This window comes from Bradyrhizobium yuanmingense, from assembly GCF_029167105.1.
GTDB classification, from domain to species: Bacteria; Pseudomonadota; Alphaproteobacteria; order Rhizobiales; family Xanthobacteraceae; genus Bradyrhizobium; species Bradyrhizobium yuanmingense_A.
Genome location: NZ_JARFML010000001.1, coordinates 283456 through 505419 on the forward strand (window position 1 = coordinate 283456; position 221964 = coordinate 505419).

Here is a 221964-nt window from a genome sequence, read left to right on the forward strand (position 1 = left end):
GAGCTTCGGCATGTTCGCGGTCGGCTCGGCGGAGCCGCGGCCCGAGCTGATCCGCGTGATCGACAAGATCGGGCCGCTGCTGATGAAGCGCCAGGGCATGATCATCGTCCGCGGGCATACCGACAATCGGCCGTATCGGTCGGAAACTTACGACAATTGGCGGCTGTCGACCGCACGTGCGCAGATGGCCTATTACATGCTGGTCCGTTCCGGCGTCGATGCGCGGCGGATCGAGCATATCGAAGGTTACGCCGATCGGCGCCCGAAGCTCCCGAACGACCCGGCCGCCGCCCAGAACCGCCGGATCGAAATCCTGATCCGGGAGAAGCGCCCTTGATCAGGCTGCTGCGCCGCGCCGTCCTGCTGCTGCTGCCGTTCATCGCGGCAAATGCGCTTGCCCAGCCTGCACTCCAGGACAGCGAACCCTATGAGCTCGTCCGCGCGCTGCAAGCGGTGCAGGACGGCATCGCCAATGGCGACACCGCCGCACATGGCAGTCATATCGCGCTGATCCGGCAAATCGGCGAGAAGTTCCTCGCGGCCGATCCCGCGGTGTGGAGCAATCCGCGGAACGGCCAGGCGGTCGTCATCTACCTGCTCAGCGGCGGTGCGCCGCAAATCGTCCGCAAGCTGCCGCGCGACAAGATGAACGTCGACGAGCGGCTGTTCAACGGTGCGCTCGCCTATGTCGAGGGTCGCCAGGAGGAAGCGCGGGAGCTGCTCAAGGAGATCAAGCCGCGGACGATTCCCTCCGTACTGGGCGGACAGGTCGCGCTGGTTCAGGGCGCGCTGTTCGCGCGCGCCGAGGCCTCGCTCGCGATCGAGCGTTTGGACGATGCGCGCCTGCTGTTGCCCGGCACGCTGGTCGAGGAGGCGGCGCTGCGGCGCGAGATCCTGCTGGTGGGGCAGGCGGAGGATTTCGAGAAGTTCGAGTTCCTGACGCTGGCCTATATCCGCCATTACCGCAACTCGATCTATGCGGGCGATTTCTGGCAGCGCTTCTCCGCGGGGCTGACGCAATCGAGCCTGGCACTCGACGAGCGCCGCTTTGCGCGGATCTCGGCCTTGCTCGAGCAGATCGATCGCCCCAGCCGCCTCAAGCTCTATCTCGTGATCGCGCGCGCCGCGATGGTGCGCGGACGGCTGACCGTGACCCGGCTGGCCGGCGAGCGGGCATTGACCCTCAGCGCGGATGCATCGGCGGAACGCGAGCGCGCCCATTTCTTCCGCGGCGCCTCGCGCGTGCTCACCGACGAATATGACGGCGGTCTCGCCGAACTGAATGCGCTCGACCGGTCGAAGCTGCCCGAGCGCGACGTGCCCCTTCTCAATGCCACGGTGCAGCTCGCGCTCGACGTCCGCAAACCGTTCGCCGGCGGATCCGCCGCGGCGGCGGACAAGCCCCCGGCAACGCCGGCGCGGCTCAATCTGGCGTCATCGACCGCGACGCTCGCACGCGCGCAGAAGCAGCTCGGCGAGCTCGAACTTCTGACCAAGGACCGCCGTCCATGACCAAGCTCAGTGGAACCTCCGGACAGCTCTTCAACGGTCTCGCCGAGAGTCTCAACATGCGCGGGTCGCGCACGGCAAAGGGTGCCGCGACCAAACCGCAGGCGAACTCGTCCTTCAACGATCTGCTCCACACAGTTTCGAATCTCGCCAAGCAGGCGCTGAGCGAAGACGGCAGCGAGGCGGCCGCGACGACCGGAACGCTGCGCACGCGCCCGATCCATGCGGCCGAGCAGGAGCAGCCGAAGGAGGCGGCGCTGCGCGAACGCGTCGCGACCACTGCAGATCCAAAGTCCATGGACGAGACCTCCGACACCAAGTCCGACAAGCTGGCGGAGAAACCACGTCCGCTCGATCATCTCACCGGGACAGATCGCCAGGATCAATCCGGCATCGCTGTGATGGTCGGGCAGGAGCTCGCTGCCGTGCCTGCCGTGAAGCCGCAGATGCAAGTGCCCTCCGCAGACAAGGACGCGCCCGCGCGCGACGAGCGGTCGCCCTCGGCGAAGCACGAGGCACCGGGCGCGGTGAAGGCGGCGACCGGCGATCCCGGTCCATCCAGTCCTGCCCCGGCCGGCGCGCGCTCGCAGGCGGCGGCTTCGCAAGCGATGGCGGCGTCGCAATCGGCGCTGACGCAAGGTGCGGAGGCCTCGAGCGCAAGGCCGGCATCACCCGGCTTCGAGGCGGTCACGGCCGATGTCGAGCGCGCTGCCAAGGCTTCGGCGCGCGCCGCGCTACCCGAGACGACCAAGGTCACCGTGGTCCAGCAGGAAACTCATCTGCCACCGGCGCAGTTCAACGCCCCGCAGCAGGTTGCCAATGCAGTCGTCGCCGAGCTGAAGGAGTCCTCGGCACCGGCTGCGTCCGCGGCACCCGATCTCGCCGCATCCCAGACCAACGCACCGGATCAGCCGCTCAGGATCCTGACCGTCAATCTCGAACCGGCCGCGCTCGGGAACGTCACGGTGCGCCTGCGTCTCGTCGGCACCGAAGTGTCCGTCCAGCTCGCGGCAGAGCGCAAGGACACGAGCCAGATGCTCGACCAGCAGCGCGACCAGATCCGCGATCTCATGCAGTCGGCCGGCTACGTCGCCGACGTCGCACCGGTCCAGCACGGCTCGCTGGACGGATTCCAGAGCGGCTCCGGCCAGTCCCAGCCCGAGCTCTCGGGCCAGCAACAATCCTCGCCGCAGTCGCAAGGCGCGTTCGGCGGTGCCGGCACGTCGTCGGGGCAATCCGACGGCGGCACGAAACAGGCTCGCCAGGAGCGCCAGTTCAATCAGGAGACACGTCATGAGCAGGACGTGGCGCCGCATCACCGTCGCGGCCCTGTTTATCTCTAGTGCGGGCGCCGCCGAGGCGGCTGCCGAGACTGCGCGCCCCTGCGAGCGCGAGATGACGCGCGCGGCCCGGCAGCATGGGATTCCGCTCGGCATTCTCTATGCGGTCGGCCTCACCGAGACCGGCCGGCGCGGCGCGCTCCATCCTTACGCGCTCGGGGCCGACGGCCAGACCGTGTTCGCCAAGGACATCAACGATGCAATCGCGAATTTCGAGGCGATGCGCAGCAAAGGCATCAAGCTGATTGATCTCGGCTGCATGCAGATCAACCATTATTATCACGGCGACAAGTTCGCTTCGGTCCGGGCGATGTTCGATCCCGCGGGGAACGTCGAATACGCCGCGCGCTTCCTGAAGGAGTTGAAGCAGCGCGAGGGCAGCTGGACCATGGCTGTCGCGCGCTACAACGCGGGTCCCAACAATCAGCCGGCGCAGAAGCGCTATGTCTGTCACATCGTTGCGCATCTCGTCTCGAGCGGTTTCGGCGCGTGGACGGACAAGGCGCGCTCGTTCTGCCAGCCCAGGACGAGCTGAAGCAGAGCTGACCGGACCACGACAAGTTGTGCATCGCGCCCAATCATCAGCCCCGCGCAAGCAAGAACCCCCATTGTAGCTGCAACCTACCAAAGGAGCCCAATTCATGAGCCTGTATGGTGTTATGCGCACCGGCGTTTCCGGGATGAACGCGCAGTCCAACAAGCTGTCGACGGTCTCGGACAACATCGCCAACGTCAACACGACGGGCTACAAGCGGGCTTCGACGGAGTTCTCCTCGCTGATCCTGAAGAGCGGCTCCGGCAATTACGATTCCGGCGCTGTCGAAACCAAGGTCCGCTATGCCATCAGCGACGGGGGCAATACGCAATATACCACGTCGACCACGGACCTTCGCGTCCAGGGCAATGGCTTCTTCGTGGTGTCGAACGCCAACAACACGCAGCAATATCTGACGCGGGCCGGCTCGTTCGTGCCCGACAGCCAGGGCAACCTGGTCAACGGGGCCGGCTTTTATCTTCTGGGCCAGCCCGGCAACGTGACCAACTTCTCGCAGAACAGCCTGTCCGGCATGCAGATCGTCAACATCGCCCAGGTCTCGCAGGTGCCGGTGCCGTCAACGGCGGGGACGCTCACGACCGGCAACCTGGATCCGAAAGCGGCCGTCATTGCTGGCCCGCCCGGTCCGGCGTCATATTCATCGAAGAGCTCGATCGTGGCCTACAACAATATCGGCCAGGCCGTTACGCTCGACGTCTATATGTCCCACACGGCGACGGCTGCCGGCTCGGATACCTGGCAGATCGGGGTCTACGACTCCGCGACGGGCACCTCGCTCGGCGCCGCCACCACTTTCACCTTCGACACCACGGCGGCCGGCAGGGGCGCGCTCGCGGCAGCGAGCCCGACCGGTCTCGCCTTCACCGTTCCCGGAGGTGCGGCGATGACCTTTGACCTGTCGAACTTGACCCAGGTCGGCACCGACTTCAGCTTCAAGGCCACTGTCAATGGCAGCGTTCCCTCGGCCATCGACAAGGTCGATATCGACGATGCCGGCCATGTGACGGCGATCCTCAAGAACGGGCAGCAGCTGACGCTCTACACCATCATGCTCGCCGACGTCGCGAGCCCCGACAATCTGACGCCCGAGCCCGGCAACGTCTATTCGACCAATATGAATTCCGGCAACGCGCAGGTCGGAAATGCCGGCACGGGTGGGCTCGGCACGATCCAGTCCAGTGCCCTGGAGGACTCCAACGTCGATCTCGCGGACGAACTCACCGGCATGATCGAGGCCCAGCGCGGCTTCACGGCGAACTCGAAATCGTTCCAGACCGGCTCGGATCTGCTGGACGTCGTCGTCAACTTGAAGCGCTGAATTCCTCGGCGTTCGTTTTGGGCAAGAGCACGCCATGTCGCTTACCGCCGCTCTCAACTCGGCTCGCTCCTCGCTCATGGCGTCGAGCGTCCAGTCGTCGGTCATCTCGCGCAACATCGCCGGTGCCGGCGCCGCCGGCTATTCGCGCAAGCTCACCGTGCTGGACAATCTGCCCGGCGCTGGCGTCTATGTCGCGGCGATCCAGCGCGCCGCCAGCTCGGGCCTCTACAACAACGTCCTGATCGCGACCTCGTCGTCCGCCAAGCAGACCGCGATCTATGACGGCCTGCAGAAGATCGCCACCGCGACGGTGGACGATCCGGAGCTCGACCAGTCGCCGACGGCGCAGCTCAACGCGCTGAAGCAGGCGTTGCAGAAATATGCCAACGCCCCGGACAACGCCACCCTGGCGCAGGCGGCCGTCGCGTCCGCCAAGGACATGGCGACCGCGCTCAACCAGGCGACCCGGACCGTGCAGTCGGTCCGCGAAAGCGCCGATGCCGACATGAAGACGTCGGTTCAGAATATCAACCAGTTGCTCTCCCGGTTCGAGACCGTGAACACCGCGATCGTGAAAGGCACGATCTCCGGCGACGACATCACCGACTATCTCGACCAGCGCGACAGCATCGTCTCGCAGCTGTCGCAGGAGGTCGGCGTCAACATGTCGATCCGCCCCAACGGCGACGCGGCGCTCTACGCCGACAGCGGCGTGGTGCTGTTCGACAAGACGGCGCGGACGGTGAGCTTTGCGCCGACGAATGCCTACACCGCCAGCACCACGGGCAACGCCGTCTACATCGACGGGGTCCCGGTGACCGGCGCCAATTCGGTGATGCCGCTGAAGTCGGGCAAGCTTGCAGGCCTCGCCCAGCTGCGCGACCAGGACACCGTCACCTATCAGAGTCAGCTCGACGAAATCGCACGCGGCCTGATCAATACGTTCAGGGAAAGCGATCAGACCGCCGCGGCGCTGCCCGACGTTCCCGGCCTCTTCACCTATCCGGGCGCACCGGCGATGCCGGCAAGCGCAATCGTCTCGGTGGGCCTCGCCGGCACGATCTCGGTCGCCGCATCGGTCGATCCGACCCTGGGCGGCAACCCGAATCTGCTGCGCGACGGCGCGATCAGCGGCAACCCCGCCTACCAGTACAACACCGCCGGCAACGGCGGTTATTCGGCCCGACTGCAGCAGCTCATCGGCGGCATGGATGCCGCGCAGCCGTTCGACGCAACGACGCAAGGCAAGCCGAGCGGCAGCCTCATCGACTTCGCATCGTCGTCGGCGAGCTGGATCGAAAACCAGCGCAAGACCGCCGACGCCAACTCCGAGTACCAGAGCACATTGCTCAACCGCAGCATCACGGCGTTGTCCAACGTCAACGGCGTCAACATGGACGACGAAATGGCGTTGATGCTCCAGGTCGAGCGCACTTATTCGGCCTCGTCGAAGATCATTTCGACCGTCGATGAAATGCTGCAGAGCCTGCTGGCCGCCGTGGGGAACTAAGCCATGATGAGCGCAAATTACGTTTCCACCCTGATGCTATCCTCGTCGTTGAGGTATTCGATCACGAACAACCAGGCGGCGCTGAGCAAGGCCTCGACCGAAGCGACCACCGGCCGCTTCTACGACGTTGGTCTGGAACTCGGTGCCTCGACGGGAAGCGACCTCACGCTGCGGGCGGACTGGAGCTTTGCCGACCAGCTCGTCGACACCAACGGGCTCGTCGCGGGACGCCTGGACGTGACGCAGAACCGGATCACCCAGCTCAACAAGACCGCGACGGACTTCCTCAAGGATCTGATCGCGGCCCGCAGCACCGATGGCGGCGGGCGGGTCATCCTGCCGCCTGCTGCCTCCAATCTCCAGGACCTGATCGGCGCGCTGAACGTCTCCTATAACGGCTCCTATCTGTTCTCGGGCATCAACACGCAGAATGCGCCCATTACGCCCTACGCCGCGGGGTCGGCCAGCAAGAACCAAGTCGATGCGGATTTTCTCGCGGCCTTCGGCTTCCCGCAATCCTCGCCCGCCGTGGCGACGATCACCCCGGCCCAGATGCAGACCTTCCTCGACACTACCTTCGATGCCGAGTTCGCCAGCCCGGCCTGGAACACCAACTGGTCGTCGGCAACCGACCAGACCATGCAAAGCCGGATCTCCACCACCGAGATCGCCGATACGTCCGTGAGCGCAAACCAGATCGGCTTCCGCAGGCTCGCCGAGGCCTACACCATGATGGCCGACCTCGGGAACGTCAATCTGAGCCAGGAGACGTTCCAGGTCGTCGTGGACAAGGCCATCGGGCTGGTCGGCAACGCCATCAACGATCTCGCGGCGCTCGGCGGCAGCGTCGGTACTGTCCAGCAGCGGGTCACCACCGCGACCGCCAAGCTCAAGACGCAGCAGGACATTCTGAACAATCAGATCGTCGGCATGGAGAAGGTCGACCCGACCGAAGCCTCGGTCCGGGTCAACACGCTGCAGACACAGATCCAGACGGCGTTGGCGCTCACCTCGCAGCTCCAGAAGATCAGCCTCATCAATTATCTCTGAGCCGAGGCTGCGCTGTCAGGCTCGTAACCTTTGTCCAGTTGTTCGGTCTCCCGCGAAGAGTGGTCCTGATGACGTTTGAAGCCTATGAAGTGGTCGTTGACGATAGTGGCTATGAGGCGCGCAGCCGCGAGCGGCAGGCGCTCAGCCTCGGCATCGACCGGCTCGAGCGGCTCCAGAAGGGGCCTTTTAGTATCGAGGATCTGGTCGAGAGCCTGCTCTATGTGCGGCGGCTGTGGACGATCTTCATCGAGGATCTCGCGCACCCGGACAACGGCCTGCCGGACAAGCTGCGTGCCGACATCATCTCGATCGGTCTGTGGGTGGTCAAGGAAGCCGATCGCCTCCGCGAGCAGCGGTCCAGCGACGTGGTGCAGCTCATCGAAATCAACCGCCTGATCCGAGACGCGCTTTAATGAAGATCTCCTTGCGCGCGGGCGAACGGATCTACATCAACGGCGCGGTGCTCCGCGTCGACCGCAAGGTCTCCGTCGAGCTCGTCAACGACGTGATGTTCCTGCTCGAAGGGCAGGTCATGCAGGCGTCCGACGCCACCACGGCACTGCGACAGCTCTATTTCATCGTCCAGCTCATGCTGATGAACCCGACCGACGTTCGCGACGCTGCGGCGCTCTACGCCCAGCATCACGCTGCGCTGTGTGCCGTTTGCGAGAGCCGCGAGATGCTCGATGGGCTCGGCGCGATCGACGAACTGGTCGGGGCGACGCGCTATTTCGAGGCGCTCAAGCGGATTCGCGCGTTGTTTCCGGTGGAGCAGGCCATCCTGGCCGGCGCCGCCGCCGTTTCCCCAGTCGAAGCTGCCTGACAGCGGAGAGACAAGAATGAACGTCAACAGCGCGACCGACAGCACAAGCAGATCCAGTTCGACCGACACCAACTCGACGACGTCGAGCAACAGCGTGGACTACAACACGTTTCTCCAGCTCCTCATCGCCCAGATGAAGAACCAGGATCCGACCAATCCCATGGACACCGCGCAATATATGAGCCAGTTCGCCCAGCTCTCGACGGTCGAGCAGGCAATGCAGACGAATGCAAAGCTGGACGCGCTGCTGTCTTCGCAGTCCCTGTCGCAGGCCAACGGGCTGATCGGGAAGACGGTCAGCTTCACCGACTCGACCGGCGCGACCTTCAGCGGCAAGGTCGTCTCGGTCTCCATCAACAGCGACGGCTCGATCGCGACGCTTCAGGACGGCACCAAGGTCGCGGTCGGACCAGGCCTCACGATCAGCCAGTCATGAACGAGCGGGACGCCCTCGATATCGTCCAGGCGGCGATCTGGACCATCATCGTCGCCTCCGGGCCTGCGGTCGGCGCAGCCATGCTGGTCGGCACCGTCATCGCGCTGATCCAGGCGCTGACCCAGATCCAGGAGGTGACGCTGACCTTCGTTCCGAAGATCATCGTCATTCTCCTGGTCGTTGCCGTCTCCGGCTCCTTCATCGGCGCGCATCTGTCGACCTTCACCGAGATGGTCTATTCCAGGATCGAGCGCGGCTTCTGATCCGGACGGCCCGGCACCATCCCCGCGTAAGCTTTGCGCGGCAGATTGCGGGCGGACCCCTCTGCCGGTGACCCCATGGCCGATACGTTAGCTGCTAGCCCGCCCGATCAGCGCCGCCTCGGAACGGATGCCTTTTTCGCCGCCGGCATCGTGACCATGCTCACGATCCTGTTCCTGCCGATTCCTCCGATCCTGATCGACCTCGGCCTCGCGTTCTCGATCGCGCTTTCGGCCCTGATCCTGATGGTGGCGCTGTGGATTCAGCGCCCGCTCGACTTCTCTGCTTTCCCGACTGTTCTGCTGATCGCGACGATCCTGCGCCTGGCGCTGAACATCGCGACGACGCGCCTGATCCTGTCACGGGGCGGGGAGGGTGAACATGCGGCGGGCCATGTCGTTGCAGGCTTCTCGAAGTTCGTCATGGGCGGCGACTTCGTCATCGGTCTCATCATCTTCGCGATCCTGGTGACAGTGAACTTCGTCGTGATCACCAAGGGCGCGACGCGTATCGCCGAAGTCGGCGCCCGCTTCACCCTGGACGCCATCCCGGGCAAGCAGATGGCGATCGATGCGGACCTGTCCGCAGGCTTGATCGACGACAAGGAGGCGCAGCGACGGCGCCGCGAGCTCGAAGAGGAGAGCGCGTTCTTCGGCGCCATGGACGGCGCCTCGAAATTCGTCCGTGGCGACGCCATTGCCGGTCTCATCATCACCGCGATCAACATCTTCGGCGGCATCGTCATCGGCGTCACCCATCACGGATTGACTCTGTCCCGCGCGGCCGACGTCTACACCAAGCTCTCCGTCGGCGATGGTCTGGTGTCGCAGATGCCGGCGCTGATCGTGTCGCTGTCCGCGGGCCTCCTGGTCTCCAAGGGCGGCACCACGGGCTCGGCGGAGCAGGCGGTGCTGCGGCAGCTCGGCGGCTATCCGCGCGCGGTGTCGGCCGCCGCGCTGATGATGTTCGTGCTCGCTTTGATGCCGGGACTGCCGATGGCGCCGTTCGTGCTGCTTGGGGGTGTCATGGCCTTCGTCGGCTATTCGTTGCCGAAGCGGCAGGCCGCGCTGAAGCAGAAGGAGGAGGCCCGCAAGGCCGACGAGCGCGCCCAGGCTGAGGCCAAGGAGTCCGTCAAGGAGCAGCTCAAGACCGCCGAGATCGAGCTGGCGCTCGGCGGCCACCTTTCGGTCCATCTGTTGGGCTCGCGCACCGAGCTTGCCCACCGCGTGGCCAAGATCCGCAAGAAATTCGCCAAGCAGTACGGCTTCGTCATTCCCGAGATCAAGCTCACGGACAATCTGTCGATCGATCCCAAGAGCTACCAGATCCGGATTCACGACACGCGCGTTGCCCATGGCGAGCTCAGGCTCGGCGAGGTGCTGGTGCTGGTCGACAAGGACGGCAAGCCCGACGTGCCGGGCGACGAGGTGATCGAGCCTGCGTTCGGCATGAAGGCGCTGTGGGTGACGGAAGCCTTCACGGACGAAGTCAAGCGGCAGGGCTGCAAGCCGGTCGACAATCTGTCGGTGCTGCTCACGCATTTGAGCGAAGTGATCAGGGCGAACCTTGCCCAGCTGCTGTCCTACAAGGACATGCGCGCCCTGCTCGACCGGCTCGATCCCGAATACAAGCGCCTGGTCGAGGATCTCTGCCCGTCGCAGATCTCCTATTCGGGCCTGCTGGCGATCCTGAAGATCCTGCTGGCCGAGCGAGTCTCCATTCGCAATCTTCACCTGATCCTCGAGGCGATCGCCGAGATCGCGCCCCATGTGCGGCGCTCCGAGCAGGTGGCAGAGCACGTGCGGACGAGGCTTGCCCAGCAGATCTGCGGCGATCTCTCCGACAATGGCGTGCTCAACGTGGTCCGTCTCGGCAACCGCTGGGACCTCGCTTTCCACCAGAGCCTGAAGCGCGATGCCAAGGGTGACGTCGTCGAGTTCGACGCAGACCCGCGCCTGATCGAGCAGTTCGCGACCGAAGCCAGCGCCGCGATCCGGAAATTCACCGAGAGCGGCACCAGCGTGGTGCTGGCAGTGACGCCGGAAGCGCGCCCCTATGTCCGGATGATCCTGGAACGGGTGTTTCCGACATTGCCGATCCTGTCGCATGTCGAAGTCGCGCGCAGCGCCGAGATCAGGGCGCTCGGAGCCATATCGTGATCTCAGGGCTCGCCGACAGCGTGCTGGTGACGTTCATCGTGTTTTGTCGCATCGGCGCCTGCCTGATGCTGGTACCCGGCTATTCCAGCGTCAACGTTCCGCCCCAGGTGCGCCTGTTCGTCGCGCTGGTCACGACGTTTGCACTGACGCCGATCCTGATTGCCGTCCTGAAGCCGCTCACGGACAACGCGGCTCCCTTGACGCTCGCGCTCCTGATCTGCTCCGAGCTCGTGGTCGGCAGCGTCATCGGGCTCGGCGCGCGCGTGTTCTTCCTCGCCCTCCAGACCATGGCGATCATGATGGCGAGCGCGATCGGGCTGAGCAACATCCCGGGCACACCGATCGCCGACACAGATCCGGCGCCGGCCCTGGTACCGCTGATCATGGCGGCCGTCACCACGCTGTTCTTCATGACCGACCAGCACTGGCAGGTGCTGCGGGGGCTGATGAACTCCTACGACGTCTGGAAGCCCGGCAGCAGGCTGGGCGGCAGCGTCGCGCTCGACCTGCTCGTCGGCCGCCTTTCGGAAGCGTTCGTGCTGACGCTGCGGATCTCGAGCCCTTTCATCGTTTATTCGGTCGTCGTCAACCTGGCGGTCGGCCTGATCAACAAGCTGACGCCGGCCATTCCGGTCTATTTCATCTCGGTGCCCTTCGTGCTGTTCGGCGGCTTCCTGCTGCTCTACCTCACCAGCGACGAGCTGATGACGCAGTTCATGCTGGGCGTGTCGTCGTGGCTGGTGGAGTGACCGGGTCATGACATCGCGCGCGGACAAGCTCGGCCGGATGGTCTCGCTGGTGAAGCTGCAGCTCCGGCTCTCCGAATGGCAGCTCGCGCAATTGCGGCAGCAGGAGCGCAGCCTGCAGGACGAGCAGGAATGGCTGGTCGGAGCCTTGAACGATGGAAAGCCGCCGCCGGGATCGTCGAACGAATCGATCGCGCGGCGTCTCAACAGGGCGAGCGTCGGCGCCCGTGCCGTGCAGGCGCAGGCCGCGCAGCAGCTCGACCAGGTTCGCCGGGAGACCCGCCGCATGAAACAGCTCGAGGAGGTCGCCAAGGCCGCACTCGCAGACAAGCTCCGCGATGCCGAGAAGCGCTCGCTCGAGGACATGACGGGAACGAGCCTTACCGTGCAAGCCTGGACGCCACAGCCAGCCAACCGGAACAAGACATGATCGTGACAGCGACGCCCGACCTCGTCCTCGACGTCCTCGAAGCCGCGGACCCCGCGACGCAGCGCGCCGCGACCGCGAAGCTCGACGCGCTGAAATCGTCGGACGCCGATTTCGCCGCCACCATGGAGGCGGAAGTCGGCAAGGCCAAAGCGGCGACCGCCGATCAAGCCGCGGCGAAAGTCGCCGAAGCGCAGTCGGGTGCCGTGAATGGCGCGCCGGTGCAGGTAATCAAGGCGCCGGCATCCGGTGAGGTTTACCGCAAGTTCGAAGCCTTCATCCTCCAGACCTTCGTCGAGGCGATGTTGCCGAAGGAGTCGGAGGAGGTCTTCGGCAAGGGCACGGCTGGCGGCGTCTGGAAGTCGATGCTTGCAGAGCAGCTCGGCAGCCAGCTGGCAAAGGGCAACGGTGTCGGCATCGCCCGGCAGCTCGCCGCCGCACATCCGGCCGGACAGGACGCTGCGGCGAAGGCCGGATCATGATCCGCGAACGGGTGACAGAAGTTGAGAGGTGAATTTCCAATGCAGGCACAAGAAGGCACGGCGGCCGTGGCGATGGACCAGGCGGTCGCGGACACCGAGGTGATGAGGACGGAAGCCCCAGCGAACGATGCGCTGCTGCCCGTGCTGCTGCCGGCCGGGGGTGGCGAGGCGAGGGGCGACGCTGCGGACGCGATGAGATCGGACGAGGTGCGTGGCCTGTTGGCCGCAATCCGTCGGCTCGCGAGTATCATCGAGGAGGAGACGACCGCACTCGCGACGGGCCAGAAGATCGATTTCGACGATTTCAGCGCGCGGAAGAGCCGGAGCATGCTCGAGTTCGTCCGCCTGATGCGGGCGCGGATGCACCTCGGCGGCGAGGTCGAGATCACCGAGGAGATTCAGCGGCTGCGCGAGAGGCTCGAGCGGAATCGTGCCATTCTGGAGATGCACTACGACGCGGTCCGTGAGGTCGCGAGCATCATCGTCAAGGCGGTCAAGGACGCCGAGTCCGACGGCACCTATACCGGTCGCACAGCGCAGGACGGAAAATGATCAGGCTGGTGCTGGCCGGGCTTTGGGTATGCATCCTCACCGCGGGCACGAGCTATGCCGTCGCCTATTGGAAGGAGAAGGGCAGCCTGCTGCCGGCGAAGGACGAATATCTCGAAGGGTTGCAATATCACAAGACGCGGGCGCTGAGCGTGCCGATGGTCGAGAACGGCAATGTCCAGGGCTACATCGTCGCGCGCTTCGTCTACACCATAGAGGCGCGGACCATGCACCAGCTGAACGTTCCGCCGGAGCCGTTCGTCGTCGACGAGGCCTTCCGCAGGATCTATGCCGACGATCGTCTCGACTTCAGGAAGCTCGCCCGCTACGACCTCGCCATCCTGACGACGGCCATCAAACAGCGCGTCAACGAACGGATGCAGGGTGACATTGTCCAGGACGTCCTGGTCGAGGACTTCAACTACGTCTCCAAGGAAGAATTCCAGCAGAAGCCGTAAGGCAGGTTGTTCGGGACAGCTTAGCCGGACATCTTGCCCGATGGCGAGCGCGGTTGCCGCCGCGGCGCTTGCGCCGCCAAGGCATGCCTGCGTGCTGTGATCTGTGCCGCTGAAAGCGCAACGGCCTCTGCTGCTTCGCAGAGGCCGTTGCCGGTTTCGTGGCGATGTCCTGCCGTGTCAGTTGCCGGCCGGGTATGCCGCGGGGGCGGCCTGCGTCCTGTTCAGTAGGATGCCGACGTCCTCGAGCTCCTGCACCGGCTCGTCGAGAGTTTCGCCCGCCGGGATGTCGAGGCGGTAGCCGACGTAACGCCTTGCCACGATCGCGTCGAAGCCGAGGCGGTCGCGGAGCTTCTTGCGCAACTTGCTGACGTGGCTCTCGATCACGCTCTCGTCGAAAGTGGACTCGAAGATGCCGTAGACCGCGTTGAAGATCTGCGTCTTGGTGATCCACTTGCCGTGGTTGGCCACCATATATTCGAGAATGCGCAGTTCGCGGCGGGGCAGGGTGAGGGCGTGGCCCGCGATTTCGGGATCACGGCCGTTGAAGAAGACCTGGATCCTGCTCTCGCAGGGCCTTGGCAGCTCGCCCACCCGGCGGCGCGCGATCGCGGCCGTTCGGGCGAGGATCTCGCGCAGATGGATCGGCACGTGCACGACGTCGTCCACCCCCGATTCGAACAGCTCCAGCGTGTTCTTGAGCATCTTCTGGCCGCTCATGGCGATGATGGGAGCCGAGGAGCGCTTGCGCATCGCCCGCGGCAGGCTTCCGCGGGCATCGCAATCCCCAAGCAGAAAGGCGTCCACCGCCGCCAGATCGGATTCGCTCGCAGATTGCAGCCAGTCCCAGAATTCTCCGGAGGAGAAGCCGATCGACGATACGCCTTCGCGAACGAGCCCTCCGACATAGCTGTTCGCGACGCTCTCGCGATCATCAACGATAATATACATCAGTCTTTCGCCCCTGTTTCGCACTTGTTGCGGCCGGTTGGTTGTTGTGATGCCCCGGCTCGGCAACGATGCTGTTTGACGACATTCCATCCCGCGAACCGTTGTTGTGGTTTCGATATTCGCGGGCAGCCCTACGCGTTCAGTGCCTGCGTTTCGCAGGCCTGCTACTTCAACTCGATACTGAAACGCTTACTGCGTGAGGCTCGGCGGGTGTCTTACTGATCACCTCGCGGAGCAGATTGAGAAACGACCTAGAACAGTTGCGCCAAGTTGCTCATCGCGTCCGAACACTGCTGAACCGTGTCGATCTCCTCGCCAACTGGCGAGAATCACTTGAGTAGAACCGTAGCGATTGCCGATTCCCGATCAAGCGTGCGGAAGAAAGCGATTGCTACGCGCGCTTGATGCTGTTGATTTGTTTCGGGTTGTTTCTTAATGTACCCAATCGCATCAGTTGATTTTGATTCTGAACTAGTTTTGCATCCTACTGGTTGTATAGTTCCGCATCCCCGTACAATTACAGCTATTTCGGGTGGTGCTCCGGGGCACGCACATTGATGGGTTTTCAACCCCGGATTGACTCTGGAATCCGTTTTTCCACATGCGGCAGTTCGACTCACGTCTGCGCCACGACTCCAACTTGGTGAAATCTTGGCGTGTGTGTGTCTTTCGAGTCGCACTATTGCCACGTGTATGACGCGATCGACTCATGCGACGTCGCATTGCGCGCGATGAAGGACTTTTGACCCGCACGTTTCAGGCAAGCTTCGACAGATAGTGTCGTCGTTCGACAGACCGAACCGAACGGAGCATTTTCATATGTTGTCCGATGGACAAGCTCGTCCCAACGCGACCGCGGATGCTTCCGCGGCGGCGAAGCCAGCGCCGGAGGCGAGCGATACAATGGACAACGCGGCGCGGACGACCAAGCCTGCCGCGAGCGCAAAGCGCGTATCGGCGGCGGCGAGCGACGAAGCTCTCGCAAAGGAGGCACTCGATGGCTTGAAGCGGATTCGTGCCAAGGCCCGCCTCGACAAGATGGCGATTCCGAAACCCGCGCCGGCCGTGATCAAGCCGGCCGTGATCGTGGCAAAGCCGCCGCCACCCCGTCCGACATGGGTCGCGCCACTGGCAACTCTGGCGGTCGCTGCCATGCTGGTGGTCTGCGCCTGCACCGGCGTGATCGCCTATCTCACCACGCAGCCCGCGCCGAACAACGTTGCGGCCAATGCGGAGATCAGGATTCTGCGCGAGACCGTCGCGCAACTGCGCAAGCAGGTGTCGGGCGTGTCTGAAAACCTCGACGGCTTGCGGACCGCGGTCGATCAATCCAGCAAGGTCACGAACGATCGCTTCGGCAGGTTTGCCGAGAATCTCGACCGGATCGAGCGGGTGAGCTCGTCCTCCACGGTGAAGCTCGACAAGCTCGCTCAGGTGCAGGCCCAGGCCCAAGCCCAAGCCCAAGCTCCCGCGCCGGCGACGGTGCAGACACAGCCGGTGTCAGCGCAAGGGCCGATGATGGCCGCGGTCGCCGCGCCCGAGTTCACGGGATCGGTGCCCGCACCCGAGCGTGCGTCGGCGCCGCGCAAGGCGATCAAGGGCTGGGCGGTCCGCCAGGCCTATGAGGGGATCGCGATCCTACAAGGCCCGAACGGCGTCATCGAAGCCGTGCTGGGACAGCAGGTGCCCGGCCTTGGCCGCATCGAAGAGATCAGGAACGAGAACGGGCGCCTGGTGGTGGAATCTAGCGGCGGCGTCATCTATTCGTCACGCAAGGCAACGCCCTGATCGAGCCGCCTTTTATTGGCGGTGATGCTCGAAGCTGGTGCACAGCAGATCGACCTCCGCTTCGGCGATCGGCGCGCGAAACAGGCGGCAGCTGAACTCGACTGTCGTCTTGCTGTCGGCACTGGCGCGATCCTCCCGCAGGAAGATGCACCGCTTGCAGACGTCGGTGTGGTGCCGCTGCTCGGCGGCATCGGAGTGGTCCAGGACGTGCCGGAACGTGTCGCGGAAGCGGACCTTGACCTCGTCGTCCAGAACGGCAATCGCTTCGACGAGGACGTTGACGGGATCGCGCACCAGGAACTTCTTGCCCTGCTGGGTCACGCTCAACGTCACCGACCGCTTGTCCGTGGCCGAGCGCTTCCGCTCGAGATAACCGAGCCGCTCGAGCTCGCCGATGATGAAAGAGGCGGTGCCGCGCGTGGTGCCGACGTAGCTCGCCAGCGCCGAGGGGGTTCGGGAAAATCGGTTGGCGCGGGAGAGGAACCGCAGCGCCATCCATTCGCGGTCGCGCAAACCGTGCTTGGTGCCTTCGAACCACAGGATGCGTGCTGCCTGCTCCAACAGTTCAATCGATTCACGAGCCAAATTCATTTCAGTTCCAGGTCGGATAAACGTTTATTCAATTGGGCCTCGGGTAGCGCAATCGGCGCGGACGAGAATGAAACCCGCTCGCGCTCCTTCGTCCGTTGCGGGCGAGCATCGCGCGTCGCAGGAAGAAGCCTCTGCGTTTCCGAAGATGGAACTTCCGGCCGTGGAACTAGGGTGTCACAAAGAAAGACCGGGTAAATCGCGCGGGCAAGATCCTCTGAAAATTTCAATCAAATGACGGCGGCTCGCACGTGGTTTGGTGATGATGAGCGATGCGCAAGCAACATGATGTGTCACCATCGTCACCCCGACTGCCATTTGTTGCGGCAGAGCCTGTGGGGTGCGCGAACAGGAGCATTCTGTGCAGCGCCGATCGGCCGGGCCGGCAGGGAAAGAACAATTCTTTTCGGTTAATGGATGTTGCGATGCAGTGCAGCCAGACGGTTAAGCCCGGCACACGACCCACGCTCCGGCGGGCGGCGGACTAACGAAAGGATGAAGGGGTGAGCCGCGTCCTCGCAGGCAGGTGACTTGCGTTTCTCCGGCAATTATCGGCGAATGCGGCGCCCGAGGGGGCATCAGCATGGGAATCAGGAATGGGAAGATCGATGAGCTTTGAAACGACCATGACATCCGACGTCGTTGGACTGACGAAAGTGGCCCCGCTCTCGCGCCGCGGATTCATGAGCGCCACCGCGGCCGTCGCCGCTGGCTACACGCTCGCGGCCGGTCCGGTCCGGGCCGACATCGTCACGACGGATACCGGCGGCCTCCAGGTGGGCGATGCCAGGATCAAGGTCGGCTCCGAGCAAATGCCCGCCTATTTCGCCCGCCCGGCCGGCAATGCCAAGGCGCCGGTGATCATCGTGGCGATGGAAATCTTTGGCCTGCACGAATACATCCGGGACGTGACGCGGCGCCTCGCCAAGCTCGGCGCGTTCGCAGTGGCGCCCGACTATTATTTCCGCAAGGGCATCGACCTGACCAAGGTCACGGATATCAAGGAGCTGCTGCCGGTGGTGAATGCGAAGCCGGACGCGGAGCTGTTGTCGGATCTGGACACGACGGTGGCCTGGGCAGGATCGCAAGGCGGCGACACAACGAAGCTCGGCATCGTCGGCTTCTGCCGGGGTGGCCGCACGGTCTGGGAATATGCCGCCCACAGCGGTGCGCTCAAGGCGGGCGTTGCCTTCTACGGGACCTTGGTCGATCCAGCCAACCCGTTGTGGCCGAAGAGCCCGCTGCAGCTCGCGCCCGAGATGAAGGCGCCGGTGCTTGGCCTCTATGGTGGCGCCGATACCGGCATTCCCGTCGCCCAGGTCGAGCAGATGAAGGCCACGCTCGAGCAGAGCAAGAAGACGGCCGACTTCAAGATCTACCCCGAAGCGCCGCACGGCTTCCATGCCGACTATCGCGGCAGCTACCGCAAGGACGCCGCGGAAGATGCCTGGAAGCAGGCAGAGGCCTGGTTCAAGAAACACGGCGTGTTGAGCTGACGGTCAATCAAGAGGGCGGCCCAAGTGGCCGCCCTTTCTCTTTCAGGTGACGGTCTCATTTCGTCATCGCGCCGTAGACGATGTCCTGGACCTGCTCGCGATAATACTTCCTGAGCTCACCCGGTGCCGCCGTCCCCACCACGACGACGAGACGCTCCTTGGGATCGCAGAGAAACTGCGTCCCGTAGGCTCCGTTCCAGGTGAACTCGCCCGGATTGCCGGGGACCGACGACAATCCTTCGGCCGTCCGGACCGCCACCGAAAGACCGAAGCCGAAGCCGCCGCGATGCGGCTCGACATTGGCGACGTTATTCTTGATCTCGGGGCCGAGATGGTTCGCCGTCATGTGACGGACGGTCTTCGGACCGAGGATGCGCTGGCCGTCGAGCTCGCCGCCGTTGAGCAGCATCTGTCCGAAGCGGATGTAGTCGCCGACCGTCGCGAACGAGCAGGCGCCGCCGCAATCGAACTTGGTTGGGGTGTCCAGGAGCTTGATGGCCTGCGGCTTGCCCGTCAGCGGATCGTTCGGGAAGGGGCGGGCGAGGCGCGGGCGCTGCGCCTCGGTCGGATGGAAGGTCGCATCCTTCATGCCGAGCGGCTGCCAGACATTGGCAGCGAGATAGTCGCCAAGCTTCTGCTCGCTCACCTTCTCGACGACAGCGCCGAGCACATCGATCGAAAAGCCGTATTCGAACGCGGTCGAGGGCTGCTGCGCCAGCGGCAGCTTGGTGATGCGATCGATGAAAGTCTGGGTGTCGCCTTCGATCGCCGGCGCAATGCCATCGGGATATTGCCGCGCCACCGGGCTCGATGAGTCGGGGCGGCCGCCATACATCAGCCCCGACGTATGCCGGTAGAGATCGTGGATGAAGATCGGCGAGGCCTGCGCTTCGAGCCTGAGTGATCCGTCCGCCTGAGGCACGCCGACCTTCATGTCGGCGAAGCCCGGGTAGTATTCGGACAGCTTGGCCTGGAGCGGCAGCCGTCCCTGCTCCATCAGCGTCAGGCCGGCGACCGCTGCCATCGGCTTGGTCATCGAGGCCAGCGCGAAGATCGCATCGAGCGGCATCGGCGTGCCCTTGGCCGGATCGAGCAGGCCATAGGCCTTGTAGTGGACGAGCTTGCCGTCGCGCGCGATGGCGACCACTGCGCCGGGAACGCGCTTGGCCGCGATCTCGCGCGCGAAGAAATTATCGAGGCGTGCAAGGCCTTGCTTCGAAAATCCGACATCGTCGGGACTGGCTTCGGGCAGCGGCGCAGCGCGCGCGGCGCCGAGCGTGACGACAGCAATCGTTGCCGCGATCATGGCGATCGTCTTATTCATTGCATTCTCCCAAGAGGCGAGCTCGTTGTGCAGTGGCTCGCTCGATGCCTAGATCATGACCGCACAGGGACGAAGTCAAGCGCGGGGGCGGCATGTCTGGGACGCATCGGAGCGCAGGAACCCTAACGTCCTTCGCCTGCGCGCCAGAGAGCGTCGAGGCCGTGCCGATAGGTGGGGCAGGCCAGCGTGACGCCGAGCTCGCGCTTCAGTTTCTCGTTGTAGACGCGGGCGCTGCTGGCATAGAAGCTGCGCGCCATCGCCGACATCTCGGCGGTGGCGAACGCTTCTTCCGGCGGCGGCGCCACGCCCATCAGCTGCGCGGCATAGCCGATCACGTCCTGCGGCGGCGCCGGCTCGTCGTCGCAGACGTTCCAAACGCCGCCGCCCTGGTGATGAACAGCGGCCATGATCGCGCTCGCGATGTCATCGACGTGGATGCGGTTGAACACCTGTCCCGGCTTGATGATGCGCCTCGCCGTTCCCGCGCGCAGTGTCGCCAGCGCGTTGCGGCCGGGACCGTAGATGCCGGCAAGCCGGAGGATCGCGGCATCGCCGCCCGTCGCATCCGTCCAGGCCTGCTCCGCCGCGATCCGCATGCGCGTGCGGTCGAGGATGGCCTGCGGCGGCGTGCTCTCGTCGACCCAGCTGCCTGCGTGATCGCCGTACACCCCGATGGTGGAGAGATAGATGGCCTTGCGTTGCCGCCCTGACAGCACGTCCGCGAAGGCTGCGAGCGCGGGATCGCCGCCGCTGCCGGGCGGGATCGACACCAGGAGGACGTCGGCGTCGCGAACCCGTTCAACCGTCTCGGGCGACGGAAGGCTGCTGGAAAACGGATGCACCTCGATCCCGGCAAGGTCATTCCGCTGCGCGGGATCGCGCACGGTGCCGGCGACATGCGAGAAGCTGCCGCCGTGCTTGCGGACGAAATGCCGCGCGCTGTAGCCGAGGCCGAGGATGAAGAGCCGCATGCGTCTCCTGTGCAGATCGAAAGTTCCCGTTCGCGCCGTCGCGCGCAGTTCGCTCATAAGAGATTTTTGGGTCCGGCAAAAGATATTGCGATTTGTCTCGCCCTTCGGCTCGGTCGATGCTCGCTTCAGGGGGCGTCGAAAGGGAGGCATCGATCATGCAGGCCGGAGCGTTGGTTCAGGCGCCAGCAGACGCCGCCGAACTGATCCGGGGCGCGGCCGCGCTGATCTTCGACGTTGACGGCACCCTGGCCGAAACCGAGGAGCTGCATCGGCAGGCCTTCAATCTCGCCTTCGCCCGCCTCGGTCTCGACTGGCAGTGGGACCGCGCCGTCTACAAGGACCTGTTGCGGGTGACGGGCGGCAAGGAACGCATGCGTGCCTACCACAAGAGACTGGCGACCGCTTCGCCCTTGTCTGACATCGACATCGCAGAGCTCCACCGCATCAAGACCGCGCATTATGCCGAATTGGTCGAGGCCGGCCGCTGTCCCTTGCGGCCTGGCGTGACGGATTTGCTCAGGGCCGCGAAGGCGCGTGGCCAGCGGCTTGCGATTGCGACCACCACATCGCACGGCAATATCGATGCGCTGCTGTCGCAGACGCTGGGCAAACGCTGGGCGGCGGATTTCGAAGCAATCGTCGCCGGCGACGACGTCAGGCACAAGAAGCCGGCGCCGGACGTCTATCTCGAGATTCTGGCGCGGCTGAAGCTCGAGGCATCCGATTGCGTTGCGATCGAGGATTCCGCCAACGGCCTGATCGCGGCCTCGCGCGCGGGCATCCCGGTTCTGATCACCCGCAGCATGTTCTTCGGGGACGACGACTTCACCGGCGCGCATGTCGTGCTCGACGATCTGTCGGAACTTTCGACCGCCAAACAAAAGCTGAAAAACAACCCCATGCACAGTAGATCACGGCGCCGTGATCGCGGTGCTCAGTGGACGCGGTGACTGGCTCTATCGTCCTCGGCCTGCTCGACAATCTGCGCGATCGGACTGGACTGATGGTGCACCAGGCGCCAGTCGTCGCCGACGCGGCGAAAATGGTTCGCCGCAGCCAACGCGGTGCCGTCGACGATCTCGATGCAGAGCACGCGGGCGCTGTCGCCGTCGACGATGGCCTGCGGCTCGGCGCAGACGATCTGCGGCCGCTGCGGGTTTTGCAGGATGTCGCGCCAGCTTCCGATTACGGTGGCGCGGCCGATGATGGCCGGCCAGCCGGGATGGATGCAGGAGATGCCGTCGTCGTCCGCCCACATCCGTTCCATGCCGGCGAAGTCGCCGGTCGAGAACGCGGCGTAAAAGGCCGCGTTGGCGGCGATGACCTTGGTGTCGTTTCCCATCGCTCTCGGGTGGGGCAAGGACAGGCAAAAATCAAGCGCGACTTTCCGTCGATTTTGGCCGCAGTGCAGCATTCACGATGCTGCCCGCGTCGTGGTCACGCCGAAACGTGCGTTGTCACGGCACGCTGCGCGCCGTCGGCATAGAGGCGGCCGAGTGCGGCGGTGATGGCCTCGCGCAGGCGCGGCTCGGCGCCAAGCGGCCCGAACACCTTCGCTACCCCGAGCAGTGCCGGCGCGAGGCGCTCGGCAACGGGTCCCGCCTCGCGCGCCAGCGCAGCGAACTCGCCGGCGAGCGGGTCGCGCACGTCGATCGGCCGTCCCTGCTCGTCGACGCCGCTGACATAGCGCATCCAGCCGGCCACCGCGAGCGCATGCGTCGCGATCGGCAGGCCCCTCGCAAGGCGATCCTGCATCGCGCCGAGCAGCCGTTGCGGCAGCTTTTGCGAGCCGTCCATCGCGATCTGCCAGGTGCGGTGGTGCAGCGCCGGATTGGCGAAGCGCTTGAGCAGGGAGGAGCGGTAGGCGGCGAGATCCGTGCCCGCGGGCATCGTCAGCGTCACCGCGGCCTCTTCCATGACCTGGGCGGCAAGGCGCGCAAAATGCGGATCCTGCATGGTGTCGGCGATGGTCTCGTAGCCGGAGAGATAACCGAGATAGGCCAGCGCGGAATGGCTGGCATTGAGGAGCCGCAGCTTCATCAGCTCGAACGGCTTGACGTCAGTGACGAGCTCTACGCCCGCTGCGGCAAGGTCCGGCCGGCCCGCGGTGAAGCGGTCCTCGACCACCCATTGCGTGAACGGCTCGGTCATGACAGGCCAGGCGTCGCGCATGCCCAGCGCGGATGCGACCGCATCGCGGTCGGCATCCGTCGTCTCCGGCACGATGCGGTCGACCATGGTCGAGGGGAAAGCAACCGTGTCGGCGATCCACTTGCCGAGTTCCCTGGAACGCAGGGCGGCGAACTGGGTCACGATCCGCTGCACGGTGTGGCCGTTGGCGGCAAGGTTGTCGCAGCACAGGACGGTGAAGGACGAAAGACCCTGCGCCCGCCGCCGTGCCAGCGCCGCGACGATGAAGCCCGGCGCCGAACGCGGTGTGTCGAAATTGTTCAGATCATGCACGATGTCGGGATGGCGCTCGTCGAGATCGCCGGTCTGCGGCGTGTGACAATAGCCCTTCTCGGTCACCGTGAGCGAGACGATGCGGATGGCGGGATCGGCCATCCGCTCGACCAGGGCTGCCGGCCTCTCGCGCGCGACGACGCTGTCGAGCAGGGCGCCGATGACCCGGTGCTCGGTACCTTCGGCGGCACGCACAGCGACTGTGTAGAGATGGTCCTGCGGGGCGAGGGCGTCGCGCGTATCCGGGCTGCGCAGGCTCGCGCCGACGATGCCCCAGGACATGCTGCCGCCAGCAAGGCAATCGTCGATCACGACGGCCTGGTGCGCGCGATGAAACGCTCCGAGGCCGAGATGCACGATGCCGGGCGTGACGCGCGAACGGTCATAGGCCAGCCGGCGGATGGCAGGTGCCAGCCGGCCGAGATTGGCGCGACCAAGGCGCATCGAGCTCTGGCGCATGGACGTCTCCCCGTTGCTTTGCCGCTGCTTGACATGGCGTCCGTATCAGGTCAATGCTCCGGTCAATTGGTAAGACCAATTTTCCAAAATTGGCGGGCCGCGGGCGCCGGAGGCGCCGCGCGAGACCCTTTCGGGAGGACCAGCGTGCCGCTGGAAGCTGTGGAGGCGAGACGGCTCTATCGCCAGGTCGCCGATCAATTGCGAAGCCTGATCGACAGCGGCGAGTACGCGGTCGGCAGCCGCTTGCCGACCGAGCGCGACCTCGCCGAGCAGCTCAAGGTGTCGAGGCCGACGGTGCGCGAAGCCTTGATTGCGCTCGAGGTCGAAGGGCGCCTGCGCATCCGCGTCGGGTCCGGCATCTATGTGATCGAGCCCGCCGCCGTGGCCGCGCCGGCGCCATCAGCGGTCATAGAAGGCCCGTTCGAGCTGCTGCGTGCCCGCGAATTTCTCGAAAGCGCCATCGCCGAGCAAGCCGCGCGCGTGGCGACCAAAGATGACATCGACCGCATCGACGCCGCGCTCGTCGCGATGGAGAATGTCGACCATCCTGGCGAAGCCTCGATGGTTCATGACCGCGCCTTCCATATCGCCGTGGCAGGATGTCTCGGCAATGCCGTGCTGGTGCGGGTTGTCGGCGAGTTGTTCGACCAGCGCCTCAATCCCTATTTCGCGCAGCTAGCACATTATTTCGAGAACCCCACCACGTGGCGAACCGCGCTCGACGAGCACCGGGCCGTGCGCGATGCCATCGCTGCGCGCCGGCCGCTGAGGGCCTATGACGCCATGCGCGATCACCTCGCGCATTCGCAGGAGCGCTTTGCACAGAATTTTGGCGCCGAGACATCAGCAGGGGCGCCGGCTGCAGGGAAGCGCGCGGCGCCGTCCGGGGGGCAGCCGGCGAAATCAAAACGACCGTCGAAGAAGCAGGTCGAGACCGGCAGCTCGCGGCGGCGATGAGATTGGGCGGCCCGCATCCATGCCGGGGCGGGCGAACAAGAAGCAGACTTGAACGATGGAGGAAAAGTCGATGTTGAAGAAGATGACGATTACAGCAATGATTTCGGCTGCCGCGCTGCTGGCGGCGACCAGCGCCAGCATGGCGCAGACCAAGCTCAAATGGGCCCATGTTTACGAGCCCTCGGAGCCGTTTCACACCGCGTCGGTCTGGGCCGCGCAGGAGATCGCCAAGCGCACCAACGGCCGCTATGCGATTGAGGTCTATCCGGCCTCGCAGCTCGGCAAGGAGACCGACATCAACCAGGGCCTCTCGCTCGGCTCGGTCGACATCATCATCTCCGGATCGAGCTTCGCGGCCAAGAGCTTCGCGCCGATCGGCGTGACCTATTATCCCTACACCTTCCGCGATGCCGATCATCTGCTCGCCTACACCAAGAGCGACATCTTCAAGGAGCTCGCCAAGGGCTATGAGGACAAGAGCGGCCACCACATCGTCGCGGTGACCTATTACGGCGTGCGCCAGACCTCGTCCAACAAGCCGATCAAGACCTGCGCGGACATGAAGGGCCTGAAGATCCGCGTGCCCGACGTTCCGGCCTATCTCGCGATGCCGCGCGCCTGCGGCGCCAACACCGCGCCGATCGCGTTCGCCGAGGTCTATCTCGCGCTCCAGAACGGCACCGTCGAGGCGCAGGAGAATCCGCTGACCACGATCGAGGCCAAGAAGTTCTACGAGGTGCAGAAGCACATCGTGCTGACCGGCCACATCGTCGATCACCTCAACACCGTGATCGCCGGCGCGCTGTGGAAGAAGCTCTCCGACGAGGACAAGAAGATCTTCACCGACGTGGCGCAGGAGGCCGCTGCCAAAGCTACGGGAGAGATCAAGCAGAACGAGGCCAAGCTGGTCGCCTTCTTCAAGGACAAGGGCCTGACCGTGACCGAGGTCGACAAGAACGAGTTCCGCGACACCGTGCTGAAGAACGTCGCGTTCGAGACGTTCGGGTACCGCAAGGCCGACTGGGAGAAGATCCAGGCGGTGAAATGACCGCCCGCTTGTCCCGCCATAAGACCCTCATGGTGAGGAGCGCGAAGCGCGTCTCGAACCATGAAGGCCCGGGTGTCGGCTCAGGTGTTGCCCGGGGCCATCCTTCGAGACGCTTGCTTCGCAAGCTCCTCAGGATGAGGAGCGGAGCAAGCGCGAGACAGCAGAGCAAAGACGTCGTTCCGGGGCGGCGCGGAAGCGTCGAACCCGGAACCTCGAGATTCCGGGTTCGGCTCTCCGGCCCGCGCGTCGCGCGGGCCCGTCGAGCCGCCCCGGAATGACGACGGAGAGGTTTGAGAGGTAACATGTCCACCGCCGAAATCCACCGGCAGATCACCGCGGACGAGATCGCGCACACTTTCGAGGAGGAGGCGACGCCGAAGGTCGATCTCGGCATCTACGCCTTCGAGGACTGGGTGGCGCTGGCGATCTTCTGGGTGATGGCGCTCGCCGTCTTCCTGCAGTTCTTCACCCGCTATGTGCTCAACGACAGCTATGCCTGGACCGAGGAGATCGCGACCTATTGCCTGATCGGCGTGGTCTTCATCGGTTCATCAATGTGCGTGCGGCTGTCGCGGCATATCCAGGTCGATCTCGTCTATCGCTATTTGCCGCATGCTATAGGCCGTGTGCTGTCGACCGCGATCGACCTGATCCGGATCGCCTTCTTCGGCTACGCCATCAAGCTGGTCTGGGTCTACATCCGGATCATCGGCGACGAGCAGATGACCACCATCAATCTTCCCAAGGACTATGTCTATTACGCCGTGCTGCTCGGGTTCGTGCTGATGTTCGCACGCTCCGTGCAGGTGGCAATCCAGAACTGGCGGCAAGGTTACTCGGTCCTCGAACGTCCCGGTGCCTACGACGGATCGGAAGGATAAAACCATGCTGCTGTTGCTCGGAGGCTTTCTCGTTCTCATGCTGCTCGGCGTTCCCGTGGCGATCGCCATGGCGGTGTCGTCGCTGCTCTACATCCTGGTCAGCGGCGTGACGCCGGACGTCACGCTGGCGCAGCGCATGATCGCCGGCGTGGAGAGTTTTCCTTTGCTCGCCGTGCCGTTCTTCATCCTGGCCGGAAATCTCATGAACATCGCCGGCGTGACTGGGCGCATCTACAAGTTCGCCGTCGCGCTGGTGGGGTGGATGCGCGGCGGCCTCGGCCACGTCAACATCATCGGCTCGGTGATCTTCTCCGGCATGTCGGGCACCGCGATCGCGGATGCCGCCGGCCTCGGCACCATCGAGATCAAGGCGATGAAAGACCACGGCTATTCCACCGAGTTCTCGGTCGGCGTCACCGCGGCCTCGGCGACGCTCGGGCCGATCATTCCGCCGTCGCTGCCCTTCGTGATCTACGGCATGATGGCGAACGTCTCGATCGGCGCGCTGTTCCTCGGCGGCGTCATTCCCGGCGTCGTGCTGACGCTGTTCATGATGGTCACGGTCACTTATTTCGCGCACAAGAACAAATGGGGCAGCGACACCCCGTTCTCCTGGCCGCAGCTCGGCTCGGCCGGGCTCGAGATCCTGATCGTGCTGTCGTTCCCGATGGCGATCTGGCTGATGGTGCTCGCTGGCCTCTCCGTCAACATGGCGGTCGTCATCGGCCTCGGCACGCTGCTCCTGATCGACTGGTATTTCGACTTCTCGGCGGTGATGGCGCTGATGGCGCCGGTGATCCTGATCGGCGGCATGACGCTGGGCTGGTTCACGCCGACGGAAGCTGCGGTCGCCGCGGTGATCTGGTCGCTGTTCCTCGGCCTCGTGCGCTACCGCACCATGACGTTCCGGACCGTCGCCAAGGCCACCTTCGACACCATCGAGACCACGGCCTCGGTGCTGTTCATCGTCACGGCGGCCTCGATCTTCGCCTGGCTGCTCACGGTGTCGCAGGCGGCGCAGATGCTGTCGGACTGGATGCTCAGCATCACCCAGAACAAATGGGTGTTCCTGGCGCTCGCCAACGTGCTGATCCTGTTCGTGGGATGCTTCATCGACACCACGGCGGCGATCACCATCCTGGTGCCGATCCTGCTGCCGATCGTGCTCAAGCTCGGCATCGACCCCATTCATTTCGGCCTGATCATGACGCTGAACCTGATGATCGGCCTGCTGCATCCGCCGCTCGGCATGGTGCTGTTCGTGCTCGCCCGCGTGGCAAAGCTCTCGGTCGAGCGCACGACGGTGGCGATCCTGCCCTGGCTGGTGCCGCTGATGCTGGCGCTGATCGCGATCACCTTCATTCCCGAACTGACCCTCTGGCTGCCAAAATACATGGGACTCTCCAAATGACCTCGACTGCTCTCGCCGCGACCCTGTTCGGCCCCGAAGACCTGCGCGTGATCGAGCATCCGCTCGACAAGCTGGCGGAGGGCATGGTCCGCATCCGCTTCGGTGCCGGCGGCATCTGCGGCTCGGACATGCACTATTTCCGTCATGCCCGCACCGGCGACTTCGTGGTGAAGTCGCCGCTGGTGCTGGGCCATGAGATCTCCGGCGAGGTCGTCGAGATCTCCGGCGCGGCTGCGAACCTGAAGGTCGGCGACCGCGTCGCGGTCAACCCGTCGCGCTGGTGCGGCCATTGCGTTGCGTGCCGCGAGGGCCGACCGAACCTGTGCGAGAACATCTATTTCATGGGCTCGGCCTCCAAGACGCCGCACATGCAGGGCGGCTTCGCCAATTACTTCGATGCGATTCCGGCGCAATGCGTGAAGATCCCGGATCACGTGTCCTACCAGGCCGCCGCGCTGGCCGAGCCGCTCGCGGTGTGCCTGCACGCGGTCGCGCGCGCCGGCAAGATCGAGGGCAAGCGCGGCATCATCTTCGGCGCCGGTCCGATCGGGCTCTTGACCATGCTCGCGGCGCACCGCGCCGGCATGGCCGACGTCACCGTCGCCGACATCGCGCCGGCGCCGCTGACCTTTGCAACCAAGCTCGGCGCCTCCCATGTTGAGAATGTCTCGGCCGGCGAGGAAGGGCTGAAGGCGCAGGCCGCGTTGCGCCCCTATGACGTCGCCTTCGAGGTCTCGGGCACGGCTGCCGGCCTTGCCAGCGCGATCGGCATCGTCAGGCGCGGCGGCGTCGTGGTGCAGATCGGCAATCTCCCGGGCGGCCAGATCCCGACGCCGTCGAATGCGGTGATGGCGAAGGAGATCGACCTGCGCGGCTCGTTCCGCTTCGGCTTCGAGTTCATGAATGCGGTGGAACTCATCGGCAACGGCAGCGTCGACGTGCTGTCGCTGGTCACCGCCGAGCGGCCGCTCTCGACCGCGCCTGATGCGCTGCGGCTGGCGCTGGATCGCTCGCAGAGCGTCAAGGTCGTGCTGACCGCGAACTGACTTTTGTTTTGACGCGTTTTCTTCACGCGAGCCGGTACCCACTTCGCTCGAAAACGCTTTGGGAGGCAGCACATGATGCTGGAGGGATGGCGCTGGTACGGGCCGGATGATCCGGTCTCGCTCGATGATGTCAGGCAGGCCGGGGCGAGCCAGATCGTCTCGGCGCTGCATCAGGTGCCGATCGGAGAGGCCTGGACGCGCAAGGCGGTCGAGGAGCGCAAGAACTTCATCGAGAACGGCCAGCCGGGCCGCTCGCAGCTGACCTGGTCGGTGGTGGAATCGATTCCGATCCCCGATGACGTCAAGCGGCTCGGGGCCAAGGCGACGAAGTCGATCGAGGCGTGGATCGCGAGCCTGGAGGCGGTGGCCGCCAGCGGCATCAAGATCATCTGCTACAACTTCATGCCCGTGGTGGACTGGTGCCGCACTGATCTCGAATGGGAGCTGCCGAACGGCGCCCGTGCCATGCGCTTCGACCAGGACCGCTTTGCCGCGTTCGAGCTGCATATCCTGAAGCGCCCGGCCGCTGCTCAGGAGTATTCGCCGGACGCGCAGGCGCGTGCGAAAAAGCTGTTCGAGCAGATGAGCCAGGCCGACATCGACTATCTGGTCGCGGTGATCGCCAGCGCGCTGCCCGGCTCGACCACCGAGCCGATGACGATCCCACAATTCCGCGACCGGCTGGAGACCTATCGCGACATCACGCCTGAGATCCTGAGGCAGCATCTCGCGGAATTCCTCGCGCGCGTGACGCCGGTGGCCGAGCAGCTCGGTGTCTCCTTGACGCTGCATCCGGACGATCCGCCGCGGCCGCTGTTCGGCCTGCCGCGCATCGCCTCGTCCGCTGACGACTATCAGGCGCTGTTCGATGCCGTGCCGTCCAAGGCCAACGGCATCTGCTTCTGCACCGGCTCGCTCGGCGTGCGCGCGGAGAACAATCTGCCAGAAATTGCCGAGCGCTTCGGCCCGCGCATTGCCTTCGCCCATCTGCGCGCCACCAAGCGCGAGGCGGACGGCCTGTCGTTCTACGAATCCGATCATCTCGACGGCGACGTCGACATGATCGCGGTGCTCAAGGCGCTTTTGAAGGAGAACGCGCGCCGCGCACCGGACAAGAAGATCGTGTTCCGCCCCGATCACGGCCACCGCATGCTCGACGATCTCGCCGCGACCAAGCGTACCAATCCCGGCTACACCGCCATCGGCCGCCTGCGCGGCCTCGCAGAGTTGCGCGGTGCGATCCGGGCGATCGAGCATCGGTAGCGCCACAACTCTATCCACGTCGTCATTGCGAGCGTAGCGAAGCAATCCAGAATCCCTCCGCGGAAAGACTCTGGATTGCTTCGCTGCGCTCGCAATGACGTGGGTGAGAGAGGAGCGTCACCCCAACACAGCTGCCTAATAACACGCGTCCATGGCGCCGAGCTTCGGATAGAGCCGGTCGATCGCGGCGATCTCGCTTTTCATCTGCGCGATGATCCAGTCGCGGATCTCGGCGGCGATCGGGCGCATCGGGCGGTTGCGCGGCGGCAGGAATTCGCAGATGCGGCGCGTGGTGGTGAGCCGGTCGGAGGCCGGCACCAGCGCGCCGGTGAGCAGCCAGTGCGAGGCGACCGTCAGCCAGCCCAGCGCAATGCCCTGGCCGAGCAGCGCGGCCTGCACCACGACGGCATAATCGGTGAAGCTCAGCGCCTTGGCCGCGCCGCGGCGGCCGGTGAGGAGCGAAGCGTAATCCGCGGCCCAGTCGCCCGGCGTCTCGGCGAGGCGGATGATGGTGTTGCCCTCGGTGGGATCAGTCTCGCCGAGATAGCCGGGGCTGCACATCGGCAACATCACTTCCTTCATCACCAGGGTGCCGCCGGAGGGCGGCTCGTCGCGGTCACGGAAGCGCATGCCGAGATCGACATTCTCCACCGGCCCGCGCAGCGCGCCGGAGATCAGCTGGAAGCGCAGATCGACCTGCGGAAACTGCTTCTGCAGCTTGTCGATGCGCGGCATCAACCAGTGCGTGGTGAAGGCGGAGGAGACCGACAGCGTCACCGTCTCGGTGCCCTTGCGGCGCCGCTCGATCTCGACGAGCCCGCTCTCGATGCTGCGGAAACCTTCGAGCACGCGGCGATAGAGCAGCTCGCCTTCCTCGGTGAGCACCGCGCGGCCCGCCTTGCGATCGAACAGGCGGACGCCGAGATGCTCCTCGAACTGCCCGAGCATCCGGCTCACCGCCGGCTGCGTGACGTTCAATTCGGCGGCCGCAGCCGTGAAGCTGCCATTGCGCGCCGCTGCGTCGAAGACGAACAGGGCGTTGCTGGACGGCAGCATGCGGCGGAGCTCGGGCATAACGTCATGTTATGGGCGCGGTGAGAATTTGGCAATTGCCGGATTTTGCCAAGTCTGGTGTCATCAGCGTGACAGCCTAAAGACAGGCCCTTCGAGACAGGATTTGGTGCAGCGCACGCTTTGGCGTGAGTACTCCACATCCCTGTCTATAAAGCAGGCTTATGGCGCGCAGTGAAGCACGCCGGCTGAGGACATCGCGAGGTCGATCGTTGGACAAGCGCGCGGAGAGCGTCGAGATCAGGTCCGCCAGCAAGGCCTATGGCGCCGTTCGCGCCCTCGACGACGTTTCGCTCAATGTCGGCGCCGGCGAATTCGTCTCACTGCTCGGCCCCTCCGGCTCCGGCAAGACCACGCTGCTCGGCATTTTGGGCGGCTTCATCCTGCCGACCTCAGGCACGATTCTATTCGGAGGCCGTGACGTCACCTACATGCCGCCGCACAAGCGCGACATCGGCGTGGTGTTCCAGAACTACGCGCTGTTTCCGCACATGAGCGTCGGCGAGAATGTCGCCTTTCCCTTGCGCGCGCGACGCCTGCCGAAATCCGTCTGGCCGGACAAGGTGCGCGCAGCGCTCGGCATGGTCGGGCTTGCCGGCTATGAAGAGCGCGGCATCGCGCAGCTTTCCGGCGGTCAGCGCCAGCGCGTGGCGCTGGCGCGCGCCATGATCTTCGAGCCGCGCCTGATCCTGATGGACGAGCCGCTCTCGGCGCTCGACAAGCAGCTCCGCGAATCCATGCAGATCGAGCTGCGCGCGTTGCACAAGCGCATCGGGGCGACCATCATCTACGTCACCCATGACCAGCGCGAGGCGCTGACCATGAGCGACCGCGTCGCCGTCATGAAGGACGGCCGGCTGGTCCAGATCGACGAGCCGGCGCGGCTGCATGACCATCCCGTCGATTCCTTCGTCGCCAGCTTCATCGGCGAAGCCACGATGCTGCCGGTCCGCCGCGTCGATGCCGCCAGCGTCGCGCTCGGCAATGCCTTGCTACGCAGCGCGCGCGCCATTCCCGATGGCGATGACCTGATGCTGGCCGTGCACAGCGAAAAGCTGCTGATCGATGATGGCGCGCAGGATGCCGCCTGCAACCGGCTGACCGGGACCGTCACCGACATCGTCTATCAGGGCGAGAGCCTGCGCATTTTCCTCGCGCTCGCCGATGGCATCGCGCTCAGCCTGCGCCAGCCGAGCTATCACCAGGCCTATCACCGCATCCCGCCGCTCGGCGGCAGCCTTACCGTCACCCTCCATCCCGAGGACACCATCGTGGTGCCCAGGGTGAGGGACTGAACTCAAGCCTCATCCAACCCGAGAGAAGAAACTGATATGTCGACCCAAGCCGCGTTCAGCAATTTCAAGGTCCTCACCTTCGACGTCGTCGGCACCCTGATCGATTTCGAGACCGGCGTACTTGAAGCGGTGCGCAAGATCGGAGGCAAGAAGGCGGCCGAGCTCAGTGATGACCAGATCTTCGAATCCTACAAGCGCGGGCGCGACAAGCATTACGAGCGTTCGAGCGAGGTGATGTTCTACGTCTACCGCTATCTCGCGCAGGAGCTCGGGCTGGCCGCGGACGATGCTTCGTGTGACGTTTTCCAGCTCGCCGTGCTGCGCTGGGGGCCGTTCTCGGACTCGGTCGAGGCGCTGAAGCGCCTGCGCACAAAATTCCGCCTGGTCGCGATGACCAATGCCGACCGCGTGGCGCTGTCGTGCTATGCGCATGCGCTCGGCAATCCCTTCGACGACACCGTCTGTGCCGACGATACCGGCGTTGCCAAGCCTGATCCGGAATTCTTCGCCTACAACAAGGGCCGCCAGTCGGCCTTCGGCTACAAGCAGTCCGACATCCTGCACGTCGCGCAGAGCCAGTATCATGACATCGGGATCGCGCGGAAGCTCGGCTACAAAGTGTGCTGGATCGAGCGCCGCCAGGGTATTGCCGGTTTCGGCGGCACGCCGGCCGTGGAGACGCTGACCAAGCCGGACTTCCATTATCCGACGTTGAAAGCGCTTGCCGACGCGGCCATCGGGCCGGCGGCGTAACGGAGAGCTGTGGCATGACACGGGACTGGCGCGCGCTGCCATCGGCCAATTCACTGTGGGAAGCCACGGCGGAGCCGGCGCGCGCGTTTCCCGTGCTGTCGGGCGAGCAACAGGCGGATGTGGTGATCATCGGCGCCGGCTACACTGGCCTCTCCGCCGCGCACCACATCGCCAGGAGCGGGCTCAGTCCCGTCGTGCTCGAGGCCAACCGTCCCGGCTGGGGCGCGAGCGGGCGCAATGGCGGGGTGATCACGGCAAAATTCCGCCTGTCGTTCCGCGAGATCGATGCCGCACACGGCCGCGCCATGGCGCGGCGCATGTACGAGATCGCGCATGAATCGACCAACATGGTCGAGGAACTGGTGTCTGAATTCGACATCACCAGTGCGAATTTGACGCGCACCGGCCAGGTCAAGGCCGCGCATAATAAGACGACGCTCAAGGCCGCGATCGACGAGGCCAACTGGATGACGCGCGAAATGGGCTCCGCCGCCGTTCGCATCCTCGACAGGGGACAGGTGCGCGAGGAGACCGGCTCCGACATCTTTGTCGGTGGTGTGCTCAATCCCGGTTCGGGAGGCATCCATCCGCTAAACTATCTGCGCGGCCTCGCAAATGGCGTTGCAAGCCGCGGCGTTCCGATTTTTGAGCAGTCGCCGGTGACAAAGCTCCGGCGCGAGAAGGACGGCATCGTCGCCGAGACGCCGCACGGCGCGGTGCGCGCAAAACAGGCGATCATCGCCACCAACAGCTATTCGGATCTAACCGGCGCGACGGCCCATCTGCAGCGCACGCTGATTCCCTTCCGCAGCGCCATGATCGCAACCGAGCGGCTCCCCGGCAATCTCGCGGGAAAACTGATGCCGACCGGGCGCACCTACACCGAGACCAAGCGCATGATGCGCTGGTTCCGCATGGTCGACAACCGCGTCATCTTCGGCGGCCGCGGCGCCTTCGGCAAGCAGGATTCGCAAGCCGCATTCGACGCCTTGCGCAAGGCGATGGTCGGCATCTTCCCCGATCTCGCCGATGTCCCGCTCGCATACAAATGGTCGGGCCTCGTCGCGATGACGCTGGACTCCATGCCGCATATCGGCCGGCTCGACGAGCGCACGCTGTTCTCGCTCGGCTACAACGGCGCAGGCGTTGCGATGTCGAGCCTGATGGGCCGCTATCTCGCCGCCTTCGTGCGCGGCGAGACGCCCGACGTCGGCCTGCTCGACGCACGACGCATGAAGGCGATTCCATTCTATCCGCTGCGTGAGCCCGCCGTGCGCATGGTCGCCGGCTGGTACCAGTTTCTCGATGCGATCGGTCGGTGAGATCATTTGGAGGAGGTGAGGATGACGATGAAGCAGAAATTTGGATTGGGCTGCGCGCTGCTGGGCGCAATCGGACTGAGCAGTGCGGCTGATGCCGCCGAGCAGATCACCTTCGTCTCGCAGGGCGGTGCCTATCAGCAGGCGCAGACGGTGGCGATCCTCGATCCCTCCGCCAAGAAGCTCGGCATCACCATCAACCAGGACTCCATTCCGGACGCCTGGCCTGCGATCAAGACGCAGGTCGGCAGCGGCAAGCCGATCTGGGACGTCGTCGATACCCCGACCGGTAACTGCCTGCGCGGCGGCGAGCAGGGGCTGATGGAGAAGCTCGACTTCTCGAAGATTCCAAACGGCGCGGCGATGCCGGAGGTGTATCGCAGCCCCTATTCAGTGTCCTACGAGTTCTATTCGAGCGTGCTTGCCTACAGCCAGAAGAAATTCCCGAAGGACGCGCCGAACAGCTGGGCCGATTTCTGGGACGTGAAGAAATTCCCCGGCCGCCGCGCGCTGCGCAACCACCCGTTCGCGACGCTCGAGGCCGCGCTGATGGCCGACGGCGTCGCACCGGACAAGCTCTATCCGCTTGACGTCGACCGCGCCTTCAAGAAACTGGAAGAGATCAAGCCGCACATCACGGTGTGGTGGACCTCGGGCGCACAGTCGGCGCAGTTGCTCAATGACGGCGAGGTCGACATGGAGATGGCCTGGAATGGTCGCGTCAGCGCGGTCGCCAAGGAAGGCGCGAAGGTTGCCTTCACCTACAATCAGGGCATCCTCCAGAGCACCTCGCTCTGCATCCTCAAAGGCGCGCCGAATCTCGCCACCGCGATAAAATTCCTCAACGAGGCCGTCGATCCCGTGCACCAGGCCAATCTGCCATTGCACATCGACTATGGTCCGGGCAATCCCAAGGCATTCGAGACCGGCGTGATCAAGCCCGAGCGCGCCGCGCAATTGCCGAGCGAGCCGGCGAATGCGGCGAAGCAGGCGCTGATGTCCTATGCCTGGTGGTCCTCGCCCGCAGGCGAAGCCGCCGAGAAGCGCTGGGCGTCCTTCATGCAGAAGTGAGCGAGGCAGCGTTGACGACTTCAGTGCCAGATCCCTCCCAAAAGCATCAGCGCCGCGAGCACGGCCTGATGCTGGCATTGGTGTCGCCGGCGCTGCTGGTGATCCTGGCTCTGATCGTGCTGCCGGTCGGCTGGCTGGCCTGGCAGTCGATCTACCATGACGGCTTCACGCTGGAGAACTATCGCCGCGTCTTCACCGAAGACGTCTACTGGCGCAGCTTTGCGCTGACCTTCGAGATCAGCCTCGCGGTCACTGTAATCGCGCTGCTGCTCGGCTATCCCGTGGCCTACCTCGCCAATTCGGTGCCGAAAGGGTGGAGCATCGTCATCCTGTCGCTGGTCGTGCTGCCGTTCTGGACCAGCGTGCTGGTCCGCGCCTATGCTTGGCTGGCGCTGCTGCAGCGCACCGGCGTGATCAACCAGTTCCTGCGCTACCTCGATGTGATCTCCGAGCCGCTCGCGCTGGTTCACAACACCTTTGGCACGGTGGTTGCGACCGTGCACATCCTGCTACCCTTCATGGTGCTGCCGCTCTACGCCACCATGCAGAAGATACCGAACGATCTCATGCAGGCCGGCGCCAGCCTGGGCGCCAGCCCGTCGCTCACCTTCATGCGCGTGTTCCTGCCTCTGTCGCTGCCGGGCGTGCTCGCGGGCTGCACCATGGTGTTCGTGCTCTGCCTCGGCTTCTACATCACGCCGGAGCTGCTCGGCGGCGGCCGCACCGTGATGGTGTCGATGCTGGTGAGCCGCAATGTCGAGCTCTACAACCAATTCGGGGCGGCGAGCGCGGTCGCGGTAGTGCTGCTCCTGAGCGTGCTCGCGATCTTCTTCGTCGTCAGCCGCTTCATCTCGCTCGATCGCGTGTTGGGGCAGAAATGATGCGCGCCTCGCCCGCACGGATCGCCCTCTACGTGATCAGCGCGCTGGTGCTGATCTATCTGATTCTCCCCGTTCTGATCATCGCGCCGATCTCGTTCTCCAGCGCGCGCTTTCTGACCTTTCCGCCGCCGTCCTTTTCGCTGCGCTGGTACCAGCAATATTTCTCAAATCCCGCCTGGATGCAGGCGACGCGGGTGACGCTGACGGTCGCCCTCCTCACCGTCGTGATCGCGACCCCGTTCGGGGTGGCCGCTGCCTATGCCATCAGCCAGTCGAAGCTGCGCATCATGCGGTTGATCCACATGGCGCTGCTGCTGCCGCTGGTGGTGCCGATCATCATCACCGCGGTCGGCATCTTCTTCGTCTATGCCAGGATCGGCCTGGTCGCGACCATGCCCGGTCTTGTGCTTGCCAACGTGATGCTGGGATTGCCCTATGTCGTGATTTCGGTGCTTGCGGGTCTGCAGAGCTTCGATCCCGCACAGGAGATGGTGGCGCGCAGCCTCGGCATGAACCGGCTGCGCAGTTTCTTCGCCGTGACGCTGCCGCAGATCAAGTCCAGCGTGGTCGCCGGAGGCATCTTTGCCTTCATCTCGGCGATGGACGAGACCATCGTCGCGCTGTTTATCTCCGGCGGCCAGTATCAGCCGCTGACCAAGCGCATGTTCACCGCGCTGCGCGACGAGATCGACCCGACCATCGCCGCAATCTCGACCTTGATGACGGCGGCCTCATTCATGCTGGTTTTGCTGGCGAGCGCGCGACAGAAGCGGAGCGGGTGAAGATAACCCACGCCCCGGGACCTCGATCCCGGCAGCGGGCTGAAATTGAGGAGATCAATTCACCTCATCGCGAAGTCGGCGGCCGTCTCGGCGTGAATGGCGGTGGTGTCGAACGTCTCGACTGAAATGTCATCCGGGCCGACCAGCATGGTGATCTCGGTGCAGCCGAAGATGATGCATTCGGCGCCACTTGAGACGAGCGCCGCCATCACCTCCTGGTAGCGGCGGCGCGAAGGCGCGGTGACGTTGCCGAGGCACAGCTCGTCGTAGATGATGCGGTTCACTTCGGCGCGCTCGTCCGCGGGAGGAACCATGACGTCGAGACCGTGCGCGCGCAATCGGTCGATGTAGAAGTCTTCCTCCATCGTGAACTTGGTGCCGAGCAACCCGACCCGCCGATATCCCTTGGCCCGGATCCGCTCGGCCGTCGCATCGCCGATGTGGATGAACGGAACGCTCACGCTGGATATGATCTCGGGCGCCAATTTATGCATCGTGTTCGTGCACAGCACGATCGCCCGCGCGCCGGCGCTTTCGAGCAGCCGCGCGACCTCCGCCAGGCTCGCCGCCGCCTCCTGCCAGCGGCCGGCATATTGCATCTGCTTGATCTCCTCGAAATCGTAGGAATACATCAGAAGCGGGGCCGAATGCAGCTTGCCGATGCGGTCGCGGACCCGCTCGTTGATGAGCTTGTAGTAAAGCGCGGTGCTCTCCCAGCTCATGCCTCCGATCAGGCCAATGGTTTGCATCCCGGTGCTCCCGACGATTTGGTTCGGCCGGATCGTAAACGAAGATCTCGACCCTCGCCATCATCGCCGCGGCAGAACCTGTAGTGCAAACGGCAAGGACGGGCATGACGCCTGCGCAGGCTGCGAGAAGCCTTTCGATCTTGCGCACGCTCTCGGCCTGTCCTAGGCCAGTTCCCGAACAAGTGCGCATCGCCGAAGTCTCGAGGGAGCCGACATGACCATTCGCAACACTCGCACCGGGGGCCAGATCCTGATCGATCAGCTCGTCGCCCAGGGCGTCGAGCGCGTCACCTGCGTGCCGGGTGAGAGCTATCTGGCGGCGCTCGATGCGCTGCATGACAGCCCGATCGACGTCGTGATCTGCCGCGCCGAAGGCGGCGCGGCGATGATGGCGGAGGCTTACGGCAAGCTCACGGGCCGGCCCGGCATCTGCTTCGTCACCCGCGGCCCGGGTGCGACCAATGCCAGCCACGGCGTCCACATCGCGATGCAGGATTCGACCCCGATGATCCTGTTCGTCGGCCAGGTCGACACCGGCATGCGCGAGCGCGAGGCGTTCCAGGAGCTCGACTACAAGGCGGTGTTCGGCTCGATGGCGAAATGGGCGGTCGAGATCGATCGCCCCGACCGCATTCCGGAGCTGGTCGCGCGCGCCTTCCGCGTCGCCATGCAGGGCCGCCCCGGTCCCGTGGTGATCGCGCTGCCGGAGAACATGCTGACCGAGACCGCGGCGGTGGCGGACGCCATGAGGGTCGAGCCCGCCGTGAGCTGGCCGGCGCCGGCCGATATCGAGAAGCTTGGCGCCATGCTGGCTGGCGCCAAGGCGCCACTCGTCATTCTCGGCGGCTCGCGCTGGACCGACGAGGCGACCAAGAGCATCGCGCGGTTCGCCGAGCGGTTCGACCTGCCGGTCGCGACCTCGTTCCGCCGGGCTTCGCTGATCGACGCCGACCATTCGCATTATGCCGGCGACCTCGGCATCGGGCCGAGCCCTGGCCTGAAGGCGCGCATCGACAATGCCGACGTCCTCCTGCTGATCGGCGGCCGCATGTCGGAGATGCCGTCCTCGTCCTATACGCTGCTCGACATTCCCAATCCGAAGCAGAAGCTGGTCCATGTGCATCCGGGCTCCGAAGAGCTCGGTCGCATTTATCAGCCTGATCTGGCGATCCAGGCGACGCCGGCCGCCTTCGCCGCTGCCATCGAGACGCTGAAGCCGTCAGGTGCGGTGGCGTGGAAGGGCGAAGCCGCCAAGGCGCATGCCGATTATCTGGCCTGGACCGGGAAGGCGCGCGAGCTGCCGGGCAGGTTCCAGTATGGCGAGGTGATGACCTGGCTGCGCGACCGCCTGCCGAAGGACGCGATCGTCTGCAACGGCGCCGGCAATTATGCCGGCTGGATCCATCGCCATCATCGCTTCCACAGCTTTGCCGCCCAGCTCGCACCGACCTCGGGCTCGATGGGCTATGGCGTGCCGGCGGGCGTGCTGGCCAAGCGGCAATATCCGGATCGCGTCGTGGTCGCGTTTGCCGGCGACGGCTGCTTCCTGATGAACGGCCAGGAGTTCGCCACCGCCGTGCAGTACGACGCGCCGCTGATCGTCATCATCATCGACAATGCGCAATACGGCACCATCCGCATGCACCAGGAGCGCGACTATCCCGGCCGCGTCGTCGGCACCCAGCTCAAGAACCCGGATTTCGCGATGTATGCCAAGGCGTTCGGCGGCCATGGCGAGCGTGTCGAGCGGACCGAGGAGTTCGCACCCGCGTTCGAGCGCGCGCTGGCCTCGGGCAAGCCGTCGATCCTCCATTGCATCATCGATCCCAGGGCGATTTCGGTCGGCAAGGATTTTACGCCCGCAGTGAAGGCTTAGGGCGATGCCGGACGGCCGCCACGTCGCCATCATCGGAGCCGGCGCGGTCGGCGTGATCAGCGCCATTGAGGCGCTGCGCGAGGGCCATCGCGTCACGCTGATCGATCCGGGCGAGCCCGGCGGCGAGCAGGCGGCGAGCTATGGCAATGCCGGCTGGCTGTCGTCGCATTCGGTGATCCCGCCGGCGGAGCCGGGCGTCTGGAGGAAGGTGCCGGGCTATCTCCTCGACCCGCTCGGCCCGCTCGCGATCCGCTGGTCTTACTTGCCGAAGGCGCTGCCCTGGCTGATCAAGTATCTGCTCTCGGGCTGGACCGCGGCGCGGGTCGAGACCACGGCGTTCGCGCTGCGCGACCTCCTGAAGGACGCGCCGCTGCTGCACAGGAAGCTCGCGGAAGAAGCCGGCGTCCCCGAGCTGATCGAGCGCAACGGCGTGATGCACGTGTTCACCTCGCGCGGCAATTTCGACGATGATCTCGGCTGGCGCCTGCGCAGGAAGGTCGGCGTCGAATGGCTGGAGCTCAATGCCGACGAGATGCGCCAGCGCGAGCCGGATCTGGATCCGCGCTACACCTTCGGCGTCGTGGTGGAGGAGGCCGGGCGCTGCCGCGATCCCGGCGCTTACGTTGCCGCCCTTGCCAATCACGCGATCGCCAGCGGCGCGAAGCACGTACGCGCCAAGGCGACCGGGCTGAAGCTCAACGGCAACAAGCTCGTCGCTGTTGTCACCGAAACCGGCGAGATCGCTTGTGATGCCGCGGTGGTCGCGGCCGGCGCCCGCTCGAAACAGCTCACCGCGTCGGTCGGCGATCGCCTCCCGCTCGAGACCGAGCGCGGCTATCATGTCGTGATCGAGAATCCGGAAGCAGGTCCGCGCAGCTCGATGATGGCCTCCGACGCCAAGATGGTGGTGAACTGGACCAACAAGGGCCTGCGTGCCGCCGGCACGGTCGAGATCGCCGGCCTCGAGGCCGCGCCGAACTGGAAGCGCGCCGAGATCCTGCGCAACCACCTCGTCAGCATGTTCCCGAAATTGCCGAAGGACATTCCGGCCTCGCGGGTCAAGACGTGGTTCGGCCATCGCCCGAGCATGCCGGACGGACGTCCCTGCATCGGCTATGCGCGCGCCTGCCGCGACATCGTCTATGCTTTCGGCCACGGCCATGTCGGCCTGGTCGGCTCGGCCCGCACCGGCCGTCTGGTCGCCCAGCTCGTGAGCGGCAAGGCGCCGGAGATTCCACTCGCGCCGTTCGCGCCCGATCGTTTCCTCTGAGAGCGCAACCATGACCACCTCAGCCAGCTCGTCCTCCCGCATCGCCCGTGGCGGCAAGGCCATCTACGGCGCGCCGCTCGGCATCCTGATGCTGGAGGCGCGCTTTCCCCGCATTCCCGGCGACATGGGCAACGGCACGACCTGGCCATTCCCGGTGCTCTATCGCGTGGTGAGCGGCGCCTCGCCCGAAAAGGTGGTGCTGAAGGGCGCGGCCGGCCTCTTGCCCGACTTCATCGATGCTGCCAAGGATCTGGTGCGGCTCGGGGCCGAGGCCATCACCACCAATTGCGGCTTCCTCTCGCTGTTCCAGAAGGAGATCGCGGCGGCCGTCGGCGTTCCCGTCGCGACCTCCTCGCTGATGCAGGTGCCGTGGGTGCAGGCGACCCTACCGCCCGGCAAGCGCGTCGGCCTCGTCACTGTGTCGGGCTCGACCTTGACGCCGGCCCACCTCGAAGGTGCCGGCGTGCCGCTCGATACGCCGCTAGTCGGCACCGAGAGCGGCAAGGAGTTCTTCCGTGTCCTGATCAAGGCCGAGAAGGACGACATGGACATCGCGCAAGCCGAGCGCGACGTGGTCGAGGCCGGCAAGGAGCTCGTCGCCAGGCATCCGGATGTCGGCGCCATCGTGCTCGAATGCACCAACATGCCGCCTTATGCCGCAGCACTTCAGGCCGAAGTCGGGCTGCCGGTCTACGACATCTATTCCATGATCACCTGGTTTCATGCCGGGCTGCGCCCGCGCGTCTTTGCGTGAATGCGTCCGTGAGATCGTCACACATCCAGGAGTGAACCCATGAAACTATCCGGCAAGGTCGCGGCCATCACCGGCGCGGCGCGCGGCATCGGCAAGGCTTGCGCGAAGAGATTTTTGGACGACGGCGTCAAGGTCGTCATCTCCGACGTCGATGCCGAGGGCTTGGCGGCCACGGCCGCCGAGCTCGGGCGGCCGGATACCCTGCGCACTGTCGTCGGCAACGTCGCCAAGCGCGCGGACGTGGATCAGCTGGTCGCCACCGCGGTGAAGGAGTTCGGCCGGCTCGACATCATGGTCAACAATGCCGGCGTCGCCCGCAACCGCGACATCCTCGACATCACCGAAGAGGAATTCGACGAGATCATCGGCATCAATCTGAAGGGCGCGTTCTTCGGCGTGCAGGCGGCGGCGAGGCAAATGATCGCGCAAGGCGGCGGCGGTGTCGTCATCAACATGTCCTCGGTGAATGCGCTGCTGGCGATCCCGGCGCTTGCGACCTACGCGATGTCGAAGGGCGGCATGAAGCAGCTGACCTCCGTCGCCGCCGTCGCGCTCGCCCCGCACAACATCCGCGTTGTGGCGGTCGGACCGGGCACGATCCTGACCGACATGGTGGCCTCGTCCATCTACACCTCGGAAGACGCCCGCAAGACCGTGATGTCGCGCACGCCGGCGGGCCGCGGCGGCGAGCCGAGCGAGGTGGCCTCCGTCGTGGCCTTCCTTGCCAGCGACGATGCGTCCTACATCACCGGGCAGACGATCTATCCGGATGGCGGCCGGCTGGTTCTGAACTACACGGTGCCGGTGAAGGAGAAGTAGAGCCGTTGTCGCCCCACACTCGCTGTCCTCGCCCGGCCTTGACCGGGCGATCCAGTACGCCGAGACGTCGGTGATTGAATCGATGGGCCGCGGCGTACTGGATTCCCCGCTTTCGCGGGGAATGACAGTCGCCGTGAGGCAGGCAGTTTGCCCATCACTCCGCCGCAACTGTCATGCCGTGGCCGAGCCGCTTCGAAATGCCCCCCGCGCAGTCGCGCAAGGCATGGGCGATCAGGCTGTCCCAGCGCGCGTCGAACGTGCCTTCCGGCCCCATCGCGGTGATGACCAGCGCGACGTGGCCGGAATGATCGAACACTGGCGCTGCGAACGCGTTGACGCCGGGCAGGGGATCGCCGAGCGCACGGGCGAGGCCGTGCTTGCGAACCTCGGTCAGCATGTCGGCGACCTTCGCCCCCTTCACGGCGCGCTTCGGGTTGTAGCCGACGCCATGGCGGTCGAGGCCGCTGTCGAGCGCCGCGCTGATCGTCGTCTCCGGCAGGAACGCCGCAAAGGCGCGGCCCGTCGCGGTCTCCAGCAGCGCCATCACCGAGCCGACGCGCATCACGATGTGCACCGGCTGGGCCGGCTCTTCGAGCTGCACCACGGTCGGGCCGTGCGTGCCCCAGACCGCGAGCGAGACGGCGTGGCCGATCTGGCTCGCGAGGCCCGCGATCTTGGGCCGCGCGATGCGCACGCCGGAGAGGCGGCGCAGGCTGATCAGGCCGAGCTCCAGCGCCAGCGCGCCGATCTCGTAACGGCCGGTGCTCTCGTCCTGCTCGATCAAGCCGATGCGGGAGAAGCTGGCGAGGTAGGGATGCGCCTTGGCCGGCGTCATGCCGGCCTCGCGGGCGAGATCGCGCAGCATCATCGGCTCGCCGCTCCGTGCGAGCGCGCGAAGCAATTCGCCGCCGACCTCGATCGACTGAATGCCGCGGCTCTCTCTCTTCATGCGCCTCCGATGCGCTTGAGTCGTTGCTTGAGCATGATCTCTTCGGAAAACCGCTGCACACTTTTCCGGATCATGCTCTACGCCGCGTCGCGCTTGGCGGCGCTGTCGGCAAGATGTCTGCCGGCAATGTAGCCGAAGGTCAGCGCCGGCCCAAGCGTGATGCCGGCGCCCGGATAATTGCCGCCCATGATGCTCGCCATGTCGTTGCCGGCGGCATAGAGGCCGGGAATCACCCGTCCTTCGGCATCGAGCGCCCGTGCGTTCGCGTCGGTGACGATGCCGGCATAGGTGCCGAGATCGCCGATCACCATCTTGATGGCGTAGAACGGGCCGTTCTCGATCGGCGCGACGCAGGGGTTGGGGCCGTGCAGCGCATCGCCCTGGTAGCGGTTATAGGCCTTCGAGCCCTTGCCGAAGGCGGCGTCCTGTCCCAGCGGTGCCGTCGCGTTGAACTGCCTGACCGTCTCGGCGAACGCCTTGGCCTCGATCCCGGCTTTCGCCGCCAGGGCTTCCAGCGTGTCGCCGCGCATGAGATAGCCGGTCTTCAAATGATGACCGAGCGGCATCGGGAAGGGCGGCACGCAGCCGAGGCCGTATTTCCGCAGCGTCTTGTGATCGCAGACCAGGAAGGCGGCGATCTCCTCGCCGGGTTTTGCCGCCTTGATCATGGCCTGGACGAAGTCGTGATAGGAATTGCCTTCATTGGCGAAACGCCTGCCGTCGCGCATCACAGCGATCACGCCGGGCTTGGCGCGGTCGATGAAATGCGGCATCACGCCCTTGGAGCCGTCCTTGCGCGTGGTCAGCGATACCGGCACCCAGGCCGCCGCGTTCGGCAGGCGGTCCTCGATGCGGCCGCCGGCGCCTTCGGCAAGGCGCAGGCCGTCGCCGGTGTTGCCCGTAGGCCCGGGCGAATAATGCTCAACGCCGGTCGGCGCGTGCGGAAACATCTTCCTGCGCCGCTCGACGTCGTGCGGAAAGCCGCCGCAGGCGAGCACGACGCCTTGTCGGGCGCGGACACGCACCTCGCGTCCCTCGCGCGAGACGATGGCGCCGGTCACGGTGCCGTTCTCGACCGTCAGCTCGCGTACGGGCGAGGACAGCCACATCGGAATCTTGAGGTCGAACGCGGACTTTGCCAGGCGGCCGGCGAGCGCATTGCCGTTGGTGAGCGTCATGCCGCGGCCATAGCGCAGCACGTCCATGAGATGCCGCGTCAGGCGCTTCGCGACATAGACCGCCGAGGTCAGCGACTTCGTCACCCGCATGAAGTGGATGATCTCCTTGCCGCTTCCCAACATCATGCCGAACACGGTGAGCTCGGGCAGCGGCGTGCCGAGCGTCTTGATGGTGTCGCCGAGCTCGCGGCCGTCGAACGGGCGCGTCACCATGGAGCGGCCGCCCTGCGTGCCGCCCGGCGCTTCGGCGTGATAATCGGGAAACACCAGCGGCATGTCGAAGCGCAGCGCGGTCTTGGTGGTGAAGAAATCGACAGCTTCAGGGCCGGCGCTCAGAAAGGCATCGACGCGTGCCGCGTCGTAATTGTTGCCGGCCTCATGCCGCAAATACGTGCGAGCCTGTTCAGGCGTCTCCTCGATGCCGTACGCCTTAGCCAGCGACGTGCCGGGGATCCAGAGCCAGCCGCCGGAGCGGGCCGTGGTGCCGCCGAAGCGCGGCTCCTTCTCGACGATCAGCACGTCGAGCCCGCGATAACGCGCGGTGATCGCGGCCGACATGCCGGAGCAACCCGATCCGGCCACGAGCACGTCGCACTCGTAGGTCTCCGTGGCGCCATGCTCGTTGCCAGTCATTGATCACCTCACTTCTTCAGGAGCGGACACTTGGATTCGGAGACCGGACGGAAGGCGTCCTCGCCCTTCACGGTCTTGACGATGTCCAGATAGTCCCACGGCTCCTTGGACTGCGCGGGGGTCTTCACCTTGGCGAGATACATGTCGCGGATGACACGGCCGTCCTCGCGCAACTTGCCGCCATGGACGAAGATATCCTCGATCGGCAGCTCGCGCATCCTGGCCATCACCTTGGCGGAATCGTCGGTGCCGGCCGCCTTGATCGCCTTCAGATAGTGCATCACCGCGCCGTAGACGCCGGTCTGGATCATGGTCGGCATCACCTTCGTGCGCTCGTAGAACTTCTTCGACCAGGCGCGGGTGGCCTCGTCCATGGCCCAGTAGGACGCCGTGGTCATATAGGTGCCCTGCGCGGCCTTCAGGCCGATGGCGTGCACGTCGGTGTCGAACATCAAGAGGCCGACCAGCTTCTGGCCGCCCTGGACCAGGCCGAATTCGCCGGATTGCTTGATGGCGTTGTCGGTGTCCTGGCCGGCATTGGCGAAGGCGACCACGTCGGACTTCGAGCTCTGCGCCTGCAGCGCGAAGGAGGAGAAATCGGCGGTGTTGGTCGGATGCCTGACGCCGCCGAGCACCTTGCCGCCCATCTCGTTGATGAAGCGCGTCGCATCCTTCTCGAGCTGCTGGCCGAAAGCATAATCGGCCGTGATGAAGTACCAGGACTTGCCGCCTTCCCGGATCACGGCGGAGGCCGTCACCTTCGAGAGCGCATAGGTGTCGTAGGTGAAATGCACGGTGTTCGGGCTGCACAGCTCGTCGGTCAGCGAGCTCGCGCCGGGGCCGGAGAGCAGGGCGACTTTGCCGCGCTCGCGCACCATGTTGTGCACGGCGATGGCGATGCCGGAATTGGGGATGTCGACGACCGCATCGACCTTGCCGTTGTCGAACCAGCCGCGGACGATCTGAACGCCGACGTCGGTCTTCATCTGGTGGTCGGCGCTGATGATCTCGATCGGCTTGCCGAGCACGGTCGGCCCGAATTCCTCCACGGCCATCTTGGCGGCCTCGACCGAGCCCGGTCCAGAGTTGTCGCGGCCCCAGCTCGACAGGTCCGTCAGCACGCCGATCCGCACCGCGTCGTCGGACACTTGCGCGGTCGCTGCCGTGGTCATGGCGGCCGACGTCATGGCGGCAAGCATGGTGCAGGCCAGGAGCCCTCTCATTGTCGTTTCCTCTCTTTTTGGCCGCTTGGTGCGGCAGGGTCGTTGTGGAGGCAAATTAGATTATAGCAAATCAGTTTGTCAATGGCGAACAACGGCTGTCGGGCCGGTTCCACGATGGCCGGGTGATGCCGCGTAAGGAGCGCTCCTGCCTCAACACCCGTCATTGCGAGCGAAGCGAAGCAATCCAGGGTCTTTCCGCGGAGGCGGTCTGGATTGCTTCGTCGCAAGGGCTCCTCGCAATGACGGGTGTTGCGCACCTGCGCACAAAATCCCGCGCCCGTTATCCTGTGAGAGACAACACCTCCACAGATTGCAACCACCACAACGTTTGGCCATGATGCCGTCCGGAATCCTTTGGGGCAGGGCATGACGGCAGCAACGGGGGTCTCCGCTTCCGCGGAGAGATCGACGACGGCGCATGTGGTGTGGGCGAGTGCGCTTGGTACCGCGATCGAGTGGTACGATTTCTTGATCTACGGCACGGCGGCGGCGCTGGTCTTCAACAAGCTGTTCTTCCCGAGCTTCGATCCCTTCGTCGGCACGCTCGCGGCGTTCTCGACCTATGCGGTCGGCTTCGTCGCGCGGCCGATCGGCGGCGCCATCATCGGGCATTACGGCGACCGGCTCGGCCGTAAGACCATGCTGGTTGCGACCATGATCGCGATGGGGCTCGGCACCTTCCTGATCGGTTGCCTGCCGACCTACGATCAGATCGGCGTCTGGGCCCCGATCCTGCTCGTGATCCTTCGTTTCGTTCAAGGCATCGGGCTCGGGGGCGAGTGGAGCGGTGCGGTCGTGATGGTGATCGAGCACGCCGGCAATCGCCGCGGCTTCTACGGCAGCCTGGTGCAGGTCGGCTTTCCCGTCGGCGTCGCCGCCTCCACCGGCATCTTCGCCCTGATGACGAAGCTGCCGGAGGCGGACTTCCTCAGCTGGGGCTGGCGGGTGCCGTTCCTGATCAGCATTCTGCTGGTCGGCGTCGGCTTCATCGTGCGGCTCAAGCTCGCGGAGACGCCTCACTTCAAGGAGATCGTCGAGCGCAAGGAGGTGCTGGCGCAGCCGGCCCTCGAAGTGCTGCGCCGCGACTGGCGCAGCTTTCTGCTCGCGATCGGCATCACGGTGTCCGAGGTCGGGCTCGCTTATCTCCTCACCGTGTTCACGGTGGTTTACGCGACGACCAAGCTCGGCCTGCCCCGGCAGGTGATCCTGGATGCCGTGGTCTATGCCGCGATCGTCGAGTTCGCGACGCTGCCGCTTGCAGGCTGGCTGTCCGACATCTTCGGACGCAAGGCGCTGTATCTGGCCGGCGGCGTGTTCTCGGTGGCGTTGGCGTTTCCGCTGTTCTGGTTCCTCGACACCAGGGAGCCGGCGCTGATCACGCTTGCGCTCGTCGTCACGATGACGCTCACCCATGCGCTGTTGTTCGGGCCCAAGGCCGCGTTCATGCCGGAGCTGTTCCGCACCCAGGTGCGCTACAGCGGTGCCTCGCTCGGCGCCAACGTCGCGGCGGCCTTGAGCGGCGGCTTCTCGCCGCTGATCGCGGCTGCGCTGCTGGCCTGGGCCGGATCGTACTGGGCGGTTTCGGTCTACATCGTCGCGCTGTCGGTCATCACGATCGTCGCGACGCTGCTGGCGCCGGAGACGGCCCGGGACGCGCTGAAATCCTGAGGGTCAGCGCGGCGGGCGGGGGTGTCCGGCGGGCTCGAAAAATTTTTTGGGCCGGCCCCTTGAAACCGTTTTCCGGTGTTCTAAGTCGTTTTTCGCCGCGAGAGCGGTGTGTCGGATGCCAACCGGGTCCGGCACGGGCGCCGGGTTGGTCTTTCGGACCCGTCTGAAATCCCGCCTTGCGCTCCTTCGTATCCATCTTGCTCTTTGGAGGACTTGGTTATGAGGACCAGTTTTGACTTCGCGCCCCTGTGGCGTTCCACCATCGGCTTCGACCACCTGGCCGACCTCGTCGACAGCACGCTGCGCCAGGCGACCGAGGACAATTATCCCCCCTACAACATCGAGCGCTCCGGCGAAGACCACTACCGGATCAGCCTTGCGGTGGCAGGCTTCGGCGCCAGCGACATCACCGTGACGGCCGAACAGAACGCGCTCACCATCGAGGGCAGGAAGCCCGAGACCGCCGCGCGGGAATATTTGTACCAGGGCATTGCCGCGCGTCCGTTCCGGCGCGTGTTCAACCTCGCCGACTATGTCCAGGTGAAGCAGGCCTCGTTCCAGGACGGGCTCCTGATCATCGACCTCGTCCGCGAGGTTCCGGAAGCCATGAAGCCGCGCCGCATTCCCATCGCGGGCGGCGCTCCTGCGGCATCGCAGATCGAGCAGAAGAAAGCAGCCTGAGCGCTCGATCGGACAGGTAGCGGAACGCGGCGCGCGCGTGCGCGGGCCGCGCTTTCCGATGCATGAAGGAGGGTACCATGGCTTTTCGTGATCTCATTCCCTGGTCGAAAAACCAGGAGCTCGCGCAGGCGCGGGACAATTTCGATCCGTTCCTGACGCTTCACCGCGAGATGAACCGTCTGTTCGACGATGTCTTCCGCGGCTTCGGGGCGACCAGCCTGTCGCCGCTGATGGAAGGCCGTTTCGGCTGGCCGAAGGTCGAGCTCAGCGAGACCGACAAGACGCTGACCGTCTCGGCCGAGCTTCCCGGCCTGACGGAGAAGGACGTCCAGGTCGAGATCGCCAATGGCGTTCTCACCGTCCGCGGCGAGAAGAAGGCGGAGCGCAGCGGCGAAGGCAGGTTCTTCACCGAGCGCTATTACGGCGCCTTCGAACGGCAGATTCCGCTGGAGGGTGTCGAGGAGGACAAGGCCGAGGCGTCGTTCAGGAACGGCGTCCTGACCGTGTCGCTGCCGAAATCGGAGAAGGCACGCGAAGGCGTCAAGCGCATCGCGATCAATACGCATTAACATCAAGCGGGACGGCGACGCTGTGGTGCCGCCGTCTCATCGTCAGCAAGCCGTCCCCCTGGAAAGGAGCATGTGGGAGACCCACCGATGACCAACGTGAATACCAGTTCCGGCACTCTCAATCCGCTGTTTCATCCCGCCGCCCACTACGACTCGCCTGCCGACGTCCTGAATGCCGAGGAGCTCTCGTCGCCCGAGAAGCGCGTCATCCTGTCGTCCTGGGCATCGGACATGTACGCGGTCGAATCCTATCCCGCCTTGCGCGAGATTCCCGGCATGAGCCACACGGTCCGGCTCGCCGACATCCTGGCCGCCTTGCGCAAGCTCGACGGCGACAACGACAATGACGACCCGCCCCGGGGCGGCGGCGTGCCGATGCGGCTGCGGCGGCCATGGGCCGCCGCAGAAAGGCAGGCGGCATGATGTTCACGCCGGCAGTACTCTCCCTCGTGCTGCTCGGCCAGGCCGCGGCAGCCTGGACCGTCCCGCTTCTGGCCCTGCAGGGCTGGATCGTCGCGTCAGGCGACGAAGGCTGAAGCACCAAGGTTCCGACTATCCTCACAACACAACGCGGCAGGGTGACGATGATGAATGCTGTGCGTCTGCTGTTCCTGGCCTTGCTGATGCTGGCACTCACAGCGTCACAGCCTGCCGCCGGCCAGATTCCGGATCTGAAGGCCGGCGGCCCGGTGCCGACCCTGGCCCCGCTGGTACGCCAGGTGACGCCCGCGGTGGTCAACATCTCCGTGCACGGCCGCGTGCGCGAGGACAATCCGCTCTATCGCGATCCGCTGTTTCGCGAATTCTTCGATGTTCCCCGGCAGATCGAGAAGGAGGTCAATGCGACCGGCTCCGGGGTGATCGTCGACGCCCAGCGCGGCTATGTGCTGACCAACAATCACGTGGTCGAGGGCACATCAGCCGTTCAGATCACGACCAAGGACGGCCGGCAGTTTTCCGCCAAGGTCATCGGTCGTGATCCGCCAACGGACGTCGCGGTGCTCCAGGTCCAGAACCCGGTCGGGCTCAAGGCGCTTGCCTTCGGCGATAGCGACGGGCTCGATGTCGGCGACTTCGTCCTCGCGATCGGCAATCCCTTCGGCCTCGGCCAGACCGTGACCTCGGGGCTCGTCAGTGCGCTCGGCCGCACCGGCCTCGGCAAGCAGGGCTATGAGGATTTCATTCAGACCGACGCGGCGATCAATCCCGGCAATTCCGGCGGCGCGCTGGTCAGCCTGCGCGGCGAGCTCGTCGGCATCAACTCGGCGATCATCTCGCCCGCGGGCGGCAATGTCGGCATCGGCTTTGCCATTCCGGTCAACATGGCGCGCAAGGTGATGGAGCAGATCATCGTGAGCGGCCGCGTCGAGCGCGGTCGCATCGGCATCTCGCTGAAGGACCTGCATCCGTCGGTCAACAAGGGATTGAATCAGGGCGCCGTCATTGCCGAGATCGCCGCGGATTCGCCCGCAGAGAAGGCCGGCCTGCGCAAGGGCGATGTCGTGACCGGCGCCGATGACCGCCCGATCCGCACGGCCGCCCAGCTCCGCAACACGATCGGCCTGGCGCGGATCGGCGAGGACGTGAAGCTCACGCTGCTGCGCAACGGTGCGCCGTTCACCGCCACCGTGAGAGTGGCGCCCGCAGCCGGGCCGAGCAGCGCGCTCGCAGGCCCCAATCGCCTCGTCCGCTGAAACGAATGCGCAGGACGAACCGCGGAAGCGGTTCGTCCTGTGATGGCAAGGCTATCGTATTTGACTTGTAGCGCGGGCCGGTGCGCACGCCTCGTCCTTCCAGACGGCGCTGACGCGCCTCCTCAGGATGAGGCTAACCAGTGTCAGTGCCTCTTGAAACTGCAGCCACACACTCCGTCCTCATCCTGAGGGCCCGCCTCAAGCGGGCGTCTCGAAGGATGGCCGCGGGAGAGCTCTCAAATGCGATAACCCTATCTGCGATAGAAGCACGGCTTGTGATCACCCAGCTCAGGCGGCGCGGTGATCCCATTCGCCTTGCAGGTCCCGGATCAGCCGCCGCTCGCGTTCGATGCGCTGGCGATAGAGCTCGCGCTCATGCTCGTTCTTGGCGCTGGCGAGAAGCAGCTCGTAATGGCCGATGACCTTCTCGCTGCCGCGGATCAGCAGGTCGCGTTGGCTGTTCATTAGGCCATCCCCAACGCGTTCGCCGGCGCTTCGGCGGCGCGGAAGCCGACGGGAAAGGTAGTGGCGGTCAGGCCATCGAGCGCCGATCGCTCTTCCGCAAGTCGTCTCTCGATGAATTGGCGCTCGAGCTGCGACAGCCTGGTCTTCAGCAGGCGCCGGTAGCGGTGGATGTTGTTGCGGTGCGCACGAATGCGGGCCAGATTCTCATCGAGCATCGTCGTCTCTCCAGACGGTCGCGTTAGATCCTTTGGTTTGCGAGGATGAGAAGATCTCTTCTCGGCGAAAAAATATTCAGCGGATGAGCGGTGTCAAGATGTTGGCGCGCCTGTCCTCGTTGCCGGCTCCTGGAGATCGATGATCGGCCAATCGAACCGTCCGGACGCCCGGGTTCCGCGCGCGATTGCCTTTTGTTGGCCGGCAAGCGAACCTCGTGTGGCCATATTTGAGCAGGAGTGATCTGTCGCGAGGGAGGCGCTCCGATGAACAAGGCACTGATCACTGCTGTCGCAATGCTGGCCTGCGTGCCCGCGGGCGCGCTCGCGCAGGAGCGCGCGGGCGATGCGGCGCTCGGCGCGGTCTCGGGTGCGGTCGTGCTTGGGCCGGTGGGTGCGGTCGCCGGCGCCTTGATCGGCTACACGGCCGGACCTTCGATCGCCCGGTCCTGGGGCCTGAGAGGCTCGCAGTCGGCCAGGCACCGGCAGCCGCCGCCACGTCGCGCCGCCGCGACCGGCAGCCCGTCGCGCACGCGCGAGGCGATGGCCGCCAACGGCCAGATGAGAGCTGCCGGCAATCCGGCTCCGCAAGTCCAGGCCCCGCAGGTCCAGGCTCCGCCGGTTCAAGCCGCGCCTGCCGCGCCGGCGCATTCCCCGGCACCGCCCGTTCAGGGGTTCGACTGAGGCCGGCAGCCGGCGGCTTGCGTCCCGCTCTAGGACTGGCCGAGAATCTTCATCGCCGCGCGAAGGTGCGGCTTGTCGATCATCTGACCGTCGAGCCGCAGCGTGCCGGAATTGGGATTGCTCGCGAACGCCGCGATCACCTTCTCCGCCCAGGCGCGCTCGGCCTCCGTCGGCGCGAAGGCCGCGTTGACGATGTCGACATGCTTGGGGTGGATCAGGGCCTTGGCCGAAAAACCGTCGCGCCGCGCGGCGCGGGTTTCGGCTTCGAGGCCGGCAAGGTTGTCGATGTCGGTGTAAACAGTGTCGATCGGTGCGACCTCGGCCGCGGCGGCCGCCATCAGGCAGAGATCGCGCGCGAGGCGGTAGGGGCTGTGGAACACGCCGCCGCTCGCCTTCTCGGTGGCGCCGAGCGAGGCGGAGAGATCTTCCGCGCCCCACATCAGGCCGGCGAGGCGAGGGGAGCAGCCCTTGTAGCTGCCGAGCCCGAAGATCGAGCCGGCGGTCTCCGTCGCGACGCAGACGATGCGGGTCGCGCCGATCGCGATGCCGGAGGCGGCTTCCAAAGCTTCGAGCCAGGTCGCGACCTGACGCACGTCGTCGCCGCCTTGCGATTTCGGTAGCACGATGCCGTCAGGCCTGCCCGGCATGATCGCGGCGAGATCGGCCAGCGTCATGCCGGTGTCGAGCGCGTTGACGCGGACGTAGAGCTGATGCGGGCCGGGGCGGCCCTTCAGCATCGAGAGCGTCAGCTCACGCGCCTCCGCCTTCTTCTCGGTGACGACGGAATCCTCGAGATCGATGATCAGCGCGTCGGCCTTGCCTTCGCTCGCCTTCTCGAATTTACGCGGGGAATCCCCCGGCACGAACAGCATCGAACGCATCAGACCGGCCTCTTGTGCATCATCGCCATGCGGCGGCATTTGCCGACGATCTCGTCGTTCTGGTTGAGGGCATGGTGCTCGAACTCGACGATGCCGGCCTTGGGCCGCGATCTGGATTCCCGCACCGAGAGCACCTTTGTCGTGGCCCGCAACGTGTCGCCATGGAAGACCGGCTTCGGAAAGGTGACGTCGGTCATGCCGAGATTGGCGACGGTGGTGCCCAAGGTCGTATCATAGACCGTCATGCCGATCATGATGCCGAGCGTGTAAAGGCTGTTGAAAATGCGCTGGCCGAACTCGGTCTTTTCGGCGAAATGCGCGTCGATGTGCAGCGGCTGCGGGTTGAGCGTCAGCAGGCTGAACATGGTGTTGTCCATCTCCGTGACGGTCCGGGTCAGCGGATGCCTGAACTCCTGGCCCACGGAAAAGTCCTCGAAATATAGTCCGGCCATCGCGGTTTCCTCCTCACGAAATAACGGCGCGCGCGTCACGTCGCGCCGCATGACGCCATGCATGGTAGACACACTTCGCGGGCAAATTCACGTATCTGCCTGCAGTTTTTCGAGCTAAAGAACGCAAAGGCGAAGGGAGATCAAGACCATGGATTTCGCGCTCACCGATCAGCAGGAAGCCATTCGCGACGCCATCGCCAAGATCTGCGAAGGCTTTCCCGACGCCTATTGGCTGAAGAAGGACCACGACGGCGGCTTCCCGCACGACTTCCACAAGGCCTTGGCGGATGCCGGCTGGCTCGGCATCTGCGTGCCGGAAGAGTATGGCGGCTCCGGCCTCGGCATCACGGAAGCCGCGATCATGATGCGCACCATCGCCGAGTCGGGTGCCGGCATGTCCGGTGCCTCGGCGGTGCACATCAACGTGTTCGGGCTCAACCCCGTCGTCGTGTTCGGCACCGAGGAGCAGCGCAGGCGCATGCTGCCGCCGATGGTCGAGGGCCGCGAGAAGGCGTGCTTCGCCGTCACCGAGCCGAACACCGGCCTCAACACCACCCAGCTCAAGACCCGCGCGGTCGCCAAGAACGACCGCTACATCGTCAACGGCCAGAAGGTGTGGATCTCGACCGCGCAGGTCGCGCACAAGATTCTGCTGCTGGCGCGCACCACGCCCCTGGAAGAGGTGCGCTCGCCCACCCACGGGCTCAGCCTGTTCTACACCGATTTCGACCGCAACAGGATCAAGGTCCACGAGATCGAAAAGATGGGCCGCAAGATCGTCGATTCCAACGAGCTGTTCTTCGAGGACTTCGAGATCCCGATGGAGGACCGCATCGGCGAGGAGGGCAAAGGCTTCGAGTACATCCTCGAAGGCATGAACCCCGAGCGCATCCTGATTGCGGCGGAAGCCGTCGGCCTCGGCAAGCTCGCGCTGTCGCGCGCGACCGAATACGCCAAGACGCGAATCGTGTTCAACCGCCCGATCGGCAAGAACCAGGGCATTCAGCATCCGCTTGCGGTGAACTGGGTCGAGCTCGAGGCGGCCTGGCTGATGGTGATGTCGGCGGCGTGGCAATACGACAAGGGCATGCCCTGCGGCGCTGCGGCCAATGCGGCGAAATATCTGGCGGGCGAAGCGGGCTTCTCGGCCTGCGAGCAGGCGGTGATGACCCATGGCGGCTTCGGCTACGCCAAGGAATTCCACGTCGAGCGCTATTTGCGCGAGGTGCTGATCCCGCGCATCGCGCCGGTCAGCCCGCAGCTCGCGCTCAGCTTCATCGCGGAAAAGGTGCTGGGGCTCGCGAAGTCGTACTGAACGGGCCTATTCGGCGGCGATCCGCTCCATCGCCATGGCGCGAAGCCTGGCGCGCTGGATCTTCACGCCATTGGCACTGTCGGTGACGGGAAAGGCATCCACGACATAGATCCGCGCCGGCACCTTGTAACCGGCGAGCCGCTCGCGCAGACGCGCGATCAGCGTCTCCTGTACTGGCGGCTCCGTTGTCGGGATCACGAAGGCGACGCAGCGCCCCTGGCCCTTGAGATCGATGGCGACGACCTGGGCATCGGCGACACCGGTGCAGGATTTGAGCTCGTCCTCGATCTCACCGGGCGCGACCAGGAAGCCGCCGAGGCGCATCGCATCGCCGGCGCGGGTCTCGTAGACGAAGGACCCGTCGCCGCGCAGCCGGCCGATGTCGCCGGTGCGGAAGAAGCCATCGGCAGTGATCGCCTCGCGCGTCGCCTCCGGGTTGTTGAAATAGCCGAGGAAGCGCGAGGGCGCGCTGATCTCGATCTCGCCGGAGACGCCGCTGGCCGCAAGTTCTCCGGTCTCGACATCGCGCACGCGGACTTTCGCCTCCGTCGACATCGGCCAGCCGCCGCCCTCGATCCGATCGGCGAAGGCATCACTGAGGCGGCCGATCGAGAACAGCGCCTGCACCTCGCTCGAACCGTAGAGGCCGAACAGCTTCATGCCGCGCGCTTCGGCTTCCACAGCCAGCTCGCGCCAGCCGGGCTGGAACGCGGCGAAGCCGCAGACTTCGAGATGCGGAAACGGGCGTGGCGTATCGGTGAGGGCGAGGATGCGCCGGAACATCTCGTCCGAACCGAAGGAATGCGTGATCCGTTGCGTGCTGAGGATCTGCAGCGCCGGCGCTGCCTCGAAGGCATCGAGCACATGAATGGTCGCACCGGCTGCGAGGAAACCGAGCAGGCTCGTCATGCCGAAGGTGCCGCAGAACGGCAGCATCGCCAGCAGCGAATGACGGTGGTGATCGAGCTGGAGCGCGTGGGCGACGGAGCAGGCGTGCGTCGCCAGCGTCGCTTGCGAATGCGCGACCAGTTTCGGCCCCTTGGTGGTGCCCGACGTCGTGTAGAGCAGCACGGGCAGGTCGCCATCATCCTGGGGCGGCGGAGCCGGCGGGTAGGTGGTCTCGAACGCATCGAACCGCACGCAGGACCAGCGTGCGGGGAACACATCCGCGCCCACCACCGCAAGCCGTTGCAGCGCGGGCACCTCGGCCTCCGCGATATCGGCGAGGATGGCGGCAAAGTCGATCGCGCGGAATGCCGGCTCGATCACCATGAGCTTCGCGCCTGATAGCTTGAGCAGGTGCGCGACCTCCGCGCTGCGATAGCGCGTATTGACGGCGGCGGCGGCGGCACCGAGCCGTGCGGCGGCGAACAGCAGTGCCAGCCATTCGACCCGGTTGACCAGCCAGACCGCGACGACGTCGCCCTTGCCGATGCCTTGCGCGGCTAGCCAGGCGGCGGTCTGCTCGATCTTCGCGGAGAATTCCGCGCGAGACACGGCCTTGCCGTCGAATACCAGGGCAGGGTCGGCGGCGGTCTTGATCCGGAGCAGCGATTGCAGCGAAAAATCGTTGGCACTCATGGCCATCGGACTAACCCGGTCGCGCAAGCCTGTCTACTTGGTGCCGAACATCCGGTCGCCGGCGTCGCCCAGGCCCGGCACGATATAGCCGTGGTCGTTGAGCCGCTCGTCGATCGCGGCGGTCCAGATCGGCACGTCGGGATGCTCGCTTTGGAACTTGGCGATGCCCTCGGGCGCGGCCAACAGGCAGACGAAGCGGATGTCGCGGGCGCCGCGCGCCTTGAGCAGGGAGGCGCCGGCGCAGGCCGAGTTGCCGGTCGCCAGCATCGGATCCATCAGGATCACGGTGCGGTCGGACAGGTCCTGCGGCGCCTTGAAGTAATATTCCACGGCCTGCAGCGTCTCGGGGTCGCGGTAGAGCCCGATATGGGCGATGCGCGCCGAAGGCATCAGCGCCAGCATGCCGTCGAGGAAGCCGACGCCGGCGCGCAGAATCGGCGCCAGCGTGAGCTTCTTGCCGGCGATCTTCGGCGCCTGCATCGCCGCGATCGGCGTCTCGATCTCCACCAGCTCCAGCGGCAGGTCGCGCGTCACCTCGTAGCCGAGCAGCATCCCGATCTCGTTCAGGATCTCGCGAAAGCTCTTGGTCGAGCGGTCCTTCTCCCGCATCAGGGAGAGCTTGTGCTGGACCAAGGGGTGGGCGACGACGTTGACTTTGCCAGTGCTCATGAAACCGCTCTACACGGTTCCGTGAAACTGCGCCAGATCGGCCAGGTAGTTTTAGGCAACGCCTTTTCCGCGGGATAGCCGGCCTCAACCGGGCATCGGCCTCGCTGCGGGGGCTCTGATCCAGGCCTGCGTCGGTGACACGCCGGTCAGGCGGGAAGATGCCAGATATGGATTGCGGTTCTCAGCGCGGTCAGCGCGGTGAGCACGCTGCCCATCGAGAGCAGCGCCAGCCCTTGCAGCGTGACGCGCTTGAGCTGGGCCTTGCGCGCATCGGAGATGCGCACCGGGCGTTCAGCCAGAGGCCGGTCAAGGTCATGTGTCAGGATCGACATCGCGGAAGTCCTCGTCAACGGTGCGGCGAGAGGGCCGCACCAACCTGCTGCTTATGATGTCCATCATTGCGTAGGATTGCGAGATGAGCGCCGGCGCGCCCGCATAGGAATGTCATAGGGATGCCGATCCTCGCGCCCGCGTCTGCCAGACGTGGACGTGCCTTCGAGATGCGTCACGGAAATCGAGAGAAGGGGAATGGAACGTCCCGCCAATCACGCTCCGACGTTGTCGATCAATTCCTCGTCCGCAATCGCAGCGAATGCGCGCACCACGCCTCTCTGCGCGGCTGCGTCCAGCGGCACGATCGGAAGCCTGGTCGTGGCCGACATCACTCCGAGGACGCTGAGGGCGTATTTAAGCGCGGCCGGACTTTCGCTGGACAGGCAGGCGATGAGCGGGATCAGGCGCTTGTGCAGATAGCGGGCGGATTGCAGTCGGCCCTGCCTGACATGCGAGAAGATCGTCCGGCAGAGATCCGGGGCGATGTTGGCGACCTCCGAGATCGCCCCGTCGCCGCCGTCCGCGATGAAGCCGAATGCGGTGGTGTCGTCGCCGGAGAGACAACGAAAACTTGCCGGCAAGTTGCGGGCCAGCCGCATCGGACGGGTGATGTCGCCGCTCCCATCGCGCAGGCCGACGAACTGGCGGGACTCGACCAGACGCAGAAGCGTCTCGTCGGCGAGCGGGTGCAGCGTGCGGGAGGGATTATCGTGCAGGATCACGGGCAGTCCGATCGCGCCGGCGATGGTGCGGAAATGCGCGAGCATGCCCTCCTGCATCGGCTTGTTGTAGGCGGGCACGACCGACATGACGGCATCGGCGCCGGCCGCCTCCGCGCGCCGCGCCAGCTCGATGGCGTGGCTGGTCGCGTTGGATACCGCGCCTGCGATGACCCGCACGCGGCCGCGGGCAACGTCGACCGCTGTGCGAATGACGAGCTCCTGCTCGGCCGGCGAGAGCGTCGGCGCTTCCCCGGCCGTCTCGCAGACCACGATGGCCGGCACGCCGGCCGCGACCTGTCGTTCGCACAGTGCGGCGAACGCCCTGAGATCGACCGCATCTGCGGCGTCGAACGGGGTCGGCAGGTCCGGAATGAATCCGGTGAACCAGGCGGCGGGAGGGATGAGCATGGTTTTCCTTGTGCGCTCAGGCGGCGCGGTGCACGACGATGGTGCTGGGGCGCTTGCCCATGTCGAGCTCGATCTCGCGCGACGGTTCGACGATGGTTTCCGGGTGCTGTCCGTTCTCGAACAGCGCATATTTGATCGCCTGGGCGCGGCTGACGAACAGGCCGCCATAGAGGCCGTTCTGCTCCTGAGCGACCCATTGTCCGCGGCGATTGCGGCCGACGAAGACGATGGTCGAGGGCGAGCTGCACGAGGGGGGTTCGACGAGTTTCACTGACATATTCCTTCCGATTGACGGTGGCGGCGGGCGCGAGCCCGCAACCGTTCGATCAATATCCGTTCAAGCGAATATGATTTCGAGTGAGGCATTGCGGTGATCTCATAGGAAGCTCATAAAGCTTCCCGTTCAGCTCTGCTCGTTCACGAGGTGAACCAGCGCGAACAGCGCGCCGAATGCCACGCATTCGTCCCAATGATTGAGGACGGCGCCAAACAGCTGTTCGCGTCGCAGAACCGCGACGGCGGCGCAGAGGATGATCGACATCCAGAGCAGGATGGCGAGGCTGCGGCCGAAGCCGATGCTGCCGAACGCTGCAAAGGCTCCGAGGATGACGACGCGCACGGCAAAGCGCACGATCACCCGCGCTGGGCTCAGGGCCCCCGATGTGTTCGAAGATTGCGGCAAGGTGCGAACGGTCCGGCTGGCCTAGCTGAAGTTCTCGCAAGCAACCGGCTCGTAGAGCAAATCCGGGGCGGGACGCAGAGTGGGAACGCCCGGCCGCGACGCTTCTGCGGCCATCGCCTGGACCTCGACGAAAGCCGACATCAGGGCGATCGCGAGGTCGTCATGGCGTCCTTCGACCGCGGCGTCAAGCCAGTCCGGCAGTTCGCGCTCGCGCGAGAGCGCGCAGTGCCACTCGCCCTCGTCATAGGCGAGGCGGCGCACCTGCCACTGCGGCAGCTCGAGCTCCATCAGCGCCAATGCCGCATCGATCCAGGCTTCCGCATCGACCAGGCGCATGATGCGCGCCGTGCGCTCGCTCGGGCCGAGGGACGGGAAGCGCCGGCAGCCATGCATGATGTCGAGCATCAGTGGCCGCGTCATTGCATGGGCGTGACGAAGCCGCGCGCCGAGCGATGGTGGATCCTTGCGACGGAGAGTGGCGGTCATATCAGGCCTCCTGGAGTTGGCGTCGGTCAGTCGGCCGGCCTCTCCAAGATGGCTGGAAGGGTGTTTGAAAACGAGATGGGGATCGGGCGAGAGATATAGGCATTTCATAAATGCCCGGATTCTTCTGGATAGGACCGACGGATGCGACAGCCGCCTCCGCCGAAGGTGGGGGCTTATACAGGCAGGGCGTTTTGAAAAGACCTGGGCCGTCGCCTGCCGTATCAACGGGCAGCAAAGCCGTTGGTGAACTGCGTCGCTGCACCGCCTGCAAGGAGCGTGCTCCCGGAATGCGTTGTCGGTGTCACATGGCGGATGGCACGACGTGCCGGCTTTTATGAGATTCCTATAACGTCGCCATAGGCTCCACCTCGAAAACCTATGTGCGCAATGGCACTTCAGCGCGGTGAAGTTCCCGGCCGAGAGACATGTGTTGCGTTCGCTTGCAGCACCGGCCCGCCGGGAATCCAGAGACAGGCAATACCGGATATCGTCTCGTATTGAGGAGTATCGCCATGATGGACATCCTGATGCTGGCGCTGGGCTTCGTCTTTTTCGCCCTCGCGATCGGCTACACCTATGCCTGCGAACGGCTGTGAGGGAGCGGACCATGATCTTCGATTATGCGCTCGCCGGCGCCGTCTCGTTCGGCCTCCTGGTCTACCTCACCTACGCGCTGCTGCGGCCCGAGCGGTTCTGACGCCGTGCTGCTGCTCGTCGAATTGCTGCTGGCCGACGCTGCGCTCGTCGTGTGCCTGCTTGCGGTGCTCCTGCCGCTGCTGCGCCAGACACAAGGTCTGAAGGGTTAATGCCATGACTATGATCGGTTGGATCCAGATCATTCTTTTCTGCGTCATCATCGTCGCGCTCACAAAGCCGCTCGGCTGGTACATGACGCGCGTGTTCAACGGCGAGCGCACCTTCCTGTCGCCCGTCCTGCGCCCGATCGAAGCCGGCATCTACGGGATTTCCGGCGTCGACGAGAAGCGCGAGCAGCACTGGCTGACCTACACGGTCGCCATGCTGCTGTTCCATGTCGGTGGCTTCCTCATCATCTACGGCCTGATGCGCCTGCAGGCCGTGTTGCCGTTCAATCCGGCCGGGCAATCCGCGGTGCCCGCGGATCTGTCCTTCAACACCGCGATCTCCTTCATCACCAATACCAACTGGCAGAACTACGGCGGCGAGAGCACGCTGTCCTATCTCACCCAGATGGTCGGCCTCACGCACCAGAACTTCCTGTCGGCGGCGACCGGCATTGTGCTCGCCGTTGCCCTGATCCGCGGCTTTGCCCGCGCGTCCTTGCGCACAATCGGTAACTTCTGGGTCGATGTGACCCGCTGCACGCTCTACATCCTGCTGCCGATCTGCGTCGTGTTCACGTTGTTCCTGGTCTGGCAGGGCATCCCGCAGACGCTCGGCGCCTATGTCGAGGCGACCACGCTCGAAGGTGCCAAGCAGACCATCGCGGTCGGCCCGGTCGCCTCGCAGGTCGCGATCAAGATGCTAGGGACCAATGGCGGCGGCTTCTTCAACGCCAATGCCGCGCATCCCTTCGAGAATCCGACTGCGCTGTCGAATTTCGTGCAGATGCTGTCGATCTTCGTGCTCGGCGCGGCGCTCACCAACGTGTTCGGCCGCATGGTCGGCAACCAGCGCCAGGGCTGGGCGATCCTCGCCGTGATGGGCGTGCTGTTCGTCGCCGGTGTCGCCGTTTGCTATTGGGCTGAAGCCAGCGGCACCACGACCCTGCATGCGCTCGGCCTGACCGGCGGCAACATGGAGGGCAAGGAAGTCCGCTTCGGCATCGTCGCGTCCTCGCTGTTCGCCGTGATCACGACGGCCGCCTCCTGCGGCGCGGTCAACGCCATGCATGACAGCTTCACCGCGCTCGGCGGCATGATCCCGCTGATCAACATGCAACTCGGCGAGATCATCGTCGGCGGCGTCGGCGCCGGCCTATACGGCATGCTGCTGTTCGTCGTGCTCGCGATCTTCGTCGCAGGCCTGATGGTCGGCCGTACGCCGGAATATGTCGGCAAGAAGATCGAGGCGCGCGAGGTCAAGATGGCGATGCTCGCGATCCTGGTGCTGCCGCTGATGTATCTCGGCTGGACCGCGGTCGGCGTGGTCTATCCGGCGGCGGTCGCCTCCATGGCGAATGCCGGCCCGCACGGCTTCACCGAGGTGCTCTATGCCTTCACGTCGGCGACCGGCAACAACGGCTCTGCCTTCGCAGGCCTCACCGGCAACACCTTGTTCTACAACCTCACGCTCGCCAGCGCGATGTTCGTCGGCCGTTTCTTCATGATCGTTCCGGCGATGGCGATTGCGGGTTCGCTCGCGGCCAAGAAGTCGGTGCCGCCGTCGGCGGGGACCTTCCCGACCACCGGCGGGCTGTTCGTCGGCCTCGTCGTCGGCGTGATCCTGATCATCGGCGGGCTGACCTTCTTCCCGGCACTCGCGCTCGGTCCGATCGTCGAGCATCTCGCGATGAACGCCGGCCAAGTGTTCTGAATCTGGTTGTTGGAGTGACCTCCATGGATACGATGAAACTGCAAAAGCGCCCCCCGATGTCGGCGATGCTCGATCCCAGGATCGTGGTCCCCGCGATCCGGGCCTCTTTCACCAAGCTCGATCCGCGGCTGATGGTGAAGAACCCCGTGATGTTCGTGGTCGAGATCGTGGCCGCGCTCACGACCGTGATCTTCCTGCGCGATCTCGTCACCGGCGGGGAGAATCTCGGCTTCACCTTCCAGATCATCCTCTGGCTGTGGTTCACCGTGCTGTTCGCCAATCTCGCCGAAGCCGTGGCCGAGGGCCGCGGCAAGGCGCAGGCCGAGACGTTGCGCAAGACCCGCACCGAGAGCCAGGCCAAGCTCCTGAGCGGCGCGGGCCGGGACTACAAGCTCGTGTCAGGCACGAGCCTGAAGGTCGGCGATCTCGTGCTGGTCGAGGCGGGCAACACCATCCCCTCGGACGGCGAGGTGGTCGAGGGCGTCGCCTCCGTCAACGAGGCCGCCATCACCGGCGAGTCCGCGCCCGTGATCCGCGAATCCGGCGGCGATCGTTCGGCGGTGACGGGCGGCACGCAGGTGCTGTCGGACTGGATCCGGGTGCGCATCACCGCCGCGCAGGGATCGACCTTCATCGACCGCATGATCAAGCTGGTCGAGGGCGCCGAGCGGCAGAAGACGCCGAACGAGATCGCGCTCAACATCCTGCTCGCCGGCCTCACCATCATCTTCGTGTTCGCCACCGTGACGATCCCGAGCTACGCCGCCTATGCCGGCGGTTCGATCTCGGTGGTCGTGCTGGTGGCCCTGTTCGTGACGCTGATCCCGACCACGATCGGTGCGCTGTTGTCCGCGATCGGCATCGCCGGCATGGACCGCCTGGTGCGCTTCAACGTGCTGGCGATGTCGGGCCGCGCGGTCGAGGCCGCCGGCGACGTCGACACGCTGCTGCTCGACAAGACCGGCACCATCACCCTCGGCAACCGGCAGGCGACGGCCTTCCGTCCCGTGCGCGGCGTCACCGAGCAGGAGCTGGCGGATGCCGCCCAGCTGGCCTCGCTGGCGGACGAGACGCCGGAAGGCCGCTCCATCGTCGTGCTGGCCAAGGAGAAGTACGGCATCCGCGGCCGCGACATGGCGGAGCTCGGGGCCACCTTCATCCCGTTCACCGCGCAGACTCGCATGAGCGGTGTCGATGCTGGCGGCTCGTCGGTGCGCAAGGGCGCAGTCGACGCCATGCTGAACTATGTCGGTGGCGGCGCCCCGACCGCGGTTGCCTCCGGCAACACGGCGCGGGCGATGCAGCCTGCCGCGCTTTCCGAGCTCGGCCGCGAGATCCAGGCCATTGCCGATGACGTGTCGAAGTCCGGCGGCACGCCGCTGGCGGTCGCCAAGGATGGCAAGCTGCTCGGGATCGTCCAGCTCAAGGACATCGTCAAGGGCGGCATCCGCGAGCGATTCGCCGAGCTCCGCCGCATGGGCATCCGCACCATCATGATCACCGGCGACAACCCGATGACGGCGGCGGCCATCGCCGCCGAAGCCGGCGTCGACGACTTCCTGGCGCAGGCAACTCCCGAGGACAAGCTCAAGCTGATCCGCGACGAGCAGGCCAAGGGCAAGCTGGTTGCCATGTGCGGCGACGGCACCAACGACGCGCCGGCGCTCGCCCAGGCCGATGTCGGAGTCGCCATGAACACGGGTACGCAGGCCGCCCGCGAGGCCGGCAACATGGTCGACCTCGACTCCAACCCGACCAAGCTGATCGAGGTGGTGGAGATCGGCAAGCAGCTCCTGATGACGCGCGGTGCGCTGACGACGTTCTCGATCGCCAACGACGTCGCCAAGTATTTTGCGATCATCCCGGCGATGTTCCTGGCGTTCTACCCTCAGCTTAGCGTGCTCAACGTCATGAACCTGTCGAGCCCGCAAAGCGCCATCCTGTCGGCGATCATCTTCAACGCGCTCGTCATCATCGCGCTGATCCCGCTGGCGCTGAAGGGCGTCGCCTACCGCGCCGTCGGCGCCGGCGCGCTGCTCCGCCGCAACCTCCTGATCTACGGGCTCGGCGGCATCGTCATTCCCTTCATCGGCATCAAGGCGATCGACCTCGCGGTGACCGCCTTGCACTTGGCTTGATTCGTCATTGCGAGCGAAGCGAAGCAATCCGAAAAGCCTCCGCGGTTGACAGCTGGATTGCTTCGTCGCTTCGCTCCTCGCAATGACGGGAGAAATAGGAGAAAGCACATGCTCAAAGAAATCCGCCCCGCCATCGTCCTTTTGCTGGTGCTCACCGCCATCACCGGCTTGGCCTATCCGCTGGCGATGACGGCCATTGCCGGCGCGCTGTTTCCCGCTCAGGCGCAAGGCAGCCTGATCGAGAAGGACGGCAAGGTGATCGGCTCCGTCCTGATCGGGCAGGAGTTCAAGGACGACAAGTACTTCCACGGCCGCCCCTCCGCGACGCTGGCGCCGGACCCGAACGATTCGACCAAGACGGTGCCCGCGCCCTACAACGCCGCCAATTCGGGCGGCTCCAATCTCGGTCCGACCAGCAAGGCGCTGGCCGACCGGCTGAAGGAGGATGTGGCCAAGCTCAGGGCCGAGAATCCGAACGTCCCCGTGCCCGTCGACCTGGTGACGACCTCGGCCAGCGGCCTCGACCCGAACATCTCGCCGGAAGCGGCGCAATTCCAGGTGCCGCGCGTGGCCAAGGCGCGCAATCTGCCCGAGGATCAGGTCAAGCAGCTCGTGACCGCCAGCACCGAAGGCCGTCTGCTCGGTCTGCTCGGCGAACCCAGGGTTAACGTTCTGGCGCTGAATCTCGCGCTCGATCGCATGGCCGCGAAGTAGCCGTCTAGGCTCGCAGTGGACGGATGATTATACTGGCAAGATGGTCCGAGAGCGTCGCGATCCCGAACAACGTCCGTCACCGGAGGCCCTGCTGGAAGCGGCGCGCCGGGAGGAGGGTGCGAGCGGCAGGCTGAAGATCTTCGTCGGCGCCGCTCCCGGCGTCGGCAAGACCTACGAGATGCTGCAAAGCGCCCAGGCCAAGCGCAAGGCCGGCATCGATGTCGTGGTCGGCTTCGTCGAGACTCATGGCCGCGCCGAGACCGAGGCGCTGGTGCGCGGCCTCGAAGTGGTCCCGCGCAAGAGGCTGGACTACCGCGGCCAGATCGTCGAGGAGATGGACCTCGACGCGGTGATCGCTCGGCGGCCGCAGATCGCGCTGGTCGACGAGCTCGCCCACACCAATGCAGCCGGCAGCCGCCATCCCAAGCGCTATCTCGACGTCGAGGAGCTGCTCTCGCACGGTATCGACGTCTACACCGCCGTCAACATCCAGCACATCGAGAGCCTGAACGACGTCGTTGCCCAGATCACCCATGTCCGGGTGCGCGAGACCGTGCCGGATTCGGTGTTCGACCGCGCGGACGCCATCGAGCTCATCGATCTCACCCCCGACGACCTGATCCAGCGCCTGAAGGAGGGCAAGGTCTATGTGCCCAAGCAGGCCGAGCGGGCGCTGGAGCATTATTTCTCGCCGGGCAATCTCACGGCGCTGCGTGAGCTCGCACTGCGGCGCACCGCCGAACGGGTCGACGAGCAGTTGCTCAACCACATGCAGGCCAATGCGATTCCCGGGCCCTGGGCCGCTGGTGAGCGCATCCTGGTCTGCGTCAGCGAGGATCCGCGCGCGGCCGGCCTCGTGCGCTACACCAAGCGATTGGCCGACCGGTTGCATGCGCCGTTTACCGCGATCTCGATCGAGACGCGGCGATCGCTGCAATTGTCGGACGAGGAGCGGGATCGGCTGGCCGATACGCTGCGGCTGGCGGAATCGCTCGGCGGCGAGGCGCTGACCATTCCCGCCGTCGGCCGCCGCATCGCCGACGACGTCGTCAATTTCGCGCAGGGCAACAACGTCACCCAGATCGTGATCGGCAAGTCGACGCGCTCGCGCTGGTTCGAGATGATGCGCGGCTCGGTCGTGCACGACCTGGTGCGCCGTGCGGGCAATATCAGCGTTCACGTCATTCCCGGCAACGAGCTTTCCGGAGAGGCCGCGCCCAAGATGGAGGTGCAGACTGCCGTACGATCCGAGCCGTTCGATCCCTTGCCTTTTCTCAAGGCGCTTGGGATCGTGCTTGTGGGTCTTGGCGCTGCCAAGCTGATCCAGCCCTATTTCGGCATCGAGAACGTCGATCTCGTGCTGCTGACCTCGGTCGTTGCGGTTGCCGTGCGCTACGGCCTGTGGCCCTCGCTGCTGGCCACGGTGGCGGCTTCGCTCTGCTACAACTTCTTCTTCCTGCCGCCGCTCTACACCTTCACGATCACCGATCCGACCAACGTCGCCGCCTTCGCGCTGTTCCTGTTGGTGGCGATGATCGTCTCCAATGTCGCGGCGCGCGTGCGCATCCAGGCCGACACCGCGATCGGCCGGATCAGGATGACCGAGCAGCTCTATGCCTTCAGCCGCAAGCTCGCCGGCACGGCCACGCTCGACGACGTCTTGTGGGCGAGTGCCTACCAGACCGCATTGATGCTCAAGGTCCGGGTGGTGCTGCTATTGCCGGATGAAGGCCTGCTGACGGTGAAGTCAGGCTATCCGCCCGAGGACGAGCTCGACCAGGCCGACCTTGCCGCCGCCAACTGGGCCTGGAGCAACGATCGCCCCGCTGGCCGCGGCTCGGATACCTTGCCGGGCGCCAAGCGGCTGTTCCTGCCGATGCGCACCGGGCGGGGCCCGATCGGTGTAATCGGCATCGACAACGATCGCACCGGCCCGCTGCTGACGCCGGACCAGCGGCGGCTGCTCGATGCGCTGGTCGACCAGGGCGCGCTCGCGATCGAGCGTGTGCTTCTGGTCGAGGACATGGACCGCGTCAAGCGCACCGTCGAATCCGAGCGGCTGCGCTCGGCGCTGCTCACCTCGATCTCGCACGATCTGAAGACGCCGCTCGCCTCGGTGTTAGGTGCAGCCTCGACCATGCGCGATCTCGCCGGCGCGCTCTCGGACACCGAAAAGCGCGATTTGCTCGCCACCGTGATCGACGAATCCGAGCGGCTCAACCGCTTCATCGCCAATCTGCTCGACATGACCAAGCTCGAATCCGGCGCCATCGTGCCCAACACAGCGCTGCACGATCTCAGCGAGATCGTCGGCAGCGCGCTCCGGCGCGCCAGCAAGATCCTCAGCCGCCACAAGGTCGAGCTGGTGCTGGCCGCCGATCTGCCGATGCTCCAGCTCGACGCCGTGCTGTTCGAGCAGGTGCTGTTCAACCTGCTTGACAATGCCGCGAAATACGCACCCCCCGAAACCACGATCTCGATCCGCGGCCGGCGCGACAGCGCTCATGTCGTGCTTGAGGTCGCCGACGAGGGCGCCGGCATTCCGCCGGACGAGCTCGAGAGCGTGTTCGACAAGTTCTATCGCGTGCAGAAGGGCGATCACGTCCGTCCCGGCACCGGGCTCGGGCTTGCCATCTCGCGCGGCTTCGTCGAGGCGATGCACGGCACGATCTCCGCCGCCAATCGCAGCGAGCGGAGCGGCGCGGTCCTGACCATTCGCCTGCCCGTTCCGGCAGAGAGCCACGCATTGGATACCGCCGCATGAGCGCTGCTCCGATCAAGGTCCTGGTCATCGACGACGAGCCGCCGATCCGCAAATTGCTGCGGATGGGGTTGACGACCCAGGGCTACGAGATCCTGGAAGCGCCGAATGGCAAGACGGCGCTGGAGAAACTTGGCGAGGAGCCGGCGCTGATCATCCTGGATCTCGGCCTGCCCGACGTTCAAGGCCATGAGCTGCTCCGCACCATCCGCGCCCGCAACGACGGCGTGCCGATCGTGGTGCTGTCGAGCCGCGGCGACGAGGCCGGCAAGGTGCAGGCGCTGGATCTCGGTGCCGACGATTATCTGACGAAGCCGTTCGGCATGGAGGAGCTGCTGGCGCGCTTGCGCGCCGCGCTGCGTCACCAGCTTCAGGTCAAGGGCGAGCGTCCGGTGTTCCGCACCGGCGATCTCTCGGTCGATCTCGTTCGCCGCATCGTCAAGGTCGGGGATCGCGAGGTGAAGCTCTCGCCGAAGGAATATGACCTGTTGCGGGTGCTGGTGCAGCACGCCGGCAAGGTGCTCACCCACCGCTTCCTGCTGAAAGAGCTGTGGGACGAACTGACCGACGCGCAATACTTACGCGTCTATGTCCGCCAGCTTCGCCAGAAGATCGAAGCCGATCCGGAACGGCCGCAATACGTGCTGACGGAGACCGGGATCGGGTATCGGCTGAAGGCGGGGGATTGATTTCCGCTGTCATTCCGGGACGCGCCCCTTGGCGTGGGCCCGGAATCCATTTCTCCGCGCATCGCGCTCGGCACGATGGATTCCGGGCTCGATGCTTCGCATCGCCCCGGAATGACGGGGTTGCTACCCCGCCTTCCTGTGCCTTGCCGTCGAACGGTGCGCCTTCTTCGCGGTTCGCTGCCGTCCGGTCGCGCGCCGCGCATGGGACTTCGCCGCCGCCTTCTTGCCGCCACGTCCTTTCAGGCTCTGCTTCAGCGCGTCCATCAGGCTGACGACATTGCTCGGCCGCTCCTCGGGCTCGGGCAGCTCGATCTTCTTGCCGCTGGCCTTGCGCTTCACCAGGGCCTTCAGCGCGTCCTCGTACTCGTCCTTGAACTTGCTGGGATCGAAATGCGCCGTCTTGGTCTTGAGGATGTGGCCGGCGAGCTCGACCATGTCCTTGGTGATCTTCGGGCTCTTGATATCGTCGAAGAACTGGTCCTCCTCGCGCAGCTCGTAAGGGAAGCGCAGCGTGGTGCCGAGCAGGCCCTTGCCGCGCGGCTCGATCGCCATGACGTGCTCGCGATTGATCAGAACGATCTTGGCGAGCGCGACGCGCTCCTGGTCCTTCATCGCGTCGCGGATCACCGCGAACGCATCGACCGCCGCCTTGCCGTCGGGCGCGATGTAATAGGGATGGTTGAGATAGCGCTGGTCGATCTCCTCGCGCGGCACGAAGCTCTCGATGTCGATGGTGTGATTGCTCTCGATCTGGACTGCCTCGAGCTCCTCCGGCTCGATCTCGACATACTTGCCCTTGCGCAGCTCGTAGCCGCGGCCCTTCTGGTCGCTCTCGACGACGTCACCGGTCTCGGAATCGATCATCTGCTGCTTGAGCCGGTTCCCGGTCTCGCGGTTGATCAGGTGAAACCGCGTCTTCTCGGCCGCGGTGGTCGCCGGATAAAGCACGACCGGGCAACTGACCAGCGACAGCTTCAACGTTCCCTTCCAATAGGCGCGCGGGGCCATTCCATTCTCCAGCGTTTTCAAGGCGTTTTGGAACCCCAACCGCCCCATGGGGTTTTGGTTCCGGGCGGGACTTTCGCCGTGATAGGCTTCAAGCCGAACGAGAAGCGGGACCGGTCGTGCTGCAAAAGCTTTCCACCTACCGACAGAAGCGAGACTTCGAGAAGACGCCGGAGCCATCGGGCAAGACCGCCGTGGCGCCGTCGAAGCAGCGGCGCTTCGTGATCCAGAAGCATGATGCGAGCCGGCTGCATTACGATCTCCGGCTCGAATTCGACGGCGTGTTCAAGTCCTGGGCAGTGACGAAGGGGCCTTCGCTCGATCCCCACGACAAGCGGCTGGCGGTCGAGGTCGAGGACCATCCGCTCGATTATGGCGATTTCGAAGGCACGATTCCGGAAGGCCAGTACGGCGGCGGGACCGTGATGTTGTGGGACCGCGGCACCTGGGAATCGGACGATCCGGAAGCCGGATTCAAGAAGGGCGATCTGAAGTTCACTCTGCGCGGCGACAAGCTGCAGGGCAGCTGGGTCCTGGTGCGGATGCGCAACCGCGGCGGCGAGAAGCGCACCAACTGGCTGCTGATCAAGCATCGCGACGAAGATGCTCGCGAAGGCGCGGCCAACGACGTGCTCGAGCAGGACAAGTCGGTCGCCTCCGGCCGCACGATGGAGCAGATCGCCGCGGGCAAGGGCCGCGCGCCGAAGCCGTTCATGCTGGCCAAGGGCACCAAGGGCAAGGCCGACGCAGTCTGGCAGTCCAATCGTGCCGAGGAGACGAAAGGGCGTACGGTGAAGCTGGCGCCGCGCGCCGCGTTGAAAGCCGGCAAAGTGGCGAAGAAAAGCGCCACCACCGCGACGAACGCCAAGACGGTGTCGAAGATGCCGGATTTCGTCGCGCCGCAGCTCTGCACCCTGGTCGAGCGGCCGCCCGGGGACGAGGGCTGGTGCCACGAGATCAAGTTCGACGGTTATCGCGTGCAGCTGCGGGTCGAGGACGGCGAGGCGACGCTGAAGACGCGCAAGGGTCTCGATTGGACGAGCAAGTTCGCCGCCATCGCCGAGGAAGCCGCCACGCTACCGGATGTGATGATCGACGGCGAGATCGTCGCGCTCGACCATAACGGTGCGCCGAACTTCTCCTCGCTGCAAGCGGCGCTGTCCGATGGCAAGACCGACGAGCTGATCTTCTTCGCCTTCGACCTGCTGCTCGCGGAAGGGCAGGACTACCGTCGGCTGCCGCTTGGGGAGCGCAAGGCGCAGCTCAAGAAGCTGCTGGAATCGCGCAAGCGGAAATCGACTCAGATCCGCTATGTCGAGCATTTCGAGAGTGGCGGCGATGCGGTGCTGCAATCGGCCTGCAAGCTCGAGCTCGAAGGGGTGGTGTCGAAGAAGCTGAACGCGCCCTATCGTTCGGGGCGCACCGAGAGCTGGGTCAAGTCGAAATGCCGCGCCGGCCACGAGGTGGTGATCGGCGGCTACAAGACCACCAACGGCAAATTCCGCTCGCTGATGGCAGGCGTGCAGCGCGGCGACCATCTCGCCTTCGTCGGCATGGTCGGCACCGGCTTCGGCGCGGACAAGGTCAAGCGCATCATGCCGGCGCTGAAGGCGATTGAGAGCAAGGAAAGCCCGTTCGGCGGCAAGAACGCGCCGAAGAAGACGCGGGACGTGCACTGGCTGAAGCCGGAGCTCGTCGCCGAGATCGAGTTCGCGGGCTTCACGGCCGACGGCAATATTCGTCAGGCGGCGTTCAAGGGCTTGCGGCAGGACAAGCCGGCTGAGGAGGTCGAGGCCGAGACGCCCGTCGATACCGAGCTCGCCGAGCCCCGGGCCAGGAAGGCGGTGCGCACGAAGGCGGGCCGGCAACCGAAGCAGGCCGCTCAAAATGCCGAGGTCATGAGCGTCGTCATCTCCAAGCCGGACAAGGAGCTCTGGCCGGATGACGGCGATGGTGGCGCCGTCACCAAGCTGGACCTTGCCCGCTACCTCGAAGCCGTCGGCGAATGGATGATCGTGCATCTCAAGGGCCGGCCGTGCTCGCTGATCCGCGCGCCTGATGGCATCAAGGGCGAATGCTTCTTCCAGCGCCATGCGATGCAGGGAACATCGAACCTCCTGGAGCTCGCGCGGGTCTCCGGCGACCGCAAGCCGTATCTTCAGATCGACCGGATCGAAGGGCTCGCCGCGGTGGCTCAGATCGGCGGCGTCGAGCTGCATCCCTGGAACTGCGCGCCCTATGCCTACGACACCCCGGGCCGCCTGGTGTTCGATCTCGACCCCGCCCCCGACGTGGACTTTCCCGACGTGGTCGAGGCGGCCAAGGAGATGAGGCAGCGGCTCGCCGATATCGGCATGGACAGCTTCTGCAAGACCACGGGCGGCAAGGGCCTTCACGTCGTGGTGCCGCTACTCCATGGCGCGCGCGACAAGGTGAGCTGGAAGGAGGCCAAGGCCTTTGCGCAAGGCGTCTGCCAGTGGATGGCCGACGACGATCCCGAACGCTATCTGCTCAACATGTCGAAGAAGCTGCGCAAGGGAAAGATCTTCCTGGATTATCTGCGCAACGACCGCATGTCGACGGCGGTGGCCCCGTTGTCGCCCCGAGCGCGAGCCGGCGCGACCGTGTCGATGCCGGTCACCTGGGCGCAGGTGAAGAGCGATCTCGATCCGAAGCGCTACACGATGCGCAGCGTGCCGGGCCTGCTGGCGCGATCGAAGGCATGGGAGGGGTATGAGGATGCAGCCGTGTCAATCAAGGCCGCGATCAAGAAGCTGGCGGGGAAGGTGAAGTAGGTCTGTCGCTGTTGCACCGAAGGTAGGTCTCGTAGGGTGGGCAAAGCAAAGCGTGCCCACCACCTTCTTTCGTTCGAACGAAGAAGTGGGCACGGCGCGTTGCGCCTTTTGCCCACCCTACGAAGTCTGCATCTAGATCCTTCCCATCAGCAGCAGGATCAGCAGGATGACGATGACAAGCCCGAGGCCGCCGCCGCCGTAATAGCCGGTGCCATAGAACGGCCCGCCGCCGATGCCGCTGAAGCCGCCGAGCAGGGCGATGATCAGAATGATCAGAATGATCGTGCCGATTGACATGCGAATCTCCTCCAGCCCTTGTTCAAAGGGTCGTTTGCACCTGTCCCGTGTGCAGGGGCAACTTGCCGCAGGTTCTATAGTTCCGGCCATGACGGGGCCGGTCACAGGATCAACTCGCATGGAACCTTTTCTGGTCTCGCCGGCATGAGGATGTGAGGAACAGTCACCACAGGACCATGGACCATGTCAGCACCGCTCGTCGTCTCGATTCCGCATCGTCTCGGCCGTGAGGAGGCGGTGCGCCGGCTCAAGACGGGGCTCGGCCGCGCCGCGGCGAGCATTCCGGTGATGCAGGTCGAAGAGGAACGCTGGAGCGGCGACACTCTGGCCTTCCGCATCCGCGCGCTCGGCCAAGTTGCGACGGGGCAGGTCGATGTCGGCGACGATCAGGTCCGGGTCGAGGTGGTGCTGCCCTGGCTGCTGCAGCGCTTCGCCGAGATGGCGCGGGCGACGATCAAGAAGCGCGGCCAATTGCTGCTGACCAAAGACGGGGAGAAGTAACTTCAGGCGCGCACGCGTTGCCGCGGCGCCCTGACGGCATTCGCCGATCGGGCCGCGATGACCAAGGCAGGACAGTCACGGAAGGCCTGCGCGAGCGGCAAGTCGTTGCCCGCAAGGCCGGGCACGGCATAGCCCGTGATGTCGATGGTGGCGTCGATAGCTTCGGGTGCGGGCCATTCCCGGCCCGCTTGGGTGAACGGCGCGAAATGACGCCCGACAACGACGATCGCGGCGGCGCGGCCATGACGACGCGCGAAGGCGATGACATGGTCGGCATGGGCACCCCGTACCTCAAGCGGCTGGTAGTCGCCCTGCGCGAAGACGTCGGCCAGCTCGTTGCGCAGCTTGAGCAGATGCCGCGTCCAGGCCAGCTTGAGCTTGCCGTCCGGCCAGCTCTTGATCAGGCCGCTCCAGTCCGGCGCTTCCAGTGATGGCAGCGCCGCGTGGCGCGCGGCGAAGTCGACCGGGCGGCGGTTGTCGGGATCGACCAGCGACAGGTCCCAGAATTCGGTGCCTTGATAGAAGTCCGGCACGCCCGGCAGCGTCGCCTTGAGCGTGAGCTGGCTCAGCGAGTTCAGCGTGCCGAGCAGCGCGACGCGGCGCGCCAGCGTCTGCAAGGCCTGAAGGAATTCCGCGGACTGGTCGGGGTCGAGGATCTTCGCGATGAAGTCGCGGATGCCGTTCTCATACGCTTCATGCGGGTTGAGCCAGCTCGTCTCCTCCTTGCCCTCGCGCGCGGCCTTGAGGGCATAGGCCTGGATGCGCTCGATGAAGGCAGCATCGGCCGGCGCTTGAACCGGCCAGACACCGAGCAGGGTCTGGTAGAGCATGTATTCGAACGTTGCCGACGGCGCGCGGAAATTGCCGTGCAGCGCGAGGTGCGGCGCGTTCAGCACCTTCCAGCGGGCCACTGCGCTGGTCCATTCACCGGGAATCTCGCTCAGCGATGCGATGCGCGTGCGCGCATCCTCACCACGCTTGGTGTCGTGGGTGGCGGTTGCCGTCATGCCTTGCGGCCATTCCCTGGCGCGGGCCTGCATGGCCTGGTGGAAGGCGGGAATGCTGAGGCCGGTGCTGGCGGGGTCGCCGCCGACCTCGTTCAGCGCCAGCAGCCGGTGGAATTGATAGAACGCTGTGTCCTCCAGCGACTTTGCCATCATCGGGCCGGTGAATTGCTGCACCTTCAGCGCGAAGCGGCGCACGCGCGGGGCGCTGTGCGGCGGACGGCCCGGCTTGAGCAGGTCCATGGTCAAGGCATCGCGCAGGAAGTCGAAAATGCCTTCGTCGGCGGCGAACCAGTCGCGGCGGGCGCGCGCAATGGTGTCGTCGATCAGCTTGCGGTCCGCTGCAGTCGGGCCGCTATGCGTCAGGTAGGTGCGATACACCGGGAAATGCAGCACATAGAGCTCGAGCGCCTGCCGCAGGCTGTCGGCCGAGAAGTCGCGCGTCGAATAATGGCCGTTGGCGATGCGCGCGAGCAGGCGCGTCAGCACGGTGAACTCGCTGGTGAGCAACGTCTCCAGCACCCGCCGCTTGGCGTCCTTGACGTAAGGCACAAGCCGCGGCGGCCGGTTGCTGATCTGCCGCCAGGTCTCGTCCAGCGCCTCCAGTCCCTTGGAATCGATCAGCACGTGGGTGATGACGTTCATCCATTCATAGCCCGTGGTGCCCTGGACGCCGGCGAAATGCGGCAGGCGCTCGTGCTCGCACAGGATTTTTTCGATCACGGTATAGAACGGCTTGGTGTTGCCTTGGGTGGTGTTGCCTTGGGCGGTGTTGCTTTGGGCGTCGCGCACCAGCCGGCGCAGCCGCTGGCAATATTGGGCGGGGTCGCGCAGGCCGTCGATGTGATCGAGCCGGATTCCCTGCAATTTGCCGTCGGCGATGAGCTGCTTCACCAGCCGGTGCGTGGCGGCAAACGTGCTCGCGTCCTCGACGCGCAGGCCGGCGAGGCCGTTGACGTCGAAGAAGCGGCGATAATTGATGTCGCTGGAAGCAAGCCGCCAGTGCCCGAGCTTGTAGTGCTGGCGCTCCAGGAGATGATGCAGCGTCAGCGTCTGTGCCGGGCGGTCCTTGCCGGCGCGATAGGCGGCAAGGCCGCGCTTGATGATGTCGGCGGCGCCTGTGATCTCCCTGAGCTCGGACTTGAAGCCGGGAGCCTCCTTGCGATTGGGGCGCCGCAGCCCCGTGTAGCGGGTCGCGAGCGACAGCAGGCGCTTGCCGGGCTCCGTTTCCGCCGCGTCCGCCTCCTTGACGACGATCCGCAGCATCTCGCCATAGCGCTCCGGCGCGATGGGCAAGCGGTGCTCGAAATACCACGCCGCGAAGCTTCCTTCGTCCGGGTCGTAGCGCAGCTCGATGTCGCCGCGCTCGAGCGCCTCGCCGTAGGACGCGCCGAGGATCGGCAGCAGCACGCCGCCGCGGGCGCGGTAGGCCAGCTGGTCCCAGTCGATGTCGAAGGACGCCGCGTGCGGCGAGGCCTGGCCCCATTCCAGCACGTCGAGCCACCAGGGATTGTCGGCAAAATGCACGCCGACATGGTTGGGGACGAAATCGATGATGAGCCCGAGATCGTGCTGCTGAAGCGCCTGGCTCAGCCGCGTAAAGCCGGCTTCGCCGCCGAGCTCGGGATTGAACTGGCCGTGATCGACCGTGTCGTAGCCATGGGTCGAGCCTTTGCGGGCCTTCATCACCGGCGAGGCGTAAAGATGCGTGATGCCCAGCGCCTTGAGATAGGGAACGACCGCGGCGGCCTTGTCGAAATCGAAATCCGCGGTGAGCTGGAGCCGGTAGGTCGCGAGCGGAATGGCGGGAGGCATTCTAACCTCCGAGGCGCCAGACCACCGACCAGGGCGTGAGCCGCTCGCCGGCGCCGCCGCCCCAGATCGGCGTGCCCGCGCTGACGCTGGAGGTGATCTCGTGATCGGACAGATTGGCGACAAGGCGTAACGTGGTGCCGTCGCCCATGCGCCAATGTGCGGTGACGAGGCCGTTGTCGGCCGCCTCGGCATCACCGAAGCTTGCGCCCCTCAGCCGCGGCACGATCTCCTTGCGACGGACGCCGAGCAACTCCCGAACCAGCGCAAGCCGCGCATCCTGTTGCGGCGTGCGGCCGGTCCAGTCGAGCACGGCCGATTGCAGCGTTGCCGCATCGAGCGGGTCGGGGACCTCGTCGCCGTATTTCTCGTAAGCCCAGGCATATTCCCGCTTGCGCCCCTTGCGCACGGCATCGGCTAACCCGCCCTGGAAATCGCAGAAGAACGGGAAGGGGACCCTCGAGCCCCATTCCTCGCCCTGAAACAGCATCGGCACCATCGGCGCGAGCAGGGTGACCGCGAGCGCGGCCTCGATCTGCTGTGGCGATGCCAGGCTTTCCAGCCGCTCGCCCAGCGGGCGATTGCCGATCTGGTCGTGGTTCTGCAGGAAATTGACGAAGGTCGCCGGCGGCAGCTGGCCGCTCGGCTCGCCGCGCGGCTTCTTGCCCCAGAATTCCGAGATCTCGCCCTGATAGACGAAGCCCGAGGCGAGCGCGCGTGCCAGATCCATGCGCGGCGTCTGGTAATCGCCATAGTAGCCGGCATGCTCGCCGGTCAGCATCACGTGCCAGACGTGATGATAATCGTCGTTCCACTGCCCGCGATATTTACCGTTCGGCGGGTCCTGCGCGGCATCGAGCAGGCTGGCGCGGTTGTCGCCGTTCTCCAGCACGAGATGGATGTGGCGCCCCGTGGCCTTGGCGAGCTCGCCGGTGGCGACGCTGAGGTCCTGCAGCATGGACTGCTCGCCGGGGATCGCCATGATGTGATTGGCGGCGTCGAGCCTGAGGCCGTCGAAGCGGTAGTCGCCGAGCCAGGACAGCGCGTTCTCCACGGCGAAGGCTCGCACCTGCGGCACGCGATAATCGATCGCGCTGCCCCACGGCGTGTGCGCATCGGTGAAGAAGGTCGGCGCGTAACGGCCGAGGTAGTTTCCTTCCGGTCCGAAGTGATTGTAGACGACGTCGAGGAACACCATCAGCCCGCGCAGATGCGCCTCGTCGATCAGCGTCTTCAGGTCTTCGGGCCGGCCATAGGCGCTGTCCGGCGCGTACCACAGCACGCCGTCGTAGCCCCAGCCGCGGCGTCCTGCGAAGTCGGCGAGCGGCATCAATTCCAGCGCATTGATGCCGGTCGCGGCGAGGTGATCGAGCTTGTCGATCATGGCGCGATAGGTGCCTTCGGACGTGAAGGTGCCGACATGGGTCTCGACCAGCACCGTCTCTTCCCAGGGACGGCCGCGCCAATCGCGCGCGCGCCAGACGAAGGCATCGTGATCGATCACCTCGCTCGGGCCGAACACGTCGTCGGGCTGGAAGGCCGAAGCGGGATCCGGCACGTCGATGTCGTCGTCGATCCTGAACTTGTACTTGCTGCTAGATGACAAGCCGGCGATCTCGGCGACGAACCAGCCATCCTGCCGGCGCTGCATCGCGTGCCTGCGGTCGAGCAGGAGATCGACGCGGCGCGCGGCCGGCGCCCACAGCCGGAACGACACGCCGTCCTTGGTCGGCCTCGCCCCGAAGGATGGCCTCATAGCGCGCCTGCGAAGGCGAGCACGGAGCGCGGCGGCGCCTTGCTGTCGCTCCCGGGCAGGAAGTCGATCGTATTCAGCTTGGCATCGGTCGTGTTCAGCAGCTGCTGCCAGCTCTTGTATTCGGTCATTTTGGGCAATTTGAATGCGATCTCTTCGGGAGCGGCGTTCAGTACGATAAAGATCGCAGCCCCACCCGGTTCCATCGGGCCCATCACATAGGAGAGAAACCGCCCATCCGGGAATGTCCAGTCACTCTCCGTCATCTCGTTGCCGGCGGGCGTCAGCCACAATGCGCCGTAGGAGACGCCGTCCTTGGGGCGGCCGTCGAGCCAGCGATGGCTGCGCAGCTGTGAGAAACGGCGGCGGATGTCGGCGAGCTGGGCGACGAAGTCGATCATGTCGTCGCCGTCCTTGCCGAGATTGTCCCAGCCGACCCAGCCGACCTCGTTGTCCTGGCAATAGGCGTTGTTGTTGCCGGATTGCGAGTTGCCGACCTCGTCGCCGGCGAGGATCAGCGGAACGCCCTGCGCCAGCATCAGGCAGGCCAGCACGTTCTTGCGCAGCTGACGGCGCAGGCTGATGATATCAGGATCGTTTGTCGGCCCCTCGACGCCGCAATTGTTGCTGTGATTGTCGTTGGAGCCGTCGCGATTGTCCTCGCCGTTGGCCTCGTTGTGCTTCTCGTTGTAGCTGAAGAGGTCGGCGAGCGTGAAGCCGTCGTGGACGGTGATGTGGTTGATGCTGGCGCGTGGCCGCCGTCCATCGTGGTTGAACAGGTCGGAGGACGCGGTCATGCGGCTGGAAATGTCGCCGATCAGGCTGCCTTCGCCGCTCCAGTAGCGGCGCATGGCGCTGCGATAGCGGTCGTTCCATTCCGACCATTGCGAGGGAAAGGCGCCGACCTGATAGCCGCCGAGGCCGAGGTCCCACGGCTCGGCGACGAGCTTGACCGTCGCCAGCACCGGGTCCTGCCGTACCGCGGTCAGGAACGAGCTGCCGCGATCGAAACCGTTCGGCCCGCGCGCCAGCGTGGTGGCAAGGTCGAAGCGGAAGCCGTCGACATGGCAGACCTCGACCCAGTAGCGCAGGGAATCCATCACCATCTGCAGCACGCGCGGATGGGCGAGGTTCACCGACGAGCCGCAGCCGGTGAAGTCGTCGTAATAGCGCGGGTTCTCGCGGTTCAGCCAATAATAGGAGGCGTTGTCGATGCCGCGATAGCACAGCGTCGGACCGAGATGATTTCCCTCGGCGGTGTGGTTGTAGACGACGTCGAGCATCACCTCGATGCCGGCATCGTGCAGCCGCGCCACCGTAGTGCGGAAGGAATCGAGCGCGTTGTCCTGGGCGTAGCGTGGCTCGGGCGCAAAGAACGACAGCGTGTTGTAGCCCCAGTAATTGGCGAGTTTCTTTTCCACCAGGATGCGGTCGTCAACGAAGCTGTGGACCGGCAGCAGCTCGACCGTGGTGACGCCGAGCTTCTTCAGGTGCTCGATCATCGCGGGCGATGACAGGCCGCCATAGGTGCCGCGCAGATTCGGCGGAACGTCCTCGCGCTTCTGCGTCAGGCCCTTGACGTGGGCCTCGTAGATGATCGTGTCTTCCCAGGGAATATTCGGCCGGATCTCGCGGCGGCCCCAGTTGAAGGTCTCGTCGACCACGACGGCCTTGGGCATGCCGCGCGCATTGTCGCGCCGGTCGAACGACAGGTCCTCGCGCGGGCTTCCGGTGCGGTAGGCGAAATGCGCATCGCTCCAGACCAGGCGCCCGGCAAGCCGCTTGGCGTAGGGGTCGAGCAGCAGCTTGTTGGCGTTGAAGCGATGGCCGTGCTCGGGCTCGTAGGGGCCGTGCACGCGATAGCCGTAGAGCTGGCCCGGCGCGACGTCGTTGAGATAGCCGTGCCAGACGTCCTCGGTCTTCTCGGGCAGCTCGATGCGCTCGAGCTCGCGGCGGCCTTGGGTGTCGAACAGACAGAGCTCGACCTTCTGCGCGTTGGCGGAGAACAGCGCGAAATTGGTGCCGCGTCCGTCCCAGCTTGCGCCGAGCCGTGCGGGCGATCCGGCAGTCAGGCGCATCGATCAGCTTTCCGGAACGAGGAAGATCGCAGCCAGCGGCGGAATGGTGAGGCGCAGCTCGCCGCCCTCGGCATTGACTTCGCCGACATTACCGACATTGCTGCCGCCGTAATGGGCGGAATCGGAGTTGAGCACTTCCTTCCACTTGCCGCCGAAGGGCACGCGAACGCGATAGTTCTGGTAGACGTTGGGCGAGAAGTTGACGATGACGAGACACCGCGCGTGCTCGTCGAATCCCTTGCGCAGCCAGGCGAAGACGTTGCGGTTGGCATCATCGGTGATCAGCCATTCGAAGCCGGCCTGCTCGCAATCCATCTGGTGCAGCGCCGGCACCGCGCGGTAGAGCCGGTTGAGGTCGCGGATCAAGGCCTGGACGCCGGAATGGACCTTGTATTCGAGCAGGTGCCAGTCGAGCGAATGGTCGTGATTCCATTCGCGGCTCTGCGCGATCTCGGCGCCCATGAACAGGAGCTTCTTGCCGGGATGGCCGAACATGAAGCTGTAATAAGCGCGCAAATTGGCAAAGCGCTGCCACTCGTCGCCGGGCATGCGGCCGAGGATCGAGCGCTTGCCGTGCACGACCTCGTCATGCGACAGCGGCAGGATGAAGTTCTCCGAGAACGCATAGTGCAGGCCGAACAGGATCTCGCCGTGGTGATGCTTGCGGTGGATCGGATCCTTGCTGATGTAGTTCAGCGTGTCGTGCATCCAGCCCATGTTCCACTTGTAGCCGAAGCCGAGCCCGCCGAACTCGACCGGGCGCGAGACCTGCGGCCAGGCGGTGGACTCCTCGGCGGCGGTGGTTGCCTGAGGGAAGCGGGCGAACACTTCCGTGTTGAAGCGGCGCAGGAAGTTGATCGCCTCGATGTTCTCCCGCCCGCCATATTGGTTCGGGATCCAGGCGTCGGGCGGCCGGCTGTAGTCGAGATAGAGCATGGAGGCGACCGCATCGACGCGCAGGCCGTCGATGGCGTAACGCTCCATCCAGAACAGCGCATTCGACACCAGGAAGTTCGTCACTTCGGTGCGGCCGTAATTGTAGATCAGCGTGCCCCAGTCGAGGTGGCGGCCCTGGAGCGGGTTGGCGTGCTCGTAGAGCGCGGTGCCGTCGAAATGGCCGAGCCCGTGCGGATCGTCGGGGAAGTGACCCGGCACCCAGTCGAGCAGCACGCCGATGCCTTCGCGGTGGCAGGCTTCGATCAGGGCGGCAAAATCCTCAGGGCTGCCGAAGCGGCTGGTCGGCGCATAGAGGCCGGTCGGCTGATAGCCCCAGGAGCCGTCGAACGGATGCTCGCTCACTGGCAGGAATTCGAGATGGGTGAAGCCCATGTCGCGGGCATAGGCCGGCAGCTGCTCGGCCAGCTCGCGATAGGTCAGCCATTCATTGTTGTCCTTGCGCCGCCACGAGCCGAGATGCACCTCGTAGATCGACATCGGCGCCGACAATGCGTTGATGCCTTCGGGCGCCGGGCGCGGCCGCGGCAGATGTGCCTCGTCGAACACGATCGAGGCCGTTTTCGGCCGCAGCTCGCTGGCAAATGCCATCGGATCGGATTTCAGCGGCAGCAGATGACCATGCGGTCCGACGATTTCGAACTTGTAGTGATCGCCGGCCTTCGCATGCGGGATGAACAATTCCCAATAGCCGTTGCCGCGCACCCGCATCGGATGGCGCCGCCCGTCCCAGAAGTTGAAGTCGCCGACCACGGAGACGCGCCGCGCGTTCGGCGCGAGCACGACGAAGCCGATGCCGTCGACGCCCTCGAGCCGCATCGGATGCGCGCCGAGCTTGTCATAGAGACGCTGATGGGTGCCTTCGCCGAGCAAATAGAGGTCGAAATCGGTCAGGATCGGCGGAAAACGATAGGCATCCTCGAACTCGACGACGTCGTTGCCGAACTTCGCGCGCAGCTGGTAGTGCTTCGAACCGTTGGGCAGGGCGCCGATGAACAGGCCGGAATCGTGGACGCGGTCGAGCGGCGCGACCTCGCCATGGTCGCCGACCGCCTCGACATTGGTGGCCTCGGGTAGAAACGCGCGGACAATGCTCTTTCCGCCCTCGGGATGCAGCCCGAGATAGTGGAAGGGGTCGGAGTGGCGGCCTTCGATGATCGCGTAGGCTTCTGCAGGCAGTTTAGGCATGGGCTTCGCTCTCGGCACTTGACAGAATGCGAAGCAGTCCGGTCAGCGGCGCATGGAGTCCCTCAGGCCGGCGGGACAGCTCGTACTCTACGTCGTGGAACGCTCGATCCAGGAGGAAAAATCTCAACAGGCCTTCCGCGCAGGACCGATCGTCCGGCCACAGCCTCCGATCGGTCATGGCTTCGCGGTAGGCGGACAGGAAGGTCGCGGTGGCGCGCTCGCGCCATTCGGCGAGGGCGGCCGCGAGCCGGTCCTGCTCGTCGGAAGCACCCGTGAGCGCGCGGCTCAGCGCCACGTTCACAGAAAGGTCGATGGAATGGATCAGGCCGGCGACGTCGCGCGCGGCCGGCGCCTTGCGGCGCTTGTTGGCCAGCGGCACACGCGGATCGCCGTCGAAGTCGATGATGAAGATATCGTCCTTCACGATCAGAGTTTGCCCGAGCCGGAAGTCGCCATGATGGCGGATGTTCAACCCGCCGATCTCGGATGGCAAGAGCGCATTGAGGTGGTCGAACAGGTCCGCGCGTGCGGCGATGAGCCGGTCGATCAGGGGCCGGTCCGTCTCCCGCAGCCCGTCGCGGCTGTCGGCAAGCAGCTCGAGAAGCCGCTCGGCACGCGCCTTGAGGTCGGAGAGCGCAGCCTTGATCTGGGCGGAGGCGATCGGCTCGGGGGCGAGATCGGCGGGCTCTGCCGCGGCGAGAGCGACGTGCAGCTCGGCGAGCCGCCGGCCGATCTGCGCGATGAAATGCAGATAGGGCGCCTGCTCCTGGGTCTCGCGCGGCATCTCATCGGCCGGCGCCACGCGCTGCTCGTCGATATAGCGGTCGAGATATCCGGTCGTCACGGTCCAGCCGTCGCCCTGGTTCTCGACATAGGCATGCAGCACGCCGAGCGCGCTGCGCTGGTTGCCGTCGACCAACTCGACGCTGCCGAGCAGTGCCGGCGTGTTGGCAAAGCGGGCGACCTCGGTGAGATAGTAGCCGATCTCGATCTCGGGGCTGATGCCGCTTTCCAGCCGCCGATAAATCTTGGCAACGTACTTGTTGTCGACCAGCGCGGTGCTGTTCGACTGTTCGATGGCGCGGATGCGTTCGGGCTCCTTGATGGTGTAGTCGGCGAAACGGCTGGTCGCCTTGAACTCGAGCCGCAGATTGTTCTCGTCCACGACCAGGTTTTGCGACAGCCCTCGCAAGAACAGACCGATGAAGATCTGCTCGGTCGCGACGTCGAGGAGCGTGCCTTCGCGTGCGCCCTGGCGGACGGCGGCGAGCGCCTTCGGGTTGAAGCGCTCGCGGTCGAAGCGCACCCACTCGATCTGCATGGGCATCACGTACCGCGTCGTCACCTCGTCCCGCGTCGTCTCGAAGAACGCGATCCAGGGCCGGTTGTCGCCGATGTCGCTGAACGGTACCGCGGAGGTCAGCGTGGTCCGGATGTGCTTGGGATTGTTCTCGGGATACCAGCGCGTCCGCGACAGGAAGCCCGGCAGCACGTCGCGCTCGAACACGCCGCGCTCGCGGGCGAGCGAGACCCAGTTCGAGTTCACCGGCACGACCAGCGTCTCGAACTCCGGCACCGCGCGCGGGACCACCGGCTCGGACTTGTCGCGCTCCAGAAGCTGGAACCAGTAGAAGCCGTAGGGCCCCAGCGTGATCATGTAGGGTAGCTCGCCGATGGCGGGAAAGCGCGTGCGGCCGAGCATCTCCTGCGGGATGCGGTCCTTCCACGGCGACAGGTCGAGCTCGGTCGCCTGCGCGGCGCGCGACAGATTGGCGACGCAGAGGATCACCTCGTCGCGGTATTGGCGGACATAGGCGAGCACGGCGCGGTTGGCCGGGCGGATGAAGGTCATGCTGCCGCGGCCGAAGGCGAGCGTCGACTTGCGTACCGAGATCAGCCGCTTGGTGGCGCTGAGCAGCGAGGACAGGCTGCGCGACTGCGCCTCGACGTTCACCGATTCATAGCCGTAGACCGGATCCATGATCAGCGGCGCGTAGAGGCGGGCGGGGTCGCAGCGCGAGAAGCCGCCGTTGCGGTCCGGGCTCCATTGCATCGGTGTGCGGACGCCGTTGCGGTCGCCGAGATAGATGTTGTCGCCCATCCCGATCTCGTCGCCGTAATAGATGATCGGCGTGCCCGGGAACGACAGCAGCAGCGAGTTCATCAACTCGATCTTGCGCCGGTCGTTGTCCATCAGCGGCGCAAGGCGCCGGCGGATGCCGACATTGATGCGCGCGCGGGGATCGTTGGCGTAGGTGGTCCAGAGATAGTCGCGCTCGACGTCGGTGACCATCTCCAGCGTCAGCTCGTCGTGATTGCGCAGGAACAGCGCCCATTGGCAGCTTGCCGGGATGTCCGGCGTCTGGCGCAGGATGTCGGTGATCGGGAAGCGGTCCTCCTGGGCGATCGCCATGTAGATGCGCGGCATCAACGGGAAATGGTAAGCCATGTGGCATTCGTCGCCACGGCCGAAATATTCCTGCACGTCCTCGGGCCATTGATTGGCCTCGGCCAGCAGCAGCTTGCCCTTGGAGTACGCGTCCAGCTCCTGGCGCAGGCGCTTGATGATCGCATGGGTCTCGGGAAGGTTCTCGTTCGAGGTGCCCTCGCGCTCGCACAGATAGGGAATGGCATCTAACCGGAAGCCGTCGACGCCGGCATCGAGCCAGCGCTTCATCACCTGGATGATGGCGCTGACCACGCGCGGATTGTCGAAATTGAGATCGGGCTGGTGCGAGAAGAAGCGGTGCCAGTAGAACGCGCCGGCCTCCGGATCCCAGGTCCAGTTCGACTTCTCGGTGTCGGTGAAGATGATGCGTGTGCCCTGATATTTCTGGTCGGTGTCGCTCCAGACATACCAGTTGCGCGCGCTCGAGCCCGGCTGGCTGCGCCGCGCGCGCTTGAACCATTTGTGCTGGTCCGAGGTGTGGTTGACGACGAGCTCGGTGATGACGCGCAGGCCGCGCTTCTGCGCTTCCTGGATGAACCGCTTGAAGTCTTTCATCGTCCCGAAATCGGGATTGACCGCGCCGTAATCGGCGATGTCGTAGCCGTCGTCGCGGCCGGGCGAAGGGTAGAACGGCAGCAGCCACAGCGCGGTGACGCCGAGCTCCTGCAGATAGGGCAGCCGCTCGGTCAGGCCGGCGAAGTCGCCGATACCGTCATTGTTGCTGTCGGCGAAGGCCTTGACGTGGAGCTGGTAGATGATGGCGTCTTTGTACCAGAGCTCATCCACGATCTCGGCAGCCTCAGCCTTCTTGGTATCGACGGAAGACAGAACATTCATGGCGTGAGCCCTTACGCCAGGCAGCGGAACAGAAGTGCCGGATCGCGGTCGGGATCGATACGCAACCTGATGCCGCCCCATTCGATGCGGGACTGTTCGCCGGTGAGGAGGTTTTCGAGTGTCGTCACATGGTGACGCCGTCCTCCGGCGTCAACGGTGAGATCGCCGAGCGGCAGCCAGCATTCACGCACCTGGCGCGACAGCGCGATCACGACGACGACAATGTTGGCCGGATCGGCCGCCTCCTTCGCGAAGGCGATCGTCTCGCCGTCCTCGATGGCGAGGAAGCGCAAATTCGCGGTCTGCTGGAGCGCCGCGTTCTCGTTGCGGATGCGGTTGAGCGCGGCGATGTAGGGTTTGATGTTGCCCGGTCTGTCCCAGTCACGCTGCCTGATCTGGTACTTCTCGGAATCCAGATATTCCTCGCGGCCGGGAATGGCGTCGTGCTCCAGCAGCTCGAATCCGCTGTGGACGCCGTAATTGCCCGAGAGCGTTGCCGCCAGTGCGATCCGCGACTTGAAGGCCCAGGCCTCTCCGCTCTGCAGGTGAAAGGGCAACAGGTCAGGCGTGTTGACGAACATGTTCGGACGGTAGAAGTCGCGTTCGGGATAGCGCGTCAGCTCGCCGAGATATTGCTCCAGCTCCCATTTTTCCGTGCGCCAGGGGAAATAGGTGAAGGACTGCGAAAAGCCGAGCTTGGCCAGGCCCTTCATCAGCTTTGGCCGTGCATAGGTCTTGGAGAACAGGATCACGTCGGGATGACGGCGGCTTATGTCGCGGATCAGCCACTCCCAGAACGCGAGCGGCGCGGTGTCGTGATTGTCGATGGCGAAGATGGTCACGCCCTTGTCGATCCAGAACAGCATGGCGTCGCGAAACGCGTTCCACAGCCCGACGCGATCGACGGAATTGAAATCGGGGACGACGATGTCGGAATAAGGGCCGTTCGCCGTCCGCACCGAACGGTCGGGCCGCCATTTGAACCATTCCGGATGCTGAGTCAGCCAGGGATGATCCGGCGAGCACTGCACCGCGAAGTCCAGCGCAAGCTCGAGCCCGTATTCAAGACATGTGGCGACCAACGCGCGGAAGTCCTCGATCGTGCCGAGCTCCGGATGCAGCGCATCGTGGCCGCCCTCGGCCGAGCCGATCGCGTAGGGCGAGCCGGGATCGCTTCCCCGGGCCACCGGCGCATTGTTGCGGCCCTTGCGGCTGGTCTTGCCGATCGGGTGGATCGGCGTGAAGTAGAGCACGTCAAAGCCCATCGCGGCGATGTCAGGCACGCGCGCGATGCAGTCGCGCAGGGTGCCATGCCGGCCCGGCAATGCGCTCTGGCTGCGCGGCATCATCTGATACCAGGTGCTGAAGCGGGCCTTGTCGCGGTCGGCGGTCAGCGGGAAGAATGGCGAACGCGTCAGGTCCGGCCGCGACTGGCTCTCGGCCATGGCTGCGCCGAGCTCGGTTGCGAGCAGCGAGGTGATGTCGCCGTTCCTCAAATAGTCCTCGCACTGCCTGATGATGATCGCTGCGGCGTCCTGCCGCGCGCCATGCGCCTTGGTCAAAAGCCCGGCGCCCTCGATCGCATCGAGGCTGACATCGGCCCCGGTGCGCCGCTTTCGCGCGGCGGCGTGCGACCATGTGGCGAACTCGTCGGTCCAGGCTTCGATCGCGTAGACATATTGACCGGGCTCGGGCGGCGTGAACGCGCCGGACCAGCGGTCATTGCCGTGATGGGTCATCGGCTCGCTCCGCCATTCGCGTTCCTGCTCTCCTCGCCAGATCAGCGCGGCTGAGATCACGGCCTCGCCATCGCGGTAGATGTCGGCCCAGACCTCGACCGGCTCGCCCGCGATCCGCTTCACGGCGAAACGGCCGCCGTCGATCGCGGGATAGACGTCCTCGATCAGGAAAGCGCTGCCGGCCGCGGCACTCTCGACAGTTTGAATTGTCTTGTTCACGGTGATGCCATTGACAAGAAAGCAGGAGCCCGTTTCCCTTGTCGGGAACCCACGCTTGGTACCATGATAGAAAGCCGCTTGTGTGTCATTGGTTCCCTTGGGAACGGCAAGCGCAGTTTGCGAGTTACCCCTGACTAACCTCTTCCGCGATCTCGTTATTCTCGATGCCCCTGGCCAATCAGTGGCCTGCAAGCTGCGTGCCGAATGGATCTTTTAGCTCAAGCCCGGATCAAGGGCGTTCAATCCGAATTCATCGATGCCCTCGGCAAGCTGCGGGTCACCGCGCCCGAGGCCCTCAAATCCATCCTCGATGCCCTGCCGGAGAAGCGGGTCTATCGCTTCGTCAGCGGGCCGGTCGTGGTCCGTGCGCTCGGACGCCCGCGCACGGAATTGGCGTCGGTTGGCGCGCCGCCGCTGCAATGGAAAATCGTCGGCAACGGCAATGTGATCGCGGCAGGCGAGACGCGGGAGCCCGTGATCGCCTGGCCCGCGGGCGTGGCGCTCGGGTATCACCGCCTGACGCTGACCGATGCCGAAGGTGCGAGCGAAGACGTGCCGATGATCGTGGCGCCCGAGCGCTGTTTCGGCGGCGATTTCGACCGCGGCTGGCTGCTCGCCGTGCAGCTCTACAGCGTCCGCTCCGATCGCAATTGGGGCATCGGCGATTTCACCGATCTCGCCGGTCTCGTCCGGCTCGCCAAGCAGCTCGGGGCCGACGGCGTCGGACTCAATCCGCTGCATGTCCTGTTCGACGATCACCCGGCCGATTGCAGCCCCTATTCGCCGAACAGCCGGCTTTTCCTCAACCCGCTCTATATCGACGTCGAGGCGATCCCTGAATTCTCGGCCGACCTCGTGCCCGACGCGGCCGCGACGGCGGCCCGTCTGCGCGAGGGCGACCGCGTCCCTTATACCGACATGGCGGCGCTGAAATGGCTGGGCCTGCGCGCGGCCTTTGACAGTTTCGTGACAAGCGCGAGCGCGGCGCGTCGCAAGGCGTTTGACGCCTTCCGTGCCGCCCGCGCGCCGCTGTTGTCCCGCTTTGCCTGTTTCGAGGTGCTGCGGCACCGTTTCACCGGACCCTGGTGGGAATGGCCGCAAGAATGGCAGCAGCCGGACGAGGCAAAATGCGCCGAGCTGCGCAATGGCCCGGACCGGCGCGAGGTCGAGTTCGTCGAATTCGTGCAATGGACGGCCGACAGCCAGCTGCATGCGGCCAAGGAGCTGGCCAGCCAGCTCGGTATGCGGGTCGGGCTCTATCTCGACGTCGCCGTCGGCGTTCAGTCCAACGGCTTCGATGCCTGGAACGAGCAGACGGCGATCTCGCGTCATCTCGCGGTCGGCGCACCGCCCGACGTGCTCAACACGATCGGCCAGGATTGGGGCCTTGCCGGCTTCAACGCCGGTGGGCTGGAAGCGCAATCCTTCGTCCCGTTCGCCGACATGCTCGCGGCGTCGATGCGCCATGCCGGCGCGATCAGGCTCGATCACGTGCTCGGCCTGAAACGGCTCTATCTGGTGCCGCGCGGCTTCAAGCCCGACAACGGCGCCTATGTGCAGATGCCGTTCGAGGCGCTATTGGCCGCCGTGGCGCGCGAGAGTGCGACCCATAAATGCATCGTGATCGGCGAGGACCTCGGCACCGTGCCGGAAGGTTTCCGTGAGATGATGCAGGATTTCGGCATCTGGTCCTATCTCGTCATGATGTTCGAGCGCGACGATGCCGGCCATTTCCGCAATGTCGATCATTACCGGCCCAATGCGCTGGTGACGCTGAACACGCACGACCTGTCGACCTATGCCGGCTGGCGCTCCTTCGGCGATCTCAAGATGAAGCGATCGCTGGGGCTCGATCCCGGCGAGAACGACCAGGCGCGATGGGATGCGCTCGGCAGGCTCGACGAGATCCTGCGCCAGAACGGCATCAGCGCCAACGATCTTTATTCGGTGCTGGCCTTCCTGTCGCGCACGCCCTCGCGGCTGCTCGCGGTGTCGATGGAGGATCTGCTCGGCGTCATCGACCAGCCCAACATCCCCGGCACGATCGACGAGCATCCGAACTGGCGCCAGCGCCTTCCGGTCACGCTCGACAAGATCGTCTCCAGGATCGATCTCGCAGCCTTGAAGGCTGCGACACGGGAACGTTCATTGCCCGGCGGGAATTGAACCGCCGGGACTTGCCAGGCTCGCACGACATTGTCTCAGAGGATCGAGGACTACGCGCTGATCGGCGATTGCGAGACCGCGGCGCTGGTCGGGCGCAACGGCTCGATCGACTGGCTGTGCTGGCCCGCCTTCGATTCCGACGCCTGCTTTGCCGCCATCCTCGGCACCCACAAGAACGGGCGCTGGCTGATCGCGCCGAGCGAGGGCGCAACCTCCATCTCGCGGCGATATCTCGGCAACACCCTCATCCTCGAAACGCGGTTCGAGACGAAGAACGGCACCGTCGCGCTGATCGATTTCATGCCGCTGCGCGGCAAGGCGTCCGACATCGTGCGGCTGGTCCGCGGCATCCGTGGCACCGTGAAGATGCGGATGGAGCTCGTCATCCGCTTCGGCTTCGGCGCGGATATTCCCTGGGTGCGGCGGATCGACCATTCCTTGATGGCCATCGCCGGCCAGGACATGACGGTGCTGCGCACGCCGGTCGAGACCCGCGGCGAGGATCTGACCACCGTCGCCGACTTCGAGGTGAGGGAAGGCGAGACCGTGCCCTTCGTGCTGACTTACGGTCCCTCGCATCTCGACCCGCCTGCGCCGATCGATGCGGAGCTGGCGCTTCAGGAGACCGAAAAATTCTGGGAGGACTGGTGCGGCCATTGCACCCGCGACGGCGACTATCAGGCGCTGGTCCTGCGCTCGCTGATCACGCTGAAGGCGCTGACCTTCGCCCCGACCGGCGGCATCGTCGCGGCACCCACCACCTCCTTGCCGGAGAAGCTCGGAGGCAGCAGGAACTGGGACTATCGCTTCTGCTGGCTGCGCGATGCCACCTTCACGCTGCTGGCGCTGATGAACTCGGGCTACACCGAGGAAGCCCTGGCCTGGCACAATTGGCTGCTGCGCGCCGCGGCCGGCTCGCCTTCGAACATGCAGATCATGTACGGCATCTGGGGCCAGCGGCGCCTCCTGGAATGGGAGGCGGGCTGGCTCGACGGTTACGAGGGTGCGCAGCCGGTGCGCGTCGGCAATGCCGCCCACGCGCAGCTCCAGCTCGATGTTTACGGCGAATTGATCGACGCCTTCCACCAGTCGCGCATGGCGAGGCTCAAGCTCGACGACGAGACGACCTGGGCGCTGGAATGCGCCGTGCTCAATCATCTGGCCGAAGTCTGGGACCGGCCCGATCACGGCATCTGGGAGCGGCGCGGCCAGCCCAAGCATTACGTGTTCTCCAAGGTGATGACCTGGGTCGCCTTCGACCGCGGCATCAAGAGCGCCGAGACCTTCGGCTTCAAGGCGCCACTGCTGCACTGGCGTGCGCTACGCGAAGCCATCCATCGCGACGTCTGCAACAGGGGATTCGATGCGGAGGAAAATGCGTTCGTCGAGTCCTACGGCTCGAAGATGCTCGACGCCAGCGTGCTGCTGCTGCCCGCCGTCGGCTTCCTGCCGGCGGACGACCCGCGCATCCGCGGCACCATCGCCGTGGCCGAAAAATGCCTGATGCGCGACGGTTTCGTGCTGCGGCATGACCCGCGCGAGCTGCCCCCGGACCAGCCGCCGCTCGAAGGCGCGTTTCTGGCGTGCACGCTGTGGCTCGCCGATGCCTACGTACTGTCGGGCGATCTCGACAAGGCGCAAGTTCTGCTTGACCGCGTGGTCGGCATCGCCAACGACGTCGGACTACTGGCCGAAGAATACGATTCAGTTGCCAAGCGCCAGACCGGCAACTTTCCGCAGGCGCTGACCCACATCGCGCTGATCAACACGGCGCACAATCTGTCGGCGGCACGGCAGAAGAGCGAGAAGCCGGCGATGCAGCGGTCGAAGTAGTAGCAAGATCTATCAGGCGCTTTTGCCTCCACGAGGGCGGTGCGCTCCTCGCCCGCTTGCGGGGGAGGGTTGGGGAGAGGGTGTCTCCGCAATGGGATAGCCCCCTAGAGGAGAAAGCCCTCACCCGCGCCTTCGGCGCGACCCTCCCGCAAGCGGGAGAGGTTGCACCGAGCCCGGGGCAATCTAAAGCCATTCCGTTCAGCCCACCCCATTCCGCGTCAGGATCATCTCCATCGCCTCGGCAAAACCGTCCTGCTCATTGGTCGCAGTGACGTGCGTCGCCTCGTCCTTGACGTTGTCGGCGGCGTTGCCCATGGCGATCGAGGTGCCGCTGACGCGGAACATCGCGAGGTCGTTCTGCATGTCGCCGATGGTGGCGACCGCGTCGGTCGAGACGCCGAGGCGCTTGGCCATCGCTTGCACGAACGTGCCCTTGTTGAAGCCGGGCGGCGTGATGTCGAGATAATAGGTCTGCGAGCGCACCGCGGTGGCCTCACTGCCGAGCGCCTCCTGCATCGCCTTCTCGCAGGCGGCGAGCCCGGCCGCATCGGCGCTGGCGCCGACGATCTTGCAGGCGCTCGCAAGATACGGCGAGAAGTCCGTCACGATGGTCGGATCGGAGCGGATCGTGTGCCGCTCGTGCGCGACGTAGCTGCCGCTGGGATTGTCGATCAGCCATTTGTCGGTGGTGAACAGCCAGATGTCGGCTCCGTAGTCGCGCAGGATCTGCAACGTGCGCTCGGCCGCGCGGGCCGGAATCAGGTGCTGCTCGACCGCCCGCATCTCGGGATCGACGATCGAGGAGCCGTTGAACGGCCCAACCGGCAGCCACAGCGCCAGCGGCTCGATCAAGAAGCGCATGCCGATCGCCGGACGGCTCGATGTGATGGTGAAGCCGATGCCGGCCTGGTGCAACCGCTGCACGGCGTTCTTCGCGCGCTCCGTCAGCGTCTTGTCCTTGGTCAGCAACGTGCCGTCGACGTCGGAAACCACGAGTGAGATTTGGGTCATGGCAGAACCTTGGGTGTTGCGCCGCCCAGTTTGAGCTGCCGCACGATGCCGTCTACGATCGCCTCGACGGTCTCGTCGATCGAGACGGTGATGGCGTGCTCGCCCGGCTCCGGCGGCTCCAGCGTCTCGAACTGGCTGGCGAGCAGTCCGGGCGGCATGAAATGTCCCTTGCGCTGCGCGAGCCGCTCGGCGATCAGCTCTTTCGTGCCTTTCAGGAAGACGAAGCGGACGTCATCGCGTCCGCGCAGCAGCACGTCGCGATAGACATGCTTCAGGGCCGAGCAGGCGATGATGACGTGCTCGCCGCGGCCGCAGACCCGCGCGATCTCGTCGGCGATGGCATTCAGCCAGGGCCAGCGGTCTTCGTCGGTGAGGGGATGTCCGGCCCGCATCTTCTCGACATTGCTGGCGGGATGGAAGCTGTCGCCGTCCTCGAAGCGCCAGCCGAGGCGCTCGCCGAGCGCCTTCGCGACCGTGCTCTTGCCCGAGCCCGACACGCCCATCACGATCAATGCACAAGGTGCTTCAGCGCGGCCCACGAATGTCCTCCGGAAGCGCGGCCCTGTCGACCAGCCAGATGGTCTCGCCGTCCGAGCGCGCGCGTAAGGCCGGCAGATTCTCGCCATTGCAGAGGCGCGTCAAGATCGGCCGCTTGTCGTGCCCGGCAATCTCGAACAGCATCTCGCGGCAGGAGGCCAAAGCCGGCAGGGTGAGCGAGACCCGCGGCACGAACGGCGCGACGTTCGCCTTGGGAACGCCGACGACCCAGCGTCGGGTCTCCTCGATCTCGGGGTAGCCGGGAAACAGCGAGGCGGTGTGGCCGTCCGGCCCTGCGCCCATCAGGACGAGGTCGAACAGCGGGCGTGCCGGATCGAGCTGGTCTGTGCCATAGAAGGCCTTTAGCTCACGCGCATAGGCTTCTGCAGCGGCATCGGGATTGTCGGCTGTGGTCGGGATCGGGTGAATATGGCCGGCGGGCGCGTGGCGGTCGAGAAAGGTCGCGCGCGCGACCGCCATGTTGTTGAGGGGATCGCTTTCGGGCACGAAACGCTCGTCGCCGATGAACCAGTGCACGCGCTCCCACGGAATCCTGCCGCGCCAGGCCTCGCTGCCGAGCAACTGATACAGCTTCTTCGGGCTGGAGCCGCCGGTGAGGCAGATTGCGATCCGGCCGGGATTGGCCGCGATCCGCGTCATCACGCGTTCGGCCGCGGCGCGGGCGAGAGCTTCGGCATCGGCCTCGACGATCAGCTTCGGCTGCTCGGCCTGAGCCATCACGAGTACTTCCGCCAGCTTCGCCCGTCGCGCCGGAGCAACTCGTCGGCGCAGGCAGGGCCGTCGCTGCCGGCTTCATAGGTTTCGATGCCGTTGCTGCCCGCGCTCTTCCAGGCGTCCAGGAACGGCTGCACGGCCTGCCAGCCGGCCTCGATGCCGTCGGCGCGCTGGAACAGGATGTTGTCGCCGATCATGCAGTCGTAGATCAGCGTCTCATAGCCGGTCGAGGGATCGGCGCGGAAATAGTCGCCATAGCGGAACTTCATCTCGACGCCGTCGATGGTGATGCTCGGCCCCGGGATCTTGGCGTTGAACTGCAACTCGATGGTCTCAGTCGGGGCGATGCCGATGGTGAGGAAGTTCTGAGACAGCCGGTCGACGTCCGTCCCTGAAAACATCGACAGCGGCGCCTGCTTGAACTTGATCGCGACTTCGGTGCGCTTGTGGCCGAGCGCCTTGCCGGTGCGCAAGTAGAACGGCACGCCGGCCCAGCGCCAATTGTCGATCATCAGCTTGAGCGCGACAAAGGTCTCGGTGGTGCTGTCTGGCTTGACGTCCGCGGTCTTGCGATAGTCGGTGATCTCGTCGTCGCCGCTGCGGCCCGCGAGATATTGCGCGCGCACCGAATTCTTCAGTGCGTCCTCCCGGCTGGGCAGCTGGATCGATGTCAGCACGTCCGCCTTCTCGGAGCGTACGGAATGTGCGTCGAAGCGGGCGGGAGGCTCCATCGCGACCAGCGACATCAACTGGAACAGGTGGTTCGGCACCATGTCGCGCAGCGCGCCGGTGGCATCGTAGAAGCCGCCGCGGTGGCCGACCCCGAGCTTCTCTTCCACGGTGATCTGGATGTGATCGATGTGGTTGCGATTCCAGATCGGCTCGAACATGCCGTTGGCAAAGCGCAGCACCAGGATGTTCTGCACCGTTTCCTTGCCGAGATAATGATCGATCCGGTAGATCTGGTGCTCGTCCATGATCTTCAAGAGTTCGGCATTCAGCGCGCGGGCCGAGGCGAGGTCGGTGCCGAACGGCTTTTCGATCACGAGCCGCCGCCAGGCGCCGTTCTCCTTCATCATGCCGGTGCGGCCGAGCTCCCGCGCGGTCGGCGCGAAGGCGGCGGGCGGCGTTGCCAGATAGAACAGCCGGTTGCCGCCGGTGTCCTGCGCGCATTCCAGCGAATCCAGATGCTCACGCAGGCGGTCGAAGGAGGGCGGGTCCTTTGCGTCGGCCTCGACGAAGGTCACGCATTCCAAAAGCCTCGTCGCGATGTCGTCGTCCACCGGGCGCGTCGCGAATTGCCGCAAGCCCTTCAGCAGGCTGTCGCGCAGCTCCTCATCCGACTGGCCCCTGCGGGCGACGCCGACGACGCAGAACTTTTCCGGCAACAGGTGCTCGGCCGCCAGATTGTAGAGCGAGGGCATCACCAGGCGATGGGTGAGATCGCCGGTGACGCCAAAGATGACGAAGGCGCAATTTTCCGGCTTGCGCTTTGGCTGCGGATCTTTTGTCACGAATGGTCGGCCTTCGCTTGGTTACTCGTTACTTCGGCTTCGCCGCGCCCGGCTGCGTTGGCTCCTTGTGCCCGCCGAACCCCGCACGCATCGCGGAAAGAATTTTTTCGGCGAAGGTGTGTTCCTTGCGGGAACGGAAACGTGTGTAGAGCGCCGCGGTCAAGACCTCGGCCGGCACGGCCTCGTCGACCGCCGCATTCACGGTCCAGCGGCCTTCGCCGGAATCCTCCACGAAGCCGGAATATTCCGACAGTTGCGGACTGTCGGCGAGGGCGCTCGAGGTGAGGTCGAGCAGCCAGGATGGAATCACGCTGCCGCGCCGCCACACTTCGGCGATGTCGGCGAGATCGAAATCGTAGCGATGATCCGTCGGCAAGGCCTCGATATTGGCATTCCTGAGGATGTCGAAACCTTCGGCATAGGCCTGCATCAGGCCGTATTCGATGCCGTTGTGGATCATCTTGACGAAATGGCCGGCGCCGATGGGCCCGGCGTGGATGTAGCCTTGCTCGACGCGGGGATCGCGGCCCTCGCGCCCCGGCGTGCGCGGAATGTCGCCGGCGCCCGGCGCGAGCGCAGCAAAGATCGGATCGAGGCGGTCGACCACCTGCTTCTCGCCGCCGATCATCATGCAGTAACCGCGGTCGAGCCCCCACACGCCCCCGGAGGTGCCGACGTCGACATAATGGATGCCGCGCGCCTTCAGCGCCTTGCCGCGGCGGACGTCGTCCTGCCAGAAGGTGTTGCCGCCGTCGATGATGACGTCGCCTTCCTGCATCACGCCGGCGATCGTCTCGATCGTGGTCTCGGTGATGCGTCCTGCCGGCAGCATCACCCAGGCCGTGCGCGGCCGCTCCAGCTTGGCGACGAACTCTTCCAGCGTCGCCGAGCCGACCGAGCCGTCGGCGGCAAGGCCGGCGACGGCCTTGGCGTCCTTGTCGTAGACCACCGTCGAATGCCCGTGCCGCATCAGGCGGCGAACGATGTTGCCGCCCATTCGGCCGAGGCCGATCATGCCGAGTTGCATCTGCATTATTCCTTTAGTTCAGCGCGTCGTTGAGCGCTGCATTGAGCGCGGCGAGGCCCTTCTTGAGCCCGCCCTTCAGGTGCACCCGCAGCGCACGCCGGCCGCGTTCCGTCAGCACGTCGAAATCGCCGCGCGCCTGCGCCGCCTTGATCACGCCGAAGCTCGCCTTCTGCCCCGGCACGGGCAGGTCCTTGGCGTCATCGGCGGTGATCTGGAGGAACACGCCGCTGTCGGGCCCGCCCTTGTAGGCCTGTCCCGTCGAATGCAGGAAGCGCGGGCCGAACTCGGCGCAGGTCGCGACATGCCGCTTCTCGCGCACCTCGAGGCGCATGGCCTGGAGCGCGTCGATCGTGGCCTTGTCGCGCGCGATGTAGCCGAGCAGGGCGACGTAGTCTCCGTCGCTGGATCGCGACAGATGCGCCTTCAGCCAGGAGCCGAGATCGCCATTGGCGCCGGCGGCGCGCAGCGCCGTGGCATTGGCCTCGTCGGTGTAGAGATCGGCGTCCTTGGTGCTGACCACCGGCGCTTCCGCCGGCAGCTTGCCGGTCTTCTCGAACGCGGCGGTGAGCTCGCGTGTCTTGATCTTGGCTGCTTCGACGTCCGGCTGGTCGAACGGGTTGATGCCGAGAATGCTGCCGGCCACGGCGGTTGCCATCTCGAAGCGGAAGAATTCCTGGCCGAGATGCTCGATCGACTTCATGACGATGCGGACCACGGGGTGACCCGCCGCCTCGATCGCGGCAAGCTGGGAATCGTGTGCGGCGTCCGCTTCGCCTTCGACGCGGATGTCGATGAAGAAGCGGTCGTTGCCGTAGACGGAGGGATCGCCCAGCGGCTCGCCCTCGATCGGGATCAGGCCCTTGCCCTCCTTGCCGGTCGATTCCGCGATCAGCTGCTCGGCCCAGGCGCCGAAATCGGCGATCTTCTTCGACGCCAGGATCGTCACCTTGTCGCGGCCTTCGAGTCCCGCGAGACCCATGGCAAGGCCGAGCTGCACGCCCGGGTTTTCGGACGGCGGCACATCGGGGCCACAGGAGCGGGCCATCGCCAGCGCATGCTTGACGAAGCTCTTGACGTCGATGCCCGCGGTTGCCGCCGGCACCAAGCCGAAGGGCGAGAGCACCGAATAGCGTCCGCCGATCGAGGGCTCGCCATGGAAGATGCGGGCGTAGTTCAGCTGCCTCGCCGCCTTCTCCAGCGACGAGCCGGGGTCGGTCACCGCGATGAAGCGATGACCGGTCTTCACCTTCGGCCCCACCGCCTTGGCAACCTGCTCGTGGAAATAGTCCTTCATCGCGTTCGGCTCGGTGGTGCCGCCGGACTTGCTGGAGACGATGAAGACGGTGTTGGCGATGTCGATCTTCGCCTCCATCGCCCGCACCTGTGCCGGATCGGTGGAGTCGAGCACGTGCAGCTTGGGGAAGCCGGGCTTCTTGCCGAAGGTCTCCGCCAGCACCTCGGGGCCGAGGCTGGAGCCGCCCATGCCGAGCACGACCGCGTCGGAGAATTTCTGGCCCTTCACGCGGCCCGCATAGTCCTCGTAATCGGCAATGTCGGCCTGCTGCGGGCTGTCGAGCCAGCCAAGCCATTTGTCCTCGTCCGCACCGGTCCATACCGACTTGTCGCGCTGCCACAACCTGCGGATCTTGGCCGACGCCCGCCACTCCTCCGTGGTCTTGGCCAGCGCCTTGCCGAGCCCGTCGCCCAGCGAGAGCTGCTGGCGGTCGAGTGCGGGCCCGAGGACGACCGCCCGCTTGTGGGCGACGGCGCCGTAGAGCTTGTCGGCGGCATCCGCAAACAGCTTGACGCCGTCCTTGACCAACTCCTCGGCGATCGCATCGAGCGAGATGCCGGAGCGCTCCAGCTCCTCCAGCACGCGCTTCGCGTCCTCGACGTTCTCCTCCAGGCTGTCGCGCGGCTTGCCGTGGTCGCGGAACGCATCCAGCGTTGCCGGCGGCACGGTGTTGATGGTGTCGGGGCCGATCAGCTCCTCGACATAGAGGACGTCGCTGTAATCCTTGTTCTTGGTGCCGGTGGAGGCCCACAGCATGCGCTGCGGCTTGGCGCCCTTGGCGGCAAGCTTCTCCCAGCGGGGGCCTGCGAACAGGCGCTTGTAGTCCTGGTAGGCGAGCTTGGCGTTGGCGATCGCCACCTTGCCCTTGAGCGCGGCGAGACGTTCCTTCTCGGACGGATCGTTGGCGCGGGCGATCTTCTCGTCCAGCTGCTTGTCGACCACCGAATCGATCCGGCTGACGAAGAAGCTGGCGACGCTGGCCACATGCGACGGATCGCCGCCGCCTGCGACGTAGGTCTCCAGACCGGCGATGTAGGCCTCGGCCACCTCGAAATAGACGGCCTTGGAGAACAACAGCGTGATGTTGATGCTGATGCCCTCGCTGATCAGCTGCTCGATCGCCGGCAGGCCCTCCGGCGTCGCCGGCACCTTCACCATCAGGTTCTTCCGACCGACGTCCTTCCAGAGCCGCCGCGCCTCCGCGATCGTGCCTGATGTGTCCATGGCGAGATAGGGCGAGACCTCCAGGCTGACATAGCCGTCGCCGCCCTTGAGGCGGTCGTAGACCGGGCGCAGCACGTCGGCGGCGTTCTGGATGTCCTCGATCGCGACGGCCTCGAACAGGTCGGCCACGGTGCGGTCGCCGCGCTTCAGCGCCTTGCCGATCGGAGCGTCATATTCGTCCGAGCTGCCGATCGCCTTCTCGAAGATCGACGGGTTGGAGGTGACGCCCTTGACGCCGTCGGTGTCGATCAGCCGCTTCAGGTCGCCCTTGGCGATGAAGCCGCGGGCCAGGAAGTCGAGCCAGACCGCCTGTCCGTGCTTTTCCAGTTCTTTGACGGGATTCATGATGCTTATTATCTCCAAGCCTGCGGACGAGGGGTTTTCGCGAAGGTCCTGACGCGCTATCCTCTAGCCTACATGCACCCGGGAGGGAACCAATCAAGGGTGCGGGAGTCATACCCTCCAGTGTAACTCCGTCGCGATCATGGCGATCCAGACGGGCACGCTTACTGTTGCGTAAAGGTCGTTCACCATCCGGCCGATCTGAGTGCTTCGCTGCCCCAGCGGGCATGTCGTCGTGGTCCACTCTACGCATCCGCGATCTCCGTATCGACGATGAATTTCTGCCACGGGGTTCGATGGCGGAGATCTTGCTCGAAGATTGCCGCGGTCACGAAATGATCGTGCTGAGGCCGACGCCGGACATGCGAAGAGCTCCGCAGCATCCCAAGCTGGCCGTTACGCACAGAACGATCGCGTTGTCATCCGTCGGGTGGGCCTGGCTTGGCAGCGATTGTGTCACGGTGCTGCGCGTTGCCGCGACGTACAGGCCGCCAGCACACTGCATTGCAGCAGGAAGATGAACGGGGACCGCAAGGCTTCGCCGTACCAGCGTCATAAGATCGCCGCTCCCGGCCCGCTATGCTGCATTGCCGGACGGGGCCATCCCCGGGAACGCCCGGATGTGGCGAGCGAGTGACATTTTCTGGAAATGAGCCAGAATAGACAGAGATTCGCATAAATTACAGGCAGGTGCCTGTTCGTAACTCACAGAGTGCCTACGTTGTGCGTTGCGTCGAGTCGGCACCCGGGTGTCCAATGATCGTCATGTGCTCACGCTGATTCGAAACGGCCTGAGGAACGGTCCGGTAACTGCTTTCGTTTCAGCTTGTAGCGGAACTCACGCGGAGAGGGATCATGTACAACGATTCTCTATTCAACGCTTTCGCTCGGTCGTTCGAGGCGAGAAGCCAGCACGACATGTCGATGGCGGAATATCTGGAATCGTGTCGAAGCGATCCCATGAAATACGCGAACGCGGCCGAACGACTGCTAGCGGCGATCGGTGAGCCTCAGACGATTGACACGGCCAAGGACCCACGCCTTGGCCGTATTTTTTTGAACCGCACCATCCGCACCTATCCAGCCTTCGCCGGCTTCTACGGCATGGAAGAAACCATCGAGCGCATCGTCGGTTTCTTCCGCCATGCGGCGCAAGGTCTCGAAGAGCGCAAGCAGATCCTCTACCTGCTCGGCCCGGTCGGCGGCGGCAAGTCCTCGCTCGCCGAGCGGCTCAAGTCGCTGATGGAAGTGCAGCCGATCTACGTGCTCAAGGCCGGCGACGAGCTCTCGCCTGTGTTCGAGAGCCCGCTCAGCCTGTTCGATCCCGATCAGCTCGGTCCGATGCTGGAGGAGAAGTACGGCATTCCGCGCCGTCGCCTCACCGGCCTGATGAGCCCGTGGTGCTACAAGCGGCTCGAAGCCTTCGGCGGCGACATCTCGCAATTCCGGGTCGCCAAGATCCAGCCGTCGCGGCTGCGCCAGATCGCGATCGCCAAGACCGAGCCCGGTGACGAGAACAACCAGGACATCTCCTCGCTGGTCGGCAAGGTCGACATCCGCAAGCTCGAGACCTACGCCCAGAACGATCCCGACGCCTACAGCTATTCCGGCGGCCTCAACCGCGCCAATCAGGGCGTGCTCGAGTTCGTCGAGATGTTCAAGGCGCCGATCAAGATGCTGCACCCGTTGCTGACCGCAACCCAGGAAGGCAACTATATCGGCACCGAGAACATCGGTGCGATCCCGTTCACCGGCATCATCCTGGCGCACTCGAACGAAGCCGAGTGGGCGAGCTTCAAGGCCAACAAGAACAACGAAGCCTTCATCGACCGCATCTGCGTCATCAAGGTGCCCTACTGCCTCAGGGTCACCGAGGAGCAGAAGATCTACGAGAAGCTGATCCAGGGCTCCGAGCTCGCCTCGGCTCCTTGCGCGCCGTCGACGCTGGAGACGCTGGCGCGGTTCTCGGTGATGTCGCGCCTGCGCAAGCACGAGAACTCCACCCTGTTCGGCAAGATGCGGGTCTACGACGGCGAGAGCCTGAAGGAATCCGATCCGAAGGCGCGCAGCGTCCAGGAATATCGCGACGCCGCCGGCGTCGACGAGGGCATGGACGGCGTCTCGACCCGCTTCGCCTTCAAGATCCTGGCCGCCACCTTCAACCACGATCCGCAGGAAGTGGCCGCCGACGCCGTGCATCTGATGTACGCGCTGGAGCAGGCGATCCGCCGCGAGCAGCTGCCCGAGGAGACCGAGAAGCGTTATCTCGAATTCATCAAGGCGGACCTGGCGCCGCGCTATGCCGAATTCATCGGCAACGAGATCCAGAAGGCTTATCTCGAATCCTACTCGGATTACGGGCAGAACCTGTTCGATCGCTACGTCGACTATGCCGACGCCTGGATCGAGGACCAGGACTTCAAGGATCCCGATACCGGCCAGCTGCTCGATCGCGAGCTTTTGAACCAGGAGCTGACGAAGATCGAGAAGCCGGCGGGCATCGCCAACCCCAAGGATTTCCGCAACGAGGTCGTCAAATTCTCGTTACGCTCCCGGGCCCAGAACGGCGGCAAAAACCCGACCTGGACCTCCTACGAGAAGATTCGCGATGTGATCGAAAAGCGGATATTCTCCCAGGTCGAGGACCTGCTTCCGGTCATCTCCTTCGGGTCGAAGAAGGACGGCGAGACGGAGAAGAAGCACGGCGAGTTCGTCGCACGCATGGTGGAGCGCGGCTATACCGAACGTCAGGTTCGCCGGCTCGTCGAATGGTACATGCGCGTGAAGCAGGCCGGTTGAGGCGGATGGGAGGCGAATGGTAAAGTGCCCATTCACATTATTGACAGGCGCCTGAATCCAGGCGGTAAGAGTCTTGAGAACCGCCAGCGGTTCTTGCGTCGGGCCAAATCCCTGGTGCAGGGCGCCGTCAAGAAGACCTCGCAGGAACGCGACATCAAGGACGTCCTGGAGGGTGGTGAGGTCACGATTCCACTCGACGGCATGCACGAGCCGCGTTTCCGCCGTGAAGGCGGGACGCGCGACATGGTGCTGCCCGGCAACAAGAAGTTCATCGAAGGCGACTATCTCCAGCGCTCCGGCCAGGGCAGCGCCAAGGATTCCGGTCCCGGCGAAGGCGACAGCGAGGATGCCTTCCGCTTCGTGCTGAGCCGCGACGAGTTCGTCGATCTGTTCCTCGACGACCTCGAGCTTCCGGATCTCGCCAAGCGCAAGATCGCACAGACCGAGAGCGAAGGCATCCAGCGCGCCGGCTACACCATGACTGGCTCGCCCGCCAACATCTCGGTGAGCCGGACGGTGAAGCTCGCGCTCGCCCGCCGCATCGCGCTCAAGCGTCCGCGCAAGGACGAGATCGAAGAGCTGGAAGCCGCGATCGAAGCCTGCACCGACGAGGACGAGCGTGCGGCGCTCGTGGCCCGGCTCGAAACGCTGAAGGCGAAGTCCAAGCGCATCCCCTTCATCGATCCGCTCGACATCCGCTACCGGCGCTTCGAGACGGTGCCCAAGCCGGTTGCGCAGGCCGTGATGTTCTGCCTGATGGACGTCTCCGGCTCGATGTCCGAGCACATGAAGGATCTGGCGAAGCGCTTCTACATGCTGCTCTACGTCTTCCTGAAGCGGCGCTACAAGCATGTCGAGATCGTCTTCATCCGCCACACCGACCGCGCCGAGGAGGTCGACGAGCAGACCTTCTTCTACGGTCCGGCCTCGGGCGGCACGCTGGTCTCCAGCGCGCTGCAGGCGATGCACGAGATCGTGCGCGAGCGTTTCAACCCGTCGGACTGGAACATCTACGCCGCGCAGGCTTCCGACGGCGACAACTCCTATTCCGACGGCGAGCTCACGGGGCTGCTGCTGACCGAGAAGATCCTGCCGGTCTGCCAGTTCTTCGCCTATCTCGAGGTCGGCGAGGCCGGCGGCAGCGCCTTCGATCTCTCCGACTCCTCGCTCTGGAGCCTCTACGAACGCCTGCGCAACAGCGGTGCTCCGCTCTCGATGCGCAAGGTCTCGGAGCGCAGCGAGATCTTCCCGGTATTCCACGATCTGTTCCAGCGCCGCGACACTGCCCAGGAGAAGGCCGCTCCATGAAGGAACGTTTGTTCGAAGGCGCCGATTGGGATTTCCACACCTTGCAGCGCATCACCGATGCCTGCGAGGAGGTGGCGTTGAAGGATCTCGGCCTCGACGTCTATCCGAACCAGATCGAGGTCATCACCGCCGAGCAGATGCTGGACGCCTACTCGTCGGTCGGCATGCCCTTGTTCTACAAGCACTGGTCGTTCGGCAAGCACTTCGCGTTCCATGAGGCGTCCTACCGCAAGGGCCTGATGGGGCTGGCCTACGAGATCGTCATCAACTCCTCGCCCTGCATCTCCTATCTGATGGAGGAGAACACGGCGACGATGCAGACGCTGGTGATCGCGCACGCCGCCTTCGGCCACAACCATTTCTTCAAGAACAATTATCTGTTCAAGCAGTGGACCGATGCCGACGGCATCCTGGACTATCTCGACTTCGCCAAGAACTACGTCATGCAGTGCGAGGAGCGCTACGGCCGCATCGAGGTCGAGCGCACGCTCGATGCTGCGCACGCGCTGATGTCGCACGGCATCGACCGTTACCCCGGCAAGAAGAAGCTCGATCTGCGCGCCGAGGAGAAGCGGGCAGGGCGCCGCCGCCAGCACGAGGAGGAGGTTTTCAACGATCTCTGGCGCACCGTGCCGAAGGGTGCCGCCAAGAGCCGGTCCACCCTCAGCATCGAGCGCCGCCGCAAGCTGCTCGGCCTGCCGCAGGAGAATCTGCTTTATTTCCTGGAGAAGAGCGCGCCGCGGCTGGCGCCCTGGCAGCGCGAGCTGCTCCGCATCGTCCGCCACATCGCGCAATATTTCTATCCGCAGAGCCAGACCAAGGTCATGAACGAGGGGACGGCGACCTACGTCCATTACCGCATCATGACCAAGCTGCACGAGCAAGGCCGCATCAGCGACGGCAACTTCCTCGAATTCCTGGGGTCGCACACCAACGTGGTGTTCCAGCCCGAATTCGACGACCCGCGTTTCTCCGGCTTCAACCCCTACGCGCTCGGCTTCGCGGTGATGCAGGACATCGAGCGCATCGTCACCAATCCGGAAAACGAGGACCGCGAGTGGTTCCCCGACATCGCCGGCAAGGGCGACGTCATGGGCGTGCTGCGCGACGTCTGGGCCAATTATCGCGACGAAAGCTTCATCGGGCAGTTCCTGAGCCCGAAGTTGATGCGGCACTTCCGCATGTTCCACCTGCACGACGATCCCGAGGAGCGCGCCGGCATCCGGGTCGATGCCATCCACGACGAGCGCGGCTTCCGCCGCGTCCGCCGCGAGCTGGCGCGGCAGCACGATGTCGGCTTCATCGACGCCAATATCGAGGTGGTCGACGTCGATCTCTCCGGCGACCGCCGCCTGATCCTGCATCACCACGTTATCAAGGGCTCGCAGCTCAACGAGACCGACGCCAAGCGCGTGCTCCAGCATCTGGCCGATCTCTGGACCTACGACGTCGCACTGATCGAGGTCGATGCCAACGACAAGGTCCTGCGCGAATACGTCGTCAGCCCACGCCCGATCGCGGCGGCGGTGGCGTGAGGCGGTCGGGAGTCGAGTGATCAGGCGGCTGGCTCGCACGCGGCCCATCCTTCGAGACGCCCGCCTTTGGCGGGCCCTCAGGATGAGGACGGAGTGTGTGGCAGCAAATTTGACAGACCGAGATGCTGCTCAGCCTCACCCTGAGGAGATCGCGCAGCGGTCGTCTCGAAGGGCGAGGCGCTTGCTCCGGCTGCCGCCAAGAATCTACTTCGAGTTGACATGTTGCACTAACCCGACCGCTTGCTCACCTTCTTCTTCGACGCATTCAACTCCACCGCCGCGCGGATCAGTGCCTTCAGCGCTTTCTCGTTGACCTTGTCGCCCTCGCGGATATCGATCGCGCGGCGCACATTGCCGTCCAGGCTGGAATTGAACAGACCCGCGGGATCCGCGAGTGCCGCGCCCTTGGCGAAGGTCAGCTTCACCACCGCCTTGTAGGTCTCGCCGGTGCAGATGATGCCGTCGTGCTCCCACACGGGAACGCCGCGCCATTTCCATTCTTCTACGACATCGGGATCGGCTTCCCTGATCAGGCCTCGGATTCGCGCGAGCATCTCGCCGCGCCAGTCGCCGAGCTCCTTGATCCGGCCGTCGATCAGCTTTGATGGCGAGGCGATGCCTGCTTGCGTCGCGCTGCTCGTCTTCGCCGTCACGGGCTTCTTCATCACCGCCTCGTTCACGCGTTGCTGCGGCCGCGATAAGGCAGCGCGAACAGATAGAGCCCGGTCGCGAGCAGCGGAATCAGCGGCACCAGCGCCAGGAAGCCGATCCACACCGCCTCGACCTGCATCGTCATCGCCACGATGTTGGCGACGACGGCAAGCGTGAAAGCCATCGACAGCCAGCGATGAATTTGCCGAATCCACATTTGCGTGCTCATTGGGACCTCCTGTTGGATCAATCGAAATGGACGTCGGCAGGGCTAGCCCGCTCGCGCCAGCAAATCGTCCAGCTTGGCCAGGAACTGCTTCCAGCCGGCATGCGCGCCGCCGAACGCCTGTTTCTGCGTCGGACGGAAGCCCGCCTGCTCGACGCGCAGATGCGTGCCCGCGCTCGTCGGCGTCAGCGTGAACGTGACGATGCTCTTGAGATCGAAGGCGGCGTCCTCATGCGAGAAATTCCAGGTGTAGGCCAGCGTCTTCTGCGGCTCGATGGTGAGCACCTCGCAGTCCAGCACGCCGCCCCATTCGCCGCGCAGATTGAAGTGATGGCCGACGACCGGCTTGAAGTCGTTCTTCATCAGCCATTCCTCGATCAGATGCGGCTGCGTCAGCGCGCGCCAGAGCCGCTCGGCGGGATAGGCAAATTCGCGCTCGATGACGACCGAGCGCGTCTCGGCGGGTTCGTTCATTGGTCCATCCTCTTCAGGAGATCGTCGAGGGCATCCAACCTTTTCTGCCAGAACCCGGCCATCTGGCCGGTCCAGTCGATCAGCGGATTGAGCGCACCGGGCTGCGCGCTGTAATGGGTCTGCCGTCCTTCGTGCCGGTCGCGCACCAGGCCCGCCTGCTTCAGGGCGCCAAGATGTTTCGACACCGCCGGCTGCGACACGCCGGATCGCGTCGTCAGCGCCCCGACCGTCTGCTCCCCCTCACGGCACAGCCGCTCGAAGATCGCCCGCCGGGTGGGATCGGCGAGCGTCCTGAACAGAAGGTCGGGGGTGGTGGACATGAAAGATCCATAACTGGGAAGTTATGGGTTAACTCATAACTGTGGAGTTATGGGTTAGTCAAGTGCGACGGGAGGATACGGCGCCGCCACACTCCTCCGTCATTGCGAGCCAACGGGACCGCGCGAAGCGCGGCCCGATGACAGGCTCCGCGAAGCAATCCAGAAACCTTCCGCGGAGGCTGCTTGGATTGCTTCGTCGCACGGGCTCCTCGCAATGACGCGGAAAGGGCCGCGCCAGCCATCGCCGTGCCCGGCTACGGCCGCAAATACAGATACCCCTGCGACTGCAGTTCGGCGAGCCGGACCACGCCGCCGTTCTCGGCGTTGACGAAGCCCGGCAGCAGCTCGCTCAGCGTCACGTTCTGCGCCTTCATCGTGTTGCCGCAGGCCGCGAGCTCGACGCCGCCCTTGGAGAAATCACTGATCCGCTTGCTGACGTCGGGGTTGGCCTGCGCCCAGTGAAACGCCTTCAGCGCCGGGCCGTGGATCACCAGCGCGATTGTCACATGCTCGGGGCCGCCGACGCCCTCGATGTGGTTCTGGATGTTGCCGAGCACGAAATGGACCTTCTCGGCGTCGCTGAGATGGTAGGCGACTTTCAGCTTGTTGCTCGCGCTCACTTCCGTCGCGGCTCTGGCGCCGGAGGCGCCGAGTGCTGCGCCCAAAGCCGAGACGGCGCTCCACAAGATGCTGCGGCGGTTCATGGCATTCTCCCTGGATTGCCTGACATTGCCGCAGGCATATCATTTGTGGCGCAGGGCCGCGAGTTCCTTGCGGTCGGTCACCAGCGAGGCGCACTCGCGATTGTCGGCGCGGTCGAGACGGAAAATCTTGTCGTCGGCGCCGGCGGTCAGCGAATGCTCGGCGTCATCGTCCGGCTTGTTGTTCTGCCAGACCCTGACACGTTCGAGCCGCACGATCGCCGATCTGTCGTCCCTGGAGAGCGCAACGCCGATGCCGCCGCCATCGCAGTCGACGCCGCAGCCAAGGCGCACCTCGTCGCCGCTCCTGGTGAATACGGCGTGGTTGCATGAGCCGCTGGAATCGAAATCGCCGCTGCGGTGACGGTATCTGAAGCCGAGGCGAAACGAGTGGTGCAGCTCCTTGTCCTCCTTGTCGAACTCCGCGGAGACCAGCAGCTTCATCGAAGCGACCTTCTGCTTCGGATGCCGCGCCAGATGGTCGGCATCGTAGCGGCGGATGAAGCAGGCATAGGCCTTGTCGCCGGGAGGCTTCGCATACATCCGTGTATTGAAGGTCTCGGCCTCGGCCTTGCTGGCCTCGCGGATATCGTCGACTTCCTCGGCGCGGCCGACGCTGGTCAGCGCAGCAAAAGTGAGGGCAGCAAGGATGACGAGCTTCATGAGGGCCTCGCGCACATGACAATTTCGTCGCAGCAAGACAGAGCTGCTGTCTGTTAGACGCAGAATTGGTGACCCGCGTTCAACCGTCGCAAGCCGCTCGAGCGGTGGTCGCGGTGCGGATTCGCGCAACTCGCTTCACGCTCCGCCTTAGTCACTGATGGGCTCGAGAAGGTTCAAGCGGTGAAGCGGGCGGCCCTTCGGAACTTGAAGCCTGCAATCGCTGCGACATTGTCTCGGTTCGTCAATGTGATAGCGTTCACAGACGACCGCCTTCGGCGGTCGTAAGCTGGGGCTGCCTTGTCAGTATGTGGAGTCTCCCCCGCAATGGGCGAAATTCGCAGCTTCAAATCCGGCAATCAAGACGAGCCGCCTCCGCACGGCGCCATGCCTCGTCGCCTCGCCGCGATCATTGTCGGTGACATCGCTTCGTACAGCCGCATGATGCAGGCTGATGAGGAGGGGACGCATGTCCGCGTCAAGCGGATCGAGCGCGACCTCATCTATCCAAGCATCGTCGAGCACCATGGAACTCTGGTGAAGACGACAGGCGATGGCTTCATCGCCATTTTCGACAGCCCTGTCGAGGCCGTTCGATGCAGCATCGTCATCCAGCAGAACCTCATCGGCCGCAACGCGCCGCTTCCCAAGCATTCGCGGCTCGAATATCGGATTGGCGTCAATCTCGGCGATGTGATCGTGGAGTCGGACGATGTCTACGGCGACGGCGTCAACATCGCCACGCGCATCGAGGGCATTGCCGAGCCCGGTCAGGTCTATATCTCCGGCGCGATCTACGAGCAGATCAAGCACAAGGTAGTATGCGGCTATGAGTCGCTCGGCGACCGCAAGGTCAAGAACATCACCGATCCGGTGCGCGTGTATCGTGTGCTGCCGGACGCTGATGCGGTCGGCAAGACAAGAAGCCGGCGTGAGAACGCGCTGATCTTTTTGCTGGCCATTACAGTGCTGATGATGGCCACCGGCGTGCTCTGGTATTTGCTGGCGCAGCCCGGCAGAATGGGCGAGCAGGCTGCCGCGCCGCCCACCGCTCCGGTCGTCTCACCGGTTCCTCAGCCGTTGCCGCGCGAGGCGGCGAAGCAGACGCCGCAACCCTCTCCGTCATTGGCTTCGTCGCCTTCGGCCCCGACTCCGGCTCCCAGCCCATCGGCAACGCCGGTGCGCGAGCCCGAAATGATCGCCATTCGCGGCGGCAGCTTCGCCATGGGTAGCAACGAAGATCCGACCGAGCGTCCCGTCCACCAGGTCACGATCAAGCCGTTCTCGATCGGAAAATACCCGGTGACGGTGCAGGAGTGGAACGAATGCGCTGCCGCCAAGGTGTGCGGATTCACGGCCACCGGCAAGGACGATGCCCCGGTCAGCAATGTGAGCTGGACCGATGCGCAGCAATATGTCGCCTGGCTCGCGCAGGCGACGAAGAAGCCCTACCGGCTTCCGAGCGAAGCCGAATGGGAATATGCGGCACGCGGCGGCACACAGACCAAATATTGGTGGGGCGACAAGCTGCAGCCGGGCATGGCCGGCTGCAAGGATTGCGGTGAACTTGCCGCCGAGCAGCCGGCCAAGGTCGGCAGTTTCAAGCCAAATCCGTTCGGGCTTTACGACATGGGCGGCGGCATCGATCAGTGGGTCGCGGACTGCTGGCACCGGACCTATCAGGGCGCGCCCAGCGACGGCTCGGCGCGGACCAGCGCTGACTGCAGCTCTCATGTCCTGCGCTCAGGCTCCTGGAAGAACGATTCGAGATATGTGCGGCCGTCAAACCGCGGTGGATACGACACCGGCGTCCGTTACCCCACGCACGGATTCCGGATCGCGCTCAGTCCGTAGTACTGGAGTCAATTTGATGAAGATCGTTTCCTGTATCGCGCTGGCGGCCGCCATCGCATTGCTCCCCGGCGCGGCCTATCCGCAAGGCAAAACTGCGCCAAAGGACGCCAAGCTTTATTTCATCTCGCCGTATGACGGTCAGAAGATCCGTGGTGGGTTTTGGGTCCGGTTCGGCCTGCGCAACATGGGCGTGACGCATGCCGGTGACGACTACCACAATGCCGGCCACCATCATCTGTTGATCGATGTGAAAGACCCCATCGATGCCAAGGAGCCGATTCCGCAGGACAAGTCCCATCTGCATTTCGGAGCGGGACAAACCGAAACGTTCCTCGAGCTTCCGCCGGGCACGCATACGCTGCAACTGGTGCTTGGCGACGCCAAACACTATCCGTTCGAACCACCCGTCGTGTCGGAGAAGATCACGATACGCGTCAGGCCGGCGGCATCAGCGCGAAGATGATCACCGCAGGCTGGCGTTGATCTTGTCCAGGACCGCCGAGCCGGGACAGAGCGTGTCCGCCTCCAGCGCGTTGAGCGGCGTCTCGACCGTGTTGAGATGCTCGTGCAGGTCTTCGGCATCGGGATCGACGTAAAGAAGACCGGTGACGATCTGCCCCTTGGCGGCGTGCCGCGCGAGGAAGGTCTGGGCGCCCAGCCGGTCGTGCGGATCGTAGTCCGCGTCGATCTTGCGCAGCGCGATCTTGCTGCCGTCGTGCTGCTCGACCACCTGCACCGTGCCGGGCGCGTAGTCCACCGCAATGGGATCGCGGCCGACCAGCACGTCGAGCCGATTCACGGCGTCGTTGTGCTCGCGGACATAGTCGAAGCTTTTGGTCGAGCCGGCGTGGTTGTTGAACGCGATGCAGGGGCTGATGACGTCGATGAAGGACGCGCCCTTGTGGCCGATCGCGGCGGCGATCAGCGGCACCAATTGGCTCTTGTCGCCGGAGAAGGAGCGCGCGACGAAGGTGGCGCCCAGCTGCAGCGCCATCGCGACGAGGTCGATGGCGTTATCGGTATTGGTGACGCCTTTCTTGCTCTTCGAGCCGCGGTCGGCGGTCGCCGAGAACTGGCCCTTGGTCAGGCCGTAGACGCCGTTGTTCTCGACGATATAGGTCATGTTGACGCCGCGACGGATCGAATGCGCGAACTGGCCGAAGCCGATCGAGGCGGAATCGCCGTCGCCGGAGACGCCGAGATAGATCAGGTCGCGGTTGGCGAGGTTGGCGCCTGTCAGCACGGATGGCATGCGGCCGTGCACGGAATTGAAGCCGTGCGAATTGCCGAGGAAATAGTCCGGCGTCTTCGACGAGCAGCCGATGCCGGAGATCTTCGCCACCCGGTGCGGCTCGATCGAGAGCTCGTAGCAGGCTTCGATGATCGAGGCCGTGATCGAATCGTGGCCGCAGCCGGCGCACAAAGTCGAGATCTTGCCCTCGTAATCGCGGTGGGTGTAGCCGAGCGAGTTCTTCTTCAGGCCCGGATGATGGAATTTTGGTTTTGCGATGTAGGTCATGCGAGCACCTGAAATTTCCGCGGCGTCATGGCCGGGCTTGACCCGGCCATCCACGTCTTGGCCGGGAAAAGAAAGGCGTGGATGCCCGGGCATAGGCGAGCGGAAGCGACGCCGTTCTTCGAACGGCTAAGCCCGGGCATGACGGAGGAGAGCGCAAGGTGTTGTTCATGACACGGCCTTGCGGAGCGGGGTCACCTTGAGGTGGTCCTGGTGGTCGCCGATGGCTTTGGCGATGAAGCGGGCGGTGATCGGCGTGCCGTCGTAATGCACGATCGGCACCAGACGGACGGGATCGATGCCGTTCTCGTTGACGATGAGCTGGCGCAGCTGGCTGTCGCGGTTCTGCTCGACCACGTAGACGAAGTCGTGCTCGGCGAGGAAGCTCGCCACGCTCGAGTGGAACGGGAAGGCGCGGATGCGGAGGCGATCGAGCTGATGCCCGCGCGCTTCCAGCAGGCCGATCGCCTCGTCCATCGCCGGCGAGGTCGAGCCGAAATAGATCACGCCATATTTGGTCGGCCGTTCCGCATTGGACTGCAGCGGCCGCGGCACCAGGTCCTGCGCCGTCTCGAACTTGCGGACCAGGCGCTGCATGTTGTCGGCGTAGACCGTGCCTTCCTCGGAGTAGCGCGCATAGCGGTCGCGCGACGTGCCGCGGGTGAAGTAGGAGCCCTTGGTCGGGTGCGTGCCGGGGTAGGTGCGGTAGGGAATGCCGTCGCCGTCGACGTCGAGATAGCGGCCGAAGTCGCGGCCTTCCTCCAGCATCTCCGCCGTCATGACCTTGCCGCGGTCATATTGCCTGGCATCGTCCCACTTCAGCGGGCGGCAGAGCCGGTGGTTCATGCCGATGTCGAGATCGAGCATCAGGAAGATCGTGGTCTGCAGCCGCTCGGCGAGATCGAAGGCGGCCGCCGCGAACTCGAACGCTTCGGCCGGATCCTCGGGGAACAGCAGCACGTGCTTGGTGTCGCCATGCGAGGCATAGGCGCAGGCGATGATGTCGCATTGCTGGGTGCGGGTCGGCATGCCCGTGGAGGGGCCGGCGCGCTGGATATTCATGATCACGGCCGGGATCTCGGCAAAGTACGAGAGGCCGATGAACTCGGTCATCAGCGAGATGCCGGGGCCGGAGGTCGCGGTGAAGGCGCGGGCGCCGTTCCAGGACGCGCCGATCACGATGCCGATCGAGGCCAGCTCGTCCTCGCCCTGCACGATCGCGTATTTCGCCTTGCCGGTTTCAGGATCGTGCCGGTACTTCTTGCAATGGGCGGTGAAGGCTTCCGCCACCGACGATGACGGCGTGATCGGATACCAGGCGCACACGGTGGCGCCGCCATAGACGGCGCCGAGCGCGGCCGCGCTGTTGCCCTCGATGAAGATGCGGTCGCCGACCTTGTCGGACTTCTTCACGCGCAGCCCGATCGGGCATTTCAGGTTCTGCAAGGCCCAATCGCGGCCGAGATGCAGCGCATGGACGTTGGAGGACAGCAGCTTCTCCTTGCCCTTGTACTGCTCGCCGATCAGCTGCTCGATCAGCTTCGGATCCATGTCGAGTAGCGCCGAGAGCGCGCCGAGATAGATGATGTTCTTGAACAGCTGTCGCTGCCGCGGATCGGTATAGGTCGAATTGGTGATCGCGGTCAGCGGCACGCCGATCACGGTGATGTCGTCGCGGAATTTGGTCGACGGCATCGGCTTGGTGGAATCGTAGAACAGATAGCCGCCGGGCTCGATGCCGGCGACGTCCTTGTCCCACGTCTGCGGATTCATCGCCACCATCATGTCGACGCCGCCGCGGGCGCCGAGATGGCCGGCTTCCGTCACGCGCACCTCGTACCAGGTCGGCAGGCCCTGGATGTTGGAGGGGAAGATGTTGCGTGGGCTGACAGGCACGCCGTGGCGCAGGATCGCGCGCGCGAACATCTCGTTGGCGCTGGCCGAGCCCGAGCCGTTGACGTTGGCGAAGCGGACGACGAAGTCGTTTACGCTGCTGATCGGCTTTTTGTCGGACATGTCGAACCTGCGTGGGTCATCTCGATGAAATATTTCTGCATGTCCCAGGCGCCGGTGGGACAGCGCTCGGCGCACAGCCCGCAATGCAGGCAGACGTCCTCGTCCTTCACCATCACGCGCCCGGTCTTCAGGTCCGAGGAGACGTAGAGGTCCTGGTCCGGGTGAGCGGAGGGCGCCTTCAGGCGCTGGCGCAGATCGCTTTCCTCGCCGTTGGCGGTGAAGGTGATACAATCCATCGGGCAGATGTCGACGCAGGCGTCGCACTCGATGCAGAGCGAGGTCGAGAACACGGTTTGCACGTCGCAGTTCAGGCAGCGATGGGCTTCGCCGAGCGCGAGCTTGACGTCATAGCCGAGCTCGACCTCGGCGCGGATGTCCTTCAGCGCGACGACCTTGTCGCGATGCGGCACCTTGTAGCGCTTGTCGGGCGAGATGTCGTTGTCATAGCTCCATTCGTGGATGCCCATCTTCTGCGAGGAGATTTGCACCTCCGGCAGCGGGCGCTCGTCGACCGCTTCGCCCGAGAGCATCTTGTGGATCGACAGCGCGGCGTCATGGCCGTGCGCAACCGCCCAGATGATGTTCTTCGGGCCGAACGCGGCATCGCCGCCGAAGAACACTTTCGGATTGGTCGAGGCGAAGGTCTTCGGATCGACCTTGGGCATGTGCCATTTGTCGAATTCGATGCCGCAATCCTGCTCGATCCAGGGGAAGGCGTTCTCCTGGCCGACCGCGACCAGCACGTCGTCGCAGGGAATGGTCTGATCGGGATCGCCCGAAGGCACCAGGTTGCGGCGGCCTTTGGCGTCGTATTCGGCCTTGACGTGCTGGAAGGTGACGCCGATCAGCTTGCCGGCGACGTGCTTGAAGGCCACCGGGACCATGTAGTTGAGGATCGGGATATCCTCGTGGATCGCGTCCTCCTTCTCCCAGGGCGAGGCCTTCATCTCGTCGAAGCCGGAACGCACGACCACGGTGACTTTCTCGCCGCCGAGCCGGCGTGCGGTGCGGCAGCAATCCATCGCGGTGTTGCCGCCGCCGAGCACGATGACGCGCTTGCCTATTTTGTCGACATGGCCGAACGACACGTTGGCCAGCCATTCGATGCCGATATGGATGTTGGCGGCGGCCTCTTTCCGGCCGGGAAGCTCGAGCTCGCGGCCGCGCGGCGCGCCGGAGCCGACGAAGATGGCGTCGTATTTCTCGGCAAGCAGCGCCTTCATGCTGTCGATGCGGTGGCCGCCTTTGAACTCGACGCCGAGACCCAGGATGTAGCCGGTCTCCTCGTCGATCACGGAATTGGGCAGGCGGAATTTCGGGATCTGCGTGCGCATCATGCCGCCGGCTTCCGGGTCGGCATCGAACACGGTGCAGTGATAGCCGAGCGGCGCGAGATCGCGTGCCACCGTCAGCGAAGCGGGACCGCCGCCGACCAGCGCGACGCGCTTGCCGTTCTTCGGCCCGGGCTTCGGCAGCCGCTGCCTGATGTCGTCCTTGAAATCCGCTGCAACACGCTTGAGGCGGCAGATCGCGACGGGATTTTCCTCCACGCGTCCGCGCCGGCACGCCGGCTCGCAGGGACGATCGCAGGTGCGTCCCAGAATGCCGGGAAATACGTTGGATTTCCAATTGATCATGTAGGCATCGCTGTAGCGGCCTTGGGCGATCAGTCGGATGTATTCGGGAACCGGGGTGTGCGCAGGACAGGCCCACTGGCAATCGACCACTTTGTGAAAGTAGTCGGGGGCCGCGATATCGGTCGGTTTCATTCCTACCCTGTCCGCGCAGGCCCAAAGACCCCGCGGCCTTTTTTGTTAGAGCTTGGCGAGCGCTTAACGCGCTTCGATCTGGTTTCTGAATGACGTCATTGGGTTAGCTTATTAGAACCGTTCCGAAGTACAACGGCAAATTTGCGCGCGTCACGGCTTTCATGGGAGCTACGCGCAGACAGCATTAATGCCGCACGCGGTTGCGCGTGCGCTGCAGCATCCCTCTCCGTCATTCCGGGCTCGTCGCTGCGCGCCGCCCCGGAATGACGGAAGAGAGGCGCACGGCTGCTTACGCATCGCTATTGTGAGTTCAGCCGCGCGCGATGTCGCTCTTCGCGAGGTCCCACATCAGGCAGTAGGTGCCGACGGAGATCGGAAGCGGGAAGGGCGCCGCAGCCGGGCCGGTGAAGCGCTCGGCGATGACGGCGGAGACCGCATTGACATGCGTGCCGTCGATCAGCACGAACCAGTCGCGCGCGCCCTCGTTGCGCACCGCCGGAATTCCCGCCGTTGCGCCCGACAATTCCGGCTCGCTTTCGAGCAGGTGCATCGAGATGATGCCGTCGCGGTCTTGCGGCGCCAGCTTTTCTTGCAGCGCATCACGCCACGCACCGGCGTTGCCCGCCGTCGGCCGCAGACGCACCAGGCCGAGCGCGGCCCCGCGCCCGGTGCCGTTGCTGATGGTGATGCGCGCGACGACACGCAGCATGTCCTTGAAGCGCGCCATGGTCTGCCGCGACCAGTCGGTCGGGTTCGCGAGCCGCGCCCGGTAGGCGGGGCTGTCGAGCACGTCGAGCGTCGCGGTCGAATACAGGCTGAGATATTTGGGATTGGCGGCATGCGCGACATAGCGCCGCGCTTCGAGGAACCCCTCGATCGCGACGCGCTCTTCCAGATGCTCGCGATCGTACCAGCGGTTGAAATCGGCCTCGTCCGCAGCGTCGATGTTCATCGACGTCAGCAGCATGCCCTTTCCGGCGAGCGGCATTCTTCTTGTCCTTGCTTCCAGACCCTCATGGTGAGGAGGCGCGAAGCGCCGTCTCGAACCATGAAGGCTCCGCTGTCGCACCCGGCCATTCATCCTTCGAGACGCGCTCTCCGAGCGCTCCTCAGGATGAGGAGATAGACCCTAGCGAGCGATCTTCGATGCGAGGTCCGCGATCGACTTCATGACCGCGTCCCTTACGCCGCCATCATAGAGCGAATGTCCGGCCCCTTCCACGATACGAAGCTCGGAACCGGGCCATACTTTCGCAAGGGCCTGGGATGTCGCGGGGGGACACAACAGATCATAGCGCCCCTGCACCATGATGCCGGGAATGCCGCCGAGTCGCTCCGCATTCTGCAGCAGCTGGTTCTCTGTCATGAAGCTGTCGTTGATGAAATAATGCGCTTCCATGAACGGCGTCGCCGGCAAGGTGCGCCAGACGTTCAGCGCGGCGAGGTCGAGCCGCGTCCTGGCCGCCTTGTGCTCCGATAGAGCGCGCTCGGTGTCGTGCCAGGCCTTCGCCGCCGGGCCATGCACGGCAGGGTCGGTATCGAGGATGCGGCGCCAATAGGCATCCACCGGCCGGTCGCGCTCCTCGGCCGGCAGCACGCTGAGGAAATCCTCGTACAGCGCGGGATAAAATTGCGACAGGCGCGAGGTGAAGGCGGTCTCGACCTCCGCCCGCGTGCCGAGAAACGTCGCGCGCAGCGCAATGCCCGAGACGCGCTCGGGATGCGCCTGCGCATAAGCCAGCGCCAGCGTCGCGCCCCAGGAACCGCCGACCACCATCCAGTGTTCGAAGCCGAATTTTTCGCGGATCTTTTCCACGTCCGCGATCAGGTGCTGTGTGGTGTTGTGCTCGCGCGATCCCTTGGGCCGGCTGCGGCCGCAGCCGCGCTGGTCGAACAGCACGGCGCAGAAGCGGTCGGGATCGAACAGCCGGCGATGGTCGGGCTGGCAGCCGCTGCCAGGCCCGCCATGCAGATAGACCGCAGGGATGCCGTCGCTGCGGCCGACGCTCTCGACATAGAGCTCATGGCCCTCGCCGACGGCGAGTATGTCGGAGGTCAGCGGCGCAAAGGGATCGGCACGTTTGGTGGAAGCGGCCGCGTCGGCGTCAGGTCCCATTCTCGGATTCCAGGGTGCCGCCGGCGAAGTTGCGGTAGAGGAAGCGGCTGGTCTCGCCTGCGGCCTCGGCTTCCGCCTGCTTGAAAATGGTCTCGTGCAGCGGCGACAGCGCGCAGGCCGGGTCGGTGTTGGCGGCGTCCCCGGTCAGCGCGAAAGCCTGGCAGCGGCAGCCGCCGAAATCGATCTCGCGGAATTCGCAAGTCTTGCACGGCTCCTTCATCCAGCCGGTGCCGCGATAGCGGTTGAAGGCGTCCGAGTTCTGCCAGATCCAGGCGATCGAATGGTTGGAGCGCACCGACTCGAAATCGAGCCCGGTGATGCTCTCGGCGGCATGGCAGGGCAGCACCTTGCCGGCGGGCGAGATGTTGAAGAACTGCCGGCCCCAGCCGCCCATGCATTTCTTCGGCCGCAGCGCGTAATAGTCAGGCACGACATAGTCGATGGTCAGCCGGCCCTTCAGCCGCTCGCGCGCCGTCTCGACGATGCCAGTGCATTCCTCTAGCTGCGCCACGGTCGGCATCAGCGCGGCGCGGTTCTTCAGGGCCCAGCCGTAATATTGCACATTGGCAACCTCGAGCCGGTCGGCATCGAGATCGAGCGCCATCTGGATGATGTCGGGGAGCTGGTGCAGGTTCTGCCGGTGCATCACCGCGTTCACGGTGAGCGGCAGGTCGAGCTCGCGCGTCCATTTCGCCACCTCGAGCTTCTTGCGGTGACCGCCTTTGTAGCCGGCAACGCGATCGGCGAGGCCTTCCTCGATGCCCTGGAAGGAGATCTGCACATGGCAGAGCCCGGCATCTGCGAGATCGCTGAGCCTCTCGCGCGTCAGCAGCACGGCCGAGGTGATGAGATTGGTGTAGAGCCCGGCGTCGCTGGCATGCTTCACCAGCTCGACCAGATCTTTTCGTGCCGTCGGCTCGCCGCCGGAGAAATGCACCTGGAGCACGCCGATCTCGGCGAGCTCGCTCAGCACCTTTTTCCACTCGTCCGTCGTCAGCTCCTTGCCAGAGCGGTCGAGCTCGACCGGATTGGAACAATAGGGACATTGCAGCGGGCAGCGATGGGTGATCTCGAGCAGCACCGCGAGCGGGATGCCGAACGTCTCCGCCGTCGAGCGCTGCTTTTCCAGCACCGCGAGGCTGTCGCTGGGCGGGATGGTCACGTCGCTCATGACGTCTTCTCCCTGATCTCGGTGAGAAAGCCCTTGTCGGCGAGATCCTGCAACATGGCGATGACGTCGACCAGGATCGCCTCGCGCGGCGCAGCGTACTTCGCGGCGAGCTGATCGGCGACGTCGCCGACATTGCGCTCGCCGTTGCAGAGTTGCAAGACCTCGACCGCAATCTCGTCCGGCGCCAGCACGCGCTCCGGCGCCAGGATCACCCAGACCTTGCGCGTCTCGTCATATCTGAGCTTGGCATGCCGCGGCAGCACGGGGCGGCTTGCCCCGCTGACGCTGATGTTCCGCGGCCCGGCCATTGATCTTCCTTTTAACTCGCTTTGGGCACGAACGCGCCCGGCGGAATGTGCCCCTCGACATAGGCATGCTGGAGCGCATCCAGCTGCACCCATAGCACGTTGGTCTTGAAGATCAGCGCGTTGCAGACCTGCGCGCGCTGCTCCGGCGTCGTGGCGTGCCTCTTGACATAATCGAGCGCGAAATTGGCGTCGCGCGGCGCCTGGGTCAGGCGGCGCTTGAAGTAGCTCATGATGTCGGGGTTGACGAAGTCGTAGTGTTCCAGCATGCCGGCGATGCGCTCCTCATGCAGGTTGGGTGCGAACAGCTCGGTCAGCGAGGAGGCGATCGCCTCCAGCGGGCTTTTTTCGCGGCAGAAGTGGACATAGGCTTCGACCGCAAAGCGCGTCGCCGGCAAGATGCCTTCGGTGGATTCCACGTAGGCGGTGTCGAGGCCGAGGCCTTCGGTCAGCTTGATCCAGCGCTCGATGCCGCCTTCGCTGCCGACGTCGCCGTCGTGGTCTTCGATGCGATGGCGCCATTCCAGGCGGGTGGCGCGGTCGCGGAAGCGGGAGATCACCACCGCGTCCTTGATCGGAATCGTGCTCTGGTAATAGTAGCGGTTGAGCGCCCAGGCCTGCACCTGGCCCTTGTTCAGCTTGCCGCCATGCAGCAGCTTATGGAACGGATGCAGGCTGTGATAGCGCGTGGCGCCGATGTGGCGCAGCGCCGCCTCGAGCTCCTCAGCCGAGTTGAGCTTCAAGTCCTTGCCGATCGAGAGTGCGGTCATTCCAGGCAGTGATGCGGCGTTCACAGCACGATCTCCGTTCCATCCGCCGGTATCTGCCAGCCCGCCTCCTCAGTGATCTTGCGCTCGGGAGAGCCGGGCAGCAGCGCCGGATTCGAATTATTGATATGCAGAAACAGCTTCCTGTCGATATTGAGGTCGGCCAGCCGCGCGATGGCGCCGTCCTCGCCGGACATGGCGACATGGCCCATGCTCTTGCCGGTCTTGTGGCCGAGGCCGGCCCTGATCATCTCGTCGTCGCGCCAGACCGTGCCGTCGAAGAACACCAGTGAAGCGCCGTCGATCTCGGCCTTGAGCGCGTCGGTCACTTCGGCGCAGGCCGCGATGAAGTAGAAGAACTTGCCCGTGGCCCTGTCGGTGATTTTCAGGCCCAGCGTGTCGCCGTCGCCGCTCTCGCCGCCCGGATGCGCCTTGCCTTCGAGATACCAGGCCGACTTGCCCGGCACGGCAAAGGGCAGCACCTCGAGCCCCGAGCGCGTGCCGTCGGGCAGCCGCGGCTCGAACGGCTCGCGGATCGCGATCGGCTGGCGCCGCACGTTCTTCTCGTTCAGCACGTTGAAGATGCTGTTGCTGGCAAGGATCGCCAGCACCTTCTCGTGCGCATAGATCGTGAAGGGCGAGCCTTCGCGCATCGACAGCAGGCCGGCCACCGCATCGACTTCGCTGTTGGTCAAGATCACGCCCGCAATCGGCGTGTGGCGCAGCGCGCCCGCCTTGGGGTGCAGCTGCGGCGTGGCATTCAATTGCTGGCGAAGATCGGGGGAGGCGTTGATCAGGAACCAGTGCTCGCCGTCGCCGCTGAAGGCGACCGAGGCCTGGGTTCGAAAGAGCTCATGTCCACTCGCACGAGCCGCGCGGCAGCCTTCGCAGCCGCAATTCCATTGCGGAACTCCGCCGCCGGCCCCGGCGCCCAGGACGACGACGCGAAGCATGATCCGTCTCCTGGAGGCGAATTGGCGAGGTGGATCTCAGGTCGAGACAGTTTCGGACAAGGTTTCTGACTGCCGGAAACGTATCGTGACCGAAAGAACCACCTGCGCAGATCTCACCAGCCGCTTACTTGCGGGTGGCGCTCACATACATATTGATTTCCATGCCGCAGGGCACTTCGACGATCTTCGGGGCTTTCCAGGCCATTTGGCTCTCCATTTTTCGAAAATTCGGACGCATCCGCCCGCAGATAAATTAATGCGGGCGGAAAACTTCGCCAGTGAAATTTTCCCGACCTAGGTAGTAGGCTGCGGGAATTGTTGCGCTGCAAAGATGGCGTATTGCGGCCGCAAAGATGAGCGGATCAGATACGCAAAATTGCCGATAGGTCGTGATCCCTGTCGGGATAAACCAGTTGTGAGTATGGAACGGCTTCTCATCGGCGACAGGCGACCCCCTTGGATCAGGCATGCCCAGATATTTCTTCAACACCCGCATCGGCGACGAACTGATCGTGGATCCTGACGGCGAGGACCTGCGCAACCCCGATCGCGCCTGGGAGGTCGCGCGCCAGATGATCCTTGAGGTCGTGAAGTCGGAAGGAACCCAGCCGGCGCTGCTGGAGGCCGTCATCGAGGTCACCGACGCCGACGGCGAGATCGTGCTGGAATTTCCCTTCACCGAAGCGCTTCTCGACATGCCGGACCAGTCCGCCACGAGGCATTAGCCGGACGCGGTTGGGTAAGGGGCTCACCGCTCCCTCGACGTCATTGCGAGCGTAGCGAAGCAATCCAGAATCCCGCCCCGGAGGCAGCCTGGATTGCTTCGTCGCAGGGCTCCTCGCAATGACGGAGAATGAGGCAGCGCCTGGCGCAAAACCCGCCCTTCACCCCCGCGAAATCCGCATGGCTTTGCCGCGTTCCCGGCGCTAAAAGACGCCGGTTACACGGAGCAAGCCATGCAAGATCTCTGGCGCCTGTCGGCCGCCGACCTCGCCACCCTCGTCAGGTCCAAAAAGGTGTCCGCCAGGGAGGCGGCCAAGGCCGGTCTCGCGCGGCTCGATGCCGTCAATCCCCAGCTGAACGCCGTGATCGACCACCGGCCGGAGGACGTGCTCAAGCAGGCCGATGCCGTCGATGCCGCCATTGCCCGGGGCGAGGACCCCGGCGTCCTTGCCGGCGTGCCCGTCACCATCAAGGCCAATGTCGACCAGGAAGGCTTTGCCACCACCAACGGCCTCAAGCTGCAGCGCGACCTGATCGCGCGCGAGGACAATCCAGTGGTCGCCAATTTCCGGAAATCGGGTGCCATCCTGCTCGGCCGCACCAATTGCCCCGCCTTCTCCTACCGCTGGTTCACCACCAATCTCATCCATGGCGACACCAAGAACCCCCGCGACGCTTCGCTGACGCCGGGCGGCTCGTCCGGCGGCGCCGGCTCGGCGGTCGCCGCCGGCATCGGCCACATCGCGCATGGCACCGACATTGCCGGCTCGATCCGTTATCCCGCCTATGCCTGCGGCGTGCACGGTCTGCGCCCGACGCTCGGCCGCATTCCGGCCTTCAATCCGGCGCTGCCGGAGCGCCCGATCGGGCCGCAGATCATGGCGGTCTCGGGCCCGCTGGCGCGCACGGTCAATGATCTCAGAATTTCGCTCGAGGCCATGTCGGCTCGCGACATCCGCGATCCCTGGTTCGCGCCGGTGCCGCTGCAAGGCCCCGCACGGGACAAGCGCGCCGCGCTCTGCCTCAATCCGGGCGGCCTTGCCACCGCGCCGGAGGTGAAGGCCGCGGTGAGCGATGCCGGCAAGCGGCTGGAGCGCGCGGGCTGGACCGTCGATGTGATCGAGGACACGCCGCCGATGCGCGAGGCGGTCGAGTGGCAGATCAAGCTCTGGCTCGGCGACGGCTATGAGGCGCAGCTGGAGATGGCCGAGCGCGAGGGCGATCCCGGCGCATTGGCCTGCCTGCGCGGCAACCGCAATCGAGTTACGCCGATGGATCAGGCCAATTACGCCAAGGCGCTGACCCGGCGCGCCACGCTGACCCGCGACTGGATGCTGTTCTTCGAAAAATACGCCGTGCTGCTGACGCCGGTCTCGGGCGAATTGCCGTTCCCGGACCATCTCGACCGCAAGGACGAGGACGCCTTCAAGCGCGTCTGGGAAGCGCAGCTGCCGCAGATCGCGATTCCCTTCATGGGATTGCCGGGCCTCGTCGTCTCCACCGGTCTCGTCGGCAAGGCGCCGGTCGGCGTGCACGTCGTCTCGGGGCGTTATCGCGAGGATCTGTGCCTGCTCGCGGGCGAGGCGATCGAGGCCGGCGGCGTGCCGCCGTCGCCGATCGATCCCATGGGCTAGCGATGACTGATATCTACGACTTCAAGGCCAACTCGCTCGCCGGCGAGGAGGTCACGCTGCGACGTTTCGAGGGGCAGGTGCTCTTGATCGTCAACACTGCGAGCAAATGCGGCTTCACGCCGCAATATCGCGGCCTCGAGGATCTCCATCGCGATCTCTCGCCGCGCGGCTTCTCGGTGCTCGGCTTTCCCTGCAACCAGTTCGGCGCGCAGGAGCCGGGGCAGGCGAGCGAGATCCAGGAATTCTGCTCGACCCATTACGACGTCACCTTTCCCCTGTTCGAGAAGATCGACGTCAACGGGCCGAAGGCGCATCCTCTGTACGAGTACCTGAAACGCCAGCAATCCGGGCTTCTCGGCGCCGCCATCAAATGGAATTTCACCAAATTCCTGGTGAACCGTGAGGGCCGCGTGGTCGCGCGCTACGCGCCGACCGCGCGGCCCGAAGGATTGCGCAATCAAATCGAAACACTGTTGTGAGCGAGACAATCATGAGCGACGAATTTCCGGACCGCCTGTCGGTCGACCCGAACAGCCCCTATTACAACGCGGACATCCTGGCGCGCGACGTCGGCATCCGCTTCAAGGGCATCGAGAAGACCAATGTCGAGGAATACTGCATCAGCGAAGGCTGGGTCCGCGTCACCGCCGGCAATGCCAAGGACCGCCACGGCAACCCGCTGACCATCAAGGTGCACGGTCCGGTCGAGCCGTATTTCCGGGATAAGAAATAGTTTGAACTGAGCGCCGCTCTCTCCTCGTCATTGCGAGGAGCGCACATTCTCTCCTCGTCATTGCGAGCGAAGCGAAGCAATCCAGAATCTTTCCGCCGCGACAGTCTGGATTGCTTCGTCGCTTCGCTCCTCGCAATGACGAAAGTGAAAGCCGAACCCATGGTCCGCATCGTCGACGTCCGCGAAATCACAAAACCGATCTCCTCGCCGATCCGCAACGCCTATATCGACTTTACGAAGATGACGACCAGCCTCGTCGCCGTCGTCACCGACGTGGTCCGCGACGGCAAGCGCGTCGTCGGCTACGGCTTCAACTCCAACGGCCGTTACGGGCAGGGCGGCCTGATCCGCGAGCGCTTTGCCGCGCGTATCACGGAGGCTGATCCGAAGTCGCTGCTCAACGCAGCCGGCGACAATCTCGACCCCGACAAGGTCTGGGCTGCGATGATGACCAACGAGAAGCCGGGCGGCCATGGCGAGCGCTCGGTTGCGGTCGGCACCATCGACATGGCGGTGTGGGACGCGGTGGCGAAGATCGCGGGCAAGCCGCTGTTCCGCCTACTCGCCGAGCGCCACGGCCTGAAGGCCGATCCGCGCGTCTTCGTCTACGCCGCCGGCGGCTACTATTATCCCGGCAAGGATCTCTCGATGCTGCGGGCTGAGATGCGCGGCTATCTCGACCGCGGCTACAACGTCGTCAAGATGAAGATTGGCGGCGCTGATATCGCCGAGGACCGCATCCGCATCGAGGCGGTGCTGAAGGAGATCGGCAACGACGCGCAGCTCGCCGTCGATGCCAACGGCCGCTTTGATCTGGAGACCGCCATCGCCTATGCCAAGATGCTGCGTGACTATCCCTTGTTCTGGTACGAGGAAGCCGGCGATCCCCTCGACTACGCGCTGCAGGCCGCGCTCGCCGAGTTCTATCCGGGCCCGATGGCGACCGGCGAGAACCTGTTCAGCCACCAGGACGCCCGCAACCTGATCCGCTACGGCAGCATGCGCCCCGACCGCGACTGGCTGCAATTCGACTGCGCATTGTCCTATGGCCTGTGCGAATACCAGCGCACGCTGGAGGTGCTGAAGACCCATGGCTGGTCGCCGAGCCGCTGCATCCCCCACGGCGGCCACCAGATGTCGCTCAACATCGCCGCGGGTTTAGGGCTCGGCGGCAACGAAAGCTACCCGGACCTGTTCCAGCCCTATGGCGGCTTCCCCGACGGCGTGCGCGTCGAGAACGGCCACATCACCATGCCCGATCTCCCCGGCATCGGCTTCGAAGGCAAGTCCGATCTCTACAACGAGATGAAGGCGCTGGCGGAGTAGGCCCCGCTGTAGCGCCACTCGCCGTCATTGCGAGCGAAGCGAAGCAATCCAGAGTCTTTCCGCAGCGGGAGTCTGGATTGCTTCGTCGCAAGAGCTCCTCGCAATGACGGTGGAGTGAAGTCTCGAAATCATCTCAAGATGGTGATATCGCAGAGGCCGCCCTCAGCGAGAACGATCATGAAGCAGCCTTGCGTGTACATGTTCGCCAACCGTCGAAATGGGACAATCTACACCGGCGTCACCTCAAATCCACCGCGCCGCGCGTTCGAGCATCGCGAGGGACTGGTCAACGGTTTCTCGTCCAAGTACGGCTGCAAGCTTCTCGTCTGGTACGAACTGCACGCGACCATGGCGGACGCGATTGTGCGCGAGAAGCAGATCAAGGGTGGCAGTCGGGCGAAGAAGCTTGCCTCATCGAGAGCCTCAATCCAGAATGGATGGATTTGTACGAGACGCTGATCTGACCGCCAGGAGAGTTGCGGCTGCCCGGTGAGGCGGTTGCCACATTCTCCGTCATTGCGAGCGCAGCAAAGCAATCCAGAGTCTTCCCGCGGAGGCAGTCTGGATTGCTTCGTCGCAAGAGCTCCTCGCCAATGACGGTGGAGGGGCCAGTGGCCGCTCGCGGGCGTCTGGCCCGCGGCTCGATGTGGCCGAATTGCGCGAGGGGCCGCCACATTCTCCGTCATTGCAAGCGCAGCGAAGCAATCCAGAGTCTTCCCGCGGAGGCAGTCTGGATTGCTTCGTCGCAAGGGCTCCTCGCAATGACGGTGGAGAGCGAGCGTTTGCCTTACGACAGCCGCATATCCAGCAGCCGTCGCCCCTCACCCTTCAGCAGCTTCTTCACCGCACTCGACGCCACGACCTCGCCGTCATTGGCATAGGCCTCGTGGTTCTTCTCGATGTCGTCGAGACGGTAGAGGTAGTTGACCATGATTCCGGCGGACTCGCGCATTCCCTTGGGCGAGAGGTCGCCGAGCCAGTTGATGCGCTCCAGCCGCGCGCCGTTGCCGAGATGGAAGCGGGCGACGGAATCGATCAGCTTGCCTTTCGGCGTGCGCGCCTTGAGGAAATAGTGCGCCGCGAGCGGCTCCAGCACGGCGCGGAGCAGTGCCGCCGTCTCCGGGCTCTCGAACCATCTGGGATCGTCGAGGCGCCCCAGCACCTCGCGGTCCTCGTCCGACAGCGGCAAATCCTTGTCCTGCTTCACCCAGGCCATGAAGCCGGGCACCGGCGACAGCGTGACGAAGGTGTCGAGCTTGGGCAGCTCGCGGCGCAGCTCTTCCACCACCTGCTTGATCAGGAAGCTGCCGAAGGAGATGCCGCCCAGGCCGCGCTGGGTGTTGGAGATCGAATAGAACACGGCGGTGCGCGCGCGCTCGATCGGCAGATGCTGGCGGTCGACCGCGAGCAGGGGCTGGATCGCGCCGGGGATCGTCTCGGTCAGCGCCACCTCGACGAAGATCAAGGGCTCGTCCACCATCGCAGGATGGAAGAAGGCGTAGCAGCGCCGGTCGACCGGATCGATGCGGCGGCGCAGATCGTCCCAGTCCGAGATCTCGTGCACGGCCTCGTAACGGATGATCTTTTCGAGGATGTTGGCCGGGGTCGACCAGTCGATCCTGCGCAGCACGAGAAACCCCCTGTTGAACCACGAAGAAAGAAGATGCGAGACGTCGCGGTCGAGCGCGGCGAGATCGGTGTGCCCGTTCATCATGCCGAGCAGATCGGCCCGCATGTTGACGAGATCGCCGGTACCGCCGGGCGCGCGGTTGAGCCGTCGGATCAGCTCCTGCCGGCGCGGCTCGGAAGCGAAGTGCAGCGAGCTTGCGTCCTCGTCGCTGGGCGCGGCGCGCCATGTCTCGATCGCCTTGGACAGGCGCTCCCGGTCGGGGCCGAAATCGCGCACCAGCCCTTCGAAGAAGGCACGGCGCCCGGCTGCATCGAGCTCCCCGTAGATGTCGAGCACCTCGCGCGCCATCGCGGTGCCCGAGGCTTCGCCCCGGCCCGACAGCAGCGCATCGCAGAGCTCGAGCAGTCCGTCGGCATCATGCTTGGTATCGGCGGCGTCCCCCCGGCGAAGCAACGTGCGGCCGCGCTCGGAGATGGTGGCAAGCAGGTCGGAGAAGAAGGCGTTGGCCATCGGGGCTTTCGTATCAGGTCTGTGCGATGCGGCAAGCTACCACGGGATTTGGGTGCAGCCGATCACAATCAAGCAGGCGAATGCGGCATCTTTCGTCGGGCCGTGCGTTTGGAGAATGCAGGCATGCCGGAACGGGTCGATGGTATGCCGGGCAGTGCTCATTCCAAAACGCGCTGTCATGCCCCGGCTTGACCGGGGCATCCAGTACGCCGCAGCTTCTCGATTCTAGCCGAGCCGTCTCGGCGTACTGGGTCGCCCGGTCAAGCCGGGCGACGACACCGCGTGTGTTGCAAACTCCGTCGGCGTCCTACCCGTCACCTGGCGGAACGCGGCCGAGAACGCCGGCACGCTGGCATAGCCGAGCTGGGTGGCCAGCTGCTTCACCGACACGTTCGCATCCGTCGATATCCGCTCGATCGCCGCCGCAACCCTCGCGCGCTGGCACCAGCTCTTGAAGCTCAGCTGCGTCTCGCTCGAAAACAGCCGCGACAAGGTCCGCGCCGAAGTTCCGACCTCGCGCGCCAGCGCGTCGATGTCGTGCAGGCCGGTGGGATCGTCGAGCACGATCATCGCGGCGCGGCGGCAGCGCGCTTCGCGCGGCACCGGCACGAAAGTCGCGGAATCCTCAGCCTGGTGCAATTCCAGCATCACCAGGCGCACCAGGAGCTCGGTGCGCTCCTCGGTGTTGCGCCCGTCGAACAGCGCGAGGATCGCCTGATTGAGCAGCGGCGACACCCGCACCACGAATTCCCGGGTCAGGCCGTCATAGCGCTGCTCGCGCTTCAGCCAGGACAGGTCGAAATACAGCGTGCGCATCTCGATGTCGGCGAGCAGGTCGATGGCATGCTCGAGCCCGGCCGGCACCCAGACCGCGCGGTCCGGCGGCACCAGCCAACGTCCGCCGGGCGTCGTCACCTGCATCGTGCCCTTCGCCGCATAGATCAGCTGGGCCTCGCGGTGCATGTGCAGATCGATCCGCATCCCCTTGGGGTAGTCGCGGGCGACCAGATGCACGCCCGCGGGCGCGCGGTGGTTGCTCCGGACCTCCCGCAGGATTGGCGTTTCCAAGCTTGGCGTTTCCAAGATTGGCCTTTTCAAGACAGTCATTGGCGGCATCCCGTCATGGGGAGGACATATAACTCATTTCGGAGCAGGAGAGGATTCGGTAAATGAACAGCCCCAGTCGGGTCATCGGTTTCGTCAACGCAGGTCATTTCATCGACCATTATTCGATGCTGATCTTCGCCGCCGCCGTCATCATCATGGGTCCGGCGCTCGGCATGGCCTATTCGGAACTCTTGCCCTACGCGACGCCGGGCTTCGTCGCCTTCGGTGCGGGCTCGCTGCTCACCGGCTGGCTGGGTGATCGCTGGAGCCGCCGCCACATGATGCTGATCTTCTTTGTCGGCATCGGCCTCTCCATGATCGCGGTCGGCTTCGTGCAGACCCCCGTGCAGCTCGGCGCGGCGCTGCTCGCGATCGGCATCTTCGCCTCGATCTACCACCCCGTCGGCACCGCCATGATCGTGTCTTACGCCGACCGGCTCGGCCGCGAGATGGGCATCAACGGCGTCTGGGGCAATCTCGGCGTGGCCTCGTCGGCGCTGGTAACAGGCGTGATCGGCCAATATCTCGGCTGGCGCTTTGCGTTCATCGTTCCCGGCGCGGTCACGGTCCTGATCGGCATCGCCTTCGCGCTGAGTATCGTGCACGAGGACCGCAAGGGCTCGAAGCAGGCGGCGGCGCAGGCGCGGGTGGCCAGGCAGGATATGTGGCGTGTAATCCTGGCGCTATTGATCGTGGTGATCGCGATCTCCACGACCTTCAACGCCGTCACCGTGGCGCTGCCAAAGCTGTTCGCCGAGCGGCTTGCGGACCTGACCAAGAGCCCGGCGCTGTTAGGTGTCATCGCCGCGGGCGTCTACGTGTTCGGCGCGATGACGCAGTACACGATCGGCCGGCTGCTCGACCGCTATGCGCTGAAGACGGTGGCGCTGCCGCTGTCCTTCATGCTGGCGCCGTTCCTGTATCTCGCCGCGAGCCTGTCCAATTTGCCGCTGATCCTGGTGTCGATCGGTATCGTCATGGGCGCGTTCGGGCAGGTCACGGTGAACGACGCCATGGTCGGCAAATACACCACGGAAGAGTGGCGTTCGCGCGCCTATGCCGTGCGCTATTTTGTCGGCTTCACCGCGGCCGGCGCCTCCGTCGGCCTGGTCGCCTGGCTCTACGAGCAGGGCGGCTTCGTCACCATGCTGCACGCCTTCGCCGCCCTCTGCCTGCTCGCCATCGCCGCCGCGCTGATCCTGCCGCGCGAGATCCGCACGCCGCAGACGGTGTGAGGCGAACTCTCCCCACCGTCATTGCGAGCGCAGCGAAGCAATCCAGAATCTTCCCGCGGAGGGACACTGGATTGCTTCGCTGCGCTCGCAATGACGAAGGATGAGGAGGCACCCTCGCCATGCACCCATCATGCCATTATGCCCCTGTTTTGCCCGACGGAGCAAGCCGTTTCGGCAAGACCGAAATGTTATCGAGCCCTTCAACCCCGACCCTACTGTGCATGGGGTTGTTTTCGCACTTTTGTTTTGAGCGGACCAAAGCGAGCTAAGTCTTCACCTCCGCCACCGCCTGCGGCTTCTTCTTCGACGCCCGCCAGTTCTCGAAGCGCTGCACCACCACGAAGAAGGCCGGCACGAACAGCACCGCAAGGCAGGTCGAGGCCAGCATGCCCGAGAACACCGTGATGCCGATCGACTTGCGCGCGCTGGCGCCGGCCCCGGTGGCGAGCACCAGCGGGACGACGCCGAGGATGAAGGCGAACGACGTCATCAGGATCGGGCGGAAGCGCGCGCGCGCCGCCTCGATCGCGGATTCGATGATCGGCTTGCCGTCGCGGCCGTGCAGCTCGAGGCCGACCTCGACGATCAGGATGGCGTTCTTGGCCGAGAGCGCGATCAGGAGGATCAGGCCGATCTGGCAATAGAGGTTGTTGTCGATCTTGAGGGCGGAGAGGATCAGCATCGGCCCGAGCAGCGACAGCGGCACCGCGAGGATCACCGAGATCGGCGCGTACCAGCTCTCGTACTGACCGGCGAGCACGAGATAGACCAGCAGCATGGCGAGGCCGAACACCCAGTAGATCTGGTTCGAGACCGCCTTCTCCTGATACGACATCGCGGTCCATTCATAGCCGGTGCCCGGCGGCAGCGTCTTGTCCGCGATCTCCTCCATCAGCTTCAGTGACTGGCCGGAGGAGTAGCCCTGAGCCGGCAGGCCGATCACGGTCGAGGACGGATAGAGATTGTAGAGGCTGATCAGCGACGGCCCGGTGGCCGGCGTGATCTTGGCGACGGTGCCGATCGGGATCATGTCGCCGTTCGAGTTGCGCACCTGCATGTTGGCGATGTCGCGCTCGGTGACGCGGAACGCGGGATCGGCCTGGGTGTAGACCTGGAACACGCGGCCGAACTTGTTGAACTGGTTGACGTAGGACGAGCCGAGATAGGTCGACAGCGCCGAGAACACCTGATCTGTGGTGACATGAAGTGTCTGGGTCTTGATGCGGTCGATCTCGATGTTGAATTGCGGCACCGAGGAGCGGAACGAGGACTGCACGCGCTGCAGTGCGCTCTGGCTCTGGGCGTTGGACACCATCGCGCCGGTGATGGCCTGCAGCTTGGCGAAATCGCTGTTGCCGTCGCGCAGCTCGACCTGCATCGAGAAGCCGGCCGCATTGCCGATGCCCTGGATCGGCGGCGGCGGCAGCACGATGGTGCGCGCCTCCATGATATCAGCGAGCTTGTCGTTCAGGCCGAAGACCAGCGAGCGCAGATCCTCGCCGGGGCCTTTACGGGCGTCCCAATCCTTCAGGATGATGTAGGCGACGCCGGCGTTGGCGAGACTGGCGCTGTTGTCGAGCGCAGAGATGCCGGCGATGGTGATGACCTGCGCCACGCCGGGTGTCTCCTTGATCAGCCCGCTCGCCCTGTCGAGCACGGCCTGCGTCCGCTCCAGTGCGGCGCCGTCGGGCAGCTGCACCGCGGCGATCAGATAGCCCTGGTCCTCGATCGGCAGGAAGCCGGTCGGCACCCGCGACAGGCCGTAGCCGCTGGCGGCGATGATCAGCAGCGCGAACGCGACCGAGACGGTGGCGTGCTTGACGAGAAACGTGATCAGCCGCGTGTAGCCGCGCTCGACGCGGTTGTAGACTGCATTGAAACCCCGATAGAAGAAATTGCGCTGCTCCGGCGGCACGGCCGGCCGCAGCCACAGCGCGCATTGCGTCGGCTTCAGGGTCGCGGCGTTGATGGCGGAGAGCAGGGCGGTCGCGGCGATCACCAGCGCGAATTGCGAGTAGATGCGCCCGGTCAGTCCCGCGAGGAACGAGGCCGGCAGGAACACCGAGATCAGCACCAGTGTGATGCCGACGATTGGCGCGAACAGCTGGTCCATCGCGCGGATCGCGGCGTCGTGGCCGTTCATGCCCTGCTCGATGTTGTGGGCCGCGCCCTCGACCACGACGATGGCGTCGTCGACCACGATGCCGATCGCGAGCACGATCGCAAACAGCGTCGACATGTTGATGGTGAAGCCGAGCGCCGCCATCGCGGCGAAGGCGCCGATGATGGTGACAGGCACGGTCGTGGCCGGCACCAGCATCGCACGCCAGTCCTGCAGGAAGATGAGGATCACGACCAGCACCAGCAGGCCGGCCTCGATCAGGGTCATGTAGACCTCGTGCACCGAGGCCTCGACGAACTTGGTGGTGTCGAACGGCGTGTCGTACTTGATGCCTTCGGGGAAGCGCTTGGCGAGTTCGGCCATCTTCTTCTCGACGGCCTGCTCGACCTGCAGCGCGTTGGCGCCGGGCGACTGGAACACGCCGATGCCGACCGCCGGCTGCTTGTTGAGCGAGAAGATCTGGCTGTAGGTCTGCGCGCCGAGCTCGACCCAGCCGACGTCGCGCACACGCGTGACGTCGCCGCTCGATCCCGTCTTGACGATGATGTTCTCGAACTGGCCGGAATCGTCGAGCCGTCCGTTGACGTTCAGCGTGTACTGAAACGCCTGTCCCGGCGGCGTCGGCGGCGCTCCGACCTGGCCGGCTGAGACCTGCTGGCTCTGCTGCTGGATCGCCTGGATCACGTCCTGCGGCACCAGGCCTCGCACCTGCAGCCTGTTGGGATCGAGCCAGATCCGCATCGAATACTGCCCGGCGCCGAACACGGTGACGTTGCCGACGCCGGGCAGGCGCGAGAGCTCGTCGCGGATGTTGATGGTGGCGTAGTTGCTCAAGTAGAGGCTGTCGTATCGCGAATCGGGCGAGGTCAGCGTCACGAACAGCAGGATCGAGGTCGACCGCTTCTGCACGGTGACGCCCTGATTCTGCACGGCTTGCGGCAATTGCGACAATGCGCTGGAGACGCGGTTCTGCACCAGCACCTGCGCGAAGTTGAGGTCGGTGCCGATCTTGAAGGTCACGGTCAGTGTGTAGGTGCCGTCGGAGCCGCTGTAGGACTGCATGTACAGCATGTCCTCGACGCCGTTGACCTGCTGCTCGATCGGCAGCGCCACGGTATCGATCACGGTCTTGGCGCTGGCGCCGGGATAGCGCGTGGTGACCTGCACGGTCGGCGGCACCACGTCGGGATATTGCGCGATGGCGAGGTTGAACAGCGCGACGCCGCCTATCAGGATCATCAGAAGCGCGATGACGTTCGAGAGGACCGGCCGCTCGATGAAGAACTTTGAGATCATGGCTGGCAGCCCCTACTTGCTCGAGGCCTGCGTCTGCTCGATCTTCGTCACCTGCGGGTCGATCTTCTGGCCCGGGATGACGCGCAAGAGCCCCGCGGTCACGACGCGATCCTCCGGCTTCAGGCCGCTCTCGATCACGCGCAGGCCGTTGTCGACCGGGCCGATCTGTACCTTGCGCTGCTCGACGACGTTGTCGCTGTTGACGACGAGGAGATAGCGGCCGCCCTGGTCGCTGCCGAGCGCAGTGTCGGGAACGAGCAGGGCGCTCTTCTCCTGGTCGAAGGGCACGCGGACGCGGACGAAATAGCCAGGCAGCAGCACCCGTTTGTCGTTGGGAACGAGACCGCGCACGGCCAGCGTGCCGGTCGACTGGTTGAGGGTCGGCGAGACGTAGTCGAGCTTGCCCTCATGCGGGTAGCCGGTATCGGTCTGCAGGCCCACTTGAATCGGGAAATGCTTCATGTCCGCGGGCGTCAGTCCGCGACGGGTCGCCTCGGCGCGGATGCGCAGCACGTCCTGCTCATTGACCGTAAAATTCACATAGATCGGGTCCATCGCGACGATGGTGGCGAGCTGGGTCGGCGAGGAGACGCCGACGAGCTCGCCGATCGAGACCATGTGGGCGCTGACGATGCCGTCGAACGGTGCCGTGACCTTGGTGTAGCCGTAATTGACCTCGGCCAGCTTGGTGTTGGCCTGGGCCTGCTGCAGATTGGCCTGGGCGTTGTCGCGGTTGGAGGTCGAGGTGTCGAGCGTGGCTTGCGAGACGGCCTGGCGCTGCACCAGCTCGGCCTGCCGCTTGTAGTCGGCTTCCGCCTGCTTGAGCGAGGCCTGCGCGCCGACCTCGGCCGCTTGCGCCTGCTCGAGCTTGAGCTTGTAGGTCTCAGGCTCGATGGTGAACAGCTGGGTGCCCTGCTTGACGAATGTGCCGTCCTGATAGTCGATCGTTTGCAGAAAGCCCTGCACGCGCGCGACGAGATCGACGCTCTTGATCGGTGCCGTGTTGCCGGTCGCCTCGATGTAGCGCGTCACCGGACGCTGCACCGGCGTCGCGACGTCGACCTTGGGCGGCGGCGGCGCCACGAACGTGTTCTTGTCCTCGCAGCCGGCGAGCACAGCCAATGCCGCGGTTGCGGCGAGTGCCCGACCGATATGTTTCCTCGCTGCTCCATTGCGTCGTGCGGGAGATGCGGGATTGGCGCGCGTCATTCGGTGGTCCCCGATTGCTGTCTGTCGGTGCGGCAGGCTACCAACAAACGGGCAGTCGTGGAACACCATAGCCATGGCGGTCACGGGCCTTGCACTGCAAACGGCTGTGTGGCTTTTGACAGAATTTGTCACGACAAGGCGCTTCTTCACCGAGCGAACGATTGGCCCGTCCGCACATAGGGCTGGTGCGCATGCCACGCCGCGAGCACCTCCTTCTCCTCGTCGCTGGAGAGTCCGACCACCGGCCCGTTGTTGGCGCGGAGCCAATCAAGCGTATCGCGCGCGGTGTCTCCCGCCGGTCGCGAGGTCAAGCCGGCCGCGCGCGCGGGCGAGGTATCGCGCGTCAGGAAACCGGCGTAATCAGGCAATGGCAGCCACATCGGCAAGGACCGCGGGCCCGCCCAACGCCTGACGTCATGCGCTTCCAGAAAGGGGCGATCGACCCAGGTGAAGGTGCAAAACGCGTTCAGCGCGGATGCGCACTCGCTGAGGAATTCGCCGCGTGTGCGGATCGGCCCAATGCCATCATAGATGCCGGTGAGACCGGTCTCTGCCGCATGCACGATCCACTGCGCGAGATCGCGCACGTCGATGAACTGGACCGCATCCTCCGGCGATCCCGGCGCCAGCACCTCGCCGCCGCGCGCAAGCCGCGCCGGCCAGTAGGCGAACCGTCCGGTCGGGTCCTCGGGCCCTGCGATCAGTCCGGCGCGGCAGATGAAGGCGTCATCGCCGACCGCCTGTTCGCAGGCGACCTTGGCGGCGCCGTAGATCGCCTCGGTGCTGTGCTCGATCTCTCCCGCAACAGGCTCGCGCAGCGGCGCGGTGTCGGCGCGTTGCCCCGGGATGCGGTTGTCCGCATAAACGCTGATCGTCGAGACGAAGGTCCAGTGCACGCCCGGCCGCTTCAGCGCGGCGACCGCGCGACGGACCTGGCCGGGATGACGCGAGACATCGACCACGGCGTCGAATGTCTCGCCGGCGAGCGGAGCAAGTCCGTCGGCCTCGTCGCGGTCGATCCGTACGAAGCGGGTGCCGGCGGCAATCGGCCCGGCAAGGCCGCGGGCGGCGCAGGTCACGTCATGCCCGCCTGCGCAGGCATGACTTGCGATCGCCCGGCCGAGAAACTGGCTGCCGCCGAGAACGAGAATGCGCATGGAAAGGTCCGCCTGATCGATGCCACCGCGAGACTACAACCTGAGCTGGCAGTTGCAACCCGCTTCCTCAGCGCGCCCTGATCTCCGCGTGTTTCGCCATTGCTTTCTCGAACTTCCGGTTGAACAGCCACATCGCGGCGAAGATCTCGCGATAGCTTGCCGAGGTTCGCGCCCGGTCGGCCTGTCCGAACGCGAAAATGCTGTTGTTGCGCAGGTACCTCATGATCCTGGGGCTGGACACCCGGTAGTTCAGGAGATCGCCCGATCTCAGCGCGGACCGCGTCGGGGTGGGAACGATCTGGATCAGTTGAAACAGCTTCATCTGGTCGATCGGGTCGGGCAGCGTCTTGACGATGCCCGGGATCTCCCGAAACAGATCGGCATGCGCGTTCATCAGGCCGTTGCGCACATTGGTCCAGTGGTTGAAGCGCTGATCAGTGCCGCGGGCACGAGCCTCCTCCCTCTCGTCCCGCGCACTCAAGCCCGGGTCGATCGCGGCGATGTCGCCCATGATCTTCTCCCATTTCCGCCGGCCGTTGCGGTCCTCGGAGGGGCCAGTCTGGAAGCTGCCCATGTAGGTGTTCGAGCGCGCATTGCGGACATTCTGCTTGCCGTTGGTCTCGGCGAAGAACAAGCCGAGGCTGATCCGCCCTGCCGTCTCGGCATGTTCGGGCGCGAGCCCCTTGACGCGCGCGATCGCAACCGCAAGGTCGACGACGTCCCTGAACGGCGTCGGCGAGTTCTGCGCGCCCGCAGGCGGCGCCTCCATGGTGTCGAACAGCCTGCCGTATTCGTCGACCAGCGGCTCGATCTCGGCGTCGAAATAGGCCGGAGGAATCTCGAACTTGTTGGGCCGGCCGATCCGCGACGGCATGACGTCGGTGAGGTCCTTGTAGCTGCTGATGACAGCGACGCGCGCGAGATAGAGCGCCTGTCCCGGCAGGTTCGGCAGCGGCTCCTTCGCCTCGATCTGGCGCCGCCGCTCGGCGAGGATGGATTTGAAGTCGCCGAGCGCACGCTCGTAAGCCGCGAGCGCCTCCGATTGCTGTGGCGTCGGCGCCGCCTTCTGCGCAACGGCGGGCGCCGCGACGAAGAAGACAACAGCCGCAAGAGCTGCGGCGGCAAGTCGGCTCGGTCCCATGTCTGGTTCCCGTCGATTCGATGGCCAGCGGGATCGTAAACGTCGGAGGCGAGCCGCCGCAATTCTCCTCTCACGCCGCCCGGTAGTCCGGCGCCGTCGCCAGGAACTTGGCGTAAGCATCCGCATCCGGCGGCTGGAAGCGGCCCGCGAGTCCGCCGCGCTTCTGGTTCTTCGCGCCGATATCGGCCATCAGCTCGTCGAAATGGCGGTAGTGATAGGGCGCGACGCACAGGCCGCCATAGACGCCCGCGGCCGGCCGCTCGACGCGCTTGAAGTGCAGCATCATCTCGATGTTGTCGCGCATCGCTTGCGCCGTCGGCTGCTTCGCGAGCTGGCCGTCGGCATAACGCACCAGCCAGTTGGCCGCGAGGTCGGCGCAGAGCACGGTGCAGAACGAGGAGTTGAAGCCGACGAAGCCGAGCTCGGGCAGATCGGGATTGGCGATCAGGCGATAGAGCCGGTACTGCCCGTCGGCATCGACCAGCTTCGCTCGATAGGCTTCGGGCAGGAACGGCACGCCGAGCTTGTAGCCGATCGCGAGCACGGCGACATCGGCGCCCACGCGTTCACCGCCGCTCATCACGATGCTGTCGCCCTCATAATGGTCGAACGTGCCGAACACGGCCTTGATGCGGCCGTCGGCGACCATGGGGTAGAAGCCCGGCGTTGCGATCGGCACCGAGCAGTTGACGCCGTGCTCGATTCGCTCCTTCGGCACCATGTTGCAGCGGCCGAGCTTGAGCTGCGCCTTGAGCAGACTCTCCAGCCCGCGCCAGTTGGCCCAGACCAGCGGCGCGGCGATGCGGTGCGCGAGCCGCCCCATTGCGCTGATGCCCCAGCCCGGAAACATCTCCTCCTGCGCGCGGATGTAGAGGATTCGCTTGAAGTTCACGAGGCCGCCGATGAAATAGGGAATGCGCCAGACCGGCTCACGCATCACGATGGTGACCTCGCGGGCGCCTGACTTCACCGCATTCACGGCGATGTCGGTTGCGGACTTCGAACCGCCGAGCACGACGACGCGGCGTCCCTTCGCCAGTGTCGGATCGCCGTATGTCGACGAGTGCAGGATCTGGCCGCCCTGCGCGCGAAAGCCGTCCTCGCCGGGGCAATGCAGCTCGCGCGGCTCGTTGAACTGCCCGGTGCAGACCGCGACGAAATCGAAATCCTCGCTCGTGGTCGTGCCGTTGTTGTCCTTCAAGGCGAGCGTCCATCCCGGTTTGCCGTCGGCACGGCGCGCCATGCCGGCGACCTCGGTGTTGAGCCGCAGCATGCGGTCGAGGCCGAAGCTCTTGGCATAATCGGCGAGGTAGGCGTGGACCTGCGGCCCGGTCGGCCATTCCGGATAGGCCTCCGGCATGGCGCGGTCGGTGTAGCGGTAGAGCTCCTTCGGGCTCTGGGTCTGCACCTCCGGGTAGGAGCGCGCCGGCTCCCAGACGCCGCCGAGATCCGAGCTGCGCTCGACCACCGTGACGCGGTGGCCTCGGGTGGAGAACGCTTTCGCGGCGGCAAGGCCGGAGACGCCGGCGCCGATCACGCAGACATGTTTTGGGCTGACCATGGGATTGCTCGATGTGTTTGACGCGCAGGCGGCCGTGTTCGGCCGCAAGGCGCGGCCGGCAGGGCTGCAAGCAGATGGAAGCGGAGGAAGCGGCGAGGGCTAGTCGTTGGCCTCGGGCGGCAGGAAGTCGACCTCGTGCAGCGCCGAGATGCGCACGACCTCGGCCGGGTCGGTCAGATTGTGCAGCTGGTTGAACAGCGCCTCCAGCTTCTGCATCGGCGAGACCCAGAACAACGCGCGGCACGGCTTGTCGGACTTGTTGAAATAGCCGTGGGGAATGCCGCGGGGCATGCGCACGAGGTCGCCGGCATGGGCCTTGACCCATTGACCGTCGAGCTTGAGATCGAGCGTGCCCTCCTGCACCAGGATGAACTCGTCCTGGGTCGGATGAATGTGCACCGGCACGAACTGGCCGGGATCGCTGTTGGTCTCGAACGCAAAGGTGGAGTCGGTGACGGCCTTGGGGAAATAGACCTGGCCAAGGATGTTCCAGCTCTTGCCGCCGTAGCCTGTGCCGTTCGCGGTGATGCCTTTTTCGAGTGCAGTCATGGCTTGCTCCTCATGGATTCCGGCGGGGACGGAGCATCGGCCGGAGACGGGCCGCCTGTCTATCCGCTAAACGAATCCGGATGAACCTATTGCCATGCAGCACGACGAATTTGCGAGCTACGGCCCTTTTCGCCCCCGCGGAACTATTATAGGCTTAAAGGAATTCCGGGCGCGAAGCATGGTCGACGATGTCCGCAGCCGAGCTGGAAATGAGCGCAACAGCCTCTGCAGCCGAACGGCTTGCGGCCTTCGCCCGCGTCACCACGGATGACGTCGACGAGGCGGCCGAGCAGATCGGACGCATCTTCTGCCCGCACGATCTCAAGCCGACACAGGCGCGGGCGGCCGGCTTCTCGGCCCGGCACAATTGCGCGGCGTTCGATGGCTTCTCCATAAATTACGTCGCCTATGGCGGATCGGTCAGCATCGATCCGGGCTGCCTGGAGCGCTTCTTCCTGGTGCAGGTCCCGCTCGCTGGCAGCGCCCGCATTCGTGCCGGTCGCCGCGAGCTCGATGCGGCCCCGGGCCGGACGGCGTCGCTGCTGTCGCCGACGATTCCGACCCGGATGATGTGGAGCGATTGCGCGCAGGCGATCCTGCTGCTCGATCGCCGCATGGTCGAGCAGCGCGCCGCGGCATTGTCGGGCAGGGCGGCAGGCAGGGTCGAGTTCGATCCGGTGATCGCGCTGGATGCGCCGTCCGGGCGGGCCCTGCAGACGAGGCTCGCCGAGTTGATGACGCTCGCCGAGCGCCTCGGGCCATCAGGCCGGCTGCCGCCGGCCGCGATGGCCGATTGGCGCGAAGCGCTGCTCGATCATCTGCTCAACCGGCAGCGGCATGGCCTGTCGGATGCGATTGAAACGTTCTCGGGGCAGGCCGAGCGTTTGCCGCGTGCCCTCCGCGCCGCGCGCGATTACCTTGCCGACAATGCCGGCGAGCCGCTCGACCTCGCGCAGCTCGCCTGCGCTTCCGGCATCGGCATCCGCGCGCTGCAGCTCGGCTTCCGCCGTCACTTCGGCGTGTCGATCTCGCAGATGCTGCTCGACATGCGTCTCGCCGGCCTCAACGCGCGCCTCGCGCAAGCCGTATCCGATGTCTCCATCACCGAGATCGCCTTCGATCTCGGCTTCACCCATCTCGGCCGCATGGCCGGCGCCTACCGCGAGAAATTCGGCGAGACGCCGTCGGCCACGCTGCGGCGAAGGATGAGCTAACGGACGCTTACTTCCGCGGTCGCTTCGTGACACTGTCTTCCGCGGCCTGGCTGCGCAGAAACGCCTCGACGTCGGCCTGCACCGAGTAGGGCGTCGGGATCGCATCGCCGGCGGAATCGACTGCGGTGTCGAGGCTGCGGCGCAGCAGGCGTGCCAGCTCGGCCTTGCGATAGGGCTTGCGCAGCAGCGGCGCGGCCATCGTGGCGCGTCCCTGTGTATGCAGCGAGTCGTAGGCGTAGCCGGAGGTGAAGAGGACCCTTAAGGACGGCCGCGCGGCCACCATCTGCTCGGCGAGCTCGCGTCCGTTCATGCTGCCGGCCATCACGATGTCGGTGAAGAGCAGGTCGAACGGCGTGCCTTCGGCCGCAATGGCGAGGGCCTCGTTCGCATCGGCGGCGGGGATCACCTTGTAGCCGAGCCCTTCGAGCTGGACCGTGACGTAATGGCGGACCTCGCGGTCGTCCTCGACACAGAGGATGGTTTCGGTCCCGCCGACGATCTTGCGATCGTCGTAGCCGGTCGGACGCAGCGTGCTCGCCTCCGCCTTCGGCAGGTAGATCGTGAAGGTGGTGCCGCGTCCTTCCTCGGAGGCGACCCTGATGCCGCCGCCGGACTGCTTGACGAAGCCGAACACCATGCTGAGCCCGAGCCCCGTGCCTTTGCCGACCTCCTTGGTCGAGAAGAACGGATCGAAGATGCGCTCGAGAATGGCCTGTGGAATGCCCGTGCCGGTGTCGGCAATCTCGATCTCGACATAGTCGCCGGCATAGCCGGCACCGACCGCGAGGGCCTCGCGCACGCCGAACACGACGTTGCGCGTCGTCAGCGTCAGCCTGCCGCCGTCCAGCATGGCATCGCGGGCATTGATGGCGAGGTTGAGCAGCGCCGAGCTCAATTGCCCGCGGTCGGCGTAGGCCAGCCAGACATTGCCGCCCAGCTTCGTCACGATCTCGATCTTCTTGTCGAAGGTTGCGAGCAGCAGCTTGGTGAGCTCCTCGAGGAGATCGTTGACGTCGATCTCGGCCGGCTGCAGCGCCTGCTTGCGGGCAAAGGAGAGCAAGCTCGACGTCAGCGCGGCGCCGCGATCGGCGGCCTCGCTGATCAGCTTGGTGATGGTCGCGAGCGGCGGGTTGTCCTTGACGGAATCGGCAAGGATCTCGATCGTGCCTGTTATCACCGTGAGCATGTTGTTGAATTCATGCGCGATGCCGCCGGTGAGCTGCCCGACCGCCTCCATCTTCTGGGACTGGATCAGCTGTTCCTCGGCGGCGCGCTTCTGGGTGATGTCCCTGACGAAGGTGTTGATGATCGAGCGCCCTCCGATCCGCAACACCGTGCTGGAGGCCTCGATCAGGATTTTGTCCCCGTTCCTGTGGACCAGGGTGACTTCGAAGCGCATGCCGGCGGGCGCGGCGGACAATTCCGGAACGAGGCGCGCCATGCGTTGCCTGAAGCCCGCGCGCAGCGGCTCGGCAACGAGAAGATCGACGACATCGGCGCCGAGCGCCTCCTGGCGCGTCCATCCGGTCAGCGCCTCCGCCTGAAAGCTCCACTCCAGCACGATGCCGCTCTCGTCGATCTGAATGAAGGCATCGAGCGCGGTCTTGATGACGGCTTGCATCATCTGCGCGTTGGTCTGCGCTTGGTCGGCCAGCAGCTCGGCGCTGCGTGTTTCCCGCGACGTCTCGATCGCACGGGTGCAGAGAAGGGCAAGCAGCACCGCCACGGCGGCGCTGGCCGAGACGGCAAGGAGCTGGGCCGTGCCGAATTCCGCATTGCCGGTCGCCAGAGAGGAGGCGAGGAAGGCTGCAGCAGTCACGATCGCCTGTGCGGCGAACGCGAGGGTCAGAAGCCTCCTGAGTTTCATGGTCTCACACCAAAGACGCCGGCCGCCGGGCCGCTTCTCGAGCTGCGGGCATCATGTGAGCTACAGACTCGGCGCTCCGGCGTCGAGGGGGCAATTTCCTGTGGTGCGGGACGGGGCCGCCTCAACCCGACGGCGAGTCGGTCTGGCGCAGCGTCGTCACCCAGATCACGCGCGCCACCTGCTGGGTCGGGTTGTCGAACATGTGCGGCACGATGCTCGGAAAACGAAAGCTGTCGCCGGCTTCCAGCACATGGGCTTGGTTGTCGAGCCACAGCCGCAGGCTGCCCGAGAGGATGTAGCCCGCCTTCTCGCCGGTGTGCTGCAGGAAGTCGGTGCCGGAGGAGGCGCCGGGGTTGAGCGTGAGCTCGTAGAGCTCGAGCTGGCCTTTGCCTTCCGGCGTCAGCGCTTCCTTGACGACGCCGCTGGCGGTGAGCCGCAGCAGCCGCCTGGCGTTCTTGCGCACGGTGTAGCGCGGCGCTTCGGCAGGATCGCTGCTCTCGAAGAAATAGGAGATGGGAACGTCGAGCGCGATGCTGAGCAGGCGCAACGTGCGGATCGACGGCATGGCGCGCGCACGTTCGAGCTGGCTGATCATGCCGGTCGACAGGCCGGTCTTGTTGGCGACGTCCTGGATCGAGAGGCCGGCGCGCTGCCGCAGCAGCCGCACGGTTTCACCCAGGCGCTGGTCGATCGCATCGTCAACTTCGATCGTGGAAGCGGCCTTGGTGCCGTTGGTATCGCCGCGACCATCCATGTCGCTCTCCCATGCATCATCTCAGCCTCGGGATCGAGCCCCGTGGCTTAAGCCAGAGTGAAAAGCTGGCGCATTCTAGCAATGCGATTGACAGGTGTATTTAGTCGTGATGAACTTTTGCTACAAAAATTTAGAAGCACTAAAGCCCACTCCTGTCCCTTTGCCGGGGTCTCGGGGGCGCGGGAGACGGTGCCGCGTGCGGAAACGGAGAGTGGGTCATGGCGGACGACACCGGCAAGTTCGGCGTTGGGGCAGGGCATCTCGGCATTCCGAATCGTCGTCAATTCTTTCAGCTCGGCGCGGGCGCAGCCGCGGGCTGGTCGCTTTCAGGGAACGCCTTCGCGCAGACCGAACGTCCCACCAATCCGCCGGACAAGCCGCGCGGGCAGGTGATCGCGGCGCTGTCGCAGGAGCCGACCGTCTTCCACCCCTTGATGCCGGGCATCGAGGTCGACCAGGGCATCTGGTGGCAGGTGTTCTCGCCGCTCTGGTACATCGAACCCGACGGCAAGTTCGTCCCAGACCTCGCCCGCGAAGTCCCGACCATCGAGAATGGCGGCCTCTCGGCCGACGGGTTGACCTGGAAGATCAAGCTCCGCAGCGGCGTGAAGTGGCACGACGGCACGCCGTTCACCGCTGAGGATGTCAAATTCTCCATCGAGCTGATCAACAATCCCGCTTTCCGCGCGCGCAGCCGGGTCGGCCATAGCCTCGTCAAGGACATCACCGTCGTGGCGCCCGACGAGATCCATTGGCGAATGGAAGCGCCCTATTCGCCCTATATGTCGATCCTGGCATCGTTCACCTTCATCGTGCCCAAGCACATCCTGGAGAAGGTGTCCGATCCGAATGCCTCACCGTTCCACAATGCGCCTGTCGGGACCGGCCCGTTTCGCTGGGGCGAGCGCGTGCCCGGCGACCATATCCAGTTGAACGCCCACACCGGCTATCATGGCAAGGGGCCGTACCTCGAACGCGTGGTCTTCAAATACATCCCTGATCTCACCGTGCTCTACACCCAGTTCCGCACCGGTCAGGTCGACTACACGGGCCTGCAAGGCATCCTGCCGAACTTCGTGCAGGAGGCAAAGACGCTGAAGGGCCGCAAGATCTTCGTCTCTTCGACCTCCTCGGTAGAGCATATCGCGCCGAACCTGGATTTTGGCCCCTTCACTGATCGCGCCGTGCGCGAGGCGCTCTATCTCGGCATCAACAAGCAGGCGATCATCGACGCGCTCTACTACGGTCTGCCGACGCAGACCGAGAGCTTCGTGCCGCAGCAGGCCTGGCCGTTCCAGCAAGGTCTGCCGCAGCACAAATACGATCCTGCCAAGGCCAACGCGCTGCTCGACGCCGCGGGCTGGGTTCGCGGCTCCAACGGCATTCGCGAGAAGGGCGGCGTCAAGCTCGAGTTCGCCAACTCGACGACGGCGGGCAGTGCCGTGCGCGAACAGTGCCAGCAGCTCCTGATCCAGGACTGGCGGGCCATTGGCGCGGCGATGCGCGTCAGCAACATGCCGGCGGCCGTGATCTGGGGCGACTTTTGGCAGCAATCGAAGTTCAATTCGGTGATCGTCGGCGTGAACTTCATGCTGGGCAGCGACCCCGACGTGACGCCGCGCTTCGGCTCCGGTGCCATTCCCGCTAAGGGCGGCCGCGGCTACAACACTTATCAATATCAGAGCGCGGAGGCCGACCGGCTGTTGTCTCAAGGCGCCAAGCAATTCGACCTGGCGCAGCGCAAGGCGACCTATGGCGAGCTGCAAAAGCTGATCCGCAACGACCTCGCCATCCTGCCGCTGTTCCAGGGCTTCATCGCCGAGGGCATCAAGGAGGGGCTGCAAGGCTTCCGTCCCAACATCAACATGTCGATCAACAGCTGGAACATGCGCGAATGGTATTGGGCGTGATGCGTCCAATACGCTGGATCGCCTGAGATGGCCCGTTACGTCGTCAACCGCCTGGCACAGGCGATCATGCTGCTCGTGATCGTCTCGGGAATCGGCTTTGCCATCCTGCATCTGGCGCCGGGCGGCCCGCTGTCGCAGTTCGCGGCGTCCGCACAGATGACGCAGGAGGATCTCGACCGCGTCACCAGGCAGCTCGGCCTCGATCGTCCGTTGCCGATCCAATATCTCGACTGGTTCGGCCGCATGGTGCGGGGTGATTGGGGCAAGTCCTATCGCGACGGCGAGGCGGTGCTGTCGGTGATCTCCTCGCATCTCGGCGCCACGCTGGAGCTGATGGCGACGGCGACCATCATCGCGGTGCTGCTCGGCTGCTGGATCGGCATCCTGGGCGCGCTACGCCGCTACTCGCTGTTCGATACGCTCGCCACCGTCGGCGCCATGATCGCGCTGTCGATCCCGACCTTCTGGTTCGGCCTCGTCACCATCTACGTCTTCTCCGTTAAGCTCGGCTGGCTGCCGGCGGGCAACCGGCACACCATTGGCGACGGCTCCTTCCTCGACCTGCTGCATCATCTGATCGCGCCGGCCATGGTGCTGGCCCTGGTCGAGACCGCGATGTGGGGCCGCTTCATGCGCTCGTCGATGCTTGAGGTGATCAACCAGGATTACATCCGCACCGCGCGCGCCAAGGGCATGCCGGAATGGCGCATCCTCACGGTGCATGCGCTGCGCAACGCGCTGCTGCCGATGATCACGGTCGCAGGCCTGCAGTTTCCGACGCTGCTCGGCGGCGCGCTGGTAGCGGAGACCGTGTTCACCTGGCCGGGCATGGGTCGCCTGTTCCTGGATTCGATTGGCTACCGCGACTATCCCGTGGTGATGGGCATCCTGATGTTCTCGGCGACAATGGTGCTGATCGGCTCGCTGCTGGCGGACATCCTCTATGCCGTCGTCGATCCGCGCATCCGGGTGGGCTAGGCAATGGCGACTGCAGCCCTCTCCACCGTTCAGCTCGCGCCCGGCCAGGCCGCGTGGCGGCGCTTCCGCCGGCACCGGCTGGCGCTCGCGGGCGCATTGATCATCCTCGTGCTCGTGCTCGGCTCGGCGTTCGGTCCCTTCCTGCTGCCGTTCGACGACACCTACATCGACATCATGAAGCGGTTCGCGCCGCCGCTCTCCGGCGCGCACATCCTCGGCACCGACGAGCTCGGCCGCGACGTGCTGGCGCGGCTCATGATGGGCGGCCGGGTCTCGCTCTCGATCGGCATCGTCGCGATGGTGATCGCGATGGCGGTCGGCATCGTCGTCGGCGCCTTTGCCGGCTTCTATGGCGGGGCGGTCGGCGCGGTGCTGATGCGGCTCGTCGACGCCGTGCTGTGCTTTCCCACCATCTTCCTGCTGCTGGCCCTCGCAGCGCTCACCGAGCCCGGCCTCGTCACCACCACCATATTGATCGCCGCTACGGCCTGGATGGCTGTGGCCCGCGTGGTCGAAGCCCAGGTGCGTTCGCTGCGCGAGCGTGAGTTTGCGGTGGCCGCGCTCGCCTTCGGCTCCTCGAACCTGCGCATCATGTTCCGCGAGCTCGTGCCCAATGCGATCGCGCCGATCGTCGTTGCCGCGACGCTCAACGTCGCCAAGGCGATCCTGCTGGAATCCTATGTCAGTTATCTCGGCTACGGCATCCAGCCGCCGGCGGCGAGCTGGGGCAACATGCTCAACAATGCGCAGATCTATCTGACCAGCGCGCCCTGGCTCGCGATCGCGCCGGGCGTCGCCATCACGCTCGCGGTGACCAGCTTCAACTTTCTCGGCGACGGCCTGCGCGATGCGCTCGATCCGCGCATGAACATCCCGTGACGCGCAAGACCTCTGATGCGCAAGACCTCGAACTGAACTCCAGGAGTGCCCCATGTCCCCGCCGCTCAACCGCATCAACAGCGATGAACGCCTGCCGGCGCAGGTGGACGTCGTCGTCATCGGCGGCGGCGTCATCGGCGTCTCGGCCGCCTATCATCTGGCGAAGAAGGGGCACTCCGTCGCGCTGGTCGAGAAGGGCCATGTCGGCGGCGAGCAGTCGAGCCGCAATTGGGGCTGGTGCCGCCAGCAGGGCCGCGCCCGCGAGGAGATCCCGCTCGCGCGCGAGGCGCTGCTTCTGTGGGAGGACATGCAGAACGATGCCGGCGTCGATGCCGGCTTTCGCCGCACCGGCGTGTTGTTCCTGACCAAGAGCAAGGATGAGCTCGCCAGCTGGGAGCGCTGGGCCGCGGTCGCGCGCGAGCAGCAGGTCCACTCCACCGTCCTGACGCCGGCCGAGGTCGCCGAGCGCATGCCCGGCAACGCCGACACATGGGTCGGCGGCCTGCACACGCCGAGCGATGGCCGCGCCGAGCCGTCGATGGCTGTCCCTGCGCTCGCCACCGCCGCGCGCAAGCACGGCGTCACCATCCACCAGGGCTGCGCCGCGCGCGGGCTGGAGACGACAGGCGGGCGCGTCAGCGCCGTAGTCACCGAGAAGGGCACCATCCGCACGCAATCCGTGCTGCTGGCGGGCGGCGCGTGGTCGTCGCTGTTCTGCCGCCGCCACGGCATCGAGCTGCCGATCGGCCTCGTCAACGCCACCGCGTGCCGGACCACGCCGGGACCGGAGATCACCTCCGGCGCGCTCGGCACCGATTTCTACTGCATCCGCCGCCGCCTCGACGGCGGCTTCACGCTGGCGCTGCGCAACCGCGGCACGGTCGAGCTGTCGCCGGACCTGTTCCGTTACGCGCGCACGTTCTGGCCGACCTATCAGCATCGCAAGAACGGATTGAAACTCTCATTCGGCAAGTCATTCTTCGACCAGATCATGCGCGGCATCAGCTGGAGCTTTGACAAGCCGTCGCCGTTCGAGGCCGAGCGCGTGCGCGATCCCGCGCCGGACATGTCGCTGGTCAATGCGGCACTGGCGGCGCTGATCAAGTCGAATCCGGAATTGAAGGACATCGAGATCGCCGAGGCCTGGGGCGGCACCATCGACTGCACGCCCGATACGATTCCGGTGATCTCGCCGGTCGATGCGCTGCCGGGTTTCTTCCTCGCGACCGGCTTCTCGGGCCACGGTTTCGGCATCGGTCCAGCCGCCGGCAAGCTTGCGGCCGACCTCGTGACCGGCGCGACGCCGCTGGTCGATCCCGCCGCCTACAGCCACAAGCGCATGATCGACGGCCGCCGGCTCGCACCGGTCAGCCCGTTCTGAGGCCGGCATGACGGTTCTCTACAAGGCCAACATGGTGCGCGGTGCCGAGTGGGCGCGCTTCTTCGCGGAGCGCGCGCCCGACACCCCGTTCCGGCTCTGGCCCGACATCGGCGATCCCGCCGCGGTGCGTTATCTCGTGGCCTGGGTCCCGCCGGATGATATCGCGGCCACCTTCCCCAATCTCGAGCTGGTCTTCTCGGTGGGCGCGGGTGTCGATCAGTTCGACACCACGAAAGTCCCACCGCACATCCCGCTGGTCCGCATGCTGGAGCCCGGCATCGCCGAGACCATGGTCGAATACGTCACCATGGCCGTGCTCGCCCTGCATCGCGATCTCCTCGATTTCATCGGCCAGCAGAGGCAGCAGGTCTGGCGCGAGATCCGGATCACGCCGGCCAGGCGCCGGCGCGTCGGCGTGATGGGGCTCGGCCAGCTCGGCCAGGCGGTGCTGGAACGGCTCAAGACGTTCGGCTTTCCGCTTCTTGGGTGGAATCGGTCGCCGCGCGAGATCGAAGGCGTCACTTGTTACGCGGGCGCAGGCGCCCTGCCGGAGTTTCTGGCGCAGGCCGACATTCTCGTCTGCCTGCTGCCGCTGACGGATCAAACGCGCGGCATTCTCAATGCCGAGCTGTTCGCGCGCTTGCCGCGCGGGGCAGGGCTCGTCAATGTCGGCCGCGGCCCGCATCTCGTCGAGGCCGATTTCCTCGCAGCTCTCGACAGCGGCGCGCTATCAGGTGCGGTGCTCGACGTCACCGATCCCGAGCCGCTGCCTGCAGGCCACCCGTTCTGGAGCCATCCGCGCATCCTCCTGACGCCGCACAATGCCAGCATGACGACGCCCGATACGGCCGTCGATTTCGTGCTCGACATCATCGCGCGTCACCGTCGCGGCGAGGAATTGCCGGGGTTAGTCGATCGCAGGCGTGGTTACTGAGGGCGTGATGGTGATGAGAATAGCGGTGCAGCCGCAGGCTCCTCTTACCTCTCCCGCTTGCGGGAGAGGTCGGCGCGCAGCGCCGGGAGAGGGCTCTCTCCTCTTGGGGGTTCTCGCCTGCGGAGACACCCTCGCCCCAACCCTCCCCCGCAAGCGGGGGAGGGAGCGCACCGTCTCCGCAGCTAGCTTCGGGGACCTCGCATGAGCATCGGCACAAAAAGATCTGATCAGGCCGTTGCCGTGGCGCAGGCCCCAGTGCTCTCCGTTGCCGGCCTCACCACCTCCTTCATGCTCGAGCGGCAATGGATTCCGGTCGTCCGCAACGTCTCGTTCGACATCGCGGCCCGAGAGACCGTGGCGATCGTCGGCGAGTCCGGCTCGGGCAAGAGCGTTACCGCGCTGTCGATCATGAGGCTCGTTCCGAGCGAGATCGGCCGGGTCGAGGGCCGGGTCATGCTGGCGGGGCGCGATCTGCTCGCGCTGCCCGAGGCTGATATGAAGGATATCCGCGGCAATGACGTCGCGATGATCTTCCAGGAGCCGATGACGAGCCTCAATCCGGTGCTCACCATCGGCTTCCAGATCGCGGAGGCGCTGATCCAGCATCGCGGCCTGTCGCGCGCGGCGGCGGAGGCGGAGACCATCCGCCTGCTCGATCGCGTCCGCATCCCTGCGGCGGCGTCGCGCTTCCACGAGCATCCGCACCGCTTCTCCGGCGGCATGCGCCAGCGCGTGATGATCGCGATGGCGCTGGCCTGCAAGCCGAAGCTTCTGATTGCGGACGAGCCGACCACCGCGCTCGACGTCACCATCCAGGCCCAGATCCTGGAACTGCTCAAAGAGCTTCAGCAGGAAGAGGGGATGTCGATCCTCTTCATCACCCACGACATGGGCGTGGTCGCCGAGATCGCTGACCGCACCGTGGTGATGTATGGCGGACAGGCGGTGGAGATGGACGCCACCGCCCGCATCTTTGCCGCGCCTCTGCATCCCTATACGCGCGCGCTGCTCGCGGCCGTGCCGCGGCTCGGCTCGATGGACGGGCGGACGCGGCCGATGCGGTTTCCCATCGTCGACAAGGTGACGGGCACGTCGGACGAGCCGGCCGAGACGCCCGATACGGTCTCGCCCGCCGAGCGGCCTTTGCTCGAAGTCTCAAACCTCACGACGCGCTTTCCGATCCGCTCGGGCCTGTTCGGCAAGGTCTCGGGCCGCGTCCACGCGGTCGAGAACGTCTCCTTCACCCTGCGCGCCGGCGAGACGCTGGCGCTGGTCGGCGAATCCGGCTGCGGCAAGTCGACCACCGGCCGCTCCATCCTGAAGCTGACGGAGCCGGATAGCGGCACCGTCCTGATCGACGGCCAGGATGTGCTGGCCATGAACGGCCGGGCTCTACGCGATATCCGCAAGCACATGCAGATCGTGTTTCAGGATCCGTTCGCGAGCCTCAATCCGCGCATGTCGGTGGGAACGGCGATCGCTGCGCCACTGCTCGCCAACGGGCTCGCGACGGCGTCGCAGGCGCGCGACAAGGTCGCCGACCTGCTCGTCCGTGTTGGCCTTTCCGTCGACATGGCTGCGCGCTTCCCGCACGAATTCTCCGGCGGCCAGCGCCAGCGCATCTGCATCGCGCGCGCGCTCACGCTCGGGCCGAAGCTGATCGTCGCGGACGAAGCGGTGTCTGCGCTCGACGTCTCGGTCAAGGCGCAGGTCGTCAATTTGATGCTCGACCTGCAGGCCAGCATGGGCCTCGCCTATCTCTTCATTTCACACGACATCGCCGTGGTCGAGCAAATGAGCCACCGCGTCGCCGTGATGTATCTCGGCGAGATCGTCGAGATCGGCCCGCGCGCGTCGGTGTTCGGTAATCCGCAGCATCCCTATACGAAAAAGTTGATGGCCGCAGTGCCGGTGCCCGACCCGTCACGCCGCGGCACCCGGCGCCAGGCCTCCAACGACGAGATCAGAAGCCCGGTCCGCGCGCCGGATTATCAGCCGCCGGTGCGGCAATATCGCGAAGTGTCACCGGGCCACGTGGTGCAGGTGTGGGGCGAGGAATGGTCGGTATGAGGCTGCAAGCTTCACGAAGCCAAGCGCGGATCTTTGATTTCGGCCAGACGTCATCAGCTTGCTGACCAACCGCGCGTTGCAGAGCCAGCATGTTCGCCCTCCGTTATCGCGACAAGGCAGGCGCGTCCTCCGGAAATTGTGACCGAATAGAGCGACAGGGAAGAGCCGTGTGTGAACCGCTTCATACGCAATCGCTCTCCCTCTGAATTACCACTCTCGCAACGAAATTGCCGCACCCGGTTCATTTCTAACACGGATGAGAGGCAATGCCTGCGCAGCCTTATGCTCGCAGCTTTGGATTGGCTCCGTCTCGCTCACGAGCAAAGCCAATCCCATCACTCAGCAAAGATCCTTCAGAAATTGGAATGAAAGGGCATTCGCGCAACTCACGCAGCTTCTGTTCGGGGTCGGCCGGTAGGCTGCTACTTACTCAGAAGGAGCTCCTATGAAGATAAGCAGCGCAATTTCCAGCGCCTTCTCCGCAACAAGGCGCGTCGGCAATTTTCGGATCGCCCGTTCCAGTTTGATCAAATCGGCCCATCTTCTTGAAAGAATCGGGCTGGCCGCCGTTGGGGCCTCCGGCGGACTCTATGTTGGTGCGACCCTGTTACGTCAGAAAGCCGGTCTGTTTGAAAGCGGCTGGATCGTCCTGATAGCGATGCTCTACGGAGCTCTGAGTTACTATGTGGGAATTGATTTGTCCGGCAATGTCGAACGGAAGCCGGCATCGAGCATCTCGGAAGAATGGAACGGGTCCGAGCCGGTCGAGCTCATGAGCGCCGCCGGAACGTTCGGCGCGGCAATCGCTGCAACTCTGTCCGTCAGCATCCTTGTCCTTGATCAAAATCTACCGAACGGCCTGATCGGCTTCGTTGCCGGCTGCTGGGTGGTAGGTTCGTCGCTCCAGGTTGCGGCGGGCACGATGGCTCGCTACGAAGCGCCTGTCAGCGAGCAATGAAGGAGCACCGTCGCGGAAGACAACCGCTCGGCACAAGCCGCAGTGTTGGTTCGGTTCCGGTTCGAAACGAGCGCGACGACTCTTCGCAACCTCTGCCGTCCAATGCTGCGTGCCAACGATGTTTGGTAGCAAAGCCGTTCGCATCGAGCAGCGTCACTGCTTGAAGCGATATCGGCATTGAGAAACCCAGGTTATCGCGCAACAAACAAGACGTGCCATCATGCTGGTGTTGGTATATTGTCCCCGCGCGCCGTGGTCCAAAATTTCTGCTAACCGCCAACCACACGATCGGTGGAGCCAATGCAGATTGCGGAGTGGCTCGAGAAGCTGGGGCTTGCGCAATACGCGGAGCGCTTTGCCCAAAATGGGATCGACATAGGCGTCCTTCCCGAACTGATGGACGAGGACTTCGATAAGCTCGGAGTCCTGCTCGGCCATCGCCGCAAGATGCTGCGTGCTATCGCTGACCTCGATCCGGCCGCGTTGATCGCATCTCCCGCTCCTCGTCAGGACGCCGAGCGGCGTCACCTCACGGTCATGTTTTGCGATCTGGTCGGCTCGACTGCGCTCTCAGCGCGTCTCGATCCCGAGGATATGTGGGAGGTGATCCGGGCCTATCGCGCTGCCTGCGCGAGCGTGGTTGCTGCTTATGATGGCAGGATCGCCAGATTCGTCGGTGACGGAATACTCGTCTATTTCGGCTATCCGCGCGCCCACGAAGATGATGCCGAGCGCGCGGTGCGCGCCGGCCTCGACATGATCTCCGCGATACGCCAGCTCAAGACAGGGACTGACGAACGAGCTGAACTGCGGATCGCAATTGCGACCGGACTTGTGGTGGTCGGCGACCTCATCAGCGGAGATGCATCGGAGGAGCACGCAACCATCGGCGACACACCAAACCTCGCCGCCCGGCTCCAGAGCCTGGCAGAGCCGGGGGTCGTCGTCGTTGCTTCATCGACGCGCCGGCTGCTTGGCGATCTCTTCTCCCTGCGCAATCTCGGCCGTCGGGAGGTCAAGGGAATGGCAGACCCCATCGCGGTCTGGGCGGTGGAAGGCGCGACCGCATCCGAGAGTCGCTTCGAGGCAGTCCGTGCCGCGCGCTCGATCGGTTTTGTCGGCCGCAAGAACGAGATCGAGTTCATCCTCTCGCGCCAGCGTGAGGCATGGCAGGGGCGGGGCCAGTTCGTGTTGATTTCCGGCGAAGCGGGCATCGGCAAGTCGCGTATTGTGGCGACGTTGTCGGAAAGCCCCTCGTTGGGGTCGCACCGTCGCGTGCGATATCAGTGTTCGCCTTACCACACCAATAGTGCGCTTCATCCCTTCGTCGCGCAGCTCGAGCGCGCCGCCGGAATTCGCTCGCACGACACGGCAGATCAAAAGCTCGACAAGCTCGAGGCAATGCTCGCAATAGGAACCCAGCAGGTCGCCCGGGCAACACCGCTCATTGCGGCTCTGCTTTCGATTCCCACCGGCGACCATTGCCCGCCCCTCGGTTTGAGTCCGGCGCAGCAGCGGCGGCAGACATTTGCTGCCCTTCTCGATCAACTTGAGGGACTGGCGCGAGGCCAGCCGCTGTTGATCATCTGCGAGGATATGCATTGGGCCGATGCCACGACACTTGAACTGTTCGATCTTGCGGTCGATCGGATCAGAGGACTGCCGATACTCGTGCTCTTGACGTCCCGGCCGGAGTTCGAGCCCTCCTGGTCGGGCCTTGCCAACGTCAGTCTGTTGCGGCTCGACCGGCTCGATCGGCAGGACACGCGCGCGCTCGTCGAGCAGATTGTCGTCGGTCGCCAGCTGCCACGTGAGATGATGGAGCAGATCGTCGACAAGACCGACGGCATTCCGCTATTCGTCGAGGAATTGACCAAGATGGTGCTGGAGTCCGGGCTGCTCGTTGAGGATGCCGGGCGCTACCGCCTGAATAATCCGCTGCCGCCGCTTGCCATCCCTGCGACGCTGCAGGATTCGCTGATGGCGCGGCTCGATCGGCTCGCTCCGGTCAAGGAGGTGGCCCAGATAGGAGCCGCCATTGGCCGCGACTTCTCGTACGCGCTGCTGAAAACCGTGGCGGAACGCGACGATCTGACGCTGGGCGCGGCGCTGGGACAACTTGAAGAAGCCGAACTGCTGCTGCGTCGTGGGACACCGCCCGAAGCAAATTACAGTTTCAAGCACGCCCTTGTTCAAGAAGCGGCCTACGAGAGTCTGCTCAAGAGCAAACGGCAGGTGCTTCACACACGGATTGGCGATGTCCTGCGCGACAAGTTTCCAGTCGTCGCCGAGACCGAGCCGGAAGTTCTCGCGCACCACTTCACCGAGGCGGGGCTGAGCGAGATCGCCCTCGAATGGTGGCGCAAGGCGGGCCAGCAGGCGTTGAAACGCTCGGCCTATTCCGAGGCGATCGCGCATCTCGGCAAGGCCATCGCGATCGCCGATCAATTGCCTGGCGAGCCCCACCGGATGATGGGCAGGCTGCATCTTCAAATCGCATATGGTCGTGCCTTGCGGGGCAGCCTCGGCCACAGCGCTCCGGAAACGGTCGCCGCATGGACGCGCGCGCGACAATTCGCAGCCGGTATCGATGATCCCGTTGAACTTGCGCCGGTCCATTCCGGCCTCTTCAATGCCTGCCTGACCCATGGCGAACTTGCTCCGATGCGGGAGCTGGCGGATGCCATCAGGAGCGCCGCTGAGCGACGGCCGGACTCGCCGGTGGCCGCCGTCGTGGCCCATTGGACTGGGGGCGTGACCTGCTGGTTCGCCGGCGAGTATTTGAACGCGCGCACGCATCTTGAGCGGGCCCTGGCGATCTATCGGGCCGAACCGGATCCCGCGACCTTCAGGGCTTCGGCGCTGGATCTCCCGTTCGTGATCATGCGATTTCTCGCTTTGGTGCTCTGGCCGCTCGGCGACATCGCTCGTGCGCGCAAGCTCGCCGCGGAAGCGGTGGGTACTCCGGGAGAAAAGCGGGCGCTGTCCCAGGCCAATGCGCTGGTTCATCGCGCTGTGTTCGACGGAGTATGCGGGGGCATGTTGCAGCAGACAGAGACGATCCTGGCGCTCGGTCTGGCACGCGACCACACGATGCCGCTGTACGTGGCCGCCGGCACCTACCTGAACGGCCTCGCCAAGTGGCGTGCAGGAGACCGAATGGCCGGACTGGCGGACATGCGCCACGGCTGGACCTTCCTGCACGAGAACGATTGCTACCTCTGCGAACCGTTCTGGGGGATGCATGTAGCCCTGGCGATTGCAGATCTAGGCGGAGTCGAGACCGGGCTGGAAATTCTGGACGAATTGATCGCCGGGACGGGACAATCCGGCCAGCATTGGCTTGATGCCGAGCTGCATCGTGTCCGCGGTAAACTCTTATCGCGCCATAATCCTTCGGACGAATCCAGTGCCGAAGACGCCCTCAAGCGGGCGCTGGACATCGCACAATATCAGCAGACCAAGACTTTCGAGCTGCGCAGCGCCCTTGAACTTGCACGCCTGTACAAGACAAATGGCCGAGCGCGTACGCTATCCGAAGTTCTCGCTCCCGTGCTCGCCGAATTCGAGGCGGAACAAAATCTTCCGGAATCCGTGGAAGCGAAAAAGCTGCTCAAGCAAGAGCATGAGGCACTTGCCGTTTCCCCAGGCCGGACGTCGTATGGGCAGAGATGACCCTCACGAATTCACGTGCACGAAATCGCGCAGCAGCGGATAGATCTCGTTGTTCCAGCGCTTGCCGGAGAACACGCCGTAATGGCCGACGCCGGCCTGCATGTGGTGGACGCGGCGATAGGCGCGCACGCCGGTGCAGAGGTCCTGGGCGGCCAGCGTCTGGCCGATCGAGCAGATGTCGTCCTTCTCGCCCTCGACCGTCATCAGCCCCATGCGGCTGACCGCCCTGGTGTTCACGGGACGGCCGCGATGCATCAGCTTGCCTTGCGGCAGGAGGTGCTCCTGGAACACGTCGCGCACGGTCTCGATGTAGAATTCGGCCGGCAGGTCCATCACGGCGAAATATTCGTCGTAGAAGGTCTTGATGGTCGCGGCCTTGTCCTTCTCGCCCTTGGCGATGTGGTTGGCGAGGTCCATGTGCTGCTTGATGTGGCGCTCGAGATTCATCGAGACGAAGGCGGTGAGCTGCACGAAGCCGGGATAGACCTTTCGCAGCGCGCCGCGGCACTGCACCGGCACGTAGTTGATGAGATTGCGCTCGAACCATTCGATCGGCCTGCTCTTGGCGAATTCGTTGACCCTGGTCGGCTGAATCCGCGTGTCGATCGGGCCGGCCATCAGCGTCAGCGTCGCCGGACGCGAGGGATGGTTGTCCTCGCACATGATCGCGGCGGCCGCGAGCGCGGAGACGGACGGCTGGCAGATCGCCACCATGTGCGGGCGCGGCCCGAGCTGCCCGAGGAAATCGATCAGGTGCTCGGTGTAGTCGTCGAGCCCGAAGCGGCCCTCGCTGCGCGGGATGTCGCGCGGATTGTGCCAGTCGGTGATGTAGACGTCGTGGTCCTGCAGCAGCGTCTTCACGGTGCCGCGCAGGAGCGTCGCGAAGTGTCCGGACATCGGCGCGACCAGCAGCATGCGCGGCTGCTCGCCGACGCCTTCTTTCTTGAAGTGCAGCAGCGAGCCGAACGGCGTCGCGTAGGCGATCTCCTCGCTGACCGCGACCTCGCGGTTGCCCACCATGACGCTGTCGATGCCGTAGGCGGGACGGTCATAGGTGAGGGTGGAGCGCGAGATCAGCTCCAGCGCGGCCGAAAGCCGGCCGACCACCTGGTCCGATGAGCGCTGAGGCACCAGATTGAGGAATTTGAGTGCGGACGAAGCCCCCGCGCGCCATGGCGCCGTCAGGTCCATGTGGTTCTGAAAAGCCTGATAATACATCGACATCATACTGAAGCGCCCACTTGCCGCCTGTCGTGATGCAATATCGAAGCCAGACGGGAGCCGGACCGCCCGGAAAATTGGCACGTCGCTTGCTGCGCCCCGGGCGGGTAGGCACAGATCACGGGCACGCACGCGCGGGCGGTGCGTTGCCCAGGCGTGAGGGAAGGGCTCTATGGCGAAGGCGACACTGACCATCAGCAGCAAGAACTACTCGTCCTGGTCGCTGCGTGGCTGGCTGCTGACGAAATTCTCCGGGCTCGACTTCGAGGAGATCGTCACCGCGCCCGACGATCCGTCCGCGCGCGCCGAGATCCTGCTGCTGTCGTCCTCGATCCTGGTGCCGTGCCTGCGGCACGAGGGCGCCGTGGTCTGGGACACGCTGGCGATTGCCGAATATCTCAACGAGGTCATGCCGGACGCCGGCCTGTTGCCGGCCGACCGCATCCAGCGCGCCCATTGCCGCTCGATCTCGGGCGAAATCCATTCCGGCTTCACCACGCTGCGCGCCTCGCTGCCGGTCAACCTGAAGGGACACTTTCCCGGCTTCAAGATCTGGTCGCGGGCGCAGGCCGATATCGACCGGGTCTGGTTCATCTGGCGCGACTGCCTGGAGAAATCGGGCGGCCCCTTCCTGTTTGGCGAGAAGCGCACCATGGCGGATGCGATGTACGCTCCCGTCGTGACGCGCTTCGTGACCTATGACGTCAAGCTCGCACCGCCATTGAAGGCCTATGCCGACACCATCATGGCCATGCCCGAGATGCAGGAATGGGTCGCGGCGGCAAAGGAGGAGCCGGCCGAGATCGAGGAGCTCGAGGTCGAATATTAGGCAGGCCTTGCACGTCCTGCCTGTTTCGGGGGCGATCGCCCTCCCACTGCGGACCGCAGCGCTATGCCTTTGCAACAATTAACCTTTGGACCCGGTGACAGGCGCCTGCGATCCTTCAGGCTGCGCAGATGTTGTGCGCGCCTGCCGAACCGCAGCGAGATCTAGCCGTGAACAGGTGCGTACAAGGCGTTTCGGCTGATTCGGACGTGATTCGTTCGGGCCGCGTTCCGAAGGTTAAAGCGCAGCGCGGCCCCGTCGCATTTTGAAACAGACACCGCCTTCAGGCGGCCCCGCGCTGCTTCACGCGCGGCAGGCGCCAGCCGATCACGGTTGCTTCCACCGCAATCCCGGCCTCGTGGTTTTGCCAGCGTCCCTCGACATAGCGGCAGGCGAACGGCAGTTGATAGGTCCCGCTGTGATCCTCGCACAGCACTTCGAGTGGCAGGCCCGGCGGTGGTTCTCCGGCGCCATCGAATTCCGCCAAACGTCTATCGCGCGTTGCCATTCTAATATTCTCCCCTAAACAAAGCCGCGGACAGAGCGCCCACTTCTTCCGCGCGCGGATCGTTCCCCGTCCGAGGGAACAGACGCAAGCTCAACGCGAGAATGAGGTGCGAGTGTGGTAGCCTTACGTTGCAGCGCGCAAACAGCGCACATTGATGTGATCGACTGATAGAGGAACTTTCATGCTGCTTCGAAACGCCGGCATTTGTTTCGCAATGTTGCTGCTCGCCACGCTGGCGCCTCTGCCGGTGCTCGCGCAGGACGTGCCCGGCATCGAAATCTGCACGGTCGAGAAGACCATGGAGCGCCGCACCAGCTGCCTCCAGAGCAATGTCGATTTCCTGCAGAAGACGATCACCAAGCTCGCCCTCGATCATCAGCAGAAGCTGGATGCGGCGGGGCGTCAGATCGACGCGTTGAAGACAACCATCGCCGGCCTGCAGAAGACGCTTCTCGATCTCCAGGCCGCGCAGGCAAAGACCGCCGAAGACCTGAAGAAGAAGCAGGACGCGCCGCCGCCGAAGGACGCAACGAAATAGGCGCGCCGATCACGCGATGCGATAACGCTCCATCACGCCACGATCGGGCTCGTAGCCGAGCCCGGGGCCCGCGGGCACCGCGACATGGCCGCTTGCATCGACATCGGCGCGGCCGCCCCAAAGACAGGCTTCGCGCTTCAGATAGAACATCTCGACCAGCCCGTCGTCGCGCGTCGCGAGCAGATGCAGCGTCGCCAGCAGGCCCGGGCCAAAATAAGGAGAGTGCGGCACGATCTTGACGCCGGACCGGTCGGCCAAGCCTGCGACCTTCAGGAATTCCGTGATGCCGCCGACCTTGATGACTGACGGCTGTGCGTGGCTGACCGCGCCCGCCTCCATCATCTGGCGGAATTGATACTCGGTGCAGGCATTCTCACCGGCGGCAACTCCGACGCCGCTCTTGCTGCGCACCTCGGCAAGCGTGGCGAAGTCTTCCGGCGGCCAGACCGGCTCCTCCAGGAACATCGGCTGCGCGTTGCGGCATGTCGCCGCGAACGCAATCGCCTGCTCCCCGGTCAGCGGGCAGTTCATGTCGACCATCAGCGGAATGCTCGGGCCGATCGCCGCGCGCGCGGCAAGCACCGCAGGCGTCGTGGTCTCGTGCAGCTTGATCGCGCCATAGCCGAGCGCGAGCGCCTTCCTGCATTCGGCGGCGATGGTGTCGGGCGCGCCGATCCGGAGCAGGCTCGCGTAAGCCGGAATCGCGGTGCGCCTGATCTCGCCCAGCAGGCGATGCAGCGGCACGCCGGCGACCTTCGCGGCCAGGTCCCACAATGCGATATCGAGCCCGGAGATCGCGAACATGGTGATGCCGTAGCGGCCGAACAGATGCAGGTTGCGCTGGATCTGCTCCATCACCGCGGCAATGCCGGCCGCATCGGGCACCTTCAGCCCGCGGGCCTGCGGCGCGATCATCTCCTCGACCGCGCTGCGCGTCGTGCGCGGGCAGACATAGGCGAAAGCATCGCCCCAGCCGGTCAGCCCGGCATCGGTCGTGACCTCGACGAGGACCATGTCGAGGGCCGTGATGGCGGAAGCGCCCTGGCGGAAGCTCGCGACACCGGCATCATAGGGGATGCGGATATGGTGCGCCCGCACATCGGTGATTTCCATGACCCGGTTCCTCTTTCTCGTGAGCGGTTTCGGCGAGTGTAGCCACGAACACCGGGGCGTTGCCAGGGGCCATTGCCGGACTATGCTCATGCGAAGCACAGCAATGCCGATCAAGCAGAGCGATGGAGACCGGCGCATCATCGCCGCGCTTCGAACGAGGTTTGAGCCGCCATGAATCCAGCCCAGCGCGCGCTCTGGTATATCGAGAGCCATCTGGCCGAGCCGATAACGCTCGACGAGATCGCTGCGATCTCGGGCGTGTCGCGGTTCCACATCGTGCGTGCGTTCGCCGCGGCCGTCGGTCTGCCGGTGATGCGCTACGTGCGCGCGCGGCGGCTGAGTGAGGCGGCGCGCAGTCTGGCAAAGGGCGCACCCGACATCCTGTCGCTGGCGCTGGAGGCGGATTACGGCTCGCACGAAGCTTTCACCCGCGCGTTCCGCGACCAATTCGGCACCACGCCCGAAGCGGTGAGGGCGGCAGCGTGCGTCAACCAGCTCAGGCTACAGGAGCCGATCCTCATGGACTCCACCATGCTCGACCATCTTGCCCCGCCGCGCTTCGAGACGGCAAAGGCCTTCCTCGTCGCCGGTCTCGCCGAGCGCATCTCCTGCGACAACGGTGCCATGATCCCTGGTCTATGGCAGCGCTTCAATCGGGAGGTTGCCGACATTCCCGCGCGCATCGGTAACGTCGCCTACGGCGTCTGCTGCAATGGCGATGATGCCGGCAATTTCGATTACATCGCCGGCCTCGAGGTCGCCGATTTCTCCGACCTGCCGCGCCGCTTCGGCCGCATCCGCATTCCGGAGCAGCGCTATGCGGTGTTCACGCACGAGGACCACGTCGCCTCGATCCGCCGCACCGTCAACACGATCTGGAATCAATGGCTGCCGGCGTCCGGGCTGAAAGCCGCGGACGCGCCGAACTTCGAGCGCTACGACCAAAAATTCGATCCGGCGACCGGCAATGGCGGCTTCGAAATCTGGATACCGGTGCGGGAGTAACCACGCAACGCTGGCATACCGTCCCGCTTGCTTGGCAAGCCGCGGCGACTTTGCCATAACCGCAGGCAAATCTTGCCTGCGGAGCTCCGTGCCGGACATCCCGTGCAAGCCATAACAAGCAGCCGGGAGGGTCTCCAATGTCCAACGTCCGCGTTCTCGCCACCGACCTCGAATTTCCCGAAGGGCCGGTCGTGATGCCGGACGGCTCGGTGGTGCTGGTGGAGATCCGCGGCCAGCGCCTGACGCGCGTCTATCCCGACGGTCGCAAGGAGATCGTGGCCAGGATTCCCGGCGGCCCGAATGGCGCCGCGCTCGGACCCGACGGCAAGATCTACATCTGCAACAATGGCGGCTTCTCCTGGATTCCGGCCGGCAAGATGATCATGCCGGGTCCGCAGCCGGACGATTATCTCGGCGGCGCGATCCAGCGCGTCGACCTGCAATCCGGCAAGGTCGAGACCGTCGTGACAAAATGCGGCGCCCACGATCTGCGCGGGCCGAACGACCTCGTCTTCGACAAGCACGGCGGCCTCTGGTTCTCCGATCTCGGCAAGCGCCGCGCGCGCGAGATGGACGTCGGCGGCATGTATTACCTCAAGCCCGGGATGAGCGAGATCGTCGAAATCGTGCACGGCGTATTGCCGGCCAACGGCATCGGCCTGTCGCCGGACGAGAACATTGTCTACATCGCGGAAACGCCGACCGGCCGGCTCTGGGCCTATGAGCTCTCGGCGCCGGGCACGCTCAAGCCGCGCGATCCGATCTATCGCGGCGAGCGCGGCCAGCCGATCTGCGGCCTCGGCGGCTACCAGATGTTCGACTCCCTCGCGGTGGAAGCTGGCGGCAATGTCTGTGTCGCCACGCTCGTCTCCGGCTGCATCTCGGTGATCGCGCCCGACGGCACCCTGGTGGAACAGGTCCCGACCGGCGACCGCGTCACCACCAACATCGCCTTCGGCGGCCCCGAGCTGAAGACGGCCTACATCACGCTGTCGGGCAAGGGCGAGCTGATCGCCATGGACTGGCCGCGCGGCGGATTGCCGCTCAATTTTCTGAACAAGTGACAATCGCGAAAATCGCGATTGTCATCCCGGGGCTATGCGGAGCATAGAACCCGGGATCTCGAGATTCCGGGTTCTGCTCTTCGAGCCGCCCGGAATGACGGCAGTCATTATGGAGTGAGATATGCCCTGGCCCGATCCCGTCACCCTGCGTGGACAGCACGCCCGTCTCGAGCCGCTGTCGCATGACCATCGCGAGGGGCTGGTCGAGGCCGTCAAGGACGGCGAGCTGTCAAAACTGTGGTACACCGCGATCCCGCTGCCGGAGAACATGGGCAAGGAGATCGACCGCCGCCTGGGCCTGCAGGCCGCGGGCTCGATGCTGCCGTTCACCGTGTTCGATGCCGGCGGCCGGATCGTCGGCATGACCACCTACATGAACATCGACGCCACCAACCGCCGCGTCGAGATCGGCTCGACCTGGTATGGCAAGAGCGCCCAGCGCGGCCCGCTCAACACGCAATGCAAGCTGCTGCTGCTGCGCCACGCCTTCGAGCCGTTGAATTGCATCGCGGTCGAGTTCCGCACGCATTTCTTCAACCACCAGAGCCGCCGCGCCATCGAGCGCCTTGGCGCGAAGCAGGACGGTATCCTGCGCAGCCACCAGATCGCGCCGAACGGCACGTTGCGCGATACTGTCGTCTACAGCATCACCGCCGCCGAATGGCCGACGGTGCAGGCGCATCTGGAATTCCAACTCAACGACAAGCCGCGTTAGGGCGGCCGAGGGACCATGGATAGATTCGACTATGTGATCGTCGGCGCGGGCTCCGCCGGTTGCGTGCTCACCAGCCGGCTCAGCGAGGATCCCAACACCAGCGTCTGCGTGCTCGAGGCGGGCCCGAGGGACTGGCATCCCTACATTCATCTGCCGGCGGGCTTCATCAAGACCTTCCACATGAAGAGCATCAACTGGGCTTACCAGCAGGAGCCCGGTCCCTGGACCGGCGGGCGCAGCATCTATGCGCCGCGCGGCAAGACGCTGGGCGGCTCGTCCTCGATCAACGGCCATATCTACAATCGCGGCCAGCGCATGGATTTCGACACCTGGGCGCAGATGGGCAATCGCGGCTGGGGCTATGCCGACGTGCTGCCCTATTTCCGCCGGCTGGAGAAGCGGATCGGCGAGGGCGAGGACACCTATCGCGGCCGCGACGGCAACCTCATCGTCACCACCATGAACTGGCGCGATCCGCTCTGCGAGGCCTTCATGGAAGGCGCGGTCTCGCTCGGCATTCCCCGCAATCCCGATTACAACGGCAAGACCCAGGAAGGCGTCTCCTACTGCCAGCGCACGATCAACAACGGCCTGCGCGTCTCCGGCGCCACCGCGTTCCTCAAGCCGGCGATGAAGCGGCCCAACGTGCATGTGCGCACCCATGCCCACGCGACAGAGATCATCTTCGAGGGCAAGCGCGCCGTCGGCGTGCGCTACACCAAGGGCGGCCGCGGCGGCCAGCCGGTCGAGGTGCGCGCCAACAAGGAGGTGATCCTCTCCGGCGGCAGCTATAATTCGCCGCAGCTGCTGCAACTCTCCGGCATCGGCTCGCCGGATCTGTTGCAGCAGCACGGCATCGCGGTGCGCCACGCGCTGCCCGTCGGCGAAGGCCTGCAGGACCACTACGCCCCGCGCACGGTGGCGCGGGTCAAGGACATCAAGACGATCAACGAGCTCCGCCGCGGCTTCTCGCTGTGGATCGAGGCGTTGAAATGGGCGACTCAGCGCAAGGGCCTGCTCTCGCTGTCGCCGACGATGGTCTATTGCTTCTGGCATTCCGGCGAGAGCGCGGAGAGCTCCGACCTGCAGCTCACCTTCACGCCGGCGTCCTACAAGGAAGGCGTGCAGGGCCAGCTCGAGGACGAGCCTGGCATGACGGTCGCATCCTGGCAGCAGCGGCCGGAGAGCCGCGGCTATGTCCGGATCCGCTCGAACGATCCGTTCGCGCCGCCGATCATCCAGACCAATTATCTCGACGCCGAGCTCGACCGCCGCGTCATCGTCGGCGGCATGAAGCTCGCGCGGCGCCTCTTGAAGAGTGCGCCGCTGTCGCCCTATTACGCCTACGAGGATTTCCCCGGCCCCAACGTCAACACCGACGACGAGTTCCTGCACGCCGCCACCGAGCGCGGCACCACCACCTTCCATCCCGGCTGCACCTGCCGCATGGGTCCGGCGGACTCCACCTGGGCGGTCGTCGACGACCAGCTCCGCGTCCACGGATTGGAAGGCCTCCGCGTCATCGACGCCTCTGTGATGCCGCGCATGATCTCGGCGAATTTGAACGCGTCGACCATGATGATCGCGGATCGTGCCTCGGACCTGATCCGCGGCAAGCAGCCGATGGAAGCCGCAAGGATTCCGGACGCAGCGGTGGCGTGAGGCCTTCGTAGGGTGGGTAGAGCGGAGCGAAACCCATCATCGTGCAGCGATTGCTGAAGCGAGATGGGTTTCGCTCCGCTCTACCCATCCTACAAGACTTGCGCTCCTAATTGAGCGCAGGTGACTACAGCTTCCAAAGGTTGTGCTATCATGAGGCATGACGTCCTATCGACGTAACTTCATTCCCGGCGGAAGCTTTTTCTTCACGGTCAACCTCGCCGATCGTCGTCAATCGCTTTTGACGGCAAACATTGATCTATTGCGCACAGCTTTTCGTGAGATACGCGAACGCCATCCATTCACGATCGATGCCATCGTGGTGCTGCCCGAGCATCTTCACACCGTTTGGACGATGCCTGACGGAGATGCTGATTTTGCAATGCGCTGGCGGCAGATCAAATCCGCCTTCTCGCGTAACCTCGCGACCGAGGAACCGATCTCGGCAAGTCGCTCAGGCAAGGCAGAGCGCGGCATCTGGCAGCGCCGCTACTGGGAGCACACCATTCGCGACGAAGAGGATTACGCCCGGCACATCGACTACGTGCACATCAATCCTGTGAAGCACGGACTTGTCGATCGAGTTCGCGATTGGGCGCCATCGTCGTTTCATCGCTATGTCGCCCTGGGTACCTATCCAGCAGATTGGGCCGGCGATCTGTCGCAACGCGATGACGGCGCCAAATTTGGAGAACGGAAATGATAGGGCATAGGAGCGTCCCACTCAAGTCTCGTGCCCCGGACGCGGCGCAGCGTCACTTCGACGGTGCGCTGCAGAGCCGGACCATGTCGCAGCAATGTACCGTGTGGCCCCTGCGTCCCGGCTCTGCGCAGCAGCGTTTCACGCTGCAACGCATCCGGGACACGAGACCTACACTTCCCGTCGGCTCAAGAACGCCAGCCGCTCGAACAGGTGCACGTCCTGCTCGTTCTTCAGCAGCGCGCCATGCAGCGGCGGGATCAGCTTGCGCGGGTCGCGTTCGCGGAGTTGCTCGACGCTCATGTCTTCGTTCAGCAGCAGCTTGAGCCAGTCGAGCAGCTCCGAGGTCGACGGTTTCTTCTTCAGGCCGGGCACCTCGCGCACCTCGAAGAAGATGCGCAGCGCTTCCTCGACCAGGCGCTTCTTGATGCCGGGGAAGTGGACGTCGACGATGCGGCCCATCGTGTCGGCATCGGGGAACTTGATGTAGTGGAAGAAGCAGCGGCGCAGGAACGCGTCGGGCAGCTCCTTCTCGTTGTTGGAGGTGATCATCATGATCGGGCGCTGCTTCGCCTTGATCGTCTCGCCGGTCTCGTAGACATGGAATTCCATGCGGTCGAGCTCGAGCAGCAGGTCGTTCGGGAATTCGATGTCGGCCTTGTCGATCTCGTCGATCAGCAGCACCGGGCGCTGCTCGGCCGTGAAGGCCTCCCACAGCTTGCCGCGCTTGATGTAGTTCCGGATGTCGGATACGCGCGCATCGCCGAGCTGGCTGTCGCGCAGCCGCGACACCGCATCGTATTCGTAGAGGCCCTGCTGCGCCTTGGTGGTGGACTTGATGTGCCAGGTCAGAAGCGGCGCGTTCAGCGCCTTCGCCACTTCCTCCGCCAGCACCGTCTTGCCGGTGCCGGGCTCGCCCTTCACCAGGAGCGGACGCTCCAGCACGATCGAAGCATTGACGGCGACCTTGAGATCGTCGGTCGCAACATAGTCCTTGGTGCCGGTAAATTTCATCGCGCGTCCTTGTTGGTCGTCGTCCCGGGGATTGCCAATTGCATTGCCTCGGTCGCGACATGGGAACGGCCGCGCAGGGCGGCCGTTCCTGGTTCGGTCAGGCTTTCAGACCCGTTTTACCAGCGAAAGGATGACCAGCACAATCACCGCGCCGATCGTGGCGTCGACGATGGCGCCGATCGTGCCGGTTGCCAGCTGGATATGCAGCTGCGGCAGTACCCAACTCGCCACCAGCGCGCCGATGATGCCGACGACGATGTTGCCGACCAGCCCAAATCCCGCCCCGTGGACAATCTTGCCCGCGAGCCAGCCTGCGATCGCGCCGATGATGAGCGCTGCGAGAATTCCCATTGCAAACGTCCCCAAAACAACCCCTTCAGGCCACTAATTCTAGAGCAAAATGCCTGCCGGTCCAGCGTCTCGCAGTGGCCTCCGCCCCTTGACGTCAGCCACCCGACGGGCAATCTGTCACCCATGTTCTTGCAATTCTTCACCTCTCTGCGCGATGCGCAGGTCCCCGTGACGCTGCGCGAATACCTCACGCTGATGGAGGCGCTCGACGCCGACCTTGCGGACTACACGGTCGAGAATTTCTACTATCTGTCGCGCGCCTCGCTGGTGAAGGACGAGCGCAACCTCGACAAGTTCGACCGCGTCTTCGGCACCGTGTTCAAGGGGCTGGAAAGCCTGCTCGACGCCATGGAGAAGGCGGAAATTCCCGAGGAGTGGCTGAAGAAGCTCGCCGAGAAGTACCTGACAGAGGAAGAGAAGAAGCAGATCGAGGCCATGGGCTGGGACAAGCTCATGGAGACGCTGAAGAAGCGGCTCGAGGAGCAGAAGGGCCGGCACCAGGGCGGCTCGAAATGGATCGGCACCGCCGGCACCTCGCCGTTCGGCGCGCATGGCTACAATCCCGAGGGCGTGCGCATTGGCCAGGAGAAGAACCGCAACAACCGCGCCGTGAAGGTGTGGGACAAGCGCGAGTTCAAGGATCTCGACGGCAATGTCGAGCTCGGCATCCGCAACATCAAGGTGGCGTTGCGCCGCCTGCGCAAGTTCGCCCGCACCGGCGCGCCCGACGAGCTCGATCTCGACACCACGATCCGCGAGACCGCCAATCACGGCTATCTCGACGTGCACATGCGCCCCGAGCGGCGCAATGCGGTGAAGCTCCTGGTGTTCTTCGACATCGGCGGCTCGATGGATGCGCATATCGAGCAGGTCGAGGAACTGTTCTCGGCGGCGAAGAGCGAGTTCAAGCACATGGAGTATTTCTACTTCCACAACTGCCTCTATGAGGGCGTGTGGAAGCAGAACAAGCGCCGCTTCACCGACCGCACGCCGACCTGGGACGTGCTGCACAAATACCCGCACGACTACAAGGTCGTGTTCGTCGGCGATGCCTCGATGTCGCCCTACGAGATCATGGTGCCCGGCGGCTCGGTCGAGCACGTCAACGAGGAGCCCGGCTCGGTCTGGCTCGACCGCATCATCCGCACCTATCCGCACACGGTGTGGCTGAACCCGGTGCAGCAGAAGCACTGGGACTATTCGGAATCCACCACGATCATCAAGCGCATCTTCGCCAATCGGATGTATCCGATCACGATCGAGGGGCTGGAGAACGCGATGAAGGAATTGACGCATTGATACCTCCCGTCGTCATTCCGGGGCGCGACGCAGTCGCGAACCCGGAATCCATCGGGCCGCAGTCCGTGTAGATGAATGGATTCCGGGCTCGATGCTGCGCATCGCCCCGGAATGACGAAAGAAGAGAAGGGAAGACCCATGCCCCAGACCATCACCCGCGGCATCAAGGCGCTGATCGACGAGGCCAATGCCGAGATCGAGACGCTCTCGGCCAAGGACGCGATCGAGATCTCTAAGAACGGCGACGTCGTCATCGTCGACATCCGCGATCCCCGCGAGATCGAGCGCGACGGCCGCATCCCCGGCGCCTTCGCCTGCACGCGCGGCATGCTCGAATTCTGGATCGACCCGCAGAGCCCCTACGCAAAACCGATCTTCCAGGAGGACAAGAAGTTCGTGTTCCATTGCGCGGGGGGCTTACGATCCGCGCTTGCGGCCAAGACCGCGCAGGACATGGGCCTCAAGCCCGTCGCCCACATCGCCGGCGGCTACGCCGCCTGGCGCGACGCCGGCGGGCCCACGGAGAAGTGGGAGCCGAAGAAGAAGGGGTGACTTGGTCACACGCGGGCTTGACCCGCGTGTCCATCATTTCAAGAAGGATGGATTGCCGGGGCAAGCCCGGCAATGACGACTGGAGAGTACAGACGCATGACCGCCACCGACCCCCTCGTCTCCACCGAATGGCTCGCCGCGCATATCGGTGATGCCAACGTCAAGATCCTCGACGCCAGCTTCAAGCTGCCGGGCGTGCTGCCGCTGCCGAAGGACGACTACCTCGCCGCGCATCTGCCGGGCGCCGTGTTCTTCGACGTCGATGCGGTGTCGGATCATTCCAACCCGCTGCCGCACATGTTTCCGAGCGCGGAGCAGTTCGGCCGCGACGTCGGCAATCTCGGCATCTCCAACGCGGACACCGTCGTGCTCTATGATGCCGGCGGCTGGGTCGCAGCGCCGCGTGCGTGGTGGATGTTCCTGTCCTATGGCCATAGCAACGTGCGCATTCTCAATGGCGGCCTGAAGAAGTGGCGCACTGAGGGACGCGCGACCGAGAGCGGCGAGGTCAAGCCGAAGCCGGCGACCTTCACGGCGAGCTATGACGCAAACCGCGTGCGCAGCATGCAGCAGCTGATCGCCAACGTCGAAAGCCGCAAGGAGCAGGTGGTCGACGCGCGCGCTGCCGATCGCTTCGAGGGCCGCGCGCCCGAGCCGCGGCCGGGCATTCGCTCCGGCCACATCCCCGGCGCCCGCAACGTGCCCTACAATCTGCTGTTCGATGCCGCGACCGGCGAGATGAAGCCGCTCGACGCGCTCCGCGCCGCCTTCACCAATGCCGGCGTCAAGCTGGATGCGCCGATCGTGACGAGCTGCGGCTCCGGCGTCTCCGCCGGCGTGCTGACGCTCGCGCTCTACCGCCTCGGCATCACCGACACCGCGCTCTATGACGGTTCGTGGTCGGAATGGGGCCAGGCCGGAGGCCCGGCCATCGCGACCGGCCCGGCGTGAGGTTGTCGGAGTGACGAGTCAGCGCGTGCGTGCGGTCGTTGTTGTCGCGAAAGCCGGCTGCTGCTGACCGAACGGATCGAGCTGTTGCTGCACCTGCGGAGGCGGCGGGCGCCGCACCACGCGCTGGCGCTTCTTGGCCTTGGCCTTGCGCTTGGTCGCCTTGCTGTCCGGCTTGGTGGTCTCGGTCTTGCTGTTCTCGATTCCGGCCTTCGCCGGCGCGTCCGTCGTGGCCGTGGCGGCGTTCAGCGCGGCGAGCCTTGCGGAGGCGACCTCGAGCGCCGTGGCGGCGAGGGCGGGGTCAACCGGTGCCGGCTCGCTGGCGGTTGCGGCAGGCTTGGCCTCGGGGATCGCGGCCGTGGTGTCGGCGGGGGTCAGCGTATCGATGGAAGCCGGCGCCGCGGCCGTCACGGTCGGCTCGGGCTTGTCTGGTTCGATGGCCGACACTTCAGCCATGGGCGCGGCGGCCTCGGGCTGGACGTCGGTCTCGGTCGTGAGTGCGGCCACCTGTTCGGGCTCGCTCAGGGGCAGAGCGATGGTCGGTACCTGGTCGCGCAGCGATGGCGTGCTCTCGGCGGGCGGCTCCGGCTCGGCCCGCAGCACCGCGAGCACCGGCTGGGCCGGCTCGGGCGCTTGCGCAAACACCTGCTCCTGCGGCCCGTTCCGCCAGCCGGGGTTGTTGACATATTGCTGATGGGTCGCCCGGAGCAGCGCGGCGGCCCCTAGGCCGAACACCAGGATGGAGGTTGACAGCAGGATCGCGGCAAACAGGAAGCGAAAGCCGGGAAGCATTGAGCGATTGCGAATTTCCGCCCCGGCGGCAGAGTGGCCGGGGCTCAAGAGCCATCTGAACGCGGTGACGGTACTGCTTGCCGCGTTCGCCACGCGGGATCGGAGCTCAAAAAGGTGGCGAATCAGGCTGATTCGACCATATCGCAACGTCTCCGCATCGTTCCGTTAAAATCGTGGCCGACCCATCGCGCCAATCGAAGGCGCGATACGATTTCAGCCCCGTGATGCAACGGGGCAACGGTAGTCTTGCGGATCACAAATCGGCAAATCCGGCGCAAATACGCCTGATATGTCTTGAATGTGCCGCTATCTTCCGTCATCTGGCCGTTAACGGTCCGATCGGGCTTGGGGACTATACAAGAGCGATGATGATCAAACACTTTCTGACGATATGCGCTGCCGCAACAGTCGCTGCGGCGGGAACCTCGCTCGCTCAGGCTCAGAGCTATCCGATCCAGCAGGTGCCCGGCTATGGCGCACCGGCCGAATATCGGCCCGGTGACCGCATGCCGAATTTCGACGCGCTCGACGAAGACGACGAGGCGATGCCGCATGCCTCGCTGCCGCCGCCCGGTCCGGCCGACGATCCGCGCTACGGTCGTCCGATGGGCGCGCCTCCGGTCTATTCGGCCGCCCCGCCCCAAGGTCCGGTGATGTCGCCGGATGATCCGCGTTATGGCCGCCCGGCTGGCGCCCCGCCGGTCTATTCGGCCGCGCCGCAGGGCCCCGTGATGTCGCCCGACGATCCCCGCTACGGCCGGCCCGCAGGTCCGCCGGCGGTGATCTACGCCGACCGTCCGCCCCAGCAATCGCCCGCCAACGATGGCCTGCGTCCGCCCGAGGCTGTGGGCGGTCCCGCCGCGACCGGGACGGTCCAGGCCGGACAGCCGCCCGTGGGCACGGATGGCCGCCCGGTGACCTTGGCCGCGCTGCCGCCCGAGGAGCAGCCCGATGCTGCGCCGGTGCAGCTGCCGCCGAACCTGCGCCGTCAGGAGGTCGCGTTCCAGACCAAGGAGCCGCCCGGCACGCTCGTGGTCGATACGCCCAACACCTACCTCTATTACGTGCTCGGAGGCGGCCGTGCGATCCGCTACGGCGTCCGCGTCGGCCGCGACGGCTTCACCTGGACCGGCGTGCAGAAGATCACCCGCAAGGCCGAGTGGCCGGATTGGCATCCGCCGACCGAGATGATCGAGCGTCAGCCCTATCTGCCGCGCTTCATGGCCGGCGGCCCGGGCAATCCGCTCGGCGCCCGCGCGATGTATCTCGGTTCGACCGTCTACCGCATCCACGGCACCAACCAGCCCTCGACGATCGGCAAGTTTGTCTCGTCGGGCTGCATCGGCATGTTGAACGAGGACGTCTCCGACCTGTTCGAGCGCGTCAAGGTCGGCACCCGCGTTGTCGTGATGCCGGGTGGTCCGCCGCCGGGAACGGCGACGGCCTCCGCCGCGCCGACGCAGAGCGCTGCCGGGCCGGCTCCGATGTCCGCCCAGGCGGGCCCGGTCCCGGGGACGCAGCCCACCGTTGTGCCGCCGCTGCCTGCGCCGGTCACCGTGCGCTGAGCGCCTCAACTCGACGAGATTGCGAAGGGCGTGCCGTCGGCACGCCCTTTTCGTTTCAGGCCAGCTTCCGCGGCAGCTCGCCGCCTTTGGTGAATGCGTCGATCGCCTCGACCATCTGGCCGTAATGGATGCGCAGACCATCCGTGGTGGCGTAGCCCAGATGCGGCGTCAGCACGACATTGTCGAGCTTGCGGAAGGGATGGTCGACCGGCAGCGGCTCGACCGAGAACACGTCCAATCCTGCACCTGCGATCTTGCGCTGCTGCAAAGCTTCCAGCAGCGCCTGCTCATCCACGATCGGCCCGCGCGCGGTGTTGACCAGGAAGGCCGTCGGCTTCATCCGCGCAAGATCCGCGCGGCTGACGAGGCCACGCGAACGCTCGCTCAGGACCACGTGGATGGTGACGATGTCGGCCTCGGCGAACAGCTCCTCCTTGCTGGCGTAGCCGACGCCGGCAGAAGCGCACTTCTCCGGCGTGAGGTTCGGGCTCCAGGCGATCACGTTCATGCCGAATGCTTTCGCGATGCCCGCCATCTTGCTGCCGAGCTTGCCGAGCCCGACGATGCCGAGCGTCATGCCTTCGATCTCGACGCCGGCAAATGTCTGCCAGGACTCCCCCGCATGCATCCGCGCGTTCTCGCGGCCGATGCCGCGGGTCAACTCCAGGATCAGGCCCATGGCGAGCGGCGCCGTCGGATCACGGGAATATTGCGTGCCGCCGATGGCGATGCCGCGCGCTTTCGCGGCCTCGATGTCGATCGCAGCGTTGCGCATGCCCGACGTCAGCAGCAGCTTCAGCTTCGGCAGGCGATCGAACAGGCTCTTGGGAAACGCCGTGCGCTCGCGCATCGCGCAGATGATTTCGAAGTCGGTGAGCGCACTGGCTGCGGCCTGCTCGGAGGCGAAGGGATGGCTGAACACGGTGACGTCGACGCGATCCGACAATTTCGGCCAGTCGGCGACGTCGAGGGCGAGATTGAAATAGTCGTCGAGGATTGCGCAGCGCAGCCGGCTCATCAGCGTTCATCCATGGCGAGAGGTGAAGCGCCGGGCGGGCGCCGTCATCGGAACCTGGACATGGTTGCGCGCAATCGCGCCGGCGCGCAAGCAGCCTGCGTATTCAAAAGTCCGATAGGGATCGTCGCTCAGAGGTCGCGGGGCTTCAGGCGGAACGGTGCATCCATGCCGTGCTTGGCGCGCCAGGCGGGGCCGGGGCCGCGCATGTAATGCAGCTCGGGCCGGTAGGGATTGAAGGCGGTGGCGAAGAAGCGCTTCCAGAAGGCCTTGATCTCCGAGGCGAACCCGGAGTCGCGCCCGGCTCCTGCCGGAATGGGAAGAGAATGGGTCTCGATCAGAGCCATGATGCGGCCTCGCTGTGCTCCCCGTTCGTTCTGAGCGGGTGGCGCTGTTTCCGCGCGAAACCGAGCTTTGGCCTGATTTATTAAAAGATGGTTTCAATTGTCCGGATCGGTGGCCGGATGGTGTCCGTCCCGTATTCATCCGTGGTGAACGGACGGAAAACGTTGCCCTTTGGGGGCGGGATCGTTACATCGCTGGCGAAGCAAATTTCCTCAAATCGAAGGTTTCACGGGACCGATGGCGCGCCAGTTCATCTATTTCATGCAGGGCCTGACCAAGAGCTACCCGACCCGGAAGGTGCTCGATAACATCCATCTGAGCTTCTACCCGGACGCCAAGATCGGCGTGCTCGGCGTCAACGGCTCGGGTAAGTCGACGCTGCTCAAGATCATGGCCGGCCTCGACAAGGAATACACCGGCGAGGCCTGGGTCGCCGAGGGCGCCCGCGTCGGCTATCTCGAGCAGGAGCCGCAGCTCGATTCCAAGCTGACCGTGCGCGAAAACGTCATGCAGGGCGTCGCCAAGCAGAAGGCGATCCTCGACCGCTATAACGAGCTTGCGGTCAACTATTCGGAGGAAACCGCCGACGAGATGACCAAGCTGCAGGATGAGATCGAGGCCCAAGGCCTGTGGGATCTCGACAGCAAGGTCGACCAGGCCATGGACGCGCTGCGCTGCCCCCCTGATGATGCCGACGTGACCAAGCTCTCGGGCGGTGAGCGTCGCCGCGTCGCGCTGTGCCGCCTGCTGCTCGACCAGCCCGAGCTCTTGCTGCTGGACGAGCCGACCAACCATCTCGACGCCGAATCCGTGTCGTGGCTGGAAGGTCACCTGCGCAACTATCCCGGCGCGATCCTGATCGTCACCCACGACCGCTACTTCCTCGACAACGTTACGGGCTGGATCCTCGAACTCGATCGCGGCCGCGGCATCCCCTATGAGGGCAATTACTCGTCCTGGCTGGTGCAGAAGCAGAAGCGTCTGGAGCAGGAGGGCCGCGAGGATGCCGCCCACCAGAAGACGCTCGCGCGCGAGCAGGAATGGGTGGCGTCCTCGCCCAAGGCACGCCAGGCCAAGTCGAAGGCGCGCTATCAGCGCTATGAGGAGCTGCTCAAGAAGGCGAGCGAGAAGCAGACCCAGGCCGCGCAGATCATCATTCCCGTGGCAGAGCGGCTCGGCGCCAACGTGGTCGATTTCGAGGGGCTCAGCAAAGGCTTCGGCGATCGTCTCCTGATCGACAACCTCACCTTCAAGCTGCCGCCCGGCGGCATCGTCGGCGTGATCGGTCCCAACGGCGCCGGCAAGACCACGTTGTTCAGGATGATCACCGCTCAGGAGAAGCCGGACTCCGGCACGATCACGGTCGGCGAGACCGTGCATCTCGGTTACGTCGATCAGTCGCGCGACGCGCTCGACGGCAAGAAGACCGTGTGGGAGGAAATCTCTGGCGGCAACGAACTGATCCTGCTCGGCAAGAAGGAAGTCAACTCGCGCGGCTATTGCTCGGCGTTCAACTTCAAGGGCGCGGACCAGCAGAAGAAGGTCGGCGCGCTCTCGGGCGGTGAACGCAACCGCGTCCACCTCGCCAAGATGCTGAAGTCCGGCGCCAACGTCCTGCTGCTCGACGAGCCGACCAACGACCTCGACGTCGACACGCTGCGCGCGCTCGAAGAGGCGCTGGAGGATTTTGCCGGCTGCGCAGTCATCATCAGCCACGATCGCTGGTTCCTCGACCGCATCGCGACGCATATCCTTGCCTTCGAGGGCGAGAGCCACGTCGAATGGTTCGAAGGCAATTTCCAGGATTACGAGAAGGACAAGATGCGCCGGCTCGGCCAGGACAGCATCATCCCGCACCGCGTGAAGTACAAGAAGCTGACGCGGTGATCGCGGCATGATGCGACGGGCGCTCATCGCTGTGGGGATCGTCATCGCCTGCAGCTGGTCGCCCGTCCGTGCTGCGGACGCCGCCTTCACACAGTTCATCGCCTCGTTGTGGCCGGAGGCCCAACAGGCCGGCGTTTCGCGCGCAACGTTCGATGCGCAAACGCGCGGGCTGGAGCCCGATTACAAGCTGCCCGATCTGCTCTTGCCCGGGCGGCCGGCGACTGGCGCGCCGTCGCAGGCCGAGTTCGTGCAGGTGCCGGCCGATTACGTCAAGGAAGCTTCGATCGCGCGGCTTGCCGGCGAGGGCCAGCGGCTGCTGCAGAAATATCGCACGACGCTGACCGAGATCGAGAAGAGCTCCGGCGTGCCGGCAACCGTGATGCTCGCGATCTGGGGCCGTGAGACCGATTACGGCCGCTACACGCTGCCTTATGATCTTGTTCGTGTGCTGGCGACGCAAGCCTATGTCGGGCGGCGCAAGGATCAGTATCGTAACGAGTTCATCCTCGCGCTGAAGCTCCTCGGCGAAGGCGTGGTGACGCGCAAGGACATGCGCTCGTCCTGGGCAGGTGCCACCGGGCTCACACAATTCCTGCCGTCCGAATATTACAAGCATGGCGTCGATTCCGACGGCGATGGCCGCATCGACATCTGGCACTCGGTGCCGGATGCGCTGGCCTCGGCTGCGCAGCAGCTCGTCAACAAGGGCTGGCAGAGCGGCGTGCGCTGGGCTTACGAGGTGCAGGCGCCGGCGAAGGTCGATTGCACGACGGGCGTGCCGGAGGTGACGAAGCCGATCGGCCAATGGCTGCGCGAGGGTTTTGTCCCGGTACGCGGCCAAAAGCTCAGCGCCGCCGAGCAGGCGCAGCCGGCCTCGCTGCTCCAGCCCGAAGGCATCTACGGCCCGTCATTCCTGACCACGAAGAATTATTTCGTCATCAAGGAATACAATTTCTCCGATCTCTACGTCCTGTTCGTCGGCCATCTCAGCGACCGCATGACGAGCCCGCTGCCGTTCGCAACGCCCTGGTCCGCCTCGAAGCAATTGCGCACCAAGGACGTCGAGACCATGCAGCGCGGGTTGACGCGGATCGGACTCTACAAGGACAAGATCGACGGCAAGGCCGGCATGCAGACGCGTGCCGCGCTCGGCACCTATCAGAAGTCGGCAGGGCTCAAGGTCGATTGCTGGCCGAGTGAAGAGGTGCTGCGCGCGATCCAGGCGGCGCGCTAGCGTGCGACCAAAGAAAAAGCCCGGCCGAGGTGCTCGGCCGGGCCTCGATCGCCGCGCTCATGAGCGCGTTGCGATCAGATCAGTAGCAGACGCGAACCGGGCGGCTGACCCAGCCGTAGCCGTCCCAATAGCGCTCGCGGCGCCAGTAGCAGGGCGCGGGCGGCGGGGGCTCGGCGATGTAAACGGGGCCGCCATAGGCGGGACGGCTGGAGGCGATGGCGCCGCCGACGATGGCGCCACCGATCAGGCCGGCTGCGATACCGGCGCCGACGCCGTCATGGGCCTTCGCGGACGGAGCGGCGGTCACCAGCGAACCGGCGACCGTCGCGACCGTGAGCGCGGCAACTAAAGTCTTGTTCATGCTCTTGGCTCTCCTGGGAGATGGGTTCCTCCTGCTAGAGGCGCCCGGGTTTCAAAGGTTCACGCACACTCTGATGGAATTGGCCTTGCAGCTAGGAAGCGCGCAAATGGTCAATCCACGGTAAACGCACACGAAGCTGTGACGAGAAAAAGCGGTCTTTTTCGGGCCCTGAGATGAACGGCGTATCCGTAGTCAGCGGCCTGGCGCGCCTCAGCCGCAGACTCGGACGCGACGCACGCGCCAGGCATAGCCATCCCAGAAGCGCTGCTTCTGCCAGACGCAGCCGCCGTAATAGTCGTCGGCAACATAGCCTGGACCCGGGGCGTAGTAGCGTGGAGGGTAGTAGCCCGGCCCATAGTAGCCATAGCTGGGCCCGTAATAATACGGAGAAGCCAGCGCGCCGCCGACAATGGCGCCGCCGATGATCCCGGCCGCCACGCCTGCCGCGACACCGCGCTGGGCATAGGCCGGCGTTCCGGCCGTCAGGGCCAGGGTGACGACGGCAGCGACCGCCAGGAGCGACTTCTTCATTGCTTGACCTTTCAGACGAACACGCGGGAACCCTTTGGACCGCAAGGTTCCATATTCCGCTTGAATGATCAATGAACGGCACCTTTGCCGGAGACGACCAATTGGTATGGGTCCCCACCGGGAGACGATGATGGGCAACGCGATGGTGAATGCTTTGATTGCGGCCGGGATCGTTTTCGCGATCGGCTACGGCTGGATCGCGCATCTCCAGAACCGCGCACGGCGCTCCCGCGCCACCGCCGGCCGCCACGGAGGGAGTAGCGGGGACAGCACCTATTCCGGGACGAATGACGGCTTCTTGCTAGGAAGCTGGTTTTCCGGCGGCAGTTCGGGGAGCTCTAGCGACGGCGCAAGCTGTTCGAGCAGCGATAGCGGCAGCAGCAGCGGCGGCGACTGCGGAGGCGGTGGCGACGGCGGAGGAGGAGGCGGTGGCGGCGACTAGTCCGGCTACAATCTTGATCCAGCGCAAGAGCTTGATTTAGAGCCGTTCTAGGCTTTGATCAGGCCAGTTTGGAATAGCTTCAAATACGTGTTTTTCCTTTTGCATCCGGCCGGCCCGTTAAATATCGATGATGGCGCATCACCGAAGGGCCTGCCGCTTCCATGATCGTTTGTTCCTGTAACGTGCTGAGCGATGATGATATCCGCGCCGCCGTCGCCGAGTCCGACGACGCCGTGCGGCATGCCAAACAGGTCTATGGCTGTCTCGGCTGCAGCGCCGAATGCGGCCGCTGCGCCCGGACGATCAAGAGTATCATCGACGAAGCGCTGGGCCCTTGTGCGCAGTCCTGCTGCTCCGGCTGCCCGCATAGCCACACCGTGGCCGCCAACGACGAGACCGTCGAACCCGCCGAGTTCGCCCTCGCGGCCTGCTGAAAACTTCCGCAACTCCGGCTGAGCTTTTCCCCGGCTGGGTTCCCATAGCCGGTTGCTCTCGCTCGCAAAGTGATTTAGAAGCGTTCTAAACTCGGTTTGGGACCGATTTGGACTGCAAGAGCTGGAGTGAACCATGCAGGGCGACGCAAAGGTCATCGACTATCTCAACAAGGCGCTGCGTCATGAGCTGACTGCGATCAATCAGTACTGGTTGCATTACCGCTTCCTCGACAATTGGGGCCTGCTGGACATGGCCAAGGTCTGGCGCAAGGAATCCATCGAGGAGATGGAGCACGCCGACAAGCTCACCGAGCGGATCCTGTTCTTCGACGGCTTTCCGAACATGCAGGTGCTCGATCCCCTGCGCATCGGCCAGAACGTCAAGGAGATCATCGAGTGCGATCTCGCCGCCGAGATGAGCGCGCGGGCGCTCTATCAGGAAGCGGCGACTTACTGTCACAGCGCCAAGGACTATGTCACACGCGACCTGTTCGAGAAGCTGATGAGCGACGAGGAGCACCACATCGACTTCCTCGAGACCCAGCTCGATCTGATCGGCCGCATTGGCCTCGAGCTCTACACCCAGAAGCATGTCGGCGGGCTCGAGGGCGAGGGGCACTAAGCTCGGGCCCGGCTCCCTCCATCGTCATGGCCGGGCTTGACCCCGGCCATCCACGTGTTGCCGCACGACGTTTCGTTTTGCGGAACCGCTCTCGGCTACAGCTGCGTCTTGTAGAGCTCTTCCACGGCCTCCTGGCTCGCCGGTTCGCCGAGGCCGGTCTGCTCGTGAATGACCGTGACGATGCTCGGCATCACCGAGCGCTGCACCTTCTCCGATGACCACAGCTTCGAGCGCATCAGCGCCTTGCCGCAGTGGAAATAGACCTCGCTGACCGCGACATTCAGCACCGCGCGCGGCGGCTTGCCGAATTCCACCATCGAGGCGAGCAGATCCGGGTCGGCCGACAGCGTGCCGCGGCCGCCGACGCGCAGCGTCTCCTCGATGCCCGGCACGAAGAACAGCAAATGCACGAAGCCTGAGCCTTCGACCACGTTGCGAAAACTGTCGATGCGGTTGTTGCCAGAGCGGTCGGGCATCAGCAGCTGGTTGGGGCCGGCGACGCGGACGAAGCCGATGCCGCCGCCGCGCGGCGAAGCGTCGACACTGCCGTCCGCTCCCGACGTCGCGAGCACGCAGAATGGCGACATCTCGATGAATTTCTTCGCATGCGCATCGATCGCGGGCCGTGCCTTCGCGATCACGCGCGGGCTCGGCTTGGCATAGATGGTGGCGAGGTCTTCGGCGCTAAGATCGGTCAACGGCGTGCCTCCGCTTCAGCTAGGCTTCAAGCTACCCGATCGGGCCGTCGCCAGCCAATGGAAATCACCAAGGCGCGTTACACCGCATCCGCCGGCACGAAGCAGCTGATGATGATGGAGCCGCGGTGGTGGACGTACCACACCACGGCCTGGCCGATCGGATTGCCCTGGTCGCGGATGATGGCGCGTCCGGGCACCTCGATCCATTGTCCCTCGATCGGCACCCAATAAGCGCCATTGCGCACGTCATACTCGGTGCGATGGCCATCGGAGATGTCGCAGCACGGAACCCCGTTCGGCGCGATCACGCTCTTGAACCAGGCGCGGATGTCGGGCGGAACGTGGTCGTATTGGCCATTGTCGCGCGCGAACGCAACGTTTGCCAGCGCTGTCGCCGCAACCAGCCAAACGCACAGTGCGAGCCTGTGCATGCGATCCTCCTCATCGCGTATCGTGCCATGGGCGCGCGATTGTCCTGCGCGTCTTTCCCTATCGTTGGCACGGATTAAGCCTGAGCCGTCACTGCAATGCATGCTCAAATAATATGCGATGCCGGCGCCCCGCTTTTGATGCGCTGCGAGATGCAGCTTGTGGCGATGTGCATCCACCAAGTTGGTCGCAGAAGCGAGAAGGCGGATGTAGGATTTCGGCTCGGACCTTCGTCTTAAGGAAAACGCCCGGAGAAAGTGCATGTGCCGCAACATCAAGACGCTGTTCAACTTCGAGCCGCCGGCGACGGAGGATGAGATCCACGCCAGCGCGCTGCAATTCGTGCGAAAGCTGTCGGGTTTCAACAAGCCGTCGCAGGCCAACGAGGCGGCGTTCGAGCGTGCGGTGGCCGAGGTCTCCGAGGCGGCGCGAAAACTCCTGACCTCGCTGCATACGAACGCGCCGGCGCGCGACCGCGAGATTGAGGCGGAAAAGGCGAAGGAGCGTTCGCGGCTGCGCTTCGGTACGTGAGCTCACGCAGCGTGCTCCGTGATCTGGCTCACGGTATCTGCTGCCTCGGCTTGCGATGGTGGCGGCCGGGGTTTTGATCGCCCGGAGCACGACATGAGCCGCCCCCTTCTTCCCTTGAAAGCAGGTGCCATCGTCTTCACGCTGCTGTGGACCGCGTGGATGATGTGGTGGAGCGGCTCGTTCTCGAGCGCGAATGTGATCATCCTCGCCCTGTGCGGCGCGGCGGTCGGCTATCTCTGGTATCGCGCCATGCGCTGGCAGTTCGAGCGCATGGGCATGCTGCCGCGGCGCGAGGAACGGCCCAAATAGACTCGTCGGCTAATCCCTTTGGCCGCGCTTCTTCTTTTTCCTTTTCTTCTTGTGATCGTCGCCGTCGTCGCTCTCGTCCTCGTCATCGTCGAGTGCCGCGTCGGTCTCCTGGACGGCGGCCTCGAGCGCTTCGCGCTCGGCGGCTTCGCGTTCGCGCTGGCGGCGGCGTTCGTCCCAGGCGTCGAAGAGCTGGTCGAGCCAGGGCAGCACCTGCTCGATCGACGGCAATTGGCCGGGCGGACCCTGCTCGCCGCGCGGTCCCGCCGGTCCCTGCGGTCCGGCAGGTCCCGGCGCGCCGGCTGGCCCACGCGGACCGGCTTCGCCCTGTTTGCCTTGCGGACCCGGCTTGCCGGGCGGTCCGGCTTTTCCAACCGGGCCCGGCTTGCCCTGCGGCCCGGGCTTGCCGCGTGCGCCGTCGGGGCCGCGCCGGCCCGGATGACCCTGTGGCCCCGGCCGTCCCGGCTCGCCTTGCCGCCCACGAGGTCCCTGAGGCCCCGGCCGTCGTCCCTGGTCGTCTGCCACGCCATCGCTCCCTTCACCTGGAGCAAGCTACTTAGCGGCGTTTGACGACAGCAGCAATTCTGCCCGCGCATCGTGCCAGGCTGATCAACATCATCGTAGCGCGTCGCCGCGGGCGGAATGAGATCGCGCGCTAGTCCTGACAGGCGGGCACGTCGATGCCGGAGGCGGCATAGAGCCTGATCTTGTTGCGCAGCGTGCGCACCGAAAGGCCGAGCACGCGCGAGGCGCGCGTGCGGTTGCCGTCGCAGCGCGCCAGCGTCTGGAGCACGAGCTCACGCTCGACCTCGTCGACGGTGGCGCCGATCAGCATCGGAACGATCTGATTAGGAGCAAGAAATTGTGCGCCCGGGTCGGACGCGGCGACATGAACAGTGGTCATCAATACACTCCCCGATCAACGCCCGCTTCCATCGTCGGAAGCGAATCGAGAACAAACGACCCCCAAGCCGTAGATCTACGGTGGGCGGGTTTGGTTAATGAAAGGTTAATCGGAGGGGCTGCACCGAATTGATCTTGAGAATGCCCAGATGCCGCCGCGATTGGCGCGAGCCTCGCCTCACACCGTGCGATAGCCACCGTCGACCATCACGATGGTTCCGGTGACATAGGCCGACAGATCGGAGGCGAGGAACACCGCGGGGCCGACGATGTCCTCGGGCTTGCCGGTGCGCGCCAGCGGAGTGTGGTCGATGAAGGCCTGCACCAGTGCCGGATTGGTCGCGCGCACATTGGCATTGATGTTGGTCTCGATGAAGCCGGGGCCGATCGCGTTGACGCGCACGCCTTCCTTGCCGAGCTCGACCGCGAGCGCCTTGGTGAAGCCGAGCACGCCGTGCTTCGAGGTGGTGTAGGCGACCGAGCTCGGCGTGCGCAGATGCACGAAGGACTGGATCGAGCCGATATTGACGATGCGGCCTTTGCTGGCGCGCAAGGGCGCGAGGAACGCCTGGGTTACGTTGAAGACGCCGTTGAGGTTGAGCGAGATGATGTCGTTCCAGTCCTTCGCCACCGTCTCGGTCTCCGCGGTGAAGGCATTGCGGCGGGTGATGCCGGCATTGTTGACGAGGATCGAGACCTGCCCGATCTTGTCCGCGACCTGCCTGGCGAGCGCGAAGCAATCCTCGCGCCTGACGACGTCGAGCGCAAAGCTCTCAGCCTTGCCGCCGGCTGTTCGGATCTCCTGTGCGGCCTCCGCCACCGTCTCGGCGTTGACGTCGAGCAGCACGACCTGCGCGCCCTCCCGCGCATAGCCGGCGGCGATCGCCCGGCCGATGCCCGAGCCGGCCCCGGTGATGACGGCGATGTGGTTTGCGAGCAGCGCCATGGCAGTTTCCTCCCGTTTTCGTTTCGAAGTTTCACGAAACGCTAACGCGAAATTAAGGGGTCGGAAACGGCGGCCTTGGCATACTGATCCTGATTGCTAAACGTTGCGCGCATGATGGAACGGCTCGAAACCTGGAAACTCGCTCTGGAACGCCTGCGGTCTGCGCAAGCGCCGGACTGGGCCGAGGCCGGCCGGCTGGTGGCCGAGATCGCGCGGATGAGCAGCGACGTCACGCTGCGCCAGGCCGCCGAGCAGGCGCTGCCGGTGCTGCGCCAGGCCGTCGACAACGACGATCACAGCGTGACACTGGCGGCCCAGCGCCGTCTCGGCGTGGTGCTCGAGGTCGTGCACGATCTGACCGCGCCGCGCTTCGGCCGCCGCAACGCCATGCCGAAGAAGCTCTCCAGCGAGGACCGCGCCCGCAAGATGCTCGGCCTGCCGCTTTCGGTGCAGCTCACCTGCGAGGACATCAACCAGGCCTATCGCCGCGCCGCCAAGGGCCTGCATCCCGACCAGGGCGGCAGCGCCGAAGCCTTCATCGACCTCGCCGCCGCGCGCGACATCCTGATCCATCCCGGCGCGCACAAGGACGCGTGAACGTCGTAAGCCCTTCGAAAAGCAAAACGGGCAAGGACGCATGCGTCCTTGCCCGTTCGTCGTCCGCCGATCGTTACCTTACCACTTGCAGCTGCCGCTCTTGAGCGCGGCGTCCTTGACCATGAGCGCGTCGAGGAAGGTCGGCACGCTGGCGCTGGCGCGGTGATAGCCGGCCGGCCACGGCGTGGTCGGGATGCTCTCGTCCCAGATCTGGCAGAAGCCGGTGTCCTGCCAGCGGATCAGATGATAGCTGGCTTCGGCCGGGCTCGCGGCGACGAACGCGGTGACGGCAAGACCGGCGGCAGCGCACAGCATGGAAATACGACGCATGATCAGCTCCTCAAATGAATGTTGTGATGCGCCTCCCGACAATGACGGGGAGGGGTGGTGCGGGACGCGCCTGGCAGGCGCCCCGGACAAGATGTGAGTAGTTCCACCCGCCGCCGAGGTTCAAAGAATGTGCGCGGGACAGGTCTGATTGCGGCCGGGGAAACCCTTCAGGCCACCGCAAAGCAAAAGGGCGGATCGCCCGCGCGACCCGCCCTTCAAACGCTACACTCGCGTCCGGCTCAGAGCGTGCACTTCCGCTCGGCGCGCATCTTGATCTGCAAGTCCGAGGCTTGCTGGAAGGTCGGGAGCGGCTTGCTGACGACCTTGTAGGTCGAGACACCAAACTGGAACGGCTTGTACTGCAGGTCCTCGTTCCAGACCTGGCAGATGCCGGTGTTGTCCCAGCGGATCACGTAATAGCCGACCTTCGCGGAGGCGGGCACGGCGAACACGGAACTAGCGATGCCGGCAACGGCACAGAGCGCGAGAAGGCGACGCATGAAGTATCTCCTTGTGGGGGAAGTGGGACCAGAAAATTCGTGCGGCAAAAGCAGGACCTTGGCAAGCGGGCGAGCGGCCGCTCACGGACATGTCAGCCGCTTCCGACGCATTTGGTTCGGCCGCGTGCCCGGCAGGCCACACGCTCACCTCGCCAGCGAGGCAACCGCTTCGATCTCGATCAGCATCTCTGGCCTGGGCAGCGCCTGCACCACGCAGGTCGTCCGCGCCGGGTAAGGCGGCGGGCCGAAGGCGCCGGCATAGAGCGCGTTCATCGCGGCGACGTCGCTGGCGCGGGTCAGCAGCACGTTGACCTTGACGAGGTCGCGGAAGGTGGCGCCGGCCTCGTCGAGCACGCGGCGGATGTTGACGACGACGTTGGCGAACTGCGCCTCGAAACCGTCGGGCAGCGCGCCCGATGCATCGAAGCCGGGAATGCCGGAGACGAACAGGAGGTCGCCGACCCGCGTCGCGAACGACAGCGGCGGCGCCTTGACATGCGGCGGGGGCGCGAAATGCTGGATCGGCATGGGATCACCTCAGGGACGGTCGCGGGACGCATGGACAGCGGCCAGGGAGCCTCGCAAAACGAAAGTGCGAAAACAACCCTATGCACAGTAGGCGCCGCACGGAAATCATTGACGTTTTTCAGAATTCGCCAAAGTCGAAGCCGCCGCTTGCTCCGTCGGGCAAAACAGGGGTAGTATGGCATGCTGGAAGTTGGTTCGTGCTGGCGCCCCAAGCGCCGCTGTCATGCCCCGGCTCGACCGGGGCATCCAGTACGCCGCGGCTCCTCGGCTCAATCACAACGGTCTCGGCGTACTGGATCGCCCGGTCAAGCCGGGCGATGACAGTTGAGTGCGTTGCCGCAGACCGAGCCCCCTCGTCCGCCCATCATGTTGCCGCCGCGATCGATCGGGTAAATTCCTCGCCTGATTCGATCCCACCCCCAAAAAAGTCCCCGGAGACCCCCATGAAGCTCGCATCCACCGTCCGCGCCGCGTGCCTCGCCATTGCCGCCCTGGCTGGCCTCTCGACGACGGCGCTGGCCGACAGCGGCTTCGTGACGCTGACGATCTACAAGGCGGGCTGGATCATCGGCGGCTCCGGCGGCTCGGGCGTGCTGAACTTCCGCGGCCGCACTTACGGGCTCTCCACCGGCGGCCTCGACTACGGCCTGGTGTTCGGGGGATCCAAGACCGTGCTGCGCGGCCGCGTCAGCAACATCAACCGCCCCTCCGATGTCGCCGGCGTGTACGGCGCCGCCGGTGCCGGCCTCGCGGTCGGCCGCGGCGCCCGCGCCATCGTGCTGACCAACCAGAAAGGCGCGGTGCTGGAGCTGACCGGTCACCAGGTCGGGCTGATGGCGAACGCGGATCTCAGCGGGCTTGCGATCACGATGCGGTAACGCGAGGTGCCGTAGTGCCGTAGGGTGGGTTAGCTCTGCGGATGCGCGAAGCGAATCCGCGGGGCGTAACCCACCTCTTTGGCGTCTCCGGAGACGAACAGTGGTGGGTTACGCTTCGGACAGCGCTTCGCGCCGCCGAAGCTAAACCACCCTACGATTTTTCGACCGCCGCATGCACCCGCTCAACAAGACCTCGCGAAGACGCTGTTCGAGGAATGAGACCTCGCCCATGACCCGCGACGAATTGGTCGCTGCCTATGCGGCGCCCGGCCGCCACTATCACAATCTCGCGCATATCGAGCATTGCCTGGCGGTGCTCGCGCGCGCCGAGGGTCTTTCGGCCGCCGAGCGCGAGACGCTGTCGGAAGCGATCTGGTGGCACGACGCCGTCTACGATCCGACCCGAGCGGACAACGAGGAGCGCAGCGCGGAGCTCGCCGAGCAGCACGTCCGCACTGAGCTTCGCCAGGAGGTCGGCCGCCTGATCCGCCTGACCAAAACGCACGACGTTCCCGCCGGCGACCGTCTCGGGGCGATCTTGATATCGATCGACCTCAGCATTCTCGGCGCCGATCCCGCCCGCTACGACGCCTATGCCGCCGCGATCCGCCGGGAGTTCAGCCATGTCGCCGAGGACGAGTATCGCGCCGGCCGCGCCCGCGTGCTGCGCCGCTTCGCGGCAGGCGAGGTCATCTTTCCCGATCCGGTGTTCGCCGCGACTTTCGATCGGCAAGCCCGCGCAAACCTCGCCCGCGAGCTGGCCCAGCTGAGCTGAAGCGGCTAACCCGCTTACGAACGCGACGCCGCCGTGAACACCGCAAGCTGCGCCTCGAACGCGCGCCGGAACGCCGGCCGCGCCTCGCCGCGTGCGACATAGGCGGCGATATCGGGGAATTCCTCGAGCAGGCCCGACGTGTTCAATCGACGCAGCACCGTCACCATCATGATATCGCCAGCGCTGAAGGCGCCGTCGAGCCAGTTGGCCTCACTGATGTGGCGGGACAATTCGCCGAGCCTGATGCGTACCCGCTCCTGCAAGCCTGGCAGGCGTTCGGCGTACCAGCTCTTGTCGCGCTCGAGCAGCACCGCCATGGAGAGCTCGACGATCGGCGGCTCCACCGTGTTCAGCGCGGCGAACATCCATGCGATCGCGCGGGCGCGCGCGTTGGCATCCTCCGGCAGCAAGCCCTCATGGCGCTCGGCGATATGGAGCACGATGGCCCCGGACTCGAACAGGGTGAGATCGCCATCCTCATAGGTCGGGATCTGCCCGAACGGATGCAGCGCACGATGGGCAGCCTGCTTCATCGCGGTGAAGGAGACGAGGCGGACGTCATAGGGCTGGGCGGCCTCTTCCAGTGCCCAGCGGACACGCATGTCGCGCGCCTGCCCGCGGCCGCGGTCGGGGGAATTTTCGAAGGCGGTGATGGTGGGCATGGGGAGCTCCGTGTGGGCGCGCTTGGTCCGGAGGACGATTGACGGAGGCGGATTCCGACACTCGTCTTGTAGGGTGGGTTAGCCGTTTCCATACGCGGTCCATCCCACGGGACGACGCAAGGCGTAACCCACCACGTCTGCGTCCGCGGCGACAGAAGTGGTGGGTTACGACGAGCGAATTGCGCTTCGCGCCGCCGCGCAGCTAACCACCCTACGAGGTACGGAGGAGGCTCACCCGCCTACCAGCTGCGAGTTGTTCGCTACTGCGCCTTGGTGTAGGTGAGCTTTCTGAATTCCGCCGGCGGGGCGTCATTCACTGCTGCGACTTGAACCGAGAAGGTGCTGTGGTTGATTCCGTTCTTCTCGGGAACGACGGACGCGCCAACCATCGTGTATCTGTAGCCGGCGTCCTCGCCCCAGGACTTCGGGAGCAGGTAATAGGATTTGCCGGCCTCCACCGTGAATTCAGCCGGATGCGGCACGCCCGAAATTACCCGCGTCCAATATTCGTTGGGGGAGCCGACGCTGTGCGGCCCGGGTGGCAGATCGACCGTCGTGTATTGTCCGGGCGGAAGCGACATAAGCCGCTTGCCATCGACCTCGATTGGAAGGGCAAAGACGCTGGTATTGAAGCCGAAGGGCCGCCCGATGTTGACGGACGCATGGCCTGCCTTTGGCGGGGCCGGCGTCGCGGACGTTGCCGTCGTTTGCTCCGGGGCAGACAAGCAGGCCGAGAGCAGCGCGGACGCGAGCCCGACCATGCAAAGGCGCGGGAATTGATTCCACGCGATGTTCGCCATTTTCAAGACGCCCCCATCCCTCGAATTGCACCAGACGTGCACATGCATCCGATGCTCGTCTTGCGGGAGCGAGCCTCGCAAGTCAAGACGCCGCGACCGTACGAGGGCGAGCCGCGTCATGCAGGCCGTGCTGCAGATGCGGAAGACCGTGATTGCGGATCGGGACAAGGCGGATGCGGGGAGAGGGGAGCGATGGTGGCGTAGGGTTGGGGTGGCCCCGGGGCTGCGCGGAGCGCAGTCCCTTGGCGTAACCCACCACTTCAGCGTCCGCGGTGGCAGAAGCGGTGGGTTACGCAGCGCGGTCAGCGCTTCGCGCCGCCGCGCAGCTAACCCACCCTACGAACCGCGGCTGATCCACGCCGCAAGCTCGCGCCACGGCTCCAGCGTCCAACTCCCCGACGCAGCCCCGGAGGGCGAGGGCAGCACGAACGTCGCCGGCCGGTCCGAAGCCTGCCGGCCCAGCACAATCGCATTCGACGGCCTGCCGTAAAACAGGCTCGCCGCCTTCTTGCTGGTGAACGCGATCGTCCGCGGCCGGTACGTCTCCATCTTCGCCCGAAAGCCCGGCACGTCGATCGTCTCCGCCGCGATCTGGTGATCCATCCCGGCGCCGGTCTTGGAGAGATCGGTGAAGCCGATCCCGAGTTTGATCAACGACGCAAATTCGCCCGGCTGATAGCGCCGCGGCGTGATCCCGGCCTCATGGATCGCGCGCCAGAAGCGGTTGCCGGGGTGGGCGTAGTAGCACCCGAGCTCGGCGGAGCGTGTCGAGGCGGCGGTGCCGACAAAGACGAGGCGGAGGTTGGGGCGGAGGAGGTCGGGGAGGCGGTGGATTTCAGGCAAGTCAATCGTCCGTGGCTGCGCTCACTCGTCCGCCTTGCGTGCTTCGCGGCCGTGCCATATCCGCGTGATCAGGATGTCTTGTGCTTCCGCCAGGACGGCGTACCGCACGATGTAGCCGGACGCGCCAAAGCGAACCACGATCTGGCGCAGCTCAGGATCTTCGGTCTGCATGCCCAGATTGGGAAACTCCTCCAAGCGTTCGATGGCACGCCAGATCGATGCGAGCGCGCGTTGCGCGGCGGCCGGGCTGTGTTGATCGAGAAAAAGGCGCAGTCGCTCGACGTCCTCGACGGCGTCGGGCGAAAGCAGGATCATCCGATCTTGCGCGCCACAGGTCGCGGCAGCTCCTTCGCCGACCCCCAGCTCGCGACCCAGTCCTTCACCTCGTTGAGCGGCACGGCGGCGCCGTTCTTGCGGAAATCTTCCAGCCGCCGGCGGTCCTCGGCGATGTCGGGCCCGGCGATATCGACCACGGAATCGAGCAGCGCCACCGCCTCCGCGAGCACGGCGGCGACATCCTGCCCGCGCTCGTCCGCCATCTCGCGCAAACGCGCGTCGGTTTCGGCGTCGATATCCAGCGTGCGACGGATGATATTCATGGCATCACGATAGGCGCGGACGAGGATTTTGTCGAGGCGCCCGACTTGGAGATCGGTGATGCGATCCCGAGCTCGATCACCGCTACAAACTCGCCCGGCTGATAGCGCCGCGGCGTGATCCCGGCCTCGTGGATGGCGCGCCAGAAGCGGTTGCCGGGATGGGCGTAGTAGTGCCCGAGCTCGGCCGAGCGCGCCGAGGCGGCGCTGCCGACGAAGGCGAGGCGGAGGTCGGGACGGAGATGGTCGGGGAAGCGGGGGGTGGGGGTAGGCAAATCAACTATCCGCAACGTTGTAGCCCGCATGAGGGCCAGCGACATGCGGGGCAACTGTCAATCCCGGATGTTGCTGACGCTCATCCGAGCCACGATTGCTTCGCTTTCTTGCGAATGACGATTTCGCGCTCGCTCAACAAGCTATTGCCGATTGCCGCAAAAAAAGACCGGGCGCTTCAGCGCCCGGCCCGTCATTTGGTGGATGCGCGCTACCCTCTCACAACACCCGATTACTCTCCTTCACCTTCTCCGCATCCAGATACAGGCTCTCGCCCATCTCCTTGAACTTCGCGCTCATCCTGGCCATGCCGTCCTCGGCGGTGCCCGACATCGACATCCCCACCGAGTTCGGATCATTCAGCGTCGCCGCGTAATCCCGCACGTCCTGCGTGATCTTCATCGAGCAGAATTTTGGGCCGCACATCGAGCAGAAATGGGCGACCTTGTGGGCTTCCTTCGGCAGGGTCTCGTCGTGGAAGTTCTTGGCGGTATCAGGATCGAGGCCGAGGTTGAACTGGTCGGTCCAGCGGAATTCGAACCTCGCGCGGGAGAGGGCGTCGTCGCGCAGTTGCGCGGCGGGGTGGCCCTTGGCGAGGTCGGCGGCGTGGGCGGCGATCTTGTAGGTGATGACGCCGGTCTTGACGTCGTTGCGATCGGGCAGGCCCAGATGCTCCTTCGGCGTGACGTAGCAGAGCATGGCGCAGCCGAACCAGCCGATCATGGCCGCACCAATCCCTGAGGTGATGTGGTCGTAACCCGGCGCGATGTCGGTGGTCAGCGGCCCCAGCGTGTAGAACGGCGCCTCGCCGCACTCCTTGAGCTGCTTGTCCATATTGATCTTGATCTTGTGCATCGGCACGTGGCCGGGGCCTTCGATCATGACCTGGCAGCCCTTGTCCCACGCGATCTTGGTGAGTTCACCGAGCGTTTCGAGCTCGGCAAATTGCGCGCGGTCGTTGGCGTCGGCGATCGAGCCGGGGCGCAGGCCGTCGCCGAGCGAGAAGGAGACGTCATACTTGCGCATGAGGTCGCAGATCTCGTCGAAATGGGTGTAGAGGAAGCTCTCCTTGTGATGCGCCAGGCACCACTTCGCCATGATCGAGCCGCCGCGGGAGACGATGCCGGTGACGCGGCTCGCGGTGAGGTGGATGTATTGCAGGCGGACGCCGGCGTGGATGGTGAAATAGTCGACGCCCTGCTCGCACTGCTCGATCAGGGTGTCCTTGTAGAGCTCCCAGGTCAGCTTGACCGGATCGCCGTTGCACTTCTCCAGCGCCTGGTAGATCGGCACGGTGCCGATCGGCACCGGCGAGTTGCGCAGGATCCATTCGCGCGTGGTGTGGATGTTGCGGCCCGTCGAGAGGTCCATCACGGTGTCGGCGCCCCAGCGGATCGCCCACACCATCTTCTCGACCTCTTCCTCGACCGACGACGTCACGGCGGAGTTGCCGATATTGGCGTTGATCTTGGTCAGGAAGTTGCGGCCGATGATCATCGGCTCGAGCTCGGAATGGTTGATGTTGGAGGGGATGATGGCGCGGCCGCGCGCGATCTCGCTGCGGACGAATTCCGGGGTGATGAAGGCGGGCACCGAGGCCCCAAAGCTTTCGCCGTCGGCGAGCGCGGCTTCGGCGCGCTCCAGCTGTGCCTTTCGGCCGAGATTCTCGCGCTCGGCGACGTAGATCATTTCCTTGGTGATGATGCCGGCGCGGGCGAATTCGAGCTGGGTCACCTTGTGGCCGTCGAGGCCGCGCAGTGGCTTGTGATAGGCCGAGAAGGCGCGCGCGGCCTTGTCGGTGGAGACGCTGCCATTGTCCTCCGGCTTGATCTGGCGGCCCTCATATTCCTCGACGCCGCCGCGCTCCAGCACCCACGCCTTGCGGTTGCGCGGCAGGCCGGCGTTGACGTCGATCGTGACGGTGGGATCGGTGTAGGGGCCCGAGGTGTCGTAGACCGGCAGGTTCGGCTCGCCCGCGCCTTCGAAGAGGATGATCTCGCGCAAGGGCACGCGGATATCAGGCGCGGCGTCGGGGGTCGCGAAGATCTTGCGCGAGGAGGGAAGCGGGCCGGTGGTGACGGCGGGGACGGTTTTGTCGGGGTTGGAGCGGATGTTCATGGGGATCCTCCGGTTTAATTCTGATGTGCGTGCGTTTGCGCGACGGCGGTGAATTCTTGCTCCGTCATTGCGAGGAGCCCTTGCGACGAAGCAATCCAGACTGCCTCCGCGGAGGGATTCTGGATTGCTTCGCTTCGCTCGCAATGACGGTGGAGAGAGCTTCGGTCACGCCGCCTCCTTCGAACCGCCGAGCCATTGCCTCACGCGGGCATCGGGGTCGGGGTTCTGGGTGACGTCGGACACCACCGCGATGGAGTCCGCGCCCGCCGCAAAAATCTCCGCGGCGTGCTCGAACTTGATGCCGCCGATGGCGACCAGCGGGATGGTGCCGATGCGCTTTTTCCATTCGGTGATCTTGGGGACACCTTGCGGTTCGAAGCGCATCGATTTGAGCGTGGTGAAGAAGATCGGGCCGAGCGCGACGTAGTCGGGCTTGGCTTCGAGCGCGGTGGCAAGCTCGGCGTCGTCGTGGGTGGAGATGCCGAGCTTGAGGCCGGCCTCGCGGATCGCACCGAGATCGGCGTCAGCGAGATCCTCCTGACCGAGATGCAGATATTCTGCGCCGGCGACGATCGCGGCCCTCCAATAGTCGTTCACCACCAGCTTGGCTTGCGTGCCCTTCGTGATAGCCAGCGCGTCGCTGACGATCTGCAGCGCCTGCGAGTCGTCGAGCTCTTTCGCGCGCAGCTGGATGGTGCCGACGCCGAGCTTGGTCAGGCGCTCGACCCAGGCCAAACTGTCGACCACGGGATAGAAGCGATCAGGATACGGCATGCCAGAACGGGGTCCCAACGACAGGGGTGGAGGGCGAGGCGAAGTCGCGGGCGTTCATCAGCCCCGCCTCGTAAGCGGTGCGGCCGGCCTCGCAGCCGAGGCGGAAGGCGTTGGCCATCGCGACGGGATCGGCGGCTTTGGCAATCGCAGTGTTGAGCAGCACGGCGTCGTAGCCGAGCTCGAACGCCTGCGCGGCGTGAGAAGGCGCCCCTAAGCCCGCGTCGACCACCAGCGTGATGTCTGGCAGCCGCTCGCGCAACAGTTTGAGCGCATCGCGGTTGGTGATGCCCTTGGCGCTGCCGATGGGAGCTGCCCACGGCATCACCACCTTGCACCCGGCATCGACAAGGCGGCTCGCGACCGAGAGGTCCTCGGTGCAATAGGGGAACACTTCAAAACCGTCCTTGATCAGGATGCCGGCGGCCTCGACCAGACCGACGACATCGGGCTGCAGCGTGTCGTTGTCGGCGATGACCTCGAGCTTGATCCAGCTGGTGCCGAACAATTCGCGCGCGAGTTTTGCGGTGGTCACCGCCTCGCGCACGGTGCGGCATCCCGCGGTGTTCGGCAGCACGGTGACATCTAACTCGCGGATCAGCTTCCAGAACGCATCGCCGGTCTTGCCGCCGGCGGATTCGCGCCGCAACGAGACCGTGACGATGTTGGCACCGGAGGCGCGGATCGCGCCTTGCATGATCGCAGGCGAGGGATAGAGCGCGCTGCCGATCAGGAGGCGCGAGGCGAAGGTTTTGCCGTAGAAGGTCACCATGTGGGCGTGTCCTCGATTGACGCTCTCTCCGCCGTCATTGCGAGCGAAGCGAAGCAATCCAGAGCTTTATCCGCGGAGACACTCTGGATTGCTTCGTCGCTGCGCTCCTCGCAATGACGGGAGAAACAGCTTGCGCCGGGCGATGACAGCAGTGTGCGTGGCTTCATCTCCCTCATCCTCCCTGCCGCGGCGTGATGATCTCGATCTCGTCGCCGGCTTTCAGGCGCGTCTCGGCCCAGCGGCTCTTCGGCACGACGTCGTAGTTCAGCGCGATGGCGAAATGACTGCCTTCGTAGTCAAGCTCGGAAAGCAGCGCGTCGACGCTGGCTGCGCTGACCTCGCGCGGCTCGCCGTTCACGATCAGGCGCATTGCATTACCTCGTTGTCGATCTGGCCGCGCTCGACATAGGCGAGCGTCAGCTCGGCGAGCGCAGGCGCGATCAGGAAGCCGTGGCGGTAGAGCCCGTTGACGCTGATCTTGCGATCGCGAATGCCGATGCGCGGCAAATTGTCGGGAAAAGCGGGACGAAGCCCCGAGCCGAACTCGACGATGCGCGCCTCCCCGAACGCCGGATGCACGGTGTAGGCCGCGCCCAAAAGCTCCAGCGCGGAGCGGACGCTGACGCCGGTGTCTTCCGCTTCGATCGAGGTCGCGCCCAGCATGAACAGGTCGTTCTCGCGCGGGATCACGTAGAGCGGCCAGCGCGGGTGGATCAGCCGCACCGGGCGCGCCAGCTGCACCTCGTCCGTCTCGATCAGGATCATCTCGCCCTTGACGCCGCGAAGCTCCGGCTGTTCGTCGCGGGCACCAAGGCCGCGGCAATCGATCACGATGCCGTCAAGCTCGTTCGCGGTGACGTCGCTGCAGAACTTGATGGTGCCGCCGGCAGCCTTGATGCGCTCGTGCAGCTTCGGCAGCACGCGGCGCGGCTCGACATGGCCCTCGGCCGGGAAGAACAGTGCGTCGCGGAAGCGGCCCTCCAGCGACGGCTCGAGCGCGGCGAGGCCGGCGGCATCGAGCCGGCGGTGATGCTCGGTCATGCGCGCAAACCGCTCGAAATCGTTGCGCTCGCGGGGGTGGGCGACCACCAGCGAGCCGTTGAACGGCGTGTCCGGCAGCTCGCGCCGCCAGAGATCGAGCGAGCGCAGCCCCAGGCGGCTGATGATGGGTTCGGCGATTTCGGCCTCGCAATAGGGCGCGAGCATGCCGCCGGCCCAATGGCTGGTGGCATCCGTCATCGCCTCGTCACCGCGCTCGTGCAAGGTGACGGCGTGACCGGCCTGCGCGAACAGCAGCGCCTGCCAGGCGCCCGCGATGCCTGCGCCGATGATGGATACCGGTGAATCCGGTCGCTTGGTGGTCTGCAACATCCCTGTCCCTTCGCCGGCATGACCCGGATCAGGTTCAAAGGGTCACCGCGGTCCTGGGCGGTATTGCCCATTTAGCGGTATCTCAGCTCCTCCTCGGAGCACCCCTCGGAACGGTGCTAATGTATGCCAGTGACGGGCGGTGTCAACGCGATAACGGGCGTCATGCCCGGGCTTGTCCCGGGCATCCACGTTCGGGCGCGGATGCAAAGACGTGGATGGCCGGGTCAAGCCCGGCCATGACGAGGACTACCGAGCGGGAACCTGCGCCCGCGCGTTGCGGACGCGCTGGGCGAGCTTCCGGTGCGTCGGCGCGCCGAACATCGGCTGCGGATTGCCGTTCGGCTCGAGCCAAAGTTGACCCGTACCGCCCTGGCCCATGGTGTCGCCCATCCCGGCGACCTGCACGGCCTCCTGCCGCGGGCGCTTTGCAGCATAGTAATAGCCGCCCGCGAAATAACGCACGGCTCGCGCGTGATCGCCATTGGCGGCGCGGTAGGCGCCAGCGAGGTACTTCACAGCGTAGGTGAGGTTGGTGTTGGGATCGCGCAGGCCCGCGGCATCGCCGGTGTAGCCGACCCCGCGCGCGGTCGCGAGCTTGATCTGCATCAGCCCGATGGTGCCGCCGCGGCCGACGAGATGCGGCTGATAGCGGCTTTCGCGCATGATGACGCGATGCACCAGCGCTTCCGGCACGCCGTTGGCGCGGGCATGGGCGGCCACCATCTCGGCATATTCGGCTTCGCCGGCCATTGCGGCTTGCGGCAACGTCAGTCCCGCCGCGAGCAGCGCGACAATTCGTAAGATTTTCATCGAAATATTCCTCGGCAGAACGGACCCGCACCCCGGCGCGTTAGGCCGTGGGAACACGGCGATGATGTGGCGAAATGTCACCAGCGGCGATTTTCGCCGGCTCGTCGCTTTTGCGACTCAAACCTGGGTTAAGCTCGGAGTTGGTGAAGCGCCTTACGCGACAGCGGGTCTGTCCATTTCGCGCATTCGCCCAACAATCGCTATTCAAAGCAAGCACTCGGGAGGACGTCCATGACCCCTGCAGACATCGACGACATTCCCAAGCAGAACCCTTGTGCACAATGTGGCACACCGATCCCGTTCCCCGACTGGATCGAGCCGGGCGAAGGGCGCGTCTCTTATCTCTGGACCTGCCACGCCTGCAATTACCGCTTCGAGGCGGTGGCGATCTTCCCGCACGAGGCGATCGAGCACCCGCCGCTCGCGGCTTGATCAGGCGGCGCGGCGCAGCGCCTGCGAGACCGGCAATTGCATCCGCACGATCAGGCCGTGCGGGGCGCGGTCATGCAGCGACAGCTCGCCGCCGTGGCCGAGCGCGATCGCGCGCGCGATCGACAGGCCGAGCCCGAAGCCGGTGGAGTAGTCCATGGTGCGCGCGTCGTCGCCGCGCACGAACGGCTCCAGCATCTCCTGCTTGCGCGCATCCGAAATGCCGGGGCCGTCGTCCTCGACGTCGATGACGAGCGTGGTGTCCGAGACGTCGAGGCGGATCGTCACCTCGGCGCCGAAGCGCACCGCGTTCTCGACCAGGTTGGTGACGCCGCGATGCAGATCGTCGGGCCGCGCGGCGGCGGTCGCGGACGCAGGCCCGACATAGTGCACGACCTGGCCCATGTCGCCGAACTGATCGGCGACGAGCTGCAGCGTGCTGGCGATGTCGACCAGCGTCACCGCCTCGACCTTGCGGTCGTCGCGCAAGAGCGACAGCACCGATTCCAGCATCGCGCGCATCTGGTCGAGATCCATCAGCATGCGCTTGCGGTTGCTCTCGTCCTCGACGAACTCGGCGCGCAGGCGCAGCCGCGTGATCGGCGTGCGCAAATCGTGGCTGATCGCGGCCAGCATCCGCGTGCGATCCGACATCAGCCGCACGATCCGCTCGTGCATGCGGTTGAGCGCGCGCGCCACCGCGCGGATCTCCTCCGGGCCGCGCTCGGGCAGCGGCTCGGCGGCGCCGTCGAGGCTGAAATTCTCCGCCGCCGCGGCGAAGGACGACAGCGGCCTCGTCAGCGCGCGCGCCGCCCACAGGCCGAGCACGGTGACGCAGATGAAGGCGCTCATCAGTGCCATCAGCCAGGGCGCGCCAGAGAACAACGGCCGCGGGGCGCCATCGACATGCCCCGCGATCACGGTGCCGTCGGGCAATTGCACGCCGATACGGGGCTCGATGCTGCCTGAAGCCAGCCGTCCGGTCTTGTAGGCGCGGCCGAGATGGCGGCGCATCCAGCGCAGATGCAGGCTGTCGCTCTCCGCGAGATCGGCCGTGCCGGGCGCCAGCATCTCGATGCCGAGCCCGGGGAAGGCGCGCGCGAGATCGGTGAACAGGCGCGGACGCTCGCTCGCCTCCGCCGCGCCGAGCAGCAGCGCCGCATCGGCCAGTTGATGCGCCCGGTCCGGCGGGGCATCAGGGCGGTCCTGCCGGAAAAACAGGAAGGCGGTGGTGATGACGAGATGGAGCGCCACTGTCGAGGCCAGCACCAGCGCGGCGATCTGCCCGCCGATACCCTTGAGGTGGAAGAACGAGAACGGCTTCATCGTCGTCTCCCTCAGCTGCTCACGGGCACTGCGGTCGCTTCGGCGCTTGCTGCCTCGGTTCTCGCGACCTCGGTTCGTGGCGTGAACAGATAGCCGCCGGAGCGCACCGTCTTGATCAGGGTGGGATCGGCCGGATTGGGCTCGATCTTGCGGCGGATGCGACTGACCAAGACGTCGATGGAGCGCTCGAACGAGCCGGTGTTGCGCCCCTGCGTGAGGTCGAGCAGGCTGTCGCGCGACAGCACGCGGCCGGGCCGCTCGCAGAACGTGCGCAGCAGGTCGAACTCGGCGCTGGTCACCGCGACGCGCGCGCCTTCGGGATTGCGGAGCTCGCGCAGGCGCAGATCGATGCGCCAGCCTTCGAAGGTGAGCGCGGAGGCGCCTTCGACCGAGCTCGCCGCTAGCGCGGCCGCCTGGCGGCGCAGCACCGCGTTGATGCGGGCGAGCAGCTCGCGCGGGTTGAACGGCTTCGGCAGATAATCGTCCGCGCCCATCTCGAGGCCGACGATGCGGTCGATGTCTTCGCCGCGCGCGGTCAGCATGATGATCGGCGTCTGGCTTTCGGCGCGCACCTTGCGGCACAAAGTGAGGCCGTCCTCGCCGGGCAGCATGACGTCGAGGATGATGAGATCGACGCGGTGATCGGCCATGGCGCGCGACATCTCGCGGCCGTCGGCGACGGCGGTGACGTTGCAGGCGTTGCTGCGCAGGTATTTCGCAATCAACGTCCGGGTTTCGCGGTCGTCCTCGACGACCAGGATGCTGGGATTGGGAATGGCCATGCGGCTTGTTTGTCCGAGATTCAGGCCAAATGGCGAAGATTTTTGTTTCGGATTGTTTCTGCCAGGCGGTCCGCAACGGACGGCAATCGACCCACCGCCGAGCGGCAAGCTCTCGTTAAGGCCGTTAACCATACCGTGGCGCGGTCCGCGGCGAAACCCGCAAAACCAAGGGAGCCATCATGACCTCGATCTCGGCGGCCTCCGCCGGCAGCTATCAATCGCCGCTGCAGCGGCTTCAGCAGGAATTGCAGTCGCAAGTCTCCGCCGGCACGATCTCGTCGTCGGACCAGTCCGCGCTCTCGACGGCGCTGACGGATATCGACACGGCGCTCCAGCAGAGCGGCCAGTCGAGCGGCGCGCCTCCCTCCAAGGACGAGATGCAGTCGAAGATCGAGGACCTCATCTCGAGCGAAGTGTCGAACGGGACGCTGACCTCCGAACAGGCCGAGGAGCTGAAAAACGTGTTTCAGTCCGCCTTCGCGGGCGGCGCGGGTGGACCGGGCGGTCCGCCGCCGGACGACGGCTCCTCGGATTCGACGACGACGGATTCGACGAGCAGCAGCTCGACGGACCAGACCACCGCCGAGATCCTCCAGCAGTTCCTGGAGGCGCTGCAGCAGTCGCAATCGTCGGCATCGTCCTACGGTGCCAACGGCAGCTCAACCGCCAAGTCCGACTTCTCCGCGCTTCTGATCGACTACAAGAGCTGACCTGACGCGGGTCGGCGCGTCCTCGCCGCGGTCATGCCGTGCCCCAACGCGCATAATCGCTGGCAGGAACCGTGCGTCGCAAAATGTTCCTGAGTGACGTAGGAACAGTTCGCGCATGGCGCGACGAAATTGCGGCACGCACGGAACTGCGCCCGATCAGAGCGGTTTTCTCCGCACGAGTTTTCTGTGAAGGAGAGGACAACAATGTTGATGAAATCGATCGTCACCGGCCTCGCCGGTACCGCGCTACTTGCGACCGTCGCCATCGCGCAAACGCCGCCCGCCGCCACCACCGACAAGGCGGCCCCTGCGGCCACCGCAACGACCACGACGGCTTCCGGCCAGTGGCGCACCTCGAAGATGGACGGCCTGAAGGTCTACAACGAGGCCAACGAGAACATCGGCACGATCAACGATCTGCTGATGGACAAGAACGGTGATATCAAGATCGCCGTGATCGGCGTCGGCGGCTTCCTCGGCATGGGCGAGCATCTGGTCGCCGTGCCCTACGAGAAGCTGAAGTTCGTCAACGAGCCCGTCGCCTATACCGGCACCGGCGCGAACACCGGCGCCAAGCCCGCCGGCACGACGACCGGCGCTGCGACCGGTACCGACAGGCCCGCAGCGACCGCATCGACGTCGTCCGCGTCGAAATGGTACCCGGACCACGCCGTGTTCAATGCCAGCAAGGACGAGCTGAAGAACATGCCGCAGTTCAAGTACGCGGAGTAATGCAGCTCGCGTAACTGCCTGAACGAAGCGCGCCTGGTTTTCACCGGGCGCGCTGTCGTGTCTTCGACCTCCTGCGTCCTCAACTCCCGCTGCCCTTCAGCCGTTCGTTGCGCCGGCGCAGGGCTTCCAGGGTGGCGAGGAGGACGACCGAGACGGTCGTCAAGATCACGGCCGCTGCCGTGATGGTCGGGCTGATGTTCTCGCGGATGCCGCTGAACATCTCGCGCGGCAGGGTGCGCTGCTCGGGGCCCGCCATGAACAGCACGATCACCACCTCGTCGAAGCTGGTTGCGAACGCGAACAGCGCGCCTGATGCCAGACCCGGCAGGATCAGCGGCAGGATCACGCGACGGAAGGCTTGAAGCGGCGAGGCGCCGAGCGAGGCGGCGGCGCGTGCCAGATTGGTGTCGAAGCTCTGCAGCGTCGCCCCGACCGTGATCACTACGAAGGGCGTCGCCAGCGCGGTGTGAGCCAGGATCAGGCCGAGATAGCTGCCGGTCAGCCCGATCGGCGCGAAGAAGAAGTACAGGCCGACCGCGGTGATGACCCCGGGCACCACCACCGGCGACAGCACGAAGGCCAGCACGAGCGGCTTGAACCGGCTCTTCCACTGCGCCAGCCCCAGCGCGGCCAGCGTGCCGAGCACCATGGACAACAGTGTCGAGGCGACGCCGATGATCATGCTGTTCTTGAGCGAGTTCATCCAGCGCGGCGAATTGACGAAGTCGTCGTACCAGCGCAAGGAAAGGCCCGGCAGCGGATAGGTGAGGTACGAGCTGGAACTGAACGACAGCGGCATGATCGCCAGGATCGGCGCGATCAGGAAGATGAACACCAGCGTGGAGACAACGATGGTCGCGGTCCACGCGATGCGCTGGCTGGGCGTGCGAATTGAGGAATTGTCGCTCAATTCTTCATCCCTCCCGTGACCTGCTGGCCCTGCACCAGCTTGCCGTAGACGAGAGCGAGCAGAACGGTGGCGAGCAGCAGCACCGCGCCCAGCGCCGACGCAAGGCCCCAATTGGCCGTCTCGGTCGTGTAGAGCGCGATGAAGTAGCTGATCATCTGGTCGGCGGCGCCGCCGACGAGGGCCGGCGTGATGTAGTAGCCGAGCGCGAGGATGAAGACGAGCAGGCTTCCCGCGCCGATGCCGGGCAGGGTCTGCGGCAGGTAGATCCGCAGGAAGGCGGTGAGGGGCGGTGCTCCGAGCGAAGCGGCGGCGCGCATGTAAGCAGGCGAGATCGCCTTCATGCTGCTGTACAGCGGCAGGATCATGAACGGCAGCAGAACGTGGGTCATGGCGACGCAGACGCCGAAGCGGTTGTAGATCAGGCGGAGCGGCGCATCGATGATGCCGAGCCAGAGCAGGCTGTCGTTCACGACGCCCTTGCTCTGCAACAGGACGATCCAGGCGCAGGTGCGAACCAGGAGCGAGGTCCAGAACGGCAGCAACACGAAGATCATCAAGAGGTTCGACCGGCCGGGCGGCAGTGTCGCCAAGAGGTAAGCGACCGGAAAGCCGAGGATCAGGCAGAGCGCCGTGACACCGAGGCTGATCAGGAAGGTGCGGAGGAAAATGTCGCGGTAGATGGCCTGATCCGGTGGTGCGGCGACGATCGCGCCGTCCGCGTTTCGCGTCAGGTCGAGCGCGGCGAGCAGGTAAAAGCCGGTGATCGGGCCGCTCGCGTCCTTGATCGTGGTCCAGGTGGCGCGTTCGCGCCAGGCGGGGTTGATCTTGCCCAGCGTCTCCTTCGCCGTACCGGGCTCAGGCACCGCCTTCAGATTGCGTCCCGTGCTGGTCAGGATCGTGCGGAAGCCGTTCAGCGCGTAGTTGAGCCGCTTCGCCGCAATCGCGATGGTGCCGGCGGCGCGCGCCGCCATGATGTCGCTTGCCAGTGCCGCATAGGCGTTTTCATCCGGCAGGTCCTTGCCGTCCCAGTTAGCGAGAGCAGCGACCGTTTGCGGCAGGACCTGACGCACCTCCCAGTCCTCGACCGAGCGCCACAGCATGCCGGCGATGGGACCTGCGAAGGTGAAGAGCAGAAACAGCAGAAGCGGCAGGACCAGCGCCAATGCCTTGACCTGGCGTGTCCGCTCCGCGCGCCTCAAGCGGCGTTTGAGCGGCACATCGGTCGACGCATTGGCGCCAGTCAGAAGCGCGTTCGTCATTGATCGCTATTTCGCGGCCCATTTGTTGAAGCGCTCGGTCAGGCGGTCGATGTTCTCGAGCCAGAAGGCCACGTTGATCTCGACCGCGTTCTTGATGTTGTCAGGCGCCGTCGGCAGGTCCTTCAGGACGGCGGGCGCGAGCCGGCCGGCGGCATCCTTGTTCGAGGTGCCATAGGCAATGTTCTCCGACAGCTTGGACTGGTTCTCCGCCTTGCCGACGAAGTCCAGGTACTTGTAGGCCGCATCCTTGTTCGGGCTGCCCTTCAGGATGACCCAGCTGTCGATTGTGAACAGCGCGCCGTCCCACACCATGCCAAAGTTCTTCTTCTCGTTCTTGTTCGCGGTGTCGATGCGGCCATTGTAGACCGAGGTCATCGCCACCTCGCCGGAGGCGAGCAATTGCGGCGGCTGCGCGCCGGCCTTCCACCAGATGAGGTCGCCCTTGATGGTGTCGAGCTTCTTGAAGGCGCGCTCGACGCCTTCGTCGGTTGCCAGCACCTTGTAGACGTCCTTCGGTGCGACGCCGTCGCCCATGAGGGCGATCTCCAGCGTGGTCTTCGGGCCCTGACGCAGGGCGCGCTTGCCCGGAATCTTCTTGGTGTCGAAGAAGTCGGCCCAGCCTTTCGGGGCCTCCTTCAGCTTGTCCTTGTCGTAGCCGAGCACGAAATCGTAGAGGATGGCGCCGACGCCGCAAGGATTGACCGACGGCGGGATGTAGGCGGCCTCGCCGCCGATCTTGGAATAGTCCAGCTTCTCGAACAGGCCCTCCTCGCAGCCGACCGCGAGCTCATCGCTCTCGACCTGGACGACGTCCCAGGTGGCGGCGCCTCCCTGCACCTTGGCGCGCAGCACGCCGACGCCGCCGTCCCAGGATTCGTCGTTCATCGCGATGCCGGATGCCTTCTTGAACGGCTCGAAATAGACCTTCTTCTGGGCCTCCTGATACGCGCCGCCCCACGAGACCACGGTGAGGTCACGCGCCTCTGCGACATTGGCCAGCGCAGCACTGGCGCCCAGTGCCGCGGCGAAACCCAGAGCAATCTTGCGCTTCAGCATGGTGTTCGTTCCTTCTTCATGTGGGTTGCGTTGACATTGATTGTTTCAGCTTCGCTGCCGCTCGATCAGACCGGATCGAGGGCGAGGCAGTCCTCCGGGCGGAAGGTGACGAATACGGTTTCGCCATGTTTCAGGCCGTCATGCGCTCCCGATTGAAGCTTGACCATGAATTCGGCGTTGCCGGCCACCTCGAGCACGGCCAGCGCGTGATCGCCGAGATAGATGGTGTTCTGCACTTTTGCCGGCAGCCGATTCGGTCCTTCGCTGGCGCTGCCATCCCGAACAATCGCGACACGCTCCGGCCGCACCGACAGGGAGGTCGATGCGCCCGCGCCCGACACGTTGACCGCCCGTGCGGCGATCGTGCCGCCACCGGCCAGCGCGACGCGGCAATAATCCCTTTCGACGGTTTCCACGGTGCCAGCGAGCACATTGTTCTCGCCGATGAAGTGGGCGACGAAGCTGTTCACGGGGTGCTCATACAGCGCGTCGGGGCGGTCGATCTGCTGCACGATGCCGTCGTTAAAGACGGCGATGCGGTCCGACATGGTGAGTGCTTCGCTCTGGTCGTGGGTGACATAGACGATCGTGATGCCCATCGTCTCGTGCAACTGCTTGATCTCAAGTTGCATCTGCTCGCGCAGGCGCTTGTCCAGCGCGCCCAGGGGCTCGTCCATCAGCACGAGCTGCGGATTGAATACCAGCGCGCGGGCCAGCGCCACGCGTTGCTGCTGACCGCCGGACAATTGCCCGGGCCGCCGGTGCGCAAAAGTTTCCATCTTGATCATGCGCAGCGCCGCGCTGACGCGCTCTTGCATTTCCGCCTTGCTCGACTTGCGAACCGATAGCGGGAAGGCGATGTTTTCAGCGATCGTCAGGTGCGGAAACAGCGCGTAGTTCTGGAACACCATGCCGATGTCGCGCTTGTGCGGCGGCACGTTCTTGATCGGCCGCTCGCTGAGGTAGATCTCGCCATGGGTCGGCACCTCGAAGCCGGCCAGCATCATCAGCGTGGTCGTCTTGCCCGATCCCGACGGGCCGAGCAGGGTGATGAATTCGCCCTGCCTGATGTCGAGGTCGAGGTTCTTCACCACGAGATGCTCGCCATCATAGGTCTTCTGAATGCCGGAAAAACGCACCAGCGCCGGCGCAGGCGTGACCATGCCGGCTTTCATGTTGTCCTCGCGGTGTCCCCTACAATGCGCGTGCGAGATTAGCATCCTGCAGCGAGAATGCCAGCGGCGCAAGCGACGAGGAATTGTGCGGGTCCGGTAAGTGGCGGGATCGTCACTTATGAAAGCTTTCCCTGCGGCCATCCTTCGAGACGCCCGCCTTTGGGCGGGCTCCTCAGGATGAGGATGGAGTGCGTGGCTGCAGCATCAAAGGGCACTGATGTCGAATAGCCTCATCCTGCGGACGCGCGTAAGCGCCGTCTCGAAGGACGAGGCGTGCGCGCAGGCGCCACAACGAGTCAAATGCGATAGCCCTGCGATGAGTAGGGACGCGCTACATCCCCGACAGCTTCGTCACGAATACGTTCAGCGAGCCGCCTGCTTCCGCAACCACGCGCAGGGTCTTGGAATCGAAGGCGATGTCGGCGAGAGTGAGGCTGTCGATCCTGGCCTCGACCTTGAGGCCGTCCTCGCTCTTCTGGTAATCGGCGATTGCGGCCGCGATCTTCTCGCGGGCGTTGGCGGCGATCGGCTTCAGATCGAGAGTCGCCTTCTGCAGCAGCGCTTGTTGCATCTGTGGGACGACGGCGCGCGCCGCGGCGCCCAGGAGGCCGAAGGCGGCCTCGGATTCCACCGCGAGCTGGATGTCGGTGAGCCGCAGCGTCTGCTGCGCCTGGTCCAGCACCGGCCGGCCCCAGATGTGCACATTCGCCTCGGCACCGAGGCCGAACCAGCTCTTCTTCTCCTTGGCGCGCACCAGAAGCGAGATCAGCAGCCGGTCACCCGACGGGATGACGTTGGCGCTCTTGACGGTGACGTCGACCGGGCCGGAGCCGTCCTCGGGATAGGTGCGGCCGACCATCTGCGCGGTGATCAGCTTGTTGATCTCGGTGAAAGGCACGTCGATCGGCACGCCGATATTCACGCCTGTGCCGGTCGGCGGGACGATCGAGATCTTATCGGGAAACGGGCAGTCCGGCTTGGTCGGCGTCGAGGTCACGCGTGTCTCGGCTTCGAGACCGAGCAGCAAGGTCACGGCCTGCGCATCGACGCGCGGCTGCGCCGCGATCGCGCGGACCGGCTTCATCTCGAGCCAGAGCGGCGGCAGCGCCGCCGAGGCGCCAGATCCTTGCAGCGGGATCGAGCGGCAGGCCTTGATCCATTGCGCCTTGGCATTCTCGCGCAGCGAGGGATCGTTGCGGATGCGCTCGGAGACGGCGTTGATCTGCTCGCCGACGGTCTTGTCGATCAGCGGCTTGACCTGCGCGGGCACGTTGACCTTGGCGCCGGCGACGTTGAGGTTGGTGTCGCCGAGATTGACCTGGGCGCCGAGATTGGGCTCCAGATACCAGGCGGCGGCGAGCTTCGGGCGCGAGGTGACGACGACGTTGCCCTTGATCTCAGCGCTCGCGTTCAGGTTCTTGATGTTGACCGCGCCGATCCGCTTGGCGGCGTCACCGCCGAGCACGCTGCCGAGCGCATCGCCAAGCGCGCCCGTGGCCTTCGACGACAGCGAGCCCGTCACGTTGAGCTTGCCGGTCAGAGGCGTCGAGATCGTCAGCACGTCCTTGTCGCCGTTTGCCGCCATCGGGCCGCGGACGGCGGACCAGCCGATATCGGCATTCTCAAGGATCTGCGAGATCGGGTTTTCGGCCTTGCCGGCGAAATTCCGCGGCGCGGCCCTCTCGGCCTGCTCGCGGATCGCCGACAGCGCGATGGCGACCGGCGCGATCACGATGGAGCTCTTCGAGGCCGGCGGCAGCGGCGGCAGCTGAGCGACCGGCGGCGCCGAATCCGTCGCGCGCGGCGCCAGCAGGTCCATCGCCTTCAGGCTGATGAAGAACGACGCCGCGAGCACCGCGACACCGATCAGGATAGTCTTCAGATTCCACGTCAGACGCATCAATCCCCCAAGCCGCCCGGACGGGGATTCTACAGGGCGGGCGAGGAGGGCGCTAGAGCGCACCCGTTGGGTGGAATTGGGGCGAAACCGCAGCGTGGGATCTGCGACTGCGGCCATCCTTCGAGACGCCCGCCGTTGGCGGGGCCTCAGGATGAGGACCGCGTGTGTGCGGCGCTGGTTTCAGCGAGCGCCGATGTTGCTTAGCCTCATCCTGAGGAGACCGCGAAGCGGTCGTCTCGAAGGACGAGGCTAAGCGCTCAGCTCACCGTGAACTAGCCGCGCCGCGGGCGCCGGACCGCTCTCACCTTGCCGCGATTGCCGCCGCCGCAGAAGAAGCGGTCGCCGCCGTCCGACTCCAGGCCTGACACGATCGTGTCGGCGGGCATGTCGATCTGCTCGATCACTTGTCCCGTTTCCGGGTCGATCCGACGCAAATCGCTCTGCTCGTTCTCCCAGGTGCCGTGCCAGAGCTCGCCGTCCACCCAGGTCACGCCGGTCACGAAGCGCTTGCTCTCGATGGTGCGGAGGATCTTCCCGGTTTGGGGATCGATCTGATGGATCTTGCGCTCGCGATATTGTCCGACCCAGAGCGAGCCCTCGGCCCAGGCAAGGCCGGAATCGCCGCCGCCGCCGGGCGCCGGAATGGTGGCGAGCACCTTGCCCGAGGCCGCATCGATCTTCTGGATGCGGTCCTCGGCGATCTGGAACAGGTGCCGTCCGTCGAACGCCGTTCCCGCATGCGCGGCGACGTCGATGGAGCGCGCGATCTTGCCGTCGGCCGGATCGAGCGCGTTCAGCTTGTCGCCGGAAGCGAACCAGACACGCGTGCCGTCATAGGTGACGCCATGCACGGCCTCCACGCCTGGAAAGGGCCCATACTCTGTGATGATCTCGGCGGCTGAATGTTTCATGTGCTCGATCCCTCATGCTTGACGCGCATCCTACGTCTTCAAGAGCGGCGTGGGGAGTAACAAGCCTGTCGGGAAACCCGGAACGGGCGGCGTCATCCAGCGGCGCGCCCGTCCGTGTCCGAACGACTGCACCTTGCCCGATCGCGCCAGCTCCTCGAGCTGGCGCTGTATGGTGCGCGGACTGATACCAAGCGCAAGCGCGAGCGCGGAGCTCGACCATGGCTCGCCGTCGGCGAGAAAGGCGAGGACCGCGGCGTGCTTTTCCTCAACGGGCCGCGCCAGCACGAGGACGTCGTGCGTCTTCCGCGGCGCCAGCACGAAGCCTTGCTTCGTCGCGCTGATATCGGCCAGCGGCGCGAGCTGGGTGCGGAGCCGCCCGATCTCGACGCGCAACCGCGCGCGGTGCGATTCGTCGGCGTGCCTGGCTTGAAAGGCGCCAGATATCAGCGTCTCGCGCGAGACATCCGCAGGCCATGCCTGGGCCAGGAGACGTGCGAGCGCGAACAGCACGGGACGCGTTCCGAGCGACACCGCGACGCCTTGCCTGCGCACGACGTGATGGAAGGTGTCAACGACCAGCGCCGTCGAGGTCGCGAGACGCTCGACCTCTCCCAGCAACAACGGATGCTCGCTGCCGCGCGCGATCAGGCGCGCTGCCGGCGTGTCGAGGATCAGGCTCGCGCTGTCGACCTCGGCCACGAGCGCCGGAATGTCTGCGAGGCGCGCCGCGTGAGCCGCGCGGCCGAGCGCCGTGCGCGCGTCTTTCGTTCTGAGCCGCCTGATGGCGATGCCGGCGAGCACGAGCTCGCGGACGACCTGCGACGCGGGCGGGAGCGGCGTGGGACGGACTTCGGCGAGCGTGCGCTCGGCCTCGTCGAGGCGACCGACCAGAAGCAGGCGGCGCGCCTCGACATGGCCTGCATGGGCGGCATTGACGAGATCGCCGTGCTGTTCGAGCGTCGCGCGCGCCGCCGCGAGCGTCTTCACCGGCCAGTTCAGATCGCGCGAGACCAGCGCGATCTCGGCTTCGGCCACCAGGCACCTTGCTCGTGCCACCGCCTCGCGCGGACCGAAGGCACGCGCGGCGGTGCGCAGCAGCGACTTGGCCTTGGCGAGATCGCCGAGCTGCGCCATCGCGATGCCGCGCAGCGCCAGCGATGGCGCATCGTTGCGCAGCGCGACGCGGTTCAAGGCGCCGAGCGGATCGCCGGCCTCTAACGCGCGCGCAGCGGCAGTGATCAGCGACTCCATGTCAATCCCGCCACACTTGTTACTCCCACCGTGCGGCGGCTTGGTGCCAGAAATCGTTGGCAGGACGTCAAGCAAAAGCTTTGGAGAGTCATGATGACATCAGCAGAAAAACTCGGAACCAGCGGAACGACCGCCATGCAGACCCCACCGGTGGTGTCGCCGCAGGACTGGGAGGCGGCCCGTCTGCAGCTGCTGGTGAAGGAAAAGGCGCATACCCGTGCCCGCGACGCCCTGGCCGCCGAACGGCGCCGCATGCCGTGGATGGCGGTCGACAAAACCTATGCGTTCGAGGGGCCCGGCGGCAAGCTCAGTCTGCACGAGCTGTTCCAGGGCCGGCGGCAGCTGATCGTCTATCGCGCCTTCTTCGAGCCCGGCGTGTTCGGCTGGCCCGATCAGGCCTGCCGCGGCTGCTCCATGGTGGCCGACCAGGTCGCCCATGTCTCGCACTTGAACGCCCGCGACACCACGCTGGTGTTCGCCTCGCGCGCGCCGCAGGCCGACATCATCAGGCTGAAGCAGCGGATGGGCTGGATCATGCCCTGGGTCACCATCACCGACAGCTTCGATGCCGATTTCGGCGTCGACGAATGGCACGGCACCAACGTGTTCTACCGCGACGGGACGCGCATCTTCCGCACCTATTTCGTCAAGAGCCGCGGCGACGAGCAGATGGGCGGGACCTGGAACTATCTCGACATCACCCCGCTCGGCCGCCAGGAGGTGTGGGAGGACTCGCCTCCGGGCTATCCCCAGACCCCGACCTACAAATGGTGGAACTGGCACGACAGCTACGCCGAAGGTGCAGAGCCGGACAAGAAATGGGTGGAGATCTCGGACGCCGGCGGCGAGAAAGCCTTCCGCGAGGAGGCCGCGGGAGAACGGAAATGACCGGTCCGGTCAGCGCGGCCCCCGGCGCGAGCCCCGACGCTGTGGCGGCCGCGCGCCACCTCGCCAGATGGCTGGGGCTGGCGGCCACGCCGACCTTCGCCATCATGGCCTTGTTGACGGCTTTGCCCGGGGGTGGGCCCGCGGAGATGCTGTGCGGCGCCGGGCAGGGCTCTCTGCTCGGCGGGATGGTGCCGATGTATCTCTTGATGAGCGCGTTCCATGCTGCGGCCTGGCTGAGGCTGATGGCGGAGCGGCGGGGGCCGGTCAGCCGGTGAGCGCGCGGGGGAATGAGGGCGGCCCGACATCACCGGGGCTGTGTCGGGTCGCTTCCATCGAAGAACAGCACCATCAGGATCTCATCATAATATCGGCCGTCCTGCTTCAGCGCTTTCACGCCGCGGCCGTATTCAACGAAGCCGGCGGCCGAATAAAGCCGCACTGCGGCCTCGTTCTCGCTGACGACGGCGAGCAGGAGCTGCTCGACGCGCGTTGCGGCGTGGGCTGCGACCGCATCGACGAGGCGCCGCCCCGTGCCGGACTTTCGCGCCTGCGGTCGCACATACATGCCCCAGAGAACCGCTTTGTGCGCGGTCTTCGCGCCGTCCTCCCGGTGAAAACCGGCGATACCCACGAGTTCGTCCGAAATAAACGCGCCAAAGACGTCCGAGATCGCAAGGCGCTCCTCGAACCATGCGAGTGGTTTTTCCCGCTCGCGTTCGAACGTGCTGCCAAAAGCCTCGGGATGCGTCGCGAGCGCTTCCAGCCTGATTGCGCGATAGAGCGACGCATCAGTTGGTCTGAGCAGTCTGATCATGGCTATGAGAGATGTGCCAGCGGGAGGGGCGCGCCGGCCTTCAGCGTCTGGATCGCGATGCTGCTGCGGACCTCCCGCACGATGGGCAGGTTGAGCAGCTTGTCGACCAGAAAGCGCTGGTAGTCCTCAAGCTCGGGCACAACGATTTCGAGGAGGTAGTCGGCTTCGCCAGCGACGAGGTGACAGGCCACGACCTCGGGCATGGCGACCACCGTCCTCTCGAAGCTCAACGCCTGATCGTTGGCATGGCCGTTGATCTTGACGCCGAGGAAGGCCGAGAAGCCGAGCCCGATGCGGCCGCGCCGCAAGGAGGCGCGGTAACCGTCGATATAGCCGTCCCGTTCCAGCCGCCGCACTCGCCGCAGGCAGGGGGACGGCGACAAACCGACCCTGTCCGCCAGCTCGATGTTGCTCAATCGTGCATTGCTCTGAAGTTCGGTAACGATGCGCCGGTCGATCGCATCCAGCTCGCATTTTGGCATGAAGTGCATCCTGTAGGATCGAAAAGGGCACAATGTTGCGCCCGAGCCGTCGAGACTAGCCCAGTTCGCAAGGACGTGCCTCGGCTTTCCGTGGGATGACATGCTCCGATGTTGCCGCTGATGGAATGAACCATGACCGAAAGCCCGGATATCGCGCCTCTGCTGGAGGCCGTCGAACGCTACTTCACGCTGATGTACAACAACGACGTTGCGCAGTTCGACCAAGTCTTTGCGCCGACTGCGCAGCTCCATGGATTTCGCGATGACGAATTGCGGATATTGCCGGTCCGGGACTATAGGACGATGCTGGCCTCGGTCCCGTCGCCCAAGTCCAAGAACGCACCGCGCCTTCAGGAGATATTGCTGATCGATCTGACGTCGGCGCGGCAGGCCATGGTCAAGGTTCGCGTTCGGATCGATCTGCTCCAGTACATCGACTATCTGGCGTATCACCGCATCCACAATGCATGGCTGATCACGGCGAAGTCGTTCCATATCGAGCGACGGCATGAGCCGGTGGCCACCTAGTGCCGCTTCAATCCTATTGCGTTGCTGCCCCCTGAAGATAAGCAACGATCTTGCCCGCCTCCTCCGCGGACACGCCGCCATAGGGCTGCATCTTGTGGCCGGACACGACTTCGTCCGGCTTGACCATGAAGCGGGTGAGCTTGTCCTGGTCCCAGGCGAAGCCGGCTTCTTTCATGGACGAGGAGTAATTGTAGTCCTGCAGCGAGCCGGCCTTGCGTCCGACGATCTTGTTGAGATTGGGACCCAGCCGATTGTCGCCTTCCTTCATGGAGTGGCAGGTGCGGCAGGAATTGTTGAAGGCCTGCTTGCCGGCGTCGTCATTGGCGGATTGCTGCGCGAGCGAGGACGGCGCGGACACGAGCAGCGTCAGTGCTCCGGCGCCGGCGAGGGCGTGCAGCCATGGGCGTGGCGAGGGTTGCCTTCGTGGTCGCATTTGCGCCTCCATCGGGCGTTGCGCCGCAGCAGGCGCAACGGGATATCGAGGGCAAACGAAAACGGCCCCGGCGGGTTCCGGGGCCGTTCGCGTCACATATGCTGTCGCTTTTAGCGGTTCGCGGCGCCGAGGTCTGCGCGGCGCTCGGTCATCGGCAGCACGATCACCTTGGTGCCGACGTTGACGCGGGAATAGAGGTCGGTGACGTCCTCGTTGGTCATGCGGATGCAGCCGGAGGACACGCGCTTGCCGATGGTTTCGGGGGCGTTGGTACCGTGGATGCGGTAGATGGTGCCGCCGAGATACATGGCGCGCGCGCCAAGCGGATTGCCGGGGCCGCCGGCCATGTGGCGCGGCAGATAGGGCTGGCGGGCGATCATCTCCGGCGGCGGCGTCCAGGCCGGCCACTCGGCCTTGCGGCTCACTGACTGGATTCCGGACCAGGTGAAGCCGTCGCGGCCGACGCCGATGCCGTAGCGCAGTGCCTGGCCATTGCCGAGCACGTAATAGAGATAGGTATTGGGCGTATCGATGATGATTGTGCCCGGCGCTTCGCGCGTCGCGTAGGAGACGGTCTGGCGGCGGAAGCGGGCCGGCAGCTCGACCGCGTCCTGATCCTCGGGCTCGGTCTGGTAGGTCGGCGCCTGATAGGGCTGATACGACGGCTGATAGGGCTGCAGCGGCTGCGGCGCGGTCATCGGCGGCAGCGGCTGGAAGAACGGGAAGATCTGCACAGGCGCGGCCTTGGCTGCGCCAGCGAACGCGATTGCGGAGACCGCGACGGCACTGAGTGCAACGGCGCGCGAAAACGTCTTGAACGTGTCCAGATTGAACATGTGATCGCCCCTGTTTGCTCGGTGTTTTGCTCACCGCGGCACCGTTGCGGTGCTCCGTTGCCTTAAGTCCTAACGGCAAAACGTTTCGGGACATTTGCGCGGAAAACCGAAAACGGTTTCACGGCGGCAAGAATTGTTTCATGACAGTTTCGTGGCTCCGCCGGCCCGTTAACGAACAAAACAGCACGCCGACACTTCTGTGACGTCACACGCCTGAAATAACCTTCGTTGATGGTCGATGCCTGAGAATCATCAAACTCTCGGGATCTTCCCATGCGGGTATTAATCGCGACGGACGCCTGGCATCCGCAGGTCAACGGTGTGGTCCGCACCCTGACCTCGCTGGCGAATGCGGCCAAGGCCCTCGACGTCGAGATCGACTTCCTCACCCCCGACGGCTTTCGGTCCTGGCCGCTGCCGACCTATCCGGGCCTGCGCTTCGCGCTGCCTTCGGCCAAGGAGATCGCGCGGCGGATCGAGAGGTGCGCGCCGGATGCGCTGCATATCGCGACCGAGGGCCCGATCGGCTGGGCGGCGCGGGCCTATTGCCGCCGCAACCGGCTCGCCTTCACCACCTCCTACACGACCCGCTTTCCGGAATATGTCTCGGTGCGGACCGGCATCCCGGCCGCAATCGGCTATGCCGTGCTGCGCCATTTCCACGATGCCGCCGCGATGACGATGGTGGCGACGCCCTCGCTGCGGCAGGAGCTGTCCGAGCGCGGCTTCAAGCGGCTCGGCTTCTGGACGCGCGGTGTCGACACCGGGCTGTTTCATCCCGACGCTCCGGCACAGCTCGATCTGCCGCGCCCGATCTTCATGACGATGGGGCGCGTGGCCGTGGAGAAGAATCTCGAAGCGTTCCTCTCGCTCGACCTGCCCGGCACCAAGGTCGTCGTCGGCGACGGCCCGCAGAAGGCGGCGCTGGAGAAGAAATATCCGGACGCGGTCTTCCTCGGCGAGAAGAAGGGGGCGGATCTCACCGCCCATCTCGCCGCGGCCGACGTATTCGTGTTTCCGAGCCTGACCGACACCTTTGGCGTGGTGCAGCTCGAGGCGCTCGCCTGCGGCACGCCGGTTGCGGCGTTTCCGGTGACGGGACCGAAGGACGTCATTGCCGATCACCCGATCGGCGCGATCGACCACGATCTGCGCACCGCCTGCCTGCGCGCGCTCACGATGTCGCGCGAGACCTGCCGCAATTTCGCGCTGGAGCGCTCCTGGGAGAACAGTGCGCGCCAGTTCGTCGGCAACCTCACCTCACTGCAGCCCAGCCGCATCCTGCGCGCCTCGCCTCGCATGGCGCGGCGGCCGGTGCGCGGCTGACCGTTTATTCGAACCACAGCGAGAACCTCATCGATGGCTAAGATCATGAACCTTGACGGCACCCAGCAGATCGACCTCACGCGCGGCACGGTCGAGCAGGCCTATGACCGCTGGGCGCCGGTCTACGATCTCGTGTTCGGCGGCGTGTTTGCCAAGGGCCGGCAGGCCGCGATCGCGGCCACCAACAAGATCGGCGGCCGCGTGCTCGAGGTCGGCGTCGGCACCGGCATCTCGCTGCCGCTCTACGCGCCGAACCTGCGCATCTTCGGCACCGACATTTCGGAAGCGATGCTGGACAAGGCGCGCCGCCGCGTGAAGGAGCAGAAGTTGAAGAACGTCGAAGGCCTTGCGGTGATGGACGCCGAGAAGCTCGAATTCCCCGATAATTCCTTCGACGTCGTGATGGCGCAATACGTCGTCACCGCCGTGCCGAACCCGGAGAAGGCCCTCGACGAATTCGCCCGCGTGCTGCGTCCGGGCGGCGAATTGATCATCCTCACCCGCGTCAGCGCCGACACCGGCATGCGCCGCTTCATCGAGCAGAAGCTGCAGCCGGTGGTGCGTCCGCTCGGCTTCCGCACCGCCGAGTTCGCCTGGTCGCGCTATGCCAAATGGCTTGCCGGCGCGCACGGCATCGAGCTTGCCGAGCGCCGCTTGATCCCGCCGCTGGGACACTTCTCGCTGGTGCGCTTCCGCAAGGTCGACGTCGCCAAGGCGGCGTGAGCTTACGCGTCTTTCGTGCGTCATCGCGCCGCTGCTCATCGTCACATGACAAAATGATGATGTCACACGGCCTACATCGAATCTCTGTAAATCCTGAACCCGAAAGCATTTTGGGGATGAGCATGATCAAGAACTATCTCGAGCAGCTGCGGATCCAGCGCTGGGACGACCATCGCTACTATCACCACAGCCGCATCAATCAGAGCCTGCACTTCGTCAGCGCGCTGAGCTTCCTGTTCGCCTATGTCTGGCTGTTCATCGATCCCGTCGTCTCCGCGCTGGTCGGCTGGCTGGTGTCGATGACCTCGCGCCAGGCCGGTCACTTCTTCTTCGAGCCGCACACCTACGACCACATCAACCAGGCAACGCACGAGTACAAGGAAGAGATCAAGGTCGGCTACAATCTGCAGCGCAAGGTGGTGCTGATGGCGATCTGGGCGCTGTCGCCGCTGGTGCTGGTCGTCGATCCCACCCTGTTCGGCATCTTCACGCCCTGGCAGAGCGCGACCGACTTCATGCGGCAGGTGGCGAAGATCTGGCTCGTGGTCGGCGGTGGCGGCCTGCTGTTCCGCACCGTGCACCTGTTCTTCATCCGCGACGTCGAGACCGGCCTCGTCTGGATGACCAAGATCCTGACCGATCCCTTCCACGATTTGATGCTCTATCGCGGTGCTCCGCTCGCCCTGATGCGCGGCGAGCTGATGGATCCCGGCCTGCACCTCAATCCCGAGCACACGCTGGGCTTCATCGACGAGCCCGTGCTCGAAGAGCAGCACGCCTGAGCGCGCGGCTCTCAGAACTCACTCCGATGTCTGATGGTTACGTCATGCCCGGGCTTGTCCCGGGCATCCACGTCTTGGGGACTGCAAGCGCGGTGCTGCCTTCGCCTCTCCCCGCGCGCGGGGAGAGGCCGGAGCGCATCGAAGATGCGATCCGGGTGAGGGGGGCTCTCCGCGGGGGTGCTGCCAGAGAGGTCTGCGCCAACTCTCACCGGGCCCGCGGAGACTCCCCCTCACCCCGACCCTCTCCTCGCAGGCGGGGAGAGGGAGACGAGAGAGCGGTGTTTGGGGCGAGGAGAAAGGCCTCAGCGCCCGAAGCGCTTGGCCAGCATCTCTTTCAGGATCTGGCGCTTGATCTGCTTGTTGGTGAGCACGCCATCGTGCCACCAGAAGCCGTCGGCCTTCATCTTCTGCGCAGCGCGGACGAAGCGCTCGGCGACTTCGGTGAAGTCGGCGTCGGTGTAGTTCAGGCTGAAGATCAGCCGGCCGGTGCCGACCCAGCTCAGCGCCAGGCCCTCGGCGCGCAGGTAATATTGCAGCATCCAATTGTAGCGGGACGGCGTGGTGTATTTCACCGTCCAGATCGAGGAGAAATTGGCGAAGCGCACCGGCAGGTCGGCATCCTGCATCATCTGGTTGATCTTCTTCACGCGCCCGTTCCAGGTCTCTTCCAGCCCATCATAGACGGCGCGGAAGTTCGGGCTGGCGAGGCGGCTCAAGAATTCGTCCATCGCCGTCATGATGTAGGGGTGCGAGTTGAAGGTGCCGCGGGCGAAGCAGATGTCGGCGGGACGGTCGTCGCGGAAGCGCCGCATCAATGCGCGCTTGCCGCAGACCACGCCGACCGGCAGGCCACCGGCGAGGCTCTTGCCGTAGGTCACCATGTCGGCGCGGACGCCGAAATATTCCTGGGCGCCGCCGGCGGCGAGGCGGAAGCCGACGAAGACCTCGTCGAAGATCAGGACGATGCCGCGCCGGTCGCAGGCCTCGCGCAGCTTCCTCAGCCACTCGGTGTAGGCCGCGCGATCGAAATTGCCGCCGCGGGAGGAATCGACCAGCGAGGAATCCCCGGGCGCGTTGGCGTTGGGATGCAGCCCCTGCAGCGGGTTGACCAGAACGCAGGCGATGTCCTTGCGCGTGCGCAGGACATGGAGCGTCTTCTCCGACATCTCGGCCAGGGTGTAGGTCTCGTGCGCAGGAATGGGATTGCCGACACCCGGCTGCACGTCGCCCCACCAGCCGTGATAGGCGCCGGCGAAACGAACCAGATGCGTGCGCTTGGTGTGGTAGCGCGCCAGCCGTACCGCCTGCATCACGGCCTCGGTGCCGGACATGTGGAACGAGACCTCGTCGAGGCCGGAGATCTGGCAAAGCCGCTGCACATTCTCGAGGATGACGGGATGGTAGGGGCCGAGCACGGGGCCGAGCGCATGTGCGCGCTTCTCGGCGCCCTCGATGCACTCCTTGTAGAAGTCGTTGCCGAAGATGTTGACGCCGTAGGACCCCGTGAGGTCGTAAGCAGTGTTGCCGTCGACGTCGGTGACGGTGACGCCGCGCGAGGATTCCATGAAGGTCGACGTGCCCAGATGCTCGCGGACGAGACGCGAGAACTGGAACGGCACGCGGTAGCTTTCGGTGAAGTTGAGATCGGAGATCGTCTCCGCCGCTTCCTTGGTCATCGCGCGGCCCTTGGGGTAGCGCTCGGCGTAGAGCCTGGCGAGGCGGAAGAAGGCGTCCTTGCGTTGCGCTGCGATGTTCGCCGGCGCGCCGTCGCAAGCGAAGTATTGATCGCTCTCGAACTCGTAGAACGGCAGCAGCCGTGCCACCCGGCGCGACATCTTGGAGTGCCCGGCGAGCGAGCGGTGCTTGGCGCGGGAGAGTTCGACCCGTGCCTTGATCTTCGGGAGGACGGCGGCAGCGGACGCTGCGGCGGCCACGGACATCGAGAGAATCGGGAGTGTCGTTTCCATGACAACAAGCGCTAAACCTGCGAGCTGACAGATTCATGACAGTCAAAGCCCTCATCGCCTCTTTCACCCAGCAGGAAGATCTCAACTTCCTGTTGACCAACCGCATCCCCCGCGCGGCGCTGACCCGCTTCATGGGTTGGTTCTCCAAGATCGAGAATCCCCTGGTGCGGGACTTCTCGATCGCGCTGTGGAAGCTGTTCTCCGACCTCGATCTGTCGGAGGCGCGCAAGACGCAGTTCAGGAGTCTGCACGACTGCTTCACCCGGGAGCTGAAGCCGGGCCTGCGGCCGTTCGATCCGGATCCTGCGGTGCTGGCGAGCCCCTCGGACGGCATCGTCGGCGCTCACGGCAAAATCGCGGACACCGAGCTGTTCCAGGTCAAGGGCGCGCCCTATTCGCTGCTCGATCTCGTCGGCGATTCCGCGCTGGTCGAGCAGCACCGCAACGGCTCCTTCGTCACGCTGCGGCTGACCTCGAGCATGTATCACCGCTTCCATGCGCCCTATGACGCGCACATCGAGCGGGTCACGCTGATCCACGGCGACGTCTGGAACGTCAACCCGATCGCGCTCAAGCGCGTCGAGCGCCTGTTCTGCAAGAACGAGCGCGCGGTGATCCGCACGCATTTGTCGACCGGCGAAGCCGTGACGCTGGTCCCGGTGGCGGCGATCCTGGTCGCGAGCATCCGCCTGCACTTTCTCGACATGGTGCTGAACGCGCAGACGCGCGGCCCGGTCAATTTTCCCTGCGACGTCAACGTGAGCAAAGGCGAGGAGCTCGGCTGGTTCGAGCATGGCTCGACCATCATCATCCTCGCGCCCGGCGATTTCTCCTTCTGCGACGGCATTGCCGAGGGCACGCGCATTCGCGCCGGTCAAGCGCTGCTCAGGAGAAAGTAGCCTTCAATCCGCCGCCCCCGCCGCCTATATCGTCGGGCGGGGACGATTCGATCGATACGGATGTGACGATGGCGCGGGCGCCGGTCATGGCGGCGGGTGGTATTGTGTTGCGGCGCGCGCCGGTGCCGCTGGTTGCAGTCGTGCGCCAGCGCAAGCGCAACGAATGGGTCCTGCCCAAGGGCAAGCTCGACGACGGCGAGACGCCGAAGGAAGCCGCGCACCGCGAGGTGTTGGAGGAGACCGGCCACGACGTGGCCGTGCACGAATTTCTGGGCACGCTGGTCTATCAGTCCGGCGGGCGCTCCAAGGTCGTGCATTACTGGCGGATGGAGGCCGACGGCGGGCCGGTCCGCAAGCTGATGAACGACATCAAGGCGGTCGACTGGCTGACGCTGGACGAGGCGATCGCGCGTCTGTCGCGCGAATACGAACGCGTCTTCCTGACTCAGATCGGACCGATCGCGCTCGCGGCGGCAGGGCTGGCGCCTCTGTCCGCCCCGGAGCCGAAGCAGGTTTCCGAGCCGGTGTCACCGTTGGCGAAAGGCGACATCGATGCATCATTGCAGACGCTGACACCCGCGGAAGCGGCTTCTGTCGATGAGTTGCGGCATGGCCTGTTGCGGAAGGTGAAGGCCTGGCTGCGCGGCGAGGCGTGAGTCTGCGTCGCCGCTGGTTGCGACTTTGAAAACGTCCGCGATCCAATAGCGTGCGAGAGCGGGCCGCTCCCTCAAAGCCGTCTTTGCGAGCGCAGCGAAGCAATCCAGAGTCTTTCCGCGGAGGCACTCTGGATTGCTTCGTCGCAAGGGCTCCTCGCAATGACGGAAGAGAGCGATTACCGGCGCTCTTTCTCCTTCTCCCTCGGCCCGGGTCTGTGCGGCGCTGCGGGACGTTGCGCGGCGGGGAGGCGTGGCTGGAAGCCGCCGGGGCGCTGCATGCCTGGTTGTTGAGCCGCAGGCTGGCCCGATTGCAATCCTGGGCGCGGCAATGGCTGCTGCGGACCGGCTTGCTGTGTCCCGCCCGGTTGCGGCGGCACGATTCCTCCGGGCTGAATCTGTCCATCACGCTGCGGCAGGATCTGCGGTGCGCGTGGACGGCCGGCACCTTGCGGCTGGCCGGGCTGTGGTTGCAAGTGTTGCTGCTGCCCGGCACGCGGCGTGCCCGGCCGTACCGTGCCGCCTTGTTGTCCTTGTCCCTGCCGCTGCGGCGGCTGCCCACCTTGCTGTGTTCCTTGCCGGCCAGGTGTGCCCGGCTGCTGCTGACCTGGACGATTGTCCTGTCGCGGCTGGACGTTCGGTCGTTGCGGCTGCTGGCCTGGGGTCGTCGTCGGCCGCAATTGTTGCTGCTGCGGCGGTTGTGCCGGCCGCGGAATGCGGCTGAGCGTGGTCGGATTGGCGCGACGGAAGTCGCGCTGCTCGATGACGATCTGCCGGCCCGCGGTCTGCGCCAGATGCACCTGGCCGACGAAGCCGCGGTCGCGCGCGATCTGCTGCGCGGGAATTATGATCGGCACGGCAGCAAAGCGCATGCCGCCGGCCGAGGCTGCGCCCGGTCGGATCGCAAACCCGCTCGCGGCTTGCGTCAGCGCGCCGAGCCGCGCGCCGCTCGCGCGGTCGTCGACATCGATATGGCCGACCCGGCCGTCGGCGTCGGGATAGAGCTTGATGTTGACGTTGCGCGCCCTGTTCGCCGCCGCCCCTTCGGGCACGTCGACGACCCCGGTGGTGCCGCGGATGCCGAGCGTTGCCGTCGGCGTCGTGATCTTCATGTCGCCCGTCTTCGCCACCGCGGCCGCCACGAAGGCAACCGTGCCCTTGCCGACGTCGAAGATCGCCGAGTTCTGCTTGCCGCCGTCGTCAAAGACGTAATTGTCGATGGTGATCTTCGCGCTGGCCGAGAGGTTGAACGTGGTGGCGTCGTTGAAGGTGATGCCGAGCGAGGAGTTCGACGAGGTCTGCACGATGTCGTTGAGATAGATGTCGTCGCGCACGCGCAGCGGATAGGAATTCTTGTCGCGGATCACGGTCGCTATCCCCGTCACGGTCGCGACGTTGCCGATCGGCTCGACCGTGGCCGGCTGTGCGTCTGCGGCCGGTGTCGGGGTCGCCGACGGCGTCGGGGAAGGCGCGGGGGGTGGCTGGGCTTGCGGCTGCGCCTGTGCGAATTCGATCGTCTCGGATGCACGAGCCACGCTGCTGCCCGCCGGCGTCAATGCCGGCAGCACGAGCGCGAACACGAAGCGGCGCCAAGCCAGCATTGATGTCACGAGGAAGTCCCGGTGAGAGCGTGAGGCGAGATCGGGCGATTTCAACGGGGTGTGGCTGAATGGTGGATGAACGTCTGTCGCCGGGGCAAGGGCTAGCCATCCTCTTGCCGTCATGGCCGGGCTTGTCCCGCCGGCGCGGCCGAAGCCGCTACGGCGCGGCGAAGGGCCCGGCCATCCACGTCTTGATTGCGGTACGAAGAACGTGCATGCCCGGGACAAGCCCGGGCATGACGAAGAGCTGTGTACGTTTCGCGACGCGCTTCGGTGTCAGCTCACGCGCTTCCAGGTCTGGCCGCCGCAGAACATGCCGCCGAAGGCGCAGCCCTGCACGCGCATCACGTTCGGACCTTTCATCGAGATCGTGGAGTCGTAATTGCGTCCGGAGTTGGGGTCGCGAATGCGGCCGCTCCACTTCGATCCTTCGGGCTTCATGTTGATCAGGATGCGCTCATTGGTCTTCTCGGCATAGCCGCAGAGATTGGCGCCACACTGCTCGACGCGGACATTGCCCTTGTTCTCTTCGGTCGCCCAGATGCCGATCGGCGAGTTCGCTGCGGCCACGGGCGCGGCAGCCACCGGAGCCGGCGCGGGAGCCGCGGCGACGGGAGCGGGGGCGGCCACGGGCGCGGGCGCCGCAACCGGAGCAGGCTGCGACTTGTCGAAGCCGATAGAGGGAGCGGCGGCAACAGTCGCGGCTGGGGCAGCGGGCGCGGCTGGCGCTGTCGGCGCAGTCGCTTGCGGCACGGGCTGCTGCTGCACGGGAGCCGGCGCGGGTTGCGCCGTCATGGGCGCCGGAGCCGGCGTGGTGTCGTCGTCATCGTCCTTGGAGCCGCCAAGGCCCTTGAGGTTGATGTTGTTCAGCTTGATCGGCTTGTCCGACAGGCCCGGCGCGACGATGGTCACGCAATTGAGCGAAGCGCAGTTGCGCGGCGTCTCGATGCGGATGTGCTGGCCCTCGATCTGGAACGAGATCGAATTGCCGGCATGCGCGGCGGCGGTCGAAGCCAGGAAGAGGGCGGTGGCGGCGATGGAGAGCTTGTTCATGACAACCTCCGAAAATAGCGCGGTCCCGATATGGACTGGTGTCGCTGGTGGATGAAGCGTGGTTCGACCCTACGCCGCGGCGGTCGGGCGTTCTGTGATGCGCGTCACAACGAGCGAACAACGCCTGGGTGATGCAGCGCACATTCAGCCTCGCCTGCGCTGCGTAACGTCGTCGCGACATCGAGGGAAACGCAGATGCAGCGGCTTGCAACCTGGCTTGCCACTTGTCTTGCCACATCTATCGCGCTGCTGGCGGTCGCGCCGACGGCGCAGGCCGGCTCCTACACGTTCTCGATCGGCGGCAGCCGGTTCCGTGTCGAGGCGCCGCGCAATTGCCGAGCCGCGTCCTGTATTACGGTGGCTCCCAAGCGCAGCCTCAGGCCGACGGAGGATGTCGGCACGGCACGAACGACGCAGCCGGCGCCCGCGCCGATGGTCCAGGCGCCGCAGCCGGCTTGCCCGGCGGCAGTGGTCAAGCCGCCACAAGCGGCTGTGGTGGTGCCGCCACCGGCGCCTCCCGTTCTTGCCGCGGCGACGTCGCAGCCCGTTGCACCGCCGCCAGCGCCAAGCTTGGAGATTTCGAGAATGGAGACGCTGAGCCCCGGTCCGTCGCGGGTTGATCTGGAGCGCACCGATCAGGCGAAGACCGCCGCACTCGAACCGCCGCGCATCGAGCCGCCGGTCATCGTTCCGAGCACCGAGATCAATCAGACCGCAGCGGTGGCGCGGATCGGCACTGACCCGGGCCACGCGCTGCTCGGCGAATGGGAGAGCGCCGGCGCCAAGGGCACGGTCCGCATCGAGCGCTGTGGAGCTGCGTTGTGCGGTTACGCGCTCAGTGAAGCGTCGAGCCGCGGCGAGAGCGTGCTCGTCAACATGAAGCCGAGGAAGCGCGATGTCTGGGCCGGCAGCATCTACAGCCGCTCCAGCGGCAACACCTACTACGCGAGGATGACGCTGAAGGGCTCCGGCAAGCTGCACGTCGAAGCCTGCGCGCTCGGCCGCTTCTGGTGCTCCGGCAGCGACTGGACGCGAGTCGATGCGCCACGGGAGGAGATCACCGCCTCGTCGCAATCCTCGCGCACGCGGTCATAGTGTTTCTTACCCTCCACTGGAGGGGGAGGGTAAGAGGCGCCGCCTCTAAATCATCCCGAGCACGATGGCGCCGACGAAGGCCATGGCGAGGTAGGCGGTGATAACGCTCAGTCTGCCGGCGAACGTCATGAGGTCGCTTTCTCCGTGCGCGCTGCTCGGCGCGCAGCTCTTATGGTTAACAGAAAGTCTCTTCTCGAAAAAGTCAGGCTCGCTGTCGCTCGTCGTCGGCAGCAACCGGCGCCGCCGCGCGGTATGGTTAAAGAACACTGAAATCAACACGTTGAAGAGTCTTTAAGTAAATTCATCGAACGTGCGTGCATGACGCGCGGAGTTCGTTTGTATCTCGTCGGCTCCATCGTCCTTGTTTCGCTAGCGGGTTGCGGTCGCGGCTTCTTCCAGGCCGAACGCGAACCGTGGCGGGCCGAGGCAGAAGCCGCATGCCTGAAATCGGGCGCAGTCAAGGAAAGTGCGGACATCGTCCGCATCGACCCGATCTCCGGGCCTGGCAGCTGCGGCGCCGAGTTTCCGCTCAAGGTCGCCGCCATCGGCGAAGCCTCCGGCACCTATGGCTTTGCCGACGAGGCGCTGCGCCCGCCCGGCAGCATCGGCAACCAGCCGCGTTGGCCGGTGCAACCGCAGTCGAATTATCCGCAGAGGCAGGGCTATCCGGCACCGTCCTATCCGCAGCGCTCGAACTATCCCGAGAGCGCGGTGCACCAGCCCGCCGGCTACGGCGCGTCGTCCGGGCCGATGTCGCTCAATGCTCCCGGCGTGGCCGCGCAGGAGGACGAGATCGATCTGCCGCCGGAGGGCACCGATGCCGCGGGGGCGGCGCGCTACATGAACGCACCGAGCTATCCGGCTCGTCCTGCGCCTTACTCGCAGGCCCCGGCGCAGCAGCCGCTGCCGCGTCTTGGACCTGCGCAGGGCAATCCCGTCGCGACTATCGGTCCGGTCGCGATCAAGCCGACAGCGACGCTCGCCTGTCCGATCGTCTCCGAGCTCGACCGCTGGCTCGCCGACACGGTGCAGCCTTCGGCGATGCGCTG

At 65.1% G+C, this 221964-nt stretch carries 214 protein-coding genes, 2 pseudogenes and 1 riboswitch (2 of these 217 cut by a window edge); of the genes and pseudogenes, 107 read left to right on the plus strand and 109 right to left on the minus strand.

Annotation, left to right across the window (positions count from 1 at the left end; all coding sequences use genetic code 11):
• The 17 genes from P0R31_RS01410 to P0R31_RS01490 form a co-directional block, all read left to right on the plus strand.
• Positions 1 to 337 carry the end of a MotB family protein gene (locus P0R31_RS01410; RefSeq protein WP_275512528.1) on the plus strand. Its footprint begins 977 nt before the window's first position, so 337 of the gene's 1314 nt are visible here — the last part of the coding sequence; its start codon lies off the left edge, out of view; its stop codon occupies positions 335 to 337.
• Positions 334 to 1512 (plus strand): chemotaxis protein, encoded by a 1179-nt coding sequence (locus tag P0R31_RS01415; RefSeq protein ID WP_275512529.1) that lies wholly within the window; start codon positions 334 to 336, stop codon positions 1510 to 1512. Before P0R31_RS01410 ends, P0R31_RS01415 begins: the two co-directional genes overlap by 4 nt.
• The gene (locus tag P0R31_RS01420; RefSeq protein WP_275512530.1) at positions 1509 to 2852 is read left to right on the plus strand and encodes a flagellar hook-length control protein FliK; all 1344 of its coding nucleotides are present in this window, start codon (positions 1509 to 1511) and stop codon (positions 2850 to 2852) included. Before P0R31_RS01415 ends, P0R31_RS01420 begins: the two co-directional genes overlap by 4 nt.
• Positions 2803 to 3384: a transglycosylase SLT domain-containing protein gene (locus tag P0R31_RS01425; RefSeq protein WP_275512531.1), complete on the plus strand. Its 582-nt coding sequence runs from the start codon at positions 2803 to 2805 to the stop codon at positions 3382 to 3384. The genes P0R31_RS01420 and P0R31_RS01425 overlap by 50 nt, the downstream gene beginning before the upstream one ends.
• A gap of 106 nt (positions 3385 to 3490) precedes the next feature.
• Positions 3491 to 4723 (plus strand): flagellar hook protein FlgE, encoded by a 1233-nt coding sequence (locus tag P0R31_RS01430; RefSeq protein WP_025034317.1) that lies wholly within the window; start codon positions 3491 to 3493, stop codon positions 4721 to 4723.
• Between the two features lie 34 nt (positions 4724 to 4757).
• Positions 4758 to 6233, plus strand: coding sequence for a flagellar hook-associated protein FlgK (gene flgK, locus P0R31_RS01435; RefSeq protein WP_275512532.1), 1476 nt, complete (start codon positions 4758 to 4760; stop codon positions 6231 to 6233).
• A gap of 3 nt (positions 6234 to 6236) precedes the next feature.
• Positions 6237 to 7283, plus strand: a complete 1047-nt coding sequence (locus P0R31_RS01440; RefSeq protein WP_275512533.1) for a flagellar hook-associated family protein — start codon at positions 6237 to 6239, stop codon at positions 7281 to 7283.
• 68 nt (positions 7284 to 7351) lie between these two features.
• Complete coding sequence (gene flaF, locus P0R31_RS01445) at positions 7352 to 7696, plus strand: flagellar biosynthesis regulator FlaF (protein ID WP_275512534.1); 345 nt, start codon at positions 7352 to 7354, stop codon at positions 7694 to 7696.
• Positions 7696 to 8106 carry a flagellar biosynthesis repressor FlbT gene (gene flbT, locus P0R31_RS01450; protein ID WP_275512535.1) on the plus strand — a complete coding sequence of 137 codons (411 nt, stop codon included), beginning with the start codon at positions 7696 to 7698 and terminating at the stop codon, positions 8104 to 8106. Before flaF ends, flbT begins: the two co-directional genes overlap by 1 nt.
• 16 nt (positions 8107 to 8122) lie before the next feature.
• Positions 8123 to 8542, plus strand: coding sequence for a flagellar hook assembly protein FlgD (flgD, locus tag P0R31_RS01455; protein WP_157281883.1), 420 nt, complete (start codon positions 8123 to 8125; stop codon positions 8540 to 8542).
• Complete coding sequence (fliQ, locus tag P0R31_RS01460) at positions 8539 to 8805, plus strand: flagellar biosynthesis protein FliQ (RefSeq protein WP_025034323.1); 267 nt, start codon at positions 8539 to 8541, stop codon at positions 8803 to 8805. Before flgD ends, fliQ begins: the two co-directional genes overlap by 4 nt.
• Positions 8806 to 8880: 75 nt before the next feature.
• The gene (flhA, locus tag P0R31_RS01465) at positions 8881 to 10962 is read left to right on the plus strand and encodes a flagellar biosynthesis protein FlhA (protein WP_275512536.1); all 2082 of its coding nucleotides are present in this window, start codon (positions 8881 to 8883) and stop codon (positions 10960 to 10962) included.
• Positions 10959 to 11711 (plus strand): flagellar biosynthesis protein FliR, encoded by a 753-nt coding sequence (gene fliR / locus P0R31_RS01470; protein ID WP_275512537.1) that lies wholly within the window; start codon positions 10959 to 10961, stop codon positions 11709 to 11711. The genes flhA and fliR overlap by 4 nt, the downstream gene beginning before the upstream one ends.
• A 7-nt stretch (positions 11712 to 11718) precedes the next feature.
• Positions 11719 to 12138: a hypothetical protein gene (locus P0R31_RS01475; protein WP_275512538.1), complete on the plus strand. Its 420-nt coding sequence runs from the start codon at positions 11719 to 11721 to the stop codon at positions 12136 to 12138.
• Positions 12135 to 12617: a rod-binding protein gene (locus P0R31_RS01480; RefSeq protein ID WP_275512539.1), complete on the plus strand. Its 483-nt coding sequence runs from the start codon at positions 12135 to 12137 to the stop codon at positions 12615 to 12617. The genes P0R31_RS01475 and P0R31_RS01480 overlap by 4 nt, the downstream gene beginning before the upstream one ends.
• A 39-nt stretch (positions 12618 to 12656) precedes the next feature.
• On the plus strand, positions 12657 to 13169 hold the full coding sequence (locus P0R31_RS01485) for a flagellar biosynthesis protein FlgN (RefSeq protein ID WP_275512540.1): 513 nt from the start codon (positions 12657 to 12659) through the stop codon (positions 13167 to 13169).
• Positions 13166 to 13624, plus strand: coding sequence for a hypothetical protein (locus P0R31_RS01490; RefSeq protein ID WP_275512541.1), 459 nt, complete (start codon positions 13166 to 13168; stop codon positions 13622 to 13624). The genes P0R31_RS01485 and P0R31_RS01490 overlap by 4 nt, the downstream gene beginning before the upstream one ends.
• 177 nt (positions 13625 to 13801) lie before the next feature.
• On the opposite strand, the gene P0R31_RS01495 is transcribed toward P0R31_RS01490, so the two are convergent.
• Entirely contained in the window at positions 13802 to 14572 is a 771-nt protein-coding gene (locus tag P0R31_RS01495; RefSeq protein WP_036042400.1) for a response regulator transcription factor, read from the minus strand.
• A gap of 819 nt (positions 14573 to 15391) precedes the next feature.
• Between P0R31_RS01495 and P0R31_RS01500 the strand changes: the two genes are divergently transcribed.
• The gene (locus P0R31_RS01500; RefSeq protein WP_275512542.1) at positions 15392 to 16360 is read left to right on the plus strand and encodes a hypothetical protein; all 969 of its coding nucleotides are present in this window, start codon (positions 15392 to 15394) and stop codon (positions 16358 to 16360) included.
• 12 nt (positions 16361 to 16372) lie between these two features.
• Here P0R31_RS01500 and P0R31_RS01505 read toward each other — a convergent pair whose 3' ends face one another.
• A complete protein-coding gene (locus P0R31_RS01505; RefSeq protein WP_275512543.1) occupies positions 16373 to 16951 on the minus strand; it encodes a MarR family winged helix-turn-helix transcriptional regulator in 579 nt (192 codons plus the stop codon).
• Positions 16952 to 17556: 605 nt separating this feature from the next.
• On the opposite strand from P0R31_RS01505, the gene P0R31_RS01510 reads away from it, so the two are divergent.
• Entirely contained in the window at positions 17557 to 18444 is an 888-nt protein-coding gene (locus P0R31_RS01510) for a dienelactone hydrolase family protein (protein ID WP_275512544.1), read from the plus strand.
• A gap of 55 nt (positions 18445 to 18499) precedes the next feature.
• Here P0R31_RS01510 and P0R31_RS01515 read toward each other — a convergent pair whose 3' ends face one another.
• Both P0R31_RS01515 and P0R31_RS01520 read right to left on the minus strand, forming a co-directional pair.
• Entirely contained in the window at positions 18500 to 19768 is a 1269-nt protein-coding gene (locus tag P0R31_RS01515; protein WP_275512545.1) for a serine hydrolase domain-containing protein, read from the minus strand.
• Positions 19769 to 19890: 122 nt separating this feature from the next.
• On the minus strand, positions 19891 to 20739 hold the full coding sequence (locus P0R31_RS01520; RefSeq protein ID WP_275512546.1) for an SDR family oxidoreductase: 849 nt from the start codon (positions 20737 to 20739) through the stop codon (positions 19891 to 19893).
• 155 nt (positions 20740 to 20894) lie between these two features.
• Between P0R31_RS01520 and P0R31_RS01525 the strand changes: the two genes are divergently transcribed.
• Entirely contained in the window at positions 20895 to 21689 is a 795-nt protein-coding gene (locus P0R31_RS01525; protein WP_275512547.1) for an HAD family hydrolase, read from the plus strand.
• Here P0R31_RS01525 and P0R31_RS01530 read toward each other — a convergent pair.
• Both P0R31_RS01530 and P0R31_RS01535 read right to left on the minus strand, forming a co-directional pair.
• Positions 21674 to 22081, minus strand: coding sequence for a nuclear transport factor 2 family protein (locus tag P0R31_RS01530; RefSeq protein WP_036007097.1), 408 nt, complete (start codon positions 22079 to 22081; stop codon positions 21674 to 21676). The genes P0R31_RS01525 and P0R31_RS01530 overlap by 16 nt on opposite strands.
• Before the next feature lie 95 nt (positions 22082 to 22176).
• Positions 22177 to 23661 carry a mannitol dehydrogenase family protein gene (locus tag P0R31_RS01535; protein WP_275512548.1) on the minus strand — a complete coding sequence of 495 codons (1485 nt, stop codon included), beginning with the start codon at positions 23659 to 23661 and terminating at the stop codon, positions 22177 to 22179.
• 144 nt (positions 23662 to 23805) lie between these two features.
• On the opposite strand from P0R31_RS01535, the gene P0R31_RS01540 reads away from it, so the two are divergent.
• The 6 genes from P0R31_RS01540 (at position 23806) to uxuA (ending at position 30267) form a co-directional block, all read left to right on the plus strand.
• Complete coding sequence (locus P0R31_RS01540) at positions 23806 to 24618, plus strand: FadR/GntR family transcriptional regulator (protein ID WP_275512549.1); 813 nt, start codon at positions 23806 to 23808, stop codon at positions 24616 to 24618.
• A gap of 70 nt (positions 24619 to 24688) precedes the next feature.
• A complete protein-coding gene (locus tag P0R31_RS01545) occupies positions 24689 to 25666 on the plus strand; it encodes a sialic acid TRAP transporter substrate-binding protein SiaP (RefSeq protein WP_275512550.1) in 978 nt (325 codons plus the stop codon).
• 302 nt (positions 25667 to 25968) lie between these two features.
• The gene (locus tag P0R31_RS01550) at positions 25969 to 26547 is read left to right on the plus strand and encodes a TRAP transporter small permease (RefSeq protein WP_275512551.1); all 579 of its coding nucleotides are present in this window, start codon (positions 25969 to 25971) and stop codon (positions 26545 to 26547) included.
• 4 nt (positions 26548 to 26551) lie between these two features.
• Positions 26552 to 27958 carry a TRAP transporter large permease gene (locus P0R31_RS01555; protein ID WP_060735097.1) on the plus strand — a complete coding sequence of 469 codons (1407 nt, stop codon included), beginning with the start codon at positions 26552 to 26554 and terminating at the stop codon, positions 27956 to 27958.
• Complete coding sequence (locus tag P0R31_RS01560) at positions 27955 to 29004, plus strand: L-idonate 5-dehydrogenase (protein WP_275512552.1); 1050 nt, start codon at positions 27955 to 27957, stop codon at positions 29002 to 29004. Before P0R31_RS01555 ends, P0R31_RS01560 begins: the two co-directional genes overlap by 4 nt.
• 72 nt (positions 29005 to 29076) lie before the next feature.
• A complete protein-coding gene (uxuA, locus tag P0R31_RS01565) occupies positions 29077 to 30267 on the plus strand; it encodes a mannonate dehydratase (RefSeq protein WP_275512553.1) in 1191 nt (396 codons plus the stop codon).
• Between the two features lie 135 nt (positions 30268 to 30402).
• Here the strand turns inward: uxuA and P0R31_RS01570 are convergent, their stop codons facing one another.
• Positions 30403 to 31341 carry a LysR family transcriptional regulator gene (locus P0R31_RS01570; RefSeq protein ID WP_275512554.1) on the minus strand — a complete coding sequence of 313 codons (939 nt, stop codon included), beginning with the start codon at positions 31339 to 31341 and terminating at the stop codon, positions 30403 to 30405.
• Positions 31342 to 31550: 209 nt separating this feature from the next.
• Here P0R31_RS01570 and P0R31_RS01575 point away from each other — a divergent pair, with 209 nt between their 5' ends.
• From P0R31_RS01575 to P0R31_RS01600, 6 genes are all read left to right on the plus strand, one after another.
• Positions 31551 to 32633: an ABC transporter ATP-binding protein gene (locus tag P0R31_RS01575; RefSeq protein WP_275512555.1), complete on the plus strand. Its 1083-nt coding sequence runs from the start codon at positions 31551 to 31553 to the stop codon at positions 32631 to 32633.
• Positions 32634 to 32669: 36 nt separating this feature from the next.
• Positions 32670 to 33386: an HAD family hydrolase gene (locus P0R31_RS01580; protein ID WP_275512556.1), complete on the plus strand. Its 717-nt coding sequence runs from the start codon at positions 32670 to 32672 to the stop codon at positions 33384 to 33386.
• Positions 33387 to 33400: 14 nt separating this feature from the next.
• Positions 33401 to 34708 carry an NAD(P)/FAD-dependent oxidoreductase gene (locus P0R31_RS01585; protein ID WP_275512557.1) on the plus strand — a complete coding sequence of 436 codons (1308 nt, stop codon included), beginning with the start codon at positions 33401 to 33403 and terminating at the stop codon, positions 34706 to 34708.
• A 21-nt stretch (positions 34709 to 34729) separates the two neighbouring features.
• On the plus strand, positions 34730 to 35776 hold the full coding sequence (locus P0R31_RS01590; RefSeq protein ID WP_275512558.1) for an ABC transporter substrate-binding protein: 1047 nt from the start codon (positions 34730 to 34732) through the stop codon (positions 35774 to 35776).
• A gap of 68 nt (positions 35777 to 35844) precedes the next feature.
• Positions 35845 to 36657, plus strand: coding sequence for an ABC transporter permease (locus tag P0R31_RS01595; RefSeq protein WP_275512753.1), 813 nt, complete (start codon positions 35845 to 35847; stop codon positions 36655 to 36657).
• Positions 36654 to 37439, plus strand: a complete 786-nt coding sequence (locus P0R31_RS01600; RefSeq protein WP_275512559.1) for an ABC transporter permease — start codon at positions 36654 to 36656, stop codon at positions 37437 to 37439. Before P0R31_RS01595 ends, P0R31_RS01600 begins: the two co-directional genes overlap by 4 nt.
• A 59-nt stretch (positions 37440 to 37498) precedes the next feature.
• On the opposite strand, the gene P0R31_RS01605 is transcribed toward P0R31_RS01600, so the two are convergent.
• Positions 37499 to 38188 carry an aspartate/glutamate racemase family protein gene (locus P0R31_RS01605; protein WP_275512560.1) on the minus strand — a complete coding sequence of 230 codons (690 nt, stop codon included), beginning with the start codon at positions 38186 to 38188 and terminating at the stop codon, positions 37499 to 37501.
• A gap of 214 nt (positions 38189 to 38402) precedes the next feature.
• Here P0R31_RS01605 and P0R31_RS01610 point away from each other — a divergent pair, with 214 nt between their 5' ends.
• Genes P0R31_RS01610 through P0R31_RS01625 form a run of 4 tightly spaced genes read left to right on the plus strand, consistent with a single transcriptional unit; the run spans position 38403 to position 42907 of the window.
• Positions 38403 to 40064, plus strand: a complete 1662-nt coding sequence (locus P0R31_RS01610; protein ID WP_275512561.1) for a thiamine pyrophosphate-binding protein — start codon at positions 38403 to 38405, stop codon at positions 40062 to 40064.
• A gap of 4 nt (positions 40065 to 40068) precedes the next feature.
• Entirely contained in the window at positions 40069 to 41334 is a 1266-nt protein-coding gene (locus P0R31_RS01615; RefSeq protein ID WP_275512562.1) for an NAD(P)/FAD-dependent oxidoreductase, read from the plus strand.
• A gap of 10 nt (positions 41335 to 41344) precedes the next feature.
• On the plus strand, positions 41345 to 42088 hold the full coding sequence (locus tag P0R31_RS01620) for an aspartate/glutamate racemase family protein (RefSeq protein ID WP_275512563.1): 744 nt from the start codon (positions 41345 to 41347) through the stop codon (positions 42086 to 42088).
• A gap of 39 nt (positions 42089 to 42127) precedes the next feature.
• On the plus strand, positions 42128 to 42907 hold the full coding sequence (locus tag P0R31_RS01625; protein WP_275512564.1) for an SDR family NAD(P)-dependent oxidoreductase: 780 nt from the start codon (positions 42128 to 42130) through the stop codon (positions 42905 to 42907).
• Positions 42908 to 43061: 154 nt separating this feature from the next.
• Here P0R31_RS01625 and P0R31_RS01630 read toward each other — a convergent pair whose 3' ends face one another.
• The 3 genes from P0R31_RS01630 to P0R31_RS01640 all read right to left on the minus strand — a co-directional run bounded on the left by P0R31_RS01630 (position 43062) and on the right by P0R31_RS01640 (position 46890).
• A complete protein-coding gene (locus P0R31_RS01630; protein ID WP_275512565.1) occupies positions 43062 to 43856 on the minus strand; it encodes an IclR family transcriptional regulator in 795 nt (264 codons plus the stop codon).
• A 77-nt stretch (positions 43857 to 43933) separates the two neighbouring features.
• Positions 43934 to 45667, minus strand: coding sequence for an FAD-dependent oxidoreductase (locus tag P0R31_RS01635; protein WP_275512566.1), 1734 nt, complete (start codon positions 45665 to 45667; stop codon positions 43934 to 43936).
• 8 nt (positions 45668 to 45675) lie between these two features.
• The gene (locus P0R31_RS01640; RefSeq protein WP_275512567.1) at positions 45676 to 46890 is read right to left on the minus strand and encodes an ABC transporter substrate-binding protein; all 1215 of its coding nucleotides are present in this window, start codon (positions 46888 to 46890) and stop codon (positions 45676 to 45678) included.
• Between the two features lie 366 nt (positions 46891 to 47256).
• Here P0R31_RS01640 and P0R31_RS01645 point away from each other — a divergent pair, with 366 nt between their 5' ends.
• The 5 genes from P0R31_RS01645 (at position 47257) to P0R31_RS01665 (ending at position 51502) form a co-directional block, all read left to right on the plus strand.
• Entirely contained in the window at positions 47257 to 48558 is a 1302-nt protein-coding gene (locus P0R31_RS01645; RefSeq protein WP_275512568.1) for an MFS transporter, read from the plus strand.
• Positions 48559 to 48777: 219 nt separating this feature from the next.
• Complete coding sequence (locus P0R31_RS01650) at positions 48778 to 49239, plus strand: Hsp20 family protein (protein WP_028181167.1); 462 nt, start codon at positions 48778 to 48780, stop codon at positions 49237 to 49239.
• A 77-nt stretch (positions 49240 to 49316) separates the two neighbouring features.
• Entirely contained in the window at positions 49317 to 49808 is a 492-nt protein-coding gene (locus P0R31_RS01655) for an Hsp20/alpha crystallin family protein (RefSeq protein ID WP_275512569.1), read from the plus strand.
• 87 nt (positions 49809 to 49895) lie between these two features.
• Positions 49896 to 50231: a hypothetical protein gene (locus P0R31_RS01660; RefSeq protein ID WP_275512570.1), complete on the plus strand. Its 336-nt coding sequence runs from the start codon at positions 49896 to 49898 to the stop codon at positions 50229 to 50231.
• Between the two features lie 161 nt (positions 50232 to 50392).
• On the plus strand, positions 50393 to 51502 hold the full coding sequence (locus P0R31_RS01665) for a trypsin-like peptidase domain-containing protein (protein ID WP_430516783.1): 1110 nt from the start codon (positions 50393 to 50395) through the stop codon (positions 51500 to 51502).
• 288 nt (positions 51503 to 51790) lie between these two features.
• Here the strand turns inward: P0R31_RS01665 and P0R31_RS01670 are convergent, their stop codons facing one another.
• Entirely contained in the window at positions 51791 to 51967 is a 177-nt protein-coding gene (locus P0R31_RS01670; protein ID WP_193760435.1) for a hypothetical protein, read from the minus strand.
• Complete coding sequence (locus P0R31_RS01675) at positions 51967 to 52182, minus strand: hypothetical protein (RefSeq protein WP_275512571.1); 216 nt, start codon at positions 52180 to 52182, stop codon at positions 51967 to 51969. The genes P0R31_RS01670 and P0R31_RS01675 overlap by 1 nt, the downstream gene beginning before the upstream one ends.
• 264 nt (positions 52183 to 52446) lie before the next feature.
• Here P0R31_RS01675 and P0R31_RS01680 point away from each other — a divergent pair, with 264 nt between their 5' ends.
• Positions 52447 to 52863 (plus strand): hypothetical protein, encoded by a 417-nt coding sequence (locus P0R31_RS01680; RefSeq protein ID WP_275512572.1) that lies wholly within the window; start codon positions 52447 to 52449, stop codon positions 52861 to 52863.
• 29 nt (positions 52864 to 52892) lie between these two features.
• Here the strand turns inward: P0R31_RS01680 and P0R31_RS01685 are convergent, their stop codons facing one another.
• On the minus strand, positions 52893 to 53744 hold the full coding sequence (locus tag P0R31_RS01685) for an HpcH/HpaI aldolase/citrate lyase family protein (RefSeq protein ID WP_275512573.1): 852 nt from the start codon (positions 53742 to 53744) through the stop codon (positions 52893 to 52895).
• The gene (locus P0R31_RS01690; RefSeq protein WP_343299295.1) at positions 53744 to 54247 is read right to left on the minus strand and encodes a MaoC family dehydratase; all 504 of its coding nucleotides are present in this window, start codon (positions 54245 to 54247) and stop codon (positions 53744 to 53746) included. The genes P0R31_RS01685 and P0R31_RS01690 overlap by 1 nt, the downstream gene beginning before the upstream one ends.
• 97 nt (positions 54248 to 54344) lie before the next feature.
• On the opposite strand from P0R31_RS01690, the gene P0R31_RS01695 reads away from it, so the two are divergent.
• On the plus strand, positions 54345 to 55511 hold the full coding sequence (locus P0R31_RS01695; RefSeq protein ID WP_036007218.1) for an acyl-CoA dehydrogenase family protein: 1167 nt from the start codon (positions 54345 to 54347) through the stop codon (positions 55509 to 55511).
• 6 nt (positions 55512 to 55517) lie between these two features.
• Here P0R31_RS01695 and P0R31_RS01700 read toward each other — a convergent pair whose 3' ends face one another.
• From P0R31_RS01700 to P0R31_RS01730, 7 genes are all read right to left on the minus strand, one after another.
• A complete protein-coding gene (locus tag P0R31_RS01700) occupies positions 55518 to 57092 on the minus strand; it encodes an AMP-binding protein (RefSeq protein WP_275512755.1) in 1575 nt (524 codons plus the stop codon).
• Between the two features lie 33 nt (positions 57093 to 57125).
• Positions 57126 to 57761 (minus strand): uracil phosphoribosyltransferase, encoded by a 636-nt coding sequence (gene upp, locus P0R31_RS01705; RefSeq protein WP_275512574.1) that lies wholly within the window; start codon positions 57759 to 57761, stop codon positions 57126 to 57128.
• A 146-nt stretch (positions 57762 to 57907) separates the two neighbouring features.
• Positions 57908 to 58093 (minus strand): hypothetical protein, encoded by a 186-nt coding sequence (locus P0R31_RS01710; RefSeq protein WP_275512575.1) that lies wholly within the window; start codon positions 58091 to 58093, stop codon positions 57908 to 57910.
• Positions 58094 to 58306: 213 nt separating this feature from the next.
• Positions 58307 to 59224, minus strand: coding sequence for a 4-hydroxy-tetrahydrodipicolinate synthase (gene dapA, locus P0R31_RS01715; RefSeq protein ID WP_275512576.1), 918 nt, complete (start codon positions 59222 to 59224; stop codon positions 58307 to 58309).
• A 16-nt stretch (positions 59225 to 59240) separates the two neighbouring features.
• Positions 59241 to 59495 carry a hypothetical protein gene (locus tag P0R31_RS01720; RefSeq protein ID WP_275512577.1) on the minus strand — a complete coding sequence of 85 codons (255 nt, stop codon included), beginning with the start codon at positions 59493 to 59495 and terminating at the stop codon, positions 59241 to 59243.
• 132 nt (positions 59496 to 59627) lie between these two features.
• On the minus strand, positions 59628 to 59906 hold the full coding sequence (locus P0R31_RS01725; RefSeq protein WP_275512578.1) for a hypothetical protein: 279 nt from the start codon (positions 59904 to 59906) through the stop codon (positions 59628 to 59630).
• Between the two features lie 21 nt (positions 59907 to 59927).
• A complete protein-coding gene (locus P0R31_RS01730) occupies positions 59928 to 60392 on the minus strand; it encodes a hypothetical protein (protein ID WP_275512579.1) in 465 nt (154 codons plus the stop codon).
• Positions 60393 to 60999: 607 nt separating this feature from the next.
• On the opposite strand from P0R31_RS01730, the gene P0R31_RS01735 reads away from it, so the two are divergent.
• The 6 genes from P0R31_RS01735 (at position 61000) to P0R31_RS01760 (ending at position 69208) form a co-directional block, all read left to right on the plus strand.
• On the plus strand, positions 61000 to 61089 hold the full coding sequence (locus tag P0R31_RS01735; protein ID WP_018641117.1) for a K(+)-transporting ATPase subunit F: 90 nt from the start codon (positions 61000 to 61002) through the stop codon (positions 61087 to 61089).
• Between the two features lie 113 nt (positions 61090 to 61202).
• On the plus strand, positions 61203 to 62906 hold the full coding sequence (gene kdpA / locus P0R31_RS01740) for a potassium-transporting ATPase subunit KdpA (protein ID WP_275512580.1): 1704 nt from the start codon (positions 61203 to 61205) through the stop codon (positions 62904 to 62906).
• A gap of 23 nt (positions 62907 to 62929) precedes the next feature.
• Positions 62930 to 65044 (plus strand): potassium-transporting ATPase subunit KdpB, encoded by a 2115-nt coding sequence (gene kdpB / locus P0R31_RS01745; protein ID WP_275512581.1) that lies wholly within the window; start codon positions 62930 to 62932, stop codon positions 65042 to 65044.
• Positions 65045 to 65152: 108 nt separating this feature from the next.
• A complete protein-coding gene (locus tag P0R31_RS01750) occupies positions 65153 to 65758 on the plus strand; it encodes a K(+)-transporting ATPase subunit C (RefSeq protein WP_275512582.1) in 606 nt (201 codons plus the stop codon).
• 40 nt (positions 65759 to 65798) lie between these two features.
• Positions 65799 to 68522, plus strand: a complete 2724-nt coding sequence (locus P0R31_RS01755) for a sensor histidine kinase KdpD (protein WP_275512583.1) — start codon at positions 65799 to 65801, stop codon at positions 68520 to 68522.
• Positions 68519 to 69208, plus strand: a complete 690-nt coding sequence (locus P0R31_RS01760) for a response regulator (protein ID WP_036042316.1) — start codon at positions 68519 to 68521, stop codon at positions 69206 to 69208. Before P0R31_RS01755 ends, P0R31_RS01760 begins: the two co-directional genes overlap by 4 nt.
• Positions 69209 to 69331: 123 nt before the next feature.
• Here P0R31_RS01760 and P0R31_RS01765 read toward each other — a convergent pair whose 3' ends face one another.
• Positions 69332 to 70216 (minus strand): Ku protein, encoded by an 885-nt coding sequence (locus P0R31_RS01765; protein ID WP_275512584.1) that lies wholly within the window; start codon positions 70214 to 70216, stop codon positions 69332 to 69334.
• A 116-nt stretch (positions 70217 to 70332) separates the two neighbouring features.
• Between P0R31_RS01765 and ligD the strand changes: the two genes are divergently transcribed.
• Entirely contained in the window at positions 70333 to 73008 is a 2676-nt protein-coding gene (gene ligD, locus P0R31_RS01770) for a DNA ligase D (RefSeq protein ID WP_275512585.1), read from the plus strand.
• 132 nt (positions 73009 to 73140) lie between these two features.
• Here ligD and P0R31_RS01775 read toward each other — a convergent pair whose 3' ends face one another.
• Positions 73141 to 73305 (minus strand): DUF3309 family protein, encoded by a 165-nt coding sequence (locus P0R31_RS01775; protein WP_008560028.1) that lies wholly within the window; start codon positions 73303 to 73305, stop codon positions 73141 to 73143.
• A gap of 183 nt (positions 73306 to 73488) precedes the next feature.
• Between P0R31_RS01775 and P0R31_RS01780 the strand changes: the two genes are divergently transcribed.
• Positions 73489 to 73806, plus strand: coding sequence for a polyhydroxyalkanoic acid system family protein (locus tag P0R31_RS01780; RefSeq protein WP_275512586.1), 318 nt, complete (start codon positions 73489 to 73491; stop codon positions 73804 to 73806).
• Between the two features lie 2 nt (positions 73807 to 73808).
• Here P0R31_RS01780 and treY read toward each other — a convergent pair whose 3' ends face one another.
• From treY to P0R31_RS01810, 6 genes are read right to left on the minus strand one after another with little or no spacing between them, the layout of a single operon-like run.
• Positions 73809 to 76625: a malto-oligosyltrehalose synthase gene (gene treY / locus P0R31_RS01785; RefSeq protein WP_275512587.1), complete on the minus strand. Its 2817-nt coding sequence runs from the start codon at positions 76623 to 76625 to the stop codon at positions 73809 to 73811.
• A gap of 1 nt (position 76626) precedes the next feature.
• On the minus strand, positions 76627 to 78378 hold the full coding sequence (gene treZ / locus P0R31_RS01790) for a malto-oligosyltrehalose trehalohydrolase (RefSeq protein ID WP_275512588.1): 1752 nt from the start codon (positions 78376 to 78378) through the stop codon (positions 76627 to 76629).
• Positions 78375 to 80453 carry a glycogen debranching protein GlgX gene (glgX, locus tag P0R31_RS01795; protein WP_275512589.1) on the minus strand — a complete coding sequence of 693 codons (2079 nt, stop codon included), beginning with the start codon at positions 80451 to 80453 and terminating at the stop codon, positions 78375 to 78377. Before glgX ends, treZ begins: the two co-directional genes overlap by 4 nt.
• A gap of 3 nt (positions 80454 to 80456) precedes the next feature.
• Positions 80457 to 82595: a 1,4-alpha-glucan branching protein GlgB gene (gene glgB / locus P0R31_RS01800; protein WP_275512590.1), complete on the minus strand. Its 2139-nt coding sequence runs from the start codon at positions 82593 to 82595 to the stop codon at positions 80457 to 80459.
• Positions 82588 to 85881, minus strand: a complete 3294-nt coding sequence (gene treS, locus P0R31_RS01805) for a maltose alpha-D-glucosyltransferase (RefSeq protein ID WP_275512591.1) — start codon at positions 85879 to 85881, stop codon at positions 82588 to 82590. Before treS ends, glgB begins: the two co-directional genes overlap by 8 nt.
• Positions 85882 to 85892: 11 nt before the next feature.
• Positions 85893 to 87839: a maltotransferase domain-containing protein gene (locus tag P0R31_RS01810; RefSeq protein ID WP_275512592.1), complete on the minus strand. Its 1947-nt coding sequence runs from the start codon at positions 87837 to 87839 to the stop codon at positions 85893 to 85895.
• Between the two features lie 204 nt (positions 87840 to 88043).
• Between P0R31_RS01810 and malQ the strand changes: the two genes are divergently transcribed.
• Together malQ and P0R31_RS01820 are read left to right on the plus strand one after the other, a co-directional pair.
• On the plus strand, positions 88044 to 90005 hold the full coding sequence (gene malQ, locus P0R31_RS01815; RefSeq protein WP_275512593.1) for a 4-alpha-glucanotransferase: 1962 nt from the start codon (positions 88044 to 88046) through the stop codon (positions 90003 to 90005).
• Between the two features lie 30 nt (positions 90006 to 90035).
• Positions 90036 to 91838, plus strand: a complete 1803-nt coding sequence (locus tag P0R31_RS01820; protein WP_275512594.1) for a glycoside hydrolase family 15 protein — start codon at positions 90036 to 90038, stop codon at positions 91836 to 91838.
• A gap of 198 nt (positions 91839 to 92036) precedes the next feature.
• Here the strand turns inward: P0R31_RS01820 and P0R31_RS01825 are convergent, their stop codons facing one another.
• From P0R31_RS01825 to P0R31_RS01850, 6 genes are read right to left on the minus strand one after another with little or no spacing between them, the layout of a single operon-like run.
• Positions 92037 to 92849: an HAD family hydrolase gene (locus P0R31_RS01825; RefSeq protein WP_275512595.1), complete on the minus strand. Its 813-nt coding sequence runs from the start codon at positions 92847 to 92849 to the stop codon at positions 92037 to 92039.
• Entirely contained in the window at positions 92846 to 93352 is a 507-nt protein-coding gene (locus P0R31_RS01830; RefSeq protein WP_430516786.1) for a gluconokinase, read from the minus strand. Before P0R31_RS01830 ends, P0R31_RS01825 begins: the two co-directional genes overlap by 4 nt.
• Positions 93353 to 93374: 22 nt before the next feature.
• Positions 93375 to 94124, minus strand: a complete 750-nt coding sequence (pgl, locus tag P0R31_RS01835; protein WP_275512756.1) for a 6-phosphogluconolactonase — start codon at positions 94122 to 94124, stop codon at positions 93375 to 93377.
• Positions 94124 to 95635, minus strand: a complete 1512-nt coding sequence (gene zwf / locus P0R31_RS01840) for a glucose-6-phosphate dehydrogenase (protein ID WP_271541974.1) — start codon at positions 95633 to 95635, stop codon at positions 94124 to 94126. Before zwf ends, pgl begins: the two co-directional genes overlap by 1 nt.
• Positions 95636 to 95663: 28 nt before the next feature.
• Positions 95664 to 96662 (minus strand): phosphogluconate dehydrogenase (NAD(+)-dependent, decarboxylating), encoded by a 999-nt coding sequence (gene gnd / locus P0R31_RS01845; protein WP_275512597.1) that lies wholly within the window; start codon positions 96660 to 96662, stop codon positions 95664 to 95666.
• Between the two features lie 13 nt (positions 96663 to 96675).
• Positions 96676 to 99525, minus strand: coding sequence for a bifunctional transaldolase/phosoglucose isomerase (locus P0R31_RS01850; protein WP_275512598.1), 2850 nt, complete (start codon positions 99523 to 99525; stop codon positions 96676 to 96678).
• Positions 99526 to 100377: 852 nt separating this feature from the next.
• Between P0R31_RS01850 and P0R31_RS01855 the strand changes: the two genes are divergently transcribed.
• Genes P0R31_RS01855 through P0R31_RS01865 form a run of 3 tightly spaced genes read left to right on the plus strand, consistent with a single transcriptional unit; the run spans position 100378 to position 105164 of the window.
• Positions 100378 to 102321 carry a PrkA family serine protein kinase gene (locus P0R31_RS01855; protein WP_025034398.1) on the plus strand — a complete coding sequence of 648 codons (1944 nt, stop codon included), beginning with the start codon at positions 100378 to 100380 and terminating at the stop codon, positions 102319 to 102321.
• 30 nt (positions 102322 to 102351) lie between these two features.
• The gene (locus tag P0R31_RS01860; protein ID WP_193374965.1) at positions 102352 to 103629 is read left to right on the plus strand and encodes a YeaH/YhbH family protein; all 1278 of its coding nucleotides are present in this window, start codon (positions 102352 to 102354) and stop codon (positions 103627 to 103629) included.
• Positions 103626 to 105164: a SpoVR family protein gene (locus tag P0R31_RS01865; RefSeq protein ID WP_275512599.1), complete on the plus strand. Its 1539-nt coding sequence runs from the start codon at positions 103626 to 103628 to the stop codon at positions 105162 to 105164. The genes P0R31_RS01860 and P0R31_RS01865 overlap by 4 nt, the downstream gene beginning before the upstream one ends.
• A 227-nt stretch (positions 105165 to 105391) precedes the next feature.
• Here P0R31_RS01865 and P0R31_RS01870 read toward each other — a convergent pair whose 3' ends face one another.
• The 6 genes from P0R31_RS01870 to P0R31_RS01895 all read right to left on the minus strand — a co-directional run bounded on the left by P0R31_RS01870 (position 105392) and on the right by P0R31_RS01895 (position 108199).
• Positions 105392 to 105829 carry a DUF1801 domain-containing protein gene (locus tag P0R31_RS01870; RefSeq protein ID WP_275512600.1) on the minus strand — a complete coding sequence of 146 codons (438 nt, stop codon included), beginning with the start codon at positions 105827 to 105829 and terminating at the stop codon, positions 105392 to 105394.
• Between the two features lie 11 nt (positions 105830 to 105840).
• On the minus strand, positions 105841 to 106044 hold the full coding sequence (locus tag P0R31_RS01875; protein WP_275512601.1) for a hypothetical protein: 204 nt from the start codon (positions 106042 to 106044) through the stop codon (positions 105841 to 105843).
• Between the two features lie 42 nt (positions 106045 to 106086).
• Positions 106087 to 106515, minus strand: a complete 429-nt coding sequence (locus tag P0R31_RS01880) for an SRPBCC family protein (RefSeq protein ID WP_275512602.1) — start codon at positions 106513 to 106515, stop codon at positions 106087 to 106089.
• The gene (locus P0R31_RS01885; RefSeq protein WP_275512603.1) at positions 106512 to 106835 is read right to left on the minus strand and encodes an ArsR/SmtB family transcription factor; all 324 of its coding nucleotides are present in this window, start codon (positions 106833 to 106835) and stop codon (positions 106512 to 106514) included. The genes P0R31_RS01880 and P0R31_RS01885 overlap by 4 nt, the downstream gene beginning before the upstream one ends.
• Before the next feature lie 254 nt (positions 106836 to 107089).
• Positions 107090 to 107539, minus strand: a complete 450-nt coding sequence (locus tag P0R31_RS01890; protein ID WP_275512604.1) for a DsrE family protein — start codon at positions 107537 to 107539, stop codon at positions 107090 to 107092.
• A 39-nt stretch (positions 107540 to 107578) separates the two neighbouring features.
• On the minus strand, positions 107579 to 108199 hold the full coding sequence (locus P0R31_RS01895; RefSeq protein ID WP_275512605.1) for a hypothetical protein: 621 nt from the start codon (positions 108197 to 108199) through the stop codon (positions 107579 to 107581).
• Positions 108200 to 108523: 324 nt separating this feature from the next.
• Between P0R31_RS01895 and P0R31_RS01900 the strand changes: the two genes are divergently transcribed.
• Entirely contained in the window at positions 108524 to 110050 is a 1527-nt protein-coding gene (locus P0R31_RS01900; protein ID WP_275512606.1) for an SUMF1/EgtB/PvdO family nonheme iron enzyme, read from the plus strand.
• 16 nt (positions 110051 to 110066) lie between these two features.
• Complete coding sequence (locus P0R31_RS01905) at positions 110067 to 110513, plus strand: DUF4399 domain-containing protein (RefSeq protein WP_036007306.1); 447 nt, start codon at positions 110067 to 110069, stop codon at positions 110511 to 110513.
• Here the strand turns inward: P0R31_RS01905 and P0R31_RS01910 are convergent, their stop codons facing one another.
• The 10 genes from P0R31_RS01910 to pqqA form a co-directional block, all read right to left on the minus strand.
• Complete coding sequence (locus P0R31_RS01910) at positions 110514 to 111569, minus strand: 2-oxoacid:ferredoxin oxidoreductase subunit beta (RefSeq protein ID WP_275512607.1); 1056 nt, start codon at positions 111567 to 111569, stop codon at positions 110514 to 110516. It abuts the gene before it with no gap.
• A 165-nt stretch (positions 111570 to 111734) separates the two neighbouring features.
• On the minus strand, positions 111735 to 113582 hold the full coding sequence (locus tag P0R31_RS01915; protein ID WP_275512608.1) for a 2-oxoacid:acceptor oxidoreductase subunit alpha: 1848 nt from the start codon (positions 113580 to 113582) through the stop codon (positions 111735 to 111737).
• Positions 113552 to 115351 (minus strand): FAD-dependent oxidoreductase, encoded by a 1800-nt coding sequence (locus tag P0R31_RS01920; RefSeq protein ID WP_275512609.1) that lies wholly within the window; start codon positions 115349 to 115351, stop codon positions 113552 to 113554. Before P0R31_RS01920 ends, P0R31_RS01915 begins: the two co-directional genes overlap by 31 nt.
• Before the next feature lie 310 nt (positions 115352 to 115661).
• On the minus strand, positions 115662 to 116339 hold the full coding sequence (locus P0R31_RS01925; protein WP_275512610.1) for a DUF4286 family protein: 678 nt from the start codon (positions 116337 to 116339) through the stop codon (positions 115662 to 115664).
• A gap of 141 nt (positions 116340 to 116480) precedes the next feature.
• Positions 116481 to 117467, minus strand: a complete 987-nt coding sequence (gene pip / locus P0R31_RS01930; RefSeq protein WP_275512611.1) for a prolyl aminopeptidase — start codon at positions 117465 to 117467, stop codon at positions 116481 to 116483.
• Positions 117457 to 118638, minus strand: a complete 1182-nt coding sequence (gene pqqE / locus P0R31_RS01935; RefSeq protein ID WP_275512612.1) for a pyrroloquinoline quinone biosynthesis protein PqqE — start codon at positions 118636 to 118638, stop codon at positions 117457 to 117459. The genes pip and pqqE overlap by 11 nt, the downstream gene beginning before the upstream one ends.
• A complete protein-coding gene (gene pqqD / locus P0R31_RS01940; RefSeq protein WP_275512613.1) occupies positions 118635 to 118946 on the minus strand; it encodes a pyrroloquinoline quinone biosynthesis peptide chaperone PqqD in 312 nt (103 codons plus the stop codon). Before pqqD ends, pqqE begins: the two co-directional genes overlap by 4 nt.
• Before the next feature lie 11 nt (positions 118947 to 118957).
• The gene (pqqC, locus tag P0R31_RS01945) at positions 118958 to 119713 is read right to left on the minus strand and encodes a pyrroloquinoline-quinone synthase PqqC (protein WP_430516787.1); all 756 of its coding nucleotides are present in this window, start codon (positions 119711 to 119713) and stop codon (positions 118958 to 118960) included.
• Between the two features lie 20 nt (positions 119714 to 119733).
• Positions 119734 to 120663, minus strand: a complete 930-nt coding sequence (gene pqqB, locus P0R31_RS01950; protein ID WP_275512615.1) for a pyrroloquinoline quinone biosynthesis protein PqqB — start codon at positions 120661 to 120663, stop codon at positions 119734 to 119736.
• Positions 120664 to 120787: 124 nt separating this feature from the next.
• Positions 120788 to 120868, minus strand: coding sequence for a pyrroloquinoline quinone precursor peptide PqqA (pqqA, locus tag P0R31_RS01955; protein WP_007595659.1), 81 nt, complete (start codon positions 120866 to 120868; stop codon positions 120788 to 120790).
• Between the two features lie 262 nt (positions 120869 to 121130).
• Here pqqA and P0R31_RS01960 point away from each other — a divergent pair, with 262 nt between their 5' ends.
• The 6 genes and pseudogenes from P0R31_RS01960 (at position 121131) to P0R31_RS01985 (ending at position 125543) form a co-directional block, all read left to right on the plus strand.
• A complete protein-coding gene (locus P0R31_RS01960) occupies positions 121131 to 121388 on the plus strand; it encodes a DUF6894 family protein (protein WP_036007354.1) in 258 nt (85 codons plus the stop codon).
• 231 nt (positions 121389 to 121619) lie between these two features.
• Complete coding sequence (locus tag P0R31_RS01965; RefSeq protein ID WP_275512616.1) at positions 121620 to 123020, plus strand: amidase family protein; 1401 nt, start codon at positions 121620 to 121622, stop codon at positions 123018 to 123020.
• 2 nt (positions 123021 to 123022) lie between these two features.
• The gene (locus P0R31_RS01970) at positions 123023 to 123499 is read left to right on the plus strand and encodes a glutathione peroxidase (RefSeq protein WP_275512617.1); all 477 of its coding nucleotides are present in this window, start codon (positions 123023 to 123025) and stop codon (positions 123497 to 123499) included.
• Between the two features lie 11 nt (positions 123500 to 123510).
• A complete protein-coding gene (locus P0R31_RS01975) occupies positions 123511 to 123753 on the plus strand; it encodes a DUF3297 family protein (protein WP_029674077.1) in 243 nt (80 codons plus the stop codon).
• Between the two features lie 159 nt (positions 123754 to 123912).
• Complete coding sequence (tarD, locus tag P0R31_RS01980) at positions 123913 to 125079, plus strand: D(-)-tartrate dehydratase (RefSeq protein ID WP_275512757.1); 1167 nt, start codon at positions 123913 to 123915, stop codon at positions 125077 to 125079.
• A 177-nt stretch (positions 125080 to 125256) separates the two neighbouring features.
• A pseudogene (locus P0R31_RS01985) lies at positions 125257 to 125543 on the plus strand (GIY-YIG nuclease family protein).
• Between the two features lie 323 nt (positions 125544 to 125866).
• Here P0R31_RS01985 and P0R31_RS01990 read toward each other — a convergent pair.
• Together P0R31_RS01990 and P0R31_RS01995 are read right to left on the minus strand one after the other, a co-directional pair.
• A complete protein-coding gene (locus P0R31_RS01990) occupies positions 125867 to 127219 on the minus strand; it encodes a malonyl-CoA decarboxylase (RefSeq protein ID WP_275512619.1) in 1353 nt (450 codons plus the stop codon).
• Positions 127220 to 127444: 225 nt separating this feature from the next.
• A complete protein-coding gene (locus tag P0R31_RS01995; RefSeq protein ID WP_275512620.1) occupies positions 127445 to 128335 on the minus strand; it encodes an AraC family transcriptional regulator in 891 nt (296 codons plus the stop codon).
• Between the two features lie 53 nt (positions 128336 to 128388).
• On the opposite strand from P0R31_RS01995, the gene P0R31_RS02000 reads away from it, so the two are divergent.
• Entirely contained in the window at positions 128389 to 129561 is a 1173-nt protein-coding gene (locus P0R31_RS02000) for an MFS transporter (RefSeq protein WP_275512621.1), read from the plus strand.
• A 265-nt stretch (positions 129562 to 129826) separates the two neighbouring features.
• On the opposite strand, the gene P0R31_RS02005 is transcribed toward P0R31_RS02000, so the two are convergent.
• From P0R31_RS02005 to P0R31_RS02030, 6 genes are all read right to left on the minus strand, one after another.
• Complete coding sequence (locus P0R31_RS02005; RefSeq protein WP_275512622.1) at positions 129827 to 132979, minus strand: efflux RND transporter permease subunit; 3153 nt, start codon at positions 132977 to 132979, stop codon at positions 129827 to 129829.
• Positions 132980 to 132991: 12 nt separating this feature from the next.
• Positions 132992 to 134188: an efflux RND transporter periplasmic adaptor subunit gene (locus tag P0R31_RS02010; RefSeq protein WP_275512623.1), complete on the minus strand. Its 1197-nt coding sequence runs from the start codon at positions 134186 to 134188 to the stop codon at positions 132992 to 132994.
• A 146-nt stretch (positions 134189 to 134334) separates the two neighbouring features.
• Positions 134335 to 135345, minus strand: coding sequence for an NAD-dependent epimerase/dehydratase family protein (locus tag P0R31_RS02015; protein WP_275512624.1), 1011 nt, complete (start codon positions 135343 to 135345; stop codon positions 134335 to 134337).
• A gap of 67 nt (positions 135346 to 135412) precedes the next feature.
• Positions 135413 to 136486: a hypothetical protein gene (locus P0R31_RS02020; RefSeq protein ID WP_275512625.1), complete on the minus strand. Its 1074-nt coding sequence runs from the start codon at positions 136484 to 136486 to the stop codon at positions 135413 to 135415.
• 70 nt (positions 136487 to 136556) lie between these two features.
• Positions 136557 to 138095, minus strand: coding sequence for a flavin-containing monooxygenase (locus tag P0R31_RS02025; RefSeq protein ID WP_343299293.1), 1539 nt, complete (start codon positions 138093 to 138095; stop codon positions 136557 to 136559).
• Between the two features lie 51 nt (positions 138096 to 138146).
• The gene (locus tag P0R31_RS02030; RefSeq protein WP_024339447.1) at positions 138147 to 138596 is read right to left on the minus strand and encodes a cupin domain-containing protein; all 450 of its coding nucleotides are present in this window, start codon (positions 138594 to 138596) and stop codon (positions 138147 to 138149) included.
• A 188-nt stretch (positions 138597 to 138784) separates the two neighbouring features.
• On the opposite strand from P0R31_RS02030, the gene P0R31_RS02035 reads away from it, so the two are divergent.
• Positions 138785 to 139810 (plus strand): AraC family transcriptional regulator, encoded by a 1026-nt coding sequence (locus P0R31_RS02035; RefSeq protein WP_275512627.1) that lies wholly within the window; start codon positions 138785 to 138787, stop codon positions 139808 to 139810.
• Between the two features lie 7 nt (positions 139811 to 139817).
• Here the strand turns inward: P0R31_RS02035 and P0R31_RS02040 are convergent, their stop codons facing one another.
• Both P0R31_RS02040 and P0R31_RS02045 read right to left on the minus strand, forming a co-directional pair.
• A complete protein-coding gene (locus P0R31_RS02040) occupies positions 139818 to 141677 on the minus strand; it encodes an ATP-binding protein (RefSeq protein WP_275512628.1) in 1860 nt (619 codons plus the stop codon).
• A 121-nt stretch (positions 141678 to 141798) separates the two neighbouring features.
• Positions 141799 to 142431, minus strand: a complete 633-nt coding sequence (locus P0R31_RS02045; protein ID WP_275512629.1) for a helix-turn-helix domain-containing protein — start codon at positions 142429 to 142431, stop codon at positions 141799 to 141801.
• Between the two features lie 218 nt (positions 142432 to 142649).
• Between P0R31_RS02045 and P0R31_RS02050 the strand changes: the two genes are divergently transcribed.
• From P0R31_RS02050 to P0R31_RS02085, 8 genes are all read left to right on the plus strand, one after another.
• On the plus strand, positions 142650 to 144341 hold the full coding sequence (locus P0R31_RS02050) for a peptide ABC transporter substrate-binding protein (RefSeq protein WP_275512630.1): 1692 nt from the start codon (positions 142650 to 142652) through the stop codon (positions 144339 to 144341).
• A gap of 27 nt (positions 144342 to 144368) precedes the next feature.
• Positions 144369 to 145319, plus strand: coding sequence for an ABC transporter permease (locus P0R31_RS02055; protein WP_275512631.1), 951 nt, complete (start codon positions 144369 to 144371; stop codon positions 145317 to 145319).
• A 3-nt stretch (positions 145320 to 145322) separates the two neighbouring features.
• Entirely contained in the window at positions 145323 to 146198 is an 876-nt protein-coding gene (locus P0R31_RS02060; RefSeq protein ID WP_275512632.1) for an ABC transporter permease, read from the plus strand.
• A 52-nt stretch (positions 146199 to 146250) separates the two neighbouring features.
• Positions 146251 to 147579: an NAD(P)/FAD-dependent oxidoreductase gene (locus tag P0R31_RS02065; protein WP_275512633.1), complete on the plus strand. Its 1329-nt coding sequence runs from the start codon at positions 146251 to 146253 to the stop codon at positions 147577 to 147579.
• Positions 147580 to 147586: 7 nt separating this feature from the next.
• Positions 147587 to 148513 carry a 2-hydroxyacid dehydrogenase gene (locus P0R31_RS02070; RefSeq protein ID WP_275512634.1) on the plus strand — a complete coding sequence of 309 codons (927 nt, stop codon included), beginning with the start codon at positions 147587 to 147589 and terminating at the stop codon, positions 148511 to 148513.
• A gap of 201 nt (positions 148514 to 148714) precedes the next feature.
• Positions 148715 to 150583, plus strand: a complete 1869-nt coding sequence (locus P0R31_RS02075; RefSeq protein ID WP_275512635.1) for an ABC transporter ATP-binding protein — start codon at positions 148715 to 148717, stop codon at positions 150581 to 150583.
• Between the two features lie 445 nt (positions 150584 to 151028).
• The gene (locus P0R31_RS02080) at positions 151029 to 151541 is read left to right on the plus strand and encodes a hypothetical protein (protein ID WP_275512636.1); all 513 of its coding nucleotides are present in this window, start codon (positions 151029 to 151031) and stop codon (positions 151539 to 151541) included.
• 300 nt (positions 151542 to 151841) lie between these two features.
• Positions 151842 to 155216 carry an adenylate/guanylate cyclase domain-containing protein gene (locus P0R31_RS02085; RefSeq protein WP_275512637.1) on the plus strand — a complete coding sequence of 1125 codons (3375 nt, stop codon included), beginning with the start codon at positions 151842 to 151844 and terminating at the stop codon, positions 155214 to 155216.
• Between the two features lie 3 nt (positions 155217 to 155219).
• Here P0R31_RS02085 and P0R31_RS02090 read toward each other — a convergent pair whose 3' ends face one another.
• Positions 155220 to 156443: a polyhydroxyalkanoate depolymerase gene (locus P0R31_RS02090; protein ID WP_275512638.1), complete on the minus strand. Its 1224-nt coding sequence runs from the start codon at positions 156441 to 156443 to the stop codon at positions 155220 to 155222.
• A 166-nt stretch (positions 156444 to 156609) separates the two neighbouring features.
• Here P0R31_RS02090 and P0R31_RS02095 point away from each other — a divergent pair, with 166 nt between their 5' ends.
• On the plus strand, positions 156610 to 157266 hold the full coding sequence (locus P0R31_RS02095; RefSeq protein WP_157281691.1) for a glutathione S-transferase family protein: 657 nt from the start codon (positions 156610 to 156612) through the stop codon (positions 157264 to 157266).
• 280 nt (positions 157267 to 157546) lie between these two features.
• Here the strand turns inward: P0R31_RS02095 and P0R31_RS02100 are convergent, their stop codons facing one another.
• Positions 157547 to 157771 carry a hypothetical protein gene (locus P0R31_RS02100; protein ID WP_024339451.1) on the minus strand — a complete coding sequence of 75 codons (225 nt, stop codon included), beginning with the start codon at positions 157769 to 157771 and terminating at the stop codon, positions 157547 to 157549.
• 181 nt (positions 157772 to 157952) lie between these two features.
• Between P0R31_RS02100 and P0R31_RS02105 the strand changes: the two genes are divergently transcribed.
• Complete coding sequence (locus P0R31_RS02105) at positions 157953 to 158309, plus strand: hypothetical protein (RefSeq protein WP_275512639.1); 357 nt, start codon at positions 157953 to 157955, stop codon at positions 158307 to 158309.
• A gap of 9 nt (positions 158310 to 158318) precedes the next feature.
• Here the strand turns inward: P0R31_RS02105 and P0R31_RS02110 are convergent, their stop codons facing one another.
• Positions 158319 to 159422, minus strand: a complete 1104-nt coding sequence (locus tag P0R31_RS02110) for a mandelate racemase/muconate lactonizing enzyme family protein (protein WP_275512640.1) — start codon at positions 159420 to 159422, stop codon at positions 158319 to 158321.
• Between the two features lie 171 nt (positions 159423 to 159593).
• Between P0R31_RS02110 and P0R31_RS02115 the strand changes: the two genes are divergently transcribed.
• The 5 genes from P0R31_RS02115 (at position 159594) to P0R31_RS02135 (ending at position 164568) form a co-directional block, all read left to right on the plus strand.
• Positions 159594 to 160427 (plus strand): AraC family transcriptional regulator, encoded by an 834-nt coding sequence (locus tag P0R31_RS02115; protein ID WP_275512641.1) that lies wholly within the window; start codon positions 159594 to 159596, stop codon positions 160425 to 160427.
• A 137-nt stretch (positions 160428 to 160564) separates the two neighbouring features.
• Positions 160565 to 161491, plus strand: coding sequence for an SMP-30/gluconolactonase/LRE family protein (locus P0R31_RS02120; RefSeq protein ID WP_275512642.1), 927 nt, complete (start codon positions 160565 to 160567; stop codon positions 161489 to 161491).
• Between the two features lie 121 nt (positions 161492 to 161612).
• The gene (locus P0R31_RS02125; protein ID WP_275512643.1) at positions 161613 to 162206 is read left to right on the plus strand and encodes a GNAT family N-acetyltransferase; all 594 of its coding nucleotides are present in this window, start codon (positions 161613 to 161615) and stop codon (positions 162204 to 162206) included.
• Positions 162207 to 162221: 15 nt separating this feature from the next.
• Positions 162222 to 163868, plus strand: coding sequence for a GMC family oxidoreductase (locus tag P0R31_RS02130; RefSeq protein ID WP_275512644.1), 1647 nt, complete (start codon positions 162222 to 162224; stop codon positions 163866 to 163868).
• 157 nt (positions 163869 to 164025) lie between these two features.
• Positions 164026 to 164568 (plus strand): REP-associated tyrosine transposase, encoded by a 543-nt coding sequence (locus tag P0R31_RS02135; RefSeq protein ID WP_275512645.1) that lies wholly within the window; start codon positions 164026 to 164028, stop codon positions 164566 to 164568.
• Between the two features lie 168 nt (positions 164569 to 164736).
• Here the strand turns inward: P0R31_RS02135 and P0R31_RS02140 are convergent, their stop codons facing one another.
• Positions 164737 to 165579, minus strand: a complete 843-nt coding sequence (locus tag P0R31_RS02140; RefSeq protein ID WP_080134205.1) for an AAA family ATPase — start codon at positions 165577 to 165579, stop codon at positions 164737 to 164739.
• 105 nt (positions 165580 to 165684) lie between these two features.
• A complete protein-coding gene (locus tag P0R31_RS02145; protein WP_275512646.1) occupies positions 165685 to 165930 on the minus strand; it encodes a GlsB/YeaQ/YmgE family stress response membrane protein in 246 nt (81 codons plus the stop codon).
• 123 nt (positions 165931 to 166053) lie between these two features.
• On the opposite strand from P0R31_RS02145, the gene P0R31_RS02150 reads away from it, so the two are divergent.
• The 3 genes from P0R31_RS02150 to sseA all read left to right on the plus strand — a co-directional run bounded on the left by P0R31_RS02150 (position 166054) and on the right by sseA (position 168732).
• Positions 166054 to 167229, plus strand: coding sequence for a vWA domain-containing protein (locus P0R31_RS02150; protein ID WP_027560727.1), 1176 nt, complete (start codon positions 166054 to 166056; stop codon positions 167227 to 167229).
• A 138-nt stretch (positions 167230 to 167367) separates the two neighbouring features.
• On the plus strand, positions 167368 to 167781 hold the full coding sequence (locus tag P0R31_RS02155; protein WP_024339461.1) for a rhodanese-like domain-containing protein: 414 nt from the start codon (positions 167368 to 167370) through the stop codon (positions 167779 to 167781).
• Positions 167782 to 167877: 96 nt separating this feature from the next.
• Positions 167878 to 168732, plus strand: coding sequence for a 3-mercaptopyruvate sulfurtransferase (sseA, locus tag P0R31_RS02160; protein WP_275512647.1), 855 nt, complete (start codon positions 167878 to 167880; stop codon positions 168730 to 168732).
• A gap of 18 nt (positions 168733 to 168750) precedes the next feature.
• Here sseA and P0R31_RS02165 read toward each other — a convergent pair whose 3' ends face one another.
• A complete protein-coding gene (locus P0R31_RS02165; protein WP_275512648.1) occupies positions 168751 to 169521 on the minus strand; it encodes a hypothetical protein in 771 nt (256 codons plus the stop codon).
• A gap of 368 nt (positions 169522 to 169889) precedes the next feature.
• On the opposite strand from P0R31_RS02165, the gene P0R31_RS02170 reads away from it, so the two are divergent.
• The gene (locus P0R31_RS02170; protein WP_275512758.1) at positions 169890 to 171086 is read left to right on the plus strand and encodes a L,D-transpeptidase family protein; all 1197 of its coding nucleotides are present in this window, start codon (positions 169890 to 169892) and stop codon (positions 171084 to 171086) included.
• A 55-nt stretch (positions 171087 to 171141) separates the two neighbouring features.
• Here the strand turns inward: P0R31_RS02170 and P0R31_RS02175 are convergent, their stop codons facing one another.
• Positions 171142 to 172104 carry a D-2-hydroxyacid dehydrogenase family protein gene (locus P0R31_RS02175; RefSeq protein WP_275512649.1) on the minus strand — a complete coding sequence of 321 codons (963 nt, stop codon included), beginning with the start codon at positions 172102 to 172104 and terminating at the stop codon, positions 171142 to 171144.
• A gap of 128 nt (positions 172105 to 172232) precedes the next feature.
• Positions 172233 to 172448, minus strand: a complete 216-nt coding sequence (locus P0R31_RS02180; protein ID WP_275512650.1) for a hypothetical protein — start codon at positions 172446 to 172448, stop codon at positions 172233 to 172235.
• 235 nt (positions 172449 to 172683) lie between these two features.
• Between P0R31_RS02180 and ettA the strand changes: the two genes are divergently transcribed.
• Together ettA and P0R31_RS02190 are read left to right on the plus strand one after the other, a co-directional pair.
• A complete protein-coding gene (gene ettA / locus P0R31_RS02185; RefSeq protein WP_275512651.1) occupies positions 172684 to 174333 on the plus strand; it encodes an energy-dependent translational throttle protein EttA in 1650 nt (549 codons plus the stop codon).
• Between the two features lie 7 nt (positions 174334 to 174340).
• Entirely contained in the window at positions 174341 to 175567 is a 1227-nt protein-coding gene (locus P0R31_RS02190; protein ID WP_275512652.1) for a lytic murein transglycosylase, read from the plus strand.
• A 79-nt stretch (positions 175568 to 175646) separates the two neighbouring features.
• Here P0R31_RS02190 and P0R31_RS02195 read toward each other — a convergent pair whose 3' ends face one another.
• A complete protein-coding gene (locus tag P0R31_RS02195) occupies positions 175647 to 175928 on the minus strand; it encodes a hypothetical protein (RefSeq protein WP_036013199.1) in 282 nt (93 codons plus the stop codon).
• Between the two features lie 210 nt (positions 175929 to 176138).
• Positions 176139 to 176459: a hypothetical protein gene (locus P0R31_RS02200; RefSeq protein WP_275512653.1), complete on the minus strand. Its 321-nt coding sequence runs from the start codon at positions 176457 to 176459 to the stop codon at positions 176139 to 176141.
• 603 nt (positions 176460 to 177062) lie between these two features.
• Between P0R31_RS02200 and P0R31_RS02205 the strand changes: the two genes are divergently transcribed.
• Positions 177063 to 177335, plus strand: coding sequence for a (2Fe-2S)-binding protein (locus P0R31_RS02205; protein ID WP_275512654.1), 273 nt, complete (start codon positions 177063 to 177065; stop codon positions 177333 to 177335).
• Between the two features lie 133 nt (positions 177336 to 177468).
• Positions 177469 to 177957: a bacterioferritin gene (gene bfr / locus P0R31_RS02210; protein ID WP_036013205.1), complete on the plus strand. Its 489-nt coding sequence runs from the start codon at positions 177469 to 177471 to the stop codon at positions 177955 to 177957.
• Positions 177958 to 178052: 95 nt separating this feature from the next.
• Here the strand turns inward: bfr and P0R31_RS02215 are convergent, their stop codons facing one another.
• Positions 178053 to 178655, minus strand: coding sequence for an MSMEG_1061 family FMN-dependent PPOX-type flavoprotein (locus P0R31_RS02215; protein WP_036042123.1), 603 nt, complete (start codon positions 178653 to 178655; stop codon positions 178053 to 178055).
• Between the two features lie 77 nt (positions 178656 to 178732).
• Positions 178733 to 179086: a hypothetical protein gene (locus P0R31_RS02220; RefSeq protein WP_036028558.1), complete on the minus strand. Its 354-nt coding sequence runs from the start codon at positions 179084 to 179086 to the stop codon at positions 178733 to 178735.
• A gap of 259 nt (positions 179087 to 179345) precedes the next feature.
• On the opposite strand from P0R31_RS02220, the gene P0R31_RS02225 reads away from it, so the two are divergent.
• Both P0R31_RS02225 and P0R31_RS02230 read left to right on the plus strand, forming a co-directional pair.
• Complete coding sequence (locus tag P0R31_RS02225) at positions 179346 to 179615, plus strand: DUF2277 domain-containing protein (RefSeq protein WP_275512655.1); 270 nt, start codon at positions 179346 to 179348, stop codon at positions 179613 to 179615.
• Positions 179616 to 179708: 93 nt separating this feature from the next.
• Complete coding sequence (locus P0R31_RS02230; RefSeq protein ID WP_275512656.1) at positions 179709 to 179924, plus strand: hypothetical protein; 216 nt, start codon at positions 179709 to 179711, stop codon at positions 179922 to 179924.
• A 9-nt stretch (positions 179925 to 179933) separates the two neighbouring features.
• Here the strand turns inward: P0R31_RS02230 and P0R31_RS02235 are convergent, their stop codons facing one another.
• The 3 genes from P0R31_RS02235 to P0R31_RS02245 all read right to left on the minus strand — a co-directional run bounded on the left by P0R31_RS02235 (position 179934) and on the right by P0R31_RS02245 (position 181770).
• On the minus strand, positions 179934 to 180446 hold the full coding sequence (locus P0R31_RS02235; RefSeq protein ID WP_275512657.1) for a collagen-like triple helix repeat-containing protein: 513 nt from the start codon (positions 180444 to 180446) through the stop codon (positions 179934 to 179936).
• 130 nt (positions 180447 to 180576) lie between these two features.
• A complete protein-coding gene (locus P0R31_RS02240) occupies positions 180577 to 180825 on the minus strand; it encodes a helix-turn-helix domain-containing protein (protein WP_275512658.1) in 249 nt (82 codons plus the stop codon).
• A 177-nt stretch (positions 180826 to 181002) separates the two neighbouring features.
• Positions 181003 to 181770 (minus strand): SDR family NAD(P)-dependent oxidoreductase, encoded by a 768-nt coding sequence (locus P0R31_RS02245; protein WP_275512659.1) that lies wholly within the window; start codon positions 181768 to 181770, stop codon positions 181003 to 181005.
• A gap of 111 nt (positions 181771 to 181881) precedes the next feature.
• Between P0R31_RS02245 and P0R31_RS02250 the strand changes: the two genes are divergently transcribed.
• Positions 181882 to 182367 carry a J domain-containing protein gene (locus P0R31_RS02250; protein ID WP_275512660.1) on the plus strand — a complete coding sequence of 162 codons (486 nt, stop codon included), beginning with the start codon at positions 181882 to 181884 and terminating at the stop codon, positions 182365 to 182367.
• Between the two features lie 78 nt (positions 182368 to 182445).
• On the opposite strand, the gene P0R31_RS02255 is transcribed toward P0R31_RS02250, so the two are convergent.
• The 3 genes from P0R31_RS02255 to P0R31_RS02265 form a co-directional block, all read right to left on the minus strand.
• A complete protein-coding gene (locus tag P0R31_RS02255; protein WP_025034475.1) occupies positions 182446 to 182697 on the minus strand; it encodes a hypothetical protein in 252 nt (83 codons plus the stop codon).
• Positions 182698 to 182936: 239 nt separating this feature from the next.
• Positions 182937 to 183197 carry a hypothetical protein gene (locus P0R31_RS02260; RefSeq protein ID WP_197948518.1) on the minus strand — a complete coding sequence of 87 codons (261 nt, stop codon included), beginning with the start codon at positions 183195 to 183197 and terminating at the stop codon, positions 182937 to 182939.
• Positions 183198 to 183341: 144 nt separating this feature from the next.
• A complete protein-coding gene (locus tag P0R31_RS02265) occupies positions 183342 to 183725 on the minus strand; it encodes a RidA family protein (protein ID WP_275512661.1) in 384 nt (127 codons plus the stop codon).
• A gap of 443 nt (positions 183726 to 184168) precedes the next feature.
• Between P0R31_RS02265 and P0R31_RS02270 the strand changes: the two genes are divergently transcribed.
• Positions 184169 to 184603 carry a hypothetical protein gene (locus P0R31_RS02270; protein ID WP_275512662.1) on the plus strand — a complete coding sequence of 145 codons (435 nt, stop codon included), beginning with the start codon at positions 184169 to 184171 and terminating at the stop codon, positions 184601 to 184603.
• 229 nt (positions 184604 to 184832) lie between these two features.
• Entirely contained in the window at positions 184833 to 185378 is a 546-nt protein-coding gene (locus tag P0R31_RS02275; RefSeq protein ID WP_275512663.1) for an HD domain-containing protein, read from the plus strand.
• A gap of 14 nt (positions 185379 to 185392) precedes the next feature.
• On the opposite strand, the gene P0R31_RS02280 is transcribed toward P0R31_RS02275, so the two are convergent.
• The 12 genes and pseudogenes from P0R31_RS02280 to P0R31_RS02335 all read right to left on the minus strand — a co-directional run bounded on the left by P0R31_RS02280 (position 185393) and on the right by P0R31_RS02335 (position 194394).
• Positions 185393 to 186040 (minus strand): glutathione S-transferase family protein, encoded by a 648-nt coding sequence (locus P0R31_RS02280; RefSeq protein ID WP_275512664.1) that lies wholly within the window; start codon positions 186038 to 186040, stop codon positions 185393 to 185395.
• A 260-nt stretch (positions 186041 to 186300) separates the two neighbouring features.
• Entirely contained in the window at positions 186301 to 186840 is a 540-nt protein-coding gene (locus P0R31_RS02285; RefSeq protein ID WP_275512665.1) for a hypothetical protein, read from the minus strand.
• A gap of 336 nt (positions 186841 to 187176) precedes the next feature.
• Positions 187177 to 187683, minus strand: a complete 507-nt coding sequence (locus tag P0R31_RS02290) for a mismatch-specific DNA-glycosylase (RefSeq protein ID WP_275512666.1) — start codon at positions 187681 to 187683, stop codon at positions 187177 to 187179.
• Positions 187684 to 187704: 21 nt separating this feature from the next.
• Positions 187705 to 187998 (minus strand): type II toxin-antitoxin system RelE/ParE family toxin, encoded by a 294-nt coding sequence (locus tag P0R31_RS02295; protein ID WP_275512667.1) that lies wholly within the window; start codon positions 187996 to 187998, stop codon positions 187705 to 187707.
• On the minus strand, positions 187995 to 188282 hold the full coding sequence (locus P0R31_RS02300; RefSeq protein ID WP_275512668.1) for a hypothetical protein: 288 nt from the start codon (positions 188280 to 188282) through the stop codon (positions 187995 to 187997). The genes P0R31_RS02295 and P0R31_RS02300 overlap by 4 nt, the downstream gene beginning before the upstream one ends.
• Positions 188283 to 188317: 35 nt before the next feature.
• Positions 188318 to 188599: pseudogene (locus tag P0R31_RS02305) on the minus strand (uracil-DNA glycosylase family protein); the annotation flags it as partial.
• Between the two features lie 172 nt (positions 188600 to 188771).
• Positions 188772 to 190670 carry a phosphomethylpyrimidine synthase ThiC gene (gene thiC, locus P0R31_RS02310; RefSeq protein WP_275512669.1) on the minus strand — a complete coding sequence of 633 codons (1899 nt, stop codon included), beginning with the start codon at positions 190668 to 190670 and terminating at the stop codon, positions 188772 to 188774.
• Between the two features lie 165 nt (positions 190671 to 190835).
• Positions 190836 to 191444, minus strand: coding sequence for a thiamine phosphate synthase (locus tag P0R31_RS02315; RefSeq protein ID WP_275512670.1), 609 nt, complete (start codon positions 191442 to 191444; stop codon positions 190836 to 190838).
• A complete protein-coding gene (locus P0R31_RS02320) occupies positions 191431 to 192213 on the minus strand; it encodes a thiazole synthase (protein WP_275512671.1) in 783 nt (260 codons plus the stop codon). The genes P0R31_RS02315 and P0R31_RS02320 overlap by 14 nt, the downstream gene beginning before the upstream one ends.
• A gap of 172 nt (positions 192214 to 192385) precedes the next feature.
• Complete coding sequence (gene thiS / locus P0R31_RS02325) at positions 192386 to 192583, minus strand: sulfur carrier protein ThiS (RefSeq protein WP_275512672.1); 198 nt, start codon at positions 192581 to 192583, stop codon at positions 192386 to 192388.
• The gene (locus tag P0R31_RS02330; RefSeq protein WP_275512673.1) at positions 192574 to 193584 is read right to left on the minus strand and encodes an FAD-dependent oxidoreductase; all 1011 of its coding nucleotides are present in this window, start codon (positions 193582 to 193584) and stop codon (positions 192574 to 192576) included. Before P0R31_RS02330 ends, thiS begins: the two co-directional genes overlap by 10 nt.
• Positions 193572 to 193700: riboswitch (TPP riboswitch) on the minus strand. It overlaps the preceding gene by 13 nt.
• Before the next feature lie 130 nt (positions 193701 to 193830).
• Positions 193831 to 194394: a lytic transglycosylase domain-containing protein gene (locus tag P0R31_RS02335; protein ID WP_275512675.1), complete on the minus strand. Its 564-nt coding sequence runs from the start codon at positions 194392 to 194394 to the stop codon at positions 193831 to 193833.
• A gap of 231 nt (positions 194395 to 194625) precedes the next feature.
• On the opposite strand from P0R31_RS02335, the gene P0R31_RS02340 reads away from it, so the two are divergent.
• Positions 194626 to 194826 carry a hypothetical protein gene (locus P0R31_RS02340; RefSeq protein ID WP_036013259.1) on the plus strand — a complete coding sequence of 67 codons (201 nt, stop codon included), beginning with the start codon at positions 194626 to 194628 and terminating at the stop codon, positions 194824 to 194826.
• On the opposite strand, the gene P0R31_RS02345 is transcribed toward P0R31_RS02340, so the two are convergent.
• Together P0R31_RS02345 and P0R31_RS02350 are read right to left on the minus strand one after the other, a co-directional pair.
• Entirely contained in the window at positions 194827 to 196149 is a 1323-nt protein-coding gene (locus tag P0R31_RS02345) for an ATP-binding protein (RefSeq protein ID WP_275512676.1), read from the minus strand.
• Between the two features lie 11 nt (positions 196150 to 196160).
• On the minus strand, positions 196161 to 196931 hold the full coding sequence (locus P0R31_RS02350; RefSeq protein WP_275512677.1) for a response regulator: 771 nt from the start codon (positions 196929 to 196931) through the stop codon (positions 196161 to 196163).
• 179 nt (positions 196932 to 197110) lie between these two features.
• Between P0R31_RS02350 and P0R31_RS02355 the strand changes: the two genes are divergently transcribed.
• Positions 197111 to 197641 carry a hypothetical protein gene (locus P0R31_RS02355; protein WP_275512678.1) on the plus strand — a complete coding sequence of 177 codons (531 nt, stop codon included), beginning with the start codon at positions 197111 to 197113 and terminating at the stop codon, positions 197639 to 197641.
• A 204-nt stretch (positions 197642 to 197845) separates the two neighbouring features.
• Positions 197846 to 198373 carry a PRC-barrel domain-containing protein gene (locus P0R31_RS02360; protein ID WP_225130538.1) on the plus strand — a complete coding sequence of 176 codons (528 nt, stop codon included), beginning with the start codon at positions 197846 to 197848 and terminating at the stop codon, positions 198371 to 198373.
• Positions 198374 to 198452: 79 nt separating this feature from the next.
• Here P0R31_RS02360 and P0R31_RS02365 read toward each other — a convergent pair whose 3' ends face one another.
• From P0R31_RS02365 to P0R31_RS02395, 7 genes are all read right to left on the minus strand, one after another.
• Positions 198453 to 199283: an ABC transporter permease gene (locus P0R31_RS02365; protein ID WP_275512679.1), complete on the minus strand. Its 831-nt coding sequence runs from the start codon at positions 199281 to 199283 to the stop codon at positions 198453 to 198455.
• Positions 199280 to 200542: an ABC transporter permease gene (locus P0R31_RS02370; RefSeq protein WP_275512680.1), complete on the minus strand. Its 1263-nt coding sequence runs from the start codon at positions 200540 to 200542 to the stop codon at positions 199280 to 199282. The genes P0R31_RS02365 and P0R31_RS02370 overlap by 4 nt, the downstream gene beginning before the upstream one ends.
• 6 nt (positions 200543 to 200548) lie before the next feature.
• On the minus strand, positions 200549 to 201598 hold the full coding sequence (locus tag P0R31_RS02375) for an ABC transporter substrate-binding protein (RefSeq protein ID WP_275512681.1): 1050 nt from the start codon (positions 201596 to 201598) through the stop codon (positions 200549 to 200551).
• A 65-nt stretch (positions 201599 to 201663) separates the two neighbouring features.
• Positions 201664 to 202773, minus strand: a complete 1110-nt coding sequence (locus tag P0R31_RS02380) for an ABC transporter ATP-binding protein (RefSeq protein ID WP_275512682.1) — start codon at positions 202771 to 202773, stop codon at positions 201664 to 201666.
• A gap of 331 nt (positions 202774 to 203104) precedes the next feature.
• Complete coding sequence (locus tag P0R31_RS02385; RefSeq protein ID WP_275512683.1) at positions 203105 to 204673, minus strand: DUF4403 family protein; 1569 nt, start codon at positions 204671 to 204673, stop codon at positions 203105 to 203107.
• 272 nt (positions 204674 to 204945) lie between these two features.
• A complete protein-coding gene (locus P0R31_RS02390; protein WP_275512684.1) occupies positions 204946 to 205584 on the minus strand; it encodes a glutaminyl-peptide cyclotransferase in 639 nt (212 codons plus the stop codon).
• Positions 205585 to 205614: 30 nt separating this feature from the next.
• Positions 205615 to 206835: an HTH domain-containing protein gene (locus P0R31_RS02395; RefSeq protein WP_275512685.1), complete on the minus strand. Its 1221-nt coding sequence runs from the start codon at positions 206833 to 206835 to the stop codon at positions 205615 to 205617.
• A 90-nt stretch (positions 206836 to 206925) separates the two neighbouring features.
• Between P0R31_RS02395 and P0R31_RS02400 the strand changes: the two genes are divergently transcribed.
• Together P0R31_RS02400 and P0R31_RS02405 are read left to right on the plus strand one after the other, a co-directional pair.
• Positions 206926 to 207723, plus strand: a complete 798-nt coding sequence (locus P0R31_RS02400; RefSeq protein ID WP_275512686.1) for a DUF899 domain-containing protein — start codon at positions 206926 to 206928, stop codon at positions 207721 to 207723.
• On the plus strand, positions 207720 to 207998 hold the full coding sequence (locus P0R31_RS02405; RefSeq protein WP_275512687.1) for a hypothetical protein: 279 nt from the start codon (positions 207720 to 207722) through the stop codon (positions 207996 to 207998). Before P0R31_RS02400 ends, P0R31_RS02405 begins: the two co-directional genes overlap by 4 nt.
• Positions 207999 to 208027: 29 nt before the next feature.
• Here the strand turns inward: P0R31_RS02405 and P0R31_RS02410 are convergent, their stop codons facing one another.
• Both P0R31_RS02410 and P0R31_RS02415 read right to left on the minus strand, forming a co-directional pair.
• The gene (locus P0R31_RS02410) at positions 208028 to 208537 is read right to left on the minus strand and encodes a GNAT family N-acetyltransferase (protein WP_275508666.1); all 510 of its coding nucleotides are present in this window, start codon (positions 208535 to 208537) and stop codon (positions 208028 to 208030) included.
• A gap of 2 nt (positions 208538 to 208539) precedes the next feature.
• Positions 208540 to 209019 (minus strand): Lrp/AsnC family transcriptional regulator, encoded by a 480-nt coding sequence (locus P0R31_RS02415; RefSeq protein WP_275508667.1) that lies wholly within the window; start codon positions 209017 to 209019, stop codon positions 208540 to 208542.
• A 132-nt stretch (positions 209020 to 209151) separates the two neighbouring features.
• On the opposite strand from P0R31_RS02415, the gene P0R31_RS02420 reads away from it, so the two are divergent.
• Positions 209152 to 209547 (plus strand): nuclear transport factor 2 family protein, encoded by a 396-nt coding sequence (locus P0R31_RS02420; RefSeq protein ID WP_275512688.1) that lies wholly within the window; start codon positions 209152 to 209154, stop codon positions 209545 to 209547.
• Positions 209548 to 209560: 13 nt separating this feature from the next.
• Here P0R31_RS02420 and P0R31_RS02425 read toward each other — a convergent pair whose 3' ends face one another.
• Complete coding sequence (locus tag P0R31_RS02425) at positions 209561 to 209992, minus strand: c-type cytochrome (protein WP_275512689.1); 432 nt, start codon at positions 209990 to 209992, stop codon at positions 209561 to 209563.
• Between the two features lie 98 nt (positions 209993 to 210090).
• On the minus strand, positions 210091 to 210816 hold the full coding sequence (locus P0R31_RS02430) for a L,D-transpeptidase (protein ID WP_275512690.1): 726 nt from the start codon (positions 210814 to 210816) through the stop codon (positions 210091 to 210093).
• A 273-nt stretch (positions 210817 to 211089) separates the two neighbouring features.
• Between P0R31_RS02430 and P0R31_RS02435 the strand changes: the two genes are divergently transcribed.
• The 3 genes from P0R31_RS02435 to P0R31_RS02445 all read left to right on the plus strand — a co-directional run bounded on the left by P0R31_RS02435 (position 211090) and on the right by P0R31_RS02445 (position 213647).
• The gene (locus tag P0R31_RS02435; RefSeq protein WP_275512691.1) at positions 211090 to 212142 is read left to right on the plus strand and encodes a glycosyltransferase family 4 protein; all 1053 of its coding nucleotides are present in this window, start codon (positions 211090 to 211092) and stop codon (positions 212140 to 212142) included.
• Positions 212143 to 212175: 33 nt separating this feature from the next.
• The gene (locus tag P0R31_RS02440; protein WP_275512692.1) at positions 212176 to 212865 is read left to right on the plus strand and encodes a class I SAM-dependent methyltransferase; all 690 of its coding nucleotides are present in this window, start codon (positions 212176 to 212178) and stop codon (positions 212863 to 212865) included.
• Between the two features lie 122 nt (positions 212866 to 212987).
• Entirely contained in the window at positions 212988 to 213647 is a 660-nt protein-coding gene (locus tag P0R31_RS02445; RefSeq protein ID WP_025034507.1) for a membrane protein, read from the plus strand.
• Positions 213648 to 213949: 302 nt separating this feature from the next.
• Here the strand turns inward: P0R31_RS02445 and P0R31_RS02450 are convergent, their stop codons facing one another.
• Positions 213950 to 215614: an aminotransferase class III-fold pyridoxal phosphate-dependent enzyme gene (locus tag P0R31_RS02450; protein ID WP_275512693.1), complete on the minus strand. Its 1665-nt coding sequence runs from the start codon at positions 215612 to 215614 to the stop codon at positions 213950 to 213952.
• Positions 215615 to 215649: 35 nt separating this feature from the next.
• Between P0R31_RS02450 and asd the strand changes: the two genes are divergently transcribed.
• Both asd and P0R31_RS02460 read left to right on the plus strand, forming a co-directional pair.
• Positions 215650 to 216513, plus strand: a complete 864-nt coding sequence (gene asd, locus P0R31_RS02455) for an archaetidylserine decarboxylase (protein WP_275512694.1) — start codon at positions 215650 to 215652, stop codon at positions 216511 to 216513.
• A gap of 68 nt (positions 216514 to 216581) precedes the next feature.
• A complete protein-coding gene (locus tag P0R31_RS02460; protein ID WP_275512695.1) occupies positions 216582 to 217169 on the plus strand; it encodes an NUDIX hydrolase in 588 nt (195 codons plus the stop codon).
• Positions 217170 to 217345: 176 nt separating this feature from the next.
• On the opposite strand, the gene P0R31_RS02465 is transcribed toward P0R31_RS02460, so the two are convergent.
• The gene (locus P0R31_RS02465) at positions 217346 to 218767 is read right to left on the minus strand and encodes a FecR family protein (RefSeq protein WP_275512759.1); all 1422 of its coding nucleotides are present in this window, start codon (positions 218765 to 218767) and stop codon (positions 217346 to 217348) included.
• A gap of 276 nt (positions 218768 to 219043) precedes the next feature.
• Positions 219044 to 219820: a DUF2147 domain-containing protein gene (locus P0R31_RS02470; protein WP_275512696.1), complete on the minus strand. Its 777-nt coding sequence runs from the start codon at positions 219818 to 219820 to the stop codon at positions 219044 to 219046.
• 195 nt (positions 219821 to 220015) lie between these two features.
• Here P0R31_RS02470 and P0R31_RS02475 point away from each other — a divergent pair, with 195 nt between their 5' ends.
• Positions 220016 to 220915 carry a DUF2147 domain-containing protein gene (locus P0R31_RS02475; protein WP_275512697.1) on the plus strand — a complete coding sequence of 300 codons (900 nt, stop codon included), beginning with the start codon at positions 220016 to 220018 and terminating at the stop codon, positions 220913 to 220915.
• Between the two features lie 45 nt (positions 220916 to 220960).
• Here P0R31_RS02475 and P0R31_RS02480 read toward each other — a convergent pair whose 3' ends face one another.
• The gene (locus tag P0R31_RS02480) at positions 220961 to 221194 is read right to left on the minus strand and encodes a hypothetical protein (protein ID WP_275512698.1); all 234 of its coding nucleotides are present in this window, start codon (positions 221192 to 221194) and stop codon (positions 220961 to 220963) included.
• 39 nt (positions 221195 to 221233) lie between these two features.
• Here P0R31_RS02480 and P0R31_RS02485 point away from each other — a divergent pair, with 39 nt between their 5' ends.
• Positions 221234 to 221964 carry the 5' portion of an extensin family protein gene (locus P0R31_RS02485; RefSeq protein ID WP_275512699.1) on the plus strand. The gene runs 463 nt beyond the window's last position, so 731 of the gene's 1194 nt are visible here — the first part of the coding sequence; the start codon lies at positions 221234 to 221236; its stop codon lies off the right edge, out of view.

Excerpts from the sequence above, each read along its gene's own strand:
- P0R31_RS01420 (WP_275512530.1), top strand. The coding sequence starts at position 1,509 with ATGACCAAGCTCAGTGGAACCTCCGGACAGCTCTTCAACGGTCTCGCC.
- P0R31_RS01425 (WP_275512531.1), top strand. The coding sequence starts at position 2,803 with ATGAGCAGGACGTGGCGCCGCATCACCGTCGCGGCCCTGTTTATCTCT.
- P0R31_RS01430 (WP_025034317.1), top strand. The coding sequence starts at position 3,491 with ATGAGCCTGTATGGTGTTATGCGCACCGGCGTTTCCGGGATGAACGCG.
- flgK (WP_275512532.1), top strand. The coding sequence starts at position 4,758 with ATGTCGCTTACCGCCGCTCTCAACTCGGCTCGCTCCTCGCTCATGGCG.
- P0R31_RS01440 (WP_275512533.1), top strand. The coding sequence starts at position 6,237 with ATGATGAGCGCAAATTACGTTTCCACCCTGATGCTATCCTCGTCGTTG.
- flaF (WP_275512534.1), top strand. The coding sequence starts at position 7,352 with ATGACGTTTGAAGCCTATGAAGTGGTCGTTGACGATAGTGGCTATGAG.
- flbT (WP_275512535.1), top strand. The coding sequence starts at position 7,696 with ATGAAGATCTCCTTGCGCGCGGGCGAACGGATCTACATCAACGGCGCG.
- flgD (WP_157281883.1), top strand. The coding sequence starts at position 8,123 with ATGAACGTCAACAGCGCGACCGACAGCACAAGCAGATCCAGTTCGACC.
- fliQ (WP_025034323.1), top strand. The coding sequence starts at position 8,539 with ATGAACGAGCGGGACGCCCTCGATATCGTCCAGGCGGCGATCTGGACC.
- flhA (WP_275512536.1), top strand. The coding sequence starts at position 8,881 with ATGGCCGATACGTTAGCTGCTAGCCCGCCCGATCAGCGCCGCCTCGGA.
- P0R31_RS01475 (WP_275512538.1), top strand. The coding sequence starts at position 11,719 with ATGACATCGCGCGCGGACAAGCTCGGCCGGATGGTCTCGCTGGTGAAG.
- P0R31_RS01480 (WP_275512539.1), top strand. The coding sequence starts at position 12,135 with ATGATCGTGACAGCGACGCCCGACCTCGTCCTCGACGTCCTCGAAGCC.
- P0R31_RS01485 (WP_275512540.1), top strand. The coding sequence starts at position 12,657 with ATGCAGGCACAAGAAGGCACGGCGGCCGTGGCGATGGACCAGGCGGTC.
- P0R31_RS01490 (WP_275512541.1), top strand. The coding sequence starts at position 13,166 with ATGATCAGGCTGGTGCTGGCCGGGCTTTGGGTATGCATCCTCACCGCG.
- P0R31_RS01495 (WP_036042400.1), bottom strand. The coding sequence starts at position 14,572 with ATGTATATTATCGTTGATGATCGCGAGAGCGTCGCGAACAGCTATGTC.
- P0R31_RS01500 (WP_275512542.1), top strand. The coding sequence starts at position 15,392 with ATGTTGTCCGATGGACAAGCTCGTCCCAACGCGACCGCGGATGCTTCC.
- P0R31_RS01505 (WP_275512543.1), bottom strand. The coding sequence starts at position 16,951 with ATGAATTTGGCTCGTGAATCGATTGAACTGTTGGAGCAGGCAGCACGC.
- P0R31_RS01510 (WP_275512544.1), top strand. The coding sequence starts at position 17,557 with ATGAGCTTTGAAACGACCATGACATCCGACGTCGTTGGACTGACGAAA.
- P0R31_RS01515 (WP_275512545.1), bottom strand. The coding sequence starts at position 19,768 with ATGAATAAGACGATCGCCATGATCGCGGCAACGATTGCTGTCGTCACG.
- P0R31_RS01520 (WP_275512546.1), bottom strand. The coding sequence starts at position 20,739 with ATGCGGCTCTTCATCCTCGGCCTCGGCTACAGCGCGCGGCATTTCGTC.
- P0R31_RS01525 (WP_275512547.1), top strand. The coding sequence starts at position 20,895 with ATGCAGGCCGGAGCGTTGGTTCAGGCGCCAGCAGACGCCGCCGAACTG.
- P0R31_RS01530 (WP_036007097.1), bottom strand. The coding sequence starts at position 22,081 with ATGGGAAACGACACCAAGGTCATCGCCGCCAACGCGGCCTTTTACGCC.
- P0R31_RS01535 (WP_275512548.1), bottom strand. The coding sequence starts at position 23,661 with ATGCGCCAGAGCTCGATGCGCCTTGGTCGCGCCAATCTCGGCCGGCTG.
- P0R31_RS01545 (WP_275512550.1), top strand. The coding sequence starts at position 24,689 with ATGTTGAAGAAGATGACGATTACAGCAATGATTTCGGCTGCCGCGCTG.
- P0R31_RS01550 (WP_275512551.1), top strand. The coding sequence starts at position 25,969 with ATGTCCACCGCCGAAATCCACCGGCAGATCACCGCGGACGAGATCGCG.
- P0R31_RS01555 (WP_060735097.1), top strand. The coding sequence starts at position 26,552 with ATGCTGCTGTTGCTCGGAGGCTTTCTCGTTCTCATGCTGCTCGGCGTT.
- P0R31_RS01560 (WP_275512552.1), top strand. The coding sequence starts at position 27,955 with ATGACCTCGACTGCTCTCGCCGCGACCCTGTTCGGCCCCGAAGACCTG.
- uxuA (WP_275512553.1), top strand. The coding sequence starts at position 29,077 with ATGATGCTGGAGGGATGGCGCTGGTACGGGCCGGATGATCCGGTCTCG.
- P0R31_RS01570 (WP_275512554.1), bottom strand. The coding sequence starts at position 31,341 with ATGCCCGAGCTCCGCCGCATGCTGCCGTCCAGCAACGCCCTGTTCGTC.
- P0R31_RS01580 (WP_275512556.1), top strand. The coding sequence starts at position 32,670 with ATGTCGACCCAAGCCGCGTTCAGCAATTTCAAGGTCCTCACCTTCGAC.
- P0R31_RS01585 (WP_275512557.1), top strand. The coding sequence starts at position 33,401 with ATGACACGGGACTGGCGCGCGCTGCCATCGGCCAATTCACTGTGGGAA.
- P0R31_RS01590 (WP_275512558.1), top strand. The coding sequence starts at position 34,730 with ATGACGATGAAGCAGAAATTTGGATTGGGCTGCGCGCTGCTGGGCGCA.
- P0R31_RS01595 (WP_275512753.1), top strand. The coding sequence starts at position 35,845 with ATGCTGGCATTGGTGTCGCCGGCGCTGCTGGTGATCCTGGCTCTGATC.
- P0R31_RS01600 (WP_275512559.1), top strand. The coding sequence starts at position 36,654 with ATGATGCGCGCCTCGCCCGCACGGATCGCCCTCTACGTGATCAGCGCG.
- P0R31_RS01605 (WP_275512560.1), bottom strand. The coding sequence starts at position 38,188 with ATGCAAACCATTGGCCTGATCGGAGGCATGAGCTGGGAGAGCACCGCG.
- P0R31_RS01610 (WP_275512561.1), top strand. The coding sequence starts at position 38,403 with ATGACCATTCGCAACACTCGCACCGGGGGCCAGATCCTGATCGATCAG.
- P0R31_RS01615 (WP_275512562.1), top strand. The coding sequence starts at position 40,069 with ATGCCGGACGGCCGCCACGTCGCCATCATCGGAGCCGGCGCGGTCGGC.
- P0R31_RS01620 (WP_275512563.1), top strand. The coding sequence starts at position 41,345 with ATGACCACCTCAGCCAGCTCGTCCTCCCGCATCGCCCGTGGCGGCAAG.
- P0R31_RS01625 (WP_275512564.1), top strand. The coding sequence starts at position 42,128 with ATGAAACTATCCGGCAAGGTCGCGGCCATCACCGGCGCGGCGCGCGGC.
- P0R31_RS01630 (WP_275512565.1), bottom strand. The coding sequence starts at position 43,856 with ATGAAGAGAGAGAGCCGCGGCATTCAGTCGATCGAGGTCGGCGGCGAA.
- P0R31_RS01635 (WP_275512566.1), bottom strand. The coding sequence starts at position 45,667 with ATGACTGGCAACGAGCATGGCGCCACGGAGACCTACGAGTGCGACGTG.
- P0R31_RS01640 (WP_275512567.1), bottom strand. The coding sequence starts at position 46,890 with ATGAGAGGGCTCCTGGCCTGCACCATGCTTGCCGCCATGACGTCGGCC.
- P0R31_RS01645 (WP_275512568.1), top strand. The coding sequence starts at position 47,257 with ATGACGGCAGCAACGGGGGTCTCCGCTTCCGCGGAGAGATCGACGACG.
- P0R31_RS01650 (WP_028181167.1), top strand. The coding sequence starts at position 48,778 with ATGAGGACCAGTTTTGACTTCGCGCCCCTGTGGCGTTCCACCATCGGC.
- P0R31_RS01655 (WP_275512569.1), top strand. The coding sequence starts at position 49,317 with ATGGCTTTTCGTGATCTCATTCCCTGGTCGAAAAACCAGGAGCTCGCG.
- P0R31_RS01660 (WP_275512570.1), top strand. The coding sequence starts at position 49,896 with ATGACCAACGTGAATACCAGTTCCGGCACTCTCAATCCGCTGTTTCAT.
- P0R31_RS01665 (WP_430516783.1), top strand. The coding sequence starts at position 50,393 with ATGATGAATGCTGTGCGTCTGCTGTTCCTGGCCTTGCTGATGCTGGCA.
- P0R31_RS01670 (WP_193760435.1), bottom strand. The coding sequence starts at position 51,967 with ATGAACAGCCAACGCGACCTGCTGATCCGCGGCAGCGAGAAGGTCATC.
- P0R31_RS01675 (WP_275512571.1), bottom strand. The coding sequence starts at position 52,182 with ATGCTCGATGAGAATCTGGCCCGCATTCGTGCGCACCGCAACAACATC.
- P0R31_RS01680 (WP_275512572.1), top strand. The coding sequence starts at position 52,447 with ATGAACAAGGCACTGATCACTGCTGTCGCAATGCTGGCCTGCGTGCCC.
- P0R31_RS01685 (WP_275512573.1), bottom strand. The coding sequence starts at position 53,744 with ATGCGTTCGATGCTGTTCGTGCCGGGGGATTCCCCGCGTAAATTCGAG.
- P0R31_RS01690 (WP_343299295.1), bottom strand. The coding sequence starts at position 54,247 with ATGCGGCGCGACGTGACGCGCGCGCCGTTATTTCGTGAGGAGGAAACC.
- P0R31_RS01695 (WP_036007218.1), top strand. The coding sequence starts at position 54,345 with ATGGATTTCGCGCTCACCGATCAGCAGGAAGCCATTCGCGACGCCATC.
- P0R31_RS01700 (WP_275512755.1), bottom strand. The coding sequence starts at position 57,092 with ATGAGTGCCAACGATTTTTCGCTGCAATCGCTGCTCCGGATCAAGACC.
- upp (WP_275512574.1), bottom strand. The coding sequence starts at position 57,761 with ATGAGCACTGGCAAAGTCAACGTCGTCGCCCACCCCTTGGTCCAGCAC.
- P0R31_RS01710 (WP_275512575.1), bottom strand. The coding sequence starts at position 58,093 with ATGTCGATCCTGACACATGACCTTGACCGGCCTCTGGCTGAACGCCCG.
- dapA (WP_275512576.1), bottom strand. The coding sequence starts at position 59,224 with ATGCTCATCCCTCCCGCCGCCTGGTTCACCGGATTCATTCCGGACCTG.
- P0R31_RS01730 (WP_275512579.1), bottom strand. The coding sequence starts at position 60,392 with ATGACCGCCACTCTCCGTCGCAAGGATCCACCATCGCTCGGCGCGCGG.
- P0R31_RS01735 (WP_018641117.1), top strand. The coding sequence starts at position 61,000 with ATGATCTTCGATTATGCGCTCGCCGGCGCCGTCTCGTTCGGCCTCCTG.
- kdpA (WP_275512580.1), top strand. The coding sequence starts at position 61,203 with ATGACTATGATCGGTTGGATCCAGATCATTCTTTTCTGCGTCATCATC.
- kdpB (WP_275512581.1), top strand. The coding sequence starts at position 62,930 with ATGGATACGATGAAACTGCAAAAGCGCCCCCCGATGTCGGCGATGCTC.
- P0R31_RS01750 (WP_275512582.1), top strand. The coding sequence starts at position 65,153 with ATGCTCAAAGAAATCCGCCCCGCCATCGTCCTTTTGCTGGTGCTCACC.
- P0R31_RS01755 (WP_275512583.1), top strand. The coding sequence starts at position 65,799 with ATGGTCCGAGAGCGTCGCGATCCCGAACAACGTCCGTCACCGGAGGCC.
- P0R31_RS01760 (WP_036042316.1), top strand. The coding sequence starts at position 68,519 with ATGAGCGCTGCTCCGATCAAGGTCCTGGTCATCGACGACGAGCCGCCG.
- P0R31_RS01765 (WP_275512584.1), bottom strand. The coding sequence starts at position 70,216 with ATGGCCCCGCGCGCCTATTGGAAGGGAACGTTGAAGCTGTCGCTGGTC.
- P0R31_RS01775 (WP_008560028.1), bottom strand. The coding sequence starts at position 73,305 with ATGTCAATCGGCACGATCATTCTGATCATTCTGATCATCGCCCTGCTC.
- P0R31_RS01780 (WP_275512586.1), top strand. The coding sequence starts at position 73,489 with ATGTCAGCACCGCTCGTCGTCTCGATTCCGCATCGTCTCGGCCGTGAG.
- treY (WP_275512587.1), bottom strand. The coding sequence starts at position 76,625 with ATGCCTCCCGCCATTCCGCTCGCGACCTACCGGCTCCAGCTCACCGCG.
- treZ (WP_275512588.1), bottom strand. The coding sequence starts at position 78,378 with ATGAGGCCATCCTTCGGGGCGAGGCCGACCAAGGACGGCGTGTCGTTC.
- glgX (WP_275512589.1), bottom strand. The coding sequence starts at position 80,453 with ATGCGCCTGACTGCCGGATCGCCCGCACGGCTCGGCGCAAGCTGGGAC.
- glgB (WP_275512590.1), bottom strand. The coding sequence starts at position 82,595 with ATGCCTAAACTGCCTGCAGAAGCCTACGCGATCATCGAAGGCCGCCAC.
- treS (WP_275512591.1), bottom strand. The coding sequence starts at position 85,881 with ATGAATGTTCTGTCTTCCGTCGATACCAAGAAGGCTGAGGCTGCCGAG.
- malQ (WP_275512593.1), top strand. The coding sequence starts at position 88,044 with ATGGATCTTTTAGCTCAAGCCCGGATCAAGGGCGTTCAATCCGAATTC.
- P0R31_RS01825 (WP_275512595.1), bottom strand. The coding sequence starts at position 92,849 with ATGACCCAAATCTCACTCGTGGTTTCCGACGTCGACGGCACGTTGCTG.
- P0R31_RS01830 (WP_430516786.1), bottom strand. The coding sequence starts at position 93,352 with ATGGGCGTGTCGGGCTCGGGCAAGAGCACGGTCGCGAAGGCGCTCGGC.
- pgl (WP_275512756.1), bottom strand. The coding sequence starts at position 94,124 with ATGGCTCAGGCCGAGCAGCCGAAGCTGATCGTCGAGGCCGATGCCGAA.
- gnd (WP_275512597.1), bottom strand. The coding sequence starts at position 96,662 with ATGCAACTCGGCATGATCGGCCTCGGCCGAATGGGCGGCAACATCGTT.
- P0R31_RS01850 (WP_275512598.1), bottom strand. The coding sequence starts at position 99,525 with ATGAATCCCGTCAAAGAACTGGAAAAGCACGGACAGGCGGTCTGGCTC.
- P0R31_RS01855 (WP_025034398.1), top strand. The coding sequence starts at position 100,378 with ATGTACAACGATTCTCTATTCAACGCTTTCGCTCGGTCGTTCGAGGCG.
- P0R31_RS01865 (WP_275512599.1), top strand. The coding sequence starts at position 103,626 with ATGAAGGAACGTTTGTTCGAAGGCGCCGATTGGGATTTCCACACCTTG.
- P0R31_RS01870 (WP_275512600.1), bottom strand. The coding sequence starts at position 105,829 with ATGAAGAAGCCCGTGACGGCGAAGACGAGCAGCGCGACGCAAGCAGGC.
- P0R31_RS01875 (WP_275512601.1), bottom strand. The coding sequence starts at position 106,044 with ATGAGCACGCAAATGTGGATTCGGCAAATTCATCGCTGGCTGTCGATG.
- P0R31_RS01880 (WP_275512602.1), bottom strand. The coding sequence starts at position 106,515 with ATGAACGAACCCGCCGAGACGCGCTCGGTCGTCATCGAGCGCGAATTT.
- P0R31_RS01885 (WP_275512603.1), bottom strand. The coding sequence starts at position 106,835 with ATGTCCACCACCCCCGACCTTCTGTTCAGGACGCTCGCCGATCCCACC.
- P0R31_RS01890 (WP_275512604.1), bottom strand. The coding sequence starts at position 107,539 with ATGAACCGCCGCAGCATCTTGTGGAGCGCCGTCTCGGCTTTGGGCGCA.
- P0R31_RS01895 (WP_275512605.1), bottom strand. The coding sequence starts at position 108,199 with ATGAAGCTCGTCATCCTTGCTGCCCTCACTTTTGCTGCGCTGACCAGC.
- P0R31_RS01900 (WP_275512606.1), top strand. The coding sequence starts at position 108,524 with ATGGGCGAAATTCGCAGCTTCAAATCCGGCAATCAAGACGAGCCGCCT.
- P0R31_RS01905 (WP_036007306.1), top strand. The coding sequence starts at position 110,067 with ATGAAGATCGTTTCCTGTATCGCGCTGGCGGCCGCCATCGCATTGCTC.
- P0R31_RS01910 (WP_275512607.1), bottom strand. The coding sequence starts at position 111,569 with ATGACCTACATCGCAAAACCAAAATTCCATCATCCGGGCCTGAAGAAG.
- P0R31_RS01915 (WP_275512608.1), bottom strand. The coding sequence starts at position 113,582 with ATGTCCGACAAAAAGCCGATCAGCAGCGTAAACGACTTCGTCGTCCGC.
- P0R31_RS01920 (WP_275512609.1), bottom strand. The coding sequence starts at position 115,351 with ATGAAACCGACCGATATCGCGGCCCCCGACTACTTTCACAAAGTGGTC.
- P0R31_RS01925 (WP_275512610.1), bottom strand. The coding sequence starts at position 116,339 with ATGCCGCTCGCCGGAAAGGGCATGCTGCTGACGTCGATGAACATCGAC.
- pip (WP_275512611.1), bottom strand. The coding sequence starts at position 117,467 with ATGGGACCTGACGCCGACGCGGCCGCTTCCACCAAACGTGCCGATCCC.
- pqqE (WP_275512612.1), bottom strand. The coding sequence starts at position 118,638 with ATGAGCGACGTGACCATCCCGCCCAGCGACAGCCTCGCGGTGCTGGAA.
- pqqD (WP_275512613.1), bottom strand. The coding sequence starts at position 118,946 with ATGGCCGGGCCGCGGAACATCAGCGTCAGCGGGGCAAGCCGCCCCGTG.
- pqqC (WP_430516787.1), bottom strand. The coding sequence starts at position 119,713 with ATGACCGCACTCTCGATCGGCAAGGACTTGAAGCTCAACTCGGCTGAG.
- pqqB (WP_275512615.1), bottom strand. The coding sequence starts at position 120,663 with ATGCTTCGCGTCGTCGTCCTGGGCGCCGGGGCCGGCGGCGGAGTTCCG.
- pqqA (WP_007595659.1), bottom strand. The coding sequence starts at position 120,868 with ATGGCCTGGAAAGCCCCGAAGATCGTCGAAGTGCCCTGCGGCATGGAA.
- P0R31_RS01960 (WP_036007354.1), top strand. The coding sequence starts at position 121,131 with ATGCCCAGATATTTCTTCAACACCCGCATCGGCGACGAACTGATCGTG.
- P0R31_RS01965 (WP_275512616.1), top strand. The coding sequence starts at position 121,620 with ATGCAAGATCTCTGGCGCCTGTCGGCCGCCGACCTCGCCACCCTCGTC.
- P0R31_RS01970 (WP_275512617.1), top strand. The coding sequence starts at position 123,023 with ATGACTGATATCTACGACTTCAAGGCCAACTCGCTCGCCGGCGAGGAG.
- P0R31_RS01975 (WP_029674077.1), top strand. The coding sequence starts at position 123,511 with ATGAGCGACGAATTTCCGGACCGCCTGTCGGTCGACCCGAACAGCCCC.
- tarD (WP_275512757.1), top strand. The coding sequence starts at position 123,913 with ATGGTCCGCATCGTCGACGTCCGCGAAATCACAAAACCGATCTCCTCG.
- P0R31_RS01990 (WP_275512619.1), bottom strand. The coding sequence starts at position 127,219 with ATGGCCAACGCCTTCTTCTCCGACCTGCTTGCCACCATCTCCGAGCGC.
- P0R31_RS01995 (WP_275512620.1), bottom strand. The coding sequence starts at position 128,335 with ATGCCGCCAATGACTGTCTTGAAAAGGCCAATCTTGGAAACGCCAAGC.
- P0R31_RS02000 (WP_275512621.1), top strand. The coding sequence starts at position 128,389 with ATGAACAGCCCCAGTCGGGTCATCGGTTTCGTCAACGCAGGTCATTTC.
- P0R31_RS02005 (WP_275512622.1), bottom strand. The coding sequence starts at position 132,979 with ATGATCTCAAAGTTCTTCATCGAGCGGCCGGTCCTCTCGAACGTCATC.
- P0R31_RS02010 (WP_275512623.1), bottom strand. The coding sequence starts at position 134,188 with ATGACGCGCGCCAATCCCGCATCTCCCGCACGACGCAATGGAGCAGCG.
- P0R31_RS02015 (WP_275512624.1), bottom strand. The coding sequence starts at position 135,345 with ATGCGCATTCTCGTTCTCGGCGGCAGCCAGTTTCTCGGCCGGGCGATC.
- P0R31_RS02020 (WP_275512625.1), bottom strand. The coding sequence starts at position 136,486 with ATGGGACCGAGCCGACTTGCCGCCGCAGCTCTTGCGGCTGTTGTCTTC.
- P0R31_RS02030 (WP_024339447.1), bottom strand. The coding sequence starts at position 138,596 with ATGACTGCACTCGAAAAAGGCATCACCGCGAACGGCACAGGCTACGGC.
- P0R31_RS02035 (WP_275512627.1), top strand. The coding sequence starts at position 138,785 with ATGTCCGCAGCCGAGCTGGAAATGAGCGCAACAGCCTCTGCAGCCGAA.
- P0R31_RS02040 (WP_275512628.1), bottom strand. The coding sequence starts at position 141,677 with ATGAAACTCAGGAGGCTTCTGACCCTCGCGTTCGCCGCACAGGCGATC.
- P0R31_RS02045 (WP_275512629.1), bottom strand. The coding sequence starts at position 142,431 with ATGGATGGTCGCGGCGATACCAACGGCACCAAGGCCGCTTCCACGATC.
- P0R31_RS02050 (WP_275512630.1), top strand. The coding sequence starts at position 142,650 with ATGGCGGACGACACCGGCAAGTTCGGCGTTGGGGCAGGGCATCTCGGC.
- P0R31_RS02055 (WP_275512631.1), top strand. The coding sequence starts at position 144,369 with ATGGCCCGTTACGTCGTCAACCGCCTGGCACAGGCGATCATGCTGCTC.
- P0R31_RS02060 (WP_275512632.1), top strand. The coding sequence starts at position 145,323 with ATGGCGACTGCAGCCCTCTCCACCGTTCAGCTCGCGCCCGGCCAGGCC.
- P0R31_RS02065 (WP_275512633.1), top strand. The coding sequence starts at position 146,251 with ATGTCCCCGCCGCTCAACCGCATCAACAGCGATGAACGCCTGCCGGCG.
- P0R31_RS02070 (WP_275512634.1), top strand. The coding sequence starts at position 147,587 with ATGACGGTTCTCTACAAGGCCAACATGGTGCGCGGTGCCGAGTGGGCG.
- P0R31_RS02075 (WP_275512635.1), top strand. The coding sequence starts at position 148,715 with ATGAGCATCGGCACAAAAAGATCTGATCAGGCCGTTGCCGTGGCGCAG.
- P0R31_RS02080 (WP_275512636.1), top strand. The coding sequence starts at position 151,029 with ATGAAGATAAGCAGCGCAATTTCCAGCGCCTTCTCCGCAACAAGGCGC.
- P0R31_RS02085 (WP_275512637.1), top strand. The coding sequence starts at position 151,842 with ATGCAGATTGCGGAGTGGCTCGAGAAGCTGGGGCTTGCGCAATACGCG.
- P0R31_RS02090 (WP_275512638.1), bottom strand. The coding sequence starts at position 156,443 with ATGATGTCGATGTATTATCAGGCTTTTCAGAACCACATGGACCTGACG.
- P0R31_RS02095 (WP_157281691.1), top strand. The coding sequence starts at position 156,610 with ATGGCGAAGGCGACACTGACCATCAGCAGCAAGAACTACTCGTCCTGG.
- P0R31_RS02100 (WP_024339451.1), bottom strand. The coding sequence starts at position 157,771 with ATGGCAACGCGCGATAGACGTTTGGCGGAATTCGATGGCGCCGGAGAA.
- P0R31_RS02105 (WP_275512639.1), top strand. The coding sequence starts at position 157,953 with ATGCTGCTTCGAAACGCCGGCATTTGTTTCGCAATGTTGCTGCTCGCC.
- P0R31_RS02110 (WP_275512640.1), bottom strand. The coding sequence starts at position 159,422 with ATGGAAATCACCGATGTGCGGGCGCACCATATCCGCATCCCCTATGAT.
- P0R31_RS02115 (WP_275512641.1), top strand. The coding sequence starts at position 159,594 with ATGAATCCAGCCCAGCGCGCGCTCTGGTATATCGAGAGCCATCTGGCC.
- P0R31_RS02120 (WP_275512642.1), top strand. The coding sequence starts at position 160,565 with ATGTCCAACGTCCGCGTTCTCGCCACCGACCTCGAATTTCCCGAAGGG.
- P0R31_RS02125 (WP_275512643.1), top strand. The coding sequence starts at position 161,613 with ATGCCCTGGCCCGATCCCGTCACCCTGCGTGGACAGCACGCCCGTCTC.
- P0R31_RS02130 (WP_275512644.1), top strand. The coding sequence starts at position 162,222 with ATGGATAGATTCGACTATGTGATCGTCGGCGCGGGCTCCGCCGGTTGC.
- P0R31_RS02135 (WP_275512645.1), top strand. The coding sequence starts at position 164,026 with ATGACGTCCTATCGACGTAACTTCATTCCCGGCGGAAGCTTTTTCTTC.
- P0R31_RS02140 (WP_080134205.1), bottom strand. The coding sequence starts at position 165,579 with ATGAAATTTACCGGCACCAAGGACTATGTTGCGACCGACGATCTCAAG.
- P0R31_RS02145 (WP_275512646.1), bottom strand. The coding sequence starts at position 165,930 with ATGGGAATTCTCGCAGCGCTCATCATCGGCGCGATCGCAGGCTGGCTC.
- P0R31_RS02150 (WP_027560727.1), top strand. The coding sequence starts at position 166,054 with ATGTTCTTGCAATTCTTCACCTCTCTGCGCGATGCGCAGGTCCCCGTG.
- P0R31_RS02155 (WP_024339461.1), top strand. The coding sequence starts at position 167,368 with ATGCCCCAGACCATCACCCGCGGCATCAAGGCGCTGATCGACGAGGCC.
- sseA (WP_275512647.1), top strand. The coding sequence starts at position 167,878 with ATGACCGCCACCGACCCCCTCGTCTCCACCGAATGGCTCGCCGCGCAT.
- P0R31_RS02165 (WP_275512648.1), bottom strand. The coding sequence starts at position 169,521 with ATGCTTCCCGGCTTTCGCTTCCTGTTTGCCGCGATCCTGCTGTCAACC.
- P0R31_RS02170 (WP_275512758.1), top strand. The coding sequence starts at position 169,890 with ATGATCAAACACTTTCTGACGATATGCGCTGCCGCAACAGTCGCTGCG.
- P0R31_RS02175 (WP_275512649.1), bottom strand. The coding sequence starts at position 172,104 with ATGAGCCGGCTGCGCTGCGCAATCCTCGACGACTATTTCAATCTCGCC.
- P0R31_RS02180 (WP_275512650.1), bottom strand. The coding sequence starts at position 172,448 with ATGGCTCTGATCGAGACCCATTCTCTTCCCATTCCGGCAGGAGCCGGG.
- ettA (WP_275512651.1), top strand. The coding sequence starts at position 172,684 with ATGGCGCGCCAGTTCATCTATTTCATGCAGGGCCTGACCAAGAGCTAC.
- P0R31_RS02190 (WP_275512652.1), top strand. The coding sequence starts at position 174,341 with ATGATGCGACGGGCGCTCATCGCTGTGGGGATCGTCATCGCCTGCAGC.
- P0R31_RS02195 (WP_036013199.1), bottom strand. The coding sequence starts at position 175,928 with ATGAACAAGACTTTAGTTGCCGCGCTCACGGTCGCGACGGTCGCCGGT.
- P0R31_RS02200 (WP_275512653.1), bottom strand. The coding sequence starts at position 176,459 with ATGAAGAAGTCGCTCCTGGCGGTCGCTGCCGTCGTCACCCTGGCCCTG.
- P0R31_RS02205 (WP_275512654.1), top strand. The coding sequence starts at position 177,063 with ATGATCGTTTGTTCCTGTAACGTGCTGAGCGATGATGATATCCGCGCC.
- bfr (WP_036013205.1), top strand. The coding sequence starts at position 177,469 with ATGCAGGGCGACGCAAAGGTCATCGACTATCTCAACAAGGCGCTGCGT.
- P0R31_RS02220 (WP_036028558.1), bottom strand. The coding sequence starts at position 179,086 with ATGCACAGGCTCGCACTGTGCGTTTGGCTGGTTGCGGCGACAGCGCTG.
- P0R31_RS02225 (WP_275512655.1), top strand. The coding sequence starts at position 179,346 with ATGTGCCGCAACATCAAGACGCTGTTCAACTTCGAGCCGCCGGCGACG.
- P0R31_RS02230 (WP_275512656.1), top strand. The coding sequence starts at position 179,709 with ATGAGCCGCCCCCTTCTTCCCTTGAAAGCAGGTGCCATCGTCTTCACG.
- P0R31_RS02240 (WP_275512658.1), bottom strand. The coding sequence starts at position 180,825 with ATGACCACTGTTCATGTCGCCGCGTCCGACCCGGGCGCACAATTTCTT.
- P0R31_RS02245 (WP_275512659.1), bottom strand. The coding sequence starts at position 181,770 with ATGGCGCTGCTCGCAAACCACATCGCCGTCATCACCGGGGCCGGCTCG.
- P0R31_RS02250 (WP_275512660.1), top strand. The coding sequence starts at position 181,882 with ATGATGGAACGGCTCGAAACCTGGAAACTCGCTCTGGAACGCCTGCGG.
- P0R31_RS02255 (WP_025034475.1), bottom strand. The coding sequence starts at position 182,697 with ATGCGTCGTATTTCCATGCTGTGCGCTGCCGCCGGTCTTGCCGTCACC.
- P0R31_RS02260 (WP_197948518.1), bottom strand. The coding sequence starts at position 183,197 with ATGCGTCGCCTTCTCGCGCTCTGTGCCGTTGCCGGCATCGCTAGTTCC.
- P0R31_RS02265 (WP_275512661.1), bottom strand. The coding sequence starts at position 183,725 with ATGCCGATCCAGCATTTCGCGCCCCCGCCGCATGTCAAGGCGCCGCCG.
- P0R31_RS02270 (WP_275512662.1), top strand. The coding sequence starts at position 184,169 with ATGAAGCTCGCATCCACCGTCCGCGCCGCGTGCCTCGCCATTGCCGCC.
- P0R31_RS02275 (WP_275512663.1), top strand. The coding sequence starts at position 184,833 with ATGACCCGCGACGAATTGGTCGCTGCCTATGCGGCGCCCGGCCGCCAC.
- P0R31_RS02280 (WP_275512664.1), bottom strand. The coding sequence starts at position 186,040 with ATGCCCACCATCACCGCCTTCGAAAATTCCCCCGACCGCGGCCGCGGG.
- P0R31_RS02285 (WP_275512665.1), bottom strand. The coding sequence starts at position 186,840 with ATGGCGAACATCGCGTGGAATCAATTCCCGCGCCTTTGCATGGTCGGG.
- P0R31_RS02295 (WP_275512667.1), bottom strand. The coding sequence starts at position 187,998 with ATGATCCTGCTTTCGCCCGACGCCGTCGAGGACGTCGAGCGACTGCGC.
- P0R31_RS02300 (WP_275512668.1), bottom strand. The coding sequence starts at position 188,282 with ATGAATATCATCCGTCGCACGCTGGATATCGACGCCGAAACCGACGCG.
- thiC (WP_275512669.1), bottom strand. The coding sequence starts at position 190,670 with ATGAACATCCGCTCCAACCCCGACAAAACCGTCCCCGCCGTCACCACC.
- P0R31_RS02315 (WP_275512670.1), bottom strand. The coding sequence starts at position 191,444 with ATGCCGTATCCTGATCGCTTCTATCCCGTGGTCGACAGTTTGGCCTGG.
- P0R31_RS02320 (WP_275512671.1), bottom strand. The coding sequence starts at position 192,213 with ATGGTGACCTTCTACGGCAAAACCTTCGCCTCGCGCCTCCTGATCGGC.
- thiS (WP_275512672.1), bottom strand. The coding sequence starts at position 192,583 with ATGCGCCTGATCGTGAACGGCGAGCCGCGCGAGGTCAGCGCAGCCAGC.
- P0R31_RS02330 (WP_275512673.1), bottom strand. The coding sequence starts at position 193,584 with ATGTTGCAGACCACCAAGCGACCGGATTCACCGGTATCCATCATCGGC.
- P0R31_RS02335 (WP_275512675.1), bottom strand. The coding sequence starts at position 194,394 with ATGAAAATCTTACGAATTGTCGCGCTGCTCGCGGCGGGACTGACGTTG.
- P0R31_RS02340 (WP_036013259.1), top strand. The coding sequence starts at position 194,626 with ATGACCCCTGCAGACATCGACGACATTCCCAAGCAGAACCCTTGTGCA.
- P0R31_RS02345 (WP_275512676.1), bottom strand. The coding sequence starts at position 196,149 with ATGAAGCCGTTCTCGTTCTTCCACCTCAAGGGTATCGGCGGGCAGATC.
- P0R31_RS02350 (WP_275512677.1), bottom strand. The coding sequence starts at position 196,931 with ATGGCCATTCCCAATCCCAGCATCCTGGTCGTCGAGGACGACCGCGAA.
- P0R31_RS02355 (WP_275512678.1), top strand. The coding sequence starts at position 197,111 with ATGACCTCGATCTCGGCGGCCTCCGCCGGCAGCTATCAATCGCCGCTG.
- P0R31_RS02360 (WP_225130538.1), top strand. The coding sequence starts at position 197,846 with ATGTTGATGAAATCGATCGTCACCGGCCTCGCCGGTACCGCGCTACTT.
- P0R31_RS02370 (WP_275512680.1), bottom strand. The coding sequence starts at position 200,542 with ATGACGAACGCGCTTCTGACTGGCGCCAATGCGTCGACCGATGTGCCG.
- P0R31_RS02375 (WP_275512681.1), bottom strand. The coding sequence starts at position 201,598 with ATGCTGAAGCGCAAGATTGCTCTGGGTTTCGCCGCGGCACTGGGCGCC.
- P0R31_RS02380 (WP_275512682.1), bottom strand. The coding sequence starts at position 202,773 with ATGAAAGCCGGCATGGTCACGCCTGCGCCGGCGCTGGTGCGTTTTTCC.
- P0R31_RS02385 (WP_275512683.1), bottom strand. The coding sequence starts at position 204,673 with ATGCGTCTGACGTGGAATCTGAAGACTATCCTGATCGGTGTCGCGGTG.
- P0R31_RS02390 (WP_275512684.1), bottom strand. The coding sequence starts at position 205,584 with ATGAAACATTCAGCCGCCGAGATCATCACAGAGTATGGGCCCTTTCCA.
- P0R31_RS02395 (WP_275512685.1), bottom strand. The coding sequence starts at position 206,835 with ATGGAGTCGCTGATCACTGCCGCTGCGCGCGCGTTAGAGGCCGGCGAT.
- P0R31_RS02400 (WP_275512686.1), top strand. The coding sequence starts at position 206,926 with ATGATGACATCAGCAGAAAAACTCGGAACCAGCGGAACGACCGCCATG.
- P0R31_RS02405 (WP_275512687.1), top strand. The coding sequence starts at position 207,720 with ATGACCGGTCCGGTCAGCGCGGCCCCCGGCGCGAGCCCCGACGCTGTG.
- P0R31_RS02410 (WP_275508666.1), bottom strand. The coding sequence starts at position 208,537 with ATGATCAGACTGCTCAGACCAACTGATGCGTCGCTCTATCGCGCAATC.
- P0R31_RS02415 (WP_275508667.1), bottom strand. The coding sequence starts at position 209,019 with ATGCCAAAATGCGAGCTGGATGCGATCGACCGGCGCATCGTTACCGAA.
- P0R31_RS02420 (WP_275512688.1), top strand. The coding sequence starts at position 209,152 with ATGACCGAAAGCCCGGATATCGCGCCTCTGCTGGAGGCCGTCGAACGC.
- P0R31_RS02425 (WP_275512689.1), bottom strand. The coding sequence starts at position 209,992 with ATGGAGGCGCAAATGCGACCACGAAGGCAACCCTCGCCACGCCCATGG.
- P0R31_RS02430 (WP_275512690.1), bottom strand. The coding sequence starts at position 210,816 with ATGTTCAATCTGGACACGTTCAAGACGTTTTCGCGCGCCGTTGCACTC.
- P0R31_RS02435 (WP_275512691.1), top strand. The coding sequence starts at position 211,090 with ATGCGGGTATTAATCGCGACGGACGCCTGGCATCCGCAGGTCAACGGT.
- P0R31_RS02440 (WP_275512692.1), top strand. The coding sequence starts at position 212,176 with ATGGCTAAGATCATGAACCTTGACGGCACCCAGCAGATCGACCTCACG.
- P0R31_RS02445 (WP_025034507.1), top strand. The coding sequence starts at position 212,988 with ATGATCAAGAACTATCTCGAGCAGCTGCGGATCCAGCGCTGGGACGAC.
- P0R31_RS02450 (WP_275512693.1), bottom strand. The coding sequence starts at position 215,614 with ATGGAAACGACACTCCCGATTCTCTCGATGTCCGTGGCCGCCGCAGCG.
- asd (WP_275512694.1), top strand. The coding sequence starts at position 215,650 with ATGACAGTCAAAGCCCTCATCGCCTCTTTCACCCAGCAGGAAGATCTC.
- P0R31_RS02460 (WP_275512695.1), top strand. The coding sequence starts at position 216,582 with ATGGCGCGGGCGCCGGTCATGGCGGCGGGTGGTATTGTGTTGCGGCGC.
- P0R31_RS02465 (WP_275512759.1), bottom strand. The coding sequence starts at position 218,767 with ATGCTGGCTTGGCGCCGCTTCGTGTTCGCGCTCGTGCTGCCGGCATTG.
- P0R31_RS02470 (WP_275512696.1), bottom strand. The coding sequence starts at position 219,820 with ATGAACAAGCTCTCCATCGCCGCCACCGCCCTCTTCCTGGCTTCGACC.
- P0R31_RS02475 (WP_275512697.1), top strand. The coding sequence starts at position 220,016 with ATGCAGCGGCTTGCAACCTGGCTTGCCACTTGTCTTGCCACATCTATC.